The organism is Rhizobium chutanense, assembly GCF_002531935.1.
GTDB classification, from domain to species: Bacteria; Pseudomonadota; Alphaproteobacteria; order Rhizobiales; family Rhizobiaceae; genus Rhizobium; species Rhizobium chutanense.
Window position 1 is genome coordinate 1 of record NZ_NWSV01000012.1, and the last position, 170,661, is coordinate 170,661.

Annotated in this window: 159 protein-coding genes and 2 pseudogenes; 73 read left to right on the forward strand and 88 right to left on the reverse strand. The window is 61.2% G+C overall.

What is annotated here, in order from left to right; genetic code table 11:
- The 3 genes from CO666_RS18605 to CO666_RS18615 form a co-directional block, all read right to left on the reverse strand.
- The coding region (locus CO666_RS18605) for a ThuA domain-containing protein (RefSeq protein ID WP_179869715.1) at positions 1–372 on the reverse strand (372 nt) is incomplete at its 3' end.
- A gap of 196 nt (positions 373–568) precedes the next feature.
- On the reverse strand, positions 569–910 hold the full coding sequence (locus CO666_RS18610; protein WP_097613692.1) for an SMR family transporter: 342 nt from the start codon (positions 908–910) through the stop codon (positions 569–571).
- 16 nt (positions 911–926) lie between these two features.
- Positions 927–1,490, reverse strand: coding sequence for a TetR/AcrR family transcriptional regulator (locus tag CO666_RS18615; protein ID WP_097613693.1), 564 nt, complete (start codon positions 1,488–1,490; stop codon positions 927–929).
- Between the two features lie 165 nt (positions 1,491–1,655).
- Here CO666_RS18615 and CO666_RS18620 point away from each other — a divergent pair, with 165 nt between their 5' ends.
- Positions 1,656–2,045 (forward strand): group II truncated hemoglobin, encoded by a 390-nt coding sequence (locus tag CO666_RS18620; protein WP_097613821.1) that lies wholly within the window; start codon positions 1,656–1,658, stop codon positions 2,043–2,045.
- A 2-nt stretch (positions 2,046–2,047) separates the two neighbouring features.
- Positions 2,048–2,419: a DUF423 domain-containing protein gene (locus CO666_RS18625; protein ID WP_097613694.1), complete on the forward strand. Its 372-nt coding sequence runs from the start codon at positions 2,048–2,050 to the stop codon at positions 2,417–2,419.
- A 303-nt stretch (positions 2,420–2,722) separates the two neighbouring features.
- Here the strand turns inward: CO666_RS18625 and hmuQ are convergent, their stop codons facing one another.
- From hmuQ to CO666_RS18650, 5 genes are all read right to left on the reverse strand, one after another.
- Positions 2,723–3,037, reverse strand: coding sequence for a heme-degrading protein HmuQ (gene hmuQ, locus CO666_RS18630; RefSeq protein WP_097613695.1), 315 nt, complete (start codon positions 3,035–3,037; stop codon positions 2,723–2,725).
- 9 nt (positions 3,038–3,046) lie between these two features.
- Complete coding sequence (locus CO666_RS18635; protein WP_097613696.1) at positions 3,047–3,319, reverse strand: hypothetical protein; 273 nt, start codon at positions 3,317–3,319, stop codon at positions 3,047–3,049.
- A complete protein-coding gene (locus CO666_RS18640; RefSeq protein WP_097613697.1) occupies positions 3,316–3,723 on the reverse strand; it encodes a DUF2325 domain-containing protein in 408 nt (135 codons plus the stop codon). Before CO666_RS18640 ends, CO666_RS18635 begins: the two co-directional genes overlap by 4 nt.
- A 107-nt stretch (positions 3,724–3,830) precedes the next feature.
- Positions 3,831–5,153, reverse strand: coding sequence for an energy transducer TonB (locus CO666_RS18645; RefSeq protein ID WP_097613698.1), 1,323 nt, complete (start codon positions 5,151–5,153; stop codon positions 3,831–3,833).
- A 57-nt stretch (positions 5,154–5,210) separates the two neighbouring features.
- Entirely contained in the window at positions 5,211–5,633 is a 423-nt protein-coding gene (locus CO666_RS18650) for a hypothetical protein (protein ID WP_097613822.1), read from the reverse strand.
- 159 nt (positions 5,634–5,792) lie between these two features.
- Between CO666_RS18650 and hemP the strand changes: the two genes are divergently transcribed.
- From hemP to CO666_RS18685, 7 genes are all read left to right on the forward strand, one after another.
- Positions 5,793–5,975, forward strand: coding sequence for a hemin uptake protein HemP (gene hemP / locus CO666_RS18655; RefSeq protein ID WP_097613699.1), 183 nt, complete (start codon positions 5,793–5,795; stop codon positions 5,973–5,975).
- 8 nt (positions 5,976–5,983) lie between these two features.
- Positions 5,984–7,033: a hemin-degrading factor gene (locus CO666_RS18660; protein WP_097613700.1), complete on the forward strand. Its 1,050-nt coding sequence runs from the start codon at positions 5,984–5,986 to the stop codon at positions 7,031–7,033.
- Positions 7,034–7,044: 11 nt separating this feature from the next.
- Complete coding sequence (locus CO666_RS18665) at positions 7,045–7,974, forward strand: heme/hemin ABC transporter substrate-binding protein (RefSeq protein WP_097613701.1); 930 nt, start codon at positions 7,045–7,047, stop codon at positions 7,972–7,974.
- A gap of 2 nt (positions 7,975–7,976) precedes the next feature.
- Complete coding sequence (locus CO666_RS18670; RefSeq protein WP_097613702.1) at positions 7,977–9,086, forward strand: FecCD family ABC transporter permease; 1,110 nt, start codon at positions 7,977–7,979, stop codon at positions 9,084–9,086.
- Between the two features lie 9 nt (positions 9,087–9,095).
- Positions 9,096–9,890, forward strand: coding sequence for a heme ABC transporter ATP-binding protein (locus CO666_RS18675; RefSeq protein ID WP_097613703.1), 795 nt, complete (start codon positions 9,096–9,098; stop codon positions 9,888–9,890).
- A 147-nt stretch (positions 9,891–10,037) separates the two neighbouring features.
- Entirely contained in the window at positions 10,038–10,382 is a 345-nt protein-coding gene (locus CO666_RS18680) for a DUF883 family protein (RefSeq protein WP_097613704.1), read from the forward strand.
- A gap of 9 nt (positions 10,383–10,391) precedes the next feature.
- Complete coding sequence (locus CO666_RS18685) at positions 10,392–10,790, forward strand: hypothetical protein (RefSeq protein ID WP_097613705.1); 399 nt, start codon at positions 10,392–10,394, stop codon at positions 10,788–10,790.
- Between the two features lie 367 nt (positions 10,791–11,157).
- Here CO666_RS18685 and CO666_RS18690 read toward each other — a convergent pair whose 3' ends face one another.
- Together CO666_RS18690 and CO666_RS18695 are read right to left on the reverse strand one after the other, a co-directional pair.
- Entirely contained in the window at positions 11,158–11,715 is a 558-nt protein-coding gene (locus CO666_RS18690) for an RNA polymerase sigma factor (RefSeq protein WP_085738110.1), read from the reverse strand.
- 10 nt (positions 11,716–11,725) lie between these two features.
- On the reverse strand, positions 11,726–11,932 hold the full coding sequence (locus CO666_RS18695; RefSeq protein WP_097613823.1) for a NepR family anti-sigma factor: 207 nt from the start codon (positions 11,930–11,932) through the stop codon (positions 11,726–11,728).
- A 253-nt stretch (positions 11,933–12,185) separates the two neighbouring features.
- On the opposite strand from CO666_RS18695, the gene CO666_RS18700 reads away from it, so the two are divergent.
- The 5 genes from CO666_RS18700 to CO666_RS18720 all read left to right on the forward strand — a co-directional run bounded on the left by CO666_RS18700 (position 12,186) and on the right by CO666_RS18720 (position 17,584).
- Positions 12,186–12,980, forward strand: coding sequence for a response regulator (locus tag CO666_RS18700; protein WP_003581798.1), 795 nt, complete (start codon positions 12,186–12,188; stop codon positions 12,978–12,980).
- A gap of 192 nt (positions 12,981–13,172) precedes the next feature.
- On the forward strand, positions 13,173–14,168 hold the full coding sequence (locus CO666_RS18705; RefSeq protein WP_179869722.1) for a sensor histidine kinase: 996 nt from the start codon (positions 13,173–13,175) through the stop codon (positions 14,166–14,168).
- A gap of 405 nt (positions 14,169–14,573) precedes the next feature.
- Complete coding sequence (locus tag CO666_RS18710; protein WP_097613706.1) at positions 14,574–15,935, forward strand: NAD(P)-dependent oxidoreductase; 1,362 nt, start codon at positions 14,574–14,576, stop codon at positions 15,933–15,935.
- Between the two features lie 15 nt (positions 15,936–15,950).
- The gene (preA, locus tag CO666_RS18715) at positions 15,951–17,264 is read left to right on the forward strand and encodes an NAD-dependent dihydropyrimidine dehydrogenase subunit PreA (protein ID WP_097613707.1); all 1,314 of its coding nucleotides are present in this window, start codon (positions 15,951–15,953) and stop codon (positions 17,262–17,264) included.
- Positions 17,265–17,353: 89 nt separating this feature from the next.
- Positions 17,354–17,584: an SEC-C metal-binding domain-containing protein gene (locus CO666_RS18720; protein WP_097613825.1), complete on the forward strand. Its 231-nt coding sequence runs from the start codon at positions 17,354–17,356 to the stop codon at positions 17,582–17,584.
- Positions 17,585–17,686: 102 nt separating this feature from the next.
- On the opposite strand, the gene prfH is transcribed toward CO666_RS18720, so the two are convergent.
- The 3 genes from prfH to ftrA all read right to left on the reverse strand — a co-directional run bounded on the left by prfH (position 17,687) and on the right by ftrA (position 20,714).
- Positions 17,687–18,301 (reverse strand): peptide chain release factor H, encoded by a 615-nt coding sequence (prfH, locus tag CO666_RS18725; RefSeq protein WP_097613708.1) that lies wholly within the window; start codon positions 18,299–18,301, stop codon positions 17,687–17,689.
- A complete protein-coding gene (locus tag CO666_RS18730) occupies positions 18,288–19,478 on the reverse strand; it encodes an RNA ligase RtcB family protein (RefSeq protein WP_245436813.1) in 1,191 nt (396 codons plus the stop codon). Before CO666_RS18730 ends, prfH begins: the two co-directional genes overlap by 14 nt.
- A gap of 213 nt (positions 19,479–19,691) precedes the next feature.
- On the reverse strand, positions 19,692–20,714 hold the full coding sequence (gene ftrA, locus CO666_RS18735; protein WP_097613826.1) for a transcriptional regulator FtrA: 1,023 nt from the start codon (positions 20,712–20,714) through the stop codon (positions 19,692–19,694).
- Positions 20,715–20,783: 69 nt separating this feature from the next.
- Between ftrA and CO666_RS18740 the strand changes: the two genes are divergently transcribed.
- From CO666_RS18740 to CO666_RS18750, 3 genes are all read left to right on the forward strand, one after another.
- Positions 20,784–21,194, forward strand: a complete 411-nt coding sequence (locus CO666_RS18740; protein WP_097613710.1) for a rhodanese-like domain-containing protein — start codon at positions 20,784–20,786, stop codon at positions 21,192–21,194.
- Positions 21,195–21,349: 155 nt separating this feature from the next.
- A complete protein-coding gene (locus CO666_RS18745; RefSeq protein ID WP_097613827.1) occupies positions 21,350–21,886 on the forward strand; it encodes a biliverdin-producing heme oxygenase in 537 nt (178 codons plus the stop codon).
- Positions 21,883–24,453 (forward strand): HWE histidine kinase domain-containing protein, encoded by a 2,571-nt coding sequence (locus tag CO666_RS18750; RefSeq protein ID WP_097613711.1) that lies wholly within the window; start codon positions 21,883–21,885, stop codon positions 24,451–24,453. Before CO666_RS18745 ends, CO666_RS18750 begins: the two co-directional genes overlap by 4 nt.
- 3 nt (positions 24,454–24,456) lie before the next feature.
- Here the strand turns inward: CO666_RS18750 and CO666_RS18755 are convergent, their stop codons facing one another.
- Positions 24,457–25,134: a TetR family transcriptional regulator C-terminal domain-containing protein gene (locus tag CO666_RS18755; protein ID WP_085738118.1), complete on the reverse strand. Its 678-nt coding sequence runs from the start codon at positions 25,132–25,134 to the stop codon at positions 24,457–24,459.
- On the opposite strand from CO666_RS18755, the gene CO666_RS33695 reads away from it, so the two are divergent.
- The 4 genes from CO666_RS33695 to hydA are packed head-to-tail and all read left to right on the forward strand — an operon-like array spanning position 25,124 to position 28,702.
- Positions 25,124–25,396, forward strand: coding sequence for a hypothetical protein (locus tag CO666_RS33695; protein ID WP_143540326.1), 273 nt, complete (start codon positions 25,124–25,126; stop codon positions 25,394–25,396). The genes CO666_RS18755 and CO666_RS33695 overlap by 11 nt on opposite strands.
- Positions 25,397–25,407: 11 nt before the next feature.
- Entirely contained in the window at positions 25,408–26,661 is a 1,254-nt protein-coding gene (locus CO666_RS18760; protein ID WP_097613712.1) for a Zn-dependent hydrolase, read from the forward strand.
- Positions 26,661–27,251, forward strand: coding sequence for an endonuclease domain-containing protein (locus tag CO666_RS18765; protein ID WP_097613713.1), 591 nt, complete (start codon positions 26,661–26,663; stop codon positions 27,249–27,251). The genes CO666_RS18760 and CO666_RS18765 overlap by 1 nt, the downstream gene beginning before the upstream one ends.
- Positions 27,248–28,702, forward strand: coding sequence for a dihydropyrimidinase (gene hydA / locus CO666_RS18770; protein ID WP_097613714.1), 1,455 nt, complete (start codon positions 27,248–27,250; stop codon positions 28,700–28,702). The genes CO666_RS18765 and hydA overlap by 4 nt, the downstream gene beginning before the upstream one ends.
- 58 nt (positions 28,703–28,760) lie before the next feature.
- Here the strand turns inward: hydA and CO666_RS18775 are convergent, their stop codons facing one another.
- Positions 28,761–29,174, reverse strand: a complete 414-nt coding sequence (locus CO666_RS18775) for a cupin domain-containing protein (protein WP_097613715.1) — start codon at positions 29,172–29,174, stop codon at positions 28,761–28,763.
- 94 nt (positions 29,175–29,268) lie between these two features.
- Here CO666_RS18775 and CO666_RS18780 point away from each other — a divergent pair, with 94 nt between their 5' ends.
- The 6 genes from CO666_RS18780 to CO666_RS18810 all read left to right on the forward strand — a co-directional run bounded on the left by CO666_RS18780 (position 29,269) and on the right by CO666_RS18810 (position 38,296).
- Complete coding sequence (locus CO666_RS18780) at positions 29,269–30,054, forward strand: ABC transporter ATP-binding protein (RefSeq protein ID WP_097613716.1); 786 nt, start codon at positions 29,269–29,271, stop codon at positions 30,052–30,054.
- A gap of 234 nt (positions 30,055–30,288) precedes the next feature.
- Positions 30,289–31,218, forward strand: a complete 930-nt coding sequence (locus CO666_RS18790) for an ABC transporter permease (RefSeq protein ID WP_097613828.1) — start codon at positions 30,289–30,291, stop codon at positions 31,216–31,218.
- Positions 31,215–32,342 carry an ABC transporter permease gene (locus CO666_RS18795; protein ID WP_097613717.1) on the forward strand — a complete coding sequence of 376 codons (1,128 nt, stop codon included), beginning with the start codon at positions 31,215–31,217 and terminating at the stop codon, positions 32,340–32,342. Before CO666_RS18790 ends, CO666_RS18795 begins: the two co-directional genes overlap by 4 nt.
- Before the next feature lie 57 nt (positions 32,343–32,399).
- Complete coding sequence (locus CO666_RS18800) at positions 32,400–33,371, forward strand: ABC transporter substrate-binding protein (RefSeq protein WP_097613718.1); 972 nt, start codon at positions 32,400–32,402, stop codon at positions 33,369–33,371.
- A gap of 401 nt (positions 33,372–33,772) precedes the next feature.
- Positions 33,773–34,963, forward strand: coding sequence for an efflux RND transporter periplasmic adaptor subunit (locus CO666_RS18805; RefSeq protein WP_097613719.1), 1,191 nt, complete (start codon positions 33,773–33,775; stop codon positions 34,961–34,963).
- Positions 34,964–34,975: 12 nt separating this feature from the next.
- A complete protein-coding gene (locus CO666_RS18810) occupies positions 34,976–38,296 on the forward strand; it encodes an efflux RND transporter permease subunit (protein ID WP_097613720.1) in 3,321 nt (1,106 codons plus the stop codon).
- A 75-nt stretch (positions 38,297–38,371) separates the two neighbouring features.
- On the opposite strand, the gene CO666_RS18815 is transcribed toward CO666_RS18810, so the two are convergent.
- Entirely contained in the window at positions 38,372–39,718 is a 1,347-nt protein-coding gene (locus CO666_RS18815; protein WP_097613721.1) for a GAF domain-containing protein, read from the reverse strand.
- Entirely contained in the window at positions 39,715–40,149 is a 435-nt protein-coding gene (locus CO666_RS18820; RefSeq protein ID WP_245436814.1) for a hypothetical protein, read from the reverse strand. Before CO666_RS18820 ends, CO666_RS18815 begins: the two co-directional genes overlap by 4 nt.
- Before the next feature lie 207 nt (positions 40,150–40,356).
- Between CO666_RS18820 and CO666_RS18825 the strand changes: the two genes are divergently transcribed.
- Together CO666_RS18825 and CO666_RS18830 are read left to right on the forward strand one after the other, a co-directional pair.
- A complete protein-coding gene (locus CO666_RS18825; protein WP_097613723.1) occupies positions 40,357–41,064 on the forward strand; it encodes a hemerythrin domain-containing protein in 708 nt (235 codons plus the stop codon).
- Positions 41,065–41,133: 69 nt separating this feature from the next.
- Complete coding sequence (locus CO666_RS18830) at positions 41,134–41,334, forward strand: hypothetical protein (RefSeq protein ID WP_097613724.1); 201 nt, start codon at positions 41,134–41,136, stop codon at positions 41,332–41,334.
- On the opposite strand, the gene ureG is transcribed toward CO666_RS18830, so the two are convergent.
- The 19 genes from ureG to CO666_RS18925 all read right to left on the reverse strand — a co-directional run bounded on the left by ureG (position 41,331) and on the right by CO666_RS18925 (position 58,307).
- Positions 41,331–41,942, reverse strand: a complete 612-nt coding sequence (gene ureG, locus CO666_RS18835) for an urease accessory protein UreG (RefSeq protein ID WP_008534592.1) — start codon at positions 41,940–41,942, stop codon at positions 41,331–41,333. The two genes, CO666_RS18830 and ureG, sit on opposite strands and share 4 nt — an antisense overlap.
- A gap of 89 nt (positions 41,943–42,031) precedes the next feature.
- Positions 42,032–42,703 carry an urease accessory protein UreF gene (locus CO666_RS18840; protein ID WP_097613725.1) on the reverse strand — a complete coding sequence of 224 codons (672 nt, stop codon included), beginning with the start codon at positions 42,701–42,703 and terminating at the stop codon, positions 42,032–42,034.
- A 6-nt stretch (positions 42,704–42,709) separates the two neighbouring features.
- Positions 42,710–43,294, reverse strand: a complete 585-nt coding sequence (locus CO666_RS18845) for an urease accessory protein UreE (protein WP_097613726.1) — start codon at positions 43,292–43,294, stop codon at positions 42,710–42,712.
- An 84-nt stretch (positions 43,295–43,378) separates the two neighbouring features.
- Entirely contained in the window at positions 43,379–44,242 is an 864-nt protein-coding gene (locus CO666_RS18850; protein ID WP_097613727.1) for a GGDEF domain-containing protein, read from the reverse strand.
- Between the two features lie 329 nt (positions 44,243–44,571).
- The gene (locus CO666_RS18855) at positions 44,572–45,243 is read right to left on the reverse strand and encodes a TIGR02117 family protein (RefSeq protein WP_097613728.1); all 672 of its coding nucleotides are present in this window, start codon (positions 45,241–45,243) and stop codon (positions 44,572–44,574) included.
- 30 nt (positions 45,244–45,273) lie between these two features.
- Positions 45,274–46,986, reverse strand: a complete 1,713-nt coding sequence (gene ureC / locus CO666_RS18860; protein WP_097613729.1) for an urease subunit alpha — start codon at positions 46,984–46,986, stop codon at positions 45,274–45,276.
- Positions 46,987–46,989: 3 nt separating this feature from the next.
- Positions 46,990–47,613: a Urease operon accessory protein gene (locus CO666_RS18865; protein WP_097613829.1), complete on the reverse strand. Its 624-nt coding sequence runs from the start codon at positions 47,611–47,613 to the stop codon at positions 46,990–46,992.
- Positions 47,614–47,629: 16 nt separating this feature from the next.
- Positions 47,630–48,037, reverse strand: a complete 408-nt coding sequence (locus CO666_RS18870; RefSeq protein ID WP_097613730.1) for a lysozyme inhibitor LprI family protein — start codon at positions 48,035–48,037, stop codon at positions 47,630–47,632.
- Between the two features lie 23 nt (positions 48,038–48,060).
- Entirely contained in the window at positions 48,061–48,366 is a 306-nt protein-coding gene (locus CO666_RS18875; protein ID WP_097613731.1) for an urease subunit beta, read from the reverse strand.
- Between the two features lie 10 nt (positions 48,367–48,376).
- A complete protein-coding gene (locus CO666_RS18880) occupies positions 48,377–48,628 on the reverse strand; it encodes a DUF1272 domain-containing protein (RefSeq protein ID WP_097613732.1) in 252 nt (83 codons plus the stop codon).
- Between the two features lie 9 nt (positions 48,629–48,637).
- A complete protein-coding gene (locus tag CO666_RS18885; protein ID WP_003561955.1) occupies positions 48,638–48,940 on the reverse strand; it encodes an urease subunit gamma in 303 nt (100 codons plus the stop codon).
- A gap of 28 nt (positions 48,941–48,968) precedes the next feature.
- Complete coding sequence (locus CO666_RS18890) at positions 48,969–49,790, reverse strand: urease accessory protein UreD (RefSeq protein ID WP_097613733.1); 822 nt, start codon at positions 49,788–49,790, stop codon at positions 48,969–48,971.
- 149 nt (positions 49,791–49,939) lie between these two features.
- Positions 49,940–50,635: an urea ABC transporter ATP-binding subunit UrtE gene (urtE, locus tag CO666_RS18895; RefSeq protein WP_003581844.1), complete on the reverse strand. Its 696-nt coding sequence runs from the start codon at positions 50,633–50,635 to the stop codon at positions 49,940–49,942.
- 18 nt (positions 50,636–50,653) lie between these two features.
- Positions 50,654–51,172: a hypothetical protein gene (locus tag CO666_RS18900; protein WP_097613734.1), complete on the reverse strand. Its 519-nt coding sequence runs from the start codon at positions 51,170–51,172 to the stop codon at positions 50,654–50,656.
- Between the two features lie 76 nt (positions 51,173–51,248).
- Positions 51,249–52,004, reverse strand: a complete 756-nt coding sequence (gene urtD / locus CO666_RS18905) for an urea ABC transporter ATP-binding protein UrtD (protein ID WP_179869717.1) — start codon at positions 52,002–52,004, stop codon at positions 51,249–51,251.
- A 4-nt stretch (positions 52,005–52,008) separates the two neighbouring features.
- Positions 52,009–53,172: an urea ABC transporter permease subunit UrtC gene (gene urtC, locus CO666_RS18910; RefSeq protein WP_097613735.1), complete on the reverse strand. Its 1,164-nt coding sequence runs from the start codon at positions 53,170–53,172 to the stop codon at positions 52,009–52,011.
- Positions 53,169–54,806, reverse strand: coding sequence for an urea ABC transporter permease subunit UrtB (gene urtB, locus CO666_RS18915; RefSeq protein ID WP_097613736.1), 1,638 nt, complete (start codon positions 54,804–54,806; stop codon positions 53,169–53,171). Before urtB ends, urtC begins: the two co-directional genes overlap by 4 nt.
- A gap of 114 nt (positions 54,807–54,920) precedes the next feature.
- Positions 54,921–56,213: an urea ABC transporter substrate-binding protein gene (gene urtA, locus CO666_RS18920; protein ID WP_097613737.1), complete on the reverse strand. Its 1,293-nt coding sequence runs from the start codon at positions 56,211–56,213 to the stop codon at positions 54,921–54,923.
- A 189-nt stretch (positions 56,214–56,402) separates the two neighbouring features.
- Positions 56,403–58,307, reverse strand: a complete 1,905-nt coding sequence (locus CO666_RS18925) for an acid phosphatase (protein ID WP_097613738.1) — start codon at positions 58,305–58,307, stop codon at positions 56,403–56,405.
- A gap of 178 nt (positions 58,308–58,485) precedes the next feature.
- On the opposite strand from CO666_RS18925, the gene CO666_RS18930 reads away from it, so the two are divergent.
- Both CO666_RS18930 and CO666_RS18935 read left to right on the forward strand, forming a co-directional pair.
- On the forward strand, positions 58,486–61,872 hold the full coding sequence (locus CO666_RS18930; RefSeq protein ID WP_097613739.1) for an ATP-binding protein: 3,387 nt from the start codon (positions 58,486–58,488) through the stop codon (positions 61,870–61,872).
- Positions 61,865–62,782: a response regulator transcription factor gene (locus tag CO666_RS18935; RefSeq protein ID WP_097613740.1), complete on the forward strand. Its 918-nt coding sequence runs from the start codon at positions 61,865–61,867 to the stop codon at positions 62,780–62,782. The genes CO666_RS18930 and CO666_RS18935 overlap by 8 nt, the downstream gene beginning before the upstream one ends.
- A gap of 182 nt (positions 62,783–62,964) precedes the next feature.
- Here CO666_RS18935 and CO666_RS18940 read toward each other — a convergent pair whose 3' ends face one another.
- The 6 genes from CO666_RS18940 to CO666_RS18965 form a co-directional block, all read right to left on the reverse strand.
- Positions 62,965–64,089 carry a branched-chain amino acid ABC transporter substrate-binding protein gene (locus tag CO666_RS18940; RefSeq protein WP_085738144.1) on the reverse strand — a complete coding sequence of 375 codons (1,125 nt, stop codon included), beginning with the start codon at positions 64,087–64,089 and terminating at the stop codon, positions 62,965–62,967.
- Between the two features lie 120 nt (positions 64,090–64,209).
- Positions 64,210–64,563 carry a DUF6867 family protein gene (locus CO666_RS18945; RefSeq protein WP_097613741.1) on the reverse strand — a complete coding sequence of 118 codons (354 nt, stop codon included), beginning with the start codon at positions 64,561–64,563 and terminating at the stop codon, positions 64,210–64,212.
- A 19-nt stretch (positions 64,564–64,582) separates the two neighbouring features.
- The gene (locus CO666_RS18950) at positions 64,583–65,326 is read right to left on the reverse strand and encodes an ABC transporter ATP-binding protein (protein ID WP_179869718.1); all 744 of its coding nucleotides are present in this window, start codon (positions 65,324–65,326) and stop codon (positions 64,583–64,585) included.
- Positions 65,326–66,201 (reverse strand): ABC transporter ATP-binding protein, encoded by an 876-nt coding sequence (locus CO666_RS18955; protein ID WP_097613742.1) that lies wholly within the window; start codon positions 66,199–66,201, stop codon positions 65,326–65,328. Before CO666_RS18955 ends, CO666_RS18950 begins: the two co-directional genes overlap by 1 nt.
- The gene (gene livM / locus CO666_RS18960; RefSeq protein WP_425352418.1) at positions 66,201–67,715 is read right to left on the reverse strand and encodes a high-affinity branched-chain amino acid ABC transporter permease LivM; all 1,515 of its coding nucleotides are present in this window, start codon (positions 67,713–67,715) and stop codon (positions 66,201–66,203) included. Before livM ends, CO666_RS18955 begins: the two co-directional genes overlap by 1 nt.
- 64 nt (positions 67,716–67,779) lie before the next feature.
- Positions 67,780–68,682, reverse strand: a complete 903-nt coding sequence (locus tag CO666_RS18965) for a branched-chain amino acid ABC transporter permease (protein WP_097613744.1) — start codon at positions 68,680–68,682, stop codon at positions 67,780–67,782.
- Between the two features lie 535 nt (positions 68,683–69,217).
- On the opposite strand from CO666_RS18965, the gene cysQ reads away from it, so the two are divergent.
- From cysQ to sciP, 3 genes are all read left to right on the forward strand, one after another.
- A complete protein-coding gene (gene cysQ / locus CO666_RS18975) occupies positions 69,218–70,015 on the forward strand; it encodes a 3'(2'),5'-bisphosphate nucleotidase CysQ (RefSeq protein ID WP_097613745.1) in 798 nt (265 codons plus the stop codon).
- A 617-nt stretch (positions 70,016–70,632) separates the two neighbouring features.
- Positions 70,633–71,358 carry a sugar transferase gene (locus tag CO666_RS18980; protein WP_097613746.1) on the forward strand — a complete coding sequence of 242 codons (726 nt, stop codon included), beginning with the start codon at positions 70,633–70,635 and terminating at the stop codon, positions 71,356–71,358.
- Between the two features lie 1,285 nt (positions 71,359–72,643).
- The gene (gene sciP, locus CO666_RS18985) at positions 72,644–72,919 is read left to right on the forward strand and encodes a CtrA inhibitor SciP (RefSeq protein WP_007533628.1); all 276 of its coding nucleotides are present in this window, start codon (positions 72,644–72,646) and stop codon (positions 72,917–72,919) included.
- Between the two features lie 22 nt (positions 72,920–72,941).
- On the opposite strand, the gene CO666_RS18990 is transcribed toward sciP, so the two are convergent.
- On the reverse strand, positions 72,942–73,406 hold the full coding sequence (locus CO666_RS18990) for a paraquat-inducible protein A (protein ID WP_097613747.1): 465 nt from the start codon (positions 73,404–73,406) through the stop codon (positions 72,942–72,944).
- 136 nt (positions 73,407–73,542) lie between these two features.
- Here CO666_RS18990 and CO666_RS18995 point away from each other — a divergent pair, with 136 nt between their 5' ends.
- Positions 73,543–73,821, forward strand: a complete 279-nt coding sequence (locus CO666_RS18995) for a GNAT family N-acetyltransferase (RefSeq protein ID WP_097613748.1) — start codon at positions 73,543–73,545, stop codon at positions 73,819–73,821.
- Between the two features lie 154 nt (positions 73,822–73,975).
- Here the strand turns inward: CO666_RS18995 and CO666_RS19000 are convergent, their stop codons facing one another.
- Entirely contained in the window at positions 73,976–74,326 is a 351-nt protein-coding gene (locus tag CO666_RS19000) for a flagellar export protein FliJ (protein WP_085738151.1), read from the reverse strand.
- Positions 74,327–74,763: 437 nt separating this feature from the next.
- Here CO666_RS19000 and ctrA point away from each other — a divergent pair, with 437 nt between their 5' ends.
- Entirely contained in the window at positions 74,764–75,465 is a 702-nt protein-coding gene (gene ctrA / locus CO666_RS19005) for a response regulator transcription factor CtrA (protein WP_007533606.1), read from the forward strand.
- A 205-nt stretch (positions 75,466–75,670) separates the two neighbouring features.
- Here ctrA and CO666_RS19010 read toward each other — a convergent pair whose 3' ends face one another.
- Together CO666_RS19010 and chpT are read right to left on the reverse strand one after the other, a co-directional pair.
- The gene (locus CO666_RS19010) at positions 75,671–76,033 is read right to left on the reverse strand and encodes a response regulator (protein ID WP_010069020.1); all 363 of its coding nucleotides are present in this window, start codon (positions 76,031–76,033) and stop codon (positions 75,671–75,673) included.
- A 121-nt stretch (positions 76,034–76,154) separates the two neighbouring features.
- Complete coding sequence (gene chpT, locus CO666_RS19015; protein ID WP_097613832.1) at positions 76,155–76,799, reverse strand: histidine phosphotransferase ChpT; 645 nt, start codon at positions 76,797–76,799, stop codon at positions 76,155–76,157.
- Between the two features lie 195 nt (positions 76,800–76,994).
- On the opposite strand from chpT, the gene CO666_RS19020 reads away from it, so the two are divergent.
- Together CO666_RS19020 and CO666_RS19025 are read left to right on the forward strand one after the other, a co-directional pair.
- Complete coding sequence (locus CO666_RS19020; protein WP_097613749.1) at positions 76,995–77,582, forward strand: DUF1134 domain-containing protein; 588 nt, start codon at positions 76,995–76,997, stop codon at positions 77,580–77,582.
- A 116-nt stretch (positions 77,583–77,698) separates the two neighbouring features.
- On the forward strand, positions 77,699–78,859 hold the full coding sequence (locus CO666_RS19025) for a coiled-coil domain-containing protein (RefSeq protein WP_097613750.1): 1,161 nt from the start codon (positions 77,699–77,701) through the stop codon (positions 78,857–78,859).
- Between the two features lie 4 nt (positions 78,860–78,863).
- On the opposite strand, the gene CO666_RS19030 is transcribed toward CO666_RS19025, so the two are convergent.
- Positions 78,864–79,688: a TrmH family RNA methyltransferase gene (locus tag CO666_RS19030; protein WP_097613751.1), complete on the reverse strand. Its 825-nt coding sequence runs from the start codon at positions 79,686–79,688 to the stop codon at positions 78,864–78,866.
- Between the two features lie 7 nt (positions 79,689–79,695).
- Complete coding sequence (locus tag CO666_RS19035; RefSeq protein WP_097613752.1) at positions 79,696–80,082, reverse strand: hypothetical protein; 387 nt, start codon at positions 80,080–80,082, stop codon at positions 79,696–79,698.
- A gap of 43 nt (positions 80,083–80,125) precedes the next feature.
- Between CO666_RS19035 and CO666_RS19040 the strand changes: the two genes are divergently transcribed.
- Together CO666_RS19040 and rpoH are read left to right on the forward strand one after the other, a co-directional pair.
- A complete protein-coding gene (locus tag CO666_RS19040; protein WP_097613753.1) occupies positions 80,126–81,151 on the forward strand; it encodes an RluA family pseudouridine synthase in 1,026 nt (341 codons plus the stop codon).
- 178 nt (positions 81,152–81,329) lie between these two features.
- The gene (gene rpoH / locus CO666_RS19045; protein ID WP_003566040.1) at positions 81,330–82,238 is read left to right on the forward strand and encodes an RNA polymerase sigma factor RpoH; all 909 of its coding nucleotides are present in this window, start codon (positions 81,330–81,332) and stop codon (positions 82,236–82,238) included.
- A gap of 130 nt (positions 82,239–82,368) precedes the next feature.
- On the opposite strand, the gene CO666_RS19050 is transcribed toward rpoH, so the two are convergent.
- Together CO666_RS19050 and CO666_RS19055 are read right to left on the reverse strand one after the other, a co-directional pair.
- Positions 82,369–84,864, reverse strand: a complete 2,496-nt coding sequence (locus tag CO666_RS19050) for a hypothetical protein (protein WP_097613754.1) — start codon at positions 84,862–84,864, stop codon at positions 82,369–82,371.
- Between the two features lie 60 nt (positions 84,865–84,924).
- A complete protein-coding gene (locus CO666_RS19055; protein ID WP_097613755.1) occupies positions 84,925–86,223 on the reverse strand; it encodes an adenylosuccinate synthase in 1,299 nt (432 codons plus the stop codon).
- A 191-nt stretch (positions 86,224–86,414) separates the two neighbouring features.
- Here CO666_RS19055 and CO666_RS19060 point away from each other — a divergent pair, with 191 nt between their 5' ends.
- Positions 86,415–87,332 carry a DMT family transporter gene (locus CO666_RS19060; RefSeq protein ID WP_097613756.1) on the forward strand — a complete coding sequence of 306 codons (918 nt, stop codon included), beginning with the start codon at positions 86,415–86,417 and terminating at the stop codon, positions 87,330–87,332.
- Positions 87,333–87,382: 50 nt separating this feature from the next.
- Here CO666_RS19060 and CO666_RS19065 read toward each other — a convergent pair whose 3' ends face one another.
- From CO666_RS19065 to CO666_RS19095, 7 genes and pseudogenes are all read right to left on the reverse strand, one after another.
- On the reverse strand, positions 87,383–88,231 hold the full coding sequence (locus CO666_RS19065; RefSeq protein ID WP_097613757.1) for a GNAT family N-acetyltransferase: 849 nt from the start codon (positions 88,229–88,231) through the stop codon (positions 87,383–87,385).
- Positions 88,232–88,527: 296 nt separating this feature from the next.
- Positions 88,528–90,356, reverse strand: a pseudogene (locus tag CO666_RS19070) (putative bifunctional diguanylate cyclase/phosphodiesterase).
- 118 nt (positions 90,357–90,474) lie between these two features.
- Positions 90,475–92,259 carry an IlvD/Edd family dehydratase gene (locus tag CO666_RS19075; RefSeq protein WP_097613759.1) on the reverse strand — a complete coding sequence of 595 codons (1,785 nt, stop codon included), beginning with the start codon at positions 92,257–92,259 and terminating at the stop codon, positions 90,475–90,477.
- Positions 92,256–93,167, reverse strand: coding sequence for an NAD(P)-dependent oxidoreductase (locus CO666_RS19080; protein ID WP_097613760.1), 912 nt, complete (start codon positions 93,165–93,167; stop codon positions 92,256–92,258). Before CO666_RS19080 ends, CO666_RS19075 begins: the two co-directional genes overlap by 4 nt.
- 167 nt (positions 93,168–93,334) lie before the next feature.
- Positions 93,335–96,535: an efflux RND transporter permease subunit gene (locus CO666_RS19085; RefSeq protein WP_097613761.1), complete on the reverse strand. Its 3,201-nt coding sequence runs from the start codon at positions 96,533–96,535 to the stop codon at positions 93,335–93,337.
- Between the two features lie 140 nt (positions 96,536–96,675).
- Positions 96,676–97,866 carry an efflux RND transporter periplasmic adaptor subunit gene (locus CO666_RS19090; RefSeq protein ID WP_097613762.1) on the reverse strand — a complete coding sequence of 397 codons (1,191 nt, stop codon included), beginning with the start codon at positions 97,864–97,866 and terminating at the stop codon, positions 96,676–96,678.
- A 47-nt stretch (positions 97,867–97,913) separates the two neighbouring features.
- Positions 97,914–98,726, reverse strand: a complete 813-nt coding sequence (locus CO666_RS19095; RefSeq protein ID WP_097613763.1) for an alpha/beta hydrolase fold domain-containing protein — start codon at positions 98,724–98,726, stop codon at positions 97,914–97,916.
- Positions 98,727–98,890: 164 nt separating this feature from the next.
- On the opposite strand from CO666_RS19095, the gene CO666_RS19100 reads away from it, so the two are divergent.
- Positions 98,891–99,802, forward strand: a complete 912-nt coding sequence (locus CO666_RS19100; RefSeq protein WP_097613764.1) for a LysR family transcriptional regulator — start codon at positions 98,891–98,893, stop codon at positions 99,800–99,802.
- A gap of 253 nt (positions 99,803–100,055) precedes the next feature.
- Here the strand turns inward: CO666_RS19100 and CO666_RS19105 are convergent, their stop codons facing one another.
- Entirely contained in the window at positions 100,056–100,799 is a 744-nt protein-coding gene (locus CO666_RS19105) for an SDR family oxidoreductase (RefSeq protein ID WP_097613765.1), read from the reverse strand.
- Between the two features lie 119 nt (positions 100,800–100,918).
- Here CO666_RS19105 and CO666_RS19110 point away from each other — a divergent pair, with 119 nt between their 5' ends.
- The 3 genes from CO666_RS19110 to CO666_RS19120 are packed head-to-tail and all read left to right on the forward strand — an operon-like array spanning position 100,919 to position 102,831.
- On the forward strand, positions 100,919–101,827 hold the full coding sequence (locus CO666_RS19110; RefSeq protein ID WP_097613766.1) for a LysR family transcriptional regulator: 909 nt from the start codon (positions 100,919–100,921) through the stop codon (positions 101,825–101,827).
- A gap of 23 nt (positions 101,828–101,850) precedes the next feature.
- Positions 101,851–102,165, forward strand: coding sequence for a hypothetical protein (locus tag CO666_RS19115; RefSeq protein WP_097613767.1), 315 nt, complete (start codon positions 101,851–101,853; stop codon positions 102,163–102,165).
- 48 nt (positions 102,166–102,213) lie between these two features.
- On the forward strand, positions 102,214–102,831 hold the full coding sequence (locus CO666_RS19120; protein ID WP_097613768.1) for a DNA-3-methyladenine glycosylase: 618 nt from the start codon (positions 102,214–102,216) through the stop codon (positions 102,829–102,831).
- A gap of 82 nt (positions 102,832–102,913) precedes the next feature.
- Here CO666_RS19120 and CO666_RS19125 read toward each other — a convergent pair whose 3' ends face one another.
- The 3 genes from CO666_RS19125 to CO666_RS19135 are packed head-to-tail and all read right to left on the reverse strand — an operon-like array spanning position 102,914 to position 106,128.
- Positions 102,914–104,455: a DHA2 family efflux MFS transporter permease subunit gene (locus CO666_RS19125; protein ID WP_097613769.1), complete on the reverse strand. Its 1,542-nt coding sequence runs from the start codon at positions 104,453–104,455 to the stop codon at positions 102,914–102,916.
- Positions 104,448–105,671, reverse strand: a complete 1,224-nt coding sequence (locus CO666_RS19130; RefSeq protein WP_097613770.1) for an HlyD family secretion protein — start codon at positions 105,669–105,671, stop codon at positions 104,448–104,450. The genes CO666_RS19125 and CO666_RS19130 overlap by 8 nt, the downstream gene beginning before the upstream one ends.
- On the reverse strand, positions 105,664–106,128 hold the full coding sequence (locus CO666_RS19135; protein ID WP_097613771.1) for a MarR family winged helix-turn-helix transcriptional regulator: 465 nt from the start codon (positions 106,126–106,128) through the stop codon (positions 105,664–105,666). The genes CO666_RS19130 and CO666_RS19135 overlap by 8 nt, the downstream gene beginning before the upstream one ends.
- A gap of 245 nt (positions 106,129–106,373) precedes the next feature.
- On the opposite strand from CO666_RS19135, the gene CO666_RS19140 reads away from it, so the two are divergent.
- The 3 genes from CO666_RS19140 (at position 106,374) to CO666_RS19150 (ending at position 112,536) form a co-directional block, all read left to right on the forward strand.
- Complete coding sequence (locus tag CO666_RS19140) at positions 106,374–107,918, forward strand: cation:proton antiporter (RefSeq protein ID WP_097613772.1); 1,545 nt, start codon at positions 106,374–106,376, stop codon at positions 107,916–107,918.
- Positions 107,919–108,175: 257 nt separating this feature from the next.
- Complete coding sequence (locus CO666_RS19145) at positions 108,176–109,354, forward strand: efflux RND transporter periplasmic adaptor subunit (RefSeq protein WP_097613773.1); 1,179 nt, start codon at positions 108,176–108,178, stop codon at positions 109,352–109,354.
- On the forward strand, positions 109,351–112,536 hold the full coding sequence (locus CO666_RS19150; RefSeq protein ID WP_097613774.1) for an efflux RND transporter permease subunit: 3,186 nt from the start codon (positions 109,351–109,353) through the stop codon (positions 112,534–112,536). The genes CO666_RS19145 and CO666_RS19150 overlap by 4 nt, the downstream gene beginning before the upstream one ends.
- 10 nt (positions 112,537–112,546) lie before the next feature.
- On the opposite strand, the gene CO666_RS19155 is transcribed toward CO666_RS19150, so the two are convergent.
- Positions 112,547–113,323, reverse strand: a complete 777-nt coding sequence (locus tag CO666_RS19155; RefSeq protein ID WP_179869719.1) for a metallophosphoesterase family protein — start codon at positions 113,321–113,323, stop codon at positions 112,547–112,549.
- Between the two features lie 262 nt (positions 113,324–113,585).
- On the opposite strand from CO666_RS19155, the gene CO666_RS19160 reads away from it, so the two are divergent.
- Positions 113,586–114,710 (forward strand): acyl-CoA dehydrogenase family protein, encoded by a 1,125-nt coding sequence (locus CO666_RS19160; RefSeq protein WP_097613775.1) that lies wholly within the window; start codon positions 113,586–113,588, stop codon positions 114,708–114,710.
- 6 nt (positions 114,711–114,716) lie between these two features.
- On the opposite strand, the gene CO666_RS19165 is transcribed toward CO666_RS19160, so the two are convergent.
- Positions 114,717–115,181, reverse strand: coding sequence for an RrF2 family transcriptional regulator (locus CO666_RS19165; RefSeq protein WP_097613834.1), 465 nt, complete (start codon positions 115,179–115,181; stop codon positions 114,717–114,719).
- A gap of 175 nt (positions 115,182–115,356) precedes the next feature.
- Positions 115,357–116,145, reverse strand: a complete 789-nt coding sequence (locus tag CO666_RS19170) for an SDR family NAD(P)-dependent oxidoreductase (RefSeq protein ID WP_097613776.1) — start codon at positions 116,143–116,145, stop codon at positions 115,357–115,359.
- Between the two features lie 140 nt (positions 116,146–116,285).
- Here CO666_RS19170 and CO666_RS19175 point away from each other — a divergent pair, with 140 nt between their 5' ends.
- Positions 116,286–117,056 carry a TIM barrel protein gene (locus CO666_RS19175; RefSeq protein WP_097613777.1) on the forward strand — a complete coding sequence of 257 codons (771 nt, stop codon included), beginning with the start codon at positions 116,286–116,288 and terminating at the stop codon, positions 117,054–117,056.
- Here the strand turns inward: CO666_RS19175 and CO666_RS19180 are convergent.
- Positions 117,053–117,589 carry a carboxymuconolactone decarboxylase family protein gene (locus CO666_RS19180; protein ID WP_097613778.1) on the reverse strand — a complete coding sequence of 179 codons (537 nt, stop codon included), beginning with the start codon at positions 117,587–117,589 and terminating at the stop codon, positions 117,053–117,055. The genes CO666_RS19175 and CO666_RS19180 overlap by 4 nt on opposite strands.
- Positions 117,590–117,680: 91 nt before the next feature.
- Here CO666_RS19180 and CO666_RS19185 point away from each other — a divergent pair, with 91 nt between their 5' ends.
- Positions 117,681–118,154: a cupin domain-containing protein gene (locus CO666_RS19185; protein ID WP_097613779.1), complete on the forward strand. Its 474-nt coding sequence runs from the start codon at positions 117,681–117,683 to the stop codon at positions 118,152–118,154.
- Between the two features lie 6 nt (positions 118,155–118,160).
- Here the strand turns inward: CO666_RS19185 and CO666_RS19190 are convergent, their stop codons facing one another.
- The 5 genes from CO666_RS19190 to CO666_RS19210 form a co-directional block, all read right to left on the reverse strand.
- Positions 118,161–119,270, reverse strand: a complete 1,110-nt coding sequence (locus CO666_RS19190; RefSeq protein WP_097613780.1) for a sn-glycerol-3-phosphate import ATP-binding protein UgpC — start codon at positions 119,268–119,270, stop codon at positions 118,161–118,163.
- A gap of 12 nt (positions 119,271–119,282) precedes the next feature.
- A complete protein-coding gene (locus CO666_RS19195) occupies positions 119,283–120,197 on the reverse strand; it encodes an ABC transporter permease subunit (protein WP_097613781.1) in 915 nt (304 codons plus the stop codon).
- Between the two features lie 10 nt (positions 120,198–120,207).
- Positions 120,208–121,092 carry a carbohydrate ABC transporter permease gene (locus CO666_RS19200; protein WP_097613782.1) on the reverse strand — a complete coding sequence of 295 codons (885 nt, stop codon included), beginning with the start codon at positions 121,090–121,092 and terminating at the stop codon, positions 120,208–120,210.
- A gap of 119 nt (positions 121,093–121,211) precedes the next feature.
- Positions 121,212–122,567, reverse strand: coding sequence for an extracellular solute-binding protein (locus CO666_RS19205; protein WP_097613783.1), 1,356 nt, complete (start codon positions 122,565–122,567; stop codon positions 121,212–121,214).
- A 364-nt stretch (positions 122,568–122,931) separates the two neighbouring features.
- On the reverse strand, positions 122,932–124,137 hold the full coding sequence (locus CO666_RS19210) for an ROK family transcriptional regulator (RefSeq protein ID WP_097613784.1): 1,206 nt from the start codon (positions 124,135–124,137) through the stop codon (positions 122,932–122,934).
- A gap of 222 nt (positions 124,138–124,359) precedes the next feature.
- Between CO666_RS19210 and CO666_RS19215 the strand changes: the two genes are divergently transcribed.
- The 6 genes from CO666_RS19215 (at position 124,360) to CO666_RS19240 (ending at position 130,420) form a co-directional block, all read left to right on the forward strand.
- On the forward strand, positions 124,360–125,598 hold the full coding sequence (locus CO666_RS19215; protein WP_097613785.1) for an extracellular solute-binding protein: 1,239 nt from the start codon (positions 124,360–124,362) through the stop codon (positions 125,596–125,598).
- Positions 125,599–125,671: 73 nt separating this feature from the next.
- The gene (locus CO666_RS19220) at positions 125,672–126,556 is read left to right on the forward strand and encodes a carbohydrate ABC transporter permease (RefSeq protein ID WP_097613786.1); all 885 of its coding nucleotides are present in this window, start codon (positions 125,672–125,674) and stop codon (positions 126,554–126,556) included.
- The gene (locus CO666_RS19225) at positions 126,556–127,401 is read left to right on the forward strand and encodes a carbohydrate ABC transporter permease (RefSeq protein WP_097613787.1); all 846 of its coding nucleotides are present in this window, start codon (positions 126,556–126,558) and stop codon (positions 127,399–127,401) included. Before CO666_RS19220 ends, CO666_RS19225 begins: the two co-directional genes overlap by 1 nt.
- Positions 127,398–128,420, forward strand: coding sequence for an SIS domain-containing protein (locus CO666_RS19230; protein ID WP_097613788.1), 1,023 nt, complete (start codon positions 127,398–127,400; stop codon positions 128,418–128,420). Before CO666_RS19225 ends, CO666_RS19230 begins: the two co-directional genes overlap by 4 nt.
- The gene (locus CO666_RS19235; protein ID WP_097613789.1) at positions 128,421–129,350 is read left to right on the forward strand and encodes a PfkB family carbohydrate kinase; all 930 of its coding nucleotides are present in this window, start codon (positions 128,421–128,423) and stop codon (positions 129,348–129,350) included. It begins immediately after the preceding gene.
- Positions 129,347–130,420 carry an ABC transporter ATP-binding protein gene (locus CO666_RS19240; protein ID WP_097613790.1) on the forward strand — a complete coding sequence of 358 codons (1,074 nt, stop codon included), beginning with the start codon at positions 129,347–129,349 and terminating at the stop codon, positions 130,418–130,420. The genes CO666_RS19235 and CO666_RS19240 overlap by 4 nt, the downstream gene beginning before the upstream one ends.
- Positions 130,421–130,426: 6 nt before the next feature.
- On the opposite strand, the gene CO666_RS19245 is transcribed toward CO666_RS19240, so the two are convergent.
- The 5 genes from CO666_RS19245 to CO666_RS19265 all read right to left on the reverse strand — a co-directional run bounded on the left by CO666_RS19245 (position 130,427) and on the right by CO666_RS19265 (position 136,190).
- Entirely contained in the window at positions 130,427–131,254 is an 828-nt protein-coding gene (locus CO666_RS19245; protein WP_097613791.1) for a glycoside hydrolase family 16 protein, read from the reverse strand.
- 50 nt (positions 131,255–131,304) lie between these two features.
- Positions 131,305–132,786: a lipopolysaccharide biosynthesis protein gene (locus CO666_RS19250; RefSeq protein ID WP_097613792.1), complete on the reverse strand. Its 1,482-nt coding sequence runs from the start codon at positions 132,784–132,786 to the stop codon at positions 131,305–131,307.
- 79 nt (positions 132,787–132,865) lie between these two features.
- The gene (locus tag CO666_RS19255; protein ID WP_097613793.1) at positions 132,866–134,110 is read right to left on the reverse strand and encodes a glycosyltransferase family 4 protein; all 1,245 of its coding nucleotides are present in this window, start codon (positions 134,108–134,110) and stop codon (positions 132,866–132,868) included.
- Complete coding sequence (locus CO666_RS19260; RefSeq protein WP_097613794.1) at positions 134,107–135,453, reverse strand: glycosyltransferase family 4 protein; 1,347 nt, start codon at positions 135,451–135,453, stop codon at positions 134,107–134,109. Before CO666_RS19260 ends, CO666_RS19255 begins: the two co-directional genes overlap by 4 nt.
- On the reverse strand, positions 135,453–136,190 hold the full coding sequence (locus CO666_RS19265; protein ID WP_097613795.1) for a Crp/Fnr family transcriptional regulator: 738 nt from the start codon (positions 136,188–136,190) through the stop codon (positions 135,453–135,455). Before CO666_RS19265 ends, CO666_RS19260 begins: the two co-directional genes overlap by 1 nt.
- A 475-nt stretch (positions 136,191–136,665) precedes the next feature.
- Here CO666_RS19265 and CO666_RS19270 point away from each other — a divergent pair, with 475 nt between their 5' ends.
- The 5 genes from CO666_RS19270 to CO666_RS19290 all read left to right on the forward strand — a co-directional run bounded on the left by CO666_RS19270 (position 136,666) and on the right by CO666_RS19290 (position 143,255).
- Positions 136,666–137,367, forward strand: coding sequence for a sugar transferase (locus CO666_RS19270; RefSeq protein ID WP_097613796.1), 702 nt, complete (start codon positions 136,666–136,668; stop codon positions 137,365–137,367).
- A gap of 134 nt (positions 137,368–137,501) precedes the next feature.
- A complete protein-coding gene (locus CO666_RS19275) occupies positions 137,502–139,259 on the forward strand; it encodes a polysaccharide biosynthesis tyrosine autokinase (RefSeq protein ID WP_097613797.1) in 1,758 nt (585 codons plus the stop codon).
- Positions 139,256–140,278 (forward strand): glycosyltransferase family 2 protein, encoded by a 1,023-nt coding sequence (locus CO666_RS19280; RefSeq protein WP_097613798.1) that lies wholly within the window; start codon positions 139,256–139,258, stop codon positions 140,276–140,278. Before CO666_RS19275 ends, CO666_RS19280 begins: the two co-directional genes overlap by 4 nt.
- 4 nt (positions 140,279–140,282) lie before the next feature.
- Positions 140,283–141,662, forward strand: a complete 1,380-nt coding sequence (locus CO666_RS19285; RefSeq protein WP_097613799.1) for a polysaccharide biosynthesis/export family protein — start codon at positions 140,283–140,285, stop codon at positions 141,660–141,662.
- A gap of 123 nt (positions 141,663–141,785) precedes the next feature.
- Positions 141,786–143,255, forward strand: coding sequence for a hypothetical protein (locus CO666_RS19290; protein ID WP_097613800.1), 1,470 nt, complete (start codon positions 141,786–141,788; stop codon positions 143,253–143,255).
- Between the two features lie 197 nt (positions 143,256–143,452).
- On the opposite strand, the gene CO666_RS19295 is transcribed toward CO666_RS19290, so the two are convergent.
- Positions 143,453–143,752 carry a hypothetical protein gene (locus tag CO666_RS19295; protein WP_097613801.1) on the reverse strand — a complete coding sequence of 100 codons (300 nt, stop codon included), beginning with the start codon at positions 143,750–143,752 and terminating at the stop codon, positions 143,453–143,455.
- Between the two features lie 304 nt (positions 143,753–144,056).
- On the opposite strand from CO666_RS19295, the gene CO666_RS19300 reads away from it, so the two are divergent.
- Positions 144,057–144,971 carry a glycosyltransferase family 8 protein gene (locus CO666_RS19300; protein ID WP_097613802.1) on the forward strand — a complete coding sequence of 305 codons (915 nt, stop codon included), beginning with the start codon at positions 144,057–144,059 and terminating at the stop codon, positions 144,969–144,971.
- 123 nt (positions 144,972–145,094) lie between these two features.
- Entirely contained in the window at positions 145,095–146,117 is a 1,023-nt protein-coding gene (locus CO666_RS19305; RefSeq protein WP_097613803.1) for a glycosyltransferase family 2 protein, read from the forward strand.
- Between the two features lie 139 nt (positions 146,118–146,256).
- On the opposite strand, the gene CO666_RS19310 is transcribed toward CO666_RS19305, so the two are convergent.
- Entirely contained in the window at positions 146,257–147,009 is a 753-nt protein-coding gene (locus CO666_RS19310; RefSeq protein ID WP_097613804.1) for a Crp/Fnr family transcriptional regulator, read from the reverse strand.
- A 452-nt stretch (positions 147,010–147,461) separates the two neighbouring features.
- On the opposite strand from CO666_RS19310, the gene CO666_RS19315 reads away from it, so the two are divergent.
- Positions 147,462–148,088 (forward strand): sugar transferase, encoded by a 627-nt coding sequence (locus CO666_RS19315; protein WP_097613805.1) that lies wholly within the window; start codon positions 147,462–147,464, stop codon positions 148,086–148,088.
- Positions 148,089–148,150: 62 nt separating this feature from the next.
- On the opposite strand, the gene CO666_RS19320 is transcribed toward CO666_RS19315, so the two are convergent.
- Positions 148,151–148,450 (reverse strand): hypothetical protein, encoded by a 300-nt coding sequence (locus CO666_RS19320; RefSeq protein WP_097613806.1) that lies wholly within the window; start codon positions 148,448–148,450, stop codon positions 148,151–148,153.
- A 579-nt stretch (positions 148,451–149,029) separates the two neighbouring features.
- Entirely contained in the window at positions 149,030–150,133 is a 1,104-nt protein-coding gene (locus tag CO666_RS19325) for an acyltransferase family protein (RefSeq protein WP_097613835.1), read from the reverse strand.
- Between the two features lie 254 nt (positions 150,134–150,387).
- Between CO666_RS19325 and CO666_RS19330 the strand changes: the two genes are divergently transcribed.
- Together CO666_RS19330 and CO666_RS19335 are read left to right on the forward strand one after the other, a co-directional pair.
- Positions 150,388–152,706: a membrane-bound PQQ-dependent dehydrogenase, glucose/quinate/shikimate family gene (locus CO666_RS19330; protein ID WP_097613807.1), complete on the forward strand. Its 2,319-nt coding sequence runs from the start codon at positions 150,388–150,390 to the stop codon at positions 152,704–152,706.
- A gap of 112 nt (positions 152,707–152,818) precedes the next feature.
- A complete protein-coding gene (locus CO666_RS19335) occupies positions 152,819–154,618 on the forward strand; it encodes an adenylate/guanylate cyclase domain-containing protein (RefSeq protein ID WP_097613808.1) in 1,800 nt (599 codons plus the stop codon).
- Positions 154,619–154,695: 77 nt separating this feature from the next.
- Here CO666_RS19335 and CO666_RS19340 read toward each other — a convergent pair whose 3' ends face one another.
- From CO666_RS19340 to CO666_RS19350, 3 genes are all read right to left on the reverse strand, one after another.
- Positions 154,696–155,478, reverse strand: coding sequence for a FadR/GntR family transcriptional regulator (locus CO666_RS19340; protein WP_097613809.1), 783 nt, complete (start codon positions 155,476–155,478; stop codon positions 154,696–154,698).
- Between the two features lie 196 nt (positions 155,479–155,674).
- Entirely contained in the window at positions 155,675–156,661 is a 987-nt protein-coding gene (locus CO666_RS19345) for a substrate-binding domain-containing protein (protein WP_097613810.1), read from the reverse strand.
- 48 nt (positions 156,662–156,709) lie between these two features.
- Positions 156,710–157,690, reverse strand: coding sequence for an NAD-dependent epimerase/dehydratase family protein (locus tag CO666_RS19350; RefSeq protein ID WP_097613811.1), 981 nt, complete (start codon positions 157,688–157,690; stop codon positions 156,710–156,712).
- A 252-nt stretch (positions 157,691–157,942) separates the two neighbouring features.
- On the opposite strand from CO666_RS19350, the gene CO666_RS19355 reads away from it, so the two are divergent.
- Complete coding sequence (locus tag CO666_RS19355) at positions 157,943–158,683, forward strand: ATP-binding cassette domain-containing protein (protein WP_097613812.1); 741 nt, start codon at positions 157,943–157,945, stop codon at positions 158,681–158,683.
- A 40-nt stretch (positions 158,684–158,723) separates the two neighbouring features.
- Positions 158,724–159,722 (forward strand): ABC transporter permease, encoded by a 999-nt coding sequence (locus tag CO666_RS19360; protein WP_097613813.1) that lies wholly within the window; start codon positions 158,724–158,726, stop codon positions 159,720–159,722.
- A gap of 207 nt (positions 159,723–159,929) precedes the next feature.
- Here CO666_RS19360 and CO666_RS19365 read toward each other — a convergent pair whose 3' ends face one another.
- On the reverse strand, positions 159,930–160,952 hold the full coding sequence (locus CO666_RS19365; RefSeq protein ID WP_097613814.1) for a DUF808 domain-containing protein: 1,023 nt from the start codon (positions 160,950–160,952) through the stop codon (positions 159,930–159,932).
- 828 nt (positions 160,953–161,780) lie between these two features.
- Between CO666_RS19365 and CO666_RS19375 the strand changes: the two genes are divergently transcribed.
- The 4 genes and pseudogenes from CO666_RS19375 to CO666_RS19390 all read left to right on the forward strand — a co-directional run bounded on the left by CO666_RS19375 (position 161,781) and on the right by CO666_RS19390 (position 165,715).
- Positions 161,781–163,442 carry a SulP family inorganic anion transporter gene (locus CO666_RS19375; protein WP_097613815.1) on the forward strand — a complete coding sequence of 554 codons (1,662 nt, stop codon included), beginning with the start codon at positions 161,781–161,783 and terminating at the stop codon, positions 163,440–163,442.
- A gap of 200 nt (positions 163,443–163,642) precedes the next feature.
- A pseudogene (locus CO666_RS19380) lies at positions 163,643–164,436 on the forward strand (DUF2092 domain-containing protein).
- A gap of 23 nt (positions 164,437–164,459) precedes the next feature.
- The gene (locus CO666_RS34570) at positions 164,460–164,660 is read left to right on the forward strand and encodes a hypothetical protein (protein ID WP_425352417.1); all 201 of its coding nucleotides are present in this window, start codon (positions 164,460–164,462) and stop codon (positions 164,658–164,660) included.
- A gap of 155 nt (positions 164,661–164,815) precedes the next feature.
- Complete coding sequence (locus tag CO666_RS19390) at positions 164,816–165,715, forward strand: carbonic anhydrase (RefSeq protein WP_097613817.1); 900 nt, start codon at positions 164,816–164,818, stop codon at positions 165,713–165,715.
- A 79-nt stretch (positions 165,716–165,794) separates the two neighbouring features.
- Here CO666_RS19390 and CO666_RS19395 read toward each other — a convergent pair whose 3' ends face one another.
- From CO666_RS19395 to CO666_RS19415, 5 genes are all read right to left on the reverse strand, one after another.
- Entirely contained in the window at positions 165,795–166,151 is a 357-nt protein-coding gene (locus tag CO666_RS19395; protein WP_097613818.1) for a potassium channel family protein, read from the reverse strand.
- Between the two features lie 49 nt (positions 166,152–166,200).
- Positions 166,201–167,271, reverse strand: a complete 1,071-nt coding sequence (locus tag CO666_RS19400) for an AI-2E family transporter (RefSeq protein ID WP_179869721.1) — start codon at positions 167,269–167,271, stop codon at positions 166,201–166,203.
- A gap of 71 nt (positions 167,272–167,342) precedes the next feature.
- Positions 167,343–167,702 carry a nodulation protein gene (locus CO666_RS19405; RefSeq protein ID WP_245436815.1) on the reverse strand — a complete coding sequence of 120 codons (360 nt, stop codon included), beginning with the start codon at positions 167,700–167,702 and terminating at the stop codon, positions 167,343–167,345.
- 576 nt (positions 167,703–168,278) lie between these two features.
- Complete coding sequence (locus CO666_RS19410; protein WP_245436816.1) at positions 168,279–169,649, reverse strand: DUF2254 domain-containing protein; 1,371 nt, start codon at positions 169,647–169,649, stop codon at positions 168,279–168,281.
- A 149-nt stretch (positions 169,650–169,798) separates the two neighbouring features.
- The gene (locus CO666_RS19415) at positions 169,799–170,056 is read right to left on the reverse strand and encodes a hypothetical protein (protein ID WP_097613820.1); all 258 of its coding nucleotides are present in this window, start codon (positions 170,054–170,056) and stop codon (positions 169,799–169,801) included.
- Positions 170,057–170,661 lie beyond the last annotated feature (605 nt).

A 170,661-nucleotide genomic window follows, 5' to 3' on the forward strand; every position in this document is an offset into this window, starting at 1 on the left:
GCCCGCCTCGCGCCATTTCAGCGCGCAGGGTGTTCCCATCAGCCGCTTGAAGATCTTCGAGAAATGGCCGGAATGCAGAACGAGAAGGCCCATGCCTTCCCAGACGCGCTTGGCAACGCGCTCGACGACGACGTCGGAGACCGCGCCGTGATCCTTGTGGCCCCACCAGGTCAAGACGTCGGTTTCGGCAAGGCGGGCTTCGCTCAAGCCGTGCTCCGGTTCCTGCAGCGTCGCCGTAGTGGCGGATATGGCGGGATCGGTATTCAGCGCATTGGCGATCGTCGTGTGCATGCCTTCGGGATAGATGCCCCGGACGATCTCATTGGTAGTCTCGTGGATATTCTCTCCCCAGACGACGGTGCGTATGGCCATGATGTGCTCCTGTGGAACCTGGAAGTATCGATAGGCGGGAAAAGCAGAAAGATTCAAAGCGCTTTGGAAAAGGGCGCTGGCTGCGCCTCGGTCTCCTCCACGTCCAAGCAACACATAGCCCTTTGTCAGGATTTTGACAAAGGGGAAAATTTCTCCCGCGAGCTTCCGAAGAGCGATTTAAAATATCACAATGGATTCAATGCGAAACGGACTTCGAGAACAGATTGACCACGACGACGCCCGATATGATCAGCCCGAGGCCGATGAACGCCGGCAGATCGAGGCGCTGCTTGAAGAAGATCAGCCCGACCGAAGAAATCAGCACGATTCCCAAAGCGCTCCAAATCGCATAGGCGATGCCGACAGGAATGCTCTTCAGCGTCAGCGACAGGCAATAGAAGGCCGCCGCATAACAGGCGACGACAAGCGCTGTCGGCCCGATGCGGGTGAACTGCTGCGACAATTGCAGCGCGGTCGTGCCGATGACCTCGAGCACGATGGCTGTAAACAACAGCCCGTAGATGGCGGCCTGGCTCATGACGGTATTCCCTAGATTACTTTCCGGTCAATTCGACGAGGCGGTCGATGAGGTTCCGTCTCAGAACATCGGCGATATCATGGCTCTCCAGCGTATCTGCGAACCACAGCCCGTCGGCGGCGAAACGTACGATCTGCGCATCGAGCGAGGAATCGGTGCCGACATATTCCTCGGCCCGCGCCTGCACCCATTCGCGCCAGCGAAGGCGTAGCCGGGGTTCGGCGAGAAGCGCGATCGTCACCTGCGTCCAGCTCCTGGAATCGTCGGGACGATCCTTGAGACCGGCCACCGCCCTGACATAGGCGCGGGTGAAGCGGCCCTGCGGCACGGGATCGCCGCGCATCAGTTCCTCGATGTCGGCGTCGAATTTTTCGAGCAGGCTCTCGAACAAGGCATCGAGCAGCGCATTCTTCGTCGGGAAGTGATGCAGCAAGCCGCCCTTGCTGACGCTGGAGGCGGCAGAGACGGCATCGAGCGTCACGGCCGCCATGCCTTCGCTGGCGGCAAGACGCGCGGCGACCTCCAGCAACTGCTGGCGCACGAGAGCCGGTTGTTTCTTGCGATGATGAGCGTTCGACATGCAGATAAAAGATACCGTCCGGACGGTTTTGTCAAGAAGAATCGGAGAATCCCTGCCCCGCAGGCATTATGCGCGAAATGCCGCGGCACCTTGATGACAGTTGCGATCATTTTCCATCAGGTGCATGAAGGGTCGGGGAACGGGAATGGTATCGGGGATGGGTTTGTGACGGAAAAAGTCACCACTTTATATGAAGCGATCGGCGGCGATCCCACCGTGCGGGCGCTGACGCATCGCTTTTATGCGCTGATGGATACGCTGCCCGAGGCAAGCAACGTGCGCGCCGTGCATCCGCGGAGCCTCGAAGGCAGCGAAGAGAAATTCTACGAATATATGAGCGGTTATCTCGGTGGCCCGCCGCTCTATACCGACAAACGCGGCCATCCGCGCCTGCGCAGCCGCCATTTCGTCGCCGAGATCGGCCCGGTCGAACGTGACGAGTGGCTGCTCTGCTTCCGCCGCGCGCTCGACGAGACGATATCGAGCCAGGCGCTGCGCGATCTCATCTGGGTGCCGGTCGAACGCCTCGCCTATCACATGCAGAACAAGGAATAGTCATGAGCCTGAACGCGCGCCTGGAGCCGGTGCTTTATCTCTTTTCCGGCCTGTTTGGCGCAGCCGGCGTGGCGCTCGCCGCCCTTGCCGCCCATGGCGGCGGCGAGGCCAACCTTGCGGCATCCGCCTCCGCCATGTGCCTTGCCCACGCCCCTGCTTTGCTGGCCCTAGCGCTCGGCACCGCCAAGCTCAAAACCGCCTGGCTAGCCGGTTTCCTGATGATCGTGGGAACGCTGCTCTTTGCCGGCGATCTCGTCACGCTGCGTTTTACCGGCTCCGGCCTCTTCCCCTATGCCGCCCCGACCGGCGGCTGGGCGATGATGCTGGGTTGGCTGGTTGTGGCGGCGGGGGCGGTGTTGCGTGGCAAGGCTTGAGAGCTTAGCGGTGACTTCTGTTTTCTAAGGAAACATCGCCAAAAAGTTGTTCGCAGCATATCGGGACGGCTGATGGGGAACTCCACCTCTCCTCCCTCATCCCTGTGCTCGTCACAGGGATCCAGCGCACCCAAGTCCTTGGGTGCGAAAGACTCTTCTCTTGCAGTATTGGTTCATTCACGGCGCAGACGCGCCGTGGCTGGATTCCTGTGACAGGCACAGGAATGAGGGTGTGCGTGGGCCAGGGCGAATACGAAAATTAAGATTTCAGTCAAGAGCTAAGTCACGCCGCATCAACCGCAATCAAATACCCTCGACCACATTAAACCCTTCGAAAACCGGCGGCCCCTTGTACATCGCCTTGCGGTCGCCCGCATTGCGGTGCGCTGCGCGAAAATTCTCGGACTTCGTCCAGTTCTGGAAATCCGCTTCGCTGCTCCAGACCGTGTGCGAGGAATAGAGCCTATAGCCCTCCTCTTCGTTGAGCTTGCCGCGCAGCAGGCGGAATTCGACGAAACCGGGCACCTCGGCAAGAGTGGAATCGCGATTGCGCCACACCGTCTCGAAATCACCCTCACTCCCGATTGCAACCTTGAAGCGGTTCATTGCGATATACATGGACACTCCTTACGCTTTCCTCTTGCCCGCCCTTGCCGCATGCGAAGGAAAGGCGAGAATATTATTGCCGTTTACCGCCGCTTGGCCAAGCGGCCTTGTTGCGGCTTCTCCCGGCATCCGCGCCTCCCAGGCCGGGAATAGCGTCACATTCCGGTAGATCTGCTGGCGTTCGGCATGCTGCTGGAACAGTTCGTAGAGCTCGGGCACGAGGCCGTCGCCTGTCTGCGCGGCGAGCTTGTGCAGGCCGATCATGGTGAAGCCGTCGGGGCGCTGGTCGTTCATCGGGCATTGCCTCGTTCGTTCATCGTCTGCAGCGCACGTTCCAGGCTGGACTTGCTGCCGTTGCGAAGCGGGATGAAGGCCTTGCTGAACTTCTTGCAGCCGGTCTTCACCCGCAGGCATGCATCGTGGCTGATACAGTCGATGGGGCAGAACACGCAGTCGACCGAGGGAAGCAATGTGTCGATGCGGGAAACCGCCTCGCGAAGGCCGCCGTCGTGATGAATGAGTTCGGCGCCGAAATTGCTGGCGATCTGGCGAAGATGCGCCACTTGGCAGTCACGCCCGCCGACATAGAGAAAACTGCGGCCATCCAGTTTGGATCGGCCGTCGGATGCCTGTCCGGCCTCCTCGCCCGCGCTGCCGTGCACCTCCCGGTTCGAACCCTTCTTGCCCTTGCGAGCCATATACCACCCGTTCGCTCGTTGATCGTCACACGATTCCTGCGTGTGCGGGTGGACCTTATTAAACTTGATTTTTCTAGTAAAGTATAAAGTTGATCATTTTTATCATATTATCTGGTGACCTGAACTTCCTGGGTGAAAGTCCAGCTAGGTTTACCCCACTCCGAGGGCAGCGGCGGAAACGGCGCTGCCCGCCGCACACCATCCAGAACAGCTTTATCCAACTCTGCAATACCCGAACTGCGAGCAACGGCGACCGACGCTACCCTGCCTGTTCCGTTAATCGTCAGTTGAACCCTTACGGTCATACCGCCGCTCGTGTTTTTGTATTCATCAGGCACGCGAACAGCGCGACGGATCCGTTTTTGTATCTTACCAGGGTAGTTGGCTACGGCAGCACTTCCCATACCGTCAGTTCCGCCTGTCGTGGTTGACATGCCGTCAGTTTGCGGCCCGTCCTGGCCGTTGACCACACCTTTCCTCGAGTCCTCACGATCTGAGCCCTCTTTCCCACCAGCAGGCTTGGCCTTCTTCTGAGTCTGCTTCTTTTCAACCGGTTTCGGCTTTTCCGCTTTCGGCTTCGGTTTTGGCGCCGGCTTGTCAGGTTCCGGCGAGACTTCGACAGGCTTTACTTTTTCTGGCGGAACTTCGGTGGGCCGGACAGCCGTTGGCATCACTTCTTCCGGTACCATTGCCTGCACGATATCAGGCGTGGGCTGTTCTGGCACAGCCGTTGCCATCGGCTGAGCGACGAAAGATTCTGCAGGACTCTCGGAGACAAGCACCTCTGGCTCGGCAGCGACAACGGTCTCAGGGGAGGCCCGCGTAACTTCCTGCACCGACTGAACGGTCTCCATCGGCTGGATCTGCTCCGACGGCACGGTCGTGGCATCTAGTTCGGTGGCCTTTTCGGATTGAACTGTATCCGGCTCAACCTCCTCCGAAGCAACTTGCTCGGGCTGCCGCTCTAACTCCGGATCGCCGGCCGATGTCTGGTCAACGTCAGAGTCGCCATAGACGACGACGCTGACAGCCTCACCGGCATCTTCAATCGCTTCGTTCGGCGGCGTCGGCATGAACATGCTAAGAGCAACCACCAGACCTGCATGAAAGAGGAACGAGCCGACACACGTCAGCGCCACCCGACGCCGCACCGGCTTCTTTTCATCCTCCTGCTTTTCCACCGCCGCATCCATCGGTGGCGCGGCAGCGGGAGCTGCCGGCTCAGCTTCCGGATGGTCGGGAAAGGAGGATATCTGTGCAAAACGCGTGTAGTGAATCACCGCCTCGCCGGCCGGCTGCAGTTGCGCGTTGCGCAGTTCGGGAAGCTCGTGGCCAGGGTGCATGCCGGGCATATTGTCGTTCAGGCTGCCGTCAGCGTCCGGCTCCGCGATGAGCACCTGTCTCGATCTGGACTTCGCTGAAATTGCCATTGTCTATGCCTCGGGGAGCCAACATGTCCGCCGGGGTTCATTCCCCGGCGTTTTTCTTTAGCCCTCGAAGGGAACCGAAATCTGCGAGCGGGTGACGAGGCCCTTCATGCATTCGCCGGCAGCCGGCCCGTCGCAGACCGGCGTGTCGTTGATGAGGACGCGCGTGACCGTCTCGCATTTGACATTCGGCATATCGAACTGGCGCACGCGCTTCTTGCCCTGCGGCAGATCGCGGAAGTCGAGAACGGTGATGCGGTCGACGGCATTCTTGTCGTTGAAGAAGGCAAGCTCGAAGGAGATTTTGTTGATCGGCGCCTGCAGATTGTTCTCGGCGACGAAGGTCATCATGCAGCCCTTTTGCGATGGCGCCAGAGCGTTGAGTTCGACATCCAGCTTGGCACTTGCCGCATCCTGCGCTTGGGCTACGCTTGAAACCGCCATCACCATGCCGGCCGCAACAGCCGCAAACCTAACCGTCATCATCTTCTCCGCCATTGTCCCGGAAATCAGCAATCTCAAAAACTTGACTTTATTAGTCTCCTATTGCGTCTTTAAAAAACTATGAGTAAGAAAGTCAAGATAATTGTCATCACAACCGGGGACCCCTGATCCCCGGCCCCACGGAATTGCCAAACCGAAATGATGGTTGAAAAGCCAGATAACTTTAAGCACGCGCCGCTGCAGAGCGAGCCTGCGGGCCAGCACCGGATCGTCGAAAGCGCGGATCTTTTCCGCGGCACGAACGAGATCATGATCAGACATGACGGCTTGGTCTATCGCCTGAAGATCACCCGTCAGGGCAAGCTCATTCTCAATAAGTAGGGTAAGACATGACCGAACAGACAAGACCGGCGCCAGCCGAAATCCGGGCGTTTCGCGCCGAAAATCCAAAGATGCGCGAGCGTGAGATCGCCGCCCAGCTGAAGATATCGGAGGCAGCCCTCGTCGCCGCCGAAACCGGCATCAGCGTCACCCGCATCGACGGCAGCGCGCTGAAACTTCTCGAACGTGTGGCCGGCCTCGGCGAAGTGATGGCGCTGTCGCGCAACGAAAGCGCCGTGCACGAAAAGATCGGCATCTTCGAAAACATCAAGAGCGGCGCCCAGGCCGCCATCGTTCTCGGCGAAAATATCGACCTGCGCATCTTCCCGAGCCGCTGGGAACATGGTTTCGCCGTCACCAAAAAGGATGGCGACCAGGTGCGCCTCAGCCTGCAATATTTCGACAAGGCGGGCAGTGCCGTGCACAAGGTGCATCTGCGGGCGAATTCGAATGTCGAGGCCTATCACGCGATCGTCGCCGAGTTGAAGCTGGAAGATCAGTCGCAGGACTTCGTCGAGGCCGAGGTCTCGAATGCCGCCGATGAGACCGCCGATGTCAGCCGCGACGAACTGCGCGACAATTGGAGCAAGCTCACCGATACGCACGAATTCTTCGGCATGCTGAAGCGCCTGAAGATCGGCCGCCAGGCGGCCGTTCGCAGCGTCGGCGACGACTATGCCTGGAAGCTCGACAATATAGCGACGGCAGAGATGATCCATGCCTCGGTGAAGTCGGGCCTGCCGATCATGTGTTTCGTCGCCAATAACGGCATCGTCCAGATCCATTCCGGCCCGATCTTCAACGTGCAGGCGATGGGCCCGTGGATCAACATCATGGATCCGACCTTCCACCTGCATTTGCGCCAGGATCACATCGCCGAGACCTGGGCCGTGCGCAAGCCGACCAAGGATGGCCACGTCACCTCGCTGGAGGCTTACGATGCCGAGGGCGAGATGATCATCCAGTTCTTCGGCAAGCGGCAGGAAGGCTCGGACGAACGCGCCGAGTGGCGCGAGATCATCGAAAATCTGCCGCGGGCAGCCAGCGTGGCCGCATAAGGATCATAGCGATGACGATGCGTAACAATCTGCGCCGGATCCGCCCCTGGCAACTGGCCCTGACGGCAGCCGTCATGGCCCTGCCGCTGATCCCGTCGGCGTCGACGGTCAAAGGCTTCGCCTTCGCTGGCGCCGCCCATGCCGCGGAAAAGAAGCTCGACACGTCGCGCCTGGTTTCGGTCGGCGGCGACGTCACCGAGATCGTCTATGCGCTCGGCGAGGAAAACCGGCTGATCGCCCGCGACACGACGAGCCTCTATCCGGAGGCGGCGCTGAAGCTGCCCAATGTCGGCTACATGCGGGCGCTCTCGCCGGAAGGTATCCTGGCGATGAACCCGACGGCGATCATTGCCGTCGAAGGCTCCGGTCCGCCGGAGGCGCTCACCGTGCTGAAAAATGCCAGCGTGCCCTTCGAGATGGTGCCGAACGCCTTTACCCGAGACGGCATCATCGCCAAGATCGACCGGGTCGGCACGCTGCTCGGCGTGCCCGACAAGGCAAAGACGCTCGAAGACAAGGTCGCGGCCGATCTCGACGCGGCGATTGCCGATGCCGAAAAGCGCCCGGAGGCCGAGCGCAAGCGCGTTCTCTTCATCCTCAGCGCCCAGAACGGCCGGATCATGGCATCGGGCACCGGCACGGCCGCCGATGGCATCGTCAAGCTCGCCGGCGCTGTCAACGCTGTCGGCGCATTCCCCGGCTACAAGCCGCTGACCGACGAGGCGATCATCGAGGCCAAACCCGACATCATCCTGATGATGAACCGCGGCGATGGCGCCGGCACCAAGAACGAGGACCTGCTGGCGCAGCCGGCAATCGCGCTGACGCCGGCTGGCGAGAAGAAAGCGATCATCCGGATGGATGGCGTCTACCTGCTCGGCTTCGGTCCGCGCACCGCCGCCGCCGCGCGGGATCTCAACACGGCGATCTACGGGGGCTGATCATGGCCCTGCCGCAAGCCATGGAACGAGGGCGACACTTGCCGATGGCGGACATTCGCGCAAACCGGCAGGCGGGCGACAGAACGCGGCTTGCCCTGCTGGCGATCGCGCTGCTTGTCGCCGGCTCGGTCCTCTCGATGCTGTTTTCGGTGACGACAGGCGCTTCGGATGCCTCGATCCTCGATGTCATCAGCAACATGGCCGGCTCCGAAACCGCGCTCAGCACGCGTGACCGGATCATCATCTTCGATATCCGCCTGCCCAGGGCGATCCTCGGCTTCCTGATCGGCGCCTCGCTGGCCGTCTCCGGCACGGTGATGCAGGGCCTGTTCCGCAATCCGCTGGCCGATCCCGGCCTCGTCGGCGTCTCCTCAGGCGCAAGCCTCGGCGCCGTCACCATCATCGTGCTCGGCAGCGGCCTTGCGGCTCCGCTCGCAGCACTTCTCGGCATCTACACCCTGCCGGCGGCCGCATTCGCCGGCGGCCTCGTCACGACGCTGCTGCTCTACCGGATCGCCACCCGCCACGGCCAGACCTCGGTGGCGACGATGCTGCTTGCCGGCATCGCGCTCGGCGCGCTTGCGCTGGCGCTCACCGGGCTGCTGATCACCATGGCAAATGACCAGCAGCTGCGCGACCTGACCTTCTGGAGCATGGGCTCGCTTGCCGGCGCCACATGGACGAAGATCGCCGCCGCCGGCCCGATCATCCTCCTGTCCTTCACCGCCCTGCCCTTCATGGCCCGCGGCCTCAATGCCATCACGCTTGGCGAGGCCGCCGCCTTTCATATGGGCGTGCCGGTGCAGCGGCTAAAGAATGTGGCGATCGTCGGCGTCGCCGCGGCGACCGGCGCCTCCGTCGCCGTCAGCGGCGGCATCGGCTTCGTCGGCATCGTCGTGCCGCATATGCTGCGCATGGCGATCGGCCCGGACCATCGTTTCCTGTTGCCGGCTGCAGCACTGCTCGGCGGTTCGCTGCTGATCTTTGCCGATGTGCTGGCCCGCACCCTGGTCGCCCCGGCCGAGCTGCCGATCGGCATCATTACCGCGGCGGTCGGCGGGCCGTTCTTCCTGTGGATTCTGCTGCGGCAGCGTTCGCGTCTTGCGCTGTGAGCAATTGAAATGATCGAAGTTTCCGGCCTCTCCGTGCGTCTTTCCGGCAAGGCCATCATCAGCGACGTCGCCTTCACGGCAAGAGCCGGCGAATTGACGGCGATTGCCGGGCCGAACGGCTCCGGCAAGACGACGACGATGAAAGCCATCTCAGGCGAGCTTGCCTATGGCGGCTCGGTGCGCATCGGCGACGACGAGGTCAAGGCGTTGAAACCCTGGCAGCTTGCCGCTATTCGCGGCGTGCTGCCGCAGGCAAGCACCATCTCCTTTCCCTTCACCGTGCGCGAGATCGTCCGCATGGGCCTGACATCGGGCCTGAACCTCAATCCCGACACATCAGAGCAGACGGCGGCCGCAGCCCTTGCCTCGGTCGACCTGACCGGCTTCGAAGGCCGTTTCTACCAGGAGCTCTCCGGCGGCGAGCAACAGCGCGTGCAGCTGGCCCGCGTGCTCTGCCAGATCGCCGAGCCTGTCGTCGACGGCAAGCCCTGCTGGCTGCTGCTCGACGAGCCCGTCTCCAGCCTCGACATCAGCCACCAGCTGACGATCATGACGCTTGCCCGCAATTTCTGCCGACGCGGCGGCGGCGTCATCGCCGTCATGCACGATCTCAACCTGACCGCGCTCTTTGCCGACCGCATCATGCTGATGAAATCAGGCCGCCTCGCCGCCGCCGGCCGTGTCGGTGACGTGCTGACCGACGAGATCATGCTCTCGGTGTTCGGCTGCGCATTGCGCATCAACCAGGTGCCGGCCGACGGCACCCCCTTCGTGCTCGCCCACAGCGCCGTTTCCCGCTCCTGACCACCGCCCGTCGGAACTTTTGATCGCCCGGCACGTTTTCGGCAGTGATCTGGGTCAATGCCGGGCGATATCATTCATGCAACGAACGTTGGTGACCCACGTGCGAAACAGGCGGGCTTGCGCGCGCCCCAGCCAATGGAGACAGCCATGAGCTATTCTATTTTCCAGTCCGGCCGCAGCCGCCGCAACGGCACCTTCCACAATTTGGAATCCGGCATCGAGGAGCAGATCGAGGCGCTGCGCGACGAACTCGCCGAACTGACACGCCTCGTCGGCAAGAGTTCGCGCCACCAGAGTGAAAAAATCCGCAGCCAGGCCGGCGCCGGTTATGAGGAACTGCTCGGCCGCAGCGAGGATCTTCTGCGCGAATTGCAGCACGGCTATGAGCGCGGTACGACGGAAATGCGCGAGACGGTACGCAAACATCCGCTGGCAACGATCGGCGCTGCTGCCGCTTTCGGCTTGGCTATCGCTTTCCTCGCTCGGCGCTGAGGACGCGCGATGCTCTCGATCCTCAGTGCGCTGACGGGCGCAAGCGTGCATCGGACCGTTGCGCGCGCCAAGCGCAACAGCATCTTCATCGCGCTTGCCCTGCTCTTCCTCCTCACCGCCTACGCGCTTGTTGTCGCCGCCGGCGCCATCTGGCTCGCCGGCATTTACGGCCCGGCCGGCGCAGCCCTCTTCCTGGCCGCCTGCGCGTTGTTGATCGCCATCATCGCGCTGGTGGTGATGGCGGTCATGAATGCCCGGGAGAAGCGTCGCGCCCGCGAGCGCCGCGCGGCACTGGAATCCTTCGCCACCGTCGGCCTCGGCCTTATCCGCGCCCAGCCGCTGCTCACCGCCGGCGTTCTGGCGGCCATTGTCGCAGCCAATCTGGTGGGCTCGAAGCGTGAGGATTGAGGAGCGTTGATTCTCCTGATCGTTCTGAGAAGGGACGAGGAGAAGCGGGTTGCATACCATACCCAGCGGGAAGATTAGGCAGGTCCGCCCACCCACGCTCCCTCATTCCTGTGCCTGTCACAGGAATCCAGCCACGGCGCGTCCGCGCCGTGAATGAATCAATACGTCAAGCGAAAGAGTCTTTCGCGCCCAAGGACTTGGGCGCACTGGATTCCTGTGACGAGCACAGGAATGAGGGTGGAGAGGGAGTGCCTTGAACAGCTAATCACCGCTCTTGGACACACGCCGTTTCCCCTCCTGCAAAACTACAAACCAAAAAAAGCCGGCGCCCCGCGAGGGCAACCGGCCTTCCTCCCAAAAAACCTTCTCAGAACGCAAACGCCTTCGACGTCAGCGGCGCCGAGGTGGCGTCAGGCCCAAAGTCCGCCTCGCCTGAAATCTGCAGCAATTCCTGCAGCCGCTGGCGGGCGCGGTTGACGCGGCTTTTGATCGTGCCGACGGCGCAGCCGCAGATCTCGGCGGCTTCCTCATAGGAAAAACCCGAGGCACCGACGAGGATGATCGCCTCTCGCTGGTCCGGCGGCAACTGGTCGAGCGCCTTCTTGAAGTCCTGCAGATCGAGCGCCCCGTATTGCGAGGGGTGCATCGCCATCGATTCCGTGAACAGCCCGTCGCTGTCCTGGACCTCGCGGCCGCTCTTGCGCATCTGGCTGTAAAGTTCGTTGCGCAGGATCGTGAACAGCCAGGCCTTCATATTGGTGCCCATCTCGAAATGATCCTGCTTGGCCCAGGCCTTCATGATGGTATCCTGGACAAGATCATCGGCCCGGTCGTGCCGCCCGATCAGCGAAATGGCGAAAGCACGGAGACTTGGGAGGGCCGCCAGCAGTTCCCGCTTGAAGCTGGGTTGCGTTTTTTCTTCCATGCCGATGATCCTATTCGGCCAGCTTGGCAGAAGCCATCATTTCGGCATGGTCTAGCTTTTCGAGAAGATCGAGAAAACGATCTGGAATTGCCTCCTCCTGCGCAGAGGCATACAGCGACCGCAGCCTGACGCCGATCTGATTGTTCGGGTCCAGGATATCGCTTGCCCGCAGCTCCAGCTTCCGCTGATCGGCTGCTTCTTTCTTACGTGTCGTCATCAATTCGTCTTCTCGCCGGTTGTCTGTTGGGGCGTGCATAGGATCAATCATGATTTCAACCATCGAAGCCGAGCCTTCGATTGTCGATGTCGCTGGCATTTCTTGTTTCATGGGTCAAAACGCTACGCCCTTTCTTCGTCGGCTGGAATAATGCGGCGCGACAAAAAAAGTTCCTGCGGTTCCGGAACTTTTTTAGCAAGGCGGCGTTAACCGCTCATTGAAGCCAAGACCGGCCTGCATACGGGAGCCCTGAATGACACTTTCCACTCGAATTGCGCCGCACCTTCCTTATCTGCGCCGCTATTCCCGCGCCCTTACCGGCACTCAGACTTCGGGCGACGCTTATGTCGCCGCCGTTCTTGAAGCCATCATCGCCGATCTCACGATTTTCCCGGATACGGCGAATGACCGGGTGGCACTCTACAAACTGTTTACACAATTGTTTGGTTCCACCGCAGTCCAGATTCCAGAGCCGACATCGCCCTATGCCTGGGAACAACGCGCCACGCTCAACCTTTCGAAGGTTTCACCGGGCGCCCGTCAGGCCTTCCTGCTCGCCTCCGTCGAGAATTTCCGCGTTGCCGAAATCGGCGAAATCCTGGAACTCGACGAACAGGACGTCATGCGCTTGCTCGACATGGCCTCGCAGGAGATTTCCCGTCAGGTCGCAACCGATATCATGATCATCGAGGACGAACCGCTGATCGCCATGGATATCGAGCAAATGGTCGAAAGCCTTGGCCATCGCGTCACCGGTATTGCCCGCACGCATGCCGAGGCCGTCGCGCTCTACAACAAGACCAAGCCGAGCATGGTGTTGGCCGACATCCAGCTTGCCGACGGCAGCTCCGGTATCGACGCGGTCAACGACATCCTCAAGACATCGAGCGTGCCGGTGATCTTCATCACCGCTTTCCCGGAAAGGCTTCTGACCGGCGAGCGCCCTGAACCGACTTTCCTTGTCACCAAGCCCTTCAATCCAGACATGGTCAAGGCACTGATCAGCCAAGCGCTTTTCTTCAACGAATCGACCAGAGTGGCCGCCTGAGACGCAATTCTTCGGCCTTCGGAACCAAATCGCGAAAACAGGCGTTCCGGTGCTACCGGGACGCTCCGGTGGCTTTAACGGTTTTTGCAGCGCTTTGTTCTAGAGTTGACAGGCGAGGCCTTGAGGGCGCTCGTTTTCAGCGAAGTCCAAGATGTCACAAGGAAAGGCGGCCGAGTGAATAGGACTGAACCATTGTCCGGCATGCCTTTTACCTTCGAAGGCAAAGCCGCAATGATGGAACGCGCGCTCGGCAGCGCCGGGATTTCGATCCTCTGCCAGGACGCCCGGCTTTCGATCTTCTACGCCGAAAATCTGCCGCCGCATTTCGCTGCACTCTTTACTTCAGGCAGCAGCGATGCCGCTCTTTTCGGCGACGCCCATGGGCAATATCTGACAGCACTGAAACATAAGGTATTGGAAACCGGCATCCCTAACAATGCCGAGATCGAGATCGCCGTCGACGGTGAAACGCGCAGCTATGAATTGAAAATCCAGCGAACCGGTGAGCGCGGCAAATACGGACTTCTGTCCGTCATGGCTGAGGTCACCGAAAGCCGGCATCGCGAAAAGGTGCTGAAATCGCTGTTGCGCGAACTTTCGCACCGCTCGAAAAACCTTCTTGCCATCATCCAGGGCATCGCCACGCAGACGGCGCGCAACACACTTTCTCTCGACAGCTTCCTCGTCAAGTTTCGCGGGCGGTTGCAATCGCTTTCCAACTCGCAGGATCTGATCACGGATTCGAGTTGGCGCGGCGCCTATCTCTTCGAACTCGCTGAAAAACAATTCGCCCCCTACTGGCCGGAAACGTCAGGTTCCATGCCGATCTATGGCATCAATGCCCATCTGACCCCCAATGCCGCGGTGCATGTCGGGCTCGCCCTCCACGAGCTCATCGTCAACTCCGCTTCCTACGGCGCGATCTCAGGCGGCGGCGCCTCGATCACGCTGAATTGCCGGGAAGCCATGATCGGCGAGAGGAAGGCGATCGAGGTCGCCTGGGCAGAGGTGCTGCAAGATCAATCGGAAATCCACGAATTCAGCGACAACAGCTTCGGTCGAACCGTGCTGGAGCGTGTCGTGCCCTCCTCCGTCAACGGCAAGGCGGAGTTGAGCCTCGTTCCCGGCCGCATCGAATATCGTCTGACCATTCCGGAGACCGAATTCGAAATCTTCAAACGTGTGTGAAAGCCCCGACAACCCAAACAGAAAAACAGCCGGTGCGAGGGCGGCGCACCGGCTGTCTTCACTCACCGGGAGGGGACCGTGAGTACGTCCGGATAGTGGGTTGGGGGCGCGCATGTTGGGTCGATGCGATCACCATCCGGATACCGCAATAACGACGACATCGAACATTGGTTCCCCGCCGAACGAAAAAAATTCGACTTTTTTTGAATCTTTTTTCGGATCCCTCTTCCCGGCCCCGCGCCCCGCCATTCCGCCGCCGCGACAGAATATAAATTAACAAATAAAAACAGTTATTTATAGACTGAAATGAAGGAGGAGATCGTCAAAATTTTACCGTTTGATAAATTTTTAAACCTGAGTTACGCTTTCCCTCACAGGCCGTTTACCAATAATGAGGGAACTTCAATGGAACGACTGGAAACTGGGATTCATGCCGGCCGGCTTTCGTCCGCCGAGTATGAGGCTAATTTTTCCGATCTTCATCCGCGCCTCGATAATCATGAGGCGCTGGTCGCTGCCGATCGCTGTTATTTCTGTTATGACGCGCCGTGCATGACGGCCTGTCCCACCTCGATCGACATTCCGCTCTTCATCCGCCAGATTTCGACCGGCAACCCGCTCGGCTCGGCAAAGACGATCTTCGATCAGAACATCTTGGGCGGCATGTGCGCCCGCGTCTGTCCCACCGAAGAACTCTGCGAGCAGGCCTGCGTGCGCAACACTGCCGAGGAGCGGCCAGTCGAGATCGGCCGCCTGCAGCGTTATGCCACCGATGCCGCCATGCAGGCCGGCAAGCAGTTCTATGCCAGAGCCGAAGCGACGGGAAAGAGGATCGCCGTCGTCGGCGCCGGTCCGGCCGGCCTCGCCGCCGCCCATCGCCTGGCCGTGAAGGGTCATTCCGTAGTCATCTATGATGCCAGGGAAAAATCCGGCGGCCTTAACGAATACGGCATCGCCACCTATAAGGCGGTCGACGATTTCGCCCAGAAGGAAGTCGAATACATCATGTCGATCGGCGGAATCGAGGTTCGCCAGGGCGCTCTTCTCGGCCGCGATTTGTCGCTCTCCGATCTGCAGGCGCAATATGACGCCGTCTTTCTCGGCATCGGCCTTGCCGGCGTCAATGCGCTGCGCATCGACGGCGAGAACCTTTCAGGCGTAGACGATGCCGTCGATTTTATCGCAGCACTGCGCCAGGCCGATGACAAGAGCGATATCGCCATCGGTCGCCGTGTCGTCGTCCTCGGCGGCGGCATGACGGCAATTGACGCCGCCGTGCAGGCAAAGCTCCTCGGCGCCGAGGAGGTAACGATCTGTTATCGACGCGGCAAGGAGCAGATGAACGCCTCCGAATACGAGCAGGATCTGGCAAGCTCCAAGGGCGTTATTATCCGTCACTGGCTGGCGCCGAAATCGATTCTGTCGCAGGACGGCAAGGTCGCCGCCATCGAAGTGGAATATACCAAGCTCCTCGAAGGCCGTCTCATCGGCACCGGCGAAACCGGTGTGATCGCCGCCGACCAGATCTTCAAGGCGATCGGCCAGACCTTTGACGCCGCGGGCCTCGGCTCGCTGCGCATGGAATCCGGCCGCATCGCCGTCGACACTGAAGGCCGCACCTCGCTCGATGGCGTCTGGGCCGGCGGCGACTGCGTCTTCGGCGGCGAGGATCTTACGGTTTCCGCCGTCGCTCACGGCCGCGACGCGGCTGAATCCATCCATCGCACCCTCACCGCAGCAGCCGCTCCGGCTGTCGCGGTTGCCTGAAGGGGAGAGAGAACAATGGCTGATCTCCGCAATAATTTCGTCGGCATCAAATCCCCGAACCCGTTTTGGCTGGCGTCGGCGCCGCCGACCGACAAGGCCTACAACGTCGAGCGCGCCTTCAAGGCCGGCTGGGGCGGCGTGGTCTGGAAGACGCTCGGCGAGGAAGGCCCGCCCGTCGTCAACGTCAACGGCCCGCGCTACGGCGCGATCTTCGGCGCCGACCGCCGCCTGCTTGGCTTGAATAATATCGAGCTCATCACCGACCGCGACCTCTACACCAACCTCCGGGAAATGAAGCAGGTCAAGATGAACTGGCCGGATCGGGCGCTGATCGCCTCGATCATGGTGCCCTGCGAAGAACAGGCCTGGAAGGCGATCCTACCGCTGGTCGAAGAGACCGGCGCCGATGGCATCGAGCTGAATTTCGGCTGTCCGCACGGCATGTCGGAGCGCGGCATGGGCTCGGCTGTCGGCCAGGTGCCGGAATATATCGAAATGGTCGTGCGCTGGTGCAAGCAATATACCCGCATGCCCATCATCACCAAGCTGACGCCCAACATCACCGACGTTCGGCGTCCCGCCCGCGCTGCCAAGGCCGGCGGCACCGATGCCGTCTCGCTGATCAATACGATCAATTCGATTGTATCCGTCGATCTCGACAACTTCGCCCCCAACCCGACGGTCGGCGGCAAGGGCAGCCATGGCGGCTATTGCGGCCCGGCGGTCAAGCCGATCGCGCTCAACATGGTGGCCGAGATCGCCCGTGATCCCGAAACCTACGGCCTGCCGATCTCCGGCATCGGCGGCATCACCACCTGGCGGGACGCGGCCGAATTCCTCGTTCTCGGCGCCGGCAACGTCCAGGTCTGCACCGCGGCGATGACCTATGGCTTCAAGATCGTGCAGGAGATGATCACCGGCCTCTCCGACTGGATGGACGAAAAGGGCCATCGCAGCCTCGACGACATCACCGGCCGCGCCGTACCCAACGTCACCGACTGGCAGTATCTGAACCTCAACTACATCGCCAAGGCGAAGATCGACCAGGACGCCTGCATCAAATGCGGTCGCTGCCACATCGCCTGCGAAGACACTTCGCACCAGGCGATCACCAATGTCGTCAACGGCCTGCGTCATTTCGAGGTGATCGAAGAAGAATGCGTCGGCTGCAATCTCTGCGTCAACGTCTGCCCGGTCGAGAACTGCATCACCATGGAACCGCTTGCCGCCGGCACCCTGGACAAACGCACGGGCCGCACCGTCGACCCGAACTATGCCAACTGGACGACGCACCCGAACAACCCGATGGCCCGCCAGGCGGCGGAGTGACCGGTTTGCAACGCCGCGGAGAAGATCGCTCCGCGGCGTTGCGCTGAACCCGTGATGGATTTATGGCAACCCTGCTGCACGATCGCAGCATGTCAACGAAGAGGAGGCAGCCATGGCTCGCAAACACCTCACCGACCTCAGCTTTTGAGGTCACGTCGAAACGGCGTAAATCCTTCCCGTCCGAGACCCGGGTCAAAACAGGTTCGCAAACCGTTCATGGGAATGTCGAACTGATCGAAAAACTCGGACGCAACGATCCCTGCCCTTGCGGCTCCAGGAGGCGGTTTCAAGAACTGCTGCCTGCAATCCGGCTCCTATGACGGCATCGAACGGGATTATTATTTTTAGAGACCGTGACTAAGATGGCGGCGCCCTTCATGGAAGGGCGCCCCCTCTTATCGTGTCAGACCGACAAAGCCGGATCACAGTTTGAAGGTCTTGACCTCGTTGCCTCGCGCGATGGTCCGGTTGGCGAGGAAGCGTCCGGCTTTAGCCGCCTCCTGCTTCTCCACTTCGAGATGGCGCAACATCGCATCAAGACGCCGAAGCGCCAGCGCCTTGTTGCGGTGCTGGGAGCGCTCGTCGCGCGCCGTCACCACCAGACCGGTCGGCCGATGCAGAACACGAACCGCGCTATCGGTCGTATTCTGGTGCTGCCCGCCCGGTCCGCCAGCCCTCAGCGTCTCGAAACGCAGATCGGCGGGATCGATCGTCACCTCGCCGCCGTTCGGTTGTGAATCGATACGCTGAACGGCGACATACCAGTTTTGCCGTTTGTGACCCGGACGCGCCGGGCTCTTGAAGGTGAACCGGATCGTGCCGCAATAGTCGCTCGCGATCTGCTCCGCCCCGGCGCCGTCGAGACTGACAATCGCGGACTTCGCGCCGTGTTGATCCGGCATCGGGCCAAGGCTGGCTTCGAAAGCGCAGCCTAGCCCGATCGCCTCGCGCTCGAGGATACCGAGAAGGGCAGAGAGCGCGATACGGCACTCCACCGGGCCGTTGCCCGAAGTCACGAGGAGATCAATAGCGCTCATGGCCACGTCCTCCTTCCCTGCGATGATCGGGTTTGCGCCGACGCTGTTCGACCTCCGCTTCGTCGACCGCCTTCTTGAAGGTAACAAGCGGCCGCAAGCTGGCGAGCCCGACGATCAGCCCCCCATTTTCGAGATCGCTCGCCACCTGCCCGGCATCCTTGTAGGCGGATGCTGCCTCCTCGACGACCAAGGCGCGATCGTCGCAGATGGCGACCCCGCCCCAGGCATTGCGCAGCAGCTGTTCGCGTTCTGAGCGGTTGCGGCCGACACGCCCATGCATGGTGGCGCGGTCATATTTGCGACCGGCTCCATGGGAGATGCCGCCGAGCGAACGGCCGACACCATCGGTCGCAAGAACCACATGGCTGAGGCTCGCCCGCGATCCCGCAATCGGTGCGAGTTCACCTGGCCTGACCGCCGCAGCGCCCTTGTAATGCACGAACCCGCGATCGCTGCGACGAACGAGATTGTGCGGTATGTCGGCGACGAGGCTGAGATCGGCACGAAGTGCTGCAGCCGCCCGCGCGGCGATCAGCCGCCGGTTCAGCGATGCCCAGGCAACACAGCGGTCATGGCTCGCAAGCCAGGCGCCGCCCGCCTCCGATCGGGGATCGAGACCGGCGACGAGCCCCGGATGAGCAGCCACCGCCTCCGAAAAGACGGCGGCGCCAAGGGCGCGCGAGCCGGAATGAACCAGCAGATAGAGTTGCTGATCGTCGAGACCCGCAATGCGTCCGCCCTCGGCAAGATCTTCCACGGCCTGAAGCTCGCAGAAATGGTTGCCGCCGCCGATCGTGCCCAGGGCACCCGGTGCCAGATCGGCTGGCAGACCAGTCTCCGCAAGCAGGTCGGAGACATCCCCGATCACCTGCGCTTCAAGCCGGCGAAGCCGCTCCGCCGCCTTGTCGATCTTCAGCTTGCGGAGCGGCAGGTCGAGAGCGAAGAGCGACATGCCGCAACCGATATCGTTGCCGATCAGCAGCGGGTGCAGCCGGGACGACAACAATGCCACGCCGGTCGCACCGTATTTGCCGGGGTGCAGATCCGGAAAGGCGGCGATTTCCAAAACGCCCGGCAGGCGGGACATTTCGTCGAGTTGGTTCAAGGCGGCGCCTTCGATCCAGGCGCTGCCGGAAAAGAAACGGTTGATGACCGCCGGATGTGCCGACGGCGTCATCGGGGAGCTATCGCTCCCAATGGAATTGCCCATGATAAAGAACTCTGGATATGAGTGGTCTTTCATCGCCAAAAACGGCGATGTTCAACCGGCATTCATCGGCCCGTTGGCCGAGTTAAGCCGAAACCCTCTCGGGGCGTGCGGAGATAGTCGTCATCGTGGCGCTCCCTTTCCAGAAACAATCGAGAGCGCCCCTTTAGGCGAAACGAAGTCTCAATGCAAGCATGAAGCGCGTTGGCCGCCGAATGACTTCCGATAGGCATTGGGGCTCGTACCCAGCCGCTTGCGGAAATGATGCCGCATTGTCGCCAGCGTACCGAAGCCGCTTGAGATCGCGATATCGTCGAGCGATACCGCAAGTTCCCTCTCCAGCAGATCGCGGGCATGCCGCAGCCGCTCCTTCAGTAGCCATTCGCCGACGCTGAGACCGGTCGTCGCTTCGAAACGGCGCTGGAAAGTGCGCATGCTCATGCCCGCTCTTTTGGCAAGCAGACTGATCGGCTGCTCCTCGGCAAGGCTTTCGCGCATCCATTCGATCAACGGCCCCAGGCGGATACCCTCGCGTTCCTCAGGAACCGGCGCGTGAATGAACTGCGCCTGCCCGCCTTCCCGGTGCGGCGGCACGACGAGGCGGCGGGCGACGCTGTTGGCGGCTTCCGAACCGAAATCGCCGCGCACCACATGCAGGCAGAGATCGATGCCGGCAGCACTGCCTGCCGCCGTCAGCAGGCTGCCCTCGTCGATGTAGAGAACGCCTGCATCGAGCGTGATGTCGGGGTAACGGGCGGCGATCGAGGCGACATAGCGCCAATGCGTCGTCGCCCTGCGATTGGCAAGCAACCCCGATCCGGCCAGAACCGCAATGCCGGAGCAGAGCGACATGATGCGCGCGCCGCGCTGATGGGCTTCCCTCAGCGCTTGGGCGAGCGGCTCGGGCACCGGCGCATCGATCGCCCGCCAGCCGGGCACGATGATCAGATCCGCCTCATCAAGGATCTCCAGACCCTTGTTGACCGCGACCGTCAGCCCTCCGGCGGCGCGAAGCGGCCCCGGCTCGATGCCGCAGACCGAGAAACGATACCAATCCTCACCCATCTCCGGGCGCGGCAGGCCGAAGACCTCGTAGGCGATGCCGAATTCGAAGGTGCAGAGCCCGTCATAGGCAAGCGCTGCGACCAGCGGCCCTTTCGTCTGCAGTGGGGATGAATTTGGCATGATCTTTACGCTATCGGTCACAATGGCCAATTTCGCAAAGCTGTAACATCGGCGATACCAAACGGCAATTGCAACATGAAAGGAAGACCGATGCCGAGCCCCGTCGCCGAAATCCCTGCCGCCGAGCCCGATCTCGCCGCCGCCCATTATGCCGCCAAGCTCGCCTTCGAAACCGACTGCTCGGATGTCCATGCCGCCTTTGCCGGCGCCAAGGTCGATTTCGTCCTCCTCGACGTGCGCACACCGGCGCTGTTTGCGCAGTCCCACGTGCCGGGCGCGATCAACCTGCCGCACGGCAAGATAACCGCGCACCGCATGTCGGAATGGGCAAAGGACACCCTCTTCGTCGTCTATTGCGCCGGCCCCCATTGCAACGGCGCCGACAAGGCCGCCTTCCGCCTGGCCAAGCTCGGTCTCACGGCCAAGCTGATGATCGGCGGCATAACCGGCTGGGCCGACGAGGGTTTCGCCTTCGAAAGCGAGGCCATTGCCGCCGAATAGGCGACAACGTCCATTCATCGGGCGGTGAGACATCAATCGCGGGAAGCCCATGTTTTTCTATGGGTTTCCCTGGAAATACCCGGATGCTGCAATATATCGCTAGTTCATCGTCAGATGAACGGCAGCCTATGCCCTATTCCTTGAACACGGTTCGCATGTCACTTCGCAGCGTGCTTCGCGCACAAACAGCAGATTGCCACGCCGAGGTCGACAAGCTTTTCGGCGCTTTCGACCTTTCCAATAGAGAGCAGTATAGGACATTCCTGCGCGCCCATTCCCGGGTCGTGCCGGCGGCCGAAAATGCACTCGACGAGGCCGGGGTCGTTCGCCTGCTGCCCGACTGGCCGGAACGAAGGCGCGCGCAGTTGCTGCTTGCTGATATCGGCGAACTCGGCGACAGAATGCCCGAGCGCCTGCCGCCGCCGCCATTGCACGATGAAGCGGCGCTCTGGGGTGCCCTCTACGTCCTCGAAGGCTCCAAACTCGGCGGCGCCTTGCTCGCCAAATCCGTACCCGATGCCCTACCCAGCAGCTATCTCACGCCACGAGGCCCAAAGGGCGCCATCAGGATTTTCATGGATCGACTCGATACAAGCGGCGTCGGCGATCCTGCTGCCGCCGTCGCGGCGGCCCGCACGCTCTTCGATCTTTTCCGCAAGGCCGGGCAGCTCGAACTGGAAGCCGTCTTATGAGCGGCGCGCGCGAACCTGTCGATCTCACCAATTGCGACCGTGAACCGATTCATCAGCTCGGCGCCGTCCAGCCTTTCGGCTTCCTGCTGGCGATATCGCTCGACTGGATGATCACGCGGGCCTCCGCCAATCTGACCGAATTTCTCGGCGTGCCCCAGGCCGATGCGCTCGGCCGTCCGATTTCCTCGCTGATCACGCCGGAGGCGCTCCACACGATCCGCAACAAGCTGACCACGCTGCGCGGTCCCGATGTTGTCGAGCGCATTTTCGACATTGCCCTGCTGCCCGATCAGTCGCGCTTCGACCTTGCCGTGCACGTCATCGAAAATCAGGTCATCCTCGAAGGCGAACGCTGCCAGGAAGAAAAGCGCAACGCCCCCTCGCTTTCCATGCGCAGCATGATGTCCCGCCTCGACCAGACGGAAACGCAGGAAGCATTCTTCCGCGAAGGCGCAAGGCAGGCACGCGCGCTCACCGGCTTCGACCGGGTGATGGTCTATCGTTTCGATGAAGGCGGTTCCGGCGAGGTCGTGGCGGAAGCCGCCCGCAGCGGTATCGGCTCGTTCCTCGGGCTGCATTATCCGGCGTCCGACATTCCGGTGCAGGCGCGCGCACTTTATCTGCGCAACCTGTTTCGCATCATTGCCGATATCGACGCCATTCCCGTGCCGATCCTGCCCGCACTCGACGAGAACGGTCAGCCGCTCGATCTCTCCATGTCGGTTTTGCGTTCGGTCTCGCCGATCCACATCGAATATCTGAAAAACATGGGCGTCGGCGCGTCGCTTTCCATATCGATCGTCGTCGACGGCAAGCTCTGGGGCCTGTTTGCCTGCCATCACTACGGCCCGCGCCTGCCTTCGGCCCAAAACCGCTCCACCGCCGAACTTTTCGGCCAGATGTTTGCCTCGCGCCTCGAAAGCCGCGAACGGCGGCTGGCGCTCGACTACGAAACCAAGGCCCGCCGCATCGCCGACCGGCTTCTCACCTCCGTGGTAGACAATGCCAGCCTGCTCGACGATCCGGCCTGGCTGATCGAGGCGCTCGCCGACGCTATCCCTGCCGACGGCATCGGCGTCTGGATCAACGGCCGGCTGGCTCTTGCCGGCATCGTGCCGGATGAGAGAGCTTTCACAGCTCTCATCCGCCATCTCAACCGCAACGCCGCCGGCCGCATCTATGCCGTCGACAGGCTCACGGAAACATATCCGGATCTTGCCGTCGACGATGCCGTCGCAGGCATGCTCGCCATCCCGATCTCACGTTCGCCGCGCGATTATGTCGTGCTTTTCCGCCAGGAGCAGGTGCGCACCGTCCGCTGGGCCGGCGACCCGCACAAGCCGGTGGACTATGGACCCAACGGCCCGCGGCTGACGCCGCGCAAGAGTTTCGAGGCCTGGTCGGAACTGGTACGCGGTCGCTCGCTGCCTTTCACCGAGGCCGAACGCCGCGTCGCCGAAACGATCCGGGTCACGTTGATCGAGGTGGTGTTGCGGCTCACCGACGAGGCCAGCATGGCGCGCCAGACTGCAAACGAGCGTCAGGAATTGCTGATCGCCGAGCTGAACCACCGTGTGCGCAATATATTGAGCCTCATCACCGGGATCATCCGGCAATCGCAGGCGACCGCGGTCAGCATTGGCGACTACATTCGCCAAATCGAAGGCCGTGTCCAGTCGCTCGCCCGCGCACATGACCAGATCACAAGGGATCATTGGGCGCCTGCTTCGCTGCGGCAATTGCTGCTGGCCAAGACCGCCGCCTATCTCGGCAAAAATGCGCAGCGCATCCAGATGTATGGTGACGACGTGCTGTTGGAACCGCAAGCCTTTTCTACCGCCGCCCTTGTGTTCCATGAGCTGATGACCAACAGCGCCAAATATGGCAGCCTTTCCGGTACCGGCAGCGGCACCGTCGAACTCGGCTGGCATCGCGACGATGAGGGCAATCTGTCGATCGGCTGGCGCGAAAAGAATGGTCCGCCCGTCGTCGAGCCGACACGCCAGGGCTTCGGTTCGACAATCATCCGCCGCTCCATCCCCTATGATCTCGGCGGCAAGGCGGAGGTCCGCTACGTCAGGGACGGGCTGGAGGCCGATTTCAACATTCCGGCGCGCTATGTCGTCGGCTCGACGAGCGAACGGTCAGATCCAATTCCGGTCGGAGCGGCTGAGCGCAACACGGCTCCCGACAATCATCAGCCGCTCCTCGGTCTGAATGCGTTGCTGGTCGAAAACAACCTGATCATCGCCATGGACGGCGAAGAGATCCTCCGCCGACTGGGCGCCGAGGTGGCAACGGCGCCAAGTGTCGCCGAGGCGATGGAAATCCTCGCCGATCGGTCGTTCGATCTGGCGCTGCTCGATGTCAATCTCGGCGACGAGACCAGCTTCGGCATTGCCGATCGGCTGGCAGCCGAAGGCGTGCCCTTCGTTTTTGCCACAGGTTATGGGGAAGGCATCGCCCAGGCGAACAGCCATTCTGGCGCACCGGTGTTACAGAAACCCTATACGATGGAGGGCGTGACGGACATACTGGGCCGCATGTCGTTCCCTCAAAGGCAATAGACCTCAGGTCTCGGATCGATCCGGCCGCAGCCCGCCGATGAAGAGCTGTTCCAGAAATCGAGCCGCATCCTCGAAGCGGCCTTCGCCGGCATGCTCCTGTCCGAGCACGGCGCGCACCTGGACGTCGAAATCCGCGTAATGCTGCGTCGTCGACCAGATGGAAAAGATCAAGTGGTAGGGGTCGCATTTGACGATCTTGCCGGATTTCGCCCAGGCGCGGATCACCTCCGCCTTCTCGTCGACCAGTTCCTTCAGCGGCCCCTTCAGCTCGTCCTCGATATGCGGCGCCCCCTGCAGGACCTCATTCGCGAAGAGCCGGCTCTCACGCGGAAAATCGCGCGCCATCTCCAGCTTGCGTCTGATGTAGCTGCGGATTTCCTCTTCCGGATTGCCCTCGGCATCGAAGGCGCGCAGCGGCTCCAGCCAAGTGTAGAGCACCCGGTCGATCAGCGCCCGGTGCATGGCTTCCTTCGTGCGGAAATAATAGAGCAGATTGGGTTTCGACATGCCGGCGACCTCGGCGATCTGGTCGATGGTCGAGCCGCGGAAGCCGCTTGCCGAAAACACGTCGAGCGCCGCCTCCAGGATCTGCTCTTCCTTCTCCTCCTGGATCCGCGTCCGCCTTAAGGTTTTCGCTGCTCTCGGTATGGTCACAGGCTGTCGTTTCCCCTTGAAATTCAACTTCTTCGCTCAAGTTTTAGCAGGGAACGATCCCCGCCGTTTTCTTGAGCAACTGCCCGCATTTTTATCGGCAATTTTCGTGATTTTCGTCTTGAGCCCGGCGGTGGAAGTTGTAATGTTTACCAATCGGTCAAATATCCGCCAGATGAAAAACAAAGGCAACTGGCGATTTTCCGGCGCTCGACAAAACCAAGAAGAGGCGCGGGAATGGACCACGGGAACAGGCAGGCATGCCCCTTGCATGACTGCCGCAAACAGGTGAGGGCTTGAAGAATGGTGGCAGCACCAGGCGAGAACATGCGCGTCAATGGCGACCGTCTCTGGGACAGTCTCATGGACATGGCGAAGATCGGACCCGGCATTGCAGGCGGTAACAATCGCCAGACGCTGACGGATTCGGATGCCGAAGGCCGCAGCCTTTTCAAGACATGGTGCGACGAAGCGGGCCTGACGATGGGCGTCGACCAAATGGGCACGATGTTCGCCACCCGCCCAGGCACCGATCCCGATGCCTTGCCCGTCTATGTCGGCTCGCACCTCGACACCCAGCCGACCGGCGGCAAATATGACGGCGTGCTCGGCGTGCTCTCAGCGCTCGAAGTCGTGCGCACGATGAACGACCTCGGCATCAGGACGAAGCATCCGATCGTCGTCACCAACTGGACGAATGAGGAAGGCGCGCGTTTTGCTCCGGCCATGCTGGCTTCGGGCGTCTTCGCCGGCGTGCACAGCCTGGACTTTGCCTATAACCGTCGGGATCCAGAGGGCAATCTCTTCGGCGACGAGCTGAAGCGCATCGGCTGGGTCGGCGACGAAGAGGTCGGCGCCCGCAAGATGCATGCCTATTTCGAATATCATATCGAGCAAGGCCCGATCCTCGAGGCCGAAGACAAGCAGATCGGCGTCGTCACCCACTGTCAGGGTCTGTGGTGGCTGGAATTCACGCTGACCGGCAAGGAAGCCCATACCGGCTCGACGCCGATGAACATGCGCGTCAATGCCGGGCTTGCCATGTCGCGCATCCTGGAAATGGTTCAGGGTGTGGCGATGGGCGAGCAGCCGGGCGCCGTCGGCGGCGTCGGCCAGGTCTTCTTCTCGCCGAACTCCCGCAACGTCCTGCCGGGCAAGGTGGTCTTCACCGTCGACATCCGCTCGCCCGATAAGGCCAAGCTCGACCGCATGCGGGCGAAGATCGAGGCCGAGGCTCCTGGCATCTGCGACGCGCTGGGCGTCGGCTGTTCCATCGAGGCGATCGGTCATTTCGCGCCCGTCACCTTCGACGAAAAGCTCGTCACCTCGGTTCGCTCAGCCGCCGAACGGCTCGGCTACAGCCACATGAACCTCATCTCCGGTGCCGGCCACGACGCCTGCTGGGCCGCCAAGGTGGCGCCTGCAACGATGGTCATGTGCCCCTGTGTCGGCGGGCTTAGCCACAATGAGGCGGAAGAGATCTCCAAAGAATGGGCGACGGCTGGCGCCGATGTGCTGTTTCACGCGGTGGTGGAGACAGCGGAGATTGTGGTGTGATGGCTTACGTCGCACCCGGAGCCCCCTCATCCGACCCTTCGGGCCACCTTCTCCCCGCTGGGGAGAAGGGAACGGCGGACGTCGCGGCTTCCCCCTTCTCCCCTCGGGGAGAAGGTGCCCGAAGGGCGGATGAGGGGGCTCCGGGTGCGACGAAAATTATCAAACAGGATATCCGGAAACATCGCACCGACAAAACCGACCAGGCCAGGGCTCTTCGCCGCAATGAAACCGAAGAGGAATACCACCTCTGGAGCGACCTGCGCGCCCGCCGCTTGAACGGCTATAAGTTTGCAAGGCAAATTCCTCTTGGACCGTTCATTGTCGATTTCCTGTGTCGCGAAAAACGACTGATCGTAGAAGTCGACGGCTTCCAGCATGCCGAAAACCTCACCGATCAACGACGAACTGAATGGCTCAATGCAAATGGCTATTCGGTCCTGCGCTTCTGGAATCAGGAAGTCTCACGCGAAAGACGCTCGGTACTCGAAACAATCCTGGCAGCATTGGAAGGCCGGCTTGAGGCCAGCAAGGAAACGCTCAGCTTCTATTCACCAGGCGAATCCAAAGAAATGAAGAGGGAACGATCATGACCACAGTCATCAAGAACGGCACCATCGTCACGGCCGACCTCACCTACAAGGCTGATGTCAAGATCGACGGCGGCAAGATCGTCGAGATCGGCCCGAACCTCACGGGCGACGAGACGCTCGATGCGACCGGCTGTTACGTCATGCCGGGTGGTATCGATCCTCACACCCATCTCGAAATGCCCTTCATGGGCACCTATTCCTCCGACGATTTCGAGAGCGGCACGCGCGCGGCCCTTTCCGGCGGCACGACCATGGTTGTCGATTTCGCCCTTCCCGCCCCTGGCCAGTCGCTGCTCGAGGCGCTGACCATGTGGGATAACAAATCGACCCGCGCCAATTGCGACTATTCCTTCCACATGGCGGTCACCTGGTGGAGTGAACAGGTCTTCAAGGAGATGGAGACCATCGTCCGCGAGAAGGGCATCAACACCTTCAAGCATTTCATGGCCTATAAGGGCGCGCTGATGGTCGATGACGACGAGATGTTCGCCTCCTTCCAGCGCTGCGCCGAGCTCGGCGCGCTGCCGCTGGTGCATGCCGAAAACGGCGACGTCGTCGCCTCGATGTCGGCAAAGCTGCTGGCCGAGGGCAATAACGGTCCTGAGGCACACGCCTATTCCCGGCCCGCCGAAGTTGAGGGCGAAGCCACCAACCGCGCCATCATGATTGCCGATATGGCGGGCTGCCCGGTTTATATCGTCCACACCTCCTGCGAACAGGCGCACGAGGCGATCCGCCGCGCCCGCGCCAAGGGCATGCGCGTCTACGGCGAACCGCTGATCCAGCACCTGACGCTCGACGAAAGCGAATATTCCAATCCCGATTGGGACCACGCCGCTCGCCGCGTGATGTCGCCTCCCTTCCGCAGCAAGCAGCATCAGGATAGCCTCTGGGCGGGCCTCGCCTCCGGTTCGCTGCAGGTGGTCGCGACCGACCATTGCGCCTTCACCACGGCACAGAAGCGCTTCGGCGTCGGCGACTTCACCAAGATCCCGAACGGTACCGGCGGCCTCGAAGACCGCATGCCGATGCTCTGGACCCATGGCGTCAACACCGGCCGGCTGACGATGAACGAATTCGTCGCCGTCACCTCGACCAATATCGCCAAGATCCTCAACATCTATCCGAAGAAGGGCGCGATCCTGGTCGGCGCCGATGCCGATATCGTCGTCTGGGATCCGAAGCGTTCCAAGACCATCTCGTCCAAGGCGCAGCAGTCGGCGATCGACTACAACGTCTTCGAAGGCAAGGAAGTGACCGGCCTGCCGCGCTACACGCTGACGCGTGGCGTCGTCGCGATCGAGGAAAGCACGGTCAAGACCCGCGAGGGCCATGGTGAATTCGTCAGGCGCGAACCGGTGACGGCCGTCAGCAAGGCACTCTCCACCTGGAAAGAAATCACTGCCCCGCGCAAGGTGACGCGCAGCGGCATTCCGGCGACCGGCGTCTGACGATGCTCCATGACAACACGGCCATCAACCGGGGACCACTGCCTTGATGCCAACGACCTCACGCCGGCACCAAAGCGTCCAACTCCGGCAAAAGCACGACGCTTTCCTGCTCGTTCGGATCGGTGCGCGCGATGATCGCCGTGCACGGCGTGCTGCTGAGGTTTGCCGGCAGGTGCGGCACACCGGCCGGAATATAGAAAAGCTCGCCGGCATGGACGACGACGTGCTGCTCCAGCCGGTCTCCATACCAGGTATGCGCCTCGCCGGAGAGCATGTAGATTGCCGTCTCATGCGCCTCGTGCAGATGCGCCTTGGCGCGCACGCCGGGCGGGATCGTCAAAAGATGCATGCAGATGCCCTTGGCGCCGACCGACTCGGCCGCGATCCCTTCGAAATAGCTAAGCCCCTGCTTGCCGTCATAGGCATGGTTGGGGCGAACGATGTGGCAGGTGGGCTTTGATGTCGCGTCCATTCTCTTCCTCCATGAAATGTGCCGCCGGCAGGGCCTGCGGCGATGGTAACATGCAAACCGCCTCCCCGCGGCGAAAACAAGAACGGTCGCATTGATGCAAGCACCCTCCGTCGTATCCGCCAAGGATCTCTGTCTCACCTACCAGGCGAATGACGCCCCGGTGCGAGCACTGAGCGATGTCAATCTCGATGTCCGCAAGGGCGATTTCGTCTCTTTCATCGGCCCGTCCGGCTGCGGCAAGACGACCTTCCTGCGCGTCATCGCCGATCTCGAAAAGAGCACCTCAGGCGAGATTCTGATCAATGGCATGACACCGGAGGAGGCCCGCAAGGCCCGCGCCTACGGCTATGTCTTCCAGGCCCCGGCGCTCTATCCCTGGCGCACCATCGAAAACAATATCGCCCTGCCGCTGGAGATCATGGGTTATGGCGGCGCCGACCGGACGAGGCGCATCGCCGAAGCCCTCGATCTCGTCAGCCTTTCCGGCTTCGAAAAAAAATTCCCCTGGCAGCTCTCCGGCGGCATGCAGCAGCGTGCCTCCATCGCCCGCGCACTCGCCTTCGATGCCGACCTGCTGTTGATGGACGAACCCTTCGGCGCGCTGGACGAAATCGTCCGCGACCACCTGAACGAAGAACTGCTGAAACTCTGGGCCCGCACCAACAAGACGATCTGCTTCGTCACTCATTCCATCCCCGAGGCGGTCTACCTCTCGACCAAGATCGTGGTGATGTCGCCGCGCCCGGGCCGCGTCACGGATGTGATCGACTCGCCCCTGCCGGCCGAACGCCCCCTCGACATCCGCGACACCCCGGAATTCCTGGAAATCGCTCATCGCGTGCGCGAGGGGCTGAGGACGGGGCATAGCCATGAGGTTTAGGCCATTGCGTTCCGGGACCGCCCCCCTCTGCCCTGCCGGGCATCTCCCCCACAAGGGGGGAGATCAGCAGGAGGCGAAGACTCCTGCAAACCAGAACGCGAGAGCAGTTCTCTATAGAATCAAATGGGAACGAGGTGCTCTCCGCCAGCCGATCTCCCCCCTTGTGGGGGAGATGCCCGGCAGGGCAGAGGGGGGTGGCTGCGCATTCAACGCCACCATATGGGGGCAGTCGCTGTGAAACCCGACACCCTCAAGAACAAGATCATCCCCGTCACCACCATCCTGCTCGCCCTTATCGCCATCTGGTACGTCGCCGCCGTCCTCATGAACGCGCCGTTCCAGCGTGACATGGACAGCCGCGCCGGCGCCACCCCCACCACGATGGAATTCATCGGCAAAACGCTGTCGCAGCCGAAGCCGATCTTGCCGGCGCCGCATCAGGTGGCGCAGAATGTCTATGAGAACACTTTCCTGCGCAGCCTTACGAGCAGCCGCAGCCTCGTCTATCACAGCTGGGTGACGCTCTCCTCCACCCTGCTCGGCTTCGGCTTCGGCATGCTGCTCGGCATCCTTCTTGCGGTGCTGATCGTGCACAACCGTGCCATGGACCGCTCGCTGATGCCCTGGCTGGTGGCGAGCCAGACCATACCGATCCTTGCGATTGCGCCGATGATCGTCATCATCTCCTACAATGTGCTGACCGGCGACAATGCGATTGCCCATCTGCTGAACCTCGATTCCGACGCCTCCCGCCTCGTCTCCAAGGCGCTGATATCGACCTACCTCTCCTTCTTTCCGGTCGCCGTCGGCATGGTGAAGGGGCTGCGTTCGCCGGAGATCATGCATCTCGACCTGATGCGCACTTATAACGCCAGCCCGACGCAGACGTTCTGGAAGCTGCGTGTTCCCGCCTCGATCCCATTCCTCTTCACCTCGATGAAGGTTGCGATCGCCGCCAGCCTCGTCGGCGCCATCGTCGGCGAGCTGCCGACCGGCGCTGTCGCCGGAATCGGCTCGAAGCTGCTTGCCGGCTCCTATTACAGCCAGACCATCGATATCTGGGCAGCCCTTGTCGCCGGATCGCTGCTGGCGGGCATCCTGGTTGCGATCGTCGGCATTGCCGCAAAGATCGTCGACCGCGCCATGGGCGGGAGGCCGGCATGAGACATCTGACCTTCTCGTGGCAGGCTGTCGTCGCCTTCCTCCTCTGCATCGCGGCGCTGACGAGCCTTCCGCTTTTCGCCGAGGGTGCCGCACGCCCCTTGAGCGACGGTACGACGAGCCTCGTCGTGATCATCATCGCCGCGGCCGCTCTCCTGTCTTTTGCGCCGCAGCCGCCGGCCTACCGCGCTACCGTACTGTTCATCGGCGCACATGGTGCTGCCTGGATGCTGCTTTCCACTCTTTCCGGCAATGAGGGCACGGCGACGCGCGCCTTCTTCCTGCTGCTCTTTTCCTCCTGGCTGCTGGCCTGGCGATGCGTCACCGAGCTGTCGAAACTGCAGCCTGTCACCACCTTCGGCAAATCGACACTTCAACTGCTGATCCCGGCAATCTTCGGCGCCTGGATCCTCATCCTCTGGGAAGCGGTCACGCGTGGCGCCGGCATCCCGTTCATCATCCTGCCGCCGCCGAGCGCCATCGGCATGCGCATCATGGCCTCCCTGCCGATCCTCGGCGCCGATGTCAGGCAGACGATCTTCAAGGCGGTGCTGATCGGTTATATCGTCGGCTGCCTCGCCGGCTTCGCTGTGGCGGTGCTGGCCGACCGCATCGCCTTCCTGCGCCGCGGTCTCCTGCCGATCGGCAACCTGGTGTCGGCCCTGCCGATCATCGGCGTCGCCCCGGTCATGGTCATGTGGTTCGGCTTCGACTGGCCGTCGAAGGCCGCCGTCGTCATCATCATGACCTTCTTCCCGATGCTGGTGAACACCGTCGCAGGCCTTGCCGCCTCCGGCAGCATGGAGCGCGACCTGATGCGCACCTATGCCTCGAGCGACTGGCAGACGCTGTTCAAGCTCAAGCTGCCGGCAGCCATGCCCTTCATTTTCAACGCACTGAAGATCAACTCGACGCTGGCGCTGATTGGTGCCATCGTTGCCGAATTCTTCGGAACGCCGATCGTCGGCATGGGCTTCCGTATCTCCACCGAGATCGGTCGCATGAATGTCGACATGGTCTGGGCGGAAATCGCCGTCGCGGCGCTGGCCGGCTCGATCTTTTATGGCATCATCGCCCTGACCGAACGGGCGGTGACGTTCTGGCATCCGTCTATCCGTGGTGGCTAGGCGCGCACGGGTTCGAAAATGAGCCCGGGCATAACTTCAGAGGGTAAGGATAAGAAAATGAAAAAGTTGATGGTTGCAATGATGGCAAGCGCCATGTCGCTGGCCGCGGCCCATGCAATGGCGGCCGACAAGGTGGTGCTGCAGCTGAAATGGGTCACCCAGAGCCAGTTCGCCGGTTATTACGTCGCCAAGGAGAAGGGTTTCTACAAGGAAGCCGGCCTCGACGTCGACATCAAGCCGGGCGGTCCCGATATCGCCCCCGAGCAGGTGATCGCCGGCGGCGGCGCCGATGTCATCGTCGACTGGATGGGCGGCGCGCTGGTTGCCCGCGAAAAGGGCGTTCCGCTCATCAACATCGCCCAGCCCTACCAGAAGTCCGGCCTGGAAATGATCTGCCGCAAGGACGGCCCGGTCAAGACCGAGGCCGATTTCAAGGGGCACACGCTCGGCGTCTGGTTCTTCGGCAACGAATATCCTTTCTTCGCCTGGATGAATAAGCTCGGCCTGTCCACGGAAGGCGGCGCGAACGGCGTCACCGTGCTGAAGCAGAGCTTCGACGTGCAGCCGCTCGTCCAGAAGCAGGCGGACTGCATCTCCGTCATGACCTATAACGAATACTGGCAGGCGATCGATGCCGGCTTCAAGCCGGAGGAACTGACGGTCTTCAACTATACCGAGATGGGCAACGACCTTCTCGAAGACGGCCTCTACGCAATGGAAGACAAGCTGAAGGACCCGGCCTTCAAGGAGAAGATGGTCAAGTTCGTCCGCGCCTCGATGAAGGGCTGGAAATATGCCACCGAGAATCCCGACGAAGCCGCCGAGATCGTCGTCGACAATGGCGGTCAGGACGAAAACCATCAGAAGCGCATGATGGGCGAAGTCGCAAAATTGGTCGGCGACGGCTCCGGCAAGCTGGACGAGGCGCTCTATGCCCGCACGGCAAAGGCGCTGCTCGACCAGAAGATCATCAGCAAGGAGCCCTCGGGCGCCTGGACGCACGACATTACCGACGCCGCTTCCAAGTAGCTCCGGCACTATTGCGAAGGCAAACGCGCGGAAGATTTTCCGCGCGTTTTGCTTTTTTCCACGCAAGGTGCGAAAAAACGCCTTGCAACTGTCGCATTTATCCGGCGTCAAACGTCATGGGGTAGAAGCGCGATCAATCTTCGTAATGTTGACATAACCTTGCGGTGATTGATTGACGTCGGAATGGTCATTAATATCGCCTCATGGGGAATTGTTTTCTGCCGGACTTGTAGATCGAGCAAATCGATACCACCTACAAACCGAATTTGCCGACGAGGGATGAAGACGGCAAAGGATCGGCGGATACCTCTGAGAATGCAGGAAGGGCAGTGGCCTGATCGCGCGCTGAGTGGCAGACGCGCGAGTTCGGCCAACCTTATCATAAGATTGGACGAAGACGCATGGCACGCAAGCCGATTGGAATTCTAGGCGCCGCTACCCTTTTTGCAGCGGCCCTTGCTGCATCAACTGCATATTCGCAGGAAAAGCCGGTCGAAAAACCGCATCAGAACCTGCCGGCGATCGTCGTTACCAAGGCTGTGAATCGCACCCTCGTCGATCGAGTGATCGGCACGGGAACGGTCAAGCCCGTTGAGGAAGTCTATATTCAGCCGCAGGTCGAAGGCCTCTCCATCCGCACGCTGAAAGCCGATGTCGGCGACAAGGTCCAGGCGGAAAGCACGCTGGCGACGCTCAATGACGACGCGCTGGTGCTGGAAAAGAGCCAGATGATGGCGACGAAAGCCAAGGGTGAGGCAAGCCTTGCCCAGCTGCGCGCCCAGCTCATCGAAGCCCAGGCCAACGCCGAACAGGCCAGGCAGCAACAGGCCCGCTCCCAGGAAATGGTCAAGAAAGGCACGGTTTCCACCGCCCAGGTCGAGCAGGCCGATGCGACCGCCGCCGCCGCCAATGCCCGTGTCGTCTCCGCCGAACAGGCGATCGAGGTCGCGGAAGCCGATCTCAAGGTTTTCGACAGCCAGATCGCCGATGCGGATCTGAAGCTTGCGCGTACCGACGTGAAGACGCCGGTTGCCGGCACGATCTCAGCCAAGAACGCCAAGGTCGGCGCCATTGCCGCCGGCAACGGCGATCCGCTGTTCACTCTCATCCGCGACGGCGATATCGAGCTTGTCGCCGAAGTCGCCGAAAGCGATATCGTCAGAGTGATGGCCGGCCAGAAGGCGACGATTTCGCTCTCCGGCAGCCGCGAGAAGCTGTCCGGCGCCGTGCGCCTGGTGTCTCCGACCGTCGATCCGGCCACCCGCCTCGGTCTCGTCCATATCTCTATCGACGATGACAGCAAGGCGCGTTCCGGCATGTATGGCAGCGCCGAGATCATCGTCCGGGAGACCGAGGGCGTATCCCTTCCGCTGACCGCGGTGCTGACCGGCAACGAAGGTTCTTCCGCCCGCAAGGTCGAGGACGGCGTGGTGAAATTCGCCAAGATCGAGACCGGCATCCAGGACGGCGCCTATGTCGAGATCGTCAATGGATTGAAGAGCGGCGACGAGGTCGTGGCCAAGGCGGGCGCCTATGTCCGCGATGGCGACCACATCACGCCGGTGCGTGAACAGCCCCCGGCTTCCAACTAAAGAGACCATCCGATGAATTTTTCAGCCTGGTCCATTCGAAATCCGATCGCGCCGCTCCTGGCCTTCTGCCTGCTGATCTTCATCGGCATGCAGTCCTTCAATAAGCTGCCGATCACGCGCTTCCCGAATATCGACGTACCGCTCGTTTCGATCAGCGTGACGCAGAGCGGCGCTTCACCGGCCGAGCTCGAAATGCAGGTGACCAAGGAGATCGAAGATGCGATCGCCTCCATCACCGGCATCGACGAGATCCAGTCGACGGTGACCGACGGCAGCTCGCAGACCAACGTGATGTTCCGGATGGAAGTGCCGACGGAACAGGCTGTACAGGACGTCAAGGATGCGATCGACCGCATTCGCAGCGATCTGCCGGCCACCGCCGAAGCGCCAATCGTCACCAAGGTCGACGTCGAGGGCCAGGCGATCCAGACCTTCGCCGTTTCCTCGCCCGACATGTCGCTGGAAGAACTCTCCTGGTTCGTCGACGACACGATCAAGCGCGCCCTGCAGGGCCAGGCCGGCATCGGCCGCGTCGACCGTTACGGCGGCGCCGAGCGCGAAGTGCGCATCGAACTGACCCCCGGCAAGCTCGATGCCTATGGTATCACCGCCGCAAGCGTGAACCAGCAGCTGCGCGGCACCAACGTCGACCTCGGCTCGGGCCGCGGCCAGGTGGCGGGCAGCGAGCAGGCGATCCGCGTTCTCGGCGACGCCCGCAACGTCGCCGAACTCGCCGATACGACGATCGCGCTGCCGAACGGCCGCTTTGTCAAACTGTCCGATCTCGGCGTCATCAAGGACACCTACGAGGAGCCGAAATCCTTCTCGCGCTTCAACGCCACACCGGTCGTCACCTTCGGCGTCTTCCGCTCGAAGGGCGCCAGCGAAGTCAGCGTCGCCGAAACCGTGGCGCAGAGCCTTGATAAGGTGCGGAGCGAAAATCCGAACGTGAAGATCGAGATGATCGACGATTCGGTCTATTTCACCTACGGCAACTACGAAGCCGCCATCCATACGCTGCTCGAAGGGGCGCTGCTCGCCGTCATCGTCGTTCTTCTGTTCCTCCGGAACTGGCGGGCGACGCTGATTTCGGCAATCGCCCTTCCGCTGTCTGCGATCCCGACCTTTTGGGTCATGGACATGATGGGCTTCTCGCTGAACCTCGTCAGCTTCCTCGCTTTGACGCTCGCGACAGGCATCCTCGTCGACGACGCCATCGTCGAAATCGAGAACATCGCCCGCCACATCAAGATGGGCAAGACGCCATACCGGGCGGCGATCGAGGCGGCGGATGAAATCGGCCTCGCCGTCATCGCCACCACCTTCACGATCATCGCCGTCTTCGTGCCGGTTTCCTTCATGCCGGGCATTCCCGGTCAGTACTTCATCCAGTTCGGCCTGACGGTTGCCTTCTCGGTCTTCTTCTCGCTGATGGTCGCGCGCCTGATTACCCCGATGATGGCCGCCTATCTCATGCGCGCCGAAGATGGCATGGAAGACCATCACGACAATGACAGCCTGCTGATGCGTGGATACACGCGTCTCATACGCGGCACGACCGGGCGCTGGTACACGCGTTATGCGACGCTGATCGTCGCCTTCGCTTTCCTGGTCGGCTCCGTCTTGTTGCTGATGAAAGTTCCAGGCAGTTTCCTGCCGCCCGAAGACGCGTCACGCATCGTTCTCTCCGTCGAGCTGCCGCCCAATGCACGGCTTGACGATACCGAGAAGACGACGGATGCGATCTACGACCGGGTCAAGGATATCAACGGCGTCGAAAGCGTCTTCGTCCTCGGCGGCGCATCGCCGAAGGGCGATCTCGAACTGCGCCGCGCGACCATCACCCTGGCACTTCACAAGCTCGACCAGTCGCTGATCAAGAAGATGGTCAACGACGGGCTCGGCCATATCCCGGTCATCGGGCCGATGCTGCCGAAGGTGGAAGTCCACGGCCGCGAGCGTCCGCAATGGGATATCGAAAAGGAAGTCTTCGCCAAGCTGCGTGACATTCCCGACGTCCATATCCTCAAGCTCAACGATCGCGGCGAACGCGACCTTTCCTTCAACTTCCTCTCCAAGAACGAGAAGGACCTGAACGACGCCGTCGGCGTCCTGGAATCGAAGCTCCGCGCCGATCCGCTGCTCGCCAATGTCAGCGCCGACGGCGCCCTGCCGCGTCCGGAACTGCAGGTCTACCCGCGCAAGGACGAGGCCGCCCGCCTCGGCATCACGCCGCAGCAAATCTCCGAAACGATCCGCGTCGCCACCATCGGCGATGTCGATGCGGCCCTTGCCAAGATCTCGCTCGACGATCGTCAGATCCCGATCCGCGTCCAGGCGGCACTCGACATGCGCCGCGACCTCGCGGCCATCCGGGCGCTGAAGATCCAGACCGCCAGCGGCGGCACCGTTCCGCTCGCAAGCGTCGCCAATATCGACTATTCGGAGGGCGTAAGCTCGATCAAGCGCAACAACCGTTACCGCGTCGTCTCGATCGGCTCCGACCTGCCGCAGGGCGTGGCGCTCGATACGGCCTCGGCCCGGTTCCGCGAGATCGTCAAGGCGGCCAATATCCCGGCCACGGTGCATCTTGCCGAAAGCGGCGACACCAAGGTCCAGTCCGAGATGCAGCAGAGTTTCGTCAACGCCATGTTGATGGGCCTCCTGCTGGTGCTGACGGTGCTGATCCTGCTCTTCAAGGACGTGATCCAGCCCTTCACCATCCTGTTCTCGCTGCCGCTCGCCATCGGCGGTGTCGCGGCGGCTCTGATCATCACCAGCAATCCGCTGTCCATGCCTGTCATGATCGGTATCCTGATGCTGATGGGTGTCGTCACCAAGAACGCCATCCTGCTCGTGGATTTCGCAATCGAGATGCGCCACCAGGGCATGGCCCGCGTCGAGGCCATGGTCGAAGCCGGCCGCAAGCGCGCCCGGCCGATCATCATGACCTCCATCGCCATGTCGGCGGGCATGCTGCCTTCCGCGCTCGGTGTGGGCGAAGGCGGCTCGTTCCGCGCGCCGATGGCGATCGCGGTGATCGGCGGCATCATCGTCTCGACGGTGCTCTCGCTCGTCGTCGTGCCGTCCTTCTTCCTGATCATGGACGATCTGTCCCGCCTGCTCGGCTGGATGTTCGGCCGCCTCGTCGGCAGGAAAGACCAGGAAGACCTGCCGCTGTCGCGCGAGGATCTCACCCGCGTCACCCGCGAGAACCGTAGCGATATCGACGCGCTGGATGAGCGCCTGACCGCGATCGAAAAGCCGGAAGACAAGCGCAAGAAGGCCAACGACACCAACGTGCTCCGCCTGCCGCCGTTTGCGGCCGAGTGAGCAAAGGCTCAGGAAATCAAAACGGGCCGGGAGCAATCTCCCGGCCTTGTCGTCAGGAAGGGGAACCCGCCGCGGTCAGTCTTCCACTACCTCAATCTCGGGACGGCCGGCAAGGATGAGCCGCAGGCGGCCGCGGTCGGGCCGCTCGAGCATGATCGGACCCGCCTTTTCCTCCAGTCGCCGGCGCAGCAAGATCAGCCGGGTCTCCAGATTGTCCTTGAAGTCAGGCAATTGCAGGCGCCGGTCGCGGCGTATCTCGCGGTTCAGAAAGTCCTGCTTGCCGATGCGCGCATAGTCTTCAAGGAAGTGTAGGAGCAGCCGCCCCGGCACGCCGCGGATGAGATAGTCGTCGTCGACGAACAGCGAGCCGTCTCTTGGATAGAAGCGCACGGCGATGCGCCGGCCGGCAGGCACGCTCCCGGTCTCGGCGGCTGGCGCCTCCGTCTTCTCGCGCCGGCTCGTCTCCGCCCGCTCCCGCTCCTCGGAGAGAAAGGAGAGCGCAGTGGCCAGATGCGCGGCGATCACCATCAGCGCCTCCTCGTCGCGATGGCGGAAGGTGAACCGTTCCGTCGATTCCGAGAACAGTACGCCGACGAGCCTTCCCCGCGCGACAAGCGGCAGCGCGATCTGGCTGAGTGGCTTGTCGAGCGCCGGAAGCGGGATGGGCGTCGTATCCTCGACGCCCGCCATGGTCCGCACGGCCTGGATATAGCGCTGGCCGCGGCTCAAATCGGTGATCCGCACATTGCGTTGCCGCTCGGCCGCAACCCCGATAATGCCGCGCCCGGGAGGAACCTCGGCGCCGAAGCCGAACTGGTCGTAGCCGCGGCTGGCGATCGTCGTCAACCCGCCGCGTTCGCCGTCCGGCACCAGCACCATGGAATGGCGGTAGCCGAAGAACTCGTCCAGGCCTACGAGCGTGGCGTCGAGCAGCGTTTCCGGATCGCTGCAATCCGACATCCGTGCCGTCAGCCGCGCCACCCTGCCCATCCGATCAGGCAGCACGAGCGGCTCCGGCTCGACCAGCGGATGGGCGGCCGGCACGGCACGGCAATCCTCCACATGATAGATGTCGACGGCGCGCAGCTTCATGATCCCGCTCATCCGGCTTTCCAGGATCGCCAGATGGATCGCCATCCGCTCGAATGTCTCACCCTCCGTCTCGGAACGCTCGAATACCAGGTCGAGCACGTGCTGCTGGCCGCTATAGCCATCGACCACCATCACGGTCGCAAGCCCGCTGCGCGCCACATTGGCGGCGGTCTTGGAGAAGAACTGGTCAGAGAGCGCGACATGCATCTCGTCGACGTAATGCACGTGCGAGAGATAGGAAATATTGGGCATGCCGTCCGCATCGGTGGTTGCGATGACGGAGGGAATGACGCCTTCGAAACTGTCGCGCAGCCTTTCGAGCGGGATCATGCGGCGGCTTCCGGTATCAGCCTGCGTCCGGCGCCCGGCCCGGGCGTCTGCTCGAAGATCGCCTGCGGCTCGATCGTCAGGCACACGAGTTCCTGGTCCGAGAGCGTGCTGGAGAGCTGCATCCGGGTGACCCCGAGCGCCAGCATCCGCGCGAGCTGTTCTGCGACATAGGCCTCGCCCCGTGCCCGGTGGGCCTCATCCGCCGGCCCTGCCGCGAGGATCCGGCCCTTGATCTGGCAGGCCTTGTAGTCGGCGGCCCGCACATAGGTCATGGCAATCGGCCGGCCGGCCAGCGCCTCGCCCACGGCATCAGGCCATTGGCTGCCGGAGGCGAGAAAGTGCAGATGCCCGCTCTGCCGGTCGACGCGCACGCCGGAGCCGCGGCCGATCATCGGTCGGCCGGTCCCGTCGCGCGTCGCGAACAGGATCATGACGGGACTCTCAATGAATTCCACTAGTTCCGGCCCCAGCAATGCTTTCCCTCCGATGTCAGGCGATGATAGTTAGTTAGGATATTCTTAGCAATCGTTCCAATTGCTTAGGATGGTTTTAGGAAGCGCCTCGCGAAGGCCTCGGTTATCTCATGGCCATCACCCCGGCGCACAAAGGAGGCGCCGGCCAACGAGAGGAAAACCATCGTGAGCCACGAATTCTCGCTTACCAGCATCCCCGATCTCAACGGCCGTTACGACATTTACGGCGCGATACACAAGGGCCTGCGCAAGGCCGGCTGCGACCTGCTCGGACGCCTCGGCACGGCCGATTTCCAGAATGTCGAGGAAACGGTCTTCCTGATCGGCGACCTGCGCCATTACCTGATGCTTGCCGCTTCCCACGTCAGTCACGAGGACGACAACATCCACGTGGCGCTCGCCGCCAAAGGCGCCTCGACCGTCACGCTGGACGAGCAGCACGACGATCACCGCACCGCCTTCCGCGAACTGGAAGAAATTGTTGTCGCCTGGGAGAACGCCTGGCCGCCGCACAAGGCCGCCTGCGGCCGCAAACTTTATCTCGCCTTCGCCGCCTATATCGCCGACGACTTCGCGCATATGCATGAGGAGGAGGCGGTGACCGGCCCTCTTCTGTGGCGCTATTTCAACGACGAGGAAATACTCGGCATCGAGATGAACATCATCGGCTCCCTGCCGCCGGAAAAGAGCATGGCCTTCATGCGCATCATGATCCCGGCGATCAATCCGGCGGAGCGTGCGGCACTCTTGGGCGCCATGAAGAAGAATGCGCCGCCGGAAATCTTCCAGGCAGTCATCGACTTCGCCGTCCGTCCGGGGCTTTCGGCCGGCGACTTCGCCAAGCTTGCCGACGCGCTGAAGCTGGCCGCCTGAAAAGATTGCTGCGGGCGGAGGATCGAGGCTCCGCCCGTGGCATCGCCGATGCATTTCCGGAGAAGAACCATGTGCAAACCGAACGGCAAGACCGGCATTCCGGCCGCGTGTCCGCGCCGCGGCGATTGCCGCGGCTGCCTCACGCTATCCGCCACGCTGGGGGCGGGAAGCGCCTCACATCTTGACGCGCTGATCAAGGAAGAACGCCCGCCGCCGGCGTTGATCCTCCTGGAGACGTTTTCAATTCAGGCTAAAATCAAACGAATCTAGAGCCCGCCCTGCTCTCTCAGGAAACTGACGATCGAACTGACGCCGTCGCCGCGCTTCATGTCGGAAAAGACGAAGGGACGACTTGCACGCATACGCGTCGCGTCCCGATCCATCACCTCGAGATCGGCGCCGACATGCGGTGCCAGATCCTTCTTGTTGATGACGAGCAGGTCCGAGCGGGTGATCCCTGGTCCGCCCTTGCGCGGGATTTCCTCGCCCTGGCAGACGGAGATGACATAGATGGTGATATCGGCAAGATCCGGCGAAAAGGTCGCCGCCAGATTGTCGCCGCCGGATTCGATGAAGACGACGTCGAGATCGGGGATGCGCTCATTGAGGCCGGCGATCGCCTGAAGATTGATCGTCGCGTCTTCGCGAATGGCGGTGTGCGGGCAACCGCCCGTCTCCACACCGACGATGCGGTCGGAAGGCAGTGCCTGCATGCGCACCAGCGCTTCGGCATCCTCGGTCGTGTAGATATCGTTGGTGACGACGGCGACGGAATAATCGTCACGCATCGCCTTGCAGAGCTTTTCGGTCAGCGCCGTCTTGCCCGAGCCAACCGGCCCGCCGATACCGACGCGCAGAGGTCCGTTTCTTGATTTCATGTGTCGTACTCCAATGATATCCCGATGATAGCCACGCCGCCGGCGCGCGCCACCGTCAAATGACGCAGTCGCGCGGATAATTTGGTTCTTTAAGACCGGAAAAGCCGCGTCGCCTGGGTCTCGTGGCGCAGGCTAGCGATATCGGCCTGTACCGTCGCCGAGCCGAGATCGTCGAGCGTCGAGCTTGCCGCCCGCCGGGCGACCTCCGCAATTTGCTCTTCAAGGCCGGCAAGCACGGCAACGCCGTCCTTCTGACCGGCGACGCCGAGGCGGATGCCCGATGAAACCGCCTGCGAAGCATAGGCGTGCAGGAAGACCGCGAGCACCTCCTCAGGCCTTATGCCATGCGCGCCCGCAACCGCTCCGACCGCGATGGGATAGGCGGCCTTGCCAGGCAGCCTATCGAAAACCTCGTCCGGCCAAGCCCGCGCTGCCGCCAGAAAGGCCTCGCCGAGCAGCATCGTTTCCTGATGGCGCTCGCGCGATCCGGCAAGGGCTTCGGCAAGTGCGGCGACTTCGGCAAGGCGCGCGGGTTCCGCCTGGCGCCTGTGGCTCTCGGCCAGAAGCACGGCATCGTTCCAGGCGGAGCCATGGCCGAACAGCGTGCCGATCCAAGCCGCAAGCGAGGCCGCATCGGTGACGAGCCCATCGGCCACCGCCCGCTCCAGCCCGCCCGAATAGGCAAAACTGCCGATCGGGAAGGCCGGCGAGAGCCATGCCGTCAGACGCAACAATGCCTGCAGTTCAGAGTTTCCCGTCATCGAGCCTCAGTCGTGCTTGTGGCCGTGATGCCCGTGGTCGTGATCATGATCCCGCCCGTGGTCATGGTCATGATTGCATCCCGGTCCATGCACATGGTCGTGGCGGTGATCCTGTTTGTGGTCATGAGCCGCATGACCGTGATCGTGCGAATGACCGCCATGGGCATGATAGGCTCCGCGTGCCGGCTGGAAGGGCTCGTCGATGTCGAGGACGGTGGCCCCTAGCCCCTGCAGCATGGTGCGAATGACATGATCACGCAGGATGACGATGCGGTCTTCCTCGATCTGGGCTGCGAGATGGCGGTTGCCGAGATGCCAGGCAAGTTCGACCAGATGTGTGCGGTCGCGGCCGCGGACTTCGAAGAGTTTCTCGTCGGCGGCGAGGATCTCGATCAGTTCGCCATCGTCGCGCACCAGCAGGTCGCCATTGGCGAAAAGCACAGGGTCCTTGAGGTCGAGCATGACCATCTCGCCATTTTCCAGATGCAGCAGCTTACGGCGCAGATGGCGCAGATCATGCGGCAACTTGACCTGGGCGGTCGGATGGGAGGACGGGGTTCCGGCTGGAAGATAGGAGGTAACGCGCTGCATGATATGTCCGTTTTGCTGAGGCGACCATGCAAAATAGCCTCTCCCGACGCAAGCACCAATGGCCTTTTGCTCGGGAGCCGGCTTTTATATTCCGTAGGCCTGCATCACGTTGTCGCCCCCCTGCCCTCTGCTCTCGGCATCAGGGCTGTTTTCGGAAAGCCCGTGCCAGGCATGGTGCAGCCCCTCCCGCTCATGCACGACGCGATTGCGTCCGAGCGCCTTGGCGAGGTAGAGCGCCCGGTCGGCGGAGGCATAGAGCTGCTGCTTGCTGCGCCCGGCGACGAGATCGGCCACGCCGCCTGATATGGTGATGCCGATATTGTGCCCCTCCGCCACGATCGGTCCACCGGCGATCCTTGCCCGCACCGCCTGGATCCGCTCCAGCCGCGCCTCCAGCGGTTCGCCGGAGACGATGACGCCGAATTCCTCGCCGCCGAGGCGCGCGACAACGGACAATTCGTCGAAAGCCGAGGTCAGAACGGCCGAGACAGCCGTGATGACGGCATCGCCGCAGGCATGGCCGAAACGATCGTTGATCGCCTTGAAGCGGTCGACGTCGAATATGACGAGCGAGGCGTCGCTCTCGGTATTCTCGAGCGCCTCGGTAAAGGCACGCCGGTTCAGGAGGCCGGAGAGCGTGTCCGTGCGGCTGAGCTTTTCGAACTCCGCACGCGACAGCGTCAGCTCATGCAGGGCAAAACCAGCCGCCAGCGACAGCATGCCGGAAACCGTCCCGCCGACGAGCCAGGAAAAAATGGCGCCGAAGCCGAGCGCATGCGAGAGCGTCACCGGCAGCAGCCCGAAAAAGCCGAGCGGCGGTATCGTCAGCGACATGATGACGCCGGAGAGAACGACGGCAAGAAAGCTCATCTTCAAAGCGAAGAGATAGACGTTCCTGCGATATTGAAAATTACCGAAATCGGCCTGCAGCGACATCCAGTTTTTCATGAGAATCAACCTTCCTGTCCGGCGTTGCAAGGCATTGATAAGAGGCCAATTGCTGCGGGTGTCTTAATCGAACCGTTAAAATTCGAATGGTTTCTGACGATTCGGTGGACAGATTTTCTCTAGCAGGAGATGCAGCCTCCCAATCCCTGAATCGGACAGCACAGAGAGACACTTAAGAATTTGATTTAAAACAGCTTTATTGGACAGTGCCGTAGGGCTGTTCCAGAATGGTCTACTTGGGGAAATACCGATTCTTTCATTGATTTTTACAACCAAATGGAGAGCGCCGTTTACAATTCACTTCAACAGCGGACCCGACGACAGCTGCATCAATTGTAGACACCGAGAGACAATCGCAATGATTGTGGAAGCGGATTCCATAAGCCGGTTCGAAGCCCGGCCGAGCGGAGCGCAGCCGCCGTCCAGGTGTTGCAGCCGAGGAGAGCGTTGAAATATCCCTTGGCCTCGAAGAACCGATCGATCTCGCCGTAACCGGCGTCCGGGATCGGAACCACCACGCCCGCTTCGCGAACAAAGCTGTCGGAGATGAATTTGCGCAGCCGGGCCAACTGATCGCCGCTGAGATCGAATGCGGCAACGGCGGGCTGCGGCTCGGTGATATGGCCGGCAAGGTCCACATGCAGCACCGAACGGTCGACCGTCAGCGCCCGCAGCACCGGCAGCGGCTTCAGCTCCGCCCAGCTCGGGGTTTCCAGATAGAAGGAGCGGCCGCCCCAGCCGACGATGAGCCATTCCGCATTCGGATGGCCGAGCGGAAAATCGGTACCGGCGAGGAAGGAAAAGGCCGCCCGCGTCTCCTCGTCGAGCGGAATGGCAATATCGGTATGGATCGGCCCCGACAGCAGGAGCACCCGGTGCATAGCCGCCGCGGACGACGCCTCGACCGGGGCAATCAGCGGCCGGGGAATGAAGGTTCCGCCCGCTGCCAGAGCAAAGAGCAGGCCCATGACCCGCAGCAACCAGCGGATGCCTGTCCTCATCGGAACCACCAGTCGCCCATCGGAGTGCGCCTAAAACAGGAAATAGCGCTGCGCCATCGGCAGCACCGTCGCCGGTTCGCAGGTCAGCAATTCGCCGTTCGCCCTGACCTCATAGGTCTCCGGATCGACCTCGATCTCGGGTGTCAGATCGTTGTGGATCATCGATGCCTTGGAGATGCCGCCGCGCGTATTCTTCACCGCCACCAGCTCCTTGGCGACGCCGAGCCGGCCCTTCAGGCCGGCATCGAGCGAGGCCTGGCTGACGAAGGTGACGGAGGAATTGGTCAGGCTCCGGCCGTAGGAGGCAAACATCGGCCGGTAGTGCACCGGCTGCGGGGTCGGGATCGACGCGTTCGGATCGCCCATCGGCGCGGCTGCGATCGAGCCGCCGAGCAACACCATGTCGGGCTTCACCCCGAAGAAAGCCGGATTCCAGAGCACGAGGTCGGCGCGCTTGCCGATCTCGACCGAGCCGATCTCATGGCTGAGACCGTGGGCGATCGCCGGATTGATCGTGTATTTGGCGATATAGCGGCGGACGCGGAAATTGTCGTTGTCGCCCTTCTCTTCCTTCAATCGGCCGCGCTGGCGCTTCATTTTGTCGGCCGTCTGCCATGTGCGGATTGCCACTTCGCCGACGCGGCCCATGGCCTGGCTATCGGAGGAGATGATCGAGAAGGCGCCGATATCGTGGAGAATGTCTTCCGCCGCGATCGTCTCCTTGCGGATGCGGCTTTCGGCAAAGGCGATATCTTCGGGGATCGACGGCGACAGGTGATGGCAGACCATCAGCATGTCGAGATGCTCGGCGATGGTGTTGACCGTATAGGGCCGCGTCGGATTGGTGGACGACGGGATGACGTTCGGCTGGCCGCAGATCTTGATGATATCGGGCGCATGCCCGCCGCCCGCCCCTTCCGTGTGGAAGGCATGGATCGTGCGGCCCTTGATGGCGCCGATCGTATCCTCGACGAAGCCGCTTTCGTTCAGCGTATCGGTATGGATCATCACCTGCACGTCATATTCGTCGGCGACCGACAGGCAGCAGTCGATGGCGCCAGGCGTCGTGCCCCAGTCCTCGTGCAGCTTCAGCGAGGTGGCGCCGGCCAGCACCATCTCGGTCAGCGCCCCCGGCAGCGAGGCATTGCCCTTGCCGGCGAAGGCAAGGTTCATCGGGAAGGCGTCGGCCGCTTCGATCATGCGGGCGAGATGCCAGGGGCCCGGCGTGCAGGTGGTGGCAAGCGTGCCGTGCGCCGGCCCCGTGCCGCCGCCGAGCATGCAGGTCATGCCCGACATCAGCGCTTCCTCGATCTGCTGGGGCGCGATGAAATGGATATGGCTGTCCATGCCGCCTGATGTGACGATCTTGCCCTCGGCGGCGATCGCCTCCGTGCCCGGGCCAACGATAATATTGACGCCGGGCTGCATGTCGGGATTGCCCGCCTTGCCGATCGCAACGATGCGCCCGTTCTTGAGCCCGATATCGGCCTTGTAGATCCCTGAGTGATCGACGATCACCGCATTGGTGATAACCGTATCGACGGCACCGTCCGCCCGTGTCACCTGGCTCTGGCCCATGCCGTCGCGGATCACTTTGCCACCGCCGAACTTCACCTCCTCGCCATAGGTGGTGAAATCCTTCTCGATCTCGATGAAGAGTTCCGTATCGGCAAGGCGCACCTTGTCGCCGGTGGTCGGTCCGAACATGCCGGCATAGGCGGCGCGCGAGATCTTATAGGGCATCCATCAGGCTCCTTGGGAGGAAGAGAAATGTGTTTTTCCGCCGAACCGCGCGAGGCGGCCGGCGGCAATATAGCTATCGACAAGCTGACGTTCGGCGGCAAACGGGTGCCATTCCCAGCCGGTATGGCCGAAGCCCGCCAGCATCACCTCGGCCTCGGCAAATTTGTTCAACACCTCGGCGATGACGATCATGCCACTGCTCGGCACGACATAAGGCGACGGCGCAAAGGCCGAAAGCGAGGCGTCGACGGCCTCGTGAACCGATTTGTCGATGACGACATGTGTCTTGCCGGTCTCGGCGCAGAAGGCGTCGAATGCCTCCGTATAGTCGTCGCAGAAATCGTCGAGATCGGGATGCGAGACGGCAAGCGGCGCGCGCATCGCGGCGAATTTTTCCGGGTCGCGCACGCTCCAGATTTCGCGCGCCGCAACAACACCGGGATGTGAACGCCATTCAGACGAGCCGAGCATCGCCTTCGCCGGCCGGCCGGTATTGCAGACCGCAACGGCATCCGTGCGGCTGCCGCCGGCGCCATAGGAACGGCAATCGTTGAAGCGGATGACGAAATCGGCGGCGTCAATGACGCCTCCCATTCCTTCTCCGACCTCACCATTGCCGACGATCATGATCCTGCTCGCCACCTCAGTTGCTCATCGTGTCTTCGAGCTCTTTCAGCTCTTTGGTGCGCTTGTCCGTCTCTTCGGCCAGGCATCCGGCCACCAGCATCGGCTCCATCGTACCGCCGCGCGCCTGGAAGCCGAAGGCGTCGCATTCGGCGTCGCGATAATCGATCCAGGCGCGCTGCGCCTTGACCAGCGCCTTCTCCGCGCCCTTCATGTCGCCGTCGATATCCTTGTCGATCGCCACCATGGCGGCGCGCGTCTTCTTGTATTGCTCGTTCAAGGCTTTGTCGGCTGCCGCATGGCGTTCCTGCTCACAGGAGGTCATGTCCGATTGCGTCTGGGGATTCTTGCAATCGACATCCTGGGCAGAGGCGCCGTGGGCCGCAAACAGCATCGCCGCCCCGGCAAGGCAGATATTCAAGCGCATGCCTTCCTCCCGTCGATTGCCTTTTAGAGCTTGCCCATGACCAGCTGACGGAAGCCGTAGACCTCGCGCTTGCCGGAAAGCGGGATCAACGTCACCGAGCGCGTCTGCCCCGGCTCGAAACGCACCGCCGTTCCTGCCGGAATATCGAGCCGCTTGCCATGCGCCGCCGCGCGATCGAAGGAAAGCCCGGCATTGGTTTCGGCGAAGTGATAGTGGCTGCCGACCTGCACCGGCCGGTCGCCGGTGTTGGAAACCTCCAGCGTCACCGTCGGTGCGCCGGCATTCAGTTCGATGTCGCCGTTTGCGGCAATGATTTCGCCCGGAATCATCTCGTTCTCCTTAAGCCGCCTTGGGCGCGCAGCCCTCGGCCTTCAGCACACGTTTTGTCGACGCCGGATTTTTGGCGAGCCTATCAGCCGGCCGGATGGGTCTGGCAACGAGATTGCCGCCGCAATTCGGGCAGGCGCCTTTCAATACGCCGTCCGCACAATCGGCGCAGAAGGTGCATTCATAGGTGCAGATCCGCGCCTCGATGCTCTCCGGCGGCAAATCCCTATCGCAGCATTCGCAATTAGGCCTGAGTTCCAACATTCTACGTCCTCACCGGATCGGTTCATGCACGGTGACGAGTTTGGTGCCATCGGGGAAGGTCGCCTCCACCTGCACGTCGTGGATCATCTCGGCAATGCCCTCCATCACCTGGTCGCGGCCGATCACATGGGCGCCGGCCTCCATCAACTCGGCGACCGGACGACCGTCACGGGCGCCTTCGACGACGAAATCGCTGATCAGCGCGATCGCTTCGGGATAGTTCAGCTTGACGCCGCGCTCCAGCCGCCGTCGCGCCACCATCGCCGCCATCGATATCAGCAGCTTGTCTTTTTCTCTCGGAGTGAGGTTCATTGCTCGTCCATCTGCTTGGTGCTTAAATTCATAGATTCCAGACTTTCGGCACAGGCGCACCGTTGCGCAAGGTGGAAATGACCGGGATCAGGATTTTTCTGAGCGAGAAGCCGTCGGCTGCTGCAAGACGCACGACGAGCTTGTCGTTCCAGGCGCTGGCGCCGCCCATCGCCCCTTCGACGAGCGGCCGCGCTTTGCCGAGATAGGCTTCCGCCAGCGGCCCGGCATAGAGCAGCGTCGCAAAGGCCACCTGCCCGCCGAGCACGGCCTGACGCGCGGCCAGTGCCGCGATACCCTCGGAAAGTCTGAGCTCCTCGGCATGGATCAGCCGGCCCGAACGGCGGATACGCCAGCGGTCGCGAAAGAGCCCTGTCTCCACCGCCTCGCCCATCGCCTTGCGGCCGAGCAGCACCGCCTCGACGGCCAGGAATTCGGCGCTCTCGTCGAGATCGACATCGAGCCGGCGGAAAAGTGAAGCCCGGTCGAAGAGGATGGTCTCCTGCGGCAGCCAGTCGACGCGCGCTCCCGCTCCAACTTCGATGCGGGTCGCCACCTCGGCTGTGCCAGCCGATGCCTTGTAGATCTTCTCGCAGGCCTGGGTGGTGACGTCGATCTTCGTGCCGGCGCCGGCAACGACGCTCCAATCCATCCGGTCGCCGCCGGTCAGCCCGCCAGCGGTATTGATGATGACGGCTTCCATCGAGGCATCGAAGGTATCGGGCAGGCGGATCTTCGCCGCGCCCTCCTGATAAAGCTCGCGGATGCGCGTGCGGCCATCGAACAGCTTCGCTGCCAGATGCCCGCGTCCTTCCGCTCTTTGCGGTCTCGTGCCTGCCGCCGCTGTCGTCATAACGTCCCTTTTGTTCGCGCCCCCGGCTTTCACTCAAGCGCGCGGATCACGGAAAGCAAGCAATTCCTATGCCGTCCAGGGAGGCCCCAGAGGACGCAGGAGATTTGCGAATTGCCGCATCCCCTGCCGCAAAAAGCGGCATCTGCCATTCAGACAGTCAGATGCCGGCGGGCTTCCGGCGTATCCAGTGTTTCGGCAAGGCCTTCATGCACGATCTCGCCACGATCCATGATGTAGACGTAGTCGGCAAGCTCCCGGCAGAAATCGAGATATTGCTCGACGAGCAGGATCGCCATGCCGGTGGAATCGCGGAGATAGCGGATCGCCCGGCCGATATCCTTGATGATCGACGGCTGAATGCCTTCGGTCGGTTCATCGAGCACGAGAATCCTGGGGCGTGTCACCATCGCCCGCCCGATCGCCAGTTGCTGCTGCTGCCCGCCGGAAAGATCGCCGCCGCGTCGCGACAGCATCGACTTCAGCACCGGGAAGAGACTGAAGATGTCGTCGGGAATATTCCGGTCGCGGCGGCCAAGCGGGGCAAAGCCGGTTTCGAGATTTTCCTTGACGGTCAGCAGCGGAAAGATTTCACGCCCTTGCGGCACATAGCCGATGCCCTGCTTGGCGCGGGCAAAGGGCGGCAGGCCGTTGAGCCTGGTGTCGTTGAAGGTGACGGTACCGGCCGACAGCGGATGCTGGCCGGTCACGGCGCGCAGCAGCGAACTCTTTCCGACGCCGTTGCGCCCCAGCACGCAGGTGATCTTGCCCATCTCCGCCTTGATGGAGATGCCGCGCAGCGCCTGGGCGGCGCCATAATGCAGATTTGCGTTTTCGACTGTCAGCATCCGTTCACCCGTTCCCCATCAATTCATCAGCGTGCGCCTCAGCGTCTGCAGGGCGTGCTCCTGTTCTTTCGTTCTTTCGCCGCCGGCCGCGGCCACGTCCTCGGCAATATCGATCAGTTGCCGGCGCTCCTGCATATCGAGCGCCTTTAACCAGAGATCCCGGAACCGGCGGATCGGGTCTTCGGGACTGTTGACGTTCTTGGACGCCCATTCGCCGAAAACCAGCACCTCGTCCATATCGCCCGGCCGGATGATGCCCTTCATGCGGTTGCGGATGACATCCTTCGCCGCGTCGAGATACATCGGCTTCTCCTTGGCAAGACAGAAGAAGAAAGCCACCGCCGCAATCGCCGGATCGGCGATCGAGGCGAGCGGCGCCGCCTCCGCCTGCTTGCGGCGCTTTCCACGCCTATAAGCGCCCCGCATGCGCTCGACGGAATCGATGATCTCGTTTCCCGCCTCACGCATCATTTTAAAACGCCAATACCAGATGACCGCGCCGCTGAGCGCCGCGACAAAAATACCGAGAAAAGCCATGATGAAACCCCAGAATGAAACCCGCTCGTTTTAGAGCGTCTTCTTCTGTCAGGTTCAAGCCTGGAAGTTGCATTCTTCACCGCCCCAGATAGTTCTCAATCACCTTTGGATCGGAGCTGACGAAATCGATCGATCCTTCCGCCAGCACCGAGCCTTCCGCAAGGCACGTGACCTTGACGCCGAGGTCGCGGATAAAGCCCATATCGTGCTCGACGACGACGACCGACCGGGTCTTGGCGATATCCTTCAGCAAGATCGCCGTTTCCGCCGTCTCCGCATCCGTCATACCGGCCACCGGCTCGTCGACGAGCAGCAGCTTCGGCTCCTGCGCAAGCAGCATGCCGATCTCCAGCCACTGCTTCTGTCCATGCGAAAGGTTGGCGGCGAATTCCTCGCGGCGGTGCGTCAGCCGCACCGTATCGAGGATTTCCTCGATACGTGCCTTGTCCTCGCCCGAAAGCCGATAGAACAGCGTCGAGAACACGCCACGGCGCCGGTTCAGCGCCAGCTCCAGATTGTCCCAGACCGTGTGACTTTCAAACACCGTCGGCTTCTGGAATTTGCGGCCGATGCCGAGCTGGGCGATATCGGCCTCGTCCTTCCTGGTGAGATCGATCGTGCCGTTGAAGAACACCTCGCCTTCATCGGGCCTGGTTTTGCCGGTGATGATATCCATCATCGTCGTCTTGCCGGCGCCGTTCGGGCCGATGATGGCGCGAAGCTCGCCGGGTTCGATGACGATCGACAGCGAATTCAACGCTTTGAAGCCGTCGAAGGAAACCGAGACGCCGCTGAGATAAAGCACGCTGGTGGGTTTGACGTCGGGAATCACTGTGTCACTCCGCTGCCTGGATTTTCGGTTCGATACCGTCTTCCTGCACCGCCGGCGGGACCGCAGCGGAGACGGCTTTCCGTTTGCCGAGATATTGCGCCACGGTGCCGACGACGCCCTTCGGCAGGAACAGCGTGACGGCGACGAAGAGGCCGCCGAGCGCAAACAGCCAGAACTCCGGGAAGAGACCGGTGAAGATCGTCTTGCCGCCGTTGACGAGGATTGCGCCGATGATCGGCCCGATCAGCGTCGCCCGCCCCCCGACCGCCGTCCAGATGACGACTTCGATCGAGTTGGCCGGCGCGAATTCGCCGGGGTTGATGATGCCGACCTGCGGCACATAGAGCGCGCCGGCAATGCCTGCCATCATCGCCGAGACGACGAAGGTGAAGAGTTTGAAATGCTCGACGCGGTAGCCGAGGAAGCGCGTGCGGCTTTCGGCATCACGCACCCCGACCAGCACCTTGCCGAACTTCGAACGAACGATCGCCGAGGCAAGCAGCAGCGACAGCGCCAGGAAGATCGCGGTTGCCGCAAAGAGGGCTGCACGCGTGCCGTCGGCCTGGACGTTGAAGCCGATAATGTCCTTGAAATCGGTCAGGCCGTTGTTGCCGCCAAAACCCATATCGTTGCGGAAGAAGGCGAGCAGCAGCGCATAGGTCATCGCCTGGGTGATGATCGAGAGATAGACACCGTTGACGCGTGAGCGGAAAGCGAACCAGCCGAAGACGAAGGCAAGCAGGCCGGGCACGACGAGAACCATCAGCGCCGCAAACCAGAAATGGTTGAAGCCGTGCCAGAACCAGGGCAGATCCTTCCAGTTCAGGAACACCATGAAGTCGGGCAGGATTGGGTCGCCGTAGCTGCCGCGGGTGCCGATCTGGCGCATCAGATACATGCCCATCGCATAGCCCCCGAGCGCGAAGAAGGCACCGTGGCCGAGCGAGAGGATGCCGCAGAAACCCCAGACGAGATCAAGCGCCAGCGCCAGCAGCGCATAGGTCAGATACTTGCCGAACAGCGCCATGACATAGGTCGGGATATGCAGCGGGTTGGCCGGCCCCGTCATCAGGTTCAGGACGGGAACGAGAACTGCGACCAGAAGCAAGAGGGCGATGGCAATGACGGTCTTGCGATCGAGAGACCGGAGAAGGAAGGCCGTTATCATGCTTCCACCGCCCTTCCTTTGAGTGCGAAGAGCCCGCGCGGACGCTTCTGGATGAAGAGAATGATCAGGACGAGCACCAGGATCTTACCGAGCACGGCACCGGCGAAGGGCTCGAGGAATTTGTTGACGACACCGAGCGACAGCGCCCCGACCAGCGTGCCCCAGAGATTGCCGACGCCGCCGAAGACGACGACCATGAAACTGTCGATGATGTAGGACTGGCCGAGGTTCGGCGAGACGTTGTCGATCTGGCTGAGCGCCACGCCGGCAATGCCGGCAATGCCCGACCCGAGCGCGAAAGTGAAGGCATCGACCCAGCCGGTGCGGATGCCCATCGAGGAGGCCATGCGCCGGTTCTGGGTGACGGCGCGCATCTGCAGGCCGAAGGCGGAGCGTTTCAAAAGCACGAGCAGCGCCAGGAAAACGACCATCGAGAAGAGGATGATCCAGAGCCGGTTCCAGGTGATGGCGAGCCCGCCGAGGTCGAAGGCGCCGGACATCCAGCTCGGATTGCGGACCTCGCGATTGGTCGGGCCGAAAATGCTGCGCACCGCCTGCTGCAGGATCAGCGACACGCCCCACGTGGCGAGCAGCGTTTCGAGCGGCCGGCCATAGAGATAGCGGATGACGGCGCGCTCGATGACCAGACCGACGAAGCCGGTAAAGACGAAAGCGGCGGGCACCGCGAAGGCCAGGGAATAATCGCCGAGTTCCGGAAAGGCGGCAACCACATATTCCTGCACGACATAGGTCGTGTAGGCGCCGATCATCACCATTTCGCCATGGGCCATATTGATGACGCCCATGACGCCGAAGGTGATCGCAAGGCCGATCGCCGCCAGCAGCAGCACCGAACCGAGGGACAGGCCATACCAAACGTTTTGGGCGACGTCCCACAGCGCCAGGTCGCGATTGATGGAGTTGATGTTCGACTGGATCGCCGGCTTCAAATCATCGGGCGCGGTTTCGAGCGTCGTCGTGAGAATGGTCAGCGCATCGCGATTGCCGCGCGCCGCGATCGTATCGATTGCAGCCTTCTTGTCCTCGACGCTCGCATCGGTCTTCAAGAGCAGCACAGCGCGCGCCGCTTCCATCGTATTCTTGATCTCCGCATCCTTCTCGGCCGCAAGCGCCGAATTCAGCAGCTCGAGATTGGCGGGATCGGCATCCTTCAGCAGTCCCTGTGCCGCGGCAAGCCGCGCGGAACGATCAGGGCTCATCAGCGTCAGCTGGCTGTTTGCGGCACCGATGACGCCGCGAAGGGCGTTGTTGATCTTGACCTTGGTCATCATATCCGGATCGACATCGTCAGCGGCTTCGCCGGTGATCGGATCGGAATAGGTCGGCTCGTCGTCGGTCCCGCCCTGCAGGAGAACCGGGCCGCCATCGGAGTTGACGTAGAGAAGGCCGTCGCTCAACTGCTGCAGGATCTGGCTGACATGCGGGTCCTTGGAGGCGACCAGCGCCTTGATCGCCGCTTCGCGGTCCGAGAAGTCGCCGACGCCGAGTGCGTCGATGAGGACATGGATATCACCCTCGGCCCGAACTTCACCGGAAAATGTCAGGCCCGAAAACATTAGGCCCGAAAACATTAGGCAAAGCGTGATGAGGAAAATCTTTATGGCGCGATACATCGGCTTTCTCGCCCTTGATATCGTTGGCGTTGCGGCGCAATCGCTGGGACGGAGCTTCCGCCCGGGGGCAGACCCGGACGGAAGCCACGTGGCATCGATCGTTCGACAGGTCTATCAGGAACCCTTGCCGCCGCACTTGCCGGTTGCAACGTTGAAGTTGCCGCAGGACATCGGCTTGCGCCAATCGGAGATCAGATCCTTGGAGTCCGGAAGGTAATCGGACCATTCGTCGCCGACGACGGCAGGCGTCTGCTGGACGATTTCGAACTGGCCATCAGCCTGGATTTCACCGATCAGCACCGGCTTGGTGATATGGTGGTTCGGCATGACGGTGGCATAGCCGCCGGAGAGGTTCGGAACGGTGACGCCGATGATGGAGTCGAGAACCTTGTCGGTATCGGTCGTGCCGGCAGCCTGGACGGCCTTAACCCATGCGTTGAAGCCGATATAGGCCGCTTCCATCGGGTCGTTGGTCACGCGCTTGTCGTTCTTGGTGAATGCGTGCCAGTCCTTGATGAACTTCTTGTTGGCGGGGCTTTCCACGGATTCGAAGTAGTTCCAGGCAGCGAGATGGCCGACGAGCGGCTTGGTGTCGAGACCGGCAAGCTCTTCTTCGCCGACCGAGAAGGCGACGACGGGGATATCGGTTGCCTTGATGCCCTTATTGCCCAGTTCCTTGTAGAACGGAACGTTGGCGTCGCCGTTGATCGTCGAGACGACGGCGGTCTTCTTGCCGGCCGAACCGAATTCCTTGATCTTGGAAACTTCGGTCTGCCAGTCGGAGAAGCCGAACGGCGTGTAGTTGGTCATGATGTCTTCTTTCGGAATACCCTTCGAAATCAGGTATGCCTCGAGAATCTTGTTGGTCGTGCGGGGGTAGACGTAGTCGGTGCCTTCGAGCACGAAGCGCTTGACGCCTTCTTTCTCCATCAGGTAATCGACGGCCGGAATTGCCTGCTGGTTCGGAGCCGCGCCGGTGTAGAAGATGTTGCGCGAGGATTCTTCGCCTTCATACTGCACGGGATAGAAGAGCAGCGAATTCAGCTCTTCGAAAACAGGCAGGACGGATTTGCGCGAAGACGAGGTCCAGCAGCCGAAGACGGCGGCGACTTTGTCCTTTTCGATCAGCTCGCGTGCCTTTTCGGCAAACAGCGGCCAGTCGGAAGCCGGATCGACGACGACGGCCTCAAGCTTCTTGCCGAGGAGACCGCCCTTCTTGTTCTGCTCGTCGATGAGCATCAGCATGGCGTCTTTCAGCGTTGTTTCGGAAATCGCCATCGTGCCTGAAAGCGAATGCAATACGCCGACCTTGATCGTGTCGTCGGCGGCCAGCGCGCCGTGGAACGCGGCCGATGCCGCCATAACGGCACCGAGCGCAGCACCGGTGATCGTGGATCTGAAATTCATCTGTTTGAGCCCCTCTTCTTGTTCCGCAACAGGCCGGAAACGGAATTCAACTGTTGCCGAGGGGGACTATCGGGCGCTGCAGCGCAAAAACACATACGCAAAATGACGTAGGCGCAGGGGGCAAACGGACCGGCTGAAAAGCAAGGGTATCCCCGCAGCCGGGGATGCCCTCTTGGTTCGGAGACGGGATTAGCCGTCGATCGTCAGGGTCACGGCAGTCGGCCCATAGGAGAGGCTGGCCTTGTGGCCGGAAACGGTCACCTTGCCGAAGGCGCCGGAAATGGCGCTTGCCCTCAGGATCTCGATCTTCGTCCCGGGCGCCGGGGCAGAGTCATCGGCAAGCGTGACGTCGAGATCACCGGCCAGCGCCGCCTTGCCTTCGATAACAAGCGTGCCTGCGCCGTTCGCACCGAGTGCCAGCTTCGCCACGGTATTGGCGGACTGCTGATAATCGCCGCCCACGGTCAGAGGCTTGTCGGCCGCCACAAAGAGCGAACCACCATTGATCGTCAGCCCGCCGGTGCCGAAGGCCGACGACGACCCGGCAACCAGCGCACCCTCTTCCAACACGGTGCCGCCGGCATAGCTGTTGGCGCCGGAAAGGCCGAGAATGCCGCTGCCACGCTTCACCAGCCTGCCCTTGCCGCCGATGTCGTTGCGCCAGTTGTCGATCGCATCGAAGCCGCCCTTTGCGGCATCCATCGTCACGGTGACATCCTGCTCGAAGGCGCCATAGCCATCGGCGGCGGCAAACAGGTTGAGGCGGCCGTAACCTTCCGCGTCGTCGATGAGCGGATAGCCCGACGCGATCTCCGTCGTCTTCAACACCTCGCGGCGCTGCTCGCCGTCGAGATAGGGCAGACGGGTTTCGAGAAGCGCTTCGGCCCCCTGCGGCACGCGCGCCGGCTGGTCGGTCGCATGGATCGTCGGCAGGCCGTAGCTCAGGCGCTGCAGCACATATGCACGATTGGCGTCATGATCGGCGAAACGGTCTGCCGAAAGCGGCGCCGCATGGGCGGCGACTTCGAGTGCACCCGCATCCGCAACGCCCGACTTGGCGATAAGCCAAGACTGCGCCTGGGCGCGGGCATCGCTCTTCAGCGCCGCGTTGTCGGCCTTGTTCAGATTATAAACCACCGTCGCGGTGCCGAGCATGCGGCCGCCCATCACGTCGAGAGGGGAATGCATGCCGGCGAGGATGCGATCCTCACCCAATTCGCTGGCGCGCGCGATCATTTCCTGAAAGCGCTGCGGCACGAGGTAAGCCATGGCGAGCGCATCGCGCCAGGCCTCCGCCGTATGACCGCTCGGGAACCCGCCGTCCTCGACCGGCTTGCCGCTCTTGGCAGGCTCCAGCGTCGGAACGACCGACACGTCCTGGCTCCAGCGATAGGGACGGCCATATTTGAAATAGCGCTTGGCGGGCTCGGTCGAGCCGTCACCGCTTGCGGCGTTGATGAAGTCGATTGCAAGGCCCATGTCGGGGTTGGCATCGGTCTTGTTTTCCGTATCCGGTTTGCTGCCGGCGCCGCGATTGTTGCCCTTGTCGTCATATTTGACGGTCGTCGCGTCGGCCGCCACCTCGGTGATCGTGGTGGTCTGCTTGGAGCCGGCCTTCCAGGCAGCCGTCAGCGGGCCGAGGCCGTCGACGATGCTGGCATTCTTGCCGCGCCGGTCGTCGAGATAGGCAGCCACTGCCTGATCGGCCGTCCGCGCCCGTGTCGCCTTGACGACATAAGCGATGTTGGCGTCATGCACCGCCTGATTGACGATCTGGCCGTCGGTTTTGCTGGCCGGAATGCCATCCCAATCCGTCTTGGCGACCGCCGGGCAATTGTCCTTGGCCGGGGCTTCGACACCCGCATCGACGAAAGGCGTGCGCGGGGTCCAGATTTCGAGGAAACCGGAGAGAAGGTGAACGGCAGCGTTGGTATCCACCGTCGAGAAGCAGGCGTCACCGCGCTTGTTGGTGTTTCCGGCTTCCGCATAAGGCGCTTTTGCCGCCGTGGCCTGCTCGGCGCTGGCAAACGATGGCACGATGGACAGAAGGCAGACGAGGGCGGTGCTCAGGCGGCAAAGGCTTAAAGCAGACATGATGATTACCCGAAATCGTTGAACGAACGCGGGACAGTTAGAGCGCTTGTGTGACAGATCAATTGCAAAAATATTGCCATTCTGTAAACCGGCCGGTGTCCGCCTCTTGCCTTTCCCAGCCATCCCGCCAAAACTGGCTGGAAGACGATGAGCCCAACCGGAATGCCGAAAGGAAGACATGGCAGCGCGCCAACGCATCATTCCGGTAAGACGCGAATATAATCGCTGGGTCGCCAACCAGACGCTCGAAGATTACGCGCTGCGCTTCACCGCAAAGAGCGCCCGCCATTTCTCTTCGCAGCGCATCTCGCAGACGGCGATCGGCGCAATATCGTTCCTGGCGCTCGAAGCGATCGGCGGCGCGATCACTCTCTCCTACGGCACCACCAACGCCTTTTATGCCATTATCGTCGCCTCGATCGCCATGCTGGCGATCGGCCTGCCGATCAGCCGCTACGCCATCCGCCACGGCGTCGACATCGACCTTCTCACTCGCGGCGCCGGCTTCGGCTATATCGGTTCGACCATCACCTCGCTGATCTATGCGAGCTTCACCTTCATGCTGTTTGCGATCGAGGCCTCGATCATGTCCGGCGCGCTGGAGCTCACCCTCGGCATCCCGCTCTGGATCGGCTATATCCTCAGCGCCGTCATGGTCATCCCGCTGGTGACGCACGGCGTGCGACTGATCAGCAAATTCCAGCTGATGACCCAGCCTTTCTGGATCGTGCTGAATATCCTGCCCTTCATCTTCATCGCCTTTCTGGACTGGGAAAAGTTCGATCTCTGGCGCGCCTTTGCCGGCATCCACCATGCTTCGGGTCCGCCCGGCACCGTCGCCGATTTCGATCTGGTCGAGTTCGGCGCTGCTTCCGCCGTCATCCTGGCGCTGATGTCGCAAATCGGCGAACAGGCCGACTTCCTGCGCTTCCTGCCGCCAGAGCCGCGGCGCAAATGGCGCCATCGCCTGGCCGTCTTTCTCGCCGGACCCGGCTGGGTCATTATCGGCGCGCCGAAACTGCTTGCCGGCTCCTTCCTCGTCGTGCTGACCTTCGCCTCGGGCGTGCCGCTCGACCGCGCCGCCGACCCGGCGCAAATGTATCTGACCGCTTTCGGCTACATGGTCCCCTGGCACAATGCGGCGCTGCTGTTGATGGCCGCCTTCGTCGTCGTCTCGCAGCTGAAGATCAACGTGATGAATGCCTATGCCGGCTCGCTCGCCTGGTCGAACTTCTTCTCGCGGCTGACCCACAGCCACCCCGGCCGCGTCATCTGGCTGGTCTTCAACGTTGCAATCGCCCTGCTCCTGATGGAACTCGGCATCTACCGACTGCTGGAGGAAACGCTCGGCATCTTCTCAATCGTCGCCATGGCCTGGCTCTGCACGATTTCCGCCGATCTCTTCATCAACAAGCCGCTGGGGCTGGCGCCCCCTGGCATCGAGTTCAAGCGCGCCCATCTCTACGACGTCAATCCGGTCGGCCTCGGCGCCATGACGCTGTCGGCGACGGTGTCGCTGATCGCTCATTTCGGCGCCTTCGGCGAAATCGCCGCCTCGCTTGCTCCCTATATCACCCTCGTCATCGCACTGATCGCCTCACCCGTGCTCGCCTGGGCGACGAAAGGCAGGTTCTATCTCGCCCGCAAGCCGCGCCAGAGCTGGAAGACCCTGACGAACATCACATGCTCGGTCTGCGAGCACCCATTCGAGCCGGAAGACATGGCTTGGTGCCCAGCCTATGCCGCACCGATCTGCTCGCTCTGCTGCTCGCTCGATAGCCGCTGCCACGACATGTGCAAGCCGGCCGCCCGTTTCAACGCCCAGGTCGGCACCGTCGCCAAGGCATTGCTGCCGGAGACCGTTCTCGGCAAGCTGACGACGCGCCTCGGCCGCTACGGCATTGCCGTCGTGCTGGCACTGACCGCCATCGGCGCAATCCTGGCGATGATCGCCCATCAGGTCGCCGCCGCCTCACCCGAGACGGCCGAGGTTGTCAACCGCACCATCCTCATCGTCTTCTTCGTCTTCTCGGTGATCTCAGGCGTCGTCTGCTGGTTCTACGTGCTCGCCCATGACAGCCGCGTCGTCGCCGAAGAGGAATCCTCGCGCCAGAACACCCTGCTGCTGAAGGAGATCGCCGCTCACAAGAAGACCGACACCGCCCTGCAGAACGCCAAGGAGACGGCCGAGGCCGCCAACCGCGCCAAGAGCCGCTACGTCGTCGGCCTCAGCCACGAATTGCGCACGCCGCTCAACGCCGTGCTCGGTTATGCCCAGATCCTCGAGCGCGACGAGACCATTCCGGCGCAGCGCCAATCCTCGATCAAGGTCATCCGCCGCAGCGCCGAACATCTCTCCGGGCTGATCGACGGCCTCTTGGATATTTCCAAGATCGAGGCCGGCCGCCTGCAGGTCTATTCCAACGAGATCAATATCCAGGACTTCCTCGACCAGATCGTCGACATGTTCCGCCCGCAGGCGCAGGCCAAGGGGCTCGCCTTCATCCATCAGCGCGCAGCCGCCCTGCCGCAATTCGTCCGCACCGACGAAAAGCGGCTGCGTCAGATCCTCGTCAACCTGCTCTCCAATGCCATCAAATTCACCGACGAAGGCGGCGTCACCTTCGATGTCGGCTATCGCAGCCAGGTGGCGACCTTCACTGTCACCGATACCGGCCGCGGCATCGCCGAGAGGGACCTGAGCCGCATCTATGAACCCTTCCAGCGTGGCGAGGCCGAAAACGTGCGGCCGATGCCCGGCCTTGGCCTCGGCCTTACCATCACCCGGCTTCTGACCAATACGCTCGGCGGCGAGATTTCGGTTTCGAGCATCAAGGACGAAGGTTCGACATTCCGTGTCCGTCTTATGCTGTCCGCCGTCATGCGCGCCATGGCCGCCGCACCGCAGGAGAAACGCGTCGCCGGTTACGACGGCCCGCGCCGCACGATCGTTGTCGTCGACGACAACGAAGACCATCGCGAGATGATGCGTGAAATCCTGACCCCGCTCGATTTCATCGTGCTGACGGCGGCAGGCGGCGCCGAATGCTTGACGCTGATCGAGGGAATTATACCGGACCTCTTCCTTGTCGATATCCTGATGCCCGGCATGAACGGCTGGCAACTCGTCTCGCGTCTGCGCGAGGCCGGTCAGGCGGCGCCGGTGCTGATGCTTTCGGCCAATATCGGTGATGCAGCGGTTCTCGGCGACAGTGACGACAGCCACAATGATGCGATCGGCAAACCGGTAGACATCCGCCAGCTGCGCGACAAACTCGCTTTGCACCTTGGCCTCAAGTGGATCTATGCCGACGCCGCGCCCGCCGTTGCCGTCAGGACCGAAGCGCCGATGCGGAGCCCCGGTGCCGCCCATGTGCAGGAATTGCTGCGGCTCGGCGAAATCGGCTATATCAGAGGCATCGAAGCCAAGCTTTCAGACCTTGCCAAGGTGGAGGCAAATCAGCCATTCACCGAGAAACTCCGCGCCTATGTCGCCGCTTTCGATCTCGCCGGCTTCATGACCTTCCTGCACGACTTCGACGAAAAGGTGGAATCCATTGGCTGAGCCGGCCCTGCCCCGCGACATCGTTCTGCTCGTCGACGACTCGCCCGAAGCGCTCGGTTTCCTGACCGACGCGCTCGAACAATCCGGCTTCTCCGTGCTGATCGCCACATCGGGCACGGCAGCACTTGGCATCGTCGAGCGCATCACACCCGATCTCATCCTGCTTGACGCCGTCATGCCCGCCATGGATGGCTTCGAGACCTGCCGTAGGCTGAAAGCGAATGCCGCTGTCGCCCAGGTGCCCGTCATCTTCATGACCGGCCTGACCGAGACCGAGCACGTCGTGCACGCGCTGGAATCCGGCGGTGTCGATTACCTCAGCAAACCGATCAACATCGACGAATTGCGCGCCCGCATCCGGGTCCACCTGCGCAACGCTCGCTCGGCCCAAAGCGCCCGCGTCGCGCTCGACGCCGCCGGCCGCCATCTGCTGGCCGTCAAGGGCGATGGCGCTATCCATTGGTCGACGCCGCAGGCGACGCGGCTGGTCAATGCCGCCATGGGCAGCGACGACGGGATGGAAATCGTCGTTCGCCATATCGCCCATTGGATGCGCAACCGCGTCGCTGCGGTGCGCGACGGCATCATCTCGATCGCCCATGCCGGCCAGGCGGCGCTGCAACTCGCCTTCCTCGGCGCGATTGGCCCCGACGAATATCTCTTCCGCCTCACCGCCGCCAATCAGCGCAGCGACGACGAGATGCTGCGCCAGCGCTTTTCGCTGACTCAGCGTGAATCCGAAGTGCTGCTCTGGATCGCCAAGGGCAAGGCCAACCGCGACATCGGCGAAATATTGGGATTGTCGGCGCGCACCGTGAACAAACACCTCGAACAGATCTATGTGAAGCTCGGCGTCGAAAACCGGGCATCGGCCGCCGTGAAGGCGACACATGTGCTGCACGAGATGTGACGGATATTGGGCGGCATCGCCGCCGCGATTGCCGATGATCTTTGATGGCCGGCAATTAACGGAAATCGCCGGCGGCAGATAGGCGGCACGGCGACGGACGAAATTCAGTTCTCCACAGAACGACAGAAGCCCGGCCGAAACCGGGCTTCCATCAGATCGTGGCACCAATAAGCAAGCTAAGCTTACTTAGCTTCCTGCGGGACGTAGGTGTACTTGCCGTCCGCGCCCTTCTTCCATTCGTACATGATGTAGCCAGGAATCTTCGGGTCGCCCTTTTCGTCGAACGAAATGTCGCCGAGAACCGTCGGGAACGGACCCTTTTCCTTCATGGCCGTGGCAACGGCTTCAGGATCTACCGAGCCGGCAGCCTTGGCAGCTCCCGCAATCGCCTGCATCGCAGCGTAGGAGTAGAGCGTATAGGCTTCCGGGTTGAAACCGGCGGCCTTGAACTTTTCGACGAGTTCCTTGTTCGCCGGGTTCAGGGTCGGATCGGGGCCGAAAGTGTTGAGCGTACCGGCGACAGCGTCACCAGCGATCGAGGCCAGTTCGTTCGAAACGATACCGTCACCCGAAACCAGCGTTGCCTTCAGGCCCTGGTCGGCGGCCTGACGGATGATGAGACCGGCTTCGGTGTGCAGACCGCCCCAGTAGATGATCGAGACGCCGGCTTCCTTCATCTTGGCGATGAGGGCCGAGAAGTCCTTGTCGCCGACGTTGATGCCTTCGTACATGACTTCCGTCAGACCGGCAGCATTCATCGCCTTCTTGGTTTCGTCGGCAAGACCCTGACCGTAGGGGGTCTTGTCGTGAACGACGGCGATCTTGGCGTCCTTGAAGTGATCGGCGAGATACTTGCCGGCGATGGCGCCCTGCTGGTCGTCACGGCCGCAGGTGCGGAACGTGTTCCAAAGGCCCCGTTCGGTAAACTTGGGGTTCGTGGCAGCCGGAGTGATTTCGAGAATGCCGTTTTCGGCATAGACTTCCGAAGCCGGGATCGAAACGCCCGAGTTGAAGTGGCCGATGACGAACTTGACGCCGTCAGCAACGAATTTGTTGGCGACCGAGATGCCCTGCTTCGGGTCGGAGACGTCGTCGCCGAGCTCGATCTTGATCTGCTCGCCGTTGATGCCGCCAGCAGCGTTGATGTCGGCGGCCGCCTGCTCGGCGCCCTTCTGGAGCTGAGCGCCGAACGCAGCGTTCGGGCCGGTCAGCGGACCAGCGACAGCGATGAGGACGTCGGCCCAAGCGTTGCCGCTGAAGGCGACCATCGCCGTCAGAGCCACTGCCGACAGAAGAGACTTCTTCATATTGTTACTCCCAATTTTTGGGCGGGTTCCGGTCCAAGGCCCGACGCATTACCCACCATTGACTGCGCCAGGAAAGCTGTTCCACTCTGAAGGCAATTCATGCCTAGTTTCAACGGACTGTCAATGTTTGTCCTTCCACGAAAACGCGGAAGTTTTTTCGTACAGCCAGTAATAGTTGTTGACCATCTGATTGGTGCGGCGGAAGCGAAAGCCGGCCGTCGAGAAGACCAGCAGCGTGACGAAATCGATCCCGTAGTAGACGGCGTCGAGCATCGGCCCATTGAACAGGGCATGGTGCAGAAACTGCATCGCCCAGGCCAGCAGGAAGGTATAGACGACGGCCCGCGGATAGTTGTTCCAGCTGTCCGCAACCGCCTTGCCGGCCCGCCAGGCCGTCCAGAAGCCGATCAGCGCGACGAGCGCACGGATGACGACACGGGCACCGTCATCGCCTTCGAAGAAAAGTCCCTGCATATCAAACTCTCCTTTCGACCTAATGTCTTCCGCCTTCGAGATAGGCGGCGCGGACCTCGGGATTGGCGAGAAGCTCCTTGCCGGAGCCGCTCATCGTCACCTTGCCGTTCACCATCACGTAGGCGCGGTGCGAAAGCCTGAGGGCAGCAAACGCGTTCTGCTCGACGAGGAAAACGGTCAGCCCCTCCGCCTCGTTGAGCTTCTTGATCGCCTCGAAGATGCCCTTGACGATCAGCGGCGCAAGACCGAGCGAGGGCTCGTCGAGAAGAAGCAGCTTCGGGCGCGCCATCAGCGCGCGGCCGATCGACAGCATCTGCTGCTCGCCGCCCGAAAGTGTTCCGCCACGCTGGGCATGGCGTTCCTTGAGACGCGGGAAGAGCGTGAAGATCTTCTCGACGTCTTCGGCGAAGTATTTGAGATTGTCGAGGCCCGCACCCATCTGAAGGTTTTCCAGAACCGTCATGCGCGGGAAGATGCGGCGGCCTTCCGGCGACTGCGCAATGCGCAGGCGGGCGATCTCATGGGTCGGAAGCTTGGTGATGTCGCGGCCCTCGAAGACGACCGAGCCGACTCGCGCCTGCGGGCTGCCGCAGATCGTCATCATCAGCGTCGACTTACCGGCGCCATTGGCACCGATCAGGCTGACGATTTCGCCCTTGTTGACATGGACATCGATGCCGGCGAGCGCACGGATATTGCCATAATAGGTTTCGACACCCTTCACCTGAAGAAGCGATTGACCCGTCATTACTTCGTCGCTCATCAGTTTGCGCCTCCTTCGAGTTGCTCGACGGTTGCGATCACCTCTTCCACTTCCTCATCCTCGACGCCGAGATAGGCAGCGATGACCTTCGGATCGGTCTTCACGTGATCCGGCGTGCCATCGGAAATCTTCTGGCCGTATTCGAGGACGACGACATGATCGGAGATTTCCATGACCACCGACATGTCATGCTCGATGAGAAGGATAGACGTTCCGGTTTCGGCACGAATGCTCTGCAACAGCTCATTGAGCGTCGCCGATTCGCGTGGGTTCAGACCTGCAGCCGGTTCGTCCAGGCAAAGCAGTTCCGGACCGGTGCACATCGCACGCGCAATCTCGAGGCGCCGCTGGGCGCCGTAAGGCAGATCGCCCGCCGGATCGTCGGCGCGGTCGATCAGGTCGGCCCTCTCAAGCCAATGACGCGCGAGCTCGATCGCCGCAGCAGCTTCCCGCTTGTAGGGGCCGATGCCGAGGAGGCCGAGGATCGTATAACCCGATGCCTGCATCAGCTTGTTATGCTGGGCGACGAGCAGGTTTTCCAGAACGGTCAGGCCGGAGAACAACCGGATGTTCTGGAAGGTACGCGCGACCTTGGCTTCCTTGGTAATGCGGAAATCCGGCAAACGCTCCAGCAGAAACTGCTTTCCACTCCTCTGGTTGAGCGTGATCATGCCCATCGTCGGCTTGTAGAAGCCGGTGATGCAGTTGAAGACGGTGGTCTTGCCGGCGCCGTTCGGGCCGATCAGCGCGGTGATGTCGCCGCGCTTGGCTTCGAAGGAGAAGTCGTTGATGGCCATCAGGCCGCCGAACTTCATCGACAGGTGCTCGACTTTGAGAAGAATGTCGCTCGACATTGTATTGGTGACCGGGCTCATCAACCGTGTCCCTCCTTGATGAAGCTTCCGGAGATTGCCTTACGTGCCTTGAGGAAGGCTGTCGGCGATCGCGAGCCGACGAAACCACGCGGCTTGAACAGCATCACCACAACCATGGCAAGGCCGAAAATCAGCATGCGGTAAAGTTCCGGCGTGAAGGTCGGACCGAAGATCTCTTTCAAGAAGTCCATGCTGCGCAGCGCCTCGGTACCTCCGACCATGACGATCGCAGCAATCGCGATTCCGGTCAGCGAGCCCATGCCGCCGAGCACGACGATGGCGAGGATGACAGCCGACTCCAGGAAGACAAAGGATTCTGGCGAAACGAAGCCCTGGCGTGCTGCAAAGAACGACCCGGCAAAGCCCGCAAACATCGCACCGGTAGCGAACGCCGTAAGTTTAGTCGTCACCGTGTTGATGCCAAGTGAGCGGCAGGCGATCTCGTCTTCACGCAACGCTTCCCAAGCTCGACCGATCGGCATGCGGCGTAGCCGGATCGTCACATAGGCGGTCAGCATGCAGAGCGCCAGGATGACGTAGAACAGGAAGATTTTGTAATAGGCCGATGACGAAGGCAGCCCGAAAGCCTTGGCGAAATTATTCACCTTGCCGACATCGAAGGTCCAGATACCGAAGACCGAAGCTTTGGCAATGCCCGAGATGCCGAAGGTGCCCTTCGTCAGATCAGTCCAATTGATGATCACGAGGCGTATGATTTCGCCGAAGGCGAGCGTTACGATGGCGAGGTAGTCGCCGCGTAAGCGCAATACCGGGAAACCGAGGATGACACCCCAGAGTGCGGCGAAGATACCGGAAAGCGGCAACAGCACCCAGAAAGACAGGCCGAAATAGCTCGACAGCAATGCATAGGAATAGGCGCCGACGGCGTAGAAGGCGACATAACCAAGGTCGAGAAGACCGGCAAGGCCGACAACGATGTTAAGGCCCCAAGCGAGCATCACGTAAATCAGGATCTGAATGCCGAAATTGTCGACATAAGTCAACGAACCCTGAGGACCTTTGAGCGCTACAGCCATCATAGGATAGAGCAGCAATGCAACCAGTACGACCTTCAGAAAATGGGTCTCATACGGGCTTGCTTCCAGCGGCAATCCGAGTCTTTCGGCCTCTACATTGCGTTCCCGACGCCTCTCCTCTGCCGGGAGAAGAACGTATTTGATCAGCACACCCAACAATGCGGCCAGCACAACTACGCCGCCCAGGATGAGCAGATCGAGCCACAACTGTTCACGAATGAACACGTAAGCAAGGTAGCCCACGATCAGCAAAACCGCGATCGGAACCACCACTCGCATCGTCTTGGCGAACAGGCCGGGTGTTGCTGCAAACATGACGACGGCAAAGCGGCCAACTGCGGCGATTATGACGAAAATCGCAAGCAGTCCCCAGCGCTGAACGATGACCAGCTCGTTGCTGATATTCTGTTCGGTCTTGAGACCGACATAGAGAACGAACATGCCGAACGCCAACAAGGCGGCGAAAAGGGCTTGAATAAGACCCTTGCGGACAAGTCCGGCATCGGGCTTGCCTGCGGAATTCTCAATGTTTGCCATGACGTTATACCTTCTCGACTTCCGGCCGCCCAAGAATGCCCGTCGGCTTGAAGATCAGCACGAAAGCGAGGATGGCGAAGGTCGCGACATCCTTGTACGCGATGGTGAAATAGGCCGACCACAAAGATTCGATCAGGCCGATCATCAGCCCGCCGAGAACGGCGCCCGGCAATGAGCCGATGCCGCCGAGAACGGCTGCGGTAAATGCCTTCACACCTGGCGTGAAGCCATCGGCGAACGAGGCGACGCCATAATACATCAGATACATGGTGCCGGCGACGGCAGCGAGCGCCGCACCCATCACGAAGGTGATCGAGATCGTCTGATCGACATTGACGCCGAGCAGAGCCGCCATCTTGCGATCCTGCTCCGTGGCGCGTTGGGCACGGCCGAGCGCGGTGTGGTTGACGATGTACCAAAATACGGTGAGCAGCACGGCAGTGATGATGATGATGACAATCTGCTTCAGCGATACGGAAATATTGCCGAACTGATAAACCGAGCTGACCAGCGGCGGGATCGGCTTGTTGCGCGGACCCTGCGTCACCTGGATGAAGTTGGACAGCACGATCGACATGCCGATCGCGGTGATCAGCGGCGCCAGGCGGAAGGAACCGCGCAGCGGACGGTATGCGATACGCTCGATCGTCCAATTCCACAAACTCGTCATCAGCATCGCAACGACAAGCATCGCCAGCAGCAGAATTGCCACCGGGAGACCTGCGAAGATGGATGTGAGGACGAGGAAGACGATAAGAGCGGCGAAACCACCGAGCATGAAAATGTCGCCGTGGGCGAAGTTGATCATGCCGATAATGCCGTAAACCATCGTATAGCCAATAGCCACAAGGCCATAGATGGATCCGAGCGTCAGCCCATTGAAGAGCTGCTGGACGAAATACTCCATATGTCGTTTTCCCCTGGATGCGAGCCGAAGATGCTGCATCTCTTTTTGGTTCTTCGGCCCCCGCGTTTCAGGGAACCTCATAAGCCGAATGCATAGCGGTTTCGTCGGAAATGTGAAGACAAAAAGGATTTACTCCGACAGATTCTTGACGAAACGGGCCTAAATGGTTCGTTTTGAACCAAAATCCACAGAAAATCGGCACTGAAAGGCGGATTTTTAGCCAGAAATCGCCGCCGGGTTAAACATTCGGCAATGTTGCCGCCGCTTTCTTGCACCGCCTGCCGCGCAAGCTATTCCATAGAATTGGAAGATGGCGCAAATTCAGACCCCAAGTCGGCGGCTTTTACGAATACCATTTCACCGGCAAATGCCCGATCTTCGTCTGACAAGGCTGAAAGCTTATGGTAGCATCGTCAACTGCGTTATCGGGGATACGGAGCGCGACGGGAAACACCATATCAAGTGGTGACAGGGATGGTTTGCGGACGAGCGACAGTGGGGTGCTCGGCCCGCGTGGCGAAACGGCAAAAGGACAATGCTGAGGACATTTGAAAGGGCGGCGCTCGAAGCCGGCAGGGCGATTATCACGGTCCTGCGCGAAGGTTTTCCGGTCGCCATGAAAGCGGACGCGAGTCCGGTCACGGTCGCCGACGAGGAGGCCGAACGCATCATCCTCGCTCATCTCGCCAAGGATTACCCCGAAATACCCGTCGTGGCGGAGGAATCGGTGGCCGCCGGAAAAATCCCCGACATTGCCGGTAGAGGCTTCTTCCTAGTGGATCCTCTCGACGGCACGCGCGAATTCGTCGACGGGCGGCAGGAGTTCACCGTCAACATTGCCTATATAGAGAACGGCGCCCCGGTGGCCGGCATCGTCTACGCACCGGCGCTCGGGCTCGCCTTCTCGGGAGAGTGCGGCCACGCCGAAAGGCTCGTCGTCACGGAGGATTTCACGGTGGGCGCGCGCAGCGCGATCACCGTGCGCGAACAGCCGGACGACAGGTTGGCGCTCGCCAGCCTTCGCCACAATAGCCCTGAGACCGGCAGTTTCCTCGCCCACCACGCGATCTCCAAATGCACCAATATCGGATCTTCTCTGAAATTCTGCCTGCTGGCAGAGGGCAAGGCCGACGTCTATCCGCGTTTCACCCGCACGATGGAATGGGACACGGCGGCCGGCGATGCGGTGCTGCGCGCCGCCGGCGGTTCGACTGTGACCCTCGACGGAGCGCCGTTGACTTACGGCAAGACGGGAGCTGCGGCCGATTTCGACTTCGCCAACCCGCACTTCATCTCCTGGGGCGGGAGGAAACACGTCCTCGAACCGGCGTAATTTCCTAGAGCAGGCGCTGACGACAGACATCAGGTAGATCGCTTGCCGCATGCGACGCTCGTGGCCGTCGCTGCCCCCATGATTCCCCTTCGCCCTCTCCGGCCGCGCGGCCTGCACAGTATGGAACGCGGACAGCTACAAAGTGTGATTTGCAACGTCAGGATGGACCAAGCGATTCCCGGCGCGAATCCGATTCGCCGAATCTTGCAGGCCGAATGCTGCCCATCCGCCTTGATTTTGTCATATTGTGACACAGATTGAAGCCAACCGGGCATCCTCGCCCCAAAAGTTTCGCTTAGGATCCGGTTAAAAATATCGGTTAACGGGTATCCGTCGCGTGCCGAAACCGCACGTCGGCCCACCCCTGGAAGGTGTCGCCAAAGGCCTAGAAACTTTGACGAAATTCCAATTATTAACAAAATATCATGAGCTTGCCTCAACTTAACGCAGATGCGAAAGATTTATTGCGATGCGATATTTCTCTGGACACCATTACACAATTGTCGCATTTTTCCGTTTTAGTAGGGTTACCAAGACCTGAGTGCACCCCTGGTGACAGGGTTAACCATTGATCGCCTATTGCCGCCGCGCCCCTCGAAGACAACAGAGTACGATCCTTGAGCATCACGGAACTAAACAACAGCATTTCGACTGACTCCTTCCGGCCGAGCCGCCGCCAGCAGCCGAGCGTGAAGGTTCAGACCCCCATCATCCATAGCGATGCGCCGCAGGCGCCGCTGATGGACATTGCCCTGAAGCGGGCGTTCGACATCGTTTCGTCGTTGAGCGCCCTCCTCGTCCTTGCCCCCTTCCTTCTTTTCGTCGCGCTGCTGATCAAGCTGGACAGCCCCGGACCGGTGCTCTTCAAGCAGACCCGCTGGGGCAAGAACTGCAAGGCCATCAAGGTCTACAAGTTCCGCTCCATGCGGACCGATCTCTGCGACGTCTCGGGTGTTGCCCAGACGGTGAAGAACGACCCGCGCATCACCCGTATCGGTGCCATTCTTCGCCGCACGAACGTCGATGAGCTGCCGCAGTTGCTGAACGTGCTGATGGGCCACATGTCCGTTGTCGGTCCGCGCTGCCACGCGATCGGCATGCGCGCCGGCGGCATGCTCTACGAAGAGCTCGTGCCGGAATATCATCAGCGCCACTCCATGCGCCCGGGCATGACGGGTCTTGCGCAGATGCGCGGCCTGCGCGGTCCGACCGATCGTCCGGCCAAGGCGCGCGCCCGCATCGCCAGTGATCTCTATTACGTCGGCAATTTTTCGATCATGATGGATATCCGCATCATTGCCGGCACCGTGGTGTCGGAACTGACCCGCGGAAAAGGCTTCTAAGCCTTCCGAGAAAACCAACTGCCTTACGCATGCAGGCCAAAACTGTGCATCAGTTTTGGCCTGCATGCGTTGAAGCTGCACCAGAAGCGCGCAGTGACGCGCTTGAATGCACGCCCGGACGTGTACAGCGGTTTCGGAATAACGACAGACACGAAGACAAAGAGCCAAAGCAGCCGCACTGGAATGCCTTTGCGAGCGCCTGCGACGGTTGACCGAATCACGCTTACAAAGTCCGCGCTTCAGATAGCGCCACCGCCAAATGCGGCGAGAAATCGAGAATGATCGCGATTACGTCGCTGCTCCTGCCGACCGCAAAATCGCAAGCATTCGATTTCACGGGCGCCTCAGCTCTCCAACACCCCTCCTCTGGGGCGGCGCTGCGGCGGCAGACTTCGCCCGGAAATTTTCTACAGCCCCGGAGCGCGCCACAGTCTGTTCTTGCACGGATCAGTTGCCGATGGCGAAAATGTATTGTTTTAGATCAGCCTCGTGCAGCGGCAGGCGAAGCTATTCTTCAGCCCGTGCCTCCGAAAAGCGTCTTCAAGTGACGGCTTTGCGGATTGGCGGCGCCCCCCTGCAATTGACCGCTCCTCACCGAAGATCGGCACAATTCTCTGCGTCATCGCATTATCCGCCTGCCGCAACAGAAGAGATCGGCGGCGGCGTACTCAAGGAGACCCTGCGGCCGGTTGTTGATCCACGGAACTCGATAAGAGCCGTGCCGTCGCGTTCCGCGGGAAAACCGTGAGCAGATAGATATGGAAGCCCACAAGCACCGCCATCTCGCCGCGACGCTCCTTAGCGTCGTCGATCGAAATCCCGAAATCCTCGGTCTGCTAAGGCAGAAATGCAGGATTCTGAGCGCCGTCATCGACTGGCCGCTCACGTTTCATCGTCGTAGCCTCATTTTCTCGGGTTCGGCCCGGCCCCGCTGCCGGGGACGAGAAACTCGCACCGAAGCATGGAAAACGGCTACCCCCGCATCCACGGACACGAGCATCAGGGCACGAACTGGATTGATACAACGGGAAGAACAGAGACGAAGTTTTGCGCTCGTGCTTATGTTACAGCGCTTTGAAAATCATCCCGGCAAACCGGGTATTGTTGCCCCCGCATCGTTCCCATGCAGCCGCTCCCAAATTCACGTGGCGACAGCCGACTACCCCAAATCGCGAGCCGGGAGGGCGGCTAAATTTGTTATCAAAGTCTTACGATGGGTTTAGGCAAATTTTAAATGTGGCAGGCTAGAGTGACGTCCGTGGTCTTGCGTTGTGTAGAGAGTCCAATGACCGAAATGATACGTCCCCGAGTGAAATATGTCATCGGCCCCGATGGCAGCCCCCTGACGATCGCGGATCTTCCGCCGCCCAATACGCGGCGCTGGGTGATTCGCCGGAAGGCAGAGGTTGTCGCGGCGGTTCGCGGTGGCCTGTTGAGCTTGGAAGAGGCCTGCGAGCGTTACACGCTCACGGTCGAAGAATTCCTCTCCTGGCAGTCGTCAATCAACAGCCATGGCCTTGCCGGCCTGCGCACCACGCGCATCCAGCAATATCGCCACTGATCGCACCCAGCATCGATGCAATTTATTTCGGGCCGGACGCATCTCCCGTCAGGGAATGCAGAAGGCCCGAAATCATTGACGAAGCCGCGTAGCACCAGAGGCCGGGCTGCGTGAAGGCATCCGCCAGCCCCGTCGTCTTTGCCGCCGCAATGACGATCGCGACCAGCAGCACGTCCATCATTGACCACTTGGACAGATGCGGCACGACGCGACGATAAAACAGACTGCCGGCGCCGCCGGCAGTCATCGCCTCCGCGGCGATCCCGATCATCTTCAGAAACGGCAGCACGATCGAGACCAGCGCGACGATCGCCGCCAGCAGTCCATCGCCGCCCTTCCAGAGGGAGGCGACGATTTCGATGAGCGACGGGGTCTGATCGAAAAAATACAGCGTCTCGAAACGGACCAGCGGCAAGATGAGGCCGAGCGCCAGGAAGAAGGGCGCTGCCACGAGAAGAGCGGGGCGGATGATCGAAAGCGCGCTCATTGCTGCGAACCTCGCGCCGATCCGACATTTTTTATGAACACTGCGTCTCCCCCGGGGAATTGTTCCATCGGCTTGGCACGACGGCGCCGCCGTGTCACCGTCGGCTGTGACAAATATCTGTGCACTGGGAAAGACAATGGACATTCGAAGTGAGGAAGGCGCCTCCGGCGGCCGTTATGCCGCAGAAGTCGAGGGACACGAGGCGGAGATGACCTATTCGCGCACCTCGCCGAAGCTCGTCATCATCGATCATACGGCGGTTCCCGATGCCCTGCGCGGCAAGGGCGTCGGCCAAGCATTGGCGCTTCACGCGGTGGAATCGGCCCGCGCAGGCGGTTGGAAGATCATTCCGCTCTGCCCGTTTTTCAAAGCGCAGGCGCAGCGCCATCCGGAATGGCATGATGTCGTGAACTGATCCGCCTCGCCTGAAGCGTCGCGACTTCGGGACGGTGACATGCAAACGCAAAAATGAAACACCAAAAGCCATGTATGAAGGACAGCACGCCCGTCATACATGGCTTCTCTGAGGCGATCCCCCGCGGCGCCGAAGCCGGCGCCCGGCGTTTTTCTTATGCCCGTGCGCGGGCGCTGGTGTCACGCTCTTCCAGCGCCGTCGCCCTTGCATATTCCGCCTGCATTTCTTCGAGCGCCATTTCCAGCGTCTCTTCCTGCATCTTCAGTTCCTTGATCGAAACCTGCAGGTTGTCGGCCCGCTGACGCGCAGCCTTGGCGAAGGTCGGATAAGCAAAGTGATTCGGGTCTGATATTCCGGACTTCTTTTCCTCGACGACGATCTGGCTCTCCAGATCCTTCGTCATCCGTTCAAATTCGGACATCATCATCTGCAACTGCTGCAATTGACGTCGTTTTTCGTTCACCTGGAACTCCTTCAGGCGAACGAGACTCTCTCGCGACTTCATACGCATTACTCCCGTGATGCGAGACCCCGGCTCAACTTGAAACCGCCCTGCGCGCCGCTTTGACACGGTTTGCTAAAAAATTTCCGGCGATATTAACAAATACCTACCGCTGGTAACCTTTCGTTTACGGGCATCGTTAATGATAGACCCGATGATTTAAGGGTCGGTAAATGCCGCGGCATGAAGTTCGAACCTTTTCATTGGCGAGTCGGATGAATCACTTAGCGCCTTTTCCTAATGTTAAAGTTTAGGAAAGCCTTTTTGAGATTCCTATTGGAAAACAGAGAAATGGAAAAATTATTTAATAAATTCGATACTCCTTGCCAGAGTGAATTAGAATTTGTTAACCATTTCGTGGCAGCTTCCAAATCACGTAGCGTGTTCGGTATCGTGAGTGGGGGCCAGACCACCTTTCGGCGGCGGTAAAGGGGATAATTATGCGGGTACTTCTCATCGAGGATGATAGCGCTACGGCGCAGAGCATCGAGTTGATGCTGAAATCAGAAAGTTTTAATGTTTATACCACCGATCTCGGTGAAGAAGGCGTCGATCTGGGCAAGCTGTATGATTATGATATCATCCTCCTCGATCTGAACCTGCCCGACATGTCCGGATATGAAGTGCTTCGCACGCTCCGGCTGTCGAAGGTCAAGACGCCGATCCTCATTCTCTCGGGCATGGCCGGCATCGAAGACAAGGTTCGCGGCCTCGGTTTCGGCGCCGACGACTACATGACCAAGCCCTTCCACAAGGATGAGCTCGTCGCCCGGATCCACGCCATCGTCCGCCGCTCCAAGGGCCACGCCCAGTCGGTCATCATGACCGGCGAGTTGATCGTCAACCTCGATGCCAAGACCGTCGAAGTCGGCGGCCAGCGTGTCCACCTGACGGGCAAAGAGTACCAGATGCTGGAGCTGCTTTCGCTCCGCAAGGGCACCACCCTCACCAAGGAAATGTTCCTCAACCACCTTTACGGCGGCATGGACGAGCCGGAACTGAAGATCATCGACGTCTTCATCTGCAAGCTCCGCAAGAAGCTCGCCAACGCCGCCGGCGGCGCCAACTACATCGAGACCGTCTGGGGCCGCGGCTACGTTCTGCGCGAGCCGGATGGCACCGAATACGCCGAAACCGCCTGATTTTCCGATCCCCCTTATCGGATAACGAAGATCCCGCCCTTCCGGCGGGATTTTTCGTTTCTGCACGGCAATGAGAAGTCGCCCGATACGGCGGATCTCAAGCTGGACCGGTTCAAAATCCCAGAGTTCTCGATCAAGGAAACAGGCTGCCGGCGACCGAAGGCGCGTGACCTTCGGCATCATGGCGCATGGAAGAGATATCCCGTCAGGCAGCGATCGCGCGATTTCCGAAGACGGCGGTCAGGATCTTGCGATCGAACGGCTTCAGCAGAAAGTCGGTGGCACCGGCCCTCTTGCCCGCCATCAGCTTCTTCAGATCCGCCTCGACGACGCAGTAGTAGATCTTGACCTCTTTGCCACCGTCCATGGCGCGGATGGCGGCGATCAGGTCGAGCGCGCCTTCCATGCCGGAATCGACGATCAGATATTCCGGCAGCTCCGCCTGGCAGCGCTGCAGCGCCTCGCCGGCATTGGAGGCCTCGCTGACGAGAAAGTCGAGTTCGGAGAGAATGCGCTTGCCGACCTTGCGGACGATGTCCGAATTATCGGTGATCATGAATCTCTGCATGGCGACTCCTTTACCCCTGCATCTGTCCTTGCAAGGGCCTCTAAACAACAGCCAAGCATAGGTCGATCAGGCTAAGGAATCGTTACCGCGCGAACACAGATACTCGTTTTACGAGCAGAAATCAGGCAGCCGCCACCGCCGTGAACACCAGCTCTTCGGCATTGGCGCTGTGATCGAGCGTCATTCCGCACTCCTGCGCCAGCAGAACGGTATAATAGGGCTGGATCGAATGAGCGTCGATCGCCTCTTCGATCGCGCCGGTCGATATCTCGACGAATTTCGGCGGCAAGCGCATCAGTTTGCCTTTGGCCGTGAGCTTGAACCTGGCATCGAACTCGGGATTCTCAAGCGTCACCTCGAGCACGCCGCCGCGCGGGATGGCGGAATAGGCGACGAGGAAGAGGTTGAGCAGCAGCTTGACGCGGTTCTTGGCGACGATGGCGCGCGGCCCGTTCCAGATCACCTCGGTCTTCTTCTCGGCGATAGCGAAATCCTTGGCGGCCCGCTCCGCCTCGCCGGTATCGATCGAGGCGCCGACGGAGCCCGAAGCGCCGAAGGCGAGGCGCGCAAATTTCAAGCGAACGGAAGCATTGAGCGCGCTGGTGCGGATCAGGTCCATCGCATCGGCATCGGCACCACCCTCATCGAGGAGCTCCAGTCCGTTATTGATCGCACCGACCGGCGAGATGACGTCGTGGCAAACGCGGCTGCAAAGAAGCGCGGCCAGATCCGGGCCGGACAAGGTGAGATTGGGGTTCTTGGACATCATCGTCTCCTGAGGGGCGGCAACTTCATCGCGCCCGGGAATATGCTTCATCAAAATTGCGCGAAGTTTGCGATCGTATTCAGTGCCATAATGACACCATATTTGGTAAACCGATTGTTAAGATCATCGGCGCAAAATGCACCAATCGCCGCGAGCGGTTGCCCGCTCCCAGCCAAACGACGAACGGATGACACCATGCGCCCTCGATTTCCGCACCGATTCATCGGCTTCTGCAGGTTGCTTTCGGCCCTCGTTTTTTCCTCGCTGATCATTGCCGGACCCGCCTCCGCCCAGGACAACGGCCAGTACACGATGCAGGAAATCGTCGATGCCGGCCATTCCTTCTTCGGCTCCGCCAGCGGCGGGCTTGCCAAAGTCGTCGAGAGTGCCTTCCAGAAATACGGCCTGCCGAACGGCTACATCCTCGGACAAGAGGGCGGCGGCGCCTTCATCGCCGGCCTGACCTACGGCGAAGGCCAGTTGAACACCAAGAACGCCGGCGAACATAATCTCTACTGGCAGGGCCCCTCGCTCGGCCTCGATTACGGCGGCCAGGGCTCGCGCGTGATGATGCTGGTCTACGACCTGCCGACCGTCAACGGCATCTATGCCCGCTTCGGCGGCGTCAGCGGCTCGGCCTATGTGATCGCCGGCTTCGGCATGACCTTGCTCAAGAATAACGACGTGCTTGTCGTTCCGATCCGGACCGGTGTCGGCGCCCGTCTCGGCGTCAATGTCGGCTATCTCAAGATCACTCAGGCGCCGACCTGGAACCCCTTCTGAGGCCGCAAAGCAACGGGAATTGGCCGCCGACCGCATCGGCGGCCTTGCCATGCGCGCCATGCGTGCTTAATCATCGCGGTTGACTCCGTATTAACCTTCGAATCGATGGCCGCGCCGTGATCGAATATGCTCTCTTGTTCGGATTGGGCTTCCTGACCGCGGCCTTCCTCGTCTTTCTGGTCTCGCCCGCCGTGCACCGGCGCATCGTCTGGTATACCGAGAATCGCTTGAAGGCGACCATGCCGCTGAGCCCGCAGGAGGTTCGCGCCCAGAAGGATATGGTGCGCGCGCTCTATGCCGCGGAAAACGCCCGGACCGCCCAGGACCTTCTGCGTGAGCGCGAAAAATCCCTGTCGCTCCAGCTTCGACACGACGCGCTTGCCGTCGACGCCGGCAGGCTCGCCGCCGAGATCGGCGATTTGCAGTCGCAGATCGGCGAGATGCATGTCGAGGCCGCCGAGCAGCGCTCGCACCTGCGCAAGGACGAGAATTATATCAGCCAGTTGAAGACCAATCTGCATATTGCCGAACAGTCCGTTGCCAACAAGGAGAACGAACTGGCGCAGATGAGGACGCGGCTGAGCAAACTCGGCGAACAGACCGATGGCCTGAGGATCGACCTCGCCGCACGCGAAACCGAGGCGGAGAGCCTGAAGTTCCGCGCCAACGCGCTGCGCGACGAACGAGACACGCTGCGCCAGGACGTCAACCTGCTGCAGAAGCGCGCAAGGGATGCCGAACAGAAATTGACGCAGCAGCAGCACATGGTGATCCGTCTCGAGGACAAGGCCGCGCGAGAGAGCGCTTCGGCTGCCGAGAAGGAAACCCTGCTCGCCCGCCGCCAGCAGGAGATCGCCAAATTGAAGGAGCAGGTGAAGGCCGCCAACGCCGAGATCCGCAAAGTCAACCGGGTGCTGCGCGACGCGGGCCTTGCCAAAATGGCCGCGGAAGTGCCGGCCGAGGATGTGGCGGAAGACACGACCGCATCCTCGCTCGATGCCGCCGCCCGGACGGCAGAGATTGGCGAGGATGTCCGCAGCCGCAGCGCCGCTCTTGCCGATCGCCTTCAGAAGGCAAAGACCGTCACCGGACGCGACGGCGCGATCCGCGAAGAAATCGCCTCGATCGCCGCCAACATGGTGGCGCTGACCGCGCTCAACGAAGGTCCATCGTCGCCGATCCGCTCGCTGTTGCCGGATGCGGCGGAAAAGACCTCTGGCGATCGTGTCAGCCTCGCCGACCGGGCAGCGGCGATCATCGCCGATCCCCAGCACTGAGATCTTAAAAAAGCTTCATCGCGGAAGCCATGGAAAACAACGCGATCCCCGTCGCGGTCGCTGCGTTGAGGCTGTCGAGTTCTTCCGACTGTGGAATGCGCGCACTCTGGAAGCGCGCCATCAGCGCCGCCGGCAATCCCTCCCCCTCCGTGCCGACGACGAGCGCCATGCGCGCTGAAGCCGGAATGGCACGAATATCGGTCTTGCCGTGCGGCGAAAGCGTCCAGATGGCAAAACCCCGCTCGGCAAGCGCCAGCAGCACGTCCAGCGCCTTGCCGCTGCGCCGATAGGGAACGCTCAGCACCGAACCGACCGAGACACGCAGCGCCTTGCGGTAAAGCGGGTCACAGCAGGTTTCGTCGAGCAGTACGGCATCCGCCCGGAAGGCGGCCGCATTGCGGAACATCGAGCCGGCATTGTCGTGATTGGAAATGCCGCAGCCGACGAGCACCAGCGCCCGCTCCGGCAGCGTGTCGAGCAGCGCCGTCTCGCCCCGATCCTCCCGCCGGCCGAGCGCGAGAACGCCGCGATGCAGATGGAAACCGACGACGCCGTTGAGAACCTCCGCCTCGGCGACATAGACCGGCACATCGGCCGGCAACCGCTCCAGGATCGGCAGAACGCCGTCGACGCGGTTGCGCAGCAACAGGATCTTCTCGGCGGAAAAGCCGCGGTCTTGCGCATGCGCCTCGGCGAGCATGCGCAGCACAACGGTGCCTTCGGCGATGAAACGGTTCTCCCGCCCCGTCAGATCGCGCTCTCTGATATCGCGGAATTCAGCGATGCGCGGATCGTCGGCGCTGTCGATGGCGATCGGAACGGCGGCCATGCCGGCCTCAATTGCCCGCGACAGTGACGTCGGCGACGGTGCGGCCGGTCCTGAGGTCGAAGACCAGCGCCTTGCTCTTGCCCTCGGCCGTTTCGCCGTAGAACAGGATCTGTCCTGCCGAAAACGAGGTGGACTGCACCTTGAAGCCGGAGGGCAAAGAAACGGTCGCCGCAAGCGGTGCATCCGAGGGCACGCCGGAGGCTGCAGCGGTGGCCGCCGTCTCCTTCGCTTCGCTGTGCATCGCCTTGTAGACAACCGCGCCGAAGACCGCCATAAGGCTCACGAACATGATGGCGCCGGAAACGATCTGCAGGCGGACCATCTTGCGCCGGACACTTTCCATCGCCGGATCAAGGGGCTTTTCTTCCTGCTCGTCTGGCTCGATTGCTGTCATCTGTGCGTCCCGTTCTTAAAAAATACGTCGGAGAAGAAGCGTCTTGAGCGACCCCTTTAAACAAGCAGCCGGCAATAGAAAAGTCCTGACCGCCGATGAAACTGCCGAGGGCCGGCTCGATGCCTGGCTGACGGCGCAGGTCGGCGAGGAATTTTCGCGCAGCCGCATCAAGGCGCTGATCAAGGACGGCCAGGTTTTTCTGCGCGGCGAACCCGTCACCGACCCGCAGCGCAAGGTGCGCAACGGCGATCGTTTCGAGATCACGCTGCCCGAACCGGAAGACCCGACGCCGCGGGGCGAGGACATCCCGCTCGATATCCTCCATGAGGACGAAGACGTCATCGTCATCTCCAAACCTTCCGGTCTCGTCGTCCATCCCGGCGCCGGCAACTGGACCGGGACACTGGTCAACGCGCTGATCCATCATTGCGGCGATACGCTCTCCGGTATCGGCGGCGTGCGCCGTCCCGGCATCGTCCACCGTCTCGACAAGGACACGACAGGGGTCATGGTCGTCGCCAAGAACGATATTGCCCATCGCCACCTCTCGCTGCAATTTGCCGACCATGGCCGCACCATGCCGCTGGAGCGGGCCTATCAGGCAGTCGTCTGGGGCCGGCCCCGCGCGCTGACGGGCACGGTCGACGCGCCGCTCGGCCGCGCCACCGGCGATCGCACGCGCCGCGCCGTCAAGCGCCCCGACAGCCATGACGCCGACGAGGCGATCACCCATTACGAGGTGATAGAGCGCTTCCAGGAGAAGCCGGATGCAACCGCGCTTGCTTCGCTGGTCGAGTGCCACCTCGAAACCGGCCGCACCCATCAGATCCGTGTCCATATGGCCCATATCGGCCATCCGCTGCTCGGCGATACGGTTTACGGCGCCGGTTTCAAGACCAAGGCCAATCGCCTGCCCGAAGACATCCGCAAGGTCGTCAACGGTTTCGGCCGCCAGGCGCTGCATGCCTTCATGCTGCAATTCGAGCATCCCCGCACCGGCGAAATCATGCATTTCGAGGTGCCTCTGCCGGATGATATGGTGGACCTCGTCGAGGCATTGCGGGGATAGAGGCGTCTCCGCCCCCTCTCACACTCGCGTGAGCGGCACCTTGAACCGCGGTTTTGCCATACTTATCTGTACATTGACTTAGTGCGGGCTTGGATAGAGCCGCACGTCCCGGTTTGCCTTTCTTGACGCGAGGGCGCGTTTCCATCGGGAACCGGAATTCACTTTAGGAGGGTGCACTATGGCCCGAAATACCTTGCCGTCCATTACCGCCGGCGAAGCCGGTCTCAATCGTTATCTCGACGAAATCCGCAAGTTTCCCATGCTTGAGCCCCAGCAGGAATACATGCTCGCCAAGCGTTATGCCGAGCATGGCGACCGCGACGCCGCCCACAAGCTGGTCACCAGCCATCTTCGCCTCGTCGCTAAGATCGCCATGGGTTATCGCGGCTACGGCCTGCCGATCGGCGAAGTCGTTTCCGAGGGCAATGTCGGCCTGATGCAGGCCGTCAAGAAGTTCGACGCCGAGCGCGGCTTCCGCCTTGCCACCTACGCCATGTGGTGGATCAAGGCCTCGATCCAGGAATATATCCTGCGTTCGTGGTCGCTGGTGAAGATGGGCACGACGGCCAACCAGAAGCGCCTGTTTTTCAACCTGCGCCGGCTGAAAGGCCGCATCCAGGCGATCGATGACGGCGACCTGAAGCCGGAACACGTCTCCGAAATCGCCACCAAGCTGAAAGTCTCGGAGGAGGAGGTCATTTCGATGAACCGCCGCCTGTCCGGCGACGCCTCGCTGAACGCGCCGATCAAGGCGGCCGAAGGTGACAGTGGTCAGTGGCAGGATTGGCTGGTGGACGACCATGACAGCCAGGAAGACGTGCTGATCGAACAGGACGAGCTCGACACCCGCCGGCGTATGCTGGCGAAAGCGATGAGCGTGCTGAACGAGCGCGAACGCCGCATCTTCGAGGCTCGCCGCCTCGCCGAGGATCCGGTAACCCTGGAAGACCTGTCGACGGAATTCGACATCAGCCGCGAACGCGTCCGCCAGATCGAGGTCCGCGCCTTCGAAAAGGTTCAGGACGCTGTCCGCAAGGAAGCCCAGGAACGCGCCAAGGCCGTCCGCGTCGTCGAAGCTACGGCCTGATTGCTCAACTTGAGAATTGGAAACGCCACCTCCCTACGGGAGGTGGCGTTTTTATTTTCGCCGGCGATGGAAGCAAGAAGGGCGGGGAAGGGCGTGCCGTGCCCGGTGGTACGACGCACCAAAAGCCCGCTCACTGGCTCGTAGAAACATCCCCGAGTGCTGCCCATTCCTTGATCGCGGTGTTGAAGGCTTCGGTTCCCGTGTCGCCCTTTTCCATCGTCAGCAGCGCGCGACGGCCGTTGCGGTAGGTGACCGGGATATCGATCCAGCTGCGGGTCGACATCAGGTCGAGATTGGCCTTGCGCGCATCGGGATAGTCGTTGAGCGCGATCATGTGGAAATCGTCGGTGATCTTGGCCGGAACTGCGATCAGCGCGTCACCGCGGTCCTGCTCGGTGCGCTTCATCGAAATGCGCTGGACGCTGTCGATGCTGCCGCCTTCGAAATTCGGCGGCACCGAGAAGACGATCTCGACGAGATGGCTTGCCGGCAGCGACGGATCGGAATTGCGTTTGAAGGTGACGAGCGCCGAGAGATTGCGCTCCGGCACGGTAACGTTGCCCTGCACCGTCGCCTCCTGCCGACCGCCCTGGCCAGCCTCGTGCTGCACGCTCCAGACGACCGATCCCTCGATCGCCGTCGGCGAGCTTTGGCCGATGCGCTCCTCATAGAGGAACATCTTTTGCGACGAGCCGACCGGAGCAGTCTGTTGCGGGGAAGCCGCCGGGCCATTCGGCGTCAGCGTTTCGGCCGGTGCCGTATCACCCTGCGCGCTCGCAGGCGGCGGCGCATCGGCGGCCGCGACATTCTGTTCGGCGACCGATTTTCCTTCCGCGGTCAGCGTTCCCGGCACCGTCGCCGGTCCGCTGTCGACCTCGGTCCCATCCGTCAGCAGCCGTTGGGTAAATTTCGAATTGGCCGCGGCGCCGTCATTGTTCACTGACGCTACCTGCGGGTTCGGGTTCGGCTGCACCGGCGCCGCGGGCGTATTCTGCGCTCCCGGCGTGGTCGGCTGGGCCGGCGTCGCCGCATCCGGCTGAGCAGGCGTCGCAGAGCCTGCCGGCGGCGGCGTCTCGTTCCTGGTGGCCTGCGACGGCGCCGAACTGACGAGCCCGTCGACCATCGCCACCAGCGCTTCTCTGTTCATCCAGCCGGCATAGGCGCCGCCGCCGATCAGGATGAGCGCGAAGATGAGCGTGATCACCGTGCCGATGCCGAAGCGGCGGCGCTTCGGCTCCATCCGGAAACTCTTGCCCTGCAGCTTGGACGCGACGATCTGATCGATATCCATTCCCGGATTGGCGTCGTCGTCGTCCGCGGCGACCGAGCCGCGGCGGTCGTAACCGCGCAGTGCCTTGGCCTCGCGCCAGTCATCGCTCGGCGCGCTGCTTGCAGCCGCCGGCTTGCCGTTGTGCACTTCCGCAAAGATATCGACATCGTCGAAATGCGAGGCGACCGGCGTCTTCTTATTGCTGCCGGCCTCGATCGGCGGCAGATCGTCGAAGGCTGCGGTCTCCCAGGAGAAACTTTCCTTGGCCGTCGGCATGACGGCTGCAGGCGCCGCATTTTCGAGGCTCGATATTACCTCCTCGAAAGCACGCGCCGAGGTATCCGGGGTGGTCGGCGCCGTCTGTGAATATTGCCGGAGTTCCTCTTCCGCCCATTCGGTCTCCGCATCCTTCGGCGCCGGGGCCGGCGCTTCGGCGGCGGGCTCGGTCCAGACGGGATCGAAATGCGCCGCCGCGTCAGCCTGCAGCGGCTCCTCGCGGCTGTGCTCGACGAATTCCTGCGGACGATCGAAATTGGCGACCGGTTCCACCAGCCGGTTGGCTGCATGGTCTATGCCACGTGTGATCGGCTGGAGCGGCTCGACGGGCTCGTAAGCCTCTTCGGCCTCCGGCTTGTCGCCGTCCACCACCGCCGGTTCGGCCGCGGTCTCTTCGGTTTCAGCGGGATGTTGATCGTCAGCGCGATAGTCGTCGGCTTCCTCGTAAGAATGCCCGGCCGGCGGCGCCCAGCCGTCATGTCCGGAGGCGACGTCTTCGACAGCAACGTCGCGCGCCTCGCCGGCATGCCATTCCTCGGCCGGCGCTTCCTCCTCATGCGAGGGATGCCAGTATGTTTCGACGGGAGTGGATGTTTCCGCCGAAACCTCTGTCTCGGCCGGAACAGGTGTTTCCCGGGAAAGAGGCTCTTCGGCGACGACCTCCTCCTCAGCCTCCTCAGCCGCGGCGGCTTCGACGTGATCGCTCGCGTCGGCGGCCTCGGCCGCCTGTGGTTCCGCATCGGCTTCGTAGGCCGGCTCCTCGGCGGCCGTCGCCGGCGCAGGCGCGCCTTCGCCTTCGTCCTGAACCGTTTGTTCTTCCGAGGGTTCCGGCGCGGCGTCGGCGGCAGCCGACGCATCGAGCGGCAGCGCTTCGGAGTGTTCGCCTTCCACTTCGCGGATGGCGGCCTCGAGCTTTTCGAGCTGGCGTTGCAGCATGGCTTCCGGCGGACGCGGCTTCATGTTCTCGAGCTGCCGCTGCACTGCGCCGCGGGCACGTTCGTAGACTTTCACCCGCATTTCGGGGGTATTTTCAGCCAGGCCGTCAACAGCCCGCCGAATAACTGCAATAAAATCCGCCATCAGTACTTTCTCAAGAAGTCCGGTACGCTACCGAACTATCCTCCACAGTGACCCGTGAGCTTAGTCCTCAAACGGATCGGTCACAAGTATCGTGTCATCCCGCTCCGGGCTGGTGGAAAGGAGCGCGACAGGCGCCCCGATCAGCTCTTCGACCTGGCGAACATATTTGATCGCCTGCGCCGGCAGGTCTGCCCAACTGCGGGCGCCGACGGTCGATTCTTTCCAACCCTCCAGCGTGATGTAGATCGGTTCGACCCTAGCTTGCGCTCCCTGGCTTGCGGGAAGATGATCAATCTGTTCGCCGTCGAGCATGTAGCCGACGCAGATCTTCAACTCCTCGAGACCATCGAGCACGTCCAGCTTGGTGAGCGCGATGCCGGTGATGCCGTTGGTGGCGATCGATTGGCGCACGAGCGCGGCATCGAACCAGCCGCAGCGCCGCTTGCGTCCGGTCACCACGCCGAACTCGTGACCTTTTTCGCCCAGGAACTCACCGATCGCGTCCTTCAGCTCGGTCGGGAACGGGCCTTCGCCGACGCGCGTCGTATAGGCCTTGGTGATGCCGAGAATATAGCCGAGCGACCCCGGACCCATGCCGGAACCGGCCGCGGCCTGGCCGGCCACTGTGTTCGACGAGGTCACGAAAGGATAGGTGCCGTGATCGATATCGAGCAGGCTGCCCTGCGCACCTTCGAAGAGAATGCGGGAGCCCTTGCGGCGCTCCTTATCGAGGAAGAGCCAGACGGTGTCGCGGAACGGCAGCACCCGATCCGCGATCGAAGTCAGCTCTTCCATGATCGCCTCATGGCTGACTTCGGCGACGCCGAGGCCACGGCGAAGCGCATTGTGGTGCGTGAGAATCCGGTCGACCTTGCCGGAAAGGCTGTCGAGATCGGCAAGATCCATGACCCGGATGGCGCGGCGGCCGACCTTGTCTTCATAGGCCGGACCGATGCCGCGGCGGGTCGTGCCGATCTTGGTGCCGCTGTTGGACGCAGCATCCTCGCGCATCGCGTCGAGTTCGCGGTGCAGGGAAAGAATGAGCGTCGCATTGTCGGCGATGCGCAGATTGTCAGGCGTAACCGTCACGCCCTGCGCCTCCAGCCGGCCGATCTCGGCGATCAACGCATGCGGATCGACGACGACGCCATTGCCGATCACGGCCATCTTGCCCGGACGCACGACACCGGACGGCAGGAGCGACAGCTTGTAGCTCGTGCCGTCGATGACGAGCGTATGGCCGGCATTGTGTCCGCCCTGGTAACGCACAACGATATCCGCTCGCTCCGAAAGCCAGTCGACAATCTTGCCCTTGCCTTCGTCACCCCATTGCGAACCGACCACGACTACGTTCGTCATCCAACTCTTCCTGTTACCGGCGCAGAACCGCGCACCTGCCCAAACCCGCGCATCTATAAAGCTTTGTTTTTGGGAAAGCGACCCTGTTGTCACAGTAGATTGGGCTTTTTACGTGACAAATCAGCAGCCGACAGGCTATTGCCCGTGATAAAACGTCGCTCGGCGAGCGCGAAAAGACGGGAAGAACGCTCTTGCAAGCCACCGCCTATATATGTCTCGTCGTCGCCACCCTCTGCTGGGGCGGCAACTCCGTCGCCGGAAAGCTTGCAATCGGGCATGTCAGCCCGATGATGCTGACCTTCCTGCGCTGGTTCCTCGCCGTCGCGCTGATCGCCTTGATTTCCGTGCCTCAGTTGAAGAAGGACTGGCCGGTGGCCAGGAAGAACCTGCCGCTGCTCCTTTGCTACGGCGCCATCGGTTATACCCTCTTCAACGCCATGCTTTACTCGGCCGTGCAATATACCACCGCCATCAATGTCGCCATCGAGCAGGCCGGCATACCGATGCTGATCTTCCTGCTGAATTTCGTATTTTTCCGCACCGGCGTCTCGGCGGCGCAATGCCTCGGCTTCGGCATGACGCTGATCGGCGTGGCGCTGACGGCAGCCCATGGCGACCTCGCCACGCTGTGGCAGTTGCAGCTCAATCGCGGCGACGGATTGATGCTGATCGCCATCGCTGCCTATTCGCTCTACACGATCTTCCTGCGCTGGAAACCGCCGGTCGACTGGCGCACGCTGATGGCCTTCCCGGCCTTCGCCGCCATGCTGACGTCGGTGCCGCTGCTCCTCTGGGAGCTTGGCCGAGGTGCGGCGCAATGGCCGGACCAGGCCGGCTGGGGCATCACCCTCTACACGGCGATATTCCCGTCGCTGCTGGCGCAGATCTTCTATATCAAGGGTGTCGAGGCGATCGGCGCCAACCGGGCCGGCCTCTTCATCAATCTGGTGCCGGTGTTTGGCACGCTGCTATCGGTCGCCCTGATCGGCGAGACGCTTCAGTCCTTTCACGCAATCGCGTTGGCGCTGACGCTCGGCGGCATCGCGATCGCCGAAAAGGGCCGGCCGAAAGCTTCCGCCCCGACCGTACCGGCCTCACCGTTGGATTAGAGCAATCTCGCAAAAGTGTGCAGCGGTTTCGCCTCCGGAATTGCTCGGGATTAACCGAGCTCCAGCGTCGTCACCCCGAAGACATGCTTCATCGGGGTGACCGGCGCCGGCCCACGATACATGCGCATCGTTTCGAACACCGGTTGCAGGCCGAGGCCTTCGGCAAGCGCGACCGCCTCCTGGTTCTCCGCGGGGATATCGATGAAGATTGCAGCCCCCCTCGCCTCAGGGATCAATTCGGCAAGCAGCGCTGCGGCGCTGTCGGCATCGTTGGCAAAAAGCGGGCCGATCTTGTAGCCCTCATAGCAGCGGCGGATCGTGCCGTAACCGCGGATCTTGTGGCTCTTGCGCACCACCGCCGAGCGGCGGCCTTTGCGGCCGGTGCACCAGGCGGCGAGGAAAGCATCGCGCGGCTGCGGAAAGATCGCCGAATCATAACGCTGCAGCCCTTCGAGGCGCGAATCCAGCACCGGCTGCGCAGCAAGCGTCGAGGCAGGCAGGGACAAGGCAACGCCGCCGTAGCGAATGGTGGAATAGGCGGGTTCGAAGCCGGCCTTGCGGTAGTTGTCCTGCTGTGCGGCGACACCGTCGAGGCCGATCGTGCGGTCTTGCGCGCTGGCGATGCCCGCCTCCCAGATCGCCTTGCCGTAACCCTTGCCGCGGAAATCGGGATGGACGATGTAGAGGCCGAGGAAAGCGAAACTTTCGCCATATTTGACGACCGAGATCGAACCGACCGGGACTTCACCGATGGCGCCGACGAAAAATCCGGAGGGATCGGCCTCGAGGAATGCAAGCGAATCGTCGAGGCCCGGATTCCAGCCCTCTTGACGCGCCCATTCGAGCGCGAGTTCCAGTTCGCCGGGCCGCATCGAACGAACGGCAAATTCCGAATTCATGCGACCTTCCCAGATTGAATGTCCCGCAAGTCCATCCCGGCAACGGCAAAGCAATTGTCAGGTCCCCGGCTCCCCGATTGCACCCGCAAATGATCAAGAACCCGCGCTCATGGTCTTGGCGACGTGGATCGTCATTTTCGATGCAATGCAGAAAGCTTCGTTTCCGAATTACCATGAAACAGGACGGTTGCAAGCTCAAGAAAATTACTTGCGCGCCGATTATCTTCTTGCCGGTGCGAGCAAAACGCCGCACCGAAGCGATATCGCCCGCCCGTCTTTAAAAGCAGGGGAACATCTCAACCGCCAATCGCCGCCTTTTGCTTTCGGCTCCCGCCCTTCGTCGACGAAAAAAGCCGGTCTATCTCGGCCGCCGGGGCGGGATAACCGAACGCATAACCCTGCAAGCCATCGCAGCCGAGTTCAGCCATCACGACGGCATGGGCTTCGGTCTCGATGCCCTCGGCGATCACCTCGACATCGAGTGCCTTGGCGATCTCCACGATCGAACCCACGACGCGCCGCTGTTCGGCGGAACTGACGACCTCGGCGATGAGCTGCCGGTCGATCTTCAGCCGCTTCGGCCGCAGCTTGACGAGACCGATGAGCGAGGCGTGGCCGGATCCGAAATCGTCGATCTCAATGTCGATGCCCATCTGTTTGATATCGCCGATATGATCGAGCAGCTTTTCGTCGCTATCGTCGAGGAAAATTGTCTCGACCAGTTCGAAGACGATCACGCCGGGCGGGATATCGAGTTTCCTCAACTTGCCGAGCAATGTCGGGTCGGCAAGGCGGGACGCCGAGATATTGACGGCGATGCGCGGAACCGCAAGGCCGCGCAACATCCAGAACAGCCGGTCTTCCAGAACGCTTTTGAGGATCGCCGCGTCGATCTCCGCCGCCAGCCCGTGCTCGTCGGCGATCTTGAGGAATACTCCCGGGGCGAGCACGCCCTTCTCTGGATGTTTCCAGCGCGCCAGCGCCTCGAAGCCGATGACTTCCCGCGTCCGGGCGTCGAGCTGCGCCTGATAATAGGGAACGATTTCGCCACGCTCCAGCCCGAGCTTCAGCTCTTCGACGAGGCGACGCTTGGCGCGCAGATCCTCCTGCAGCTGCCGCGTGAAGAATTCGACGCGGTTGCGGCCGAGCTTCTTGGCCTGGTAGAGCGCCAGATCGGATTCGGCAAGCAGGTTGCGCGCCCGCCGGTCGCCGCTCCAGGAAACGCCGATCGAGGCGCCGGATTGCAGCATCTCCTGACCGAAGCGGATCTTTTTCCGCAGCCGACGCTGAACGTCCTCGGTAATCAGCTTCAGCTCGGCGAGATCGCGGAAATTGATCAGCACGATGACGAATTCGTCGCCGCCGACGCGGGCGACCATGCCGTTTGCAGGAATGGCGGCGGTGATGCGAAGGGCTGCGGCCTTGAGCACGGCGTCGCCGGCCGCATGACCGTGGCTGTCGTTGATCTGCTTGAACTGGTCGAGGTCGAGATGCAGGACGCCGAGCGTCGCAATGCTTCTGTCGGCCGGCAGCTCCGTCAGCCGCTTGTCGAGAAGGCGGCGGTTCGGCAAGCCGGTGAGATAATCGTGATCGGCGACGTGCTCGATACGGGCATTGCTTTCCTCCAGCGCCAACGCCCTTGCCTCTGCCACCACTTTCTGCCGCGCCAGTTCCGCATTGAGCAGTACGTCGGCAGTCACATCCCATTCAGCGCCGATGAAGGAGGGCAGTCCCTCCGCATCCACGTAGAAATGCGCGCGTGAGCGCAGATGGCGGATTTCGCCGCTCGGCAGCACGATCCGAAATTCTGAATTATAGGCGCCCCGTGTTGCAATCGCCTCATCGAAGTCGCGTTCGGCCTGCTCGCGATCGTCGGGATGGATCGCGTTCGACCAAAGCGATGCTGGCACCAGACGGAAGGTCTCCCCGGTCTCATAAAGGCGATGCATCTGCGCATCCCACAAGATCCCGTCCTGCTCGATGCTGTGCTCCCAGACACCGATCTGGGAGGCATCGAGAGCAAGTTCGAGCCGACGCAGAAGATCCTGAAACTCTCGTTCGGATCGTGTGGCTTTGTTCTCTGGCACGCGGTTTCAGCCTTAGCTGCTTTGCATAATTGTAATATGGTCTCAAGCCGGCATTAAAGAAGCCTTGTTCCAATGACCGAACTTGTGACGAGGTGAACTGTTCGTTACGGCTTCCTTTTTTGGATCAAAGAACTTGTAGTCTCCAGCGTCTCACGATCAGTGATTGTGTCGCGGCGGGTTTTTCGCGATCCGGCGAAAATCCGTCGCCCCCTCCAGCACCGCACCGTCCGACAATTGCGTGACCGAGCGGCGGTAGATCTGCTGCCACGGCGTCGCATCAGCCGGCACCGGCGGAATACCTTCGCCCTTGCGCCGTTCGATCTCGGTCTCGTCGACCAGCATGTTGCAGCGCCCCTGATTGAAGTCGATGCGGATGACATCGCCGGTGCGAAGCCAGGCGAGGCCGCCGCCGGCAGCACTTTCCGGCGAAGCGTTGAGGATCGAGGGGCTGTCGGCCGTGCCCGATTGGCGGCCATCGCCGATCGTCGGCAGGCTGCTTATGCCGCGTTTCAGCAGGTGATCCGGCGGCTGCATGTTGACGACCTCAGCCGAGCCCGGCCAGCCGAGCGGCCCGGCGCCGCGGATGACGAGGATGGTATTTTCGTCGATGCCGAGTTCAGGATCGTTGATGCGCCGGTGATAATCCTCCGACCCGTCAAAGACCACCGCCCAGCCCTCGAAGACGCCTTCCCGCCCCGGCTCCTGGAGGTAGCGCCGGCGGAAATCCTCCGACACGACGCTCATCTTCATGATCGCGAAATCGAACAGATTGCCCTTGAGGACGAGGAAGCCGGCCCGCTCCTTCAGCGGCGTCTGGAATGGCCGGATGACCTCGCGATCAGTGGCCTCGTGCCCTTCGAGGTTCTCGGCCATCGTCCGGCCCGTCACCGTGCGACAGTCGCCGTCGAGCTTGCCGGCCTGCATCAATTCCCACATGACCGCCGGCGTGCCGCCGGCGCGATGAAAGCGCTCGCCGAGATAGGCACCCGCCGGTTGGACATTGGCCAGCAGCGGAATATCGAAACCGTGCACCTGCCAGTCTTCCGGATGGAGTTCGACGCCTGCGTGCTTGGCCATCGCCGCAAGATGCGGCTGGGCATTGGTCGAGCCGCCGATCGCCGAATTGGTGCGGATCGCATTGAGGAAAGCTTCGCGGGTCAGGATATCCGATGGCTTCAAATCCTCGAAAACGATCTCGACGGCGCGACGGCCGCTGCGGTAGGCCATCTGGCCGCGCTCGCGGTAGGCGGCCGGAATGGCGCCGCAGCCGGTCAGCGACAGGCCAAGCGCCTCGGCCAGCGCATTCATCGTCGAGGCGGTGCCCATCGTATTGCAATGGCCGACGGAAGGCGCCGAATCGAGCGCTGCCTGCAGGAATTCTTCCCGATCGATCTCGCCAGCCGCATATTTCCGCCGCATCCGCCAGATCACCGTGCCGGAGCCTGCCAGTTCCCCCTCGTGCCACCCGTCGAGCATCGGGCCGCCGGAAAGCACGATCGCCGGAATATCGACGGTCGAAGCCGCCATGATCGCCGAAGGCGTGGTTTTGTCGCAGCCGGTGGTCAGCACCACCCCGTCGAGCGGATAGCCGTAGAGGATTTCGACGAGACCGAGATAGGCGAGATTGCGATCGAGGGCGGCTGTCGGGCGTTTGCAGTTCTCGAAGATCGGATGGGTGGGAAATTCGATCGGAATGCCGCCGGCATCGCGAATGCCGTCGCGCACGCGCTTGGCGAGCTCGACATGCACCCTGTTGCAGGGTGTCAGATCGCTGCCGCTCTGGGCAATCCCGATGATCGGCTTGCCCGAGCGCAGCTCTTCCGGCGTGATGCCGTAGTTCATGAAACGCTCGAGATAGAGCGCCGCCATGTCGATGTGGTCGGGATTGTCGAACCAGTCCTGCGAACGCAGGCGCCGCTGCGGCGAAGGGCTGTCCGTCACGGCTTTCCTCCCGGCCGGCCATTCTTCTCTTCGAGATGGAGAAGCAGGCCGCTGTGATCCTTTTCGCCATTGCCGCTGGCGACGAATTCGCTGAATTCGGCATGCACCGCCGCAGTCAGCGGCAGCGTCAGCGACAGGCTGGCGGCCGTCTCCATGGCAGCGTTCAGATCCTTCAACTGGTTGCTGGACGAACCGCCCGGAGTAAACTGCCGCTCGACCATGCGTTTGCCGTGGAGCTCGAGGATGCGGCTCTCGGCAAAGCCGCCGCGAATGGCGTCGCGGAAGGCGGCCGGCGAACCGCCGCCTGCGGTAATCAGCATCATCGCTTCGGCGACGGCGCCGATCGTCACCGCGACGATCTGCTGGTTGGCAAGCTTGGCAAGCTGGCCCGATCCGCTGGGGCCGACCCGGGTGACACGCCCCATCGGCACAAAGACGTCCCGAAGACCTTCGATCACTGCCTCGTCGCCGCCCGCCATGATCGCCAGCGTCCCGGCTTCCGCTCCGACGACGCCGCCGGATACCGGCGCATCGACATGAGCGATGCCGCGTTCGGCAAGCCGCGCAGAATGATCGCGGGCGAAATGCGGGGCGATCGAACTCATGTCGATGACGATGGCGCCCGCCGCCATTGCACCGGCCGCCCCGCGGTCGAACAGCACGTCCTTCACCGCCTCGGCATTGGTCAGCATGGTGATGACGACATCAGCGCCCGAAACGGCATCCGCGGGCGTTTCCGCAAGGACCGCACCGTCTGCTGCCAGCGCCTTAACCTTGCCGGGATCGCGATTCCAGACGGTGACGGCAAAGCCCGCACCCAGCAGCCGGCGGGCCATCGGCGCGCCCATCAGGCCGGTGCCGAGAAAGGCGATCCGCCTGCCGTCATGACCTCTGCTCGAACCTGTCATTCAGTCCTCCCAACTGTTGTCCGTCCTTGATAGTCCCCTCGTCCACCGATGCAAATCGTTTTAATTGACGGAACGCATTTTGTCGGATGCCCCAGCCTGCACAAAACGATACGGGCGAGAACCGAAGTTCCCGCCCGATTTACTCGACAAAGGAAGGTTGAATTCCGTTATTCCGCCGCGAGCCGGATAACTTCGGCCTCTTCTTCCTTGTGTTCGTCCGGCTTGTGCTGGACGAGCGGACGATTGCCCGTCAGCCGCCGCAGCAGCACATAGAAGACAGGCGTCATGAAGATGCCGAAGAACGTCACCCCGATCATGCCCGAGAAGACCGCCACACCCATGGCCGCGCGCATCTCGGCGCCGGCGCCGGTGGAGACGACGAGCGGCACGACGCCCATGATGAAGGCGAGCGAGGTCATCAGGATCGGGCGCAGACGAAGGCGGCTGGCCTCGATCGCGGCCTCCCGCGGCGTCCTGCCCTCGAACTCCAGTTCGCGGGCGAATTCCACGATCAGGATCGCGTTCTTCGCCGATAGGCCGACAAGCACCACCAGACCGATCTGGGTGAAGATATTGTTGTCTCCACCGGTGAGCCAGACGCCCGTCAGCGCGGCCAGCACACCCATCGGCACGATCATGATGATAGCAAGCGGCAAGGTCAGGCTTTCATACTGGGCGGCGAGCACCAGGAAGACGAGCAGCAAGGCCAGAGGGAAGACGACGATACTCGAATTGCCGGCAAGGATCTGCTGATAGGTCAGATCCGTCCACTCGAAGTCGATGCCTGCCGGCAGGGTCTCGTGAAGGATCTTCTCGATTGCCGCCTGCGCCTGGCCGGATGAGAAGCCCGGCGCCGGACCGCCATTGATATCGGCAGCGAGGAAGCCGTTATAGCGGTTCGCCCGCTCCGGACCCGTGCTCGGCTCCACCTTCAAGAGGGCCGACAACGGGATCATCTCACCCGATGCCGAGCGGACCTTCAACTGGCCGATATCTTCCGGCTGGGCGCGGAACTTCGCATCGGCCTGCACCCGGACGCTGTAGGTGCGGCCGAAGGCGTTGAAGTCGTTGACATAAAGCGAACCGAGATAGATCTGCAGCGTCTGGAAGACGTCGGTGACGGAAACCCCGAGCTGCTCGGCCTTGGCGCGGTCGAGATCGGCATAGAGCTGCGGCACGTTGATTTGGAAGCTGGAGAACAGCCCGGCAAGCTCAGGCGTCTGGTAGGCCTTGCCGAGAACGGCCTTGGTCGCCTCGTCGAGCGCCTGGTTGCCCAAGCCTGCGCGATCCTCGATCTGCAGCTTGAAACCGCCCGTCGTGCCGAGACCGTTGACCGGCGGCGGCGGGAACATGGCGATGAAGGCATCCTGGATGGCGCCGAACTTCTGGTTCAGCGACATGGCGATGGCGCCGCCCGAAAGATTAGGCGTCTTGCGCTCCTCGAAGTCCTTCAGCGTGACGAAGACGATGCCGGCATTGGACGAGTTGGTGAAGCCGTTGATCGACAGGCCCGGGAAGGCAATCGCATTGGCGACGCCCGGCTCCTTCAAGGCAATGTCGGTCATGCGCTTGATGACGTCTTCCGTACGGTCGAGGCTCGCGGCATCCGGCAACTGGGCAAAGCCGATCAGATACTGCTTGTCCTGCGACGGCACGAAACCGCCGGGAACGGAGCTGAACAGGCTGTAGGTCGCGCCGACCAGCGCCAGATAGACGATCATGACGATGCTCTTGCGCGACACCAGTCTGCCGACGCCCTTGCCATAGGCATTCGAGCCGGCGCCGAAGACGCGGTTGAAGCCGCGGAAGAACCAGCCGAAGATCGAGTCCATGAAGCGCGTGAGCCAGTCCTTCGGTGCATGGTGGCCCTTCAGCAGAAGAGCTGCGAGCGCCGGAGACAGGGTGAGCGAATTAAAGGCCGAGATGACGGTCGAGATTGCGATCGTCAGCGCGAACTGACGATAGAACTGACCCGACAGGCCGGAGATGAAGGCGAGCGGCACGAATACCGCGACGAGCACCAGCGCGATCGCGATGATCGGACCCGACACTTCCTTCATCGCCTTGTAGGTAGCCGCGCGCGGCGACAGGCCATGCTCGATATTGCGCTCGACGTTTTCGACCACGACGATCGCGTCGTCGACGACGATACCGATCGCAAGCACCAACCCGAACAGGCTGAGCGCATTGATCGAGAAGCCGAAGACATACATGACCGCGAAGGTGCCGATGATCGACACCGGAACCGCGATCAGCGGAATGATCGAAGCGCGCCATGTCTGCAGGAAGAGGATGACGACGAGAACGACGAGCGCAATGGCTTCGAGCAGCGTGTCGATGACCTTCTCGATCGAGGCGCGCACGAACTTCGTCGTATCGTAGACGATCTCGTATTTGACCCCCTGCGGCATGGCGAGCTGCAGCTGATCCATAGTCGCCCGCACGTTGTCGGCGATCTCGATGGCATTCGATCCAGGCGCCTGAAGCACCGCCACGGCGACAGCCGGCTTGCCGTCGAGCAACGAACGCAGTGTGTAATCGGCAGCGCCGAGTTCGATACGGGCGACATCGCGAAGGCGGGTGATTTCGCCGCTGGCGCCCGTCTTGACGATGATGTTGCCGAATTCCTCGGGCGTGCGCAGGCGGCCCTGGGCATTCACGTTGAGCTGCAGGTCGACGCCCGGCTGGCTCGGCGAAGCGCCGATGATGCCGGCGGCGGCCTGGACGTTCTGCGAGCTGATCGCGTTGCTGATGTCGCTTGCAGCGAGATCATGCTCGGCGGCCTTCTGCGGATCGATCCAGACGCGCATCGAATAATCGCCGGCGCCGAAGACCTGCACCTGGCCGACGCCCGCAATACGGGCGAGCCGATCCTTGATGTTCAACGTCGCATAGTTGCGGAGATAGGTAATGTCGTGACTGTCCCCGTCGGAGACGAGGTTGACGACCATGATGAAGTTCGGCGAACTCTTGACCGTCGTGATGCCGAGCGAGCGGACCTCCGCCGGCAGGCGCGGTTCGGCCTGGCTGACGCGGTTCTGCACGAGCTGCTGCGCCTTGTCGGGGTCGGTGCCGAGCTTGAAGGTAACGGTCACATTGAGCACGCCGTCGGATGTCGCCTGGCTGGACATGTAGAGCATGCCCTCGGCGCCGTTGATCTGCTCTTCCAGCGGCGTGGCCACCGTTTCGGCGATGACCGACGGGTTGGCGCCGGGATAGGTGGCGCGCACGACGATCGATGGCGGCACGACTTCCGGATATTCGGAGATCGGCAGCGCCCGCAGGCCGATCAAGCCGGCAACCACGATCAGGACCGATAGAACGCCGGCAAAGACCGGGCGGTCGACAAAAAATCTGGAGATGTTCATATCAAAGCCCTCTCCGGGGTGAACATGGATGCAAAGTCCCTTTCCGGCGGCCTTGGAGCCGCTGGCGGGTCATATCATTTCGGATATCGGCCCTCTCGAGGGAGAAGGCATCCGCCCTCCCCTGGGGGAAGGCGAAGTCTTTACTGCGCGGTCGCGACCTTCTCTTCCATCTGCGGGACGACGACCGCCCCCGGGCGGATGCGCTGCAGGCCGTTGACGACGATCTTCTCGCCGGCAGTCAGGCCGCTTTCGACCACCCGCTGACCCTCGGCCAGCGTCCCGAGCTGGACCTGCCGGTAGGCAACCTTGTTCTCGCCGTCGACGACGAAGACGAATTTCTTGTCCTGGTCGGTGCCGACGGCGCGGTCGCTGATGACGATCTTGTTCTCTGCCTTCGGCTGGCCCATGCGCACCCGCACGAACTGGCCGGGGATGAGACGCCCGCCCGGATTGTCGAACACGGCGCGGACCGCGATCGTGCCGCTTGATGCATCGACCTCGTTGTCGATCAGCTGCAGCTTGCCCTTGATCGGCGTGCCTTCATCGGCGAGCGTGCCGACCTCGACCGGGATCTCTTCGACAGCGGGCAAGGCGCCGTCCGTCTGCGGAAGCTGGGCAAGTGCGCGCGTCACCATCTCTTCGCTGGCATTGAAGCTCGCATAAATCGGATCGACTGAAACGAGCGTCGTCAGTTCAGGCGAGGCCGAGCCGGCGGCGACGAGGTTGCCGGCGGTCACCTCGATCTTGCCGATGCGGCCCGACACCGGAGCCCGCACCTGCGTATAATCAAGATCGAGCTGTGCCGACTGCAGTGCGGCCTGCGCCGAACGCAGCCCTGCCTGGGCCTCGGCCAGCGTGCTCTGCCGCTGGTCGAGATCGCTCTGGGAGATGGTGCGATTGTCGGAAAGCCGGCGGCCGCGATCGAGCTCGGTCTGCGCCAGGCTGACCTTGGCATCGGCCGAAGCGACCTGGCCTTGCGCCTGCGCCACGCTCGCCTGATAGGGAGCCGGGTCGATGGTAAAGAGCAGGTCGCCCTGCTTCACCAACGCCCCTTCGCGGAAAGCCACCGCCAGGATGGCGCCGGCAACGCGCGAACGCACCTGCACCCGGTCGACCGCTTCGAGACGGCCGGAGAAGTTTTCCCAGGCCGTCACGTCGCGCGCCGCGACGACGGCAACCGTCACCGGCACGGCGGGAGGCTGCGCAGGGGCGGAAGCGGCCGTGGCTGTCGTGCTCATCGGCAATTCGAAAAACAATGCGGCGCCGGAAACGGACGCGACAAGGCCTAAGCCGGCGCCCACCAGGGCCCAGCGTTTACTTCTGGACGTCATCTGTGCTCTCCTTGCGGCCCCCAGGCCGCCGAAATATCAGGTCTTCTTCAATGCAATTGCGGTTGGACGCTTACATCCCGAAGGAAGCTTCCGAAATGGCGGCTGACGTGCTCCTGCCAATCGGGCACTCCCTCGGATTTCCCACCATAAATCGAGGGCCAGCCCGTCCCGGCGGGAAGGACATGCTGGCGCACACCGACACCGGCCTTTTTCAGGCGGGCACCGTAACCAAGCGTTTCGTCATGCAGAGGATCGTCCTCGGCGGTGAATATCAGCGCCGGCGCGACGCCCGAAAGACGCGAACAGAGGCAGGGCGCCGCATAGGGATGGCAACCGCCGCCGCTCAGATAATGGCTCCAGCCGTCCGTCCAGCGCTGCCGCATTCCGATGGCTTCCGCCTTGCGGATCGACGAGGTGCCCATGAACGGATCGAGCAGCGGCGAAATCAGCACCTGGCCGTCGAGCGCATCCGGCATCTGGTCGCGCGCCTTGAGCGCCACGCCGGCGGCGACATTGCCGCCCGCTTCTTCACCAGCGACGAAGAGCAGCGATTTGCGGTCGCCGAGACCGGCGCGCTTGTTGGCAAGATAGGTGAGAACGGAAAAAGAAACTTCGAGCGCCTGCGGAAAAAAATTGCCGGACAGGCTGCTGTAATCGACGGCGGCGACGATGGCGCCTGATTTGGCGAGACTCATCGCCACCGGCCGATCGACGTTCGTTTCGCTGTCGAGAAACGCGCCGCCGTGCAGATAAAGCACGATCGGCGGACCCTTGCCGTAATCGGCGCCCTGATAGACACGCGCGGAAACGGGGCCGATGGCCACCTTATCCAGCATCATATCTTTCCATTCCACCGTCATCGGTTCCGGTCTCTTTTCACATCGCTTCAGCAGACAACGTCTGTCGCTTGCAATTTGTACAAAAAAGATATTGTTATTCAGAACAGGGAATAAGAAGCGATATCGCGATTACACTATTCCAATTCTCGAATAATGGTGCAACGCAAACTGCGGACTTGAAACCGATGGATCAGCTTTCGGCAATGCGCGTCTTCATCCGTGTGGTGGAAACGGGCAACTTCACCCGTGCCGCCGACATGCTCGCCATGCCCAAGGCGACGGTGACCAATCTCATCCAGGGCTTGGAGGCACATCTGCGCACCAAGCTCCTCAACCGCACCACCCGCCGGGTCATGGTAACCACCGACGGCGCGCTTTATTACGAACGCGCCGCCCAGATCATTTCCGAGCTGGAGGAGCTCGACGGCAGCCTCTCCAATTCGCAGAGCCTGCCGAGCGGGCGGCTGCGCGTCGAGATGGCCGGCGCTTTTGCCGATTGGATCGTCGTTCCCGCACTCTGCGACTTTTATCAGCGTTATCCCGATATCCGCATCGACCTCGGTGTCGGCGATCGCACGGTCGATTATCTTGCGGAAAACGTCGACTGTGCGCTGCGGGCCGGCACGCCGGCCGACCAGTCGCTGATTGCCCGCCGGGTCTCCGAAGTCGAGATGATCACCTGCGCTTCGCCGAGCTATATCCAGAAATTCGGCATGCCCGAACGGCCGGAGGATCTGGAGGCCGATCATTACTCGGTCAACTATTTCCGCGCCCAGAACAATCGGACGCTGCCCTTCGAATTTCGCCGACATGACGAGGTGATCGAAAGCAGCCCGCGCTACATCGCTTCGGTCAACGATAGCCGCACCTATCTGACGGCTGCGCTGACGGGTCTCGGCATCGCGCAGGTGCCGATTTTCATGGCGCGCGAACCAATGGCAAAGGGTGAACTCGTCCGCGTGCTTTCCGACTGGCGCCGCGACCCGCTGCCGCTCTATGTCGTCTACCCCCCGAACCGTCACCTCAGCAACAAGGTCCGCGTCTTTGTCGACTGGCTGGTAAAACTTTTGGTAGAGGCGAAACTGAACGACGGCTGAGCGCCAAAACAAATACGGCCCGGAAGGCCGGGGAAACCTTCAACGGGCCGGAATGTGCAACTTTGAACATCAAGCCTGTCGCACCGCAGGAAGGGCGCGGCAGGCTCCGGAGGTTCGCAAGAGAGCGGCAGGGAATTCCACTCTCTTGCGATAGAACAAATATACGCACTCCCCGCAGGATTGTAAGGGGAAATTCCGCAACCTCGTTCACATAATCGCGATGACGGCGCCAGGAACCGCCGTCGGTTCGTTGTCAGACCATCCCGCCATTGGCGCGCAGCGTCTGGCCGTTGATCCAGCCGCCGTCCGGGCCGGCGAGGAAGGCCACCGCTGCGGCAATGTCTTCGACTGTGCCAAGACGCTCCAGTGGGTTCATCTTCGCCATGCGGGCGATAAGTTCCTCGGATTTGCCGTTGAGGAAAAGATCGGTGGCGACAGGACCGGGCGCGATGGCGTTGACGGTGATGTTGCGGCCGCGCATCTCCTTGGCCATGATCGCCGTCAGCGTTTCCACCGCAGCCTTGGTGGCGGCGTAGACGCTGTAGGTTTCGAGCTTCAACCCGACGACCGAGGTCGAGAAGTTGATGACCCGGCCACCGTTGCGCAGTCGCTTGGCCGCTTCCCTCAGCGTATTGAAGGTGCCCTTGAGATTGACGCCGATCTGGCGGTCAAAATGGGCGTCATCGGCCTCGGCAAGCGGAGAGAGCATCATGATGCCGGCATTGTTGACGAGAACATCGATGCCACCGAAAGCAGTTTCCGCTGCATCGAACATGCGGCGAACTGCCTGCGCCTCGCTGACATCGGCCTTCGCCGTCAGCGCTTTGCCGCCCGCCTTCTCGACCTCGTGAGCCACGTCCTGCGCCGCAGCAGCATCGCCGGAATAGTTAACGACCACGGCGAACCCGTCGTCGGCGAGACGTTTGGCGACCGCCGCGCCGATGCCGCGGGAAGCCCCCGTCACCAGCGCCACCCTGCCGTTTTCTTTGGAAGCCATTGTCCTTCTCCTTCATCCTGCGCTGCAGCGCGTTTTCCATGAGAAAAAGATGCGCTCTTTCCTTCTGCGGATAATCAGGCATTCTTCGGCATCACTATCCGGAATTGGCGAACAAACAGATGGACAGATTCGATGCCATGCGGGTGTTTTGCCGTGTTGTGGACCGCCGCAGCTTCACCCTCGCCGCCGAGGATACCGGCCTGCCGCGCTCGACCGTCACCGATGCGGTCAAGCAACTCGAAGCCCGCCTCGGCGTGCGTCTGCTCCAGCGCACAACACGCCATGTCAGCCCGACGCTGGACGGCGAAGCTTATTACCAGCGCTGCCTGTCGATCCTTGGAGATATCGAGGATGCGGAGGGCGCCTTCGCCGACGCCAGGCCGAAGGGCCTGCTGCGTGTCGACGTGCACGGCACACTTGCCCGCCATTTCGTACTGCCGAGCCTGCCATCCTTCCTGGCGACCTACCCCGAGATCGAATTCCACATGAGCGAAGGCGATCGGCTGGTCGATCTGGTGCGCGAAGGCATCGATTGCGTGCTGCGCGTCGGCACGCCCGAGGATAGCGACATGGTCATCAGGCGCGTCGCCATGCTCGACGAAATCACGCTGGCCTCCCCCGCTTATATCGCCGCCCATGGCCTGCCGCAGCATCCGGACCACCTTGCCGGCCATCGCATGATCGGCTTTCACTCCAGCGGCACCGGCAGGCTGCTGCCGCTCGAATTCATCATCCACGGCGTGGTGCGCGAGGTCGCCATTCCCGCCACCGTCGCCGTCAATGCCGCCGAAAGCTATGTTTCAGCGGCGAGACTGGGCCTCGGCCTGATCCAGATCCCACGTTATCACGCCGAAAGAGATCTTGCCGAGGGAACGCTGATCCATGTTCTCGAGGACTTTCCGTTGACCCCGACGCCGGTTTCCCTGCTCTACCCCCGCAACCGCCAGCTTTCACCGCGCGTGCGCGTCTTCATCGACTGGCTGGTGAAGGTCTTCGCTCGACAAAATTCCGAAACCGCGCTTTCCTAATATAAGCGATTGAGGGAACAGCCATGGCACTCAACGATATCACCGTCTACCAGACGGAAGACGGCTTCGTCGTCGAATTCGGCAGCGAAGGCGAAGACAATATTGCCGTGACGCTGCGAAGCACGCCCGAGCTGACCTCGGAAAATGCCGTCGCCCGCGCCAAGGCCCTGCTTACGGCGGCAATCGAACCGGTCCACGGCGACGGCGCGCGGAGCAAGGACCCTGCTCTTCTCGAAGAGGAACTGGAGGAGGGCCTCGAAGATTCCTTCCCGGCGAGCGACCCGGTGTCGGTCACATCATCCACGATCCCGATGCGCGATCCGAACGCCGGACGGTAATGTAGTCTGATGCATGAAACGGTTTTGAGATGACGGCGGCGGCGGCGAATGGTATCTGCCACGGCCATGACCGATGGTGGAACGACAAAGGGCGCGATCGGCGCCGGCGCGCTTGCCGGTGAAAGCCTCAAGGCGTATTTCGAGCGCGACGCGATCACTGTCGCTTGTGATCTGCTCGGTTGCCATCTCACGGTCGATGGCGCCGGCGGCCGGATCACCGAGACGGAAGCCTATTTCCCCGATGACGAGGCCTCGCACAGTTTCCGTGGCCCGACCAAGCGCAACGGCGCCATGTTCGGCCGGCCCGGCAATGTCTACATCTACCGCATCTATGGCATGTACTGGTGCCTGAATTTCGTCTGCCATCCCGGCTCGGCCGTGCTGATCCGCGCGCTGGAGCCGGAGATGGGAATCCCTGCCATGATGGAGCGGCGCGGCACCGAGATGCTGACGGCGCTCTGCAGCGGCCCCGGTAAGCTCTGCCAGGCGCTCGGCATCGATATCGCGATCAACGACAGGCTGCTCGACCGCCCGCCTTACGCGCTCACGCCCTCGGCGCCGGTGCCTGTTGTCTCGGGAAAACGCATCGGCATCACGAAAAATGCCGAAGCACCATGGCGCTTCGGCATTCAGGGATCACGTTATCTCAGCAAGCCGTTTCGCTAAGCAATTCCAGCAAAAGTGCGAAGCGGTTTTGCCAGGCAAAGCGCGAAGCGCTTTTGCCGAGAATTGCGTAAACGCTTGGAGCCTATTCCATGACCGCGCTGTGGTCGACGGCGGGCGCCGCCTTCGGCTTGCGCAGCAGGAGCACCAGCGGAATGACCGCAAGCGACATCAGCATCAAGAGCTTGAAATCGTCCATATAGGCGATGATCGTCGATTGCAGCGTGATCAGCTCGTTGAGTGAAGCGCGGCCGGCGGCTGTCACCGGACTGAGCCCCTGCGCCGCCACGGCGTTGAAGGCATGGTTGAACGGCGTCACATAGGCCGCGATCGATTCATGATTGCTCTGCGTGTTCTCGACGATCAGCGCCGAGACGATCGAGATGCCGACCGCCGAGCCGATGTTGCGCGACAGATTGTAGAGGCCGGTGCCGTCGCCGCGCATATGGGCGGGCAGCGTCGCGAAAGCGATCGTCGTCAGCGGCACGAACAGAAAGCCCAAGCCGGCGCCCTGGATGAAGCCGACCGAGACGATCGTCCATTGCGAAACATCGGGCGTCCAGCCGGTCATGTCATACATCGCCCAGGCGGTCAGGCCGAGACCGAGCACCAGCAGCAAGCGCGTATCGACCTTGCCTATCAGCCGCCCGACAATGAACATGCAGAGCATGGTGCCGAGCCCGCGCGGCCCCATGACGATGCCGGCGGTGATGACGGGATAGCCCATCAGCGTCTGCAGATAGGGGGTCATCAGCGCCAGCGAGGCGAGATAGGTAACGCCAACCACGAAGATAAAGATCATGCTGACCGTGAAGTTCTGGTCGAGAAACAGCTTCGGATTGACGAAGGATTTCTCTGCCGTCAGCGTGTGCACCAGAAGCAGATAGAAGGCCGCGGCGCAGACGATCGCTTCGAGCATGATCTCGCCCGAGGAGAACCAGTCGAGCTGCTCGCCACGGTCGAGGAAGAGTTGCAGCGCGGCGATGAACAGGCTCATCATGCCGAAGCCGAACCAGTCGAGTTTGGCGAGCGCATCCCTCTTCGTTTCCGAAACGAAGATGACGATACCCGCGAAAGCAAGCGCGCCGATCGGCACGTTGATGTAGAACACCCAGCGCCAGCTGATATTGTCGGTCAGCCAACCGCCGATGACCGGGCCGAGGACCGGCCCGACCATGACCGAGACGCCGAAAAGCGCCATGGCCGAACCGCGCTCCTCCACGCTATAAATGTCGAGAAGAATACCCTGGGAAAGCGGCACCAGCGATGCGCCAAACAGGCCCTGCAGCAGGCGGAAGGCGACGATCTGGTTCAGCGACTGCGCCAGGCCGCAGAGCACCGAAGCAACCACGAAACCGGCGATGGCGACGAGCAGCACGCGCTTGCGGCCGAACTTGGCGGCGAGGAAGCCGGACGGCGGCGTCATGATCGCCGCCGCGACGATATAGGAGGTCAGGACCCAGTTGATCTGGTCGGCCGAGGCCGACACGCTGCCCTGGATATAGGGCAGCGCCACGTTGGCGATCGTCGTGTCCAGCGCCTGCATGATGACGGCGAGAATGACGCAAGCCGTGATCGCGCCGCGATTGGCGACGGGCGTGGCCGGTAAGGCGGAAGCGTTACTCATGGTCCTTGCCCTGAGGCCGGCCCAGAAGCTTGTTGACGAAATCGGGCAGCCCGCGGGCATGGCCGGTCTCGACATCGACCACCGTGCTCATGCCGACACGAAGCGGCGGCTTGCCTGCAGCATCCTCGATGCTGACGCGCATCGGAATGCGCTGGACGACCTTCACCCAGTTGCCGGTGGTGTTCTGCGCCGGCAGCAGCGAGAAGCTGGAGCCGGAGGCCGGGCTAATGCTCTCAACCTTGCCCTTCCAGGTCACGCCGGGATAGGTGTCGACGTAGATTTCAGCCGTCTGGCCGGGCTTGACATAGGTGAGTTCGGTTTCCTTCGGGCTGGCGGCGATCCACAGATGATCGGTGGCGACAAGCGAGAAGGCCTGCTGCGACGCCTGCAGGTAGGAGCCGACCTGCAGCGCATTGACATTGGTGACGATGCCGTCGAACGGCGCCTTGACGACGCTGTGGTCGAGTTCGCGCTGGGCGTTGTCGACCTGCGATTTAGCCTGCTGGTAGAGCGGGTTTTCCTCGACCGGCTGATCGGCGCTGCCGCCGAGCTGGGCGAGCGTTGTTGCGGCTTCCGCCTTGGCGACGGTCACCTTCTGCTGCGCCGCTTCGAGATTGTGCTTGGCTTCGTCATAGGCGGACTGCGTCGCGCTGCCATTGTTGACGAGGTTTTGCTGCCGGTCGAACTGATCCTGGTAATAGGGCAGATCGGCTTCAGCCTGCGTGATCTCGGCGAGCGACTGCTGGTAGCTGGCCTTGAGGTTCATGATCTGATTGCGCTGAACGCCGAGCTGCGCCTTGGCGCCGTCGAGCGCAATCTTGAAGGAATCGGCCCTGAGGCTGAAGAGCACCTGCCCTGCCTTGACCGCCTCGTTCTCATGCACATCGATCTTCTCGACGATGCCCGAGACATCGGTCGTGAGCCCGACCATGTCGGCCTGGATATAGGCATTGTCGGTCGACATCACCTGGCCGCCATTGACGTAATAATAGCCGCCGACGACCAGCGCCACCGGCAGCAGGGCAAACAGGATCGGCCGCGTGAGACTGCGCCGGCGGCGGACCTTGTTGCCGCCAGGCGCAGCCACGGCAGTAGCCGGCGCTGAATTGGATGAAGGCGCTTCGGCTACCGTTTCCTGCTGTTTGACTTCATTTTCTTCGACAGATGTCTTGGCATCGGCGTCGGCAACGACGCGGAGGGAGGGTTTATCAGCCATCGTTCATCTCATTTTCTTCGACCGGTGTTCGGCAAGCCTGCACCAGGTTCGTCTTCATTGCGGAGAGGATTTGGTAAAGCTGTTCGCGCTGCTCGACAGAGATGCCTTCCAGCGCCTCCGCCCGGGTGACATCCCCAAGTTCGCGCATTTCGGCGAGCAGCGGATGCGCCTCCTCGCGCATGTAAAGCAGCCAGATGCGCCGGTCGGTCGGGTGCTGGCGGCGCTCGATCAACCCGCGTTCGGCGAGCTTGTCGAGGATGCGCACCAGCGTGATCGGCTCGACTTCGAGAATTTCCGCAAGGCCGCTCTGGTGGATGCCTTCATTGTTGGAGAGATAGGCCAGCGTCTGCCATTGCGAGCGTGTCAGCCCCAGACACTTCGCGCGTTGCTCGAACCGCTTGCGCAGCAGCCGTGCGACGTCGTGGAGAAGGAAACCGAGTGTGGGCGTGGCGCTCATGAAAACCTGAGATCATTATTTATAAGCATACTTATAATATCGGTAGATATATTGAGCATGCCGAGTGCGCAAGGGCGCGACCACAGGATTTCGCAGGCGCGGCCAAAATGCCGCAGCTGTGGCCAGGAGGCTCGCAATCGTCGTCTCTCTCCGGGATGCAAGACTTCCGTCCAGTGGTCGCAGCCGGGCTTCGGCCCTAGTTTCGAGCAGAGATCGCCTCCGCCGGAGGTGCGCAGGAGGGCTCGATGGCGTTCTTCGAAAGCATGCTGACGCTGCTCTTGGTGGCGATCGTCTTCCTGCAATTCTCCAGGAAATTCCACGTCCCCTATCCCACGATGCTGGCGATCGCCGGCATCATTGTCGCTGCCGTGCCGTGGGCGCCCGAGGTTGCCATCGATCCGCAGCTGGCGCTGGCGCTGCTGATCGCGCCCGTTCTCTTCGACGCCGCCTATGATCTGCCGCCGCGGACCTTACGACGCAACTGGCTACCGCTCTTCTCGCTCGCCGCCATCGCCGTGGTCCTGACCGCCGCAGCCGTCGCCGCCGTCGGCATGACCATGGCCGGCCTGCCGCTTGCAGTCGCCGTCGCGCTCGGCGCCATCGTCGCGCCGCCGGATGCAGCGGCGGCGACCGTCATGCTCGACCGTTTCGATCTGCCGCGCCAGACCTATGTGATCCTGAAGGGCGAAAGCCTTCTCAACGATGCCGTCGCACTGCTGATCTTCAGCGCCGCGGTGGCGGCCGCATCGAGCCCGGCCTTCTTCAGCGGCGCCCTGGCAGAGCTTGCCCTTGCGGTACCGGGTGGCCTCATTCTCGGTTATCTCCTCGGCCGCCTCTACATGATCGTCGGCGTAAAGCTCGCCGGCACGCTCGGCGGCACCCTGCTCGAATTCGTCGCCACCTTCGGCACCTGGATCATCGCCGAGCGGCTCCACCTTTCGGCCATTCTGGCCATCGTCGTCTATGCGATGGTGATCGCCCGCTACATGCCCGAGCGGCAGACCGCCCGCCACCGCATCCATTCCTATTCGGTCTGGGAAGCCGCGGTCTTCCTGCTCAACGTGCTCGCCTTCCTGCTGATGGGCCTGCAGGTCCGCCAGATCGTCCTCGGCCTTGATCCCGGCCGGCTGAATTTCGCGATCACTTTGGCGGCCGCGGTCTTCATCACCGTCATCGTCACCCGCCTGGCCTGGGTACTCTTCTACAACCGCGTCATCACCTTCCTTGCCGCGCGCGGCTATACCAAGCAAGCCGCTCCCACCTTCGCGACCAGCCTGCTTGCCGGCTGGTGCGGCATGCGTGGCCTCGTCACGCTGGCGACCGCGCTCGCCCTGCCGATCGACTTCCCTGATCGAGACATCATTCTGCTCAGCGCCCTTGCCGTCGTTCTCGGCACGCTCATTGTCCAGGGCCTGACGCTCGGGCCGCTGATCCGTTTGCTGAAATTCGACCCGGACACCTCCCTGGACCGCGATCTCACTCGGACCCGCGTCGCGTTGATCGACGCAGCACTTGCCGCACTCGCCGGCAGCGAGGACAAATCCACCCGCATCCTGCGCGACGTTTACAACTCCGAGCGGGAGATCGCCGCCGACGGAAAACACCCGCGCGAAGTCAGCAGACTCGACAAGCAGCGCCGCAGCGTCATTGCCGCCAAACGCCGCAGACTGGCGGCGATGCGCCGTGCCGACGAGATCGACGACGATGTTTTCCACATGCTGGAACAGGAGCTCGATTGGGCCGAGCTTGCCGTCCTGCCGCCCGGCCGCGACGAGATCGTCGAGAGCTGACGTGACCCATGAAGTTTGAACGGATTCTGCAACCGCAGCCAATTGGCATTTGCTATTTTTCGCCGCTGCCGTTTATATCCAGTTCCTAGCGTTACGATTTTTCCGATGTGCATTGCGTGCCGGCCTTCCTTTCCAAGGATTGGACACCGGGGGAAATCGCGGGGGCCGAGGCCTTCGTTCAAAGCAAAGACCTGAATAGCATCACTTCATCTTAGCTTCGTCGGCAGTCGATCGGCCGTCGAGATTGGAGGACCGGTATGACTTACGTGCTTCGACAGATGTTGGCGCTTGGCTGCATCGCCACGTTCATGCCTCTGGCCGCAATGGCGCAGGGCGCACCGGCTGCTCCTCCTCCCGTCACCGTCGCAAAACCGGTGGTTCGCGATGTCGTCGATAACGACGAATTCATCGGCCGTTTCCAACCGGTCGACGAAGTCTCCGTCCGCTCGCGTGTCGGCGGATACCTGCAGGAAGTTCATTTCGAGGACGGCGCCCTGGTCAAACAGGGCGACTTGCTCTTCGTCATCGACCAACGGCCGTTCATCACCGCGCTCAACCAGGCAAAGGCCACGCTCGAAGCGTCGCAATCCACCCTTGTCTTTGCCGATGCGCAGTACAAACGCGCCCAGTCGCTCGCTTCGAGCGGCAGCCAATCCGCACAGACGCTGGACGATCGCCGCCGCGAATTCGATTCCGCCCAGGCCAATGTCCGCGGCGCTCAGGCCGCCGCCGATCGCGCAGCTCTCGACCTCGAATATACCGAGATCAAGGCGCCGCTCAGCGGCCGGATCGACCGCCGCCTGCTTTCGACCGGCAATCTCGTGCAGGCCGACCAGACGGTGCTCACCACGATCGTCTCCCTCGATCCGATCGATTTCTATTTCGACGTCGACGAGCGGCGCCTGCTGAATTTCGCCGACACCGCGCGCAAGCAGGGCAAGGATCTGCAACTCGGCGGCGGTGGCGTCGACGTATCCGTCACGATTTCCGACCCCACGGCCAAACCTTTCATGGGGAAACTCGATTTCGCCGAGAACCGGGTCGACAATGAGAGCGGCACCATCCGCATCCGCGCCCGGCTTGCAAATCCCGATCTTGTCCTGCAGCCGGGCCTGTTCGGCCGTGTGCAGGTCGCAGCCTCCAATACCTATAAGGCCATTCTCGTCCCGGACGAGGCAATCGGCTCGGACCAGAACGAACGCGTCGTCTATGTCGTCGATGCGCAGGGCAAGGTTTCGACCAAGCCGGTGCGGCCCGGACCGCGGCTCTACGGCTATCGCGTCATCCGTGAAGGCCTCGACGGCACCGAGACGATCATTGTCAACGGTCTGATGCGGGCGCGACCGGGTTCGACCATCACGCCGCAGATGAGCGAACTGCCGCAGGAGCGGCAGGATACGCCGCCCGAATCCGCAAATGCGGAGAGCGGACAATGAGATTCGCCCATTTCTTCGTCGACCGGCCGATCTTTGCGGCCGTCATCTCGATCCTCTTTCTCGTCGTCGGTGGCATCGCCTATACGCAGCTGCCGGTCTCCCAATATCCGGAGATCGCGCCGCCCACCATCGTCGTGCGCACCTCCTATCCGGGCGCCGACCCGCAGACCATCGCCGACACCGTTTCGACCCCGCTCGAGCAGCAGATCAACGGCGTCGAAGACATGCTGTACATGTCGTCCTACTCCAGCGCCGACGGCGCCATGTCGCTGACGATCACCTTCAAGCTCGGCACCGATCTCGACAAAGTCCAAGTGCTTGTCCAGAACCGCGTCTCCATCGCGCTCCCCCGTCTTCCCGAGGAGGTTCAGCGGCTCGGCGTGACCACCGACAAGAGTTCGCCCGACCTGATGATGGTGGTGCACCTCCTGTCGCCGTCGCACCGTTACGACCAGCTCTACGTCTCGAACTATGCCCGCAACCGCATCCGCGACGTGCTCGTGCGCCTTGACGGCGTCGGCGACGTGCAGATCTTCGGCGAGCGGCAATATTCGATGCGCATCTGGCTGGATCCGGAAAAACTCTCCGCCTACGGCATGACGTCCGACGACGTCGTTTCCGCCTTGAGGGACCAGAACGTCCAGGTCTCGGGCGGCAAGATCGGCGCGCCGCCGGTGACCGGCAAGAACGCCTTCGAATATACGGTGCGAACGGACGGGCGTTTCTCCGATGTGCGCGAGTTCCGCTATGTCATCGTCAAGTCGACGGGAGCAGGCCGGCTCGTGCAGTTGCAGGACGTCGCCCGCATCGAACTCGGCGCGCAGGACTACGTCACTAACAGTTACCTCAACAACGACCCGGCGGTCGCTCTCGGCATTTTCGCCCGGCCGGGAACCAACGCTCTCGATACGGCCCATCAGGTCCAGACGCTGATGAAGGATATCTCCCAGAATTTTCCGGAGGGACTGGAATATCGCATCGTCTACGACACGACCGAATTCATCTCGGATTCGATCGACGAGGTCTACAGGACCATCGCCGAAGCAGCCATCCTGGTGGCCATCGTCGTTCTCGTCTTCCTGCAATCCTGGCGGACCGCGATCATACCGATCGTCGCTATTCCCGTCTCGCTGATCGGCACCTTCGCCATCCTGCTCGCCTTCGGTTTCTCGCTCAACATGCTGACGCTTTTCGGCCTGGTGCTGGCGATCGGCATCGTCGTCGACGACGCGATCGTGGTGGTGGAAAACGTCGAGCGCAATCTGGCGCGCGGCATGTCGCCGAAGCAGGCCTCCCACGTGACGATGGACGAAGTCGGCACCGCTGTTGTGGCGATCTCGCTGGTGCTGATCGCGGTCTTCGTACCGACGGCCTTCATCCCCGGCATCTCGGGCCAGTTCTACAGGCAGTTCGCGGTGACGATCTCCGTCACGACAGCAATCTCGGCATTGAACTCCCTGACGCTTTCGCCGGCGCTTGCAGGCATTTTGCTGAAAGCCCACGATCACGAGACCAAGCGCAAGAGCATCGCCTCACGCCTGGGGTCAGGCCTCGCAAACGGCTTCAACCGCGGCTTCGACCGGATGAGTTCGGGCTATTCCTGGGTTGTCCGGCACCTCGTCAGAAGCTGGGTGGGCCTGACCTGCTCCATGCTCGCCTTCGCCGCCCTTCTCGGCGCGACCTGGTACATGAGCACCAGGGTTCCCTCGGGTTTCATCCCGACCATGGACCAAGGTTACGCGATCGTCGTGGTGCAGCTTCCCGACGGCGCCTCGCTTGCCCGGACCGATGCCGTCGTCAAACAGGTGGGCGATATCGCCCGAACCGTGCCCGGCGTCGGCAACGCCGTGCAGTTTGCCGGCTTCAGCGGCGCGACCTTCACCAATGCCTCGAATGCGGGCGTCGTCTTCGTTCCGTTCAAATCCTTCGCCGAACGCGAGGAAGGCGGAGACAGCGCCAACAAGATCATCGGCGAGCTCTTCGGCAAGCTGCAGAGCATCCAGGAAGCCTTCATCATCGCCATCCCGCCGCCCTCCGTGCGCGGTGTGGGCAATTCCGGCGGCTTCAAGATGCAGATCTCCGATCTTGAAAACCCCGACATGACGCGCGTGCTCGGCCTCGCCCGCCAGATGATGGGAGCTGCTGCGACGACCGAGGGGCTGACCGGTGTCTTTACGACATTCTCCGATGCCAGCCCGCAATATTTCCTGTCGATCGACCGCGACAAGGCACGCTTCCTGAACGTGCCGATCCCCAATATCTTCAATGCGCTTTCGATCAACCTCGGCGTCGCCTACGTGAACGACTTCAACGCATTTGGCCGCGTCTACCAGGTTCGCGCCCAGGCCGACCGGCAATACCGCATGGACCGGGACGACATCCTCGCGCTGAAGGTCCGATCGGCGACCGGCGCACTGGTTCCGCTTGGAACCCTGATGGACATCCAGGATTCCAGCGGCCCGGCCCTCGTTCAACGCTACAACATGTATGTCTCGGTACCGCTCCAGGGCAATCCGACGCCAGGCACCTCGACAGGTGATGCCCTGAAGAAGATGGAGGCACTGGCGGCCAAGATCCTGCCGCCCGGAACGACCTTCGAATGGACGGAACTCGCCTATCAGGAAACCCATACCGGCAACACTGCCGTCTACATCTTCGCCCTCTCCGTCATTTTCGTCTTCCTGGCGCTGGCGGCTCAATATGAAAGCTGGGTTCTGCCGCTCGCGATCATTCTCATCGTCCCGCTGGCCGTGCTCGCCGCACTGATCGGGGTCTCACTGAGAGGCATGGATAACAACGTCCTGACGCAGATCGGCCTGATCGTCCTGATCGGCTTGGCAGCCAAAAACGCCATTCTGATCGTCGAATTCGCAAGACAAGCGGAAGAGGAAGGCAAGTCGCCGGTGGAGGCCGCCATCGAGGCCAGCCATCTTCGCCTGCGCCCGATCCTGATGACGGCTTTCGCCTTCATCTTCGGTGTTCTGCCGCTCGCCATCGCCACCGGTCCCGGCGCCGAAATGCGCCAGTCGCTCGGCACCGCCGTCTTTTCGGGCATGCTCGGCGTGACGATCTTCGGCCTTTTCCTGACACCGGTCTTCTACGTCGTGCTGCGCGGCTGGCGCCGCAAGCAGCCGGTTGAAAAGACGGTCGAGGCTGCCCCGGTCGAGAGAGAAACGGTCTAAAGCGGCAAGGTCAGGTGGAGAACAGATGCACCTGGCCCTGCCAAAAGCGAGCGACGGTGAGCTTGCCGCTGCGATAGGCGCGTGTGTCGAGATTGAGCCGCCGGGGCCGAATGTCCGGCGCGTCGTTCGGCGTATGACCGTGCACGACGAGTTTCGGCAGCGGCACCCTGCTCTCAAGGAAGCGGTGGCGGATGAGGACCAGGTCCTCGTCCGTTTGCGCGGCAAGCGGCAGCGTCGGATCGATGCCGGCATGCACGAACAATACGTTCGGCGTGTCCAGCATGATGGGCATCGCCCGCATGAAATCGACATGCGTGTGCGGCAATGAATGACGGATGAAAGCATCGAGCTGGACGCCGGAAGGGAAGATCAGCGGTAGATGCTCCGGATCGAGGCCATAGGATTTAAGCGATTGCGCCGACCCCATCCGCATCCAGTCGTCATAGGACGCCCAGCCATCGATATAGTCGAGCATGGCGATCTCATGATTGCCGGCCAGACAGATGCGGTCGAAACCATCAGGCGGCGGCTCCATCAGGTGGTCGATCACCTGCGCCGATTGCGGGCCGCGGTCGATATAGTCGCCGAGCGTCACGATCAGCTTGCGCCCCGGCAGCCGTGCGCCATCACGCAAGATCGCCTCCTCGGCTTTAACAAGCAGGTCGTAACGGCCGTGAATGTCGCCGATCGCATAGGTCGGAATTGCGGCAATATCCAGCGTCAGACGTGGTCTCTGCTGGCGTGCCATTTTCCAAACCTCGCTGTTGCGCGCAAGGGAGTCGCTCATCATGTTTCTCGATCTAGAAGGCCCCAGCTGACCGTAAATAGCGCGAAGGACAAGGCGATCAAGCTGGTAGGAAAATTCAAACCACTCGGCTTTTGTAGAAAAACCGGCCTTATCATGCGCGGGGTAATCCCTCACTCCTGTGTCCATCGCATCGGCCGTGAAAGCGGATCGACTTTCAGAAAGCATGATGCGAGGAGTCAACGTGTCGCAGCGGATTTTACACGTCTGGAAAGATGCGTTGCGCTGTAGGAAAGGGTGATCGGTGGGAACGATATCGCAGTTTCATCGCAGCCTCAGGCCTCCCGCGCACCGCATCGAAAGCGAAGAAGAGGCGATATCCACGGCCCGCAACCTCGCCGACGCATTCCGGCATCAGGCGAGCGAACGCGATATCAACCGCATCCTGCCTCATGCCGAGCTGGACGCGCTGTCGATATCGGGGCTGACGGCGATCACCGTTCCGCCCGACTATGAAGGGCTCGACATGTCGAACGCCCTGCTTGCCGAAATCGTTGCGATCATTGCCGAGGGCGACGCTTCGATCGGCGAAGCCCTGGAAAGCCATTTCTGCGCGCTGGAGACGCTCCGCACCCAGGCGACCGAGGATCTGCAGGCATCGCTATTTGCCCGCGTGCTGCAAGGCGACCGTTTCGCGGGCGCCATTTTCGCCGACGGCACCGAGCTGACGGCCGAAGGCCCGGGTTATCGCCTGAGCGGGCGCACGCGGCAGGCGCCGGGCATTCTCTTCGCCGACTGGATCGCCGCTGCCGCCACCACGCCGCCCAGCCGTCCGGTAATGCTCTACCTCGCAAGCGGCGACGAAGGTGTGCAGGTGGTCGACGATTGGGATGGCTTCGGTCAACGCACCAACGGATCGGCGACGGCGATCGTCGGCACGCTTCATGTCAATGCCGATACCATTGTGCCCGCCCTTTCCTCCGGATCTTCGACCGGCATCTCGCTGGGCCTGCTGCTGAAGGGCGGCGTTAGCCTGGGCATTGCGCGGGCCGCTTGGACCGACCTTACGATCACGGTCGGCGACGGCACCCACGTCCTTCCCCGGCTGGGCGAACACGCCCTCCATATCGAAACGGCAGCAGCGGCCTTGGAACGGGCCGGCCGCAAACTCGATATCGCCCAAGTCAATCCTGTGGAGGCCGCGATGGCGGACGCGCATTTCTCCGCCTCGGCGGCCGCCATTCTTGCTGGGGAAACGGCGCTCGGCACTGCAAACGCGCTGTTCGAACTGGCGGGGGAAACATCGGCCGGGATCGGGCTCAATCTCGACCGGCATTGGCGTAACGCCCGCATTCACGCGCTATCGCTGCCGCGCGATAGACTGTTGCGCGCCGCAGGCGAATATCGCTCGAAAGTCGGCGGCGCCTAGTCTTGTTCAGCTGGCGGCCGAGATCGGAAATTCTTCCTTGTCGCCGTCGATGCGGCCGCCGTCGGAAACGAATTGTTCGAGGCTCATATTGTCGAGAATGGCGGCGATCGCGTCCCGGACATCGGTCATCGAGCGCCGCACCTGACAGGTCTCAGGATCGGCGCAGTCGTCGCAGGCTTCGTATGCCGTGCGGCTGGCGCAGCGGATCGGCGCCAGTGGACCGTCCAATGTGCGGATGACATGGCCGATGCGGATTTCCGAGGCCGGCCGCGACAGGGAATAGCCGCCGCCCGGCCCCTTCTTCGAACGCAGGATGCCGACATTGCGCAGTTCGAGCAGGATCGTATCGAGAAACTTCTTCGGGATATTGTTGCGCGACGCGATGTCGTTGATGAAGGCGGTTTCTCCCGGCGCCAGCCGCGCCAGATCGACCAGCGCCTTCAGCCCGTATTTTCCCTTTTTCGTCAGCATCGTCGTCGCCTTGTGGAAATCGCAGTATTTATCCTGCCAATAGCAGGCAAATAGCGTCAAAAGCGTGAACATACAACAAAATAGCTATTATTTATAGCTTATCTCGGCAACATCCACAGGACTGCGGCAGCCTCGAGAAGGATCGGCCTGCCGCGTCCTCTGCCGGCAACCTCGTTCAGATCGTCTTCAGCATGCCGCCATCGACGAAATAGGTCGAGCCGATGCAATAACTCGCGCGCTCCGAACTCAGGAAGACGAAGACGTTTGCCAGCTCCTCCGGCGTACCGAAGCGTTTGGAGGCGGCGTGCTCGTTGGCGACGCTCTGCAGGTAGCCTTCCCAGTTGCCGCCGGTCTCAGCCGTCAGCTGCTTGGCGGTCTTGATCCAGTCGGGCGTCAGGATCAGGCCGGCATTGACGCAGTTGACGCGGATATTGTCCTTGATGAGCTCGGTCGAGAGTGTCTTCGAAAACATCATCAGCGCCGATTTGCTGACATTATAGATCGGCTCGTACCACAGCGGCTGGACGGCGCAGATCGAGGCATTGTGCAGGATCACGCCGCCGCCGCGTGCCTTCATCTGCGGCGCGATGCCGCGCGCCAGCCGCACGGCGGCCATCACATGCAGGTCCCAATAGGCCTGCCACTTCTCATCGGGCGCCTCCATGACAGTCTCGTTCGAGCCGGTGCCGGCATTATTGATGAGGATATCGGCGCCGCCCTTTTCGGCCGCGGCAGCAATGATCGCCTCCGTTCCCCCAGCCGTCGCAACGTCGGCGGCAACAGCGGCGGCATCGACGCCGTACTTCTCGGCGATACGGGCGGCTTCCGCCTCGAGCCGTTCGCCGCCGCGCGCCGCCAGCACGAGATTGGCGCCCTCGGCCGCCAGTCCCTCGGCGATCGCCAGTCCGATGCCGACCGACGCGCCTGTTATGACGGCCGTCTTTCCCTTCAATCCGAGATCCATGTCTTCCTCCGCAGCGGCCGGCGGTCCCGGCCTGACGTGCCGAGTGTTCCGCCAATGAATTCGGGCGTCAAGCGTCCGAACGCCTCTTGCGACAGGCTGCGATCTGTCGCAGCCTGCATCCGCCCTTGGAAGGAGCTTTCATGCGACGTTATTCAGCCTGCATAGAGTGGCTGTTTGCCGAAGAAGGCGACAGCTTTCCAGATCGCATCCGCCGCGCCCATACCGCCGGCCTGACGGCAATCGAATTCTGGCGCTGGAGCGACAAGGATCTGAATGCCATCGAGGCGGCGCTGAAGGAAACCGGCCATGTCGTCACCAGCCTCGTCGCCGAACCGATGATCGCGCTGACCGACGCCGCCAACCGGCAGTCCTGGCTGAAAGGCCTTGCCGAATCCGTCGCTGTCGCCAAACGTCTCGGTGCGCCGGTGCTGATCGCCCAGGCCGGAGACGATCTTCCGGGCCTGAGCCGCAAAGAGCAGCGCCGGGCGCTCACCGAAACGCTGAAAGCTGGCGCCGATATCCTTGAAGGCAGCGGTGTGCGCCTTGGCGTCGAACCGCTCAACATCCGCATCGACCATATCGGCTATTTCCTCGATTCGACCCGCGAAGGCCTCGACATCATTGACGACGTCGCTCGCCCCGAGATCGGCATCGTCTACGACATCTACCATTCCGCCATCATGGACGAACGCACCGAAGCGGTGCTGGACGGCCGTCTCGACCGTGTTTTCCACGTCCATGTCGCCGATCATCCCGGCCGCAACGAACCGGGCTCCGGCGGCATCGACCTCGCTCACCGCCTCAACTGGATCTTCGCCAACGGTTATGACGGCGCCGTCGGCCTGGAATATCGGCCGATGAGACCCGGCGCCGACGCCGTCAGGGCTGCGATCGCTTCGCTCGGCGGTTAGGCTGAGCCGGCGCTTTCGGCAAAGGCTTCAAGCTCGGGGTCGAACTCGACCTCCACGACATTGTTGAACACCGCGGTCGCCAGCATGATGCCGGCAAAGGCGATGAGATCGACAAGCACCTTGGTCTCGTAGCGCTCCTTCAGCCCCGCCCAGAGTTCCGCCGGCACGGCGTTGGAATCGGCAACGATCGCCCTGCCGAAAGCATCGAGCAGTGCTTCATTGTTGGAAAAAGCAAGCGCATCGGGATCAAAGCCCTTGTTGATCAGCGCCCGTCGAAAGAAGGTGATGGCGATCTTCGATTTCGCCGCCTTCGAGATCGCATGCGAGAAGATCCAGATCTCCCGGTCGCTGACGACAGGATTGAGCTCGGCCCGCAGCGTGAACCATTCGGCATAGATGCGGTGTGCGACCGGCGAATGCAGCAGTGTGCGCTTCATGTTGGTCATGCGCCCGCGCAGCCTGACTTCCTCGTCATGCGCCGCCCGAACCTCTGGCGAAGCGGTGTCGTAATCGATCTGCGGGAGATGGCTCATTGGGTCCGCTCTTTCTGCTGCATCGAGGTAAATCCGCTTGGCCACCACAATACTCCCGCCTAGACTGACCCGATCAATGCGGAGGCTAGGCATGAGCGGCGACCACGATCATTCTCACATCGACTGGCGGGAGCACGGCGTCAAGGTCATCCCCGGCAACTCGCTCGATCCGAACACCGCACAGACGCCGGGCATGAACCGCGCCACCGCGATCAACAATGCCCGCGCCGGCGCCGAAAAGATCTGGGCCGGCACGGTGACGATCCATGCCAATGCCAAGACCCGCGCCCATCATCACGGCGATCTCGAAAGCATCATCTACGTCGTCAAGGGCAAGGCCCGCATGCGCTGGGGCGAGCATCTGGAATATACCGCCGAGGCTGGCCCCGGCGATTTCATCTACGTCCCGCCCTATGTGCCGCATCAGGAGATCAATGCCAGCCGCGACGAGACGCTGGAATGCGTGCTCGTCCGCTCGGGCCAGGAACCGGTTGTGGTCAACCTGGATATCGAGCCGGTCGAGAAACCGGAAGACGTCCCCTGGGTCGACCCCATCCACCGCTGACGCCGCTCAGGCATGAACGGCGGCGGCGCTGTTCACCGCCGTGTTCTCGATGATCCGGCCGGTATCGGCGGCATAGAGGTGGATTGCATTGTGATCGATCGCGATACCGATCGTATCACCCGATTTCACCGTCACGGCCTCGGTCAGCGCCACGGCAAAGGGCAGCCCGTCGAAATCGGCATGAACGACGCGGCTGGCGCCGAGTTCTTCGATGAAATCGGCTGTCGCGACCAATGCGCCGGGCGCATCCGGGGCCACCAGCCGAGCGGCTTCGGCGCGCATGCCGAGCACGACGCGCTTGCCTTTCAGCTGTGCTGCGCGCTCGCGCAGCAGCACGATCTTGCGGCTCTGATCGTAGACGAAGACGCCCTCGTCGTTGATCGTGCCTTCGAGCAAGTTCATCGCCGGCGTGCCGACGAAGCCGGCGACGAAACGGGAGACCGGATGATGATAGACCTCTTCCGGCGTGCCGACCTGCTCCACCCTGCCGCCGTTCATCACCACCAGCCGGTCGGCCAGCGTCATCGCCTCGGTCTGGTCGTGCGTGACGAAGATCGAGGTGGCGCCGAGGCGCCGGTGCAGGCGGCGGATTTCGGCGCGCATGGCGATGCGCAGCTTGGCGTCGAGGTTCGACAGCGGCTCGTCGAAGAGGAACACCTTCGGTTCGCGGATCATCGCACGGCCCATGGCGACGCGCTGGCGCTGGCCGCCGGAAAGGGCGGCCGGCCGGCGGTCGAGGAAGGGTTCGAGGCTGAGCGCCTTGGCGACCTCGGCAATGCGACGGCTGCGCTCCGCCTTCGCCACACCCGCCACTTTCAAGGCATAGCCGATATTCTCGGCGACCGTCATGTGCGGATAGAGCGCATAATTCTGGAACACCATCGCGCAACCCCGCTCGCGTGGCTCCAGCCGGTTGACGACGCGGCCGTCGATGGCGATTTCGCCGCCGGTGATTTCCTCGAGCCCGGCGATCATGCGCAGCAGCGTAGACTTGCCGCAGCCGGAGGGGCCGAGGATGACGATGAATTCGCCGGACTGGATCTCCAAGTCGACGCCGTGAACGACGGGATGCTTGCCGTAGCTCTTCTTCACATCACGGATTGAGATCGGTGCCACAGGACTGCTCCTTCACTTCTCGGTGGAGATAAGGCCGCGCACGAACCAGCGCTGCATCAGGATGACGAGCAGCAGCGGCGGCGACATGATGATAAGTGTACCGGCCATGGCGACGTTCCAGTCGGGCAGGCCGAATTCGGACGGAATGAGGGTCTTGAGCTGCGTCACCGCAATGCCGAAATTCGGATCGGTGGTGACGAGCAGCGGCCAGAGATACTGGTTCCAGGCCCAGACGAACATGATGGTGAAGAGCGCGATCATGTTCGACCGCGACAGCGGCAGCAGGATATCGACGAAAAAGCGGACGGGCCCGGCCCCATCCATCTTCGTCGCCTCGGCAAGCTCGTCCGGAACGGTCAGGTAGAACTGGCGGTAAAGGAAGGTGCCGGTCGCGGTGGCGACGAGCGGGGCCACGAGACCGGTATAGGAATTCAGCAGACCCCATTCGAGTTTGATCTGGATGCCGGACACCCAGGCGACCAGCGCGGTGATTCCCGTGATATCGAGGATCGTCTGGAAAGGCTGCAGCGCGTTGGCCGCAATCGAATAGGTCGGCACGATGCGGACTTCCAGCGGCAGCATCAGCGTGATGAAGATGATCCAGAAGATCAGATGCCGGCCGCGGAAGCGGAAGTAGACGATCGAGAAAGCCGCCATGGCCGAAAGGATGACCTTGCCGGCGCCGACAGCCGTGGCGAAGATGATGCTATGGATCAGCTTGTTGCCGAGATCGGCACGGACCCAGGCAGTCTGTGCATTTTCCCAGAAATGCGAACTCGGGGTCAGCGGCAGCGGTACGCGGTTGACCGTCTCCAGATCGAGCGTCGACGCAACGATGACGATGAAGAAAGGCAGAAGCGCGATCACCATGCCGAGCGCCAGAAGCGTATAGCAGATGAAGTTGAATATCGGCGTGCGTTCGATCATATCGGCGACCTCACTTGTAGTGCACGCGCCGCTCGATGAAGCGGAACTGGAAGATGGTGAGAAGGACGACGAGCGCCATCAGGATGATCGACTGGGCCGCAGCCCCGGAATAATCGAGCCCCCTGAAGCCGTCGAAATAGATCTTGTAGACCATGAGTTCCGTCGCCCGTGCCGGCCCGCCCTGGGTCATGACGTCGACGATGCCGAAGGAATCCTGGAAGCTTTCGGTGATGTTGATGACGAGCAGGAAAAACAGCGTCGGCGTCAGCAGCGGCAGCTGGAGATCCCACATGCGTCGCAGCGGCCCGGAGCCGTCCATGGCCGCGGCCTCGATCAGCGAACGCGGAATGCCCTGAAGCGCCGAAAGAAAGAAGATGAAATTATAGCCGATATATTTCCAGGAAAAGGCGATGATCACGGCGATCATCGCGTCCTTGCCGTCGAGCGCCGGGTTCCAGAGACCGGGCCAGACATGATTGATGACCGAGAGAAGGCCAGCCTCCGGCGCCAGAATGAAGCGGAAGGCAAGACCGAGAGCCGGAGCGGCAATCGCGTAGGGCCAGATGAAGACCGACCGGTAGATTTTATGGCCGCGCAATTCACGATCGGTCAAAAGCGCCAGGATCAGCGCCATCGCCATGGCGATCGCCGTCGAGCTGAAGCCGAAGATCATGCTGCGGGTGATCGATTCCCAATAGATCGGATCGCTGAGCAATTGCTTGAAATTGTCGAAACCGACCCAGGCATTGCCGCCGCCCCATGGCTGTTCGAGCGTGAACGCCCAATAGAGCGCCTGCGCACTCGGCCAATAGAAGAAGACAAAGATCAGCAGCAGCATCGGAAACGCGAAGAGCAGTCCGATCGTCGTCGAGGAGAAGGTGACGCGCTTTTCCATGGTGGTCGTTTTCGGCCTGGTTGGGCACGGGCGGCGAGTTCGCCTCCGCGGCCGGTATGAATGTACAAGGACACACCCGGCACGCAAAGCGCGGGCCGGGTGCGGCTCATATCGGTCGATCAGGGAAGCTGAACGTTCTTGTAGGTCTGCTGGAAGCGGCGCAGCAGCTGGTTGCCGCGATCGGCGGCGCCGTCGAGCGAAGCCTGGACATCGGCGTTGTTGACGAAGATCGCCTGCAGGCCGTTGGCGATTTCGGTGCGGACCTGCAACAGGCCGCCGAGGCGGATGCCGTGCGGAGCCGTATCGTCAGCAGGCGATGCGGTCAGGCTCTGAATGGCAAGTTCGCGGCCGGCATAAGGAGCCTTGTCGTAGAAGCCCTGCTTCTTCAGATATTCGAAGCCGGAGTTACGAACCGGGATATAGCCGGTCACGGTCGACCAGGTCAGTGCTTCTTCCGGCTTGGCGATGAAGTTGAAGAAGGCGGCGGCAGCCTTGTATTCGGCGTCGCTGTGGCCCTGCAGAACCCAGAGCGAAGCACCGCCGACATAGGAGCTGTGACGGGTTGCGGTGCCATAGGTCGGGAGCATCGAAACGCCCCAGTTCATGCCCTGCTTGGCGGTACGGCCGATATTGCCGTGGTCGCCGACCGAGGTCAGGATGACCTGGCAATCGCCGGCGGCGAAGGCTTCGACGAAGGTCTGGCCGACAGCCTTGTTCTTGATGACGGCGAGCTTGTTGTCGTACCAGGACTTGAGGTCCTTGATGTAGCTGACGAGAAGCGGGTTCTTGTTGAACGTCAGTTCGGCGTCGAGGCCTTCGAAGCCGTTCTTCTTCGTGGCAATGGCTTCGCCGCTGACGGCTTCGAACTGCTCGACATACTGCCAGACTTCGTTGTTGGAGATGTCGAAGGCGAGCGGGCAGGCATAGCCTGCGTCCTTGAGAGCCTTGAAGTCTTCACCGGCTTCCTGCCAGGTAGCCGGAGCATGGTCCTTGCCGATCTTGGCGAAGGCGTCCTTGTTCCAATAGAGCAGAGCGGTCGACGAGTTGAAGGGGAAGGAATACATCTCGCCCTTGGACGTCGCATAATAGTTTGCGATGCCGGAGAAGTAATCTTTCCAGTCGACGGTGTAGCCCATGTCGGCCATCAGCTTGTTTGCCGGATAAAAGGCGCCGGAAAGCATGATGTCGAGCGTGCCGGCGTCGGAGACCTGGGCGATGGTCGGCTGCTTGCCGGCGCGAAAGGCTGCAATGGTGTTCTGCAGGGAAGCGTCATAGCTGCCCTGGCTGGTGCAGACGACTTCGTAATCGGCCTGCGACTGGTTGAAGCGATCGCACTGTTCCTGGACACGCTTTGCGATGTCACCGGAATTGCCGAACCAGAAGTCAATCTTGGTCTTATCGGCGGCGGCAGCGGGACCAGCAAGAAACGCTGTAGCGAGAAGGGCGCCGACGGCGCCGAGAAGCTTGGCTTGCATGAGAACCTCGAACGTAAAAAGGACGCGCACTTTCAGCGCACGCCCTATTAACTGGTTCAAATTGCCGCGGCCAATGAATATTACATGACATGAAACGATCGAAACCGTGCCGTCACAAAACCTTCATTTGGATATTATTTGCCACAGCCGAGACTATATTTAGAGAAGTCTCGCCAGCCACCCCCAGCGCACTGCCGAACATTCATATTTATATTCGAATAAATATGATTTTCAAGGGTTTTCAATATTTGCCTATAGTGCGACAGCCTGTCGTTGTTCGCCGATATCGTTGCTTGACACTTACGAAGCGGCCCCATTTTTCAGCTGCTGCACTGCTGTGCAACGCCCGGTTTCAGCCCCTGAATCAGAGGGAATCCTTCAAAATTGCAGCAAAATGCGGATCGAATGCGCGACTGATCGGTCCAGCGGCAGCCCCGAGCGCCACCGACCAGGGATCGGCCATGCCGGGCTGCAGGCGCGGCAGGGTCCGGCCGCGCCGTTCGGCGATCGAGGGCAGCAACGGGCCGATGGCCGCGATCAACCGGTTCACCAGGGCCTCCGAGGCGCTGCCGCAGAGGATCACCGTCTGCGGATCGAAGATCGTTTCGATGAGATGGATGCTCCAGCGCAGGTCCGCCGCCGCCGCGTCGATCCAGGTCTCGACGCTCGGATCACCCCTTAAGACGCGGTCGTTGATCTCTGCGTGCAGATCGGGATCGGCAGGATCGATCGACAGGTGCTGGTAGAGCGAGGCGAGCGAAGCGCGATGTTCGAGCGGCGTCGATTTGCCGTCGGCAAACAGCAGCGCCATGCCGATCTCGCCGGCATTGCCGTTGGTGCCGCGATAGAGTTCGCCATTCAGAATGAGGCCGGCGCCGATGCCGTAGCCGACGAAGAGGCAGACGGCATGGTCGAGGCCGTGGGCGGCTCCCACCATGCGCTCGGCGGTCGCGGCCGCCGCCGCATCGTTCTGCAGGCCGACGTCGAGCCCGGTGCCGGCGGTCAGCGTTTCCAACAGCGGAAACTTCTGCCAGGCCTCCATCATCCACGGATCGTCGCCGCTGCCGGCAACGCCGAAGGGTCCGGGCATGGCGATGCCGAGGCCGACCAGCCGCTTTTCCGATTGCTGGACGATCCCGGCAAGCTTTGCGCGCACGCCGGCAACGAGATCGAGGATGACCTTCGCCCCTTCCGACGGACCGCCTGTAGGGAGGCCGGCCTCATCACGCACAAGAACGCTGCCGACGAGATCGACCGCGACCGCGCGCGTCACATGCCGGTCGATCTGCAGGCCGATGGCAAAGGCGCCCTCGGGAACGAGCCCATAGGGCGTCGAGGGCTGACCCCTGCCCTTGCGCACCGCCGCCTGCGAACGGACGAGGCCGTCGCGCTCGAGCTCCTCGATGATATTCGACACCGTCTGCTTGGTCAGCCATGTCGCTCGCGCCAGATCGGCGCGGGAAAGCGCACCGTTCATCCGCAAGGCATCGATCATCACCCGCCGGTTATGGGCGCTGGTGCCTTCGTGATTGGTGCCGCTCTTGGCCCGGATCGGCCTGCTGTCATTCATCTGCAATTGCCTCTTGACTTCAATAGAATGTTGAAGAAGTAATAAGTCAAGACAATTGACTTAATAAGGAACCGGAGAGTTCCAGGGAACGCAGGCGGCCGGACAAGGCCCCGACGACGCTCCGAGACGAAAACCGGCACATTCCCAAACGTGCCTTCTCGAATACCGATGGCGGAAAGACCGCCTTCGGCCATGCGTAAATGTCACAAACTGGAGGCTGCAATGCTGAAATCCCTTACCAAGACGCTTCTGGGTGCGGCCTTGATCGGCGCATCCTTTGCCCCGCACGCTTTCGCCGAAACGACGCTGAACGCGCTCTTCATGGCGCAGGCCGCCTATAGCGAGGCCGATGTGCGCGCCATGACCGACGCATTCGCCAAGGCGAACCCCGATATCAAGGTCAATCTCGAATTCGTCCCCTATGAAGGCCTGCACGACAAGACGGTTCTGGCGCAGGGTTCCGGCGGCGGTTACGACGTCGTGCTCTTCGACGTCATCTGGCCGGCCGAATACGCTTCCAACAAGGTGCTGGTCGACGTCTCCTCGCGCATCACCGACGAGATGAAGAAGGGCGTGCTGCCGGGCGCCTGGACCACCGTGCAATATGACGGCAAATATTACGGCATGCCGTGGATCCTCGACACCAAATACCTGTTCTACAACAAGGAAATCCTCGAAAAGGCCGGCATCAAGGCGCCACCGAAAACCTGGGACGAGCTGACCGAGCAGGCCAAGACGATCAAGGACAAGGGTCTGCTCGCCACGCCGATCGCCTGGAGCTGGTCGCAGGCCGAAGCCGCGATCTGCGACTACACCACGCTGGTCAGCGCCTATGGCGGCGACTTCCTCAAGGAGGGCAAGCCGGCCTTCCAGACCGGCGGCGGTCTCGATGCGCTGAAATACATGGTTTCCAGCTATGCCTCCGGCCTGACCAACCCGAACTCCAAGGAATTCCTGGAAGAGGACGTCCGTAAGGTCTTCGAAAACGGTGATGCCGCTTTCGCTTTGAACTGGACCTACATGTACAACATGGCCAACGACCCGAAGGACAGCAAGGTCGCGGGCAAGGTCGGCGTCGTGCCGGCCCCTGGTGTCACCGGCAAGAGCGAGGCTTCGGCCGTCAACGGCTCGATGGGCCTCGGCATCACCTCCGCCAGCCAGCATCCCGATGAGGCCTGGAAATACATCGCCTTCATGACCTCGCAGGCCACGCAGAACGCCTATGCCAAGCTCAGCCTGCCGATCTGGGCATCCTCTTACCAGGATCCGGCCGTTATCAAAGGGCAGGAAGAGCTGATCTCCGCCGCCAAGGTCGGCCTTGCTGCCATGTATCCGCGCCCGACGACGCCGAAATATCAGGAGCTTTCGACCGCGCTGCAGCAGGCGATCCAGGAATCGCTGCTCGGCCAGTCCTCTCCCGAGGATGCGCTGAAGTCGGCAGCCGACAATAGCGGCCTCTGAGCCCGGCATGAAACCCCGGGCGGCGTCCGCCGCCGCCCGGCCCGCAATCCTATGAATAAAAAGGGTCGCCTCGATGTCGGGCACTTGGCTGACAACCCGCGCGTGGCTTTTGATGCTGCCGCTTCTCGTGGTGATGATCTCGGTGATCGGCTGGCCTCTGGTCGATACGGTCGGCCTCTCCTTCACCGATGCCAAGCTGGTCGGCACGCAAGGAAACTTCGTCGGCATCGACAATTACGCAAAGATGCTCTCCGGCTCGAATTTCCAGCGCACCCTCATCACCACCGCATGGTTCGCGATCGTCTCGGTCGCCGCCGAAATGGTGATCGGCGTCCTTGCCGCCCTGCTCTTGAACCAGCAATTCCGCGGCCGCACCGCGCTGCGTGCCCTGATGATCCTGCCCTGGGCGCTGCCGACGGTCGTCAACGCCACGCTGTGGCGGCTGATCTATAATCCGGAATACGGCGCGCTGAACGCCGCGCTGACCCAACTCGGCCTGCTCGACGCCTATCGCTCCTGGCTCGGCGAGCCGGGCACGGCGCTCGCCGCCCTCATCGTCGCCGACTGCTGGAAGAATTTTCCGCTGGTGGCGCTGATCGCGCTCGCCGCCCTCCAGGCCGTGCCACGCGACATCACCGCCGCCTCGCTGGTCGACGGCGCCGGCGCTTTCGCCCGCTTCCGCTTCGTCATTCTGCCCTATCTCGCCGGCCCGCTGATGGTGGCGCTGGTGCTGCGCACGATCGAGGCCTTCAAGGTGTTCGACATCATCTGGGTCATGACCCGCGGCGGCCCGGCCAACAGCACGCGCACCCTGTCGATCCTGGTCTATCAGGAAGCCTTCTCCTTCCAGCGGGCGGGTTCCGGCGCGTCGCTCGCCTTGATCGTCACGCTGCTGGTGACGCTGCTGGCCGCCGGCTACGCGGCGCTGGTGCGCAAGACCGCCGGGAGTGCGGCCTGATGGAACGCCAAAGCCCGCTCTTTTCGGTCTTCATATATGTCTGCGCGCTGCTGCTTGCCGCGGTCATCCTGGCGCCGATCCTGTGGCTCTTCATCATGAGCATCTCGCCGGCCGCCGATCTTGCCGCAAAACCGCTGCGCTGGTGGCCGCAGGCGGTGGATTTCTCGCGCTACGCCGTGCTGCTCGCGACGCTCGAAAACAGCGCCGGCGCCGCCTTCACCTCGTCGCTGCGCAACAGCATCGAGGTGGCGGGCATGGCAACGATCGCCGCCATCGCACTCGCCATTCCGGCCGGCTGGGCGGTGTCGCGCACGCCCTCTGTCGGATGGTCGCTGTCGATGGTGATCGCCACCTACATGCTGCCGCCGGTGGCGCTCGCCGTGCCGCTCTATATGGGCCTTTCCCATCTCGGCATGCTGAACAATGTCTTCGGCCTTGCGCTCGTCTATTTGACGATCCTCGCCCCCTTCACCACCTGGCTGATGAAATCAGGCTTCGATTCCATACCGCGCGAGATCGAATCCGCCGCGATGATCGACGGCGCCGGCCTGTTCCAGACGCTCAGGATCATCACGCTGCCGCTCGCCGCCCCGGTGGTCGCAACGTCGAGCCTCTTCGCATTCCTACTGGCCTGGGATGAATTCTTCTATGCGCTGCTCTTCACCTCGGACCAGCGCGCCAAGACGCTGACCGTCGCCATTGCCGATCTCGCCGGCGGCCGCGTTTCCGATTACGGACTGATCGCCACGGCAGGCGTGCTCGCCGCCCTGCCCCCGGTGCTGATCGGTCTCGTCATGCAACGCGCCCTGATTTCCGGGCTCACCAGCGGCGGCGTCAAGGGATGAACATGACAGAAGAAACAATCCGGCCGGCCGGACTGGCCGCGATCGACCGCGAAATGGCCCGCCAGCACGCCGATGCGCTCGCCTCCTATGAAGCCGCCCGGCCGATGGCCGCACGAGCCGCCGCCTCGCTGAAGAAAACCGGCCGGCTGCTGCTTCTCGGCATGGGCGGCTCGCATGCCGTCAACCGCGCCGTCGAGCCGCTTTATCGCGCCCTCGGCATCGACGCCGTCGCCCTGCCGCTGTCCGAGCAACTCGGTCAGCCACTGCCGATCGCCGGCAGGACGATCTTCGTCACCTCGCAATCCGGCGAAAGCGCCGAAGTCCTGCGCTGGTTCGACGAAACCGGCGGCACCGAGGACACCTTCGGCCTGACCCTCGAAGGCAGCTCGTTCCTCGCCAGAACCGCCCCGTCGCTGATCGGCAGCGGCGGCACCGAACTTGCTTTTGCCGCCACCCGCAGCCTGACGGTGACCTTCGCCTTGCATCTGGCAATCCTCGCGGCCCTCGGCGAAGACGCCGCGGCGGCCCTGGCCGCCCTCGCAGCGCCCGAAGACCATGACATCACGGCCGCCCTCGCCGCCCTCGAAAACGTCGCGACCGTCGTGACGTCGGGCCGCCGGCTGCAGGGCGTCGCCGAGGCGCTCGCGCTCGGATTGACCGAATTGTCGCGTCGTCCCTGCTTCTCGCTCGAAGGCGGTCAGTTGCGTCATGGGCCGATGGAGATGCTGGGGCCGGAGATCGGCCTCGTACTGTTCCGCGGCCTGGACGAGACGGCCGGCCTGGTGACTGTTATGGCGACCTCCGCCGTCGAGACCGGCGCCCCGGTCATCCTGTTCGACGCATCCGGGCAAGCACCGGTCGCGGGCGCGGTGACGATCCGCTTTGCACCGGCAACCGGACTTGCAGCAATCTTCGCCATGCTGCCGGTCGCCCAGCGATTGATGATCGCCTTTGCCGACGCCCGCGTCGAAGATGCCGGCACACCGGTCCGTTCAACCAAGATTACCCGGAGTGAATGAATGCGGCCGCTTGCAGTCATCGGCAACGTCAACGTCGACCTGATTCTCGGACCGGCCGCCCCCTGGCCGAAAGCCGGGACGGAGATCATCGTCGATCACGACGAGCTCAGGGTCGGCGGCTCCGCCGGCAACAGCGCACTCGCCTGGCAGGCACTCGGCATCGAATTCGAAATCGCCGCCAATATCGGCAGCGACCAGTTCGGCCGCTGGCTGGCCGAAGCCTTCGGCCACCGTTCCGAGAAGTGGCCGGTCCGTCCCGAGCAGACGACACTCTCCGTCGGCATCACTCATCCGGACGGCGAGCGCACCTTCTTCACGACGCGGGGCCACCTGCCGCGCTTCAGCCTCGCCGACGTCTTCGCCGTCATCGACGGAGAAAGTCTCCGCGGCGGTTATGCGCTGCTCTGCGGCGGTTTCCTCACCGACGATCTGACGCGCCAGTACGACGCCTTCTTCGACTGGGCCGAGAGCCACGATATCACCATTGCGCTCGACACCGGTTGGCCGCTTGACGGCTGGACGAAGGAGAATTGCACAGCGACCCGCGCCTGGCTTTCGCGCAGCGGCATCGCCCTGTTCAACGAGGTCGAGACCACGACGCTTGCCGGCCTCACTGATCCGATTGAGGCCGCCCGTGAGATCCGGTCCCACATGCCTTCAGGCGCGATCGTGGTCGTCAAGCGCGGTCCCGACGGCGCCATTGCGATCGGGCCGGACGGGCTGCCGGTGTCGGTGGCTGCACCCGTTGTCGCAGTTATCGATACGATCGGTGCCGGCGACGTCTTCAACGCCGCCTTCCTCGCGGCACTGGCAAAGGATGAGCCTTTGATTTCTTGCCTGGGGGCGGGAACGGAGGTTGCCTCGCGCGCCATCTCCACCCTGCCCCGCAGCTATAGCGGCCCGGCCTCTCCTCAGGAGCCTCTGTCATGAGCGCGCTCGACATCCAGAACATCCGCAAGACCTATGGCGAGGTCGAAACGTTGAAAGGCATCGACATCGCGCTGGAAAGCGGCGAATTCCTCGTGCTGCTCGGCTCGTCGGGCTGCGGCAAGTCCACGCTGCTGAACATCATTGCCGGCCTTGCCGAGGCATCGAGCGGCGATGTCAGGATCGGCGGGCGCTCGGTACTCGGCGTGCATCCGAAGGACCGCGACATCGCCATGGTCTTTCAATCCTACGCGCTCTATCCCAATCTGACGGTGCACCGGAATATCGGCTTCGGCCTGGAAATGCGTAAAGTTCCGGCGGCCGTGCGCGACAAGGCCGTGCGCGATGCGGCAAAACTCCTGCAGATCGAAAACCTGCTCGACCGCAAGCCAAGCCAGCTTTCCGGCGGCCAGCGCCAGCGCGTGGCGATCGGCCGGGCGCTGGTGCGCAAGCCGGAGGTCTTCCTGTTTGACGAGCCGCTCTCCAATCTCGACGCCAAGCTGCGAATGGAGATGCGCACCGAGATCAAGCGGCTGCATCAGATGCTGAAGACGACCGTCGTCTACGTCACCCATGACCAGATCGAGGCGATGACGCTGGCAAGCCGCATCGCCGTCATGCGCGACGGCCGCATCGAGCAGCTGGGCACGCCGGAGGAAATCTATAACCACCCGGCAACGCTCTATGTCGCCACCTTCGTCGGCGCCCCACCGATGAACCTGCTGAAGGCGACGGTGCGCGACGGCCGCCTGGCGCTTTCGGGTTCCGATGCCAGCCTACCCCTACCCGCCCGTTTTCACGATGCCGCCGTCAATGGCCGCGATTTCGTCCTCGGCATCCGTCCCGAAGCGCTCCGCACCGACGGCGCGGGCGCGTCGATCGATGCGACCCTTGAAGTCGCGGAGTTGACCGGCCCGGAATTGGTCGTCACCGCCCTTGCCGGAAATCAGCGCCTGACGGCCTGCCTGCCGCCCCGCACGCCGATCCGCGACAACGAACAGCTCACGCTCTTCTTCGAAGAGGAGGCAATGCATCTCTTCGATCCGCAAACCGGCCTGAGTTGCCTTCGTTAGCGATATTCAATTCGCCGCGTCGACGGGTTTCCGCTTGTAAACGTGGATATAGTCGACGAGCAAAATCGAAGGGTTCGGCGTTTCATCGATCGGCCAGCCCGAGCCCAGCGCCAGATTCACCAGCGGATAAAACGGCATGTGGAATTCCTTCGGCGTGTCGAAGCTCCAGATGAACTGACGGTCGAAGTAGAAGCTCGTCTTGTCGGCTTGGATATCGACGCCGTAGGTGTGATAGTCGCTGTTCAAAATCCCGTCCTGGACCTTGTTCCAATAGCCGCCGGTGGTGTTCTGGCCGCCTTGGCTCTGACGCCAGATATGGAAGCCCATGCTGAATTCGTAGGGCGCGCGTCCATAATATTCCAGGACGTCGATTTCGGCGGTGTATTTCGTCCGGTCGAGCCCGATGAGCCAGAATGCCGGCCACACGCCCTTGCCCGGCGGCAGCTTCATCCGCGCTTCGAAATAGCCGAACTGCTGCGAAAAACCTTCCCCCTTCGGGTTCACCGACGACAGCAGACCCGAGCGCCATGTGCCGTCGGCCTCCTTGCGCGCTTCGATCTTCAGAATTCCCTGATCTGTCGTAAACGGAAAGCCGGGGGCCGGATCGGTGAAACGGGCATCGCCGAAGTCGCCGTTCCAGGGCGTATGGGCAATCCAGCGGGAGCTTTTCTCTCCCCAGGCCGAAACGTCGAGGCTGTCGAAACTCTCCTCGAACGTCAGCTGGTATGCATTGATATTGAGCGGTTCCTGGGCGACACTCGGCCGGCCCGGCAACGCTCCCAGGCCGAGAACGACGAGCAAACCCAAAGCCTTGGAAGATATTCCGTACCGCATTCCGCTCCTCCGAAAACGCCAAACCAATCGCTGGACTGCACTTGTCTCGATCATGAAGTCAGAACCCCGTTTCGTCGCGGCATGAGCCTTTGAACGATGATGGTCTCGATGCCGTCAGGCCTGCCGGCGATCTGCCACACGAGCAATCCAAAAGCCCAGAAGATCGCCGCTGCCGCCCCGCCGCAAAGCGCCAGGCTGACGACAAGGTTGAGGCCGACAGGCATGGCGGCGAGCATCGGCTCGGCCCAGAGCAGGAAAGCGATCATCGGCACGCTCGCGGCCAGCGGCCGGCAAAACGAATTCAGCTGCGCGGCAAAACTCGCGCCGATCAGCCGCCGCGTGATAACAAGCGATGCGCCATAGGCGACGAGGACTGCCACGACACGTGCGCCGAGGGCCCCCGCCACCTGAAAATAGGCGATGCCCAGGACGGTGACCGGAGCCCTGACGGCAAACTCGACAAACATCCTGAGAGCGACATAACGGGTATTGTTCATCACCATGGCCAATGGCGGCATCATGTTGGTGGGAAGGCCGAGCAGGCTGACAAGGCACAGCCATTGCAGGATCGGCGCGGACGATGCCCATTTCTCTCCGACAAGGATCCGCACGGTCGGCTCGGCAAGAAGGGCGAGCGCGATGAGAATGGGCGCCGCGACGAAGGTGATCGCATTGGTCGCCTTGAGATAGGCGACGACCAGGTTGCGGCGGTCTTCGACAGTGGAGAATGCCGCCATCAGCGGACGCAGCAACGGCCCGACGAAGGTCTGGTATGGAATGCCGGCGATATTGTCGGCGACGCTGAAGGCGCCGAAGGTCGACAGACCGGTAAAACGCGGTAGCAGCAGCCGGTCCAGCTGCCAATTGATCGAATTCAGCACCTGCGACACGGTATTCCAGCTGATCATGTCCTGAAAATGCTTCCATTCGGAAAGGCTGAATGTCGGCCGCATCGGCGCAAAGACATAGGACGTAATCATCGCCGCGGTCGGGCCGGCGACCGCTCCGATCGCCAGCCCCCAATAGCTGCCCGTTGCCACAGCTACCCCTACCCCGAACAGCAATGTCGATCCCTTGGCAATGAGATCGAGCGCGAATTCGCGTTTGAAATCGAACCGCTGCATGAAAAGAACCATGCGCGGACTGATCGTACTGCGCATGGCGGGCGCGATCGAGAGAACGGCGACAAGGGCGAAAAGCCGGGAATCGTCGTAGATCAGCGCCATCGGCCAGGAGATGATCATCATCAGCAGGCTGATGGCGAGCCCTCTCAGCATGCTGAGCGTGAAGGCCGTGGCGAACATCTCGTCCGAGGGCGACGGCTGGCGCATCAGGGCCTGCGTCAACGGCAGGTCCAGGATCGCCTCGACGATGACCAGCACCGAGGTCGCGATGGCGACCAGGCCGAAATCCGCCGGGCTCAACAGCCGTGCCAGGACAAGCAGGCTGACGAAATCGAGCATCCGCGCCAGGAACTTTCCGCTGATGGTCCAGATGCTCGCCGTCGCCGTCCTCTCAGATACGCTTGACATGATTTATTTATCTAATCCTCGTCGAGGGTTTGGGATGGCTTCGGTGGCAGCGGCGGGGCAGAGAGCTCCGCCCCTCCCGTCAACCCGGCCGTCTTCTGAAGACGTCGGCGGATCGGTCGCCGTGGCTGGACAGCTGTTGCTCGATGAGACCGGACAGACGATCGCGGAATACGGCGGAGGAGAATTTCAGCGAGTGCGCGCGGATTGCATGTGGATCGATATCGTCCTCGACCTCCTCGAATGCTGCCATCGTTTCCAAAAGGGCTTCCGTCGTCTGTTCGGCGAAACGAAAACCGACCTGCGGCGAGGACACGGTTTCCCTGGCGCCGCCGGCGTCGAAAGCCAAGACCGGCCGCCCGGATGCCATGGCTTCCACCGGCAGGATGCCGAAATCCTCCGTGCCCGGAAACAACAGTGCGCGGCATCGCGACAGGTGGTCGCGTAGCACGTTGAAGGGCTGATGACCGAGAAACTCGACGGTCGGTCCGGCGATCGACTTCAGATAGGACAATTGTTCGCCCTCGCCGATCACGACCAGCTTCCGCCCGGCCTCGGTGCAGGCGCGCACCGCAATATCCGGCCGCTTGTAGGTGGTCAGCTGTCCCGCATAGAGATAGAATTCGCCTTTGCCCTTCCCTAGCGCAAAATCGTCGGTGGCAACGGGCGGATGGATGACGACGGATTCCCGGTCGTAGAAGCGGCGGATGCGGCTTGCGACATAATCGGAGTTGGCGACGAACATATCGACCCGCGAAGCGGTCGTCACGTCCCAGGCGCGCAACATCGGCGCGGTGATCGACATCAGGGCGCGACCCACCCAGGGAAGCCCATGGCGATAGACATGGAACTGATCCCAGATATAGCGCATCGGCGAATGGCAGTAGCAGACATGGAGAGCGTCGGCGCGCGTGATGATGCCCTTGGCAGGCCCGGATTCGCTCGACAGCACCAGATCGTAATCCTGCAGATCGAACTGCTCGAGCGCGAAGGGCATCAGCGGCAGCATCTTGGTATAGTGCCGCTGCGCGCCGGGGATCTTCTGCAGGAAAGAGGTGCGGATGTTCCGCGTCTTCAGAAAATCGCTGATGCGGTCCCGATTGCAGACCAGGGTGAAGATATCGGCCTGCGGAAACATGCGGCATAGTTCTTCGACGACCTTCTCGCCGCCGCGCATCGAAACGAGCCAATAATGCACGATGGCGACGCGAAGCTGCCTGGTTTCACCTGCGCTTGCCGCATCGGTGACGCGTCTTTTCGCCATCACAGGCGCATCGCCGAGAAAGGCGCGCGCGTCGGGAAGAGAGGTTGTTGCATTGAGGGTCAACTGAATACTCCTTGTATCGCCACACCGTCCGCCAGTTCGGCAACCACATTGGTCGAAATCAGGCTGTGATATTCGGCAAGAAGCGCGTCGCGCCATTCCTCGTGCGACGAGGCGAGATCCGGCGACTTCAGGAAAGCCCGCTCGCTCATGGCACGGACCTCTTGCCCCGACATCCGGCTAAATCGCGCCAAAGTCTCGGCAAAGGCGTTTTCATCAGCCGTATCGCAGGCAAGCGCCATGCCGGCTCTTTCCATTTCCTCGGCGAGAAAGGCGCTGCGCGACATGATAACCGGCAGACCGCTCCTGGCCGCTTCGATGGCGACGAGACCGAACGGCTCGGGATAGCGCGAGGGCATCAACAGCGCACGTGCCTGGCGGATGGTCGGGCCGATTTCCGCATGCGACAGCCAGCCGACGGCCCTGACGTGATCTCCCGACGCTCTGACCAGCGGCATCAGCGGCCCGTCCCCGATCACGCAGAGCCTGGCGCCGGCTCTGCGCGTGGCAGCTATGGCGTCCTCTACGCCTTTCTCCTCGTCCAGCCGTCCGATGAACACGAACTCGTCATTGGCCTCCGCCTCGATGCGTTTGATCGAGAGCGGCGCGACGGGATTGCGGATCGTCGTCAGCCGTTCGGGCCGATAACCGGCGCCGACGAGAAAGCCGGCCATCTTCTCGTGCAGCAGGATTATCCGGCCGAAATCGGCCTGATGCTTCAACAGCCGGAGGATATTGGAGCCGCGGGCGACCCGCCACAATTTGTGCGAATAACTTCTCTTGTCGCAGGCCGTCGCAATGCAGCTTCCGCCGAGCGGGCGGCGCTGGCAGATCTCCTGCGCCTGGTAGTCGAAGAAGGCGCCGTTGGGGCAAGCCGTGAAAAAATCATGCGCATGAACCACGCATCGTCCGGCGACCGGCGCCAGCGCCCTGAAAATTGCAGGAGACAAGATCTGGTGCCAGCCATGCACGTGGTAGACGGTATTGGCGGTATCCTCTGCAGCAATCCAGTTCGCGACCATGCGGACGGCAGCGCCGTTGTGAATGCCGGTGACGAACGCCTTCGCACGCTCGGCGCTCAGCAGGTCGCGGCTGTTCAGCCCGACCATCGAGACCCCCAGTGCAACGAGCTCCGCATTGGCGGCGTCATCCCCGCAAATATAGGTCACCGGGATGTCGAGCCCGCGGAAAAGCTTGGCAGACAGCACCGCCAGGCCTGTCGCACCACCTCTGGCCACCGAGTAGTCGTCGATGATGACCACGCGATCGATCCTTGTCGTGCCGGGGCCGGGAAAGCGGCCGACGCTTGCGGTGGATCGGATGGCCTCGGACGGAGACAGGCGCATCACTTCACCGAAACCGCGCCGTTGGCACAGGCCTCCAGCGCCTTTCGGTTGAGAATGCGGATCTTGCCCTGTCCCCCGTCGATGATCTTGCCTTCCCGCAGGCGCCGCAGGCATTGATTGACCTTCTCGCGGGAGGCCGGCAGTGTCGCGGCCAGATCGTTTTGCGAGATGATCAGCTCGTCCCCGCTGTTTGCCGCATCTTTTCCATAAACGGCGGAGAGCCGCAGCAGCGTGCTCGCCAGCCTCGACTGCAGGCTCGACGCCGCATTCGCGATGATCCGCAGCTCGAGCTCCGAAATACGCGCCAGCGCCCTGGAGAAGACCTTTTCGCGAAAGCAGGGATCGCTGGCATACATGTCGCGCAGAAGGCGGCCCTCGAAGAAATGCAGCTCGCAGTTGGAAGCAGCTCGGTATTCGAGGCTCAGCGTCTGCCGGCGCAGAACCTCGAGCTCGCCGATCAGGCCTGATTTCGGGATGATCTCAACGATGAATTCCCTGCCGTCGGGCAGCATCGTGCTTGCGCTGACCACCCCCGTATGCACGCGGGCGAACATATCGATCAGGACGCCGGCTCCGGCGATGACCTCGCCGCGCCGGAAGCGCCGGACGCTCGACCGGCAGGAAAGGAATTCATCGTCGAGCACGATGCGGCTGCCGAGATGCATACCGCCCTTCGCCGAAATCGCCGCCTTGCCGATGCCGGCCCTGCGATCTGATGCGTGTGTCATCCCATCCATGCGCATAACTCCGAGTACTCGAATGACGATAGGCAATGCTGCACCGCAGCATTTATATTGAATTAACAATCAAGTCAAATAATATCACCGATATACAGCGTAAAGATAAAGTCTAGATTTAGCCAAAAGACCAAAAATACATCATATTTTTAGTATCTAAACATTGATACAGCCGATTTAACAATCACACGATTGAAGATTGTGATTACTAAAAAGCCTCGTGCATCAAAAAGCAGCAATCGCCAAAAATGATGACATCAATAATATAGATGAATTTTAGTTGAATAATCATCCATAAGTAGGTTTGATCGCGATTTAGAATGATAATAAGTTGATCCAAGCGCAGTCAAAATTCTCTTCTGTCGTTTTAGTAGCATAAAGAATTTATTAAGGATTATGACCTTGGTAACAGACAACCAGAGTGCGGCGCAGCAAAGTTTGAACCGTTCTTAATCGGAAAGTTTTGGAGATCCCGATGGCATGGGAAGCACATAGTTTCGAGTCATGGTCGCGTGTCGGACGGTCCGCCGAAGGCGACGACCTCCATGCGTCCCAGCCTCGTGCCGCAGGCCGATCGTCCAAACGCGCACTCGATCTCCTGATGGCGATTACCGCCCTGATCCTGCTTTCGCCGCTTCTGCTGCTCGTCGCAATGATCGTGAAGATCTCCGACCGCGGCCCGATCTTCTATTCCCATACGCGCATCGGCTTCGGCGGGGCGCCATTCGGATGCCTCAAGTTTCGCACGATGAAGACCGATGCGAGCGCTCAGCTTGCCGAATTGCTGCAAAACAACCCGGCTGCGCGAAGCGAATGGGAAGCCACGCGCAAACTGAAGGATGACCCGAGAATCACGGCCGTCGGCGAGATCCTGAGGCGATCGAGCATCGACGAGCTTCCCCAGCTGATCAATGTCGTACGGGGCGAAATGAGCCTGGTCGGCCCCCGGCCGATCACCGCCGAGGAATTGCCGCGCTACGGCGAGCATATCTGGGCCTATATGGCCTTCCGTCCCGGGCTCACCGGTCACTGGCAGACCAGCGGGCGCAACGATGTCAGCTACGAGCACCGGGTTTCCCTCGACGTTCACTACATCGACAATTGGTCGCTCGGACGGGACTTCGTCATCATCGCCAAGACCATTCCCGCTCTGTTTACGCAGCGTGGCTCGTATTGAGCATTAAAGGGGAGAACTGCCGATCGTGCCCGAAATCGGAAGGCACGTTCCTCCCCCGCCCCTTTCAAGCTGAAACTACCTGGTCACCCGGCACCTGATGCCCTCGTGATATCGCCATTTTGGATGAGCACAACATGACCTCAAGCACGATCTTCAGTGGTGTTTCTCCGATATCTCTGCCCGCCGCAGCCGCTGGCGGGAATTCGCCGCTGACATTGAGGGACATGCTCTTCTTTCTCAGGATGCGCTGGCTGTGGATCGTGGCAACGACGATCGCCTTCCTCGCAGTGGCTGGGAGCTACCTGCTGACCGCCGAACCGAGTTTTGTTGCCAGCACGCAGCTCGTGATTTTCCCCCAGGTGAGCGGCTCCGAAGCACAGAGGGCTTTCGCAGAAGATGCATTCATAGAGGGGCAGCTGGAAATTGCCAGATCCAGCGATGTCGTCGGCGGAACGGTAAGGGCCCTGGATCTCGATACCGACCCTGACTTTGTCGATCAAACGCCTTCGCTGCAGGACAGGGCGAAAAACTGGTTGCTGGGGATCTCTTCGGAACCGGATGTGTCTCAGGAAACGGCAATCGCAGGAACGCATGAAAGACGGCCGCAGACGGAGCAGGAGCGGATCTACGACCGGGCGATCGCGACGCTGGCGAACATGGTGGGAATACGCCGGATCGGCAGCTCGACGATCATCGAGATATCGGCTGCGGCGTCGACCCCTCAGAAAGCCGTCGACATCGCCGACGCGCTCGCCAGGCAATATATCCAGAAGAATATCTCGATGAAGGCCAATGCCTCGCGGCAATACAGCGAATGGCTGGAAAAATTCGTCAGCGAGCAACAGCGTGGACTGGCCGAAGCTGCCAGCGCCCTGGCGAGCTTCACCAGCAATCCACGCGATCAGTTCAAGCTTGCCGAGTTGCAGAGCGCGACCGATGCTCGCCGCACGCTCTATGAAAATACCTTGAACCAGCTGACGGAAGCCAGGCAGCGCATCACCTACCCGGTATCCGACGCCACGATCGTCTCGCGGGCCACGCTGCCTCTTTCCAAGGCCAGACCACGCAGCGCGCTCATCATCGCCTTTGCCGCGGCGGTTGGTCTTGGCGCCGGCTTGGCACTTGCCATGATAAGGCATGCCGGCGATCGCCGGATCGTCCGCCCCCATCAGATCGCGGAAGCCGGCGAGTTGCTCTTGGTCATGATGATCGAGACATCGAAGAAGACTGAGGGTGGACATCCCCCACGTTTCCTCGCCGCCGGCACGGGCAGCAGCGCGGCAGCCGCCTATCCAGTTATTCCCGGCATGGCGGAACTGAGCGCGACTGTCGTCGGTCTTCGGCGCAAGCGCCGGGTCGTCATTGGGATCGTCGCCGTCAATCCCGGCGGCGGGGCATCGACCGTAGCATACGAACTTGCCGTGCTGTCGTCGGTATCAGGGGCTCGGACGCTGCTGATCGATGCGGCCGCGCAGAAGTCCTCGCTCAGCAAATCGATTGCGCCCCATAGTTCAACGGGCCTCGTTGATGTCCTCGACAATGGCGAACTGATGCAGACGGCGGCAGTGCCCCTCACCCCGACGCTGAAATTCCTTCCCCTCGGCGAGGTCGAAGCGGTGACGCCGGCCGTTCGCCTGAGTTCGCGCCGCACGCAGTTGAGCTTCGCCGAGCTGAAAAAGGAGTTCGACGCCATATTCGTCGACATTTCCGCATTCTCCGCTTCGCCTGATGCCAATGCGATCGCACCGGAGCTGGACGGTGTCCTCGTCGTCACTTCGCACGGGCGCACCTCGATCGACGAAACCATGCGCGTCATCGACACCCTGCGCAATGTCGGCGCCGAGATCCTCGGTGTGATCATCAACCATGCACCGAAGAGAATGCAGTCATGACCTCGACTTCGGCAGGAGCAACCAGGCAGGGCGATTTGCTCAGGCCGGCGTCTATTCCCGACAGCCCTGAAACCATGGGCGCGCGCGGGCGCCGCCCATTGCGCATTGCCGTGGGGATCGCTTCGGCAGGCCGCCCCTCGATATTGCGGGAAACGGTCGATTATCTCACCAGCCTGCCGGATCAGGCGGACCGGCTGATCGTCTGCGTGCCCATGATCGACGATGCCGCCGGGCTCGCCGACCGCCCCGACCTAGACGTCATCGTCGGCAGCCGTGGCCTGACCTCCCAGCGCAACAGGATCATCGAGGCCGCTGCGGCCGATACCGATATTCTGATCTTCCTCGACGACGACTTCATCCCCGCCGCAACCTTCCTGTCGCGGATTGCCGCCGTCTTTGCGGCAAAGCCCGACGTAGCAATCGCCACCGGCGAAGTCCTGGCCGACGGCGTCCTCGACGGCGGCCTCAGCATGTCGAAGGCCCTGCAGGTTCTCGAAACCGCCGGCGAAGGCGCCGAAAGGGTGACGGAGGTCTATAACGCGTACGGATGCAACATGGCGGTTCGCCTTTCATCCGTTCTCGAGCACGGTCTGACTTTTGACGAGCAGCTGCCGCTCTATGGCTGGCTCGAGGATGTCGATTTCAGCCGGTCCATCGCCCGCTACGGCAGGTCGGTGCGTATCGACGGCGCCCGCGGCGTGCATCTCGGCGTCAGATCCGGGCGCCAGCCCGGCCGAAGACTCGGTTATTCGCAGGTTGCCAATCCCGTCTATCTGATCCGCAAGGGCACGATGTCGAAAGGCCGTGCAATCGCCCAGATCGGCCGCAACATCCTGGCAAACGCCTCGGGCCTCTTGTTCAAAGACCGCTTGGTCGACCGGTGGGGACGGTTCAACGGCAATGTGCTGGCGCTGGCCGATCTTCTTGTCGGCCACGCCTCTCCGTCCCGCATTCTCGAACTCGGCAATCCGTTGCCGCGCGAGATGCCCTCCCCGTCCATCGCAACGAAACGGAGATAGATCAATGCAGCCTCCATCCCGGTCCGATCGCCTCGTCTCCGCGGCACTCGCTTTGCTGGCATTCTGCTGCCTGACCGGCTGGAGCGTCGCCCATGCACAAACATTCACCCTCGTGCCGGAAGACAAGGTAAGACTGCGCGTCGTCGAATGGCGCTCATCGGATTCCCGCTATGCGAGCTGGGAAGCTCTCGACGGCGTCTACACCATCGATGATACCGGCGACCTGTCGATCCCGATCGCCGGCCACGTACAGACAACCGGAAAGACGACCGAAGAGCTCGCCGATGCCATCGCCGGCGCACTGGCCGAAAAGGCCAACCTTCCCGGCAAGCCATATATTGCCCTGGAAATTGCCGAGCATGCCCCGATCTTCGTGACCGGAACGGTGCAAACGCCCGGGCGCTATCCTTTTGAACCCAACATGACGGTCATGAAGGCGGTCAGCATCGCTGGCGGCTTCCTGCGGGAACGCGAGGACAATACCTATTTCGAGCGCGACCGGATCCAGGCTGCCGGCGCCTACCGAACCGCCGTTCTCAACCGGCGCGATCTCTTGATGCGGCAGGCGCGGCTGCGCGCGGAGATCGCCGGCGAGCAGAGTTTCGAGATCCCCGCCGAGCTCGCCGGAACGGCCGATGTCGACAAGCTGAAGGCACAGGAATTGAACCTGATGCGGCTGCGGCGTGTCGATATCGATAGCCAGATCGAAGCGGCAAACGACCTCACCCGTCTCTATGGCCAGCAGGTCGAGTCGCTTACGGCCAAGATCAGTTCGCAAAAACGGCAGATCGACCTTGCCCAGAAGGAACTGGACAACGTCAATAACCTGATGAGCAAGGGCCTTGTGAGCAACTCCCGTCAGGTTTCGGTCGACCGCTGGGTGGCGGATGCGCAAGGCACCTTGATCGATCTCGAAGTCGCACTGACCACGGCCCGTCAGGGCCTCAGCGAAGCCGACCGTTCGAAGATCAACATCGTCAACAGGCAGAACAGCGAAAACCAGGAACTGCTCAACCAGGTCAATCTCGCGATCGGCAGGGCGGCGATCGATATCCAGGTGGCCCAGCTTCTGGGCGAACAGGCCGGCTATGACGCTCAACTGGCCCAGATCAATACCGACACGCCGGGTCTCGGCAAAGCGCAGAAGAACTACAGGATCGTGCGTCGCAATGACGACGGAACCTCTCGCAACATCGCGGCGGACGAGCAAACGGCATTGCTGCCGCACGATCTCGTCGAGGTCGGCTTAGACACGAGTCTTCCGGCGCCACCTCCGTCGTCGCAGACCGCGCCGCAGAAACAGAGCTCGGCTGCCCCGTCCTCCGATGTGGCCGGGGATAATCGGCCGGCTCCCGGCTGGCTATCGCCGACAGGATCGAATTAGGAGGCGGCTGTGATGATCGACGACAGCGGGCGGCTATCGCCTCGTGCATCACGCCGAAAGACGGATGCCGGTTTTCAGCAAAAGCAGTCTCGGCCGCTCACCCTCCGGATCGGGATCTGAAGCATGTCGATAGAACCGATCGGTTTCATCGTTCTGCTGCTCGGCCTGCTCTGCGTGGTCAGCGGCGCGCGTTTTGCTATTGCGATCCTCTGCCTGTCGACGACGCTGGGAGCGGCAGCGGCTCTGCAATTGCCCGCGCTCGGCGGCAGCAGTATCCAGCCAAGCCATCTTTTGGTGCTCTTTCTCGTTGTGGCAGCGTTGCTGCGCCCGGCTCAAACGCAGGCCCTCCTGGCCAGCATTGCCTATCCAGGTCCCGGCTTCTGGTTTGCCGCCTACATCCTGTTTTCCGTGGCATCGTCTTTCTTCCTGCCCCGCATCTTTGCAGGCGCGACCCTTGTCTACTCCTCCGCACGAGACGCCTCGGGCATGATGTCGACGGTGGCCGCTCCGCTGTCGCCGGGCTCGTCCAATCTCAGCCAGTCTGTCTATCTGCTCGGCGACCTCGCCTGCTTTGCCGTCGTCGCCGGGTTTGCTCGGCTCGGATATGCACGTTTCATCGCACAGCAGTTGATCGTCGCGTCGATCGTCTGTTTTGTTCTGGCGCTGATTGATATCGGAACCTTCCTGACCGGCCAGTCCTACCTGCTCGATGTTATCAGGAACGCGAATTATACCATGCATACGGCTGAGACGATCAGCGGCTTCAAGCGCATCGTCGGCGGCTTTCCCGAAGCGAGCATTTATGGTGCCGTCGCGCTGGCCTATTTTTCCTTCACGCTCATGCTCTGGCTGGAGGGAGTTCAAAGCCGCATGGCGGGACTTGCAACGCTTTTCATCGGCCCGACGATCGTCCTTTGCACCTCGACAACGGCCTATATTGCCGGCATCTTCGTTGTCTCCATGTTCGTGCTGTTCTGCCTGAAGCGGCTGGTGGGCGGCCCGGCCAAGACGCCCCACGTGACGCTCCTGGTGATCACGCTGTTTCTGGTCCCTTGTGCCATCGTTGCCCTCAGCCTTGTTCCCGACGCCTGGAATTCCCTTGCCGACCTCGCGGCGACCACCCTGTCGGACAAGCTCCAATCGCAATCCGGCGAAGAACGCACCGCCTGGAATACGCTGGCCTTGATCGCATTTGTCGATACCGCCAGTTTCGGCGCCGGCCTCGGCACGGTTCGAGCCTCGAGTTTCGTCGCGGCGTTGCTTTCCAATGTCGGATTGACCGGCACTCTTCTCTTCGCCACCTTCCTGTACAGTCTTGTAAGAGCGTCCGGCCGGCATAGATCAGGCGATCGCGAGACGCACGCCATCGGCACCGCCGCAATTATGGCATCCATCGCCCAGGTCGCCTCGGCGGCGATATCGGGAAGCGGCACCGATCTCGGCCTGCTGTTCAGCACCACGGCGGGTCTGGCCGCCGGATGCCTTGTGGTCACCAATATCTCGCCGCGACGCGCGACCCGATCGCTCGCCAACCGGCCCCCGCTGGAGACATCGACATCTCTGATGAGAGCGCCGATGGTTTCAACACGATGATGCCGTCGCTCGAACACCGCCCCGGTGCGGATTGGTCTGGTCACACCATCGGCGCGTCCGCGCTGGACCGGAGTCGTCCGACCGCGTCGTGTTTTTCCGCGTGTTTTTCAAGGATCGTCGCTGGAAGCAGCCCGTCGGCCGAGCGTGGCCCTGCAAAGCGCTCCGCAGACGGGCATGCTGAGAGCTCTACGTCAACATCAGCCTTGCGGGCGCTCGTGGGTGGTCGCGACGTTGTCTGCGACGGAATTATTTTCCCGCGCCCTGCCATTGCGCCGCAAAAACCCCGACACGAACACACCTGCCAGATAGCCGGTTTCCATGAACACGAGGATGGCGACACTGGAGAGGATCGCCACGATCACGGAAGAGCCATTGGCAAAAGCCACGCCGCCGAAGCCGATTGCCACGAGGAATGCAAAAATCGCGAAAGCCCAGGCACGGATGGAAGCCCCGGCAGCGATCGAAATCACGACTGCCACACCTGTGGTGATCAGCATGGCAATCTCCCTTCCCTCTGCATTCCGACAAACATCCCGGCACCGATGGTCGTACCGCGAAACAAGATGTCGAAACACAGCCTGGTGACAGGCAAGGCACTCTTCATGGTGAATATCTCAACAATGAACACACATAAGCCGCCGGCAGCCAGATCCGATTCAGCCACGTCCGGACCGGATGCGGCTATATATACCGAACGGCGCCCTCATATGACAGACCTGTCGGCTCAATTCACAACCGTTCGCGCGACTGGAAAGACGATGCCGGTTCATTCGTATTGTGCACAATCGGAAGGGTGATGACATGAACAATCAATGTGTCGTCTACGTCACGGATGTCGAGTATTCATTTCCGACCATTCTGTCGGCGCTTCAGGCTCGCAAATTCGCAAGCCCCGCGACCGATGTCTGCGTCCTCATGTCGGAACATCTCGATAATTTCGAAGAGTTGAAAGCCCTGCTCGCAACAAGCGGGGTCGACTTGATCGATGCGACCGAAGCGCTGCAGGACTCGCTCGGCAAGCTCGACGGATCGCATTTCCAAGGACGCATCAGCGTCAGCACCATGGCCAAGCTGGTCCTTTGCGAGATCCTGCCTGTCAACTATACCCAGATCATCTACCTCGATGGGGATACGCAGATCGTTAGCGATCTCGGGCGGCTGGAAAATGCCACGGTACCCGAGGGCAGGTTTTTCGCAGCGCGCGATTATACCGCGATCCACGACTTCCTCGACACGGGAAAGAGCAGCTACTATTTCAACGCAGGGGTCCTGAAATTCCATCGCAACGGCTGGATCGGGCAGGAGGCGCTTGAGCTTTTTGCTAAAAACCCCGAGGCTTGCGAGGGCAAACATGATCAGGGCGCGTTGAATTATGTCTGCGGTTCAGCGCTCATCCTCGTTTCGAACCGCTGGAACTTTCCCAAACAGTTCCTTCATCTGGTGAACATGTCCTCCTTGTCGATCGTCCATTATATGGCGCATCCGAAGCCGTGGCACGGCACTTTCTTTCCGTGGACCGATCGGGAAAGCCAGGTCTACGTCGACCTGCGCAAAGCACATCCGATCTACAACGCGCTGTACCGCGGAATAAGCTTCGACCGTAAGGTGCTCTATAAATACCGGTCGATACGAGCCCGCATCGAACACGCAATTGAGAAAGGCGGGCCCCATCCGCGGGTCCAGAGCCTGCTGGTCGGTGGCGACTACGCCGTATGATGGTGTGTTGTTGGTCAGACCTCAGGATTGTCCGCATCGGGATTGCCGGTCGAGCCGTGATGGCAGGCGGACGCGCAACTATTCTTCCATTCATCTCAGAATGAATAATGTTCAGGACAGAATATGAGTTATAGGGCTTCCGCCGCCAGTATCTCGCATTACCTAAAAGCCCGCCTGCGCCGAGGGCTCAAAGCTCGGCAGGTCCGCTACGACCTGCTGCGCCGCGGGCTCAAGCAGGCGCGTCACGTCGTCATCTGCGTCATCCGCGACGAGGGGCACCGGCTGGCATACTTCCTCCAGTATTATCGCGATCTCGGCTTCGAGCACTTCATCTGCATCGACAACGGCTCGACCGATGGCACGGTGGAGTTGCTGTCCAGCTTCGACGATGTCTCTCTTCTTTCGGCTCACGGATCCTACAAGGCGGCGAGATTCGGAAACGACTGGATCAACGAAGTCATCAACCGGCACTGCCGCGAGAAATGGGTTCTCTATGTCGATGCGGACGAGTTCCTAGTCTATCCGCATTGCGACACACGGCCGATCGAACAGTTGACCGCCTATATCGATTCCACCGGCGGCCATTCGCTGCGCTCCGTCATGATCGACATGTACAGCCCGCATCCCGTTCTCGAAAACATATGCGAGCCCGGCCGCAATCCGCTTGAGGTCTGCAATCTCTTCGACCGATCCGGCTATGTCGCGCATTTCGACAAACGCAACTGGACGATATGGATCAAGGGCGGCGTTCGCGGGCGCGTCTATTTCCACGACCGGCTCTGGGATGGCCCCGCGCTCAACAAGATACCGCTCGTCTATGTCAAGGGTGAACGTCTTTTTCTCAAGTCGTCACACCAGGTCTGGCCGCTCTCTTTGAATCTGGGCGACATGCACGGAGCGCTCGGCGTATCCGGCGCGCTGCTGCATTTCAAGTTCCTGTCCACTTTCGTGCATAAGGTTGCCGATGCCCAGCATCGATCTCAGCATACGGAGGAATATAAGGTATATTCCGCGGGCAAAGACATGGACGACTTCGTCTATGACGATACGGCCACTTACAGAAGCTGGAAAGACCTCTCCGATCACGGTCTCATCCAGGGTGAAGGCTGGAAATACTGGAGGAATGCATCAGAGAGCGAGGTCTGAGGCGCGCAGCCGCAACGGATGGGTTAAGGGGATCGCCCAACAATCCAAAGCCTGCAGCGCCCCTTGCGCGGCCGAAAGACACGCGACGTGGTAGCGGCGCATCAGGGAGTTTTCCTCTGCTCCCTCCGCGGAGCGAAGCTCAGGCGAGGGACGTCTCACCCTCGGCATAGGCTTCAAGCGCTTTCCGATTGAGAATACGGATTTTGCCTTGCGTCCCGTCGACCACTTTGCTCTCGCGCAAGCGCCGCAGGCACTGGTTGACCTTTTCACGCGACGCCGGCAGCGTCGCGGCCAGATCGTGTTGGGAGATGGTCAGTTCATCGCCGCTGTTCTGCGCATCCGTCCGGTACACGGTGGAAAGACGCAGCAACGTCCAGGCCAATCTCTGCCTCAAATTCGATCCGGCGTTGGAAATGATCCTCAGCTCGAGTTCGGAAACACGCGCCAGCGCCTTCGACAGGATCTTGACCTGGAATTGCGGATCGGTCGCACATAGGTCCCGCAGCAACCGGCCGTCGAAGTAATGCAGCTCACAATCCGACGTGGCCCGATATTCGAGATTGAGAGATTGCTTGCGCAGCACCTCCAGTTCGCCGATCAAGCCGCCTTTCGGAATGATCTCCACGATAAACTCCCGCCCATCAGCAAGCGGAGTGCTTGCCCTCACCATTCCGCGATGGACGCGGGCGAACATATCGATGACGACACCAGCGCCGGCAATAACCTCACCACGGCGAAATTTTCGAACATTCGTGCGGCAAAACGGAAACTCGTGATCCAAATCCGCCCGGCGGCCGTATTCATGACCTGCAGGCCCGCAAGTAACCGCTTCACCCGTTCGCGGAGCACTTTCCTCAGTCCTGCCGCCTCGGATGTTAATCATCCCGTCCATTGCGAGTAACTCCACGCAGACTAATTGCCTTGCCGTCGCCGTAAACATTCGTAATGGGTCAAATTAGAAAGTCAAATAGTAATAATATAAAAATTTCGTGTTAAAACTATACATAAATCTGATTGATCCTCATATTTGAATATCTTAAAACTGCTATTGAATTCTATTGAAAGGAAATTTCCAAATCTATGTGACACTTTTTATACAATTAACAGCAACTGCACACCGAAAGAATAAATCAAGAAATTCCGGATAAAAATTGCAAATAAAAATAAATGTAATTAATACTCAAATCACGCAGTTCGAAACGAATACTTATTTTAAGTATTCACAAGAATTTCTTTGAGGTGCAAAGATTTTATTCACGATTATGACCTTGGTCACAGACATCGAGCCTGGATTAAAACAAGCTTTGGCTGTGATTTCTGGGATTCGTTCTAACGAGGACGCGGATGGCGGGAAAAAATCATAGCATCGACGCAACCCAAACTTGGCGGGATTTCGCCGGAGCCCGACAGAACAGGCATCCCTCCAACTCGTCACAATCCCGCACGATCAGCAGAATTCTGAAGCGCGCGCTGGATATGCTCCTTGCGGCAACGCTCTTATTGCTTCTATCGCCGCTCTTTTTATCGGTGGCCGTCATCGTCACGTTCAGTGACGGCGGGGCTATTTTCAATTCCCGTCGTCGGATCGGTTATAAAGGAAAGGAGTTTGGTTGCCTGGCATTTCGGACCGTGCATGTAACGGTGATCGGCGATGTATTGCAGCGCTCAAACCTTGAGACGCTTCCGCAATTGATCAATGTGTTGCTCGGCCATATGAGCCTCGTCGGCCCCCACGCGATTACAAAAGAAGAACTGCCGCGTTATGGTGAACATGCCGATGCCTATATGTCCGTCCGTCCGGGCCTGACTGGTCATTGGCAGAGCGGTGGGCGCAGCGACATCAGCTATCGAGTTTCCCTCGATGTCGACTATCTGTCCAAATGGACGCTCGCGCAGGATTTCGTGATCATGGCAAGAACGGTATTCGCCCTGCTTTCCCGGCATGCCTTGCTGCCAAAGCAAGAGCTGTGACGGTCTGACACGAGGCCGAGATAGCCCTCGCCGATATCCTATCCCTGGCGCCAGCCGTCGCTTTATCCGTGAGGGCGCTTGCCGGTCATATGCGGTCGATCGGCGATGGAGTCCCTCTTCCGGCGTTTTTGGATATGCGCCCATAATGCGAACGCAAATAGTCCCGCCAGATAACATATTTCCATCAAAGCAAGCAGCTGGAGGCAAGAAACGCTCGCTTCCGCAAAGGAAGAACCTCTCAGCAGGATCATGGCGCCCCAGGCCGCGACCAGCAGAAATGCGAAAATTGCAAAGGCCCAGGCGCGAATTGTCGCTCCGGCAGCGACGGAGACTGCAACCACGATGAGGGTGCTTTTCAGCATTATTCCTGCTCCTCTCTTCACACCTCCTTCAAGCCGCCGTCAGCCCTGAATGCATGACGAAACGTGAAGTCGAAACGAGGTCCGATTAAAGTATTTTATCGGTTATCGTTAAAATATTGCTAAGATGGCTCAACAAGTCGAACCAGCCAGTGCCTGGAATATTCGGCTATTCATCCAGCAAAGGCGCTATACGCCAAAAAACAAGAAATCTGCAGATATTGCAGCCCGGAAGATTTAGGCATTTGGGAGCTTAATACAGGAACTATTGATGTGCAGGCGCGGCATTCTCCAATCGAACGAAAGCATTCGTTCGATTGGAGAAAAGATGGGGCTGCACATAGGTTTAGGACGAGTGCATTACGCTCGCCACCGCCCGGATCGCGCCTGCCAGGCAAGCACGCGATATCGACCATATCAGCAATTGGTGGCTGCCTGCTCGAAATTCGGCACTATGAAAGGCCGGCTGCTGCTCACCCGTAACGATCGCCACCATAAAGAACGGGGTTCGCGGCAATGGCGAACCCTGCTGATCCCTGGCCGATCAGGCTGTACCGGGAATTGCCGGCCTCGAACGGATCCCTATTTCGAAGCCGCCCCGGCCAATTTCGCGCCGCGCTGAAGGCTGAGGTTTTCAAGCCAGGTGACTTGTTTCCTCAATTTCAGTGCCGGCTTTTCGACGAATCTCCACGAGAAGGCAGCAAAGCAAGTGGCAACGATGCTGCAGACGATGCCGTTCAGCAACCAGTTATGCGCCCACGGCCCGAGCGCCACGAACGCCTGTTGGATGGGATAGCCATAGAGGAAGACGCCATAGGAGTAGTCCGCTCCCCGCAGAATGCCAAGCTTGCGCGGCGAGGTCAGACCGAGGAAGACCGTGACATATCCCATGGCCGGAATGGCAATGAAGTCTCCGAAGGAGGTGAACCAATAAGCCCACAGGATCACGGCCACCGAGGCGAGGAAAATTCTTGCATCCCACAGCACCTTATCCTTGTAGAGATAAAAGGTCACCCCTGCGAGAAAAGCACAAATGAGCAGATTGCCCGACGCGGTCGTGGGCATCGTTGCCCAGTCGCTTTCATGTTTCCAATACCTTGCGATACCGAAGCTGATGATCAAGGCCGGCGTGACGATAAGGGCAATCACCCGCCGCCGGACCACGCCAAGCACGAAGAGGGCGGCAATCACCATATAGCACTCGAGCTCGAAGGGCACGGTCCAAAGCTGTCCATTCACCATCGCCGCGTCGGGATTATCCAGGAACACTCCGGGGAGATTGAAGTGAATATGCCCGGTGACATTCAGCAGGTAGGTAAAGAACTGAGGATCGCTGAAGTAGTCACGCAGGTCATACTCCGTATAGATCGCTCCTAGTATAAAGGCAGCCAGCAATACCTCCACCGCGAGAGCGGGGTAGATCCGGATGAATCGGTTACCGAGAAAAGAGATCAATGTCTTCGACCGTTCAAGACTGCCGGCCACCAGGAAGCCGCTCAAGACAAAGAACATGGGCAGCACTGACTTGATGAGAGGGCGGAAGGGCGACTCCCAGAGAAAAAGATCATCGCCATACGTGACGCGGGCCGTATGGATCCAAAGCACTGAAAAGGCTAACAGTAATCGCATGTAATCGAATCCTGTCGGTCGCCCGTTCGCTAGATCAAGCTTTTCGCCGAGAAACATCTGTGCCCCTTTCAGAAGTATTGACGCAGTTCGGAATGGCGCTCTGTTGTCGCGGAGCGGCTGCGATACCCTTGCCGGATTGGCACCGCATGTCAGTGACCACAGGTACATCAGGAAAAAATTGAACGAGAGAGTCCCCTCTCTCGAAGCGAGATAGCTGACCATCAAGCCAATGGCCCTGTGCTTCCCGAGGTGCCATGCGACGGTCGGAGTGGGAATCCAGGCAATCGGGCAGCGGATTGGATAAGAAAACGATGAAATTTCTGGCCACCCTGTTCTGCATCGTTCTCGCCCTTATCGGATTGGCGCTGGGGGGAGGCGGCGCGTGGCTGCTCAGTCTCGGCGGCTCGCCCTATTATGCGATCGTCGGGCTTGCCTATCTGGCAGCCGCACTTCTGCTGTGGCGCCGCAAGACGTCTGGCAGCCTCCTGGTCCTGTTTGTCGCCGTCTTGACCCTTCCCTGGGCGCTCTGGGAGTCGGGCAGCAATTTCTGGGCGCTCTTTGCCCGCCTGATGTCTCCGATTGCGCTGGCGGGCTTTGCACTTTTCTTTGCACCATTGCGTTCGCCGACCGCCAACCGGAAGCTCTTCCATGGTGGCGCCCTGCTTGCCGCCATCCTGTTCGTTGTGGGTTTTAGCCTGGCTTTCACGCCGCACGGCGTCATCCGCCCCTCTCCCGATATCCCCGCCTACAAGACCGCCAAGGGCGACAACGCACCCTCCGACTGGACATCCTATGGCCGCAACACGGCAGGAGATCGTTATTCTCCCTTCGATCAGATCAACCGGAGCAATATCGCCAAACTCGATCTTGCCTGGACATACCGCACCGGGAAGAGCGAAGGCGCCGATCAGAACACGCCGCTGCAGATCGGCGATACGGTCTACACCTGTACGCCGACAGATGTGATCGCAGCCCTGGATGCGGATACCGGTAAACCCCGCTGGACCTTCGACCCCAAGGCGTCAGCGCCCTATTGGCAGCGTTGCCGCGGCCTTGGTTATTACAAGCTGCCGCAGGAGGCGCAATCCGCCGACGGTCTTTGCAACGAGCGCCTGGTGCAGACAACCATCGATGCCCGCCTCCTCGAGATCGACAGCAAGACCGGGGCGCCCTGCAAAGGCTTCGGAGACGATGGCACCGTGCTGCTTTCCCAGGGTATGGGGGAAGTCAAATCCGGCTATTATTTCCAGACGTCGGCGCCGCTGATCGCCCGAAATCTGATCGTCGTCGGCGGCTGGGTCATGGACAATCAGGAGGTTGGCGAACCCTCGGGCGTCATCCGCGCCTTCAATGTCGTTACCGGCGAACTCGAATGGGCATGGGATCTCGGCAATCCCGAGATTACCAAACTTCCGCCGGAGGGCCAGACCTATACGCGGGCCACGCCCAACATGTGGACGACGGCCGCATTCGACGACAAGCTTGGCCTGATCTACGCACCGCTCGGCAATACCACCCCGGATTATTACGGCGTCAATCGCCCCGCTTTCGCCGATCAATACAATGCCACGCTGGTGGCCCTCGATGTCACGACAGGACGGGAGAAATGGAAATTCCAGACCGTGCATCACGACATCTGGGACTATGACCTCCCGGCTCAGCCGGCTCTGATCGACCTGCCCGATGGCAATGGCGCCACCGTGCCTGCTCTGCTGCAGACCACCAAACGCGGGCAGCTTTTCCTGCTTAACCGTCAGACCGGAGCACCGCTTGCCGAGGTTCAGGAGAAGCCAGTGCCGCAGCAAGGCGGCGCACCGGAGGAGAAATTGTCTCCGACGCAGCCCTATTCCGTCGGCATGCCGACAATCGGCGCGGACCGCGTGACGGAAGAGACGGCCTGGGGCCTGACGATGTTCGATCAGCTGGTTTGCCGCATCGCCTTTCGCAAGTTGCGTTATGACGGCGATTTCACCCCGATCGGCACACAGCAGGCGATCCAGCAGCCGGGGAACCTCGGCGGCCTCAACTGGGGCAGCATATCGGTCGATTTGCCCAACAACCGCGTCTTCATGAACGATATTCGCGTGCCCAGCCTCTTCGCGCTCATTCCACGGCAAGACTATGTCGATTTTGCCCTCACGACCACGGCACACGGCCCCTCCGCCCCGCAGCGCGGTACGCCTTACGGCATGTCGACCGAGATGTGGACCTCGAGGCTGCGCGTTCCCTGCACGCAACCGCCCTTCGGTACCGTTACCGCCGTGGATCTGACCACCCGCAAGATCGCATGGCAGGTCCCGGCCGGGACCGCCGAAGAACTGGGGCCGTTCAAGGTCAAAACCAATCTGCCAATGCCGATGGGCCTGCCGAGTTACGCCGGCACCTCGGCAACCGCCGGCGGCATAGTCTTCTTCGCCGGCTTTCAAGACTATTATATAAGAGCCTATGACGCCGAGAACGGGACCGAGCTCTGGAAATATCCCCTGCCGGTCGGCGCGAGCGCCACGCCCATGACCTACGTCTCGCCGAAAACCGGCAAGCAATATGTCGTAATATCGGTTGGTGGAGCACCCTATTCGGCTGACGTCGGCGACTACGTCCTGGCGTTTTCGCTGAAGAACGGGGATTAGCTGCCGGTCATCCTCTCAGCTTCAAGAAACCGGTCGAAGGCAATAGGGATTTGGCGACGTCAACCGTCACTCTGTGCTATTTTGGATCCGACGAGGAACTGAGGTTACGGGCGTGACGCGAAAACTGGCGGCGATCCTGGTCGCGGATGTGGTCGGCTATAGCCGCCTCGCCGGTGCGGATGAGGATCGCATCCTGGCGCGGCTGAGAACGCTGCGCAGCGATCTGATCGATCCGACCATTGCCGTGCACAACGGCCGCGTCGTCAAGCGCACCGGAGACGGAAGTCTCATCGAGTTTCGCAGCGTCGTCGACGCTGTGCGCTGCGCCATCGAGGTACAGACCGCCATGGTCGAGCGCAATATCGGCGTGCCCGCCGAGCATCGCATCGAGTTCCGGGTCGGGATCCATCTGGGTGATGTGGTCGAGGAAAATGACGGCGACCTGATGGGCGACGGCGTCAATATCGCCGCGCGGCTGGAGGGAATTGCCAAGCCCGGCGCCATCTGTCTCTCCGAAGATGCCTACCGCCAGGTGAGAGCGAGACTTGATCTCGCCGTGACCGATCTCGGCCAAATCCAGCTCAAGAATATCGCCGAACCGATGCAGACCTATTTACTTCAGGTCGGACCCATCTCGCAGCCGGTCCCGGCACGACAGCCGGGAGAGCCGTCCACAAAGAAACCGCCTTCGGCGGCGGCGGTTGCTGATAAGCCCTCCATCGCCGTCCTGGCGTTCAACAACATGAGCGGCGACGCCGAACAGGAATATTTCTCCGACGGGATCAGCGAGGATATCATCACCGATCTCTCGAAACTGTCCGAGTTGCACGTGATCGCCCGCAACTCATCCTTCGTCTACAAGAATGTCACAGTCTCCGTGCCTGAGATGGCCAAGGCGCTCGGCGTCCGCTATGTCCTTGAAGGCAGCGTGCGCAAGGTCGGCAATCGGGTGCGTGTCACCGCGCAATTGATCGACGCGAGCAATGGCGGACATATCTGGGCCAGCCGCTTCGACCGCGACCTTACCGATATTTTTGCAGTTCAGGACGAATTGACCCAGGAGATTGTGGCGGCCCTCAAGCTGAACCTCACGCATGGCGACCAGGACCGCCTGGCCCGGGGACGCGCAGTCGACGTCGGCGCTTACGAGTTGTTATTGCGCGGCCGTGAGCAGGCGTCTGCCCATACCCGAACCGGAAATATGGCCGCCCGCAGCCTGGCGGCAGATGCCCTCGCCATCGATCCGGACTATGCGGCAGCCCAAGCGCTCATTTCCTTCACGCATGTGCTCGACTACGTCAACGCCTGGAGCAATGATCCGGAGGCGTCGCTGCAGATCGGATTGAATATTGCGCAGCAGACGGTGGAATTGGCCGGGGAACAGCCCAACAGCCACTTCGCTCTGGGCATGGCATCCATGTGGAACCGCGAACTGGACCGGGCGCGGGCGCAAGTGCAGCAGGGCCTCGCGCTTTCTCCCAACTCCGCCGCACTGCTGATGCTGATGGCCCATATCCAGATATTTTCCGGCGATCCCCAAGGCGCCCTGGAAACACTCGACGCATCGATGCGCCTTGATCCTCACCATCCGGAAATTCTTTTCCAGTTTCTCGCCGATGCACGCTTTTCTCTCGGTGAATATGATCAGGCGATCGTCGCGATCGAGCAGCGGCTTCAGCAAAACGCCCAATCGGAAACGGCCTACGCCCTGCTCGCCTCATGCTACGGCCATCTCGGCCGGCCGGAGGAGGCTCGGCGGGCGTGGGAAAAGGCGCTGCAGATCAATCCCGATTTCTCCGTCGAGCGCCGCCGCCGCGTCCTGCCGTTCCGCAACCCGGAAGATTTTGACCGCCGCGTTGAAGGGCTCCGAAAAGCGGGGCTGGTGGTGTCGGATGCCACCTGCGCTCTTTGACAAAGCCGGGGCACCCGACTCCGGTTTTGCAGAGGCCTTCGCGGCCGACGCGCACGCGACTGCTTGGGCGCAAACCTCTATCGCGACCACCGCGCGATGAGCTGGTCGGTGTTTGCCAATGCCTTGCGGACGGCGTTGCGCGCCGTGGCCGGTCGCTGCAAGCGGATGCTTTTTTCAATATTTTCATGAAGTTTCAGCGCGTAGCGCAAATTGTCTTCCTCTCGCGTGACATGAGCGAAGAGGTGGTTCAGCGCCGATTCGATCAAGACGCCGAGAGGCACCAGCAAATCGTTGCCGGAAGCGCGTAAGATCGCGATGTGAAATCGCGCATCGGATTCGGTTCGCTGCTGGAGCGATGTCGCCTGCTCCATGTCATGCAAAGCCTGGCTGATCGCGTTCATTTGCTCCTCGGTCCGGCGCTCCGCAGCCAGTGCCGTCGCTTCCGGCTCGATCATATGACGGAGTTCCTGCACCGCCCTCAGAAAAGATTCCCGATCGGGGGATGCGGCATACCAACCGAGCACATCTCGATCCAGCAGGTTCCAACGTTCCTTGGGTTCGACCCAACTGCCGATTTTCGGGCGGGAAGAAAGCAGGCCTTTGGCCATCAACATCTTGATGGCTTCGCGCACCGCCGATCGGCTGACTTCGAAGACTTGCGACCACTTTGCCTCATTCGGCAGGATCGTGCCCGGCGGGTAATCGCCGCGCACTATTCGCAGCCCTATCTCGCCCGCCAGAGACACATGGACGCTCGCCCCGGCCATGCGGGGAGAATTGGGGCGCCTTGTGGTGGCCGAGCGGTCGACCGTCACCACCTCGACCGGAGCCCCCGGCTTTCCCGATTTCTTGTCAGGCATTTACGTCTACTGCCTCAGCATTCTTTCGACTGTCTGCGCGTACTATCAAAACAATCGTGATAACGAGGAAGTCGCCTGCGATTGACCCCGCCAAAAAGCGCGGAATCCAGGGCGCGTCAAGCCCTGCGGATCTTCCGATCCGCCTGATGGGGACAGTCGGCGGCACCCGTGAACCGGGCGCCGCCAAACCGCAAACCTACTTTTGAATGCAGGTATCGACCGTATCCTTGGTGCACTCGTCGAGCCCGGTGAAGACCGGATCTTCAACCGGCTTGCCGGCAATCAGATCCATCATCACCGAAGGGGCCTTGTAGCCCATTTCGAACGGCCGTTGACCGACGAGCGCCGTCACCAGGCCTTCGCTCGCAATAGCAACCTCGTCGCCGATCGTGTCGGCAGCGCCGATGACGAAATCGTTGCTGGCGATCTTGGCGGCCATCGGCTTGAACAGGTCGCGATAGGGTTGCGGCGCGCCGAACAACGGCCAGCCACCCATAATGCCGAATGCGTCCAGGTCGGGATTGGCGGCCAGGATATCGGTCATTGCCTGAACACCCTTGGCGCCATCGTCATTGGTGAACACCGGGCAGCCGGCGACCTCGGTCCAACCACCCTCGCCTTTGAGCGCGGCAAGGCCTTTCTGGCCGGTGAGCGTGTCGCGCATACCTTGTGCGCGGCGGAGAATATTGTCCGCTCCCGGATTGCCTTCGATCGTGCAGATCTTGCCGCCCTTCGGCTTGGCCTTCTTGATATATTCGCCGATGCGGGCGCCCATCAGATAATTGTCGGTGCCGAGATAGGTCTTGCGCAACGCGGCATCCTCGGCTGCAAGGTCGGCATCGAGCGTCATCACCGGAACCGTCGGATTGGCGGTCTTCAGGGTCTGGGCGATGAGTTTTGCATTTGACGGCGAAATTGCGATGGCAGCCGTGTCCGCCTTGCCCAGCATATCCTGAACGATCTGCGCTTCGCCGGCTTCATCGGATGTCGATGCCGGACCGGTATAGAAGCACTCGTATTCCGCCGTCGGATTCTCCTTGTTCCATTTCTGGCAACCCTGATTGATTGCTTCGAAGAACGGATTGTCGAGGCCTTTGACGACGATGACGAGTTGCTTCTTGGCCAGGGCCTGCCCGGCGGTCATTGCGAGAACTGCGGCTGTCAGTAGTAATGCCTTCCTCATGGTTTCCTCCCTTGAAACAGACGGGCACGGCATGCCCGCCACACGAAATCAACCCGGATACCAGACGATGCGAGGCTCCTCCTTCGAACGCTCGTATTGCCATGCCGAGTCGATAAGCATTTCGAGATCGTAGGCGGGCCGCCAATCCAGCAGGTACTTCGCCTTGCTGTTGTCCATCCAATTGGAATGGAAGCGGCTTGGTATCTCGACGGAATCGAGATTGCGCGTGCGCTGGAGATAGGCGGCGACTTCAGCATAGTCGACGGGCCGGTCCATACAGATATTGAAGAGCTGCCGCTCCGCCCGAGGGTTGTCGATCGCTGCCAATATTGCCGATACGAGGTCGTCGACATGCACGAAATTGCGTTTCAGCGGGCGTCCATCGGCATCAAGCAGCAGCGGCACTGTCCCCATGGCCGCATAGCGCCGCGCCGCATCGTCCGGGACGAGCGTCTTCCAGTCCGGGCCGCCAAAAACGTCGTCTCCAAAAGACAGCGAATATTTGAAATCGTCCTTTTCCATGATCCAGGGCGCACGCAGGCAGCAGCCATTGAGGCCATATTGAATGCCGAACTGTTCCAGCACGACCTCTTCCAGAACCTTGGAGAGCGCATAGCTTCCGGGATAAGCACAATGGGGCGTTTTCTCGGTGATCGGGCCGTCGTGACGATAGTGGAAATGCCCGATGCCCGCATCGCCGCCGATCAGGATGAACTGGCAGGCCGTGACGCTCGTGCGGAACTCCTCAAGCAGCCAAAAGAGACCTTTGACCGTGACATCGATGATGTCTTCCGGCGTTTCTTTGCATGTGGCGAGATGCACGACATGCGTAACGTCTTTGAGCGCCGCTGCCACGGCATTGCGATCGGCAATCGACCCGCGGATGACCTCGACACGGTCAGCCTCATCGCAAACACGGTTATGACAAAGCGCGCGGATGCGGGCCTTGGAAAAGCTCGGATCGTCAAGCAGCCCAGCTATGAAGCGCCGCCCGACCTTGCCCGTCGCACCGGTCACAAGGATCAGCATGCTCTATCTCCCCCGCTGATAGCTAATATCCGAGCGCCGGTCTCGTCAAATGATATTTGTCTGACAAAACCGATTTTTGCGACAATAGGGCCGTTACCTCGGACAATGAGTTGACGCTGTCGCCGGGTTTTGCGTAAATGCTCATGATCGCTTTTCCTGGGAGGAGATTGGAAAGGCGAACTCGCTGGAACCTCGCGCCGAAGGCAAGTCGGCTGCGACGGATAGCCTGCAAATTGGGAGGCAGGGAGACGGGTGGCGGTTCTTGAGCTCACCAATATTTCCAAACATTTCGGCGCCATCCAGGCCGTCAACGATGTTTCGTTTTCGCTCGAGGCGGGGCAGGTTGTCGGCCTGATGGGCGACAACGGCGCCGGTAAGTCGACATTGGTGAAGATGATCGCCGGCAACTTTCGCCCGAGCCACGGATCCATACGGCTCGACGGCGCCGATCTCGTGCTTCATCGGCCGAAGGAAGCACGCCAGCATGGCATCGAGATCGTTCATCAGGATTTGGCGCTCTGCGACAATCTGACGGCGGCGGCCAACGTCTTCCTCGGGCGAGAATTGCGCCGCGGCATAGGGCCTCTTCGCATCCTCGACTACAAGGCCATGTACAAACGCGCCGGCGAGATATTCCGCGAGCTCAAATCCGAAACGCGGCCCCGCGATCTCGTCAAGCAGATGTCAGGTGGCCAGCGGCAAGCGGTCGCGATCGGCCGCACGATGCTGTCGGAAGCGAAAATCGTCTTGATGGACGAGCCGACGGCAGCCATTTCCGTGCGCCAGGTGGCTGAGGTTCTCAATCTCATCCGCCAATTGCGCGACCGAGGCATCGTCGTTGTCCTGATCAGCCACCGCATGCCCGACGTCTTTTCGGTCGCCGATCGAGTGATCGTGATGCGGCGCGGCCGAAAGGTGGCCGACAAGCAGATTGCGGCAAGTTCGCCGGAGGAAGTGACGGGACTGATCACCGGCGCCATCGAACAGGTGTGATCGATGCTCTCCGTTGCAACAGGAAAGAAGAAGGTCGACGATGGCAATGACACTTGACCAGACGATCGGACAGAGGCAACGGGGCTGGCTGGCATCGGTCTTCAGCGGCCAGACATTCTGGGTGCTGATTGCGGTCATTCTCGCCTGCATCTTTCTGTCGATGACGACCGATTCCTTTGCGACCGCGAAGAATATCTACAACATCACCCGCAACGTCACGTTCGTCGCCATTATCGCACTCGGCATGACTCTTGTTATCATCACCGGGGGCATCGATTTGTCCGTCGGCTCGGTGCTTTGTCTGTGCAGCATGGTGCTGGCGGTCACCATGCACGCTGGCTACGGTATTGAAGTCGGTATCGCCGCCTCGATCGGCACCGCTCTTCTGATTGGAGCTTTCAATGGCGTATTGATTGCATATCTCGGTTTCCCGCCTTTCGTCGTCACGCTCGGCATGTTGTCCATCGCGCGCAGTCTTGCGATGGTTGCATCCAACAACACCGTCGTTTTCCAGTTCGGTCCCGATCACGACAAGCTGCTGGCGCTCGGCGGCGGCGCTTGGCTTTTCGGCATCGCCAATCCCGTGCTTTACATGCTGGTGCTGGCGCTCATGACCGGTTTCGTGCTGCGCTGGACCAAGTTCGGCCGTTATGTTTTTGCGATCGGCGGCAATGAGCACGCCGCGACACTGACCGGCGTTCCCGTGCAGCGGATCAAGGTTATCGTCTATATGATTTCTGCCTTGTCGGCAGGGATTGCCGGGATCATTCAGACCGGCTGGCTCGGCGCCGTCACCACAAATATCGGCGCCGGAATGGAACTTCAGGTCATTGCCGCCGCGGTTATCGGCGGCGCCAATCTCGCCGGCGGTGTCGGCACCGCCTTCGGAGCCTTGGTCGGCGCCGCACTCATCGAGGTCATCCGCAACAGTCTCGGCCTGCTCGGTATCAACGCCTTCTGGCAAGGATGCTTTATTGGTGGGGCAATTGTGCTCGCCGTGCTGTTTGACCGACTTCGCAACTTGCGACAGGGCGAATAAGCGAATCCGCCCTCTAAAGCATGCCGCGCAAAAGTGTGCAGCGGTTTTGCGGCAACGACATGCGAAAACAAGGACCTAAAGCGCGAGGAGCGAATCTGAAAGATCGCGACGCGCTTTAGAAGTGCGCCGGCACATGCGTTTGAACGACCGATCGGCATTCAAGCCAACGATCGCTTGTAGGGCCGAAAACCTCCCTGGCCGGAGCCTTCATTTCTTGCCGTCCGCCAGCGCCTCTTTCCGCCGGCGGCCCGGCAGCCGCGATTTGAGGTAGCGCCACAGCGGCGAGATAACGTAGCCGACCACCGGAATTGTGATCAGGCCGACGACAATACCGACGATGCCGGCGCCTGCGGCCTCGACGCTCCAGCGCAGCACGGAGGCCAGAACGGGAATGGCATGCGCGACCACCTCCCCGGCATCATGGATCAGATGCGCAAGCCCGCCCGCGCCATAGGCTTCGAGGCCGTGAACGATGATGCCGCCGCCGACCCAGATCATGGCAGCCGTTCCGACAACACCAAGCACTTTCAGAAAATAAGGCATGCCGGTGACAAGCCCTCGTCCGAGCGCGCGCAAGAAAGGGCCCATCGGAGGCGCCGTCTGCGCACGCGCCATCATCAACCCCAGATCGTCGGCCTTCACGATCAGCCCCACGCCGCCATAGACCATGACCGTGATACCGAGTCCCACGACGGCAAGGATGAAGGCCTGCGTGAATATGTTGCCCGACGGCAGCGCGCCGAGCGTAATCGCCATGATTTCGGCAGAGAGGATGAAATCCGTCTTGATCGCACCGGCAACCTTCTGGTCTTCGAGCGATTGCGCATCGAGGCTTGTCGTCTCGAGTGCCGATTCATGGGCGTGGGCAGCATGCGGCAGCACCAGCCCATAGACTTTTTCCACGCCTTCGTAGCAGAGAAAAAGCCCGCCGATCATAAGCAGCGGTGTGATCGCCTGCGGCGCGACAAGGCTCAGGATAAGCGCTGCGGGAAGCAGGATCAGAAGCTTGTTCTTCACCGATCCGAGCGCGATCTTGCCGATGATCGGCAATTCGCGTGATGCCGAAAATCCGGTGACGTAGCGGGGCGTGACTGCCGCATCATCGATGACCACGCCAGCCGCTTTCGCACCGGCTTTGGCTGCTTGCCCGGCAATATCGTCAAGCGAGGCCGCCGCCACCTTGGCCAATGCAGCGATATCATCAAGAAGGGCGATCAAGCCAACACTCATTCAAGCCTCCGTTGGGAAGACAGACTTACATAACGAAAAATGGAAAACCCGTCATCCAACGACCTCGAGGCGAGACGTGGCATTCTCCGCCGGGAAGATGCCACGCACAGATCACGACGGCAATGCAGTTTTCGCCGGCATTGGAGGTTGTTCCTGCGGCCTCCCCTCCGAGTTTTAGAGGCATTTCCAGGCAGAGTGTATACCTAAATTCCAGCGGCCACCGCTGGTGAGCATGCATGACGGCAATAATCACGATATCCCGCCCGACCCGGTGTGGAATGATATAGGGAACATCAGCCAACACCACTTCACGCGTGCCCTTGATGCGGCGGCCTTACACGCCCAGGAAGGTCAGACTGCCTCTCGACGCGAATTTACCGCTTTGGCCCCACATCTGACGAGCTCTTCTAAACGCGGGCTACGGCGGCGCTCAGTGTTCAATACCGTAATATACGCCCCTGAGCTCGCTGTTTGGTGCATAATCTTCTGGTTCGATCTCCATCAGTTGTTTGGATCGGAGCTAGGCAATGGTCGGATCAAAACCTCTGTTTGTTGCTTTGCTGGCCTCGAGCTCCTCCCAACTGATCGGCAGAACGCGCGAGACATAAATACTGAGCAACGGCTCATAGTGGGCCGTCACAAATCGGCCTGAGACTTACGACTGGATGCTTTGGCCGACGCGTCGATCTCTGGATGGCCGTCCAGCCCGTTGCACCTCTGAAACCTGTAGCTGCCGACACTGGGACGAAGTGCGAAAGTCGCCAAAATGCCAGGGGAGAGACAAATTTTCGATTGGAGGGAGCTGCGGCCGTGACTCCTGAAACGAACATGACAATCGGCGGAGATGAAGGCGCCGCCACCTTCGTTGCGTTCCTTCGGCTCGACGTGCTGGCTGGCCTCACGGCCGCTGCGATCGTTCTGCCAAAGGCAATGGCTTATGCCACGGTCGCCGGCTTGCCGGTGAGTGTCGGCCTGTATACGGCGTTCGTGCCGATGATTGTCTACGCATTACTCGGCACGTCACGTGTGTTGAGTGTCAGCTCAACGACCACTCTTGCCATCTTGGCGGGAACTGAACTTGGAATCGCCGTTCCAGATGGCGATCCCGCTAAGCTAGTCACTGCCCTCGCGACACTTGCGGCGCTGACCGGTGCCCTCCTCATCGCAGCCTCCGTACTTCGGCTAGGATTTGTGGCCAATTTTATCTCGTCGCCGGTGTTAACCGGCTTCAAAGCGGGCATCGGACTAGTGATCGTGCTGGATCAGATCCCGAAACTGCTGGGTGTGCACATTGAAAAGGCTGGGTTTTTCCGCGACATCGTGAGTCTCGTGCACCATGTGCCGGAGACGTCGCTGCTTACGCTGACAATTGCAGCCGCGGCGCTGATCGCATTGGGGATAATGGAAAAGCTTTGGCCCCACTCGCCGGCCCCACTCGTGGTGGTCGGCGCGGGCATTTTGATTTCCTGGGTCGCCGGCCTGAATGCGTTGGGCATAGCGACGGTCGGTTTCATTCCGCGGTCGCTGCCATCACTCACTCTACCCAATGCGGGTTTGGTCGAGCAGCTTCTGCCCGGAGCGCTCGGCATCGCTCTCATGAGTTTTACCGAAACGATAGCCGCGGGTCGGGCGTTCGCCAAGCCAGCCGAGTCGCCAATCAAGCCCAATCGCGAACTTCTTGCAACGGGCGCCGCGAACCTGGCTGGAGCGTTCTTTGGCTCCATGCCTGCAGGCGGTGGCGCTTCACAGACGGCTGTGGTTCGCGCCGTGGGCGGACAGTCCCAGACTGCATCGCTTGTCACTGCTGCGACTTCAGCAGCCACCATGCTGTTCCTTGCCCCACTGCTTGGCCTGTTGCCACAGGCTGTCCTCGCAGCAATTGTGATTATCTATTCAGTCGGGCTCATTTCCCCGGCAGAGTTTGCGTCCATCCGCAAGGTCCGGCGGATGGAGTTTCGATGGGCGCTGGCGGCGTTCCTCGGCGTTCTCGTTTTCGGTACGCTTCAAGGCATCGTCGTCGCGATTGTTCTTTCGCTGATCGGTTTGGCCAGCCAGTCGGCAAAACCGAGAGTTTATGTCATTGGCCGCAAGCGGGGCACTGACGTCCTCCGGCCGCTGTCTGCGGACCACCCCGACGACGAAACATTTGAACGCCTGCTGATACTTCGTCCAGAGGGCAGACTCTTTTTCGCAAATGTTCAGCAAGTCGCGGATCAAATTCAGGCATTGGTAGCCGAGCATAAACCGGAAGTTCTCACGCTCGATATGAGTGGTGTCTTTGACATCGAGTATTCCGCCCTCCAGACGATGATCGAGAGCGAACGCCGCGTTGCCGCTCAGGGCATAACCGTTTGGCTCGCGGGATTGAATCCGGATGTGCTTGACTATCTTCGAGCCTCCGGTTTCGCCGACAAACTCGGCCGTGAGCGCCTCTTTTTTAGCGTGCATGCCGCTCTGCAACGCTATTTGGAACGTGCTGGCGGCAGCTAGATACCACGGCCCCGTGGTTGCTCTGGTTGAGCATTGTCACGCCGTGCAATGTAGTTTGTGTAAGGAAGCAAGTTGCTTCATCCGAAAGCCGCAGGTGGGTCGTCAACAGGAAGACGACGACGCACTAATGACCGTTGATCCCGGACGCTTGTTTGAGCCACGCGGGTCATCGTCTCACTATTGTAACGGAGGAATCACCGATGCGATCTCTATCCGAAGGCCCCTTCGATAATGCCGGACGGCTTGCCGCCGTGGTGGTTATGGCGACGCTGGCGTGCACGGCATCCGTCCGCGCAGACGACAAACAGGCCAAGACCCTGTTAAAGGCAATGTCGGACTACATGGCAGCGCAGGAAACAATATCATTCGAGTATGACACGAACCTGGAGGTCGTTACCAAGCAGCATCAGAAGCTTGCCCTAGCAAGCTCCGGTGCGGTGAAGATCAATCGGCCTGACAAGCTACACGTCACACGCCAGGGCGGGTTCGCCAACGTCGAAATAGTCTTTGACGGCAAGACGCTGTCGGTGCTCGGGAAGGACGCCAACCTCTATGCGCAGGCCGAATTGCCCGGAACGACGGACAATCTCATCGACACCTTGCGGGACAAGTTCCATCGACCACTACCAGCCGGGGACATCCTGATCTCACACCCTTACGACGCGCTCATGTCCGAGGTGATCGACGTGAAGGATCTCGGGAGTGGCGTAATTCGAGGGGAAGAATGCGACCACCTGGCATTTCGCACCAAGGAAGGAGTTGATTGGCAAATCTGGATCGCCCAGGGCCAGCCCCCTACCCTTGTCGCTACGTTGTCACCAGCACCAAGGTCGCAGGCTTCCCGCAGTATACCATTGACGTAAGGTCATGGAAGGCCGGACCGGATGCAGCGGCGGGCGATTTCACCTTCGATGCACCCAATGGCGCTCAGAAGCGGGACTTGAAAAACCTGCCGGACGCTGACGAACTTCCAGAAATATTCTCAATGAAGTGATCGAACGTGGAAGGAGATTGGGCATGCGCAGATGGATCGCTATCACTTTGCTGGCTGCGGTCGCCGGTACCTCAACCGTCGAATTTCGCGAAGGCCCCGCAATCGAGTTTAACCTGGTGCCTAGTGTAGAGGCGAGGGTCGGGAGACCGTTGACACCCGTTAGCGTTGCCGGCGTTGCCCGCAGGAGCGCACGGCGATGTGAAGCCGGTGTCTACAACTGTTAGCCGGGGATCGACCGCCAACCACGGGTTCGGTCCTCTGAACGATGGAGGTTCGCTCGTATCGCGCAGCCATCTCGGCGTTGAGGCAATAACATACCATTGATCCACTCATGGGTCCGACCCCAGTGGCCGGATCTTCGTCCGGAGGATCTGTCGACATGGCAACGGACTCCACCAAAGACCATTCGTGTGAAAACTCCGCATTGCTGGCCGAAGTGATCTATCGGTTCGCGTTTGATGCGGCACACAGGCCCCTGCCGCGGGATGCGCAGGCTGCCCGTCTACGCCTCGAGGCTGGAAACCGGGCTTTCGCCGAACTCCTCGTCCAGCTCGGCTCGTCAAAGGCAAAAGCACTAAGTATCGATATCGACCCGCGTGATATCGGCCTCTCTCCAAGAGGAAGCGCGGCACCAGTTCAGCAGCCGTTCGCGGCAGTTGTCGGCTGCGCCGACGCGCGTGTTCCGGTCGAACTGATCTTTTCCGAAGGCCCGAACGACTTGTTCGTCGTCAGGACCGCCGGCAATGGTATCGGGGATGATGTCATGGGAAGTTTAAGCTATGCGACCAGCCATCTCGGGGATAGTCTAAAGTCTATCGTGGTTCTTGGCCACAGCGGTTGCGGCGCCGTTTCTGCGACAGTCGACGTCTATTTGCAGCCTGCCAAATACATGAACATCGTGCCGCTGAAGGATCTTCGGTGCATCGTGGACCGCACACTCGTCATTGTCCAGCTCGCAGCGACATGGCTGGAAAGGGCTCATGGAATTGAGGTCATACGCCAACCAGGCTATCGAACCGCACTGATCGAGGTTGCGATCGCATTAAACGCCGCTTTCACCGCCTACAATATTCGGACAAGCCTCGGGCTAACCGGAAACGAGGCGATAGACGTCGTCTATGGCATCTACCTTCTGGAGCAACGACTTGTGTGGTCGCCACGCGAGACAGACCGAAACTGGTTTGGGCTCGCGTCTGCCCCCGTCGACGCGAATGAATTTGTGGTGCTGTGTGATCTGGCGGTGTCGTGTCCTAGAGTGACCGCTTTACTCGTTGCCTAGAGTATCCGGTGGGGTCCCCAATCGGTAGCTCCTCAGGAGCCTTGCGAACCACACGGACCAGCCATTGACGCTGCTCGGGCTATTCTCTCCGTTCAGGGTCGTCGCGTCCCGCCGCACCCAGCGCCTGCACGCTGACCGCCGCAACTATGCCGGTCAGCACGATCCCGGAAAATCCGATGACCATGGCAAGAACGCGCGCTGAAGCATGCTTGGGCGTGAGATCGCCATATCCGATGGTAAGCCCAGTGACGAAAGTGAAATAGAGGGCTTCGCCGATACTCCACTCCTCAATGAGGCTGATGATGATGCCCGATCCGAGCATGATGATTAGGATCCCGGAGAAAATCGGCCACATCAGGTAAAGCTCTTTCACGAGCGCTGCAAAGAAGAGTCGCCTGGTTTTTCTCCGTTCCGATCTATGCGTTGCTTTCACCATCAAAACGCCTGCCTTCTCCCAAACAAAACAGACTGCATCCCTTTTAGTTTTAGGTCTCCAAGGGCGTTTCTACGCTAAGCCAGTTCGTGACGATCGAATAGCCAATAGCCATGACAAGCGGACCGACAAAGATGCCGATGATCCCCATCGTGAGAACGCCGCCGATCACGCCGATAAAGATGATCCAGATTGGAGAACCGGCTCCGCGACCGATCAGGAGCGGTTTGATGACGTTGTCCAGGATGTTGATGATAATGCCCGAAACCGTAATGAAGATCGCCCAACCAGTTTGACCTTGGTAGGATAGCCAGACTGCGGCTGGAATCCACACAAGCCATGTGCCGATTTGCAGCATGGCCGTGCCGAAGCTAAGCACGCCGAGCGGTACGGCGAATGGAACCCCTGCAATAGCAAAGCTGATTCCGGTCAAGATGCTTTGAATTAGTGCGGTTCCCATCACGCCCTGCACGACGCTGCGAACTGTTCGAACGGCAACGTCGACCAAGCTTTCTCCAGTTGGACCGCCAAGCCGGCGCCCGATGGTGCGGAAGGCTGACGCCGTACTTCCGTGGGTAGCGAGAAAGACCCCGGCGAGTATGATGGAAAGCAGTATCTGAAGAATGGCAAGCCCAAGCGATGCACCAAACGCAGCAAGCCATTGAAACGCTGGAGCGAGGTATGGCTTCAAGCTTGCTAGGACATTGCGTGAGGCTTCCGCGGCCGCACTCCACTTCTCTCCGATCGTCGACCCAACCAGCGGAATATCGGCAATCCAGGGCGGCGGCAGCGGTAGCTTTAGCTCCGTCCAATTGTTGGTTCGGGCTGAAATGGCTTCCGTTGCTCGATCGAAGGAGCCCGGCAAATAGGAGAGTGGCACGATCACAAGTACCATCAATACAGCCAAAACAAGAAACGTCGCAGTTTTCGTGCGACTCCCGATTGCGTCAGCGATGCGGCGTTCCAACGGCAATAGTGCCACCGCAATCAGTGCTCCCCACGCGAGCACGCCCATCAGCGGCCAGGCGATCCAAAAACAAGCCAAGATGATCGCGCCTATGACAAGAAGACCAACCAGCCGCTCGGCCCAGACGCCTAGGGATCCCTCTACGCCCGTAGTCATGCGATACTCCCGCTGTGCGTTCAGTAACCGAATTCTCAGAAACCTAGAGCGCCAGGGCGATCGAGGTCGCTTCACGATCGAAGCCATAAAATTGCCGTTTCGAGTTGGCGGATAACCTCCGCTTCCAGTTCCGCGCATATCACCTCATATTCACGAACAGGGCGGTCGTCATCGTTCTGGTGCCGGAAGGCTTCAAGGGCGATGCAGGCCTCGTCGTAGGCCTCAAACAGGTCGCAGAATAGCCGCCGGGACGAGGACGCAGCCAGTGCCTCAAGTTGCTTTCGCGCAGCGGGTAACTTGAGCATCAATCGATGCAACCCACATTGCGCGGTTCCAAGGTTACCTTCGATCTTCCCAAATCTTTGGCCATCAACACGCGCCAACCCTCGGTCAAACGGCGAGCCGCCAAAATCACTGTTCACTTCCACCATGCCTTCCGGACGCAGGTTTTCAGCTTTGCGTTTGAATAGATCGGACGCGAGACGCCGAGCTTCACCCCCGTGTCGGCATAACTGCGGTCACATCCACTTCGGCTGGGCGACCCGTTGCGCTATCAATGACTGCAAACAATCCCCAGCACCCAGCCATGCAGCGATATCTGGCATTGGAAAGGAATTGCCGTTCTTTCATTTTTCGGGCCCCGCAATTATGGCTGAGTTCCGTCGAAAAAGGTGAACAACTGAGCTTAGTACTATTATACTCCATGAATCTGCAGCAGTGACGTAATATACATAGCCATGACACCGAGAATACCGGAATCTACGCCCAGTTCCGCCGGATGGAGCCCACGATGAACGGACCGTCGAGCTGTCGCGGACAGCAACAAGATCTGAAGTCGACGGACTCTTGAGCGAGGAAATGATGCGCGTTTTGCTCTACTTGCTTGAGGCGCGCTCCTCTTCGACAAACATGCCTCCCGCGCCTAACCCTGCGAGAAAGCGTTCACCTCCCGGCGAACAACGCGACCGAAGTCGAAGGGAAGGCCAAGACAGCAGCGGCCTTTGATATTACGGAACTCTATGGGACAGAGACGTTTCGATCGGCGGGTCCACAGGTGCAAGAGCTCGACGGGCAGGAAATTTCGCGCTGCCTAGCCCTTGGGTATCTGCCGTCTTCGCAAGCTCCAAGTCTTCAGGGAAACGAAACAGTTCTTGTAACTGCCGGTCCAACAACTCGAGTTCTTGCTCTAGCGCAGGTCGACGAGCGGCGGGGAGTACCTGCAAGCAATATTCCAGCACAGCGTGCAGCCGACGCGCAATCTGGAAATTCTCCGCGCCGTAAAGTCGAATTTCGCTGAAGGTCAACTTTACGAAATCGTCCCAGCTTGGCATTCGGCATACAACCTTCAACTCCCCCGACCGGTTCCGGATCCTTTCGCCACGTAAGCTGCGCTTGCCCACCAGGCAGAGAAGCCGCTGCAACTGGTCGATCGCGAGCACGGCCGTTGTCGGATCATTGATGGCCTTCGAAAGCGCCTTGATGGCGATGTCCACGATGATCCGGAACGCGAAGGTCACGTCCTGCTCAAGAGACCGCTCCTGCCCAAAGGCGATCATCGTCTTGAGGGTGGCTTCCTTCGGAAATCGATCCCCGTAGAGCAGGAACAATGGTTCGTCAGACGCGATGAAGTCGCCAATCCTCGGAACCAATTCGATCACACAGTGCGACCTCTCAGCTTCTGCCAGCAACGCGTTTCGATTGACAGCCACGATAATCGCTGGCCGCCCTTTGTAGAGGACGATCTTGTCGGGACTGTCTTTCGGACCCACGCTGTCCGCTCCGCTGCCAGATTCCTCAGTCGCCAATATCGGATAGAGGCGCTCAATGACCTTGCGCCCCTCGTCACTGACCCGCGCGACGATGCTGACGGGCCTTAGAAGGCGGGCTGCATAGTCGATCAGATAGAGGAAACCTGCGATGGACAAAAATCCCAGAAGCCCAGCAATGGCGACGACTTTATGATGCACATCGGTCTCGAGCCTCGCCAGGGCACCTGTCGCAAAAAGCAAAGTGAAGATGAACAATCCGACCGTGAACCGGATGGCGTTGTCGCGCAGCAACGTCGTCGCGATAATCCGGGGTGTAAGCTGACCGCCTGCGACCTGAATTGCCACGAGTAGCGAACCGAACGTGAAGACCACAAAGGTCAACGTCATTGTAATGATGGTTTCAAGCAACCTCTGGGAGCCAGCCACCCCCCAGGGCCATGGTTCAAGCCAGATCAACCATTGCTCGAAGAAATATACCAGTCGGATTGCCGCTACATAAAGAAGCAAGGCGACAAACGGCACGAGCCACAACGACGACTTGATGTAGCTTCTCAGGCTGAAGAGCCGATTCCATCCCATTTTCGTTCCCCGGACGACCAAGCGGATCATATCCCGCTTACACTCACTCTTCGAGAATCGTCGTTTGTCCCAATCGCAAGCCCGTAGGACCGATTGGATAGTCGGCCCCCTCGTTGATGCATCGTCGGTCGGATTCCTGGCAGCCCGGCCGACGATGCAGTTTTGCGCCCGGGCACTGGTCAGTATTTTATGTCTCGCCCAGTCTGACGGCCACTCTGCTTGGTCTGCCGCTTGTCTTGCCGACAAGCCGCATTGCTCTTTTCATTGGCTGCGCGACATGCTTGTTTTGTATCGCGGGCGCCCTGGCGCGTATCCTGTTTGACGTCACGCGCGGCACGGCGTTGTTGTGCCTGCTCTGTAGCCCACGATAAATCCGGCAGACTTGCGAGAAACATCGCGGCCAGCAAAGCACTAAACAGAGGCTTCGGTTTGACCATTCTCTTGACTCCTCTAAATACCTGCGAACCCGCGTCGGTATCGTTGCATGGAGACTGAGCAGGCCCCTCGGATCAGCTAAGCAGGGTAACCCGGGATCGATGAACGCGCGTCATTCGTCCGCCTGCATCCCAACCGACATATCGAGGCAAGTCAGATTATGCACTAAACCGGTGCGAGGGGGACGTATATTACTGTATAGACAAACCGGCTATCGCCCTCATTAAGGAGATTATTGGCTGGCGCCGGACCGCGGCTTCAGGCGCGTCCTGCGTCCGTCATCCTACGACTTCTCGGCCGGCCGCGCTAATCTACTGCCGTGCCGTATCTTCAAGCCCTATACCGACGGAATTGTCGCCACGCGAACATTGCCCATCTCTGGAAGTCGACGCCCTTGCTGCGACATCAAGGTTGGCGGTGTGCGGGCACGGTTTCGCCCCGCTGATGAGGTCTCCAGTCCTCGGGCTACGGTTACCAGCAACGCAAATAGCCCGCTGGTTGGCGGGCTATTTGATGATCCATAAAGGGAAGGAATTTGGTTGCGGGGGCAGGATTTGAACCTGCGGCCTTCAGGTTATGAGCCTGACGAGCTACCGGGCTGCTCCAC

Coding starts and splice junctions, on each gene's coding strand:
- CO666_RS19180 (WP_097613778.1), bottom strand. CDS start 117,589: ATGAGCCATCTCCCGCAGATCGATTACGACACCGCTTCGCCAGAGGTT.
- CO666_RS18890 (WP_097613733.1), bottom strand. CDS start 49,790: ATGACGACAGCGGCGGCAGGCACGAGACCGCAAAGAGCGGAAGGACGC.
- CO666_RS18855 (WP_097613728.1), bottom strand. CDS start 45,243: ATGAGGACAGGCATCCGCTGGTTGCTGCGGGTCATGGGCCTGCTCTTT.
- CO666_RS18740 (WP_097613710.1), top strand. CDS start 20,784: ATGCCGAGCCCCGTCGCCGAAATCCCTGCCGCCGAGCCCGATCTCGCC.
- CO666_RS19065 (WP_097613757.1), bottom strand. CDS start 88,231: ATGAATTCGGAATTTGCCGTTCGTTCGATGCGGCCCGGCGAACTGGAA.
- CO666_RS18610 (WP_097613692.1), bottom strand. CDS start 910: ATGAGCCAGGCCGCCATCTACGGGCTGTTGTTTACAGCCATCGTGCTC.
- CO666_RS18640 (WP_097613697.1), bottom strand. CDS start 3,723: ATGGCTCGCAAGGGCAAGAAGGGTTCGAACCGGGAGGTGCACGGCAGC.
- CO666_RS19300 (WP_097613802.1), top strand. CDS start 144,057: ATGAACAATCAATGTGTCGTCTACGTCACGGATGTCGAGTATTCATTT.
- CO666_RS18930 (WP_097613739.1), top strand. CDS start 58,486: ATGGCAGCGCGCCAACGCATCATTCCGGTAAGACGCGAATATAATCGC.
- CO666_RS18870 (WP_097613730.1), bottom strand. CDS start 48,037: ATGCGCTTGAATATCTGCCTTGCCGGGGCGGCGATGCTGTTTGCGGCC.
- CO666_RS19090 (WP_097613762.1), bottom strand. CDS start 97,866: ATGACGTCCAGAAGTAAACGCTGGGCCCTGGTGGGCGCCGGCTTAGGC.
- CO666_RS18645 (WP_097613698.1), bottom strand. CDS start 5,153: ATGGCAATTTCAGCGAAGTCCAGATCGAGACAGGTGCTCATCGCGGAG.
- CO666_RS18815 (WP_097613721.1), bottom strand. CDS start 39,718: ATGATCCCGCTCGAAAGGCTGCGCGACAGTTTCGAAGGCGTCATTCCC.
- urtA (WP_097613737.1), bottom strand. CDS start 56,213: ATGAATTTCAGATCCACGATCACCGGTGCTGCGCTCGGTGCCGTTATG.
- cysQ (WP_097613745.1), top strand. CDS start 69,218: ATGCTGAGGACATTTGAAAGGGCGGCGCTCGAAGCCGGCAGGGCGATT.
- CO666_RS19415 (WP_097613820.1), bottom strand. CDS start 170,056: ATGGTCAAACCGAAGCCTCTGTTTAGTGCTTTGCTGGCCGCGATGTTT.
- CO666_RS18745 (WP_097613827.1), top strand. CDS start 21,350: ATGTCACTTCGCAGCGTGCTTCGCGCACAAACAGCAGATTGCCACGCC.
- CO666_RS19260 (WP_097613794.1), bottom strand. CDS start 135,453: ATGCGCCTGTCTCCGTCCGAGGCCATCCGATCCACCGCAAGCGTCGGC.
- CO666_RS19245 (WP_097613791.1), bottom strand. CDS start 131,254: ATGCGGTACGGAATATCTTCCAAGGCTTTGGGTTTGCTCGTCGTTCTC.
- CO666_RS19215 (WP_097613785.1), top strand. CDS start 124,360: ATGCTGAAATCCCTTACCAAGACGCTTCTGGGTGCGGCCTTGATCGGC.
- CO666_RS19125 (WP_097613769.1), bottom strand. CDS start 104,455: ATGAGTAACGCTTCCGCCTTACCGGCCACGCCCGTCGCCAATCGCGGC.
- CO666_RS19115 (WP_097613767.1), top strand. CDS start 101,851: ATGGCACTCAACGATATCACCGTCTACCAGACGGAAGACGGCTTCGTC.
- CO666_RS18665 (WP_097613701.1), top strand. CDS start 7,045: ATGACGATGCGTAACAATCTGCGCCGGATCCGCCCCTGGCAACTGGCC.
- CO666_RS19330 (WP_097613807.1), top strand. CDS start 150,388: ATGAAATTTCTGGCCACCCTGTTCTGCATCGTTCTCGCCCTTATCGGA.
- CO666_RS19105 (WP_097613765.1), bottom strand. CDS start 100,799: ATGGCTTCCAAAGAAAACGGCAGGGTGGCGCTGGTGACGGGGGCTTCC.
- CO666_RS18810 (WP_097613720.1), top strand. CDS start 34,976: ATGAATTTTTCAGCCTGGTCCATTCGAAATCCGATCGCGCCGCTCCTG.
- CO666_RS19400 (WP_179869721.1), bottom strand. CDS start 167,271: ATGACTACGGGCGTAGAGGGATCCCTAGGCGTCTGGGCCGAGCGGCTG.
- CO666_RS19345 (WP_097613810.1), bottom strand. CDS start 156,661: ATGAGGAAGGCATTACTACTGACAGCCGCAGTTCTCGCAATGACCGCC.
- CO666_RS19325 (WP_097613835.1), bottom strand. CDS start 150,133: ATGTTTCTCGGCGAAAAGCTTGATCTAGCGAACGGGCGACCGACAGGA.
- CO666_RS19410 (WP_245436816.1), bottom strand. CDS start 169,649: ATGATCCGCTTGGTCGTCCGGGGAACGAAAATGGGATGGAATCGGCTC.
- CO666_RS18660 (WP_097613700.1), top strand. CDS start 5,984: ATGACCGAACAGACAAGACCGGCGCCAGCCGAAATCCGGGCGTTTCGC.
- CO666_RS34570 (WP_425352417.1), top strand. CDS start 164,460: ATGCGCAGATGGATCGCTATCACTTTGCTGGCTGCGGTCGCCGGTACC.
- CO666_RS19390 (WP_097613817.1), top strand. CDS start 164,816: ATGGCAACGGACTCCACCAAAGACCATTCGTGTGAAAACTCCGCATTG.
- CO666_RS18750 (WP_097613711.1), top strand. CDS start 21,883: ATGAGCGGCGCGCGCGAACCTGTCGATCTCACCAATTGCGACCGTGAA.
- urtE (WP_003581844.1), bottom strand. CDS start 50,635: ATGCTGACAGTCGAAAACGCAAATCTGCATTATGGCGCCGCCCAGGCG.
- CO666_RS19085 (WP_097613761.1), bottom strand. CDS start 96,535: ATGAACATCTCCAGATTTTTTGTCGACCGCCCGGTCTTTGCCGGCGTT.
- CO666_RS19280 (WP_097613798.1), top strand. CDS start 139,256: ATGACCTCGACTTCGGCAGGAGCAACCAGGCAGGGCGATTTGCTCAGG.
- CO666_RS19365 (WP_097613814.1), bottom strand. CDS start 160,952: ATGAGTGTTGGCTTGATCGCCCTTCTTGATGATATCGCTGCATTGGCC.
- CO666_RS18940 (WP_085738144.1), bottom strand. CDS start 64,089: ATGAAGAAGTCTCTTCTGTCGGCAGTGGCTCTGACGGCGATGGTCGCC.
- CO666_RS19050 (WP_097613754.1), bottom strand. CDS start 84,864: ATGGCGGATTTTATTGCAGTTATTCGGCGGGCTGTTGACGGCCTGGCT.
- CO666_RS18990 (WP_097613747.1), bottom strand. CDS start 73,406: ATGAGCGCGCTTTCGATCATCCGCCCCGCTCTTCTCGTGGCAGCGCCC.
- CO666_RS19340 (WP_097613809.1), bottom strand. CDS start 155,478: ATGCCTGACAAGAAATCGGGAAAGCCGGGGGCTCCGGTCGAGGTGGTG.
- CO666_RS19055 (WP_097613755.1), bottom strand. CDS start 86,223: ATGACGAACGTAGTCGTGGTCGGTTCGCAATGGGGTGACGAAGGCAAG.
- CO666_RS18615 (WP_097613693.1), bottom strand. CDS start 1,490: ATGTCGAACGCTCATCATCGCAAGAAACAACCGGCTCTCGTGCGCCAG.
- CO666_RS18820 (WP_245436814.1), bottom strand. CDS start 40,149: ATGATCCTGTTCGCGACGCGCGACGGGACCGGCCGACCGATGATCGGC.
- CO666_RS18690 (WP_085738110.1), bottom strand. CDS start 11,715: ATGGAAGAAAAAACGCAACCCAGCTTCAAGCGGGAACTGCTGGCGGCC.
- hmuQ (WP_097613695.1), bottom strand. CDS start 3,037: ATGTATATCGCAATGAACCGCTTCAAGGTTGCAATCGGGAGTGAGGGT.
- CO666_RS19305 (WP_097613803.1), top strand. CDS start 145,095: ATGAGTTATAGGGCTTCCGCCGCCAGTATCTCGCATTACCTAAAAGCC.
- CO666_RS18795 (WP_097613717.1), top strand. CDS start 31,215: ATGAGACATCTGACCTTCTCGTGGCAGGCTGTCGTCGCCTTCCTCCTC.
- CO666_RS19030 (WP_097613751.1), bottom strand. CDS start 79,688: ATGGCCGCCGTTCCGATCGCCATCGACAGCGCCGACGATCCGCGCATC.
- CO666_RS18775 (WP_097613715.1), bottom strand. CDS start 29,174: ATGGACGCGACATCAAAGCCCACCTGCCACATCGTTCGCCCCAACCAT.
- CO666_RS18635 (WP_097613696.1), bottom strand. CDS start 3,319: ATGAACGACCAGCGCCCCGACGGCTTCACCATGATCGGCCTGCACAAG.
- CO666_RS19320 (WP_097613806.1), bottom strand. CDS start 148,450: ATGCTGAAAAGCACCCTCATCGTGGTTGCAGTCTCCGTCGCTGCCGGA.
- CO666_RS18850 (WP_097613727.1), bottom strand. CDS start 44,242: ATGAAAAACTGGATGTCGCTGCAGGCCGATTTCGGTAATTTTCAATAT.
- CO666_RS18925 (WP_097613738.1), bottom strand. CDS start 58,307: ATGTCTGCTTTAAGCCTTTGCCGCCTGAGCACCGCCCTCGTCTGCCTT.
- CO666_RS19010 (WP_010069020.1), bottom strand. CDS start 76,033: ATGCAGAGATTCATGATCACCGATAATTCGGACATCGTCCGCAAGGTC.
- CO666_RS18945 (WP_097613741.1), bottom strand. CDS start 64,563: ATGCAGGGACTTTTCTTCGAAGGCGATGACGGTGCCCGTGTCGTCATC.
- CO666_RS18955 (WP_097613742.1), bottom strand. CDS start 66,201: ATGAGCCCGGTCACCAATACAATGTCGAGCGACATTCTTCTCAAAGTC.
- hemP (WP_097613699.1), top strand. CDS start 5,793: ATGATGGTTGAAAAGCCAGATAACTTTAAGCACGCGCCGCTGCAGAGC.
- CO666_RS18670 (WP_097613702.1), top strand. CDS start 7,977: ATGGCCCTGCCGCAAGCCATGGAACGAGGGCGACACTTGCCGATGGCG.
- CO666_RS19130 (WP_097613770.1), bottom strand. CDS start 105,671: ATGGCTGATAAACCCTCCCTCCGCGTCGTTGCCGACGCCGATGCCAAG.
- CO666_RS19145 (WP_097613773.1), top strand. CDS start 108,176: ATGACTTACGTGCTTCGACAGATGTTGGCGCTTGGCTGCATCGCCACG.
- hydA (WP_097613714.1), top strand. CDS start 27,248: ATGACCACAGTCATCAAGAACGGCACCATCGTCACGGCCGACCTCACC.
- CO666_RS19205 (WP_097613783.1), bottom strand. CDS start 122,567: ATGCAAGCCAAGCTTCTCGGCGCCGTCGGCGCCCTTCTCGCTACAGCG.
- CO666_RS19210 (WP_097613784.1), bottom strand. CDS start 124,137: ATGAATGACAGCAGGCCGATCCGGGCCAAGAGCGGCACCAATCACGAA.
- sciP (WP_007533628.1), top strand. CDS start 72,644: ATGACCGAAATGATACGTCCCCGAGTGAAATATGTCATCGGCCCCGAT.
- CO666_RS19315 (WP_097613805.1), top strand. CDS start 147,462: ATGGCGGGAAAAAATCATAGCATCGACGCAACCCAAACTTGGCGGGAT.
- rpoH (WP_003566040.1), top strand. CDS start 81,330: ATGGCCCGAAATACCTTGCCGTCCATTACCGCCGGCGAAGCCGGTCTC.
- CO666_RS19405 (WP_245436815.1), bottom strand. CDS start 167,702: ATGGTGGAAGTGAACAGTGATTTTGGCGGCTCGCCGTTTGACCGAGGG.
- CO666_RS19110 (WP_097613766.1), top strand. CDS start 100,919: ATGGACAGATTCGATGCCATGCGGGTGTTTTGCCGTGTTGTGGACCGC.
- CO666_RS18840 (WP_097613725.1), bottom strand. CDS start 42,703: ATGACGGGAAACTCTGAACTGCAGGCATTGTTGCGTCTGACGGCATGG.
- CO666_RS18730 (WP_245436813.1), bottom strand. CDS start 19,478: ATGACGCCGTCGGCACATCCGGCGGTCATCAACCGTTTCTTTTCCGGC.
- CO666_RS18965 (WP_097613744.1), bottom strand. CDS start 68,682: ATGGAGTATTTCGTCCAGCAGCTCTTCAATGGGCTGACGCTCGGATCC.
- CO666_RS19120 (WP_097613768.1), top strand. CDS start 102,214: ATGGTATCTGCCACGGCCATGACCGATGGTGGAACGACAAAGGGCGCG.
- CO666_RS19035 (WP_097613752.1), bottom strand. CDS start 80,082: ATGACAGCAATCGAGCCAGACGAGCAGGAAGAAAAGCCCCTTGATCCG.
- CO666_RS18865 (WP_097613829.1), bottom strand. CDS start 47,613: ATGATCGTCGGCAATGGTGAGGTCGGAGAAGGAATGGGAGGCGTCATT.
- ctrA (WP_007533606.1), top strand. CDS start 74,764: ATGCGGGTACTTCTCATCGAGGATGATAGCGCTACGGCGCAGAGCATC.
- CO666_RS19185 (WP_097613779.1), top strand. CDS start 117,681: ATGAGCGGCGACCACGATCATTCTCACATCGACTGGCGGGAGCACGGC.
- CO666_RS19100 (WP_097613764.1), top strand. CDS start 98,891: ATGGATCAGCTTTCGGCAATGCGCGTCTTCATCCGTGTGGTGGAAACG.
- CO666_RS19295 (WP_097613801.1), bottom strand. CDS start 143,752: ATGCTGATCACCACAGGTGTGGCAGTCGTGATTTCGATCGCTGCCGGG.
- CO666_RS19140 (WP_097613772.1), top strand. CDS start 106,374: ATGGCGTTCTTCGAAAGCATGCTGACGCTGCTCTTGGTGGCGATCGTC.
- preA (WP_097613707.1), top strand. CDS start 15,951: ATGGCTGATCTCCGCAATAATTTCGTCGGCATCAAATCCCCGAACCCG.
- CO666_RS18800 (WP_097613718.1), top strand. CDS start 32,400: ATGAAAAAGTTGATGGTTGCAATGATGGCAAGCGCCATGTCGCTGGCC.
- CO666_RS19285 (WP_097613799.1), top strand. CDS start 140,283: ATGCAGCCTCCATCCCGGTCCGATCGCCTCGTCTCCGCGGCACTCGCT.
- CO666_RS18710 (WP_097613706.1), top strand. CDS start 14,574: ATGGAACGACTGGAAACTGGGATTCATGCCGGCCGGCTTTCGTCCGCC.
- CO666_RS19250 (WP_097613792.1), bottom strand. CDS start 132,786: ATGTCAAGCGTATCTGAGAGGACGGCGACGGCGAGCATCTGGACCATC.
- CO666_RS18765 (WP_097613713.1), top strand. CDS start 26,661: ATGGCTTACGTCGCACCCGGAGCCCCCTCATCCGACCCTTCGGGCCAC.
- CO666_RS19220 (WP_097613786.1), top strand. CDS start 125,672: ATGTCGGGCACTTGGCTGACAACCCGCGCGTGGCTTTTGATGCTGCCG.
- CO666_RS19195 (WP_097613781.1), bottom strand. CDS start 120,197: ATGATCGAACGCACGCCGATATTCAACTTCATCTGCTATACGCTTCTG.
- CO666_RS19175 (WP_097613777.1), top strand. CDS start 116,286: ATGCGACGTTATTCAGCCTGCATAGAGTGGCTGTTTGCCGAAGAAGGC.
- CO666_RS19265 (WP_097613795.1), bottom strand. CDS start 136,190: ATGGATGGGATGACACACGCATCAGATCGCAGGGCCGGCATCGGCAAG.
- CO666_RS19350 (WP_097613811.1), bottom strand. CDS start 157,690: ATGCTGATCCTTGTGACCGGTGCGACGGGCAAGGTCGGGCGGCGCTTC.
- CO666_RS18830 (WP_097613724.1), top strand. CDS start 41,134: ATGTGCAAACCGAACGGCAAGACCGGCATTCCGGCCGCGTGTCCGCGC.
- CO666_RS19310 (WP_097613804.1), bottom strand. CDS start 147,009: ATGGACGGGATGATTAACATCCGAGGCGGCAGGACTGAGGAAAGTGCT.
- ureG (WP_008534592.1), bottom strand. CDS start 41,942: ATGAAATCAAGAAACGGACCTCTGCGCGTCGGTATCGGCGGGCCGGTT.
- CO666_RS19080 (WP_097613760.1), bottom strand. CDS start 93,167: ATGACAGGTTCGAGCAGAGGTCATGACGGCAGGCGGATCGCCTTTCTC.
- CO666_RS18995 (WP_097613748.1), top strand. CDS start 73,543: ATGGACATTCGAAGTGAGGAAGGCGCCTCCGGCGGCCGTTATGCCGCA.
- CO666_RS19395 (WP_097613818.1), bottom strand. CDS start 166,151: ATGGTGAAAGCAACGCATAGATCGGAACGGAGAAAAACCAGGCGACTC.
- urtC (WP_097613735.1), bottom strand. CDS start 53,172: ATGATAACGGCCTTCCTTCTCCGGTCTCTCGATCGCAAGACCGTCATT.
- CO666_RS19095 (WP_097613763.1), bottom strand. CDS start 98,726: ATGACGGTGGAATGGAAAGATATGATGCTGGATAAGGTGGCCATCGGC.
- CO666_RS19135 (WP_097613771.1), bottom strand. CDS start 106,128: ATGAGCGCCACGCCCACACTCGGTTTCCTTCTCCACGACGTCGCACGG.
- CO666_RS19165 (WP_097613834.1), bottom strand. CDS start 115,181: ATGCTGACGAAAAAGGGAAAATACGGGCTGAAGGCGCTGGTCGATCTG.
- CO666_RS19290 (WP_097613800.1), top strand. CDS start 141,786: ATGTCGATAGAACCGATCGGTTTCATCGTTCTGCTGCTCGGCCTGCTC.
- CO666_RS18680 (WP_097613704.1), top strand. CDS start 10,038: ATGAGCTATTCTATTTTCCAGTCCGGCCGCAGCCGCCGCAACGGCACC.
- CO666_RS19375 (WP_097613815.1), top strand. CDS start 161,781: ATGACAATCGGCGGAGATGAAGGCGCCGCCACCTTCGTTGCGTTCCTT.
- CO666_RS18845 (WP_097613726.1), bottom strand. CDS start 43,294: ATGCAGCGCGTTACCTCCTATCTTCCAGCCGGAACCCCGTCCTCCCAT.
- CO666_RS19170 (WP_097613776.1), bottom strand. CDS start 116,145: ATGGATCTCGGATTGAAGGGAAAGACGGCCGTCATAACAGGCGCGTCG.
- CO666_RS19240 (WP_097613790.1), top strand. CDS start 129,347: ATGAGCGCGCTCGACATCCAGAACATCCGCAAGACCTATGGCGAGGTC.
- CO666_RS18625 (WP_097613694.1), top strand. CDS start 2,048: ATGAGCCTGAACGCGCGCCTGGAGCCGGTGCTTTATCTCTTTTCCGGC.
- CO666_RS18700 (WP_003581798.1), top strand. CDS start 12,186: ATGACACTTTCCACTCGAATTGCGCCGCACCTTCCTTATCTGCGCCGC.
- chpT (WP_097613832.1), bottom strand. CDS start 76,799: ATGTCCAAGAACCCCAATCTCACCTTGTCCGGCCCGGATCTGGCCGCG.
- prfH (WP_097613708.1), bottom strand. CDS start 18,301: ATGAGCGCTATTGATCTCCTCGTGACTTCGGGCAACGGCCCGGTGGAG.
- CO666_RS18695 (WP_097613823.1), bottom strand. CDS start 11,932: ATGACGACACGTAAGAAAGAAGCAGCCGATCAGCGGAAGCTGGAGCTG.
- CO666_RS18685 (WP_097613705.1), top strand. CDS start 10,392: ATGCTCTCGATCCTCAGTGCGCTGACGGGCGCAAGCGTGCATCGGACC.
- CO666_RS19360 (WP_097613813.1), top strand. CDS start 158,724: ATGGCAATGACACTTGACCAGACGATCGGACAGAGGCAACGGGGCTGG.
- CO666_RS19235 (WP_097613789.1), top strand. CDS start 128,421: ATGCGGCCGCTTGCAGTCATCGGCAACGTCAACGTCGACCTGATTCTC.
- CO666_RS19020 (WP_097613749.1), top strand. CDS start 76,995: ATGCGCCCTCGATTTCCGCACCGATTCATCGGCTTCTGCAGGTTGCTT.
- CO666_RS18760 (WP_097613712.1), top strand. CDS start 25,408: ATGGTGGCAGCACCAGGCGAGAACATGCGCGTCAATGGCGACCGTCTC.
- CO666_RS18885 (WP_003561955.1), bottom strand. CDS start 48,940: ATGAACCTCACTCCGAGAGAAAAAGACAAGCTGCTGATATCGATGGCG.
- CO666_RS19225 (WP_097613787.1), top strand. CDS start 126,556: ATGGAACGCCAAAGCCCGCTCTTTTCGGTCTTCATATATGTCTGCGCG.
- CO666_RS18900 (WP_097613734.1), bottom strand. CDS start 51,172: ATGGCTTTTCTCGGTATTTTTGTCGCGGCGCTCAGCGGCGCGGTCATC.
- CO666_RS19275 (WP_097613797.1), top strand. CDS start 137,502: ATGACCTCAAGCACGATCTTCAGTGGTGTTTCTCCGATATCTCTGCCC.
- CO666_RS18875 (WP_097613731.1), bottom strand. CDS start 48,366: ATGATTCCGGGCGAAATCATTGCCGCAAACGGCGACATCGAACTGAAT.
- CO666_RS19200 (WP_097613782.1), bottom strand. CDS start 121,092: ATGGAAAAGCGCGTCACCTTCTCCTCGACGACGATCGGACTGCTCTTC.
- CO666_RS19155 (WP_179869719.1), bottom strand. CDS start 113,323: ATGAGCGACTCCCTTGCGCGCAACAGCGAGGTTTGGAAAATGGCACGC.
- CO666_RS19230 (WP_097613788.1), top strand. CDS start 127,398: ATGAACATGACAGAAGAAACAATCCGGCCGGCCGGACTGGCCGCGATC.
- CO666_RS19150 (WP_097613774.1), top strand. CDS start 109,351: ATGAGATTCGCCCATTTCTTCGTCGACCGGCCGATCTTTGCGGCCGTC.
- CO666_RS18650 (WP_097613822.1), bottom strand. CDS start 5,633: ATGACGGTTAGGTTTGCGGCTGTTGCGGCCGGCATGGTGATGGCGGTT.
- CO666_RS18950 (WP_179869718.1), bottom strand. CDS start 65,326: ATGAGCGACGAAGTAATGACGGGTCAATCGCTTCTTCAGGTGAAGGGT.
- CO666_RS18805 (WP_097613719.1), top strand. CDS start 33,773: ATGGCACGCAAGCCGATTGGAATTCTAGGCGCCGCTACCCTTTTTGCA.
- CO666_RS18720 (WP_097613825.1), top strand. CDS start 17,354: ATGTCAACGAAGAGGAGGCAGCCATGGCTCGCAAACACCTCACCGACC.
- CO666_RS19000 (WP_085738151.1), bottom strand. CDS start 74,326: ATGAAGTCGCGAGAGAGTCTCGTTCGCCTGAAGGAGTTCCAGGTGAAC.
- CO666_RS19270 (WP_097613796.1), top strand. CDS start 136,666: ATGGCATGGGAAGCACATAGTTTCGAGTCATGGTCGCGTGTCGGACGG.
- CO666_RS18780 (WP_097613716.1), top strand. CDS start 29,269: ATGCAAGCACCCTCCGTCGTATCCGCCAAGGATCTCTGTCTCACCTAC.
- CO666_RS18880 (WP_097613732.1), bottom strand. CDS start 48,628: ATGTTGGAACTCAGGCCTAATTGCGAATGCTGCGATAGGGATTTGCCG.
- ureC (WP_097613729.1), bottom strand. CDS start 46,986: ATGCCCTATAAGATCTCGCGCGCCGCCTATGCCGGCATGTTCGGACCG.
- urtB (WP_097613736.1), bottom strand. CDS start 54,806: ATGTATCGCGCCATAAAGATTTTCCTCATCACGCTTTGCCTAATGTTT.
- CO666_RS18675 (WP_097613703.1), top strand. CDS start 9,096: ATGATCGAAGTTTCCGGCCTCTCCGTGCGTCTTTCCGGCAAGGCCATC.